Genomic DNA, 230,686 nt, shown 5'->3' on the forward strand with positions numbered 1-230,686 from the left:
AACAATTAATATTCAATTAAATAACAATAAGAAAAGTACATATGCAATAGTAATTTATTTAATGCGTCGGCCCTGTATCGAGAAAAGGAACACTCCTTTCTAAGAAAAACAAAGTACGATACCGGATAAACGTAATGATACTGTTTAGGGGGACCCTTGAAACCTCTTCATTGTAATAATATGTCAATATACCAATGTCTTGCGATAAAACAGCGCAGCCAATTGGTACATCAGCACATTGGCAACTTTTGCATCAGGCTGAGTGTTATTACTATTTCACTGTAAAGATGAGGAGCTTCTTTGAGATATGAAATACCTAATAATAGTGAAAATCCAGGCTTTTCTGCCTGTTAGTCGGTATTTGTTGACAAATCATCATTAATGGGGATTGTCTGATATAATTATTCCCCTTATCTTTGCCGAAAACAAACTTAGATGAAACGATTGTACCTATCTATCCTGAAGTGGTTCCTCCCTGTACTGTTTATTTCGTACATGGCAGGCATTACGCTGTTCACCCACTCGCACGTGGTGAACGGGGTGACAATCGTTCACTCACACCCCTTTAAGAAAGGAACAAAACATGAACATACGACTGTTGAGTTCCAGCTAATTCACTTCTTAACCCACGTTCAAACCACAGATGCGGGTATTATCCCGGTCTTTGCAGCATTTACGGCATTGTTGTTGTGTACGCTTCTATGGTGTCCTCAACGTATAGGCCGTCATGCTTCTTGTGCAGGAGTGGTGTCATTGAGGGCGCCTCCTTCGCCTTATCTATCGTAAACTCTTTCCGCCTCAACGCGAAAGAACCTCTTTTTTAATCATCTATTAATAATAAGTAACTACCGGATGGTGGTTGGGGAAAGGACTGTACAATTGTTCTGTCTCCATCCTTTGTCATTGCCAGGTGGTTACTACTGACTACAAACGAAAATGAAAAAATATATCTTTATTCTCGTTGGCCTGTGCTATGCTTTTTTCTCAGCAATGGCCACACAACCTGAACATCCTGAATTCCCTGAGTTGAAGAAATCTGACGCCAATATCATCGGGCATGTACTTGATAAGAATAGCGGCGAGCACTTACCATATATTACGATTGCCCTTAAAGGGACTACCATAGGTACGGTAACAGATGCTACGGGACACTATTTTCTGAAGAATCTTCCCGAAGGTAATTTCAGGATGGAAGTCAGTTCTGTGGGATACAAAACCCTGACCCGCGACGTAACCTTGAAAAAGGGCAAGACGCTGGAAGAGAATTTCGAATTGGAAGAAGACGCTATTGCCCTTGATGGAGTAGTTGTCTCTGCCAATCGTAACGAAACAACCCGTCGTATGGCACCTACATTGGTCAATGTGGTCGATCTGAAACTGTTTGAATCTACCAACTCCAGTACTCTCTCGCAAGGACTAAACTTTCAGCCGGGTGTGCGGGTGGAAACCAACTGCCAGAACTGTGGCTTTCAGCAGGTACGTATCAATGGGTTGGACGGACCGTATACACAGATCCTGATAGACTCTCGTCCGGTGTTCAGTGCTCTTTCGGGGGTGTATGGGTTGGAGCAGATTCCTGCCAGTATGATTGAACGGGTAGAAGTAATGCGCGGAGGTGGTTCGGCTTTGTTCGGATCGTCTGCAATAGCCGGAACAATAAACATTATTACTAAAGAACCACTGCGCAACTCCGGCCAGTTGTCTCATACCATTACCGGATTTGGAGGTGGTAACTCTTTCGATAATAACACCTCTTTAAATGTCTCTCTGGTGACGGATGACCATCGTGCAGGAGTTTATATCTTCGGGCAGAACCGTCATCGTTCGGGTTATGATTACGATGGCGACGGTTACACGGAGTTGCCCAAACTAAAGAATCAGACTGTAGGCTTCCGTTCTTATTTCAAGACGAGCACTTACTCTAAGCTGACTTTTGAGTATCATCATTTGCAGGAGTTCCGCCGGGGAGGGGATCTGCTGAATCGTCCGCCTCACGAAGCCAATATAGCCGAGCAATTGGAACATGCTATTGATGGCGGTAGCCTGAAGTTCGATTACTTCTCGCCCGATGAAAAACATCGCCTGAGCCTTTTCGCTTCGGCTTTGAATACAGATCGTGACAGTTATTATGGCGGCGGGCAAGACCTGAATGCCTATGGCAAAACCACTGATCTTACGGCTATGGGGGGTGCACAGTATATGTACAGCTTTGGGCGTTGCTTTTTTATGCCTGCCGATCTCACTGCCGGACTGGAATACAACCGTGACCGTCTGAAAGACAATATGTGGGGATACAATCGCCAGACGGAACAGACGGTGAATATTTACAGTGGCTTTCTCCAGAACGAATGGAAGAATGATAAGTGGGGTATTCTTCTCGGAGGTCGTCTGGATAAGCATAATCTGGTGAATCATGTCATTTTCAGTCCGCGTGCCAATCTGCGTTTTAATCCGACGAAGGATATTAACTTCCGTCTGAGTTATGCTTCCGGTTTTCGTGCTCCGCAGGCCTTTGATGAGGATTTGCATATTGAGAATGTGGGTGGTACGGTGTCTATGATTGAACGCGCTAAAGGATTGAAAGAAGAGAAGTCGCAGAGCCTGAGTGCCTCTGCCGATATGTATCACCGTTTTGGAGCCTGGCAAGTAAATTTTCTGGTCGAAGGGTTTTATACGAACCTGAAAGATGTTTTCGTGCTTGGACCTTATGAGGACCGTGGAGACGGAGTATTGATACGGACACGCGGTAACGGACCGGGTGCAAAAGTCATGGGACTGACTTTGGAAGGAAAGCTGGCATACCTGACACAATTCCAGTTGCAGGCTGGTATCACTTTACAACGGAGTCATTACGACGAACCGCATCAATGGGACGATGACGCTCCGGCTGAAAAGAAAATGTTTCGTACCCCAAATACTTACGGATACTTTACGGCTACCTATGCACCAATAAAGCCGTTAAGTATTGCTCTGTCGGGCATGTACACTGGCAGTATGCTTGTACAGCGTGCTGCCATCTCTGCTGAGAATGCAGCGATGGGGGAGATGCCCGAACGTCCTGCAGTAGCTCTCACTACACCCAAATTCTTTGATCTTGGTATGAAAGTGGCTTACGACTTTAAATTGTATAAAGTAGCAGTATTACAACTCAATGGTGGCGTGCAAAACATTTTCCAGGCATATCAGAAAGATTTCGACCGTGGGGCAAACCGCGACTCCAACTATATTTATGGTCCGGCAACGCCAAGAAGTTACTTTGCCGGAGTGAAAATAACCTATTAAGTAGAATTTTTCCGGCATTGCTTTCCGTGCAGAGAAGTGTACCGGATAATGGAACGCATCTTTGTGCATCTTAGATATATGTATCATATTTTCTTTATGCTTTTAGAGGCGAAATTTCTTTTGTACAGTTGATACGTTCCCTGCATGTAGTAAAGGCGCAGGCTGCATGCAGGGAACGCCTTTACTACATGCAGCCTGCGTCTTTACCGTTTACGCTGTCATAATTACCTTCAGCAAGCGATTGACCTCATTTTAGATTGTCCTCTTTTTTCTCTCCTTTTTTCCATCTCTTATTTCCTTTCTTTTGTATAGTTCGGATAAAATATATATTTTTGTATACCATTATTAAGACATATTTATAACTAAAACATCTATGAAACACACACCATTGCTTCATGCTGTGTTGCTGTTGGGCGTATTCAGTCTGGCATCCTGCATGCACGATCCTACCCATTATCATAAACAGAAAGAGTTACTTGGCAACCGGTTGTTCCATGATGCTACGCTCTCCGAACCTGCCGGACAGTCCTGTGCCACTTGCCATACATTGACTAAAGGTTTTGCAGACATTGATTCCCGTGCCGTATCCGAAGGTGCGGTGAAAGGGCTTTACTCTCAGCGCAATGCGATGACCATCTCTTATTCAAAATTCATTCCCGATCTGTATTACGATGAAAAGGAGGAAACTTATGTAGGCGGTCTGTTCTGGGACGGGCGTTCGCCTTCATTACAGGCTCAGGCAAGCGAACCTTTCCTCAATCCCGTTGAAATGGGGAATCATGACAGGCGTATGGTGGTAGACAAAGTGAAACGTACCTCTTATTATCCGCAGTTGATACGTATTTATGGTGAGACGGAAAATGTAGACTCCCTGTATGCCTATATTACCGATGCATTGGCGGCATACCAGTCCTCAAAAGAGGTAAATCCTTTCTCTTCCAGGTTTGACGCATATAAGAAAGGTAACTATACGTTTACTGCACAGGAGAAACTGGGACTTGATCTTTTTGAAAACAAAGGGCTTTGTGCCGAATGTCATATTCTGGAACGGGATGTTATTGCCCGCCGTACGCTGTTTACTGACCATACTTATGATAATCTGGGTATTCCTAAAAATCCCGAAAACCCGCATTACTGTGTTCCCCAAGAATATTTTCTGCTGACTCCGGACTCTATAGACCTTGGATTGGGAGCTATTGTCCGAAAGGCGGAGGAGAACGGAAAGTTTCGTGTACCTACGCTTCGTAATGTGGAACTGACAGCGCCATACGGACACAACGGGTATTTCAAAACACTTGAAGAGATTGTACATTTCTATAATGTACGTGACGTAAGTGATGAATTTCCGCCAGCCGAATATCCTGCTACGGTGAATAAAGATGAATTGGGTAACCTGGGATTGACTCCTGAAGAGGAAGCCGCCCTTGTTGCTTTCATGAAAACGTTGACGGACGGATATGATCATCACAAGGATAAACCTACCCACCAGCATAAAGACTGATTATTGGCATAACTGTGCATATCCCTCCTTGGAAGTAGTGTAATATCATATTGGCAGGTAAACAACAAAAGTCTCAAAGTCAACTGGACGGAAAACAAGTGCGAACAACAAATCGGATAGTTGTGAAAAAAAGCTGTTTATGACTTTTGTTCAAAGGAAAGCTGCAAAATGAGATGGATTTGTATAAATAATTTTGCCGATTTACATCTGTATCTCAGTTTTTTGTTATCTTTGTTAATGGTAAAGCGTATTCTTTAACAATTGAATGATAAGGAGTACTTTATCTTGTAATTTAAATACTGTTGCTATGGGAAAATCATTACTATTACTATTATCATTCTCTTTTTTTTCTACTTTTTCCCTTATGGTATGCCGGTAATAGATTCCAAGTGGGGAAAAAATCCGCAGGCATATCGTTTTGGAGGCAAAGAACTTGAGAGATTGATGGGATTAAACTTATATGACTTTCAGGCCCGTTGGCATGATCCGGCTTTAGGACGATTTATGTCTGTTGATCCGTTGTGTGAGAAATATTATTCAATAAGTCCGTATGCGTATTGCGCGAATAACCCAATAAATGCAATTGATTTAAGGGGAGATAGCATTACATATATTATTAATTCCACTATGACTAATCCTAATGGCACTACAAGCATTAGTAGCAGTACTTATTACTATGGACAAGATGCAAATGGAAATTATGGTTTTATAGGTAGTAATGGTCAGGTATATTCGGGTAATGATACATATTTAAATAATTTGACTACTGCAATAAATAATTTGCGTGTAGGGGGAAATGTAGGGAATACTTTAGTTAGTGATTTGATGAGTTCGACAAATAGAGTACAAATTGTGCGAGGAAATAATACAGCGGACATTAATGGAGCTTTTATCAAATGGAATCCTAACTCGACAGCAGGAGGCATAAATGCTATAGGATCTGAAAATCGACCTTCATATATTGGATTGGGGCATGAAATGGCACATATTCAAGATGTTTGGAACGGCACTATTGATAATTCTACTTGGGTTACAGCAGGAGGGGTAGCAATCCCTAATTCTGAAAAATATGCTACCCATATAGAAAATCAACTAAGAGCAGAAAATGGGATTCTATTGCGAACCCATTATGGAATAGATGCAAGTACAGGAACACGAGTCGGGTTAGAAAGTACCAGAATAGTTAGAGGTGTAACAAGTTTGTTTTATTGGAAGTCAAATGGAATAGCTCCTAACGGTATTCCATTGTTGTCAACCCCATTTATTTATAGGAGGAGATAAATTTATGAAAAATTATTTGTTTTATGTAATGCTTTTATTCATTACTTGTGGATGTAATACAAAAAAGCATGTGAGTAATTTAAAAATATATGAAGATATATACACTTGTCAAGGAAGTCAAGATATTCTTGGAAAATCACTGAATTTTTACAGGACTCAATTGGATTATTTAAATAATTTCAAGCATGTTCCTGAAAAAGATACTGTTTATATCTTAGAAATGTATGGTGTTCAAGGTAATATGCTTGTTACAATCTGGAATAAACATAATACGTTTTCTTATACCAACGAAAAAGGGGATTTTGAGAGTAAGAATCAACCTTTGTTCACAGAATATATGATGAAATTAGTGTCGGAGTGGAATATTTATGAAATAAAAAAAGAAGAAGAGATGAATTCCAATATATTACCAAGTGAATTGATTTATGCTACTAAAATAGTATTTACTAAGGGAAAATATCATATTGATTGTATTCATTTTAAAGATTTTTTCAATCTGAAAAGAGATCAGGAAAATAACTAAGTTCTTTGATGATCTTTATTGTGGATTTTAAGATCTATTGAAAGATAGAAGAAGCCGCTTTCCCTAACGAAGCGGCTTCTTTCCCAAAAAAGACATGCAAATAAGCTAACACATACAAAAAAAACGATACTAAACGGCAATCTTAATACCTCCTTTTTTACCACAATATCGCTTGCATTGCTGGCAGATATCATACCCCAACATAGCTCCTAAGATGAAATCTTCTTCAGGAGTCAGTTTATTGAGCGGACGGATGATGATATGGCGGATAGCCTCCATACACTCCGGTTTACCAAAGAACAGGTTGATTTTGTTTGGCCCTACTTTCTGAATCATATAACTGATGTTTTGATTCTCCAGTCGGCGCACTGCAAATTCTTCATATTCACGATTCATGGTATAGAGTACCATGTTGCGTACTCCTTTCTTAAATTCATAAATGTGATTCAGGAAAATTCTTACCTCTCCGGGGATTGTTCTTTCAGTGGCCATAATGCAAGTATATATAATAAAAAGTATTAGTTAATTTCTTTTTTGAGTATTTCCACCCATTGAGCAATGCGTTCGTCTGTCTGGCCGTCTTCGTTCACTTCATCAATAGGGAGCCCCATAAATTTGCCGTTCACTACTGCTACGGATGAATCGAAAGTATACCCTACAGTGTCTACTGCACCAACAAATGTACAACCACTGGCTTTCAGATCTTCATACAAGATACCGATTCCATCGCAGAAGGTGTCGGCGTATGAATCGGAATCACCACAGCCAAATAGTGCTACAAACTTATGCGTCAGGTCTGCTTTCTTCAAAATTTTAATGCCATCATACCAGTCGTCCTGCAATTCGCCTACGCCCCAGGTTGAAGTACCCAATACCAATACACCATATTCTTTTGCCAGCGCATCAGTCAATGCTGAAACATCATGAATATCTCCCTGAGGAACATTCAACTTCTCTGCAATGCGATGGGCCACGTCTTCTGTGGTTCCTGTAGTAGAACCGTAAAATACACCAATTTTATTCATTTTCAATTTCTGTTTTATTATGATGGTGCAAAGGTAAGGTAGCCGGATGATATAGAAAATCCCCATTTATAATGGAATAACACGTTGGTACTCATTATAAATGGGGATGTAGCTATTGGTTATTAATAAGTGTGTGAAGCCAGATGCTTTTACACCTTAATTATATTAATGATGAAACAGACGGATACCCGTAAATGCCATGGCAATGTTATACTTATCACAAGTTTCAATCACATGATCGTCGCGTACTGAACCTCCCGGTTGTGCAATATAACTTACACCACTTTTGTGTGCACGCTCAATATTGTCACCAAAAGGGAAGAAGGCATCTGAACCCAATGCTACTCCGGTTAGCGTATCCAGCCATTCGCGTTTTTCTTCACGGGTCAGTACTTCCGGCTTTTCGGTGAAGAATTGTTCCCAACTACCGTCTGCCAATACATCCATATAATCTTCAGAGATGTAAATGTCTATTGTATTGTCACGGTCGGCACGGCGTATTTTATCTTTCCAGGGGAGATTCATTACTTTCGGATGTTGACGCAGATACCAGATGTCAGCCTTATTTCCGGCAAGGCGGGTGCAATGGATACGTGACTGTTGTCCGGCACCAATACCGATAGCCTGTCCGTCTTTGGCATAGCATACGGAGTTGGACTGTGTATACTTTAATGTAATGAGGGCAATAAGCAGATCGCGTTTGGCATCGGTGGGAATCTCCTGATTCCGGGTCGGCATCTCTTTGAGCAGAGATTCGTCTATCTTCAATTCATTGCGTCCTTGTTCAAAAGTGATACCGAATACATCCTTATGTTCGATAGGAGCAGGGCGGTATGCCGGGTCTATTTTTATAACATTGTAAGTACCTTTGCGTTTGTTACGAAGAATTTCCAGTGCTTCGGGTGTGTAATCAGGTGCTATAACCCCATCGGATACTTCGCGATTGATAAGGCGTGCTGTCTCTTCATCACACGTGTCAGAAAGAGCAATGAAATCACCATAAGATGACATACGGTCTGCACCACGGGCACGGGCATAAGCAGTAGCCAGCGGAGAAAGTGGAAGATCGTCTGCAAAGTAAATCTTCTTTAGCGTCTCATTCATTTCTACCGCTACGGCAGCACCTGCCGGGCTGACATGCTTGAAGGAAGCGGCAGCCGGAAGTCCGGTAGCTTCTTTCAGCTCTTTTACTAATTGCCAGCTGTTGAATGCATCCAGTAAATTGATAAATCCGGGACGTCCGTTTAATACTTCGATGGGCAGTTCTCCGTCTTTCATGAAGATACGGGCAGGCTTCTGGTTAGGATTGCAGCCGTATTTCAGTTCTAATTCTTTTGCCATGATTTATAATTAAAAATTAAAGATTGAAAATTAAAAGACCGGTGTTGTAGCTTGATAAATTCTTTCTGATTATGAGCCTTATTACAGGCTTGTATGAACTTTACCGTCAAGGTTTCTTCCCGGACTAACGTCGCAAAGATAAGCATTTTAATTTTTAATTATTAATTTTTAAATCCCCAAAATACCTATAAATGGGGATTGCGTGCACGAAAAAATATCCGTTCCTTTGTACGCGTAATATAAAAATAGGTATAAATGGACAGATTACAAAAATATAAATCCTCCGATAAGATGATTGATCTTATCAGTGATAATTACTCTCTGTTACAGGTTATGAGCCGTTTTGGGTTGTCTTTGGGCTTTGGAGACAAAACGGTAAAAGAAGTTTGCGAGATGAATGGAGTCGATTGTCCGACGTTTCTTGCGGTAGTGAATTTTATGGCCGAGGGATTTTCGCGTATGGATGGTGAAACAGATGGTCTGTCTATTCCGGCATTGGTTGACTACTTGCGGCAGGCTCATATTTATTTTTTGGAGTTCTGTCTGCCTGCTATACGGCGCAAACTACTGGAAGCTATTGATTGTTCAGAGAACGATGTATCTTTTCTTATTCTTAAATTCTTCGACGAATATATGCGGGAAGTACGCAAACACATGGAGTATGAGGAGAGAACGGTGTTTAAGTATGTAGATGCGCTGCTTGAGAATAACGCACCAAAGAATTATCAAATCAGTACATTCTCCAAACACCATGATCAGGTAGGAGAGAAGTTGACTGAACTTAAAAATATTATTATTAAATACTGTCCTGCTAAGGCAAACACCAATTTGCTTAATGCTGCATTGTTTGATATATATGCTTGTGAAGAGGGGCTTGAGTCTCATTGTAAAGTAGAAGATTATATTTTTGTTCCTGCTATTCTGAAGTTGGAAAGGAGGATGAATGACAATGAAAAATAACGAAGCAATTCGCATAGCTGTTGCAGAAAATTCTGTGATTATCCGTAGTGGGTTGACACTGGCATTAAAACGTTTGCCTAATCTGAAAGTCCAGCCGGTAGAACTTCTTTCTGTTGAAGCATTACACGACTGTCTGCGTACGCAGTATCCCGATATATTGGTAGTAAACCCAACATTTGGTGACTATTTTGATGTAGTGCGATTTCGTGAAGAAACGACTGGAAAAGGAATTCGGGTGGTGGCACTGGTAAGTTCGTTTATTGATGCAAACCTGCTAAGTAAATACGACGATTCCATCTCTATTTTTGATGACCTGGAGACACTTTCCAACAAGATAACCCGTTTGGAGAATATTGAGCCTGATATAGAGGAAGACGGACAGGAGACACTAAGTCAGCGGGAGAAAGAAATTGTGGTATGTGTAGTGAAGGGGATGACAAACAAAGAGATAGCCGAAAAACTGTTTCTTTCTATCCATACTGTAATCACTCACAGAAGAAATATCAGTAAAAAGCTGCAAATACACAGTGCTGCCGGTTTGACTATCTATGCTATTGTAAATAAGCTGGTTGAACTGAGTGATGTGAAAGATTTATAGCTTTAAAAAGTGTTATAAAACGCAAAACCGTTTGCGCACACGGAAAAAAGCTGTATCTTTGCAGTGCAATTGAGAAATTGTTATTAGTTTAAAAGGTAAAAATAAGAAATTAAGGTATTAGAATTTAAGGTATAAACAAAGCTTCAATAGGTACAAATAAAAGGTAAAAGATTAATAAGGATAACAATAGAATAATAGGTAATTGAAGTTTTTTTAGGTAAGAAAGAAGATTGTAATTCAGGAAAAAAGAGGAAAACAAAAGAAAAGCCTTATGGCTTTTCTTATCAGAGGCGAGGAATTCTTTAAAAGAATTTGCTCGTTTTTTTATTTTATTATTTCGATGTAAGGTGCTGATAATCAATTAAAATAAGAATGTACACTTTGGTCATGCAAGAGTGTACATCTTTATATAACAAGAGTGTACACTCTTGCATGACAAAAATGTACACTCTTATGTTTCTTTATTAATTTTCTCGATTCCTACTTGTATATCAACTTGTTTTCTACCCCGTCGCCAAATAGATTATCACCCAATGTTGTAATTTTATCTCCTGTAGCTACCACATGCCGTAGATTATCACATCCCATAAATGCACCGAATTCAATAGCGGTTACACTGGCGGGTAACTCTACCGTACCACATAATCTGCCGCAATTGCTAAATACACGTTGGCCGATCACCTTTAGTCCGTGGGGCAATTTTATACGAAGCAAATATTTTTTTTGAGAGAATGTAAAATCCGGAATAGAAGTTGCATTTGTTTTTGCAATATCTACAGCAACGAGGTTGGGCATGTAGTCTCTGATTAGTTTGAAGTCGTTGTTGTCCAATTTACCTTCAATTGTGAGGAAGTTGATATCTTTGGGCTGTAAGCCTGCCTTTTGTATTTCACTCTCCAGACTACTCATTGCACCCACTTGCAAAGTAGCTTCCTGTGGTTCTCCTTCGATGAAGGCAAATGATTTCCAGTTATCCTTTATTTTGTATCCGTCGCTGCTACCTAATGGGACGAAAATGGCAGTAATACTGTCTGCCAACCCTTCCGGAAGGAGATTGGGCGGCGTTTTCTTTCTGATCTGGCAAATAGCAAGATTACTGCAACCCTTAAAAGCAGCATCTTCGATGTTCTTGATCTTTTCTGAAAGAACCACTTTTTTCAATGACATCTTTCCTTGAGGTTGTCCGTTTACTACCTGGCAGAATGCATATGCAGGAATAAAGTTGGGCATATATACATAGAATTTGTCGGGATGTGTTCCGGCTTTTCCTGTATACATTTTGATCTCTGCATTTGAGATATCGAGTACTTCTAAGTTTTTAAATTCATCCCGCAGGTGCCTGAAGTCTTCTGCATTGATTTTTCCTGTCAGTGTAAGATGAGTAACACTGTTTGCTTCGTCTTCGGTCATCATTGAAATCAATGTTCCTGCTTTGGATACAAAATACTGTTTTTTAATAGGTTGCGCCATAATTCCCGGTGTCGTTGCAGCCAGGAGCAGACCTATAAATAAATGTTTTATTTTCATGAGTGAGCTTTTATTTAGACAAATATACAGAAAAAAGGGAGAACACGCCTCTCTTTTTGTTTTTTATAGTTATTTTTGCTTCCGGCTTAACAATTAATAATGCGGCAGTGGGCATAGTTTTACTATAAGGCTATATGATTGTGGCATACTCTAAGTAAATTATTATATATGGAACAAGAAAATGCTATCCGCCAGGAAAATCCCAGGACAGGGGTTCATGTACTTATCAGTCTGTCTGTTTATATAGGATTATATTTCTTTCTTTCCATGGTGCTTTCTGTGGCTGCTTATCTTGGTTTGGGGCTTTCGGGGGTACATGGATCGTATACACTGTCCCAATACGCAGTTATTCAGACAGCCAGTTTGCTGGCCAGTGTCCTTCCTGCTTTGTTTGTTCTTAAGTATTGCGATTATCGTCCGTTTTCTGATTTAGGACTTAGTATCCGGGGGCGTTGGAAAGACTTCTTGTATGGATTGTTGGTGGCTGTACTCCTGTATGGTATTGGATTCGGACTTTCATTAGCATTGGGAGAGGTCAGGATTATGGGAGTTCATTTTAGCTTTACCAATCTGGCGGGGAGTTTCGGTGTCTGTATTCTTATTGCCCTTACAGAAGAAATAATGATTCGTGGCTATGTTTTGGGACGGTTGCTGCGGACGAGGCTTAACAAATTCCTTTCGTTGCTGATTTCGTCTGTGTTATTTTCTCTGATGCATCTTTTCAATCCGAATGTAGCTTTTCTTCCCATGCTGAATCTTGTGTTGGCTGGCTGTCTGCTCGGAGCTGCTTTTCTCTATACCCGTAATCTCTGGTTCCCGATTTCGTTACATCTGTTCTGGAATTGGTTGCAAGGTCCTGTGTTGGGGTATAAAGTAAGCGGGATTGAGCTTTGTCCGCCACTGTTACAGCTGCAACTGCCAGAGAATACCATTTTGAACGGCGGTACTTTTGGCTTTGAGGGATCTATCATCTGTACGATACTGATGATTGTACTGACGGGAAGTATTATCTGGTACTTTGAAAGAAGAAAATGCAGATAAATAGGTTTTCTTACTTATAAAATTACGTATTTAACGCAGTGTTAAATAGGTAATTAACGCACAGTTAAAATGCATAGTTTATATGGATAAAGTACGTACTTTAATGGTGTAGATATACAAATGTTAAATACACATTATTAGGTTGCAAATAGATATTTCTTATCAGTCTTGCTATCTTATTCTGCTATCAGTCTCATTTTTATTTTCTATCTTTGTCACCCCCTTTGCATACTGGCAGTGTGCTTAAGGATTAGATTGTAAATGAATAGAATTTAAATAGTAAATATAAAGATGGCTGAACAACCCAAAAGAATTCCACGTAATACCAAATCCAAAACTCCACAACCTATAACTGATTACGGACGTATTCAGCCTCAGGCGCCGGAACTGGAAGAGGCTGTATTGGGTGCTTTGATGATCGAGAAAGATGCTTATTCTTTGGTGAGTGAAATACTTCGTCCGGAATCATTCTATGAACATCGTCATCAGTTGATCTATGCTGCTATAACCGATCTGGCAGTCAACCAGCAGCCGGTGGATATTCTCACGGTAAAAGAACAACTTGCCAAACGGGGTGATTTGAAAGAAGTAGGTGGTCCGTTTTATATCACACAGCTGAGTAGTAAAGTAGCCTCTTCTGCGCATATTGAATATCATGCCCGTATCATTGCACAAAAGTATCTGGCACGTGAGCTTATTACTTTTACCAGTGGCATTCAAAGTAAAGCGTTTGACGAAACGCTCGATGTGGATGATTTGATGCAGGAAGCCGAAGGAAAGCTCTTTGAAATTTCGCAGCGGAATATGAAAAAGGACTATACGCAGATCAATCCGGTGATTAGCGAAGCGTATCAGTTGATTCAGAAAGCTGCTGCCCGTGCCGATGGATTAAGTGGTTTGGAAAGTGGTTTCACTAAACTGGATAAGATGACTTCCGGTTGGCAGAATTCCGACCTCATTATTATTGCTGCCCGTCCGGCTATGGGTAAAACGGCTTTTGTGCTTTCCATGGCTAAGAACATAGCTGTCAATTTCCGTAATCCAGTTGCATTGTTTTCGCTTGAAATGAGCAATGTACAGTTGGTGAACCGTCTTATCTCCAATGTGTGCGAAATACCCAGTGAAAAGATCAAGAGCGGACAGCTTGCTGCATATGAGTGGCAACAGTTGGACTATAAACTGAAAGACCTGATCGACGCACCGCTTTATGTAGATGATACGCCTTCTCTATCCGTGTTTGAGCTTCGTACAAAGGCACGCCGTCTGGTACGTGAGCATGGTGTAAGAATCATTATTATTGACTACCTTCAGCTGATGAATGCCAGTGGTATGGCTTTTGGTAGCCGTCAGGAAGAGGTTAGTACTATCTCTCGTTCGCTCAAAGGGCTTGCCAAAGAGTTGAACATTCCTATTATTGCTCTGTCACAGTTGAATCGTGGTGTAGAAAATCGTGAGGGTATTGAAGGAAAACGTCCTCAGTTGAGTGACCTTCGTGAATCCGGAGCCATTGAGCAGGATGCCGATATGGTATGTTTTATTCACCGTCCGGAGTATTACAAAATATTTCAGGACGATCATGGAAATGATCTTCGTGGTATGGCCGAAATAATTATTGCAAAGCATCGTAATGGTGCTGTGGGTGATGTTCTGTTGCGATTTAAAGGTGAATATACTCGTTTCCAGAATCCGGATGATGATATGGTAATACCTGTGCCCGATGCAGGGGCGATGCCTGTACTTGGCTCACGTATGAATAGTAGCTCCGGTAATGTTCCGCCGCCTGTACCCGATTTTGCTCCACAAAGTGCCAATCCGTTTGGTGGAGGAGATGAAGGACCTTTGCCTTTCTGATTAGTAAGTTTTTGAGAATGTAATAAACGCATTGGAATCATTGAATTTCAATGCGTTTATTACATTTTTTTATTATTTTCGGTTTCTATTGATTTGTAGGGAAACACAAAAGATTTTTTATTATTTTGTAAAATAAAGCGGTGGTTGATAAAAATAATGTATCTTTGCAACGCCTAAAACAAAAAACTGTAAAAAGAATGAAACCAAGATTTTTTCATCGATACCTTTCCTCAAAGGTGTTGCCTATTTGGACTATTCTGTTGATTGATGTCTTTATTATTGTATCTTCGTGTATGTTGTCATATGCGCTCCGTTATGATTTTCGTAGTATTTTTTTAGACTCTTCTACTATTGATAAGACTATTCTCTGGACAGTAATTGTTAATCTGGTATTTTTCCGGGTATTTCGTACGTATTCCAATGTACTGCGTTTCTCTTCATTTGTTGATATTATGCGCATTTTCGTATCCCTCACCGTATCATATGGGACGTTGATGGTTACGAGTGTTCTTCTGGATACATATTTCAATGTAAAGATAGCTCCGGTAAGTGTGTTGTTTATGGCGTATGTCATAAATTTTGCTCTGATGGCTTGTTCGCGCATTGTGGTTAAAATGTTTTTTGAAATCATTAATTTTGACCGTAGCCAGACAGTTAATGTATTTATTTATGGTGCAAAAGAAGTAGGTGTAAATATAGCCAAGTCACTTCGTGTGAATTTACGTAATCATTATCGTTTGCGTGGTTTTATTGCCGACGAACCGGAATTGATTGATAAGATTATGATGGGAGTGAAGGTGTATCCCAATGATGATACGCTGATTGAGAGGTTGGAGGATCGCGATGTGAACACCATTATCATTTCTCCGGCTAAGATGGATCAGTTGAAGAAAACGGATATAGCAGATCGTTTGTTGGCTCATAATATAAAACTACTTACTGCACCTCCTTTGAGTGAGTGGGGTGGACAGCCTTTGAATCGTACTCAGTTGAAGGAAATCCAGATTGAAGACCTTTTGCAACGCGAACCGATTGAAGTGGATATTCATAAGATTGCTTCTCATCTTGAAGGAAAAAGGGTGATGATTACCGGTGCAGCCGGTTCTATCGGTAGTGAGATAATGCGTCAGGTAGCTTCTTTTAATCCTTATAAACTTATTCTGGTAGATCAGGCAGAGACACCATTGATGATATTCGTCTTGAATTGCAGGATCGATGGAGAGATATTGATGCTGAGACAATCGTAGCAGATATTTCTAATCCGACCCGTATTGAAGCTATTTTCCGTGAATATAAGCCTCAATATATATTCCATGCAGCTGCCTACAAACATGTGCCAATGATGGAGGATAATGTGTCCGAGTCTATTCAGGTAAACGTAGCAGGTACACGTATTTTAGCTGATTTTGCTGTAAAATACGGTGCAGAGAAGTTTGTGATGATCTCTACTGATAAGGCTGTAAATCCAACGAATGTGATGGGATGTTCCAAACGTATTTGTGAGATTTATGTGCAGTCTTTAGCTAAGAAATTACAGGAAAAAGGAGAGGGAACCGTACAATTTATCACTACTCGTTTTGGAAATGTATTAGGCTCTAATGGCTCTGTTATTCCTCGTTTTCGTGATCAGATTCAGCGCGGAGGTCCTGTAACTGTGACTCACCCTGAAATTATTCGTTATTTTATGACTATTCCTGAAGCTTGTAGATTGGTACTTGAAGCCGGAAGTATGGGAAATGGCGGGGAGATTTATATCTTCGACATGGGCAAACCGGTTAAGATTGTTGATTTGGCTAAGCGTATGATTAGTCTTTCGGGGCGTACAGATGTAAAAATAGAGTTTACCGGATTACGGCATGGAGAAAAGTTATATGAGGAACTTTTGAACGTGAAGGAGTTGACAAAACCTACCTATCACGATAAGATTATGATTGCTACCGTCCGCGAGTATGATTATGATGAAGTAAAAGAGCGTATCCAGAATTTAATTGAAATGAGTTATACGTACGATCAGATGAAGATTGTAGCAGCAATGAAGGATATTGTTCCCGAATTTGTAAGTAAGAACTCTTGTTTTGAAGCGTTGGATAAGAAGGATTAATAGAGATATAAAAGATAAAAAAATGGCTGCGATGTATTTCATAACGCAGCCATTTTTTTATCTTTTATTTGTTGGAGAAGTATTTCAGGAATTGAGTACGTTCCCACATATTGATGCCTTGCACATCTTTGGCATTCAATTTTCCTTTAAACTGTGCGATACCTTTAAACCCTTTCTGTTCCATCCATGTGGCCAGGAAACGAGTCATTTCTCCAATATACATGTTGGTATTTTGGTAGACCGTGCTACATACTTCTACAGCTGATGCTCCTGCCAGGATAGCCTTTACTACAGCTGCCGGTTTGTGTACCCCTCCGGATGCTGCGTAGTCAATCTTATCAACCATTGCAGAAGCAATTCCTATCCAACGAAGTGTTTTGGATAAGTCGGAAGCACTACTGAATACATTTCCGGAGATATGCTCCATTTTTTCAATATCAATATCCGGTTGGTAGAAACGGTTGAACAATACAACTGCTGCTGCACCGTTGGCATAAAGTTGATCAATGAGTGCGACAGGATTGGTCAGATTGTCGCCCAATTTCATGATAACAGGAATCTTAACGACTTTTTTAATATGACTCAGAATATCAATATGGCGTTGTTCAAACGAACCATATTTATATTGAATATCCGATTGCACAGCGAGGATATTGATTTCCAGTGCATCAGCACCGGCTTCTTCCATCTGCTTTGCAAAATCAATCCATTCAGTATCTGTATAACAGTTGATACTTGCGATGATTGGAATATCACATACTCTCTTACTTTCTTTGATCAGTTCCAGATATTCGGCCAGTTTATGTTCTCTGATATAATCAGCCAGATAATCATTACCTTCAGAATAAGTGGGGTCTTTAAGTTGATCAGCTTCAATGAGTATCTGCTCCTCAAAAAGTGATTTCAATACGATGGCTCCGGCTCCTGCTTCGGCCAACTTTTTGTTTTTCCCGGCACTATTGGTTAGTCCCGAACTGCTAATGATAATGGGATTCTTAAGTTGAAGCCCGGCAAAAGTAGTTTTTAAATCGGTCATAGTAGATAATTTTAAATGTTATAGTCTCTTTCTCCAAAAATCTTGCTTCCTATCCGTACAAGCGTACTTCCTTCGGAAATAGCCTGAGGATAATCATGTGACATACCCATAGATAGTTCACAAAAAGTGTCTGAATGAGAGAAATAAGTAGCTTTCAATTCTTTGAAAAGGCTATTTAAAGAACAGAATTCCCGGTCTATTTGTTCAACATCATCAGTGTTGCTGGCCATACCCATAAGTCCGCATATCTGTACGTTTTTCAGTTCTTTCCATGTTCCGGCAGACAACATCTCCCTGCATTCTTCAGCGCTGAAACCAAATTTTGTTTCCTCTTGTGCTATATGCAATTGCAACAGACACTTAATAGTACGCTCAACTTTGGCAGCTTGTTTATTTACTTCTACAAGTAGTTTGTATGAATCGATTCCATGAATCATGGCTACATAAGGAGCCATATATTTAATTTTGTTCGTTTGCAAGTGTCCGATGAAATGCCATTCAATATCCTTGGGCAAACTCTCGTGTTTGGCAGTCATCTCTTGCACCTTGCTTTCTCCGAAAATACGCTGTCCCGCATTATATGCTTCTTCTATCGCTTCATTGGGATGGAATTTCGAAACAGCAACCAGCCGGACCCTTGGAGGAAGTTCGGTCAGTACTTCTCTTAGATTCTCCGCAACACTCATATTGTTGATTTATAAATTATGTTTTTTGAATCATGATTTATGAAAAATTTCATTGTAAGTATCCTAATTAAATGATCGTATCATTGAAACACAGATTATCGTAAATTCACGCAAAGAATATCGTCTCTCAAATACGGCAAGCCTTCTAAATCTGCAAAAATCTACGATCATTTGTGTTTCAATAAAACGCTGTCATAGTATGAATTAAATTTGAAGTACTATTTATGAAATTCATAAATCATAATTCAACACTCAATTAAACTTCCGGTTTGTCATTAGGTCCTGCACTGTATGGATATACGTCCATAATGGCAGTCTCGGCTACAGAACCAATTTGGTAATCAGCCATTGTACCTTTCATTCCTTCATCCAGTTTTTTCACAGCATCACGCAAATCAGATGCCTGCACTAATACCTGTGTGGATGTTTTTTTCTCAGCACCACTTTTTTCGTCCAGAGTGACAAAGATGAGTTTGCATTTGAACCAGCGGTCTGCCGATTCCTCTTCACTGGGAAATAGTTCACTGTAATTGGCGCGTTTGATATCTGAAACGGTGAATTCTCCTGTGATGAATGGAGTCATCTCCTCAATAATGCGTGCTTCTGCTTCTGTAAAGCTGAGTGCATCTACCAAATAAGGTTCGGTTACTTTTTTGTTCATTCCGTTTTCCATTAGTTTTTCGTAACGGATTTTGCACTCAAACCAGGTATGCATTGCCATATTTTTCTTCTTTTTATTTAGTTAATATATTATTTTTCTGCCATTTATCTTTTCAATAGGGCTAAATGGTCTACAAAGATAATTCAAAAAACATCTTTCTGCATCTATAAACAAAAGAATTTATCATAAATGAAACAGGTTTTAGAGTCTTTTTTCAGAATGAACTTACCTACTCAATTACACATCTCACTGAATATCCGCAATAATCTGAGTAGGCTGCTCCTTTAATTTCATGCGTGTCATACCTCAGAAGAATACCGTTTTCTGCTACTGCTTTCTGGGTGGCTCCCATATTCCAATAAGCAGTATATTTTCCGGCAAATTGATAGATACTGGAATCGTTCTCTTTTACTTTAGTAAAGATGCCGGTGGCAATAGCATTGAATCCTGTTGCATTGGAAGGTACGGACTCGGATTTTTCCCATAAATCATTTCCTTTCAGAACAGCCCCGTCTCCTTCGATGTATGTTTTTAATAGCTGCCAGGCTTCATTATCGGCTATTTTCCATCCTTTTGGAGCTAACTTTCCGGTGATAACAGCTGCTTTATTATAGAAAATAAATGTGGATTCTTTGAAATATCCGGCAGAGCTTTTAGAATAATTGGAAGCTGTTTTTAAGGTAATTTTCTTTCCGTCATTGTATAATGTTGTCCGGAGATTTTTTCTGGTCCAATATTGAGTTCCGATTTTTACAATGGGATACGTGATTATTTCACTTCCTCTGACGTCGGACAATATCTTCTTTTTAAAAGATAGTAACACTGGATTGATGGGAGGTGCAAATGCAATTGATAAATCGGAAGTGATATAGAAGGAAGAGATTGGATTCTGGTTGCCGGGAGTGTAACTTAATGTGTTTGTATCACCTTGCCACATCACTTTACCACCATGTATTGCCTTATCATCACTGATTATCTGAAGTACGGTTCCTTCTGTCCAGTCACTTTTTCCATCTTTTACAGGATAGATAACAATCGCTTGTGCATGTATTTCGGAAGCAGATAAATATTCTTTGCAAACCTCTGCTACTATTTTTCCATCAAAGGTGATGTTGTATACAGAACTCTGTTCGAAATCAAAATCGCTAATTGAGATACATGTCTTTTCTACCTTTTCAACGGGAGTGATCTCACTTTTGTTTCCTTCTTTCCAGTCATTAATATCTGGTATTATTCCACTTATTCCTTGTTGCGGATTGTAGAGTATTGTGAGCTCACAGGAAGTACTGTTTCCTAACTCATAATTCTCAGTTAGCTGACATTCATAATGCTTAGAATCTACAGATAGCGTGAGTATCTCTGTTCCTGCTGCTATTGTTTGTGGAATTAGTATACTCCTTTTCCCAATTAGCGCCTCATTGTCGATTTCCCATTCGCCGTTTGGAAGAATATTCTGAATATTGCTGAGCAATGAAAATTCTTTTGTCTCTATGTTATATTTGGCCTGTGTGAAAACGTCGTTAATGCGAACTGAGGGGTTACTTTTTTTTAGTACATTTATATCATATCCTTCTGTTGGCTTGATTCTGACAGTCAGTTGGCATAGTTGATGTATATGAGGCAATTCTACATTTTTTTTACCCGAAGCGACATTGCTAACTTGTGCGGTCATAAAATCAGAATTGTTATAGCCAACAGTTGAACTCTGATCTGTACATACAGTTAGATCTATCGTATTTTCCCCTTCTGTAATGCCAGTTTCCTGATAGGGGTAATAACTAATGAAATTGCATTTTATCTTTTCTGCCGGATAATATATTTCTTTATCAGGAACAAATCCTGAGGTTGTACAATTGAAACGTTTGTTTGATACATAACGCTCTTTACTCAAAGTCGCAGGCGATACCAGGACATATATTCCAATAGCTTCATTACACTCTTTTTGGTAAATTTGAGTATGGAGTGTTTTTGCTGATATTTTTATAGGAACATCGCCGGGAGTAATAGAAGTATTTTCTTTTTCTTCTTCTCCGATGCTGTTGACACACGAACAGGCTATCAAAGCACTTAATGCAATGATGCCTGTACGAATTATTGTCTGGATATAGATATTCATATGTGTTACTCTTTTAGGCAACGTATGGAATAGGCACAGTAATCGGAGTTTTTGAGTCCACCAATTTCATTTTGCTTATAACTGAGAGAAGTGGTTATTTCATTTAGAGTTGATTGATTTTCTTGTAGAGTCCAATAGCCTACATACTTTCCAGAATAATTATAAGCACTTTCATTCTTTAAAGTATTTTTTGAATAAATGCCAACTGGTTTTCCGTTAAACCCGGTTTTATTATTGGCCTGAGATACGTCTTCAAATGTTGTCCATACAGCCGCTTTTAATACTGCTGTTTCATTTCTAATGTAGTTTTTCAGTTTCTCCCACTCTGTATTATTGGGTAGTTTCCATCCTTGAGGAGCCATTTTATCTGTAGTAATAGCTGTTTGGTTATAGAAATAGCTAGAATGTGATAGATAATATCCTGCTGTTATCTTTGTGAGATTTGTTGTATTATTGGTAATAGCAGTCGCATCATTATACTTAGTAGTCTTCAGATTCTCCTGCATCCAGTATTGGGTACCTATTTTTACAATTGGATAAATATTTGTTTCGGCACCTCTGATATCTGTTAACATGCTTTCTTTGGCTTGAATTAGTTGTACGTCTTCACTTTTTTCAAAGATTATGTTTCCATCTTTGTCTGCATAAATTTGTTCTATTGGAGCTTTGTCTCCGGTTATGTAGGTAAATGAATTATTGGTTTTGTCCCAGTTGATATTTCCTCCATGTATACTTTGAGTTTCACCCAGTATTTGCAGTACAGTTCCTTTGTTTGAATTGTTTGTAGGATATAAAACAATAGCTTGCGCATCGATATTATCGCCTAATAGGTATTCTTTACAAATCTCTCCGATCACAATATCCGAAGAAGTTATCAGGTTGTATATACCGGTTTTCTCAAAGTTTAAATCAGAGATAGTTATCGAGCTGTTATCTACTTTTTCTTCAAGGTCTGTACTGCTACTGCTTCCTGGCTTCCAATTGCTTATGGATGTCGTGATACCTCCTATTCCTACCCTTGAATCATATCTGAGTAAGAGTTCGCAGCCAGCTTCACTTTCTAAAATAAGATCCATTGGCATAGATGCACAATAAACTTTGTTGTTAACCCGCAATGTTAATTCGCAATCGGGCGTTATAGGTTGCGGTATTAAAATGACTTTTTTTCCGGTAAGTTGGTGACTTTCTTCGTCTATTTCCCATTTTCCGTTTGGGATAATGCTTTGTGGGGTATTGAATGCGCTGAATAATTCTGTATCCATGTTATATGTAGCTTTTGTATTCAGATTACTGATACTGATAGATGCATTCTGTTGTAGTTCATTGATATTTTCTTCTTCGTAAACTTGTAGAATGATATTTAACTGGCACAACTTGTGATTATATTGTAAGTTTACTGCCTTCAGGCTTGGGGAGATCCCGGTTGCTTTAGCTACCATAAAATCAGAATTACTATATTCTGTAGTTGAACTTTGATCGGGGCTGACATTGACGTTTATGTTACTACTTCCTTGTATGATTCCTTCCTCCTGATAAGGGTAATAACTGATGAAATCGCATTTGCCTTCTCCTTTAGGGTAGTATATTTCTTCTTCAGGAGTAAATACGTCTGATGAATATACAAGGCGCATATTATCTATATGTCTTGATCCGCTTAGATTTTCCGGTTGGGCTAATACGTAAAGTCCGATGGCATTGTCGTTGTCAAATTTGTTATCGGTGATACGTGTGTGAGTCTGGACTTGTAATATTCGTCCGGAAATTGTGATGGGTATATTGCCCGAAGCAGGTAGAGGAGGAGTAGGTTCTTCTAACGGTTGAATATTGTTAACGCAGGAAAAATAGAAAAGAGAGACTACTGCTAACAGACTATGTTTAGCAGTTCTTTTAAGAGTGTTTTTCATATTATTTTATTGTTTTGTTATCCGGTAAATGTAATACAATATATCTGATAAATGAATTTTTATTTAATTGATTTTCAATATATTTTGTAATGTGTTAATGTATAGTGATTTAAAGATAATAATATTTGTATTTGTTTTGTGATTTTATTGATTGTTTGATGCGGTACTGTAGTTGAAACGTAGATTATCGCAAATTCACGTAAAGAATATCATCTCTCAAGTACAACAGGCCTTCTTATTTGCGAAAATCTGCGATCATTTGTTATTAGATCGTTGAATACTGACTCTGAAACCGTTGATTTATAACGGTATGAACGATATCTAACTTTGTGCGAACGAAAACAAAATGGAAATCTGTTTTTTTGAATAAACCCGAAACATTTGAATTCTGACCTGTGTGAACGAGTTGATACATTTGCAATATCGATAAGAAGCATACTCTGTATCCTTTCTTATCTAACTTTATGTATAATTTTATATTTAATTATTATGCAAAGAAAAACAAGATGTCTTTTCGTAGTATTTCTTCTACTTACAAACCTTGTGGTGTATGCACAGAGTATTACGGTGACAGGAAAAGTGGTGGACAGTGACGGTTTGGAAGTCATTGGAGCAAATGTTACTTTAAAAGGAGCACCCGGAGTAGGGGCGATTACCGATCTGGATGGCCATTACAAATTAAAATCCGACAATCCTTCCAAAGATGTATTGGTATTTACTTTTATAGGAATGGATACTCAGGAAGTACCGGTGAAAGGAAGAAGTAAGATTGATGTAACTTTAAGAGCAAGCTCCGTAATGCTTGATGAAGTAGTTGCAATTGGTTATGGTGGAATGGCCCGTAAGGATATTACAGGATCTGTTGTTTCTGTGGATGCGGAAGCTCTTTCTAAAGTACCTGTATCGGACATCACCCAAGCTTTGGCAGGACGCGTCTCCGGAGTAATGGTAACACAGAATGAAGGTGAACCGGGAGCTTCTATTTCTATTCGTGTGCGTGGAGGAATTTCTATTACGCAAAGTAATGAACCACTGTATATTATTGATGGTTTTCCCAGTGAAGATGGTCTTTCGTCTATAGACCCTGCCGATGTTGAATCTATTAATATTCTGAAAGATGCTTCTTCAACAGCTGTTTATGGAGCACGTGGAGCCAATGGAGTGGTAGTGATTACTACCAAAACCGGCAGTAAGAATGATAATAAATTCTCTATTTCTTATGATACTTATGTTGGGTTCTCCAAACTGGCAAGTAAGTTGGATATGCTTTCAACAAAAGAGTATGTGTTTCTGGATTATGAAAGACGAAACTTCTCGGATGAAGATATAGATGCCGGTAATATTAATGGGTTTACCAATTTATATGGTGACTTTGCCGATATTGGAAAGAACTATGCGAATCGTAAAGGAGTAGATTGGCAGGAAGAGGTTTTCGGAGGAACAAAAGTTATGCAGAACCACCGTATAAGCATTGCCGGGGGAACAAAAGAATTACGATATAACATGTCATATGCCTATTTTGATGAAGAAGGGTTGATGAAGGCCAGTGGGAGTAGCAAGCATAACGCTAAACTGAAAGTTGATCATAAACCGAATGACCGGTTGACTGCTTCGGGATCAATCTCATTTGATCATACTACGGTACATGGAATGGGGACTTCCGGTGATAATTATGGCTTTAATAAGATGGGGTCTATTTTATCTTACCGTCCTACTGCCGGTATGTTGGGAGATGATCAACAGTTAATTGATAATGACGACCCATTGTATGACGATGATCAGAATGCAATGCAGAATCCTATTATATCAGCTCTCTCGGAACATAAGAAGAGAGAACAGAGAACTATACAGATTAATGGTAGTCTGAGCTATGAACTTTTGAAGGGACTGACTTTTAAAAATACTACGGGAGCCCGTTTCTCTACCCGTCGTACAGAAACATTTTACGGGGCACTTTCTGCTACTGCCAAACGTTCGAGCATTAATGGTACTTTGCAAAATAATGAACAAGGTAGTTTCTCAACTTCAAATACTTTGACGTATGCAGGAAAGATGAAAAAACACAGTTATGACGTGATGTTGGGACAGGAATATGTGGCACGTTGGAGTCGTTGGTTCAGTGCCAGTGCTTCTAACTTTCCGAATGATGATATCGGTTTGAATGATATGTCGTTGGGAGCTACTCCGGGAACTCCGAAATCATCTTATAATGATGATGACATTCTTTTGTCATTTTTCGGACGTGTGAACTATTCGTATGCAGACAAATATTTATTCTCTGCTTCTATGCGTGCTGACGGTTCTTCAAAGTTCGGTGCCAATAATAAATGGGGTTACTTTCCGGCTGTATCTGCTGCATGGCGTGTGGGTGAGGAAGCATTTGTCAAGAATCTGAATGTGTTTTCTGATTTGAAATTACGTATAGGATATGGTTTGGCTGGTAATAATAGAATTGGTAGCTATGCTTCGTTACCGATTATGGGTAGTAACAATAATTTTTATCCGAATGGAGAAGGAATAACCAATGGGTTTGCTTCTACGCAGATTCCCAATAAGGATCTGAAGTGGGAAGCTAACAAAACATTAAATATCGGTCTTGACTTCGGATTTTTTAATCAGCGTTTAACCATTTCTCCGGAATTTTATATAAACCGTAGTTCCAATCTGCTTTTAAATACAAAGATCCCCACCTCTTCGGGATTTAACACAATGCTTCAGAATATTGGCGAGACTGAAAATAAAGGTATTGATATCAGTATTACTTCTGTTAATATACAGACTAAGGATTTTCAATGGATTACTAATCTGAACTTATCGCATAACGTAAATAAGGTGATCGCCTTAAATGATCAGGATAGTTTTCTGGAAGAAGCTAAATTCGGGTGGAATCAGAATAACTATATCGTTGAGGTAGGAAAATCATTAGGGCGGATTTATGGTTGGAAAACAGTTGGATTATATCAGGTGGACGATTTCAATTATGATCCTGCAACAAAAAAATATACTTTGAAAGAGGGGATTCCTTATAATACGAATAATACTCCACAACCGGGGTACTGGAAGTTTGAGAACGTAGATGATGAAGGGGCAAGCAAAGGGGTTATTGATGATAATGACAGGACAGTCATTGGTGATGCCAATCCTATTTTGTATGGAGGTATGAATAATACGTTCAGTTATAAAGGTTTCGATTTGAGTATTTTCCTTAACTTCAGTTTGGGAGGAGATATTCTGAATGCAACGAAATTGGCTAATACTCTTTCCGGAAGAACAGGAAACACTACAGTACTTGATATTGCCAATTCATCGAACCGTTGGGTAACGATTGGAGAAGATGGTAAAAAGATTACTGATCCCGCTGCATTGTCACGCTTAAATTCAGGCAAGACAGTGGCTTGTTACAGTGATATGCAGGATGGTGACAAGTTTATGCACTCATGGGCAATTGAAGATGGCTCGTTTTTACGAATCAATAATATTTCACTGGGATATACATTTCCGGCAAGTATGTTGAAGAAAACGAAGGTTATCAAGAAATTACGTTTATATCTGACGGCTAATAATATCCATACCTTTACTAAATACAGCGGATTTGACCCGGAGGTTTCAACAATGGGCAATGGAATTACACGTGGAGTAGACTGGGGAGGATATCCGAGAAGCCGTTCTTTTGTTTGTGGTGGAAGCATTACTTTTTAATAACTGATAATGATGAAAAATAACATGAAAAAATATATAGCAATCTTCTGTCTGATGTCCGGACTGACATCTTGTACTGATCTTTTGATGGAAACTCCTGAATCCTATTATGATTCAACCAATTATTTCGTTTCAGTTCCTAATGCAAATATGGCCGTTGCTGCTGTGTACAACACTTTAGGAGGTATGGGGCATTACGGGCAAGCAGAAATGGCCATACCTACCTCTGATGATATGTATTATGTATCAGGTACTAATACGGATAATTTGCGTCGTGATATATCACATTATATGGTTTCAACAAATAATCAGTGGATAGAATCTACATGGAATGCAAAATATCAGGGACTCGACAGAGCGAATTTTGCATTGGATGGAATTCGCTCTATGAAAGAATATGCTACAGGTAATGAAACATTGAAAAAGTATGAAGGTGAACTTTGTTTCCTCCGTGCTTTTATAGCTTTGCAGTTGGTAAGAAACTGGGGAGATGTTCCGTATAAAACAACTTATACTGCTTCAGTTAGTGATGCTTATTCTCCTCGTGTAGACCGTGAATTAATCTATGATCAGATTATGTCGGATCTGGAAATAGCCAGAACTCAACTTCCATGGGCTGATGCAAATACAAGTCCGGAACGGGCAACTCAGGGGGCTGCCAGAGCTTTAACTATGAGAGCGTTATTGCAAAGAGCCGGATATAGCCTGAAAGCAGATGCTAAGCTCTCACGTCCGTCTGAAGCTAAAAGAAAAGAGTATTTCAATGCAATCCTGACAGAATGGGAGGCTTTCAAAAAGAGTGGTTTCCATAATTTCTATTCCGGAGGATATGAACAAGCCTGGAAAAACTACTGTCAGAATGTAGATGAACCGGTAGAGACGCTTTGGGAAATAGCATTCTATACTCCTGACGGAAAAGCTCCCGGTGCAGGTATGTGGGGTACTTACATTGGTCCGTCAACAGATCAGGCCAGTATTTACGGACGTGCTAATTCCTTTTTTGTAGTCCTTCCTACCTGGGCTTCCTTCTATGACGAGAATGATATTCGTCTGGATGTAAATATATGTCAATATAAAATTGATAATAAGAGTCAGAAAGTATATAATATTAAGCCTTACGATCCGAAGAAACCAGCTACAAGTCCGGATACCCCTTCCAATAAATTCTATTATCCGGGCAAGTGGAGAAGAGAATGGATTGGGGTAGGTATGTCTAAAGATCCTAATAATACGGATGTAGATTATGCGGTTTTGCGTTATCCGGATGTAGTATTAATGGTAGCTGAAGCTATGAATGAATTGGATAGGACAGATGAGGCTGTTGAACTGTTAAATATGGTTAGAAAGCGTGCCGGTATAACGGAACTGAAAAAAGATTTCTCTAATTATGCTATGATTTATAAAGCACCGAAAGTGATTGATCTTGACTTCATTGATGATTCTACTCCTGCGGGCAAGTTCAGAACTGCCTTGTATTGGGAAAGAGGTTTTGAACTGTGTTATGAAGGTACTCGCAAATATGACCTGATTCGCTGGGGTATTTTGAAAGAATCATTGGAGAACATGTATGCGTATATGAAGTCGACCGAAAAATTTCCTGATGGTGATCCGAAGAAATATAAATATGCATTGAATGCTTTTCCGGCAGGTAAAGGAGATCGGTTTGTAACAGGTAAGCATGAGCTATTCCCGATACCATTGATGGAAATACAACGGAATAAGGCATTGGGCTCATTGAATAATCCGGGTTATTAAAGTTTGTTTTTGGGATAAATTGGATTTGGTTTTACCACCGGTATCGCAGGATTTGCAGAGATATTACATTGTCTATTGAATGTATAAAGCTGTATGAACTGTGCAACCGGTGGTGAATAATTAGTAAATTAAAAGATGAAAATAAAAAATTGGGTTTTGATTGTTTGTCTCTTATGCTTCATTACAGAGGTGATGAAAGCACAGGTCTATTCTTTTGAGAATAAAAAAGTGCCGAAAGAATGGAGTATCGATGGTGGAAAACTTGAAGTATCCCGGTTAAAGTATAAAGAAGGCAAACAATCACTTAAAGTAGTATGGGATAAAAATGCCATTGTGCGTTTTACAGGAAAGGAGTCTCTGGATGCTGCAAGCCGATCGGTTAATGGTGGGATTACAGCATGGATATATAATAAGGTACCGGTCACAGAATATATGTATTTCTCGTTTGCTGATGAATCCGGAGCAGAGGTGTGTCGGTTACCTTTTAGAATGGATTTTAAAGGATGGCGTTGTGTGTGGGCTAAGTTCAGAGAAGATATGCTGATGAAGCCGGGAACTATAATTACCTCCTGTGCTATGATAATGCCTGAAAACGTAGAAACCGGGACTATATATCTGGACTATGTAGAGTTTACTCCTACAGTTTCGTGGCAGAAGATGTCAGACGCACAATATAAGGTGAATCAAAAGGATTATAGTTTGATTCACGATTTTATAGGATATCGGAATACATTTCCCGATCTTTCGGACGTGATTGTCAGAGATGAGAATAGAAAGGGAGTTGAGACAATTAAAAACAGATTGATGAAGTGGTATTTAGGAGATCAGTCTGCTGATAATCATCCGATGGTAGAAATCAGAAAAAGAGGTGAGAGGGATTTTATAAAGAAGGGTTTGAAAGCTGCGGAAAAAGTTCAGATCAGATATGATGCTGATGGAGTGGCGATGGGAGAAGGATTATTCCCATTATACTTTTCTAAAGCAGGTGTAACAAATGTAGCTACCTTCCCGGATATCAATAAGTATATTCTATTACCTCTGGCATTAGACTATCGGAAAAACAAATCAGAAAATAGCCTGAAGAAAGCACTCTATATTTATGATTGGTTTCATGACCAGGGATGGGCTGATGGTAGCGGAATGGGAACATTATGTTTTGAGAAATTACGCAGTGCAGGATATTTTCATTCGTTGTTTCTGCTAAAAGACAATTTATCTGAAGCTCAGTTGAACCGGGAATTGAAAGCTTTGAAATGGTTCACTATGTTCGGAGCATGCTACCAGAAACCTGAACATGCGGGAGAAGTAGCAGATAATCTTCGTGCATTGGCTTTACCTAAATTGATATATGCACTTTCGTTGACTGATTTGGCAGAACAGCAAGCAGCTATGACAGCTTTTTCTTCTTATATGAATAATGCACTTGATTTTGGTCCGGGATTCTTTGGAACTATCAAGGCAGATTATTCCGGTTATCACCATCGGGGACCTTATAACAGTGCATATTACCCTCATGCACTTTATGCTGCATCTTTAGTGGCTTATCTTTTGCATGATACACCCTATGCTCTTTCAGAGTCTTCATTGACACACCTAAAACAAGCATTGCTTACTTTCAGATTTTTTTCGGCTAATCTGAGTATACCGGCAGGTACAGTAGGGCGTTTTCCTCGTGGCCAACAAGTGTTACAGGAGTTGTTACCGGCTTTTGCTTATGTTGCCCAATCATTTCCGGAAACAGATATTGAACTGACTGCTGCTTTTAGACGATTGGTTCGCAAAAATCCGGATGTAGTAAAATTGTTTATGACAGAGGTGAATTCTGACCTTACTTATACTAACAGTGTGGGCGAAGCGGAAGCTATGGCTAAGCTGTTGCAAATGGATATAGAAGAGGAACCAGCGCCGGAAGGTTCTCTGTTTATGCCTTATTCTGGTTTGCTGGTAGTCAAAAATAAAGATTATCATATTAATGTAAAAGGATTTAGCAAATATATATGGGATTATGAATCATCTGCATCCGAGAATTTGTATGGACGCTATTTGTCTTACGGGCAGATTGAGTATTTCCATTTTGGAAAACACACCCGTAGTTTCTATCCGGGTAATCCGGCTTTCGATTGGAATTATTTGTCGGGAACTACTTCTATTGTGTTACCAGTTACAGAGTTGGGGGCGAAGAAGAACAAACATCGTAACTTCTCGGATGAAATCTTTTTGTGTGGTGTCAGTGCTACTGGACAACGATCCATGTTTTCGATGAGGCTACATGATTTGAAGTATGATGATAGTTTCCATGCTAACAAATCGGTTTTTGTAATAGATGATATTATTCTATGTCTTGGAACCGATATCCGAAGCAGCGATAAGCAACATAAAACTGTAACAACTTTGTTTCAGTCTCCTGTGAAACAAAAGGTAAAGATGGAGAAACGGAAAACAGGGGTATTACTCAATGATCATTCAGGTCTGTTGTATGTTGTGAAAGATTGTGATCCGGTAGTTCAAAAGAATGATTCGTTTACCATTGCATACATTGATCATGGCGTAGCTCCCGATTGGGCAGGGTATCAATATTATGTAGTTACTAACGGAGATGAACAATTGGCTGGACACCTGCTGTCAGAAAATACGTCCATACAGATTTTACGTAAGGATGATGAAGCCCATATCGTGAAAGTAAAAGATAAGAATATTACCTATGGAGCAATTTTTAGTAAGGATCAGCCGTTTGATTCATTGTTAGTGAAGAGTGTGAATATTCCTCTTTCCTATATAGTAGAAGGCGAGGAAGAGGATACAACGAAAGTTTTCTTTTCAGAACCGGATATGCGGAGAGTTTCGAGAACCAGCATGGACGGCTTATCAGAAGAAGAAGTGATAGAGGAAGAAAAGGCTTTTGAAACAGAATTGGTCCTTAACGGTATGTATGATGTTTATAGTCCTGTTACTCCGTTGAAAGTACAATATAAAGATGGAAATACATTAGTACGTGTTTTGACGATACGTGGCAATAACTATATGTTTAATCTCCGAAAGAAAGACTTATGAAAAAGATTTGGTTAGCAGTGATCTGTTGTTTTCCGTTTTTTTGTGTAAATGCACAGAATGATCTGACGTTATGGTATACGACTCCTGCCCGTGTATGGGAAGAGGCTTTACCTCTTGGAAACGGGCGGTTAGGGGCTATGGTGTTTGGAGATACCCAAAAAGAGCGGATACAATTTAACGAAAACACATTGTATAGTGGTGAACCTGCTGCATTAAACCGCTCTACTTGTATCCTGCCTCAATATGAAAAGGTACGGGATTTACTGAAGCAGGGTAAGAATGCTGAGGCCGAAAAGATCATGCAATATGAATGGATAGGCAGGCTTAATGAAGTTTATCAGCCTTTTGGAGATGTCTGTTTTGATTTCAAAATGAAAGGCGAGGTGACGGAGTATGTTCATTCGCTGGATATGGAACAGGCAGTGGTTACTACCCGGTATAAACAGGGAGGAACAGAGATTTTACGAGAGGTCTTTGCTTCATTTCCGGGACAGGCTATCGTAATACATTTAAAAGCTGAAAAGCCGGTATTACACTTTGAAATGCAACTTGCATCATTGCATCCGGTTCATCTGTCCTGTGAAGGAGAAAGATTACAGATGGAAGGCCGGGCTCCTGCGCATGTACAACGAAGAACAATTGAGGGGATGAGGAAATATAATACGGAACGTTTGCATCCTGAATATTTTGATGAAAAGGGAAAAGTGATCCGTACGGAACAAGTGATTTATGCAGAAGATGCAGGAATGGCATTTGAAGCTTACGTTGTACCGCTGAAGAAGGATGGAGTAATCACCTTCAAAGATAATAGACTTGTCGTGAAAGATGCATCGGAAATAACATTTTTGCTTTATGCAGCAACTTCTTACAATGGTTTTGATAAGAGTCCGTCAAAGGCAGGGAAGAATATAGCAAAAGAACTGCAAGCACAACGGAAAAAGCTTGCCGGCAAAGAATATCAGCAAATCAGAAATGAGCACGTTGCTGATTATCAGTCTCTTTTCAAACGGGTAGACTTGGCATTACCATCTTCTCCGAATCAAAAAGATAAACCGACAGATATCCGGTTGAAAGAGTTTCAAACTAAGACAGATCTGTCCTTAATAGCACAATTGTTTCAATATGGCAGATATCTGATGATTTCAGGTTCCCGTCCCGGAGGGCAGCCATTGAATTTACAGGGGTTGTGGAATGATAAAATAATTCCACCCTGGAATTCGGGCTATACAACAAATATTAACTTGCAGATGAATTACTGGCAGGCTGAAGTAACTAATCTGTCCGAGTGTCATCAGCCGCTTTTTACATTTATCGAAGAAATAGCACAGTCGGGTAAGGAGGCTGCCCATAACATGTATGGGCGAAATGGCTGGATTGCCCATCATAATATGTCTATTTGGCGGGAAGCCTATCCGGCAGATGGATTTGTGCATTGGTTTTTCTGGAATATGTCTGGTCCCTGGTTGTGTAGTCACATTTGGGAGCATTATCTTTATACGAAAGATGTTGCTTTTTTAAGGGAGTATTATTCGATATTAAAGGAGTCTGCACGTTTTTGTTCCGAATGGCTGGTGCAGAATACAAAAGGAGAATGGGTGACTCCGGTCAGTACTTCTCCGGAAAATGCATTCCGTATGCCGGATGGGAGAGAAGCTGCTGTATGTGAAGGATCGACTATGGATATGGCTATTATCAGAAATCTGTTTGGAAATACGATTCATGCTGCTGAGTTACTGGGTGTTGATGTAGAGTTTCGTAAAATGCTTGAACAGAAATCAAAATATTTAGCCGGATATCGAATCGGTTCACACGGACAATTGTTGGAGTGGGATAAAGAATATAAAGAGACAGAACCTCAACATCGTCATTTGTCACACTTGTTCGGTTTATATCCGGGCTGTGATATTATTCCTGATACACCGGAGGTCTTCAAAGCTGCCCGGCAAACATTGATTGATCGGGGGAATAAAACCACAGGTTGGAGTATGGCATGGAAAACAGCTTTATGGGCACGCCAATATGAAGGTGAGCAGTCATATGCTGCATTAAAAAATCTGATGAGTTTTATTGATCCGCTTGTGGAAAGTAAAAAGGGAGGCGGACTGTATCGGAATATGCTTAATGCACTTCCATTTCAGATTGACGGAAACTTCGGGATCACTGCTGGTATTGCAGAGATGTTGCTGCAAAGCCATCTCGAAAACATTCATTTGCTTCCTGCCTTACCGATAGAGTGGAAGAAGGGAAAAGTTACCGGATTAAAAACAAGAGGTAATTTCACGGTAAATATGGAATGGGAAGATGGAAAATTACAGACTGCAACGATTCAGAGTGAATATCCGGCAGAAGCAATAGTAGTTTATAAAGATAAGAAGCAAGCATTGAGATGGGAAGCTGGCGAAAGTAAACAACTGACTTTCGATTAAGTAAATGATCGTAGATAGTAGAATTCATCTTTAAATATGGCTTGTGAATATCTTATTTCAGAGAGGTTAACTTCTTAATTATCGATACCGTAATCTTTTGTTCCGAAAAGGTTGCGGTATTTTTGGGGAATTTGATGTTTTCTTACGTTTTCTACGCTCTCTTTTTCATAAAAGAATTCCAAATCGATATATTTGCGTCACACTATTTACAGACAATAATACTATGATGAGAAAAATCAGCCTGCTATTCACTTTTTTTCTTTTTTTTTCTGCTTCTCTCTATCCGGTGGTAGATACGAATGAGGTCGTATTTATACATATCGGGACTGAAAAGGGCTTGTCGCAAAACACTATTTTTGATATAACTCAGGATGCAAAAGGGAATATGTGGTTTGCTACTTATGATGGAGTTAATAGATATAATGGATATACTTGTACCGTTTTTCAGCATGACGCAGTAGATAGTACTTCTATTGCGAATAACATAGCTCACTCTATTATGGCTGACGGTAAGGGAAGAATCTGGATCGGTACGAGAAGTGGTTTATCATATTACAATGAAGAGAAAGACCGTTTTATAAATTTCGAATATTTAAAAGACGGGCAGAGGCAGGAGTTTCTGAGAATTGTGGAAGCAGATCCGGATCATTTGCTTTTGATAACGAAAAGAGCCTTGATTTTGTTTGATATACAAGAAAACTCTTTTAAAGAGATATCACTGCCCCATATTGAGGGTTCCATGTTATTTTCGATGTTGATGAAACAAGATGGGATTATTTATGTGGGTGCCCGGGAAGGTTTGTTTACGTATTCTCTGACAGAATCTAAATTAAGTTTAATATGTGGTCCATTTAATAAAAGACTGGTTAATACTGTTTGGAAAAGTGCAGACGATTGTTTGTGGGTAGGTACTGAAGGAGAAGGATTGTATAAGATAAATCCTTTGACAGGAGAGATGAAAAATTACCGGCATATCCCCTATAATGAACGGAGTTTAGCATCGAACTATGTTCGTGCGTTGAGGCTCGACGAGCAGAATCGTTTGTGGGTAGGAACGTTTGAAGCGTTATCTATCTATGATGAAGAGAATGACTCGTTTACTTCTTATAAAAATAATCCTGTACAACCCGAAAGTATTTCTCAAAGTTCAGTTCGTTGTATTTTTAGGGATATGCAAGGAGGGATGTGGCTGGGGACTTTTTGGGGAGGGGTGAACTATTATCATCCTTTGAAAAACCGTTTTCGTAATATGAAGCATGTTCCGTTTCAGAATTCATTGAGTAGTGATGTTGTCAATTGTATCGTGGAAGATGCTGAATCGAATTTATGGATTGGTACCGACGGTGGCGGATTGAATTTTTATAATACGACAACCAAAAAGTTCACTTCTTATTCCCTGAAAGTAGAAAAAAACAATCAGAAGGTCAGTGCTAATAATATTAAGGCAATTTATATTGATGAAAAGAATGATTTGGTCTTTATTGGAACACATGCAGGCGGATTGGCGATTCTTCATCGGAGATCGGGTGAGATGGAATATCACAACAGTGGACTTTCAGACGAGAATGTGTATGCTATTATTCCTGATGGAGAAGATGCTTTATGGATCGGAACACTAAATACTTTGGCCAGATTTCGGATTAAAGAGAGAAAGTCTGTAGCTGTTTCAAGGCAGAAAGATGGTAGTCCTTTCCAGGGGAGACGGATCAGGGTTTTGTTCAGAGATTCGAAACAAAGAATATGGATGGGAGGGGAAAATGGATTGCAGGTCTATCGTCAAATAGGAGAAGAGTTGCAGTTGCAATACGTTATACCCAAAGATTCACCATTAAATGACGGTTATGTTAGTTGTGTATATGAAGCACATGATGGAATGTTCTGGATTGGAAGCAGGGAAGGGTTATATAAATATAATGATAATACTGGCCAGGTGAATTGTTATACGAAACGAAACGGACTGTTTAATGATGTGATATGTGGAATTATGGAAGATACTTTCGGTCGGTTATGGATAAGCTCTAACAGAGGATTAAGCTGTTTGGATACTGAAACTGAAATATTTAGGAACTATACGGGAGTAGACGGCCTGCAGAATAATCAATTCAATATGCTGTCTTGTTGTTATGCGTCAGACGGACAAATGTATTTTGGAGGTATTAAAGGAATAACGACATTTATTCCGGAAAAACTGATGGATAATCCTTATACACCATCGGTGATGATTACGGATTTTCAGTTATTTGGAAGTTCCATTCGTCCGGATGATGAGACGGGTATTTTACAGAAAAATATAAGTGAGACGGACAAGATAACACTTACATCCTCACAGTCTTCATTCTCTATAAATTTTGTAGTCTCCAACTATATTTCTGGAGAGCATAATACGTTTGCCTATCAGTTGAAAGGGTATGATAAGCAGTGGTACATATCTTCAGACAGAAGAACGGTGTCTTATACAAACCTTCCCGACGGGACTTATCATTTTCTTGTAAAAGCGGCCAATAATGATGGGAGATGGAATGAGCAACCCACCAGGTTGGAGATTGTAGTGCTGCCTGTGTGGTATAAAACCTGGTGGGCCATTCTGCTGTTTATTATTCTTGCTTTGGCAGTAGCAGCTTTTGTCTTTCGTTACTTTTGGCAACGTAAAATAATGCAGGCACAGATAGAACAGGAAAGAAAAGATAAGGAAAGACAAGAAGAGTTGAATCAGATGAAGATACACTTTTTTATTAATATGTCTCATGAACTACGTACGCCGCTGACTCTTATTCTTGCACCTTTGCATGAGGTGCTTGCCCGAATTGATGATCAGTGGACTCGTACACAATTGAAATATGCCCAGAAAAGTGGAAAAAAAATGTTGCGTCTGGTGAATCAGCTAATGAATTATCGTCAGGCTGAATTGGGAGTTTTCCACCTTAAAGTACAAAAAGGGAATGTCTGTCGGCTGATAAGTGATACGTTTATGTCTTTTGAACGATTGGCACGTAGTCGGAAAATAGATTATAATCTATATATTGAGATAAATGATGATGAGCGTATCTTTGATGCCAGATATCTGGAGCTGATAACAAACAACTTGCTTTCTAATGCTTTTAAATATACAGGTGATGGTGGAAGTATTACGATAAAGGTACGTGAACAGAATGATTGTTTGCTATTGCAGGTTGTTGATACTGGGATAGGGATTACTCAGGAGAATCAGAAGAAGATTTTTGAACGTTTTTATCAAGTTCACGAAGGTGGAAACGGAAGTGGAATCGGATTATCCCTGGTTAAAAAACTGATAGAACTTCATCATGGAACAATCACTTTGGAGAGTGAGGTGGGAAAAGGTTCTGAGTTCTCGGTATATATTCCGCAAAATATAGTTGTATACAGAGAAGACGAGTGGATGCAGGACGAAGCAGAACAAACAATGGCAGAAAGAGTGGATGTATTGATGGATGGGGTGCAGTATGAAGCGAAAGAGATAAATGAGAAAGAAACAGATACTGATACGGTGAATACCATTAAGCAGAAAGAGAGAATACTTATTGTTGAAGATAATGAAGATATCAGACAATATTTGACAGAAGAACTAAGAGGTTTATTTGAGGTTTGTGAAGCTGCTAACGGAGAGGAAGCATGGAAGCTCCTGAATGAACAAGAGGTAGATGTAGTCATTACAGATGTAATGATGCCTGTAATGGACGGGGTGAAGTTAACAAAACTGATAAAAAGGAATATTCGTACATGTCATATTTTTGTGTTGATGTTAACTGCAAAAACAGAAATCGAACATCAATTAGAAGGTTTACAGATAGGAGCAGACGATTATATCCCCAAACCCTTTGTAATGGGTATACTTATATTGAAAATGCAGAACTTTATACGTGCCCGTTATCGTATTCTTGATCATTATGCAAAGTCATTGGAAGTAGATCCGCATAAAATGACATTTAATGCATTGGATGAGGCTTTCCTGAAGAAGGCAGTGAATATTGTTGAAGCCAATATGAGTAATCCGGAATTCTTAACAGAAGATTTTACTTCTGAGATGGGAATGGGGCGTACTGCATTGCACTTGAAAATGAAGGCTATCACAGGAGAGTCTACCACTGATTTTGTACGCAAAATACGTTTTAACCGGGCATGTACTTTGTTGAAAGAAGGGCGTTATACTGTTGCAGAAATTAGTGTAATGGTGGGGTTCAGTAGTCCTTCTTATTTCACAACCAGTTTTAAGAAATATGTAGGTTGTTCGCCGGGAGAATATAGTAAAGGAAAGTGGTGAAAGTTAATTTTCTACATATTAATTCCCTGCCAACCAAAAAAACTTATTAACTTTGCGAATCTTTTTGGAAACAATAAAAACTTAATGATATGAATATCTCTTATAACTGGCTGAAAGAGTATGTTAACTTCGATCTTACACCTGATGAAGTAGCTGCTGCGCTTACTTCCATCGGACTGGAAACAGGAAGCGTGGAAGAAGTTCAAACCATTAAAGGAGGTTTGGAAGGACTCGTGATTGGCGAAGTGCTGACATGTGTGGAGCATCCTAATTCAGACCACTTACACATCACCACAGTAAATCTGGGAAATGGAGAACCTACTCAGATTGTGTGCGGAGCTCCTAATGTAGCTGCCGGACAGAAAGTAGTAGTTGCCACATTAGGTACGAAACTTTATGACGGTGATGAATGCTTTACTATAAAGAAATCAAAAATCCGTGGTGTGGAATCTATCGGGATGATTTGTGCAGAAGATGAAATTGGTATCGGAACTTCTCACGACGGTATCATTGTGTTGCCGGAAGATGCTGTTCCGGGTACATTGGCCAAAGATTACTATAATGTAAAGAGTGATTACGTACTTGAAGTAGATATCACTCCAAATCGTGCAGATGCTTGTTCTCATTACGGTGTGGCTCGTGATCTGTATGCTTATCTTATTCAGAACGGTAAACAGGCTACATTACAGCGCCCGTCAGTAGAGGCTTTTGCCGTAGAAAATCATGATCTTGATATTAAGGTAACAGTGGAGAATAGTGAAGCATGTCCTCGCTATGCCGGTGTTACTGTAAAGGGGGTGACAGTGAAAGAAAGCCCGGAATGGTTGCAGAATAAACTCCATCTCATTGGTGTGCGGCCTATTAATAATGTAGTAGATATCACCAATTATATTGTTCATGCTTTCGGACAACCGTTGCACTGCTTTGATGCAGATAAAATCAAGGGTGGGGAAGTAATTGTGAAAACGATGCCTGAAGGTACTCCTTTTGTGACATTGGATGGTGTGGAACGTAAGTTGAACGAACGTGACCTGATGATCTGCAATAAGGAAGAAGCTATGTGTATTGCCGGTGTATTCGGTGGATTGGATTCCGGTTCTACAGAAACTACAACAGATATATTTATCGAAAGTGCTTATTTTCATCCTACATGGGTGCGTAAGACAGCCCGTCGTCATGGTTTAAACACAGATGCTTCATTTCGTTTTGAAAGAGGTATCGATCCTAATATTACTATTTACTGTCTGAAACTGGCTGCTCTGCTGGTGAAAGAACTGGCGGGAGGTACAATCTCCAGTGAGATTAAAGATATTTGCGTTGCACCTGCACAGGATTTTGTAGTCGAGTTGGCATATGAGAAAATACATTCGTTGGTAGGTAAAGTAATTCCGGTGGAAACAATTAAAAGTATTGTATCCAGTCTGGAGATGAAGATTACAAATGAAACAGCTGAAGGTTTGACATTGGCTGTTCCTCCTTATCGTGTCGATGTGCAGCGCGATTGTGATGTGATTGAAGACATTCTTCGTATCTATGGATATAATAATGTGGAAATTCCTTCTACATTGAAGTCCAGCCTGACAACTAAAGGTGATGCGGATAAATCAAACAAATTACAAAATTTAGTCGCTGAACAATTGGTTGGTTGCGGGTTTAATGAAATATTGAATAACTCTTTGACTCGTGCTGCTTACTATGATGGATTGGAGTCTTATCCTTCTAATCATCTGGTAATGTTGATGAATCCGTTGAGTGCTGATTTGAACAGTATGCGTCAGACATTGTTATTCGGTGGTCTTGAGAGTATTGCTCATAACGCCAATCGTAAGAATGCCGATTTGAAATTCTTTGAATTTGGTAATTGTTATTATTTTGATGCCGATAAGAAGAATCCGGAAAAGACACTGGCTGCCTATTCGGAAGATTATCACCTTGGGTTATGGGTGACAGGCAAAAGAGTTTCAAACTCATGGGCGCATGCAGATGAAAACAGTTCGGTATATGAGTTAAAGGCTTATGTAGAGAATATATTGAAACGTCTGGGGCTTGATTTACGTAATCTTGTAGTAGGTAATCTGACTGATGATATATTTGCAGCTGCTCTTTCTGTTAATACAAAGGGGGGCAAACGTTTGGCTACATTTGGTGTAGTAACGAAGAAGCTACTGAAAGTATTTGATATTGATAATGAAGTGTATTATGCTGATTTTGACTGGAAAGAACTGATGAAAGCTATTCGTTCGGTGAAGATCAGTTACAAAGAAATATCCAAATTCCCGGCTGTGAAACGTGACCTTGCGTTGTTGCTTGATAAGAATGTTCAGTTTGCGGAGATTGAAAAGATAGCGTATGAAACAGAGAAGAAACTTTTGAAAGAGGTAGAACTCTTCGATGTGTACGAAGGTAAGAATCTGGAAGCCGGTAAGAAATCGTATGCAGTGAGTTTCTTGTTGCAGGATGAGTCACAGACGCTTAACGATAAGATGATTGACAAAATCATGTCTAAGTTGGTGAAGAATCTGGAAGAGAAGCTAAATGCGAAACTGAGATAGAAATCTTGTGGAAATTAATAATTTAAAAATTTATAATTAAAATACATACCAATGGGAAGAGCGTTCGAATATAGAAAAGCTACCAAGCTGAAAAGATGGGGCAATATGGCCCGTACATTTACGAGAATAGGTAAACAGATTGCTATTGCTGTAAAGGCCGGTGGACCGGATCCTGAAAACAACCCGCACTTGCGTGCTGTTGTTGCTACTGCAAAACGTGAGAATATGCCGAAGGATAACGTGGAACGCGCTATCAAAAATGCAATGGGTAAAGATCAGAAGGACTATAAAGAAATGAATTATGAAGGATATGGTCCATTTGGTATTGCTGTATTTGTAGAAACTGCAACTGATAATACTACCCGTACAGTAGCTAATGTGCGTAGTGTTTTCAATAAATTTGGCGGAACATTGGGTACTTCCGGTAGCCTTGATTTTATGTTCAGTTGGAAATCTATGTTCACTATTGCCAAGAAAGAAGGATTGGAAATGGATGAACTGATTCTTGAACTGATTGATTACGGAGTAGAGGATGAATATGATGAGGATGAGGAGGAAATCACAATTTATGGTGATCCTAAATCGTTTGCTCAGATTCAGAAATATCTCGAAGATAATGGTTTTGAGGTAAAGGGTGCCGAATTTACCCGTATTCCGAATGACGAAAAAGAACTGAATGATGAACAACGTGCTACTATTGATAAGATGGTAGAGCGCCTTGAAGATGACGAGGATGTTCAGAATGTATATACTAATATGAAACCGGCGTCTGAGGACGAAGAATAATGAAGTATGTCTATAGAACCCAGGGGACCTGTAGTACGAATATTGAACTCGATGTGGAGAATGGTATTCTGAAAGAAGTGGCCTATTGGGGTGGATGTAATGGTAACTTACAGGGAGTTTCCCGTTTAGTAAAGGGGATGAAAGTAGAAGAGGTAATTACTAAACTGGAGGGTATCCGGTGTAGTGGTCGTCCAACTTCCTGTCCCGATCAGTTATGCAAGGCATTACACGAAATGGGATATTGAAATTAATATAGCATCCAATAAAAAACGGAGACACTATCTTTAAGTGCCTCCGTTTTTATTGGATAGAAGTTCTTTTTTTATTTGTACAGATCCGGTGTTATCTTAACACGGAACAGCTCCTTTTGAGTCTTGTCTGATAGATAGACATACAACATCGTTACATCCATTTCTCTGTATATTTTAAGATCATCCGTATTTTTGATAATTTCCGGAAGACTTTCTGTTAATTGTTTTTGAGTAGCCTCTGCGATAGTTGGATCGTCAGCAGTACCCGTGAGGGTATAATAATAGGTAAATGTGTTATCACCACCTGTGTAGCTGGTACTATCCATTCTTGTCATTTCGTCTATGGTCATAGGACACTGTTTATTTACTTCCTGAGAAGCTATTTCAAATACTTTTTGCTTTGCCTGCTGGCAAGAGGTTAATGTAAGTACAGCAAGGCAAACTGCTGTGAGGATCTTTTTCATATAATGTCTTATTTTTAATTAAATAACGTTCAAAGATAACCGTTTTTAATGAACTGAACAAGTAGTCTGATTGTTTTGTTTATTATCATTAAGGTAGATCACTACCATTCAACAAAACCAGATTAAGCATTGCTTTTGATAGCATTTAATTGTAATTTTGTGCAAACATTAAAGAAAAAAGAACAGAACTTTATTATGCGGAATATATTTAAGGATTTAAAGCGTAAAGACCATAAACGCTATTTAGGGGGATTGGATGTGTTTAGATATATCGGTCCCGGATTGCTTGTCACTGTAGGATTTATCGACCCGGGTAACTGGGCTTCTAACTTTGCCGCAGGTTCTGAGTTTGGTTACTCCTTATTATGGGTAGTAACGCTGTCTACCATCATGTTAATCGTACTTCAGCATAATGTAGCGCATTTGGGTATTGTAACCGGACTTTGTTTGTCAGAGGCTGCTACTCAATATACCCCAAAATGGGTATCACGTCCTATCCTTGGGACAGCTGTATTAGCTTCTATATCTACTTCGTTGGCTGAGATTCTTGGGGGAGCCATTGCATTGGAGATGCTACTTGATATCCCTATAATTGGGGGAGCCGTATTGACCACGGCTTTCGTTTCTGTTATGTTGTTTACCAATTCCTATAAAAAGATAGAACGTTCTATTATTGCTTTTGTATCTGTTATCGGACTTTCGTTTATTTATGAGTTGTTTCTTGTGGATATAGACTGGCCGTTAGCTGCGCAAGGTTGGGTGACGCCTGCCATTCCGAAAGGGAGTATGCTTATCATTATGAGTGTGCTTGGAGCGGTAGTAATGCCTCACAATCTGTTTCTTCATTCGGAGGTGATACAAAGCCATGAATATAATAAGCAGGATGATGCTTCCATCCGGAAGGTTCTTAAATATGAATTATTCGATACACTTTTTTCAATGATCGTTGGATGGGCCATCAATAGTGCGATGATTCTGCTTGCTGCTGCTACTTTCTTTAAAAGTGGAATACAGGTAGAAGAGTTGCAACAGGCAAAATCGTTATTAGAACCTTTGTTAGGTAGTAATGCCGCTATTGTGTTTGCTTTGGCTTTGTTGATGGCGGGAGTTTCTTCTACTATAACCAGTGGAATGGCTGCCGGATCTATTTTTGCGGGGATCTTTGGTGAATCATATCATATAAAGGATAGTCATTCACAGGTAGGTGTTATTCTCTCTTTAGGTATCGCTTTGCTACTGATATTTTTCATCGGTGATCCTTTCAAAGGATTGCTTATATCACAGATGGTGCTGAGTATTCAATTGCCGTTTACTGTATTTTTGCAAGTCGGGTTGACTTCTTCGCGGAAAGTAATGGGCAATTATGTGAATAGTCGTTGGAGTACATTTGTGCTTTATGCTATTGCAATAGTAGTATCTGTATTGAATATCATGTTGCTGTTTTCATGAAAAGATAAGATAGCAAGAAACAGGTTGCCATTGCTGAATGGTAGTACTAATTTTACCCGGTAAAACTTAATAATTATGAGTAATAAACAAGACGAGATTAATTTTGCTCGCGTGGCAGATGCCATTGAGTATATTACCCGCAACTACCAGGAGCAGCCTTCGTTATTCGATATGGCGGAGGAGGCGAATGTGAGTATTTATCATTTTCAACGGCTATTTACAGAATGGGCAGGAGTAAGTCCGAAGAAATTCCTGCAATATATCAGTGTAAATCGTGCTAAGAGAATCCTGAAAGAAGGGCAGGGAAGTCTTTTTGATGCTGCTTTTGAAATCGGGCTTTCGGGTACGGGGCGTTTGCACGAACTTTTTATTCATATTGAAGGAATGACTCCCGGAGAATATAAAGTCGGTGGCAAAGGCTTAACCATAAACTATCGTTTTGCCAAAACTCTTTTTGGTGAAATATTAGTAGCATCTACTTCTAAAGGAGTATGTTATATGACTTTTTGTGACAACCGGGAGCAGGCATTGGCAGAACTGGGGCATCACTTTCCATTCGCTACGTTTGAGAAACATCCCGATGAGTTTCAAGAACGTGCCCTTGCTGTTTTTTCTATGGATTGGACGAATCTCAATGAGGTAAAGCTACATTTGCGTGGTACGGAATTCCAGCTGAAGGTTTGGGAGACATTGTTAAAGATACCAATGGGAACATTGACCACTTACGGAGACATTGCTAATTATCTGGATAGTCCCAGTTCATCCCGTGCTGTAGGAACAGCAGTAGGAGACAATCCGGTAGCATTCTTAATTCCTTGTCATCGTGTCATTCGTTCTACCGGTGCTTTAGGAGGTTACCATTGGGGATTGACCCGCAAAACTGCTATAATAGGATGGGAAGCTGCTAAGATAGAAGAACAAAGAAATCGTCTAATGACTGATAATTAATACTCGTAGAAATCTTGTGAACTCAGGATTCTCGATTGTAAATATAAACATCTTATGAAGATAATAACTTATAATGTGAATGGCCTGCGTGCCGCAGTTTCAAAAGGTTTGCCTGATTGGCTGGCACAAGAACAGCCGGATGTACTTTGTTTGCAGGAAACCAAATTGCAACCAGAACAATATCCCGGTGAAGCTTTTGAGGCAGTGGGGTATAAAGGCTATTTATATTCTGCACAAAAGAAAGGTTACAGTGGCGTAGCTATCCTTACCCGTCGTGAGCCCGATCATGTGGAATATGGAATGGGAATTGAAGAATATGATAATGAGGGGCGTTTTATTCGTGCCGATTTTGGTGATTTATCAGTTGTGAGTGTATATCATCCTTCTGGGACAAGTGGTGATGAACGACAGGCATTCAAAATGGTGTGGCTGGAAGCTTTCCAGAAGTATGTAACAGAATTGCAAAAGTCCCGTCCCAATTTGATTCTTTGCGGAGATTACAATATTTGTCATGAAGCGATAGATATCCACGATCCTGTCCGTAATGCTACGAATAGCGGTTTCTTACCGGAAGAACGGGAGTGGATGACTCGTTTTCTTTCTGCTGGTTTTGTTGATTCTTTCCGCACATTGTATCCTGAAAAACAAGAGTACACTTGGTGGAGTTATCGCTTCAATTCACGTGCAAAGAATAAAGGGTGGCGTATAGACTACTGTATGGTAAGTGAACCTGTACGCCCGATGCTGAAGAGTGCCTGTATATTGAATGAAGCGGTACACTCAGATCATTGTCCGATGGTGTTGGAAGTAAAGGACTGATTACATTAGAGTATACTAATGCTCAGTTTACGACTGTCTCCTCCGTCACGAAACTCACACAGATAAATCCCCTGCCAGGTACCCAGGTTTAACTTGTGGTTCTTGATGGGGATTGTGACTGAACTGCCAATTAATGACGCTTTGATATGTGCACTCATATCGTCTGGTCCTTCCAGAGTATGAATGAAGTAAGGTGCTCCATCCGGAACCAGTTTATTAAAGAAGGTTTGGAAGTCTTTACGGACATCCGGATCTGCATTTTCATTGATTGTAATTCCTGCCGAAGTATGTTTGATAAACACTACAAGTAACCCATTTTCGGGGAGTTCTGGTAAATGTGATACAATGTCGCGGGTTATTAGATGAAAACCACGTGGGTAGTGTGGCAATTGTATATCCAAGGTTATAGCCATTATATTACTGCATTTTTGTTATGTCTGCAAAGATACTTTTTTATATTTTTGCACAAATAAATAATAGAAATAAAAATGGAAGATAGAATACAGCGTGCCGTTGAATTTTTCAAAAGCGGTTATAATTGTTCTCAGTCTGTAGTGGCTGCTTTTGCTGATATGTATGGATTTACCGAAGAACAGGCTTTTCGTATGTCAGCCTCTTTCGGAGGAGGTATTGGGCGTATGAGAGAGACTTGTGGGGCTGCTTGCGGTATGTTTCTGTTGGCCGGACTGGAAACAGGGGCAACTGACGGAGCCGATAAAGAAGGGAAAGCCGCTAACTATGCTTTGGTACAGGAACTTGCTGCTGAGTTCAGGAAAAGGAATGGCTCACTGAACTGTGGCGAACTATTAGGTTTGAAGAAAAAAGCTCTTTTGTCATCAGTTCCTGAAGAAAGAACCAAGCAATATTATGCTAAACGTCCGTGTACCAGGATGGTAGAACAAGCTGCCCGAATTTGGGTGGAATATCTCGAAAAACACCCGAAATAGCTATAAAAAAGCCGTTTTTATTACAGATTATGCAAAAAAACGCCCAATAAAGTGTTATATAACATAAATATAACTATATTTGCAGCTGAAATAAAACCTGAAAGCTGAGAGGTTGTCAGTTTTTACATCATGTTTAACTAAAATTTCTAAAGCAAATGTTGAAAGAAAAAGCAGGTGAAATTGCAGGTAAAATCTGGAATGCACTGGACGGTACAGAAGGTCTGACCGCTAAGCAAATCAAGAAAGTAACTAAGCTGGTAGACAAAGACTTGTTCTTGGGTCTTGGTTGGTTGCTAAGAGAAGACAAAGTTTCTACTCAGGAAATTGATGGTGAACTTTTCATTAAATTGAACTAAGAGAGTAAATCACTTACCCATAAAAAAATGCGTTGATACATTTCTGAATGTTATCAGCGCATTTTTTTATGTAGATGATTTGCGCATTTTTATTGTAAATAAAGGCAAATGATATGAATCTGGTACGGATTTTCTAATTTCCAGTATGGAGTATTAAATAGAAGACTCGAATGAAAAGTTAAAAAAACTTCTGTTTCTACTTTTATAAGTTCTATGGAAAAAAATAAAGTAATATTGCAAGATAAGAATTCTGAAGATATCCAAGAAAAAACTGCATCAAAAATAATAAGTCGAAATGATTTATGTCCATGTGGAAGCGGCAAGAAATATAAGAATTGTCATGGAAGATAGCCTTGTTTTAGTTGTCTTTTTGTTTTATTACAGTAGTACACTTAGCCCTTTGGAGTTATTAAAAAAATAGCTTTTAAAACCTCATATTTTTCATTATCTTTGTGCCCAATAAAAGAGTTGTTATTTATTGTATATTGTCATTTGTTTTACGAATGTTTTACGAGAGTATCCTTCTTTTATCATAAAGTTCTTATTTATAATTAGATAGTTGTTTTAGAATGAAGAATATACGTAATTTTTGCATCATTGCTCATATTGACCACGGTAAATCAACGTTAGCAGATCGTCTGCTGGAATTCACCAACACCATACAGGTGACTGCAGGCCAGATGCTGGATGATATGGATCTGGAAAAGGAGAGAGGTATCACCATCAAGAGCCATGCCATACAGATGGAGTATACATATAAAGGCGAAAAGTATATTCTGAATTTAATTGATACTCCGGGACACGTGGATTTTTCATATGAAGTTTCCCGTTCTATTGCTGCTTGTGAAGGTGCATTACTCATTGTAGATGCTTCGCAGGGAGTACAGGCGCAGACAATTTCTAATCTTTATATGGCCATTGAACATGATCTGGAAATTATTCCTGTCATTAATAAATGCGATATGGCAAGTGCCATGCCCGAAGAAGTAGAAGACGAAATCGTTGAGTTGTTGGGTTGTAAGCGTGATGAAATCATACGTGCATCCGGAAAGACGGGGATGGGAGTAGAAGAAATACTCGCTGCTGTTATTGAGCGTATACCTCATCCGCAAGGAGATGATGAAGCGCCGTTGCAGGCATTGATTTTCGACTCTGTATTTAATTCTTTCCGCGGAATCATTGCTTATTTCAAGATAGTAAACGGAGTGATTCGTTCCGGTGATAAAGTGAAATTTTTTAATACCGGAAAGGAATATGCAGCCGACGAAATCGGAGTACTCAAGATGGATATGGTTCCGCGTAAGGAATTACGTACCGGAGATGTAGGATATATCATTTCGGGTATTAAGACTTCCAAAGAAGTAAAGGTAGGTGATACTATCACACATATTGCCCATCCTTGTGACAGAGCAATTGATGGGTTTGAAGAGGTAAAACCAATGGTATTTGCTGGTGTATATCCTATTGAGGCCGAAGAGTTTGAAGATCTGCGTGCTTCTTTGGAAAAATTGCAGTTGAATGATGCTTCGCTTACTTTCCAGCCGGAATCTTCATTAGCTTTAGGCTTTGGATTCCGTTGCGGATTCCTGGGTCTGCTTCATATGGAGATTGTGCAGGAACGTCTTGATCGTGAGTTCGACATGAATGTGATTACTACCGTGCCAAACGTTTCTTATAATATCTACGACAAGCAGGGAAACATGACTGAGGTACATAACCCCGGTGGTATGCCCGATCCTACAATGATAGACCGTATTGAAGAGCCTTATATCAAGTCCTCTATTATCACCACTACCGACTATATCGGTCCTATTATGACCCTTTGTTTAGGTAAACGAGGTGAGCTGATTAAGCAGGAATATATTTCCGGCAATCGTGTAGAAATATATTATAACATGCCTTTGGGTGAGATTGTGATCGATTTCTACGATCGACTGAAAAGTATCTCCAAAGGATATGCTTCTTTTGATTATCATCCGGATGGTTTCCGTCCGTCCAAGCTTGTAAAACTGGATATTCTGCTGAATGGCGAATCTGTTGATGCACTTTCTACATTGACTCATTTTGATAACGCTTATGATATGGGACGCCGTATGTGCGAGAAGTTGAAGGAACTGATTCCTAGACAGCAGTTTGAGATTGCTATCCAAGCGGCTATCGGTGCTAAAATTATAGCCCGTGAAACGATAAAGGCAGTTCGTAAGGATGTGACTGCAAAATGTTATGGTGGTGATATCAGCCGTAAACGTAAGTTGCTTGAAAAACAGAAAAAAGGTAAGAAGCGAATGAAGCAGATTGGTAATGTAGAAGTGCCTCAGAAAGCATTCCTTGCTGTGCTAAAGCTTGATTAAATCTTTTTTGTGATAGCTAAAAGAGGGTGTATCTTGAACAAATAGCGCTGCTAATAGTTTTAGATACACCAGGTAATCGCCATCTGTCCACAGAGCTTTCCCTGGCAATTACTTAAATACGTACAATACAAAATGAGAAAAGTTCTGTCTTTTTCGGTTTTCCTTATAATAGGTCTTTTCCTGTCTCAGTTTCTGCCTGTGCTTGCGGGAAGCGGATATGGCGCAGTGAAGACGGTTGCTAATATATTGCTTTATATTTGCCTCGGTTTTATTATGATTAATGTAGGCAGAGAGTTTGAAGTTGATAAATCCCGTTGGAAAAGTTACACTGAAGATTATTTTATAGCAATGGCTACGGCTGCTATGCCTTGGTTGCTGATTGCCCTTTATTATGTATTTGTATTGCTTCCTCCAGAGTTTTGGAATAGTTGGGAAGCGTGGAAAGAGAACTTATTACTGAGTCGTTTTGCAGCTCCTACTTCTGCCGGTATTCTTTTTACTATGTTGGCTGCCATTGGGCTCAAAGCAAGTTGGATGTACAAGAAGATTCAGGTACTTGCCATTTTCGATGATCTTGATACCATTCTTTTGATGATTCCCCTTCAGATTATGATGATTGGTTTACGCTGGCAGCTGATTATTGTCGTTCTGATCGTATTTTTGTTACTATTGTTTGGTTGGAGACAGTTGAGCAAGTATAATTGGAGGCAGGACTGGAAAGCAATTTTATTTTATTCTACCCTTGTCTTTGTTGCTACTCAATCTTTGTATCTGATCAGTAAAGGTCTGTATGGCGAAGAAGGAAGTATTCACATTGAAGTGTTGCTGCCTGCGTTTATATTAGGCATGATAATGAAGCACAAAGAGATAGATACTCCAATGGAACGCAACGTTTCTACTGGTATTTCTTTCTTGTTTATGTTTCTGGTAGGTATGAGTATGCCTCATTTTATAGGTGTCAATTTTGCAGAGACTCAAGCTGGAGAATATTCCGTTACCGGTTCACAGGAGATGATGCCGTGGGGAGTGATTGCTCTTCATGTGCTCATTGTTTCTTTATTATCGAATATCGGAAAGTTATTTCCCGTCTTTTTCTATCGGGATCGCAAATTCAGTGAGCGATTAGCTTTGTCTATTGGTATGTTTACCCGTGGTGAAGTAGGAGCAGGGGTTATTTTCATAGCTCTTGGTTACAATCTTGGTGGGCCTGCTTTGGCTATTTCGGTTCTTACAATCGTACTGAACTTAATATTAACCGGAATCTTTGTTCTTTGGGTAAAAAAACTAGCTTTGAGAAGCTATATGGAATAATAGAAATAATATTAAATCATATACTAACTAAAACACACATATTATGACTATCTTACGTTCAATGAGGAATTTCTCGGCTATGAATATTGTGGCGAGTATTTTGTTGTTTGTAACTGCCATAGCTGCTGCTATTATTGCTAATTCTCCGTTGGCTCCTGCCTACCAGGAGTTTCTTTCACATGAACTTCATTTCCGGATAGGAAGTTTCAATCTGCTTTCACATGGAGGTCAGAATCTGACTATGATTGAGTTTATTAACGATGGGTTGATGACTGTATTTTTTCTGTTAGTTGGGTTGGAGATAAAACGTGAATTATTGGTGGGAGAGTTGTCTTCTTTCCGTAAAGCAGTATTACCGTTTATTGCAGCCTGTGGTGGTATGCTGATTCCTGTTCTTATTTATTCGTTTATTTGTACCCCGTACACTCCCGAAGGACAGGGGCTTGCCATTCCGATGGCTACAGATATTGCTTTTTCATTGGGTGTGCTTAGCTTATTGGGGAAACGTGTCCCGTTAAGTCTGAAAATTTTTCTGACAGCTTTTGCTGTGGTCGATGATATTGGCGGTATTCTTGTTATTGCAGTCTTTTATAGTTCGCATGTGGCTTATGGATATTTGCTGGTAGCTGCTTTGCTTTTTGTACTACTTTATTTTATCGGTAAACATGGAGCAACCAATAAATTGTTCTTTTTGATTATTGGGGTTATTATCTGGTATCTTTTCTTGCAATCAGGTATTCATAGTACGATTGCCGGGGTACTGTTTGCCTTTATAATTCCGGCCAAACCTCAGCTACATGTTGGTAAGTATATTGAGCGTATCCGCCGTATAATCAATACATTCCCGACTATGGAAGGAAACAGCATTGTTCTTACTAATGAGCAAATTGCTAAGTTGAAACAGGTAGAGTCTGCTTCCGACCGTGTAATTAGCCCTTTACAATCTTTGGAAGATAATCTTCATGGAGCAGTCAATTACATTATTCTACCATTGTTCGCTTTTGTAAATGCAGGAGTTGTGTTTAGTGGAGGGGGAGAAGTAATGGGCAAGGTCAGTATAGCAGTAGCTTTAGGTTTACTGTGTGGTAAGTTTTTGGGGATTTATTTCTTTACCTGGCTGGCTATTAAGAGCAGACTGACACCTATGCCGGAAGGTATGAATTGGAAGAATATAGCAGGTGTTTCTTTGTTGGGTGGTATTGGTTTTACCGTGTCATTGTTCATTGCTAATCTTTCATTCGGCTCCACATATCCTATATTGTTGAATCAGGCTAAATTCGGAGTCCTTTCAGGTACGGTTCTGGCAGGTGCTTTAGGATATATTGTACTCTATCTGGTATTACCCAAGAAGAAATGACTATTTTTTGCGACTTTATTTGCTGTTGTAAATATTTGTGGATAGAAAAAGAAACAGAAATGAAAAGACTGAATATGTTAGTTGGGTAAGAAAAACATACAAACTTTTATTTTGTTAAACAGTTGATTATGAAGTGGTTATAGGATGCTGTTTTTACTCGTAGAAGATCGATCCGAAACACACCGAGAAACACTTCGTTGGTCGTAGAGAAACGAACCGTTTCTCTACGACCAATAATTTGATTTTTTATAAGAATTTACAAAAATAAGGCGGAAGAAGGGGGAATGCTTTCTTTGTTGTAAGTAAAATTTGTTTCTTTATGTTATTCGTCATCTCCTTCACTTTCATCGATAGGCAGAATTTTCTGACTTTCTTCATGTGGCAATTGTTCCACTTGCCGGAGTTTTCTTTCGATGGCACGGGTACGTTTTCCCATTACCTCTTCCAGCTGATCACCGGCATTTTGCAGATTCTTTTGTACTTTTTCAAGTAATCCGCCAAATTTACTGAATTCTGTTTTTACCGCTCCCAGCACAGTCCATACTTCTCCCGTTCTTTTTTGAATGGCAAGTGTGCGGAAGCCCATTTGCAGGCTGTTTAGAATGGCACCCAGAGTGGTTGGTCCTGTAATTACGATTTTGTATTCCTTTTGTAGCATCTCTACTAAGGCTGTACGACGTATAACCTCTGCGTAAATACTCTCGAAGGGCAGAAACAGGATAGCAAAGTCTGTTGTGTAAGGTGGGGCGACGTATTTATCATGAATGTCTTTTGCCATTTTTTTGATTGTATTCTCCAGTTGTTTCCCGGATGATTCTATCAGTACGGTATCTCCTGCTTCAAAGGCATCATAGTATTGCTCGTAGACATCTTTTGGAAATTTCGCATCAATAGGGAGATATACCGTACTGTTAGCATCATCTTTACCCGGTAGCTTGATGGCAAACTCCACGAATTCAGTTCCGCTTTTCTTCGTTTTGACATTGGCATCATATTGTTCGGGACTCATCATTTGTTCCAGTAATGCTCCCAATTGTACTTCACCGAAAGTGCCCCGCATTTTTACATTGCTCAGCACTTTTTTCAACCCTCCTACGTCTTGTGCCAGAGATTTCATTTCTCCCAATCCTTTCTGCACATTTTCAAGCTGTGACCGGACTATCTCAAAAGACTGCCCGATACGTTCGTTCAGTGTCTTTTGTAATTTTTCTTCTACCATGAGTCGCATGTCATCCAGACGCTTTTCTGTAGATTTTAGTAACATTTCCTGCTGACGTGCCATTGTATCAAACTTCTGTCTTTGCAGTTCTCCGGTGGTCATCATATTTTTGTGCAGTACATCCTGCACTTGTTGCATGCTTTGATTGAGGGCTTGCGTTATTTCCATGCGGAGTTCGCGTATGCTACGATTCAGCTCTTCACGGTTCTCCTGCATTTGCTGTCGCAAAGCAGTTTGCAGTTGCTCACTTTGCGCCTGCCCGTTATTTTTAGTCAGTATTAAAATGATGAGCCCAATCAGTAGTATGATAGTGACAATGAGTAAAATCAGTTCCATGAGTTAATACGTCAGTATTTCATTACCGGTTTCAGTTATCAGAATCATGTTTTCCCATTGTGCCGACGGCATTCCGTCGTCCGTACAGACAGTCCATCCGTCCGCATCGTCTATGAATACTTCGTATGTACCCATATTTATCATTGGTTCTATGGTAAATGTCATTCCTGGAACAATCATCATACCTGTACCCCGGCGGCCAAAGTGTTCCACATCCGGTTCCTCATGAAAATGCATGCCTACTCCATGTCCGCAAAGATCACGTACTACACTATATCCGTTTTTTTCGGCATGTTCTTGGATAGCGGCACCTACATCGCCCAGTCGTGCCCAGGGTTGTGCAGCAGCGATGCCTATTTCCATACATTCTTTGGTGACTTGTACCAGCCGTCGCATCTCCGGATTTACATCTCCAATCATAAACATACGTGAGGCATCTGAGAAATATCCTTTATAGATAGTTGAAACATCTACATTAACAATATCTCCACTACTCAGAATTTCATTTTTACTTGGTATACCGTGACATACTACTTCGTTGATGCTTGTACATACACTTTTGGGGAATCCTTCATAATTGAGTGGGGCAGGGATAGCACCGTGGCTCGTTGTGAAGTCATATACCATACGGTCGATTTCTTCTGTAGACATGCCTTCACGAATGTTCTCGGAAACATAATCCAGCAGTGCAGTATTGATTTTAGCACTTTCGCGTATACCTTCCAACTGTTCCGGTGTACGGAGTACCTTTCGTGGAGGGAGTTTTATGCCTTGTTTTCTGTATTTTTGAATTTTATCTTCTATCTCGTCCGGGTAATTAGAAGGGGTGAACCGGAAGCCCTTGATGAACTTTTTCATTGTTTCTGTATATTTTATCTTTCAGTCAATGGTACAAAGGTAGAGAATTAATATTAGTAATTAATTGCTTTCGGTTGGATAAATAACTATCTTTATTGATTGAAAGTGCTATGGGCAGGTATTGTATATTAAAAGTGGAGACTGATTTTTTGATTTTCTTTTCAGTTTAGAATAGGAGTTTGGGGGCATATGACGATTGAATTTATTAACAGGATTATATGAAAAAAATGTGATTAATCTTTTTCAATTATTTAATGATTTGTATATTGCGAGAGTTTAATATTATACAACACAAATAGTAAAGCAAGAAGAACATGAAATTACATGAATGCATTATGAGAACACGATTACTGGTTTCCTTTTGTTGTGTGCCCATTCTATCTGTTAGTGCAACTATATCGCAGTTGCCTACAAAGATGGAAGTCCTTCAGCAAATGGCTTTAGTGAACAACTATTACATGACCAACAATGCAATTTCCGCAGGAACTAACGATTGGGTAAAATCCGCTTATTTCACAGGGTGTATGGAGTTTTATAAGGTTTATCAGGATCAGAAGTTACTTGATTATATGACCTTATGGGCCGAAAAAAATAAGTGGGCGTTGGGAGTAAATGCCGACAAGCATGGTGCTGACGGGCAAGTGTGTGGACAAACTTACATTGATTTGTATCGGTTGGATAAAAATAAACAGGAGTATAAGATACAGGCTATTAAAGAGTGTGTGGATAATTTAATTACTAATCCGCAGGAATCTATTGACGATTGGTGGTGGGTAGATTCTTATTTTATGGCGATGCCTCTTTTCTCGAAACTGGGAGATTTGTATAAAGATAACGTTTATTTTGAACGGATGCATGCTATGCATACCTATTCAAAAACGCGTTGGAAACTTTATGATGAAACAGACCATATTTGGTTTCGTGATAGTACGCAGGTACCTGCCAAGAGCCTGAGTCCCAATAGGAAGAAAGTCTGTTGGTCTCGTGGAAATGGTTGGGCGGTTGCTGCTTGTGTTCGTGTCTTGAATGATCTGCCTGCCGACCATTCTTATAGAGTGGAGTATGTTCAGTTGCTGACCGAAATGGCAGCAGCTTTAAAAGCCTGTCAGCGTGAAGATGGCTTCTGGAATAGAAATCTGGCCGATCCGGAACATCTGGCAGGTCCGGAAACAAGCGGTACAGCCCTTTTTGTATATGGCTTATCTTGGGGAATAAATCACGGAGTACTCGATAGAGAGTTTTATCTGCCTGTGGTTCTCAAAGCGTGGAATGGAATGACTACGATTGCGGTTCATAAAAACGGACTTTTAGGATATGTTCAAGGACCAGGTTTCAAGCCGGAGTCAAACTATCCCTTAAATGCTGAATCGACCTGGGACTATGGAGTCGGAGCTTTCCTGTTGGCCGGAAGTGAAGTTGTAAAACTGGCCGAAGGTGAAATGCCGGAAGTAGGTGATTTACCGGAACCGCCTATCGAGGCAGTGAATATAAACGTGACGGCAAGTACTTATGAAACCGGTACGACAAATACTCCGGAAAAGACTTTGGATCGGGATTTCAATACACGTTGGTCGGCCGAAGGTGAACAATGGATTAAGTACGATTTACTATCAGAAGAAACAATAGCAACGGTTGATATTGCATTTTGGGATGGACATAAGCGTAAGTTTAACTTCTCAATAGAGCTTTCGACGGATGATGAAAACTGGACAGAAGTTTTTAATGGGCAATCCGGAGGAAATACGGATCGTTGGGAGACGTTTTACATAGGTCTTTGTAAAGCCCGCTATGTCAGAATAAGCGGAAAGGGAAATACTAAAAATAAATGGAACAGCATTTTAGAGACTCGTATTAATATCATAGACGTGCCAACGGATATCAATAGGATCGAAAATCAAACAGCTGTGACGATATACCCGAATCCGGCTTCGGATGTCTTGAATATTGAAGGTACTGATGATGGTGAGACGATTTGTATATACAATGCTTTGGGAGTCAAGGTTATAGAAACATGGAACCGGACAATTGATATATCTTCTTTTTCAACCGGGATTTATTTTGTGAAAGTTCAGAATGCGGTCTTTAAGGTTATCATACAATGATTTTGACATTTGCTATGTTGCGTATCATGTTGTGAACGCCTTAAAAACCGGTTCGATTTTCTGTATTTCCGATTCAAATCCAAACCAATAACCGGCTTGTCCTTCCTGATTTATTGGCAAGAAGCACAAACGCAGTGTTTCTTTGTATTCACCATAGAGGATTGTCCATGTTTCAGGAGGAACCTGCCGCTTGGTTTTGACTTTTTCAGCCGGAAGTTTCTTTAACGACATACCCGCCTCTATCCAGGCGATGCTTACTTGCGTCTGATAGTCAGTATAGTACTTTTTACAGAATTCATACAGAATCAATCCTCTTTTCTCCAGACTCAGTGGTTGGTCTATCAGCCCAATCTCTATCAGATGATTTAAAAGTTCGTGTAGAAATGTTTGGTTTTCCAGAATCAATTTTCGCGTGATAGACTGCCAGGCAGGAGTGTTATAGAAACCATCTAATAATCGTGAGAGGTAGCGGGCTGTTTGTAGCTCATCTACACTGATTTCCCTGGTTTGCAACACTTCGTAAGGTGGGAGTGGGGCATATTGAATCCCTAATTCTTCCGCTCTTCTCCGCATTTCTGTACCGGGAAGCAACTTTAACGATTCCAATTGTATTTCTCCTGCTCCATATTCGGCAAGGGTTCGTATGTCTTCGAATATTTCGGAGAGATGATACAGCGGTAGTCCGGCAATAAGATCGGCATGAGTCTCCATATTGGGCAGTGCACAGAGATATTTCAGTCCGTTCAGTGCATCGGATAAGCGTCCCATCCGTCGGCTTTGTTCGAGCACAGGCTCACGCAAACTCTGAATGCCGGCTTCCAGATGGAGCAAACCTTTGGGAAGCTTGGTAAGTTCTTGTTTCAGCTCTTCGGAGAGCAAGGCCGGGTGTATCTCAAGATGAAAGCAGATATCAGGAGAAAATTCGAGAAACAGATTGAGTAGTTCTTTGGCCCGTTTGTTATTGTAATTGAAGGTACGGTCAAGTACGCGAATGTTCTTGATACCATGTCGGTGGATCTCTTTTAAGCGTTCACGGATGACCTCTATAGAGAGTGTCCGTACCGGTTTTTCTCCACCGCTTACACAGAAGGCGCACGTGTTGAAGCAGCCTCGTGTTGTTTCAAGTTGTACAAATGGTTTACTCCAGTTGAAGAAGCGACTTTGTTCTGGCGAAATGAGATTGGCAAACTCCATGACGCGGGCAATTCCATTGTCGCGATAGCCTCCTTCTTTATCAAGGTAGCACAATCCGGCAATGGTATTCCAGTTTTCCGGTTGGTTCCAACACTCAAGCCACTGTGGGAATACCTCTTCACCTTCTCCACGAAACACACAACTGACAAATGGATTCTTGCGCAGAAACGCTTCGTTGTCTCCCAAAAACTCAGGTCCTCCCATAACTACACAACATTGCGGAAGCAACGCTTTAGCTCTTGAAACAATATGTAGTAACTGCTCGTGATTGAACAGCCAATTGGTGGCGGCAATGATATCCGGTTGGTGATAATAGATACTGTTTGCCACCATACCTGCATTTTCATTAATAGTAGCTGATACGATTTCCCATTCGATGGAGTTATCTGTTGCAATTTGAGCATGCAGTGCCGGTAACGCCAAAGAGGAGTGGGCATAAGAGCTATTTAAGTCGAGCCAAAGAATTTTCATGCAAGAATTTTAACGTTTATGGCCGCAAAGGTATAAAAAAGCAGGCTTTATTCACACATCGTTGATTAAAAACGCTATATTTGTCGTCATATATTAACTATAAGTCATAAGAATATGAGAAAATTAAACTATGCACGATTTATATTGTTATTAGTATTGACACTTGGTTTAAATGCTTGTGGTGGTGACGATGTTTACTACACAGATGATTATTTACGTAATAGTGATGAAAAGTTGTGTGGAAAAACATGGTCGGAAAATTATACAGAAGATAATATGAAGTGTGTCCATCAGCTGAAATTTACGAAAGATAGGAGCGGACAAGAGATATTCAACTATTATCGTGTCGGCGAATCACGTCCTGCACGTACTGAAAGTTATAATTTTGATTGGGAATGGATAGATCAGGAAATGGAAGGGTTGAAACTGGATCGTGGTGCCGGAGAGATTCACTATTTTGATAATGTCTGGGTACGTCAGAACTATCTTTCTGGTAAATTGGATGGTATAGAAGTGACATTTGTAAAAGAATAAAATAACGAATATGAAAATATTGAATCCTATAAAGTTGCTGTTGGTATTGACCATGCTGGCTGTTGGCTTTTCTTCTTGTGAAGAAGATGATGAAACCATTTATGATTATCTCATTGGGCGTACGTGGGTCGGTAGTTTAGGCTTTGCCGTAGGACCTTATGATGTAGAAAGTGGTGTCACTTTCAAAGGGAATGAATATGCCATAGATGAGCAATACTATTATGGAGATGGCGGAAGAGCTGCTACCCTGAACCTGCGTTGGTGGATAGATATGGGGACGTTATATCTGGATTATGGTCCGGATTATCCTCTGTTGGAAATCAGAGGAGTGTATATCACCGGACGTTTCCTTTATGGTGAGCTTTATGCAGATGGAAATTATGAGTTCAGCGTCACGTTGGAAGCAAACTAAAGTTATTATTTATTCTTTGGATAGCATGCTAATATCCAACTACTGATATAGTATTTTAACAGTGACTTAAAATGCATATTAACAGTGTGTTAAGTACGTACTTTTATACCCCAAAAGTACGTACTTTTTTATAGTCTGATTTTCAGTTGTTTTTAGGATGAAATTTATGGTATATGGTTATTGCTTTAGAAACAACTTTTTGAAATTAGGCGGATACGGCGTCTCAAACTCCATTAGTTCGTTTGTCACCGGATGATAGAAACAAAGTTTGAATGCATGCAGAGCCAATCGGCCAATAGGATTGGGAACACCTTCGCCACCATATCTTCCGTCACCGATAATGGGATGTCCCAAGTCTTGCATATGTACACGAATCTGATTCTTACGTCCTGTTTCCAGATCGAGTTCCATCAATGAGTATCCGTTGGCACGTTTGATGGTGTGATAATGTGTGATTGATTTGGAGCCACCATCATCGTATTGGCTGGAACTTACATACAATGTACGGTCTGTTAACCAGGAGGTTACTGTGCCGTGATCCTTCTCCATTTCGCCTTCCACAACTGCTACATAACGACGATCTGTAACAATATCATGCCAGTATTCGCGCAAAGTGTGCTGGGTCTTTTCGTCTTTAGCAAACATCATTATACCTGATGTATCGCGGTCCAGACGATGTACTACATATACGCGGTGGTGTTTGCCCGAGCGTTGTACATACTCATTCAGGATGGTATAGGCTGTACGTTCTTTCTGGCGTTCGGTGTTCACTGAAAGTAACCCTTCCTTTTTCTCTATTACAATGATAAAGGCATCTTCGTACACAATCTTCAGCAGGCGGTTATTGAATTCTTTCCGGCCTTTATCTTTGCTGATCTGTACCTTCATACCCGGCTTTAAAGCAAAGTCAAACTGAGTGGTTATTACATTGTCTACATAAACCACACGTTTGCTTAATAATGATTTCAGCTTTGTACGGCTGGCATCCGGCATTTTAGCAGCGAGGAATCCCATGAGGTCCATTGGTTCCTTCACTAAATAACCGGTATATTGTGCCCGGGCTTTCTCAGCCGGGGTTCTTTTAGGTCTTTTTTCTTTAGCCATTTTTTCTCTTTTATCTGAGTTCAAGCAATACTACATTTTCTACATGGTGCGTATGTGGGAACATATCGACCGGTTGCACGGCTGTCACCTTATATTTCACATCAAGCAGTTGTAAGTCGCGTGCCTGGGTGGCCGGATTACAACTGACATATACAATTCGTTTGGGTTCGGCAAACAAGATAACATCCACTACATCCTGATGCATTCCAGCACGGGGAGGGTCGGTTATAATTACATCCGGACGTCCGTATTCGTTGATGAAATCCTGCGTCAGCATATCTTTCATATCTCCTGCAAAGAACAGTGCATTATGGATGTCATTAATTTCTGCATTTACTTTTGCGTCTTCAATGGCTTCGGGCACATATTCGATACCGATTACTTGGCGAGCCTGACGTGATACGAAGTTAGCGATGGTTCCCGTACCCGTATAAAGGTCATAGACCAGTTCGTTTCCGGTCAATCCGGCAAAGTTACGGGCTATTTTATATAGATTGTATGCTTGCTCCGAGTTTGTCTGGTAGAATGATTTCGGTCCTACTTTGAAGCGCAGTCCTTCCATCTCTTCAAACATATGATCGTTGCCTTTGAATACGTGCACGTCCAGATCATTGATAGTATCGTTACACTTATTATTAATAATGTATAGGAGGGAAGTTATTTCGGGGAATGTATCTGCTACGTATTGCAACAGTTGCTTGAAAAGTTTCATTTCGCTCTCTTCTACAATCTTGCAGATGATAATTACCATCAATTCTCCTGTAGATGATGTGCGAACAATCATGTTGCGAAGCATACCTTCCTGAGAACGCAGGTTGATGAATGAGTAATTGTGTTCGTAGGCATAATCGCGTACTGCATTGCGGATACGATTGGATATATCATCCTGCAACCAGCATTTTTCTATTGCCAATACTTTATCAAATGCTCCGGGAATGTGGAAACCTACAGCATTCATCTGATCGTATTTCACATCCTGTTTTACTTCTTCGTTGGTGAGCCAGCGCTTGTTGGAGAAAGTGAACTCCAGTTTGTTCCGGTAGAATTCGGTTTTGGCAGAACCCAGGATAGGAGATACCTCCGGCAGTTCAATTTTACCAATACGTCTCAGATTATCTTCTACTTGTTTCTGTTTGAATTTTATTTGCTCTGCATAAGGCAACACTTGCCACTTGCAGCCACCGCATACACCATAGTGCTGGCAGAAAGGAACGGCACGTATCGGAGAGAGTTCGTGAAACTTCACTGCTTCTGCTTCGGCATATTTATTCTTTTTACGTTTGATTTGCAGGTCTACTACATCACCCGGTACTACGTAAGGAACAAAAATCACCAGGTCGTCTACTTTTGCTATGGCTTTTCCTTCGGCAGCCACATCCGTAATTGTTATCTTCTCCAGTAGGGGAAGCTCTTTTCTCTTTCTTGCCACTTTTACACCAGTCTAATAAATTATTTCGCAAAAATAGGCATTTTTTCGGGATTTATCTCTATCCTTTGAAATAATAAAGATTGCAATGTCGAAATTGCATTTTAGCAGAAACTTTTTTCGCTAAAAGTTTTTTGGTTTACGAAATATACTTAGATTTGCGAACAGAAAAACCCAATAGACAACTTTAAATACATATTATGGACAAAAAAAGAGTTTATACTTTTGGTAATGGCCAGGCAGAAGGCAAGGCCGACATGAAGAATTTATTAGGTGGCAAAGGTGCCAATCTTGCAGAAATGAACCTTATCGGGGTTCCTGTTCCTCCCGGATTTACTATCACAACAGACGTTTGTACCGAATATTATGAACTGGGACAAGATAAAGTCGTAGCTCTCCTGAAAAATGAAGTAGAAAAAGCAATTGAGAATATTGAAGTCTTGATGAAGTCGAAGTTCGGCGATATTGAGAACCCTTTGCTGGTTTCCGTTCGTTCCGGAGCACGTGCTTCTATGCCGGGTATGATGGATACGATTCTTAATCTGGGGTTGAATGACGAGGTAGTGGAAGGATTGACCCGTAAGACCGGGAATGCCCGTTTTGCATGGGATTCTTATCGCCGTTTTGTACAGATGTACGGTGATGTGGTGTTGGGTATGAAACCTGTGAACAAGGAAGACGTGGATCCGTTTGAAGCTATCATCGAAGACGTGAAACATGCAAAAGGAGTGAAGCTGGACAATGAACTTGAAGTGGCGGATCTTAAAGAACTTGTAAAACGTTTCAAAGCTGCTGTAAAAGAACAGACCGGAAAAGATTTCCCGACTTGTGCCTACGAACAACTTTGGGGTGCCGTATGTGCAGTATTTAATTCATGGATGAACGAACGTGCGATCCTTTACCGTAAGATGGAGGGAATTCCTGATGAATGGGGTACAGCTGTCAGTGTACAGGCTATGGTGTTCGGTAATATGGGTGAAACTTCTGCTACGGGTGTTTGCTTCTCACGTGATGCCGCTACCGGTGAAGATCTCTTCAATGGTGAGTATTTGATTAATGCACAGGGTGAAGACGTTGTAGCAGGTATTCGTACTCCGCAACAGATTACTAAGATTGGTTCTCAACGCTGGGCCGTACTGGCTGGTGTGACCGAAGATATTCGTGCTGCTAAATTCCCTTCAATGGAAGAGGCAATGCCCGAAATTTATAAGCAATTGGATGAATTGCAGACTAAACTGGAAAATCATTATCGCGATATGCAGGACATGGAGTTCACTGTACAGGAAGGTAAATTGTGGTTCCTGCAGACTCGTAACGGAAAACGTACCGGTGCGGCTATGGTGAAAATTGCTATGGACTTGCTCCATCAGGGAATGATTGACGAGAAAACAGCTTTGATGCGTGTTGAACCCAATAAACTGGATGAACTTCTTCACCCGGTATTCGATAAAAATGCTTTGAAACAAGCGAAAGTATTGACTCGTGGTTTGCCGGCTTCTCCGGGAGCTGCAACCGGACAGATCGTTTTCTTTGCTGATGATGCTGCCGAATGGGCTGCAGGGGGTAAGAAAGTGGTTATGGTACGTGTTGAGACTTCTCCTGAAGACCTTGCAGGTATGGCTGTGGCACAGGGTATCCTTACTGCACGTGGTGGTATGACTTCACATGCTGCTGTTGTGGCTCGTGGTATGGGTAAATGTTGCGTTTCAGGTGCAGGTGCATTAAATATTGACTATAAAGCACGCACGGTTGAAGTAGATGGTGTTTTGCTGAAAGAAGGTGATTACATTTCATTGAATGGTAGTACGGGTGAAGTTTATCAGGGTAAGGTAGAAACCAAAGCTGCTGAGCTTTCCGGTGACTTTGCCGAATTGATGGCATTGGCCGATAAATATACAAAACTTCAGGTGCGTACCAATGCCGATACTCCGCATGATGCGAGAGTAGCCCGTGATTTTGGTGCTGTTGGTATTGGGCTTTGCCGTACGGAGCATATGTTCTTTGAAGGAGAAAAGATTAAGGCAATGCGTGAAATGATTCTGGCAGAAGATGCCGAGGGACGTCGTAAGGCATTGGCTAAAATTCTTCCGTACCAGCAGGCTGACTTTAAGGGAATATTCAAGGCAATGGAAGGTTGTCCGGTGACTGTGCGTCTGCTTGATCCTCCTTTGCATGAGTTTGTACCGCATGATTTGAAAGGACAGCAGGAAATGGCAGATACAATGGGTGTAAGCCTGCAATATATTCAACAGCGTGTAGAATCACTTTGTGAGCACAATCCGATGTTGGGCCACCGTGGTTGCCGTTTGGGAAATACATATCCTGAAATTACTCAGATGCAGACACGTGCTATTCTGGGTGCTGCACTTGAATTGAAGAAAGAGGGGGTTGAGACTCATCCTGAAATCATGGTGCCTCTGACTGGTATCCTGTATGAGTTTAAGCAACAGGAAGACGTGATTCGTGCGGAAGCTGAAAAACTGTTTGCTGAAGTAGGTGATCGTATCGACTTCAAGGTAGGTACAATGATTGAAATTCCACGTGCTGCCCTGACTGCCGACCGTATCGCTTCTTCTGCCGAATTCTTCTCATTCGGTACAAATGACCTGACTCAGATGACCTTTGGTTATTCTCGTGATGATATCGCTTCCTTCCTTCCGGTCTATCTGGAAAAGAAGATTCTGAAAGTAGACCCATTCCAGGTACTCGATCAGAAGGGTGTAGGCCAATTGGTACGTATGGCAACAGAAAAAGGCCGTGCTGTTCGTCCGGACTTGAAATGTGGTATTTGCGGTGAACATGGTGGTGAACCATCTTCTGTGAAATTCTGCCATAGAGTAGGATTGAACTATGTAAGCTGTTCTCCGTTCAGAGTACCCATTGCAAGACTTGCAGCGGCTCAGGCAGCGATAGAAGATTGATAATTAGTACTGTATATTAATTTTAAGAGAGGGAAGCCATTCAAAAAGGTTTCCCTCTTTTATTTGCCTTGTTTGGGTATTTTATAAAAAACTAACTAAAAAATTGTATAATAAGAACTCTTGTTATACCTTTGCGCCCCGAAATAAATAGACACCGGATGCTTGCCTATTTTATGTTTAATTTAAAATAAAAAGAAAAATGAAAAAACTATTAGTATTTTTGTTTGTTGTGGTTGCAACTTTGTCTGTGAATGCGCAGGATATTTACATGGGTGGTACATTCAATTTATGGCGTAATACTGATGCCAATAGAACAAACTTTACAATAGCTCCGGAAGTAGGCTATAACCTCAGCGAGAAATGGGCGGTAGGTGTAACTTTTTCTTATGCTCATGACTATTTGAAGGGATTGAAGGCAAACAGTGTTGCTATTGCACCTTATGCTCGTTTTTCATATTATGAGAATAAGATTGTAAGACTATTTATTGACGGTGGTTTGGGATTTTCTACAAGCCGTGTGAAAGATGCTGATGATGCAATTAACGGTTATGAAATCGGATTACAACCGGGTATCGCTCTTAAACTGAATAAAAGTTTTAGCCTTGTTGCTAAATGTGGCTTTGTTGGTTTCAGAGATGATTATACAGTAAAAGAAGATGGCTTCGGCATCAGCTTACGTAGTGAAGATCTGAGTTTTGGTTTCCACTATGAATTTTAATAAACCGATTTTGAAAATTTAGAGCGAAGATTCTTTATTTTCTAATAAAAATAGGGAAGGGAGTTCCGGTAAATAGGGAATTCCCTTTTTTAGTATGTAATATCTATTTGTTTTGTATTTGTTGACTTAATATTTGTTTTGTGTGTAATTAGATTATACATTTGTATATTGTTGTTAGACACAGAGACTTAAATGGCTTTTTATTAATTAAAACACTAAAATCATGAAGAAAAGTATTTTGTTAGTGATGTTTGCTTTATTATCGGTAGCAGGTTTCTCACAGGTTTCATGGAATGCTAAAGTCGGTATGAATATTAGCAACTTTACAGGTGATCTGGATGTGAGTGCAAAAGTTGGTGTTAAATTAGGGGTAGGAATGGAATATGCCTTTAATGATACATGGTTATTACAACCTTCCTTATTCTTATCCCAGAAGGGGGCTAAGTTTAGTGCAACTGTTTCTGGCGATGAAGCTGATGTGAAATTCAACGCTATGTATTTTGAATTACCAATTATGATGGCAGCACGTTTTAATGTGGCTAATAATACAAATATTGTGGTAAGTGCCGGTCCGTATATGGCTTATGGAGTAGGAGGGAAAACCAGAACAAAAATGAGGATTGGAGGAGCGAAGACAGATATAAAAGAAAACACTTTTGGCAGTGATGCTTTTGATCGTTTTGATGCAGGCTTAGGAGTTGGTGTTGCGGCTGAGTTTGGTCGGATTATAGTAGGACTCGACGGGCAGTTTGGTTTGGTGAAGTTGATGGATATGAACATTGACTCCAATCCAAAAAATATAAACTGTGCTATTACTTTAGGATATAAATTTTAAGATAACCCCTGACTGTTTTTATTAATAAACAAAGCTCCCACCTTATTCATCAAGAATGAAGTGGGAGTTTTTTTATAGAATGACTATGCTCTCTTAATCAGCCAGTCTTTTCAGTTTCTTGAAATGCTCTATTACCGCCAGATAATCACGGTCACAACAGGCATCAAATTTATTCCATACATCTCCCAATACTACAGCACCACCGAAGCCGAAATCTTTTATTTCCGGTAAATTATCTTCGTTGATGCCTCCAAGGGCCATGACTTTACAGTCTATAATTTTATCTTTTTGTGCCTGGCGAAGTTCTTCGGCAGTGTATGTAGAGTAATAATTGACTTTTGAAATACTGTCGTAGATAGGGCTCATGAACACATAGTCGTAAAAATGCTTTTTATTTTTTACTTCTTCTACTGAATGACATGAACAACTTACGTGTCCGGCGTAATCATGTGGTTCTTTAGGGTTACGACTATTCAAATGAATTCCCATCAGATTGAATTCTTCTTTCAGATAGAAATGTTCATGTGTTACTATACGATTGTGATATCTTTCCGGTATGAGTGTCAAAAGACGTTCTGAATACATAGCGGGAGTTTCCGGTTTTCTAAGATGTAGAATATCCAGACCCTCTTCAAAAAGAGCAGTAATTATTTTATCCTCTTCAATGAAGAAGGTGGGGGTGGTAACTACAATAAGCTTCATTTTTTATGTTAAACAGTTTGTTTAGCAAAGTTAGTAATTAACTATTTGCGAGACCAACGTTTATAGTGAAAATATGTTAGATTGCCATGTCCGCAAGTCAATTGTCCATAGTTTACCGGCTAAAACCTCTCCAAAACCACAGATTATCTTTAAAACTTCGGTTGCCTCTACACTTCCGGTAATGGCAGGTGTGACGCCTATTACTCCTTTAGGTGGAGGAGGCATACGTAGCATCTCTTCTTCGTTGGGGTATAAATCCCGGTATGTCTTTTTGGTCTTGCCGTAGTTGAATACAGATACCTGACCTTCAAAGCCGCAGATGGCTCCGTAGACATAGGGCTTGCCTTGTTCTGCACAGACATCATTGATCAGATATCGTGTAGTAAAGTTGTCGCAACCGTCCACAACAATATCATAGGCACTGATAAGGTCTTTAGCATTTTCTTTGCTCAATCGGCCCGGGCAAGAGTTTACTATAATTTCACTATTGAGTGCTGTAAGGCGCATGGCGGCACATACTGCTTTAAAATCGCCTAATTCATCTTCTGTGTATAATACTTGCCGTTGCAGATTGCTGATACTTACTTCATCGTCATCTACGAGTCCCAGTGTACCGACTCCTGCTCCTGCTAAATAAAGGGCGATAGGAGAACCGAGTCCTCCCACACCGACTATCAGAACTTTAGCGGCTTTTAGCTTGGCTTGTCCTTCTTTTCCAATTTCCGGAAGAATTATTTGTCTGTTGTAACGCATGAATATATTTACGATTAGACAATTTACGATTTACGATTGAAATTACTTGGGTTTACATGAATATATTTACGATTGGACGATTTACAATTTACGATTGAAGTTAGTCCTCCCACTTATATATATCCAATATAGAAAATCATTTTTCAATCGTAAATCGTAAATTGTCCAATCGTAAATATATTAAATCCTCATTGTTGTTTATAATCAAAAGTCTGATCCCAGTCTTTCCATATCGGTTCGCGTCCCAGCTTTTTCAGGGCTTTTTCTACCTCTGTGGCTTTGCGCTCATCACTGACATGAAATTGCTCGAGCGTTTGTGGATAGCTGTAATATCCGCCCGGCTCTGTTTTGCTTTCGGCGCTCATAGTAGTTACACCTAATGTTGCCATATTATTACGGATTTCCGCACTCTCACGGGTGGAGTAGGAGATATCTACATCGTGATCGAAGATGCGCATGGCAAAGGTGAGTTGTGCCAATTCACGGTCGTTCATGACAACGTTTGGTTGAAAACCACCATTTTCGGAAGGGCGCATACGTGGGAAGTTTACACTATATTTGGTTTTCCAGTAATGCTTTTGCAGATAGCGCAGGTGGTATGCCATCATTGTCACGTCGGTACGCCATTCTTCCAGACCTATAAGTACACCCATGCCTATTTTGTGAACACCTGCCTGTCCCATGCGGTCGAAACCATTAACGCGCCATTCAAATTTAGACTTCATGCCACGGGGATGGTAGGTTTTATAGTTCGCTTTGTTGTAGGTTTCCTGAAAGCAAATAACGCCATTCAGACCATGATGGGTCAGTTCTTCATATTCCTCTGCCTTTAGTGGCATAACTTCTATTTGCAAATTACTGAAATAGGGTTTTGCCAGATCGAGTGCCCGTGCTATATACGGTACTCCTGCGGCAGCCGGGTTTTCTCCTGTCACTAATAGCAGGTTTTCGAAAGGAGCCAGTTTTTTGATGGCTTTGTACTCATTTACCATCTCTTCTTCTGTTAATATAGTACGCTTCATCGGGTTGCTGATGTGGAAACCACAATAGACGCATGAGTTGGTACATGAGTTGGTAAGATAGAGAGGCACGAACATGGAAATTGTCTTTCCGAAACGCTCCATTGTATATTTTTGGCTAAGCCGTGCCATGACCTCAAGATAAGGGGCTGCGGCTGGTGAGATTAATGCCATGAAGTCATTAACGTCACAATGTTCTTTTCCTAATGCCCGACGTACATCGGCATCTGTCTTGGAATAGATGGCTTTCGTCGTCTCCTCCCAGGATATTTTATCTAATTCATCTGAAAACATTTTATTTTTTTCTTTTTGTAGTCTGATTTATTTTCTTCAGTGTATTACGAATTGTTGTTGTTACTCCTTTTGAAAAGAATTCTGTTTCAACACTTTCGAGAATGATACGTAATTCACCTAACAGTTCCGGCTCTTTCTGGCAGAGCCGGTAAGCGGTCTTGATGCACAAAGCTTGTACTCCGATACTTTCAGCGGGCGAGAACATACGGTCGAAACAGAAATTCAGCAGAGGAACAGATATAGGTTCCTGTACCGGAAGATTGAAGAGAATGGAAAGAAGCAGGCGTTTTGAACCGTCGTGTGTACAACTCAACAAGCGTCCTGTCAGTTCTTCCCGTAACGGGACAAACCAACCGGGATGAACCTCACTTAGCTTTTCGCAAACCCATAATGCACGCCATGAAACGAGGAGTTTATTGTCGAAGGTGAGTTTGTACATATCCGGTAATTCCTCCGGATGAAGGCTGAGAGATTTTACCATTGATTCAATGTTCAATTCAGAAATATGCACCAACAGGGCATTACGAAACTCGTCGATTCTTTCCATATCTGTTTATTCTTCTTTCTTTGTGTTTTTGAGTTCACGACTCAGACGCATGGCACAGAAGTTAGGACCGCACATCGTACAATATTCTCCGTCTGTATGCCGTCCGGCATGGAAATAGGAGAAAGCACGTTCGGGGTCAAGTGAAAGGTCGAACTGGTCTTTCCAACGGAATTCATAACGGGCTTTACTTAGTGCATTATCACGTACTTGTGCACCGGGATGTCCTTTTGCAAGATCGGCTGCATGAGCAGCAATTTTGTAAGTGATCACTCCCACACGTACGTCTTCTTTGTCGGGCAGAGCAAGATGTTCTTTCGGAGTGACATAGCAGAGCATTGCTGTGCCCAACCAACCAATCTGTGCAGCACCAATAGCCGATGTGATATGGTCATATCCGGGAGCGATGTCTGTAACCAACGGACCGAGGGTATAGAAAGGAGCATTGTGACATTTTTCTATCTGACGTTCCATGTTTTCTTTGATTTTGTGCATAGGTACATGTCCGGGCCCTTCAATGAATGCCTGCACATTCTTTTCCCAGGCACGCACTACAAGCTCTCCCATGGTGTCGAGCTCGGCAAATTGTGCTTCATCATTAGCATCGTGGATAGAACCGGGGCGAAGGCCGTCTCCCAATGAAACGGCTACATCATATTGTGCTAAAATATCACAGATGTCATCAAAATGCTCGTAGAGGAAACTTTCACGGTCATGTACAAGGCACCATTTACTCATAATACTTCCCCCACGGCTTACAATTCCACAAAGACGTTTTTCTGCCAGATGTACATTGTGGCGGCGAATTCCTGCATGGATGGTAAAATAGTCTACACCCTGTTCGCATTGTTCGATCAAAGTATCGCGGTAAAGTTCCCAGGTAAGGTCTTCTACTTTCCCATTTACTTTCTCCAGAGCCTGATAGATGGGGACAGTACCTACCGGTACCGGGCAATTACGAATGATCCACTCGCGTGTTTCATGGATATTTTCTCCTGTTGAGAGATCCATAAGTGTGTCGCCGCCCCATTTGCAGCTCCATACGGCTTTTTCCACTTCTTCGTCAATACCGGAGGTTGTGGCAGAGTTTCCGATATTCGTATTGATTTTCACCAGGAAGTTACGTCCGATAATCATAGGTTCTGCTTCCGGGTGATTAATATTAGCAGGTAATACAGCACGTCCTTCGGCTATTTCCTGACGGACAAATTCAGGAGTGATGTATGTTTCTATACCCAATTCTTCGCAGTTCATATTTTCACGGATAGCTACGTATTCCATCTCCGGAGTGATGATACCACGTTTGGCATATGCCATTTGAGTGATGTGTTCACCTTTCTTTGCCCGGTAGGGTAGAGCGATATGTTCAAAGCGCAGATGATCTAATCCTTTGTCATCCCGGCGCATACGGCCATACTCAGAAGTAATTTCGGGTAATTGCTCTACGTCGTTCCGTTTCAGAATCCATGCTTCACGTAAGCGTGGTAAGCCTTTTTTCAGGTCGATAGATACATTGGTATCACTGAAAGGCCCACTGGTGTCGTATACATAAACTTTTGGATTGGGTGTTATAATTTTCTCGTCACCATCGAAAGTTGTGCTTGGCACTTGTTCTACTCTGCGCATAGCTACCCGTATTTCGGGGAATAATTTGCCGGGCATATACACTTTCTCAGAGCGTGGGAATTTTATTTTTTGTTCCATATGATTAGTTGTTAAATTACAGTGCGTCTATGTCGCAGCTATTTATTGTATGTTTAGAAATGCTGTAAGAGGAGAGCTTGCTTCTGCTATGAGGTTATCCGCTTGCATACCTAAACCAGCTTCATAAGCCATACGTCCGGCTTCTACTGCCATCTTGAATGCTTTGGCCATTTCTAACGGATCACTTGCTACCGCAATGGCTGTATTGACCAGACAGGCAGATGCACCTAACTCCATGGCTTCTGCCGCATGGCTTGGAGCACCGATACCGGCATCTACTACTACAGGGATATTGGCCTGTTCGATGATAATTTTCAGGAATTCTTTCGTTTGCAATCCCTTGTTTGTTCCGATAGGAGCACCCAGCGGCATTACTGTTGCAGCACCGGCTTCTTCCAGTTGTTTACAAAGCACAGGGTCGGCCTGGCAATAGGGGAGTACAACAAAGCCTAATTTCACTAATTCTTCAGTAGCCTTCAGGGTTTCTACGGAATCGGGAAGGAGATAACGTGGGTCGGGATGAATTTCGAGTTTCAGCCAGTTTGTACCGAATGCTTCACGTGCCATTTGTGCGGCAAATATAGCCTCTTCGGCATTTCTTACTCCTGACGTATTGGGCAATAACTGAATATGCGGATGGATGATATGTTTCAGCATGTCATCTTCTTTGTTATCCATATCAATACGTTTCATAGCTACTGTCACCATTTCAGTGCCCGATGCCAGAAGAGATTGTTCCATCAGTTCATTAGAGTTGAATTTGCCTGTTCCTAAGAAAAGACGGGAGTTGAACTCACGTCCCGCAATAATAAGTTTTTCCATATCTGTGATTTGTGAATTATAATTTATGAATTATCGAGAGGAATCTTTTTTAGAAGTTAATTGATAGAATACGGTTGGTTTCCTCTATCGGATTTTCTGCCCGCAAGATGGTACCGGAAAGGGCGATAGCATTTACTCCGGTTTTCATAATGTCGGGGATATCTTCGAAAGTAATTCCTCCGATGGCAACTACCGGCAGCGTGATATCTTCTTTTTCCATCTGTGAAAGAATGGATGTGTATCCTTCCAGCCCTAACACAGGACTCAGATTCTTTTTAGTTGTAGTAAAGCGGAAGGGACCTATCCCTACATAATCAACTCCTGCCTCATATAGCATTTTTACATCTTCGAAGGTATTAGCTGTTCCTCCGATGATGAATTGCTCTCCCATTCGTTGACGGGCTTCTGCTACCGGCATATCCATTTTACCCAGATGTACTCCGTCTACTTCTAACTTAATTGCCAGTTCTACATGGTCATCCAATATTAGGATGGACTCGTATTCCCGGCACATTTGTTGCAATTGCAGGGCAACGGCTTCTACCTCTTCAAGCGGGGCCTCTTTCATTCGTAGTTGTATCCATTTGCATCCGCCTTCGAGTGCCATACGTGCCGAGTCCAGATACGAATACTTTTCTGTCTGGTGGGTAATAAATTGTAGATTGATCATTTTTTATCCTCCGCAAGCTGCTTTAATAATAACCAGATTGTCACTCTCATGCAGTACAAATTTATCCCACTCTGTGCGTGGAATCATTTTATTGTTTACCGCGATGGCAATGCCTTGCGAAGGAAGTTCCAACTGTTCGGTCAGTTGGGTGATGGTAGAAGCATCGGTGATTTTTACTTCTTTGTTGTTAACTTGTACTTTCATTGCTACAGAATTAAAATTATAATGAAAGTAAATACAAAGAGAGTGCTAATGGTGGAGGCGATAAAAGTAACACAATCCCTACGTCAGTGCTAACTGCATCAGGTTCCAGGGTATAATCTCAGCCCCTTATAGGGCACCCCTTTGTTTTTACAGGGGCAAAGTAAATGAAAAAGATGCAGAAAAACGGCAAAACGGAGGATTATTTTTAATGGATGTATAAAAAAGATTCATCCGGCAAATGTGTGATTTGTTAATATTGTTAATGCTGTTTTTAACGCTTTGGATATGCCATTCTATATTGTACACTTTTATCATATAATAGTGTACAATATAGAATGGCAAAAGTGTACAATTCATATTCGGATAAGTGTACACTCTTGTCTGTCTTTATATAAGAGTATCTTATTTCTTGAAAATCAGCTGGTTATATAAGGGCGAATATTCATATTTCATCTCACATCTCTTCTTTCAGAAAACTTGTAGTTACTTTTTTGATAACTTCGCGTTTGTAGGCTGAATCTAAAAAAAAGACTGTCACTCAATATCGAGTGACAGTCTTTTTTACAATGTTGAGGGGTTTATTACATTCGTTTGTCAACTACTTCCCAATCTATAATGTCCCAAAGGGCATTTACATGATCTGCACGACGGTTCTGATAATCCAGATAGTAGGAATGTTCCCACACGTCAAAGCCTAAAATCGGTTTCAGTCCGGCACGTACCGGGTTGCTTCCGTTGACTTCTTTAGTGATGTGCAGTTTGCCATTTTTGTCTACTGACAACCAGGCCCAACCTGAACCGAACAATCCAACTGCAGCTGCATTGAATTCTTTCTTAAAGTTTTCAAAGCTACCAAAGTCACGTTTGATGGCTTCTGCCAATTTACCGGAAGGTTCTTTCTTTGAAGGCTTTCCTGCAAATTGTAAAAAGTAGAGTGTATGATTCAGTACCTGTCCGGCATTATTGAAAATGGCACCACCCGGCGCTTTTGCTACGATCTCTTCTACGGTCTTACCTTCGAACTCGGTTCCCGGAACAAGGCTATTGAGATTATTTACGTAGGTTTGCAGATGTTTACCATAATGAAAATCTATAGTTTGCTGACTGATTACAGGTTCCAGCGCATTATTAGCGTACGGAAGTTTAGGCATCTCGTAAGTCATGGTTATAAATATTAAAGACATTAATAATGTATTCATAATGTTTGGTTATTAACTATACACTATTAACATACGAAAACCCATAAATGTTTATAGAGACAATCAAAAATCTATCTGTTTGTTCTATTTAATTATTATTTGTTCCGTTATCTCCGGATTTCCCTTTGCTGTTTTTCGTATCCATCGTCCGGCCTGATCGTATTCATAATACATGTTACTATCTATCTGGTTCCCAAATTCATCATACGCGAAATACTGTGAGCAGACTCTTTTTTCGTTGCTTACCAGTATTTGTGTAGAAATGATTTTTACCAGATAACCGTATTTATCATATTCATATACATCTGTCTGTGAACTGATTTGTGCCGGTAACGGATTTTTAGGGAGTGGCAATACATATTGTGATTTTATTTCATTTCCTTTACTGTCATATTGATGCACTGTGGACGAAAGCATGACATCTTTATTATACTCCTTTTCTTCTATTAGTTTTCCCTGACGATTGTAGCTGCTCAATACCAGTCTGCCATCGGTATATTTCAGTGAATCACTCTGAATTGTTCCATCGGCATCAAATGTTCTTGTTCTCTTATATATTTCCTTTTTTGTTTTGGTATTTATCTGTATTTCCTGTGTACATCTATCCTGTGCATCGTAAAAGAAAGAGGTATGGAATTGCAGGTTACCGGTGGTAATGTCTATACCCGCCGGCTTTCCGTTTTCCAGATAAGTATATACCTCTGTGGTATTTTTTCGCTTCTCTTCTGTTTTCGTCAGTATTCCTTTTTTATAATATTTGATCGAAGCAGGAGTAATCCATATCACCGAATCTTCGAACTGCTTGCACAAGTCCTGTGCTTTGTCGCGAAACTCTCTGTATTTATGCGTAGTCAGAAAATCTCGAACTAATCCCAGTTTACTGTTGCTATTCACTTCCGGTTTCATCAGTTCATAGTCCACACTGTCTTTTATGTATTCCAGTGCAGAGATATATTTGCGCTGGCCTTCTTCCAGATAAGATGCGTTCTCATAATCACTGATGCATTGTTTCTTAGATACCGGTGCTCCCGCTTGTTGTATCATGGAAAAGAGATAATCATCATATAAATCACGTACCTCCGGAGTGTATTTACGGCCGGACATTCCGTTGAAATAACGGTTCAAAGTTATATTATCGAAAAAGTTCTTGAAATTGGCATGAGTGGTTGCCCGTTTCACATTGTCGTATAAGAGTTGGTTATATTCGTTCATGAGTTTTACCAGATATTTGCCTTCCGGAAATTCATTAAAGTAATTCTCGTATTTGCCGGCGTTATTTTTCTCTTCACAATCTTTCATTAATGCATCTTCTCTCGTTATGTAGAAGAGATCCATCTGTGCCTGTGAAATGGGGTATTTGCTGCTTTTAGCTCCTTCTATTAATTGTTTACTTAATGTGAGTTTGTCTTGTGTTGTATTCAAGACTTCGGTTATCACTTTGTTGGTACGTTCCCGCAAAGGAGCAAAATCTATTTCGTTCTCGTTGCAGATAGCGGGCAGACTCCCTTTGACGGCTTTAGCGTAGGTAGGGTAGTAGTCGGCAGCACTTTTATTGTCCGGTTGGGTCCACAGGCGGCACATGATGTCCATTAGTTCTACTTCGGCTGCAAATGCCTGGATTGTTTTCTCATCCAGCTTTTCGCGGCCTTTTTGAAATTTCTCGGTTTCATTTTCACTTAGGAGTTTTAGGAGCTTCCCCACACGGTCTTGTTTCTGTGCCATGACTTGTAAGGCCCCTGTTGTCATACTTATGAGAAGAATGGCAACTAAAGAGATACTCTTTTTTATCATACCTGTTTTATTTGATGTTAAGTCACAAAAGTATATAAAATTACATATATTGTCAAATGAATGTTATAATTTTGCCGCTATGGAAAGAAACTATATCGAAGAATTGAACGAAAGCCAGCGTGCTGCGGTACTTTATAATGACGGACCATCACTTGTTATAGCCGGTGCTGGTTCCGGAAAAACCCGTGTGCTAACTTATAAAATAGCTTATTTACTCGAAAACGATTATAATCCCTGGAATATCCTTGCACTCACTTTTACTAACAAAGCGGCCCGGGAAATGAAAGAACGCATTGCCCGTCAGGTAGGTGAACAGCGCGCCCGTTATCTTTGGATGGGTACATTTCATTCTGTCTTTTCACGTATTCTCCGTGCCGAAGCACAGTCCATAGGGTTTACTTCGCAATTTACCATTTATGACTCGGCCGATAGCAAGAGCCTTTTGCGTTCTATCATTAAAGAAATGGGATTGGATGATAAGACCTATAAGCCCGGTGTGGTACAGGGACGCATTTCCAAAGCTAAAAACCATCTCGTGTTGCCTTCCGATTATGCTGCAAACAAAGAGGCATACATTGAAGATCAGGCAGCTAAGATGCCTGCCATTCGTGATATATATCGTCGTTATTGGGAGCGTTGCCGCCAGGCGGGAGCTATGGATTTTGATGATTTACTGGTATATACTTATATTCTCTTTCGTGATTTTCCTGAGGTGCGTGCGCGTTATAGTGAGCAGTTTCGCTATGTGCTGGTAGATGAGTATCAGGATACTAACTATGCACAACACAGTATTGTACTCCAATTGACAAAAGAGAATCAGCGGGTTTGTGTGGTTGGAGACGATGCTCAAAGTATATACTCTTTCCGGGGAGCGGATATTGATAATATTCTCTATTTCACCAAGATTTATCCTAATACGAAAGTTTTTAAGCTGGAGCAAAACTATCGTTCTACGCAAACCATTGTCTGTGCGGCCAACAGTCTGATTGCAAAGAATGAGCGGCAGATACCCAAAGAGGTCTTTTCCGAAAAGGAGAAAGGAGAGGCCATTGGGGTATTTCAGGCTTATAGCGATGTAGAGGAAGGAGATATTGTAGCCAATAAAATAGCGGAACTACGGCGTGAACACGCTTATGGATATTCTGAATTTGCTATTCTGTATCGTACAAATGCACAGAGCCGTGTTTTTGAAGAAGCACTACGGAAACGCAGTATGCCTTATAAAATCTATGGCGGACTTTCATTCTATCAACGGAAAGAAATTAAGGATGTAACTGCTTACTTCCGGTTGGTGGTGAATCCGAGTGATGAAGAAGCATTCAAACGTATTATTAATTATCCTGCCCGTGGTATTGGTGATACTACGGTGGGGAAGATAATAACCGCAGCTACTGATAATGGGGTCAGCCTTTGGACAGTTCTCTGTGAACCGTTGAGTTACGGACTGACAATTAATAAAGGTACGCATACAAAACTGCAAGGTTTTCGGGAACTGATAGAGGGCTTTATAACCGATCTGCCCGAAAAGAATGCATACGAGATAGGAACGGATATCATTCGTCAGTCCGGTATCATTAATGACGTTTGCCAGGATACTTCACCGGAAAATTTGAGCCGTAAGGAAAATATAGAAGAGTTGGTAAATGGTATGAATGATTTTTGCGCTTTGCGGCAGGAAGAGGGAAACCCTAACATTTCTCTGACTGATTTTCTTTCGGAAATAGCCTTGCTTACTGATCAGGATTCAGATAAAGCCGATGACGGAGAAAAAGTAACTTTAATGACGGTTCATTCGGCAAAGGGATTGGAGTTCAAAAATGTATTTGTTGTGGGATTGGAAGAGAATCTGTTTCCAAGTGGTATGGTAGGAGATTCTCCACGGGCATTGGAAGAAGAACGCCGTTTATTCTATGTAGCTATTACCCGTGCCGAGGAACATTGTTTCATCTCTTTCGCTAAAACCCGTTTTCGTTATGGAAAGATGGAGTTTGGAAGTCCCAGTCGCTTCTTACGTGATATTGATGTTCATTATTTGCAGCTACCACATGAGGATGGAGTCGGCCGTTCGGTAGATGAAGGTGCCGGACGTTTTCGCAGGGAGATTGAAGGAGGCTTTGCCCGTTCTGCTTCTCCTTCACGCGCTCCTTTCGGTACAAATATGTCAGACCGTGAGCGGCCGAAAGCACAGGTTATAGCTCCCACTGTGCCGAGAAATCTGAAAAAGGTTAGTGCGGTAAGTGGTAATAGCACTCCGTCGTCTGCTTCTTCCGCCTCGGCTTCTATAGCAGGAATACAGGCAGGACAGATGATAGAACACGAGCGTTTCGGCTTGGGAGAGGTTGTGAAAGTAGAAGGAGCAGGAGACAATGCAAAAGCAACGATTCGCTTTAAAAATGCAGGTGAAAAGCAACTATTACTGCGCTTTGCGCGTTTTAAAATAATAGGATGATTACAATAACCGCTTGCCGTATGTTCTGTGCGGGAAGCACCACAAAAAGAGTGAGCTATGAAACGATTAATTGCTTGGATGATTTTACCCGCTTTTCTGTTAAGCGGTTGTGCTACCGGACGAATGTCCGGTAATCCTGGAGCCGTTATGGCAGGAGCCTCTATTGGCGGTTCGGTAGGTAGTGCGATAGGTGGTCTTATCGGTGAAAATAATCATGGATGGAGAGGCGGGTATCGTGGCTCTGCTATTGGTACGATTGTAGGGACGGTTGCCGGTGCGGCTATTGGAAATGCGGTATCTACGCCTCGTCAGAAGGAAGATGAGTATGTAGAGGTGATTGAAAGAAAGAAGTCTGTATCTCAACGTCCGATAGCGGTAGCTAATTTGAAGATACGGAACATACGTTTTATTGATGACAATCGTAATCATGTGATTGATGCCGGTGAAAATAGCAAGGTTATTTTTGAGATAGTCAATGAAGGGCGCACTCCTGTTTATGATGTCGTACCTGCGGTGGAAGAGGTTACCGGAATGAAGCATATATTTATTTCCCCCTCTGTTTTGGTAGAACAGATTGCTCCGGGTGAAGGCATACGTTATACTGCTACGGTATCGGCCGGAGAGAAACTGAAAGATGGAGAAGTGGTACTGCGTGTAACCGTGGCTGCCGGAGATAATGCGGAGTGTGACTGGCAAGAGTTTTCTTTGCCAACACAGAAGAGAATAAGATGATATCGGGAAGTAGATTCTTTTACTTATAAAAGTACGTATTTAAGTATGACTTAATATGCATTTTAAGTCACACTTAAAATGCATAGTTTATACTAATAAAGTACGTACTTTTAATTAATAATGTGCCAATGTGTTAATTTGCCAATATGCCAATGCCTTTCGGCAACACAGCGCAGCCAGTTGGCACATTGGCATATTAACACATTGGCACATTATTCATCACCAACTATTGCCGGCATTTCCTGTTCCTATCAGAGCTTCTACTGTTTGCCTGTATAGATTTGCTCCTTCCGCTATGTTTTTGGCAGCATCATTTGTACCCATGCCATATGCAATAATAGGGGTTTTCCATACCATTCCGGCGTGAATAGCTCCCACCTGATAAGGTCTTAATAATTCGTCTACTGTAAAACGATTTCTTCCTCCACTACGATATGCATCGAATTCTGAGCCTGTGGTAGTTACTACCACGAGTGGTTTACCCGCCACAGCCGGTGTTTTGGCCAAATAGGTGAATACTTCATCTTGCCACTTCTTTAGTAACGAGGGGGCAGACATCCAGTAGAACGGGAACTGATAGATAATAGCGGCTGCATGTGAAATAATCTTGCTCCATTCATCTACATTGAAAGTTTGTAACTCATACAGATTGTAAACTGCTACTTCTTCAATATCCTTTACGGCATCCACTAATGCCTTGTTTGCCTGTGACTCTTTCATGTTGGGGTGCGCCAGAAGAATCACTACTTTCTTTAAATCTCTGTCCATAACGTTTTCTTAATTTTTAGTGAAGAATCAAATCATTTCGTAAAGGTAGAAAATATTAGAAAACATTCCGTATTTTTGCATCATTATTCTATCTTACTATCTACTAACTACTAAATTCTATATTCTGAAATGATAGACTTTACCCAATTTCCTTCTCCTTGCTACATCATGGAAGAAGAATTGTTGAGAAAGAATCTGAGTCTGATAAAACAGGTTGCCGACAAGGCAGGGGTGGAAATTATCCTTGCTTTTAAGTCATTTGCTATGTGGCGTTCATTTCCCATATTCCGTGAGTATATCGCACACTCTACGGCAAGTTCCGTTTACGAAGCCCGTTTAGCGCTTGAAGAGTTTGGTAGCAAAGCACATACGTATTCACCTGCTTACACCGAACAGGACTTTCCGGAAATTATGCGTTGCAGCAGTCATATCACATTTAATTCACTGGCGCAGTTTCAACGATTCTATCCAATGGTTTTGGCAGAAGGGAGTGGGATCTCCTGTGGTATTCGTATTAATCCCGAATATTCCGAAGTGGAAACAGAACTTTATAACCCTTGTGCCCCCGGTACCCGTTTTGGCATTACAGCCGATTTGTTGCCCGAAGTTCTTCCACAGGGTATTGAAGGTTTTCATTGTCATTGTCATTGCGAGTCGTCGTCTTTTGAGCTGGAACATACTTTACAGCACATTGAAGAGAAATTCTCCCATTGGTTTTCACAGATAAAGTGGTTGAATTTAGGAGGCGGACATTTGATGACTCGTAAAGGGTACGATACAGAGCACCTCATTCGTTTGCTTCAGGGATTAAAATCCCGTTATCCTCATCTTCAGATTATTCTTGAACCTGGTTCGGCATTTACCTGGCAAACCGGGGTATTGACTTCTGAGATTGTTGATATAGTGGAGAGCCGTGGCATTAAAACCGCCATTCTCAATGTCAGCTTTACCTGCCATATGCCCGATTGTCTTGAAATGCCTTACCAGCCAGCTGTGCGTGGAGCCGAAATGGGAGACAATGGTACATTTGTTTATCGTCTTGGGGGGAATTCCTGTCTGAGTGGTGATTATATGGGATTTTGGAGTTTTGATCATGAACTTCGGATGGGTGAACGGATTGTGTTTGAAGACATGATACATTATACAATGGTGAAAACAAATATGTTTAATGGGATTCATCACCCTTCTATTGCTTTGTGGACTGAAGGAGGGACAGCTGAAATATATAAACAGTTCTCTTATGAAGATTATCGTGACCGAATGAGTTGATAATCAAACTAATCTTTTTGCGGGTGTAGCAAAGTGACTATTTTCTTACTAAAAAAACAAGCAGAATGTTTGCATGTTTAGAGAAAATGTCTACCTTTGCAACCGCAAACGAAAATTGCGGAAATAGCTCAGTTGGTAGAGCATAACCTTGCCAAGGTTAGGGTCGCGAGTTCGAGTCTCGTTTTCCGCTCATCTTTGAAATATTGGAAATTCATTCTTTGCCCAGGTGGCGGAATTGGTAGACGCGCACGTTTCAGGTGCGTGTGTCGAGAGGCATGCAGGTTCGAGTCCTGTTCTGGGCACAAAGAAATGGATAAGTTCAAGTACTTTAATAAATTTGGAGAGGTGGCGGAATTGGTAGACGCGCTACTTTGAGGGGGTAGTGACAATTATGTCGTGGGAGTTCGAGTCTCCTTCTCTTCACAACTATTAAAGATATGCGGAAATAGCTCAGTTGGTAGAGCATAACCTTGCCAAGGTTAGGGTCGCGAGTTCGAGTCTCGTTTTCCGCTCATTGAAAAGAAGAAAGGCCCAGGTGGCGGAATTGGTAGACGCGCACGTTTCAGGTGCGTGTGTCGAGAGGCATGCAGGTTCGAGTCCTGTTCTGGGCACAGTCTTTCTGATAAACAATTGATGAGAGACTAAATTGCGGAAATAGCTCAGTTGGTAGAGCATAACCTTGCCAAGGTTAGGGTCGCGAGTTCGAGTCTCGTTTTCCGCTCAGAGTTAAAGAGAGTATTTCGGGTAAAACCGGGATACTCTCTTTTTTTGTTTACTTTTCTTTACCCCGAATCAGCATGTACCTTCTTTGCTTATTGAGCAATTATTCTGTTTATAGAAAGCAAAACTTTAATAAAACTTAAAAATAATACTTCTGTTTTAACCTTCTCATCTTTACAAACTCTAACCTTTAAACGGCGGAACTATTCAACGATAACATCTAATACAAGTCCATTGAATATAAGTAGGTATATAGGTTGCTTTCAGGTTCTTTCAATTTTTTGTGTATTACAACTAACATGCACAACAATGAAGATTAAGGCACAGTCCGGTAAAGTGGTGTTTACCGGACGTGTTCTTGACGAAGAGACCCGCGAACCGGTACCTTATGCTGCTGTTCAGATCTATGTATTGCCCGATAGTACGTTTATTACCGGAGGAGCTACTGGAGCTGACGGTCGTTTCTCTCTTTCTGCCACAGCCCGAAAAACAGTAAAAATATCCATTCATGTATCTTATGTCGGTTATACGGCAATAGACCGTACATTGAATTATAGTGACAGGAAGATCGGTGACATATGTCTGGCTCCCGATGGGTTTATGCTCGAAGAAACTGTTATTACGGGCAAGGCTCCGATGGCAGTTACAGAGAATGATACGACAGTATATAACTCTTCAGCTTTTCGTACACCTGAAGGTTCCATGCTCGAGGAACTTGTGAAGCAGTTGCCGGGAGGAGAGATTACTGCGGATGGTAAGCTGATGATCCAGGGAAAGGAAGTGAAAAAGATACTGGTGGATGGTAAGGAATTCTTTTCGGATGATCCACAGGCAGCATTGAAGAATCTTCCGGTGGAAATGGTGGAGAAGTTGAAAGCATACGAGCGGAAGTCTGATCTGGCACGTCTTACAGGAATTGATGATGGTGAGGAAGAGATGATTCTCGATCTCTCTGTGAAAAAGGATATGAAGAAGGGCTGGATGGATAATTTTCTTGGTGGTATGGGAAGTAAAGAACGTTATGAAGTGGCGAATACGATGAACCGTATTCGTGAGAACTCCCAGCTCACAGTGATTGCTAATTGGAACAATACAAATAATCAGGGCTTTTCGGAACTTCAGCAACAGTCATCCAATGCCACAGGAAATACCCGTGGCAGGGCAGGAATGGGGACTTCCCGTTCATTGGGATTTAACTTCAGCAAAGATTGGGGGAATGTTAAATTCAGATCAAATGTACAGTATTCCGGAACGGATCGTGAGGAGGAGAGTAAGACGGTGACCGATAATTTTATGAAAGCGGAAAAGTCCATAACCAACAGTACGAGCAGTAGCCGAAACAGAAATAACGGAGTGACGGGAAATGCCTACCTGGAATGGAAGATAGATACGGTAACCAATCTTATATTCCGTCCTACGTTTCGCTATTCAACAGCCGATCGCAGAGGAGCCAGTTATCAGAAAAGCTGGTCGGGAGAGGAAGAACTGAACGAAAAAGAGTCCTCTAACTGGTCGGAGAGTTCGCAATACAGTCTGGCGTTGATGTTGCAGGTGAACCGTAAACTGAATACGAAAGGGCGTAATGTTGCTTTGAAACTGGATTATGGTACAAATGCTTCTACATCAGATCGTTTGAATTATGCCACCACCCGTTATTTTAAAACCGGTACGGAGAAAATATTGAATCAGAAGATTGATAATAAGACGGATGGGGATAATTATCGTATTCAATTGGTATATGTAGAACCGTTACCTTGGGCACACTTTCTGCAACTTCGTTATAGTTATCAGCATCGTACATCGAACTCTGATCGTAAAGCTTATAACTGGAATAAGGAATTGGAAGATTTTACAGAAGATCCGGATACGCTGAATAGTAACTGTTTTGAGAATCAATATTCCAATCATCTCGTAAATCTTTCGGTCCGCACTACACAGAAAATGTATAACTATAACGTAGGGGTTGATCTTGAACCACAAAAGTCCGTTAGTGATAGTTATGTATTGGATGTATTGAAATACAGCCTTCCCCGAAGTGTACTCAATTTCTCACCGACCGTTAGTTTCCGGTATAAGTTTTCCAAACGTACGCGTTTGCAAATAACGTATCGTGGAAAGAGCCGCCAACCCTCTGTTCGTGATTTGCAACCTATTTCTGACCAAACCAATCCGTTGAATATCCGTATGGGTAATCCTTCGCTGAAACCTTCGTATACCAATACCTTCAATCTTAATTATAATTCTTATAATGTGAAGTATCAACGCAATATGGTGTTGCAACTTACCGCTGAGAATACGCTGAACAGCGTCACTAATCAGGTTACTTATGATAGTGAAACCGGTGGACGTACTACTATACCAGTCAACATGAACGGTAATTGGGAAGCACAGGGCTCTTTTTCACTGAGTACTCCTTTCAAGAATAAGAATTGGTTGGTACGTACGTATTCCCAACTTCGGTTTAGTAATAAAAACGGATATACTACACTTAATAAGGAAGAGCCGCAAAAGAGTTCTGTCCGCCATCTGACAGCGCGAGAGAGACTCAATCTCACTTATCGTACCAAGCAGATTGAGATTGGTGCCCGGGGGTCTGTTGTCTACAATAACTCATACAATAATGTGAAAAGTATTCGTACAGAAACCTTCGACTATCAGGCGGGAATGAATGTACAATGTTATCTTCCCTGGGGTTTTGAAGTGTATAGTGATGCTGTGTGGAATCTGCGTTCGGGATACGGGCAAAACGAGGGTAATGATTATCTGATGTGGAACGCACAACTCTCCAAATCTTTTTTCAAACGGAAACAGCTGTTGTTGCGATTCAAGATTTATGATATTCTGCAACAAGAGAACGCACTGACCCGTACTATCACAGCAACTTCCATACGGGACACTGAGTCCAACGTATTGGGGAGTTATTTCATATTCCATGTTATCGTGAGGATAAATAAGATGGGCGGTAAAGTGAAGCGTAAGTAACTCAGTCCTTTATTTTTCCGTTTCAGTCTCCAATATTCCGTTTCGTTATATCTCTTCCTTTTTTTCAGAAAACTAACTCGTACGTTTGCTCCCAAAATGTGTAATCAATGAATATGAAGGAGTTAATGTATCTTTTCCTCACTGTCACCTTTCTGGCTTCGTGTAGCACAGAGCAGAAAAGTAAAAAAGAGGAAGCTATGCCAGTGAGAGTGTTTTGTGCCGAACGGGCAGTTAGTGAACCGGACAGAGAATTTACTTTCCTGTCTCAACCGTTTAAGTCTACCGAGCTTTCTTTTCGTGTAGGTGGTCCTGTATTGAATTTTGATGTCAGGTCTGGTCAGTTTTTCCGTAAAGGAGAGGTGATCGCTTCTATTGACGACCGCGATTTTAAAGTACGTAAAGAGAAAGCGGAAGCTGTATATCAACAGGCAGAAGCAGAATATAAGCGAATCGCTGCATTGTATGAGAAAGAAAATATCTCAGCCAGTACTTATGAGAAAGCAAAAGCAGATTGTGCCATAGCCCGTGCCGCATACCAAACGGCAGCCAATGAATGGGAGGACACCCGTCTATATGCCCCTTTTGACGGATATATCCAGACGGTGAATATAGAGCGATATCAGGAGGTACGTGCTTCGCAACCTGTGGTCAGTTTTATAGATCTTTCACGTCTGAAAATAGAGGCTTATATCCCTGAAAATATGGCTGTTATTCTGCAAAAACAACTTGCTTTCTCCTCGGGTAGCGGGTTAAAGTTCCGCTTTGATGCATTGAAAGATAAAGTTTATACTACTACAGATGTAGAAGTATCTAAAAGTACTACCTCCAATAATCTTTCTTTTCTGCTAACAGCTGTTCTCGATAATCGGAATAATGAATTATTGGGTGGTATGAGTGGTACACTAACAATCACACTTCCTGGCGATTCAACAGTAGAAAAGGAATCCGTTTTTATTCCTCAATTGGCAGTGTGTCATCGCCCTACGACAGGAACTTTTGTGTGGAAACTGACAGAAGATAACCGGGTAAAGACTGTTCCTGTGAATATAGGGGATTTAAAGAATGATAACAAAATAGAGGTTGTATCAGGACTTTCTGTGGGTGATATAGTAGTATTGAGCGGACATGGGTTTCTTTCGGAGGACCGAGAGGTAAGCGTTATCAAATAAACAAAGAGGTATGAAAAAAATTGTAGCATTCTTTTTAAAGAATCGTGCTTTTGCAATGCTGATTTTGTTTTTGGTATTAGCGGGAGGGCTTTATTCGTATTTTAAAATGGGTAAACTGGAAGATGCACCATTTACTATTAAACAGGCACTTGTGACTACTGCTTATCCGGGTGCATCACCTCATGAGGTACAGATACAGGTAACCGATGTACTTGAAGAGGCTATTCAGTCGTTGGGCGAATTATACTATCTGAAAACGGATAACCGTGCCGGATTATCAAAAATTACCGTATATGTCAAGAAAGAAATTCGTGCAGATGAGATGCAACAGTTGTGGGATAAGCTTCGTCGTAAAGTGAATGATGTACAATCCAAGCTTCCTGCGGGTGCCGCTACTTCGGTCGTGAACGATGACTTTGGAGATGTTCTTGGAGTATTTTATGGCTTGTATGGCGAAGAGCATTCGTATCGCGAACTGGAAAATCAGGCTAAAAACATAAAAAACGAACTGCTTAAAATTAAAAATGTAGCTAAGGTAGAAGTTTTTGGTATTCAAAATCCTGTAATCGAGGTGTTGGTACAGCCTTCATTAATGGCTCAGACGGGCATAACAACAGCGGATATAATCCGTGCGTTCGATAAACAAAACAAGGTTGTGGATGCAGGGGCTGTTGAGAATGGGAATAATCGCCTTCGTATTGAAGCACGTGGTAGTTTCACTAATTTAGCAGAGATTGAAAATATGACAATAATCTCCGGAACCGGAGAATACTTCCGGTTGAAGGAGGTGGCAAATGTCAGTGAAGAATATATGCGTCCGGCGCGTAATCTGATGAAGATTAATAATACGCCTGCCCTGGGTATTGCTATTTCTACCGTGGCGGATGGAAATGTGGTCGATATGGCTGCTCTCGTCAAGAAGACAGTGGAACGCATCAACACAGAGATGCCTGACGGATATAAACTGACACCAATCTATGATCAAGGCTATGAATCTGCCGTTGCTAATGATGGTTTCATTCTGAATCTGATTATTTCTGTTATTACGGTGGTGGCAGTGTTGCTTTTCTTTATTGGTTTCAAGAATGGGGTACTGATAGGGAGCGGACTGGTGTTTTCCATTTTTGCAACCCTCATTTATATGCATGCTAATGGTATCGCCCTGCAACGTATGTCTCTTGCAGCTATTATCATTGCAATGGGAATGCTTGTAGATAATGCCATTGTAGTATTTGATTCGGCGTTGATGAATATGGAACGGGGAATGCGGAAACGAAATGCCATTATGAAAGCGATATCCGATACGGCCATACCTTTGCTTGCTGCTACGGTGATTGCCATTCTGACATTTATGCCGGTTTATCTTTCTCCTGATATTACGGGAGAACTGCTTTCGTCTCTTTTCATTGTAATAGCAGTATCATTGTTGTTTAGTTGGGTATTTGCCATTACGCAAAACGCGCTTTTTATCGAACAGTTTGTGAGACGCCCTCGTCCCGAAGAACTGAAAAGCGAGCTTTATCAGGGTAAAGTGTACAATTGGTTCCGGAAGATGTTGGAATGTACCCTTCGGCGGAAGTATCTTCTGTTGGGAGTAATGGTCGGTTTGTTATTCCTTTCGGGGTGGGGATTTCAGTTTATTCCGAAACGATTTACGCCTCAACTTAATAAGCAATATTTTACGATTGATATGTGGATGCCCGAAGGGACGAAAATAGAGCAGATGGAAGCTGCTACTAAAGATATATCCGACTTCTTGGAAAGCTTTGAAACAACCCGGCAGGTATCTACATTTATCGGTCAAACCCCTCCGCGTTTTTATTTGGCTAATACGTCTTTTGGTCCTCAGCACAATTATGCACAGTGTATTGTTGAAGCACGTTCTCCGGAAGAGGCACGTGAGTTGCAGGCAGTACTTCGTGATACGGTAGGCAGGCAATTCCCGGAGGTCTTTATGAGAGTAAACCGTTTTGAACTGAGCACAGTGCCACAGGCATTGATAGAAGCCCGTTTCTGTGGCCCGGACGAAGCAATACTGGATTCATTGACAGAGTTGGCGCTTGGTGTGATGCGTCGTAATCCGAAAGTTGCGAATGCCCGTAATGAATGGGGAAATATGGCCATGATGGTGCAGACAGATTATGAACCGGTACAAGCGGGTCAGTTGAATATTGGTAAAGATAACATGATGGAGGCAACAAAAGCGATTGGGGATGGAGTGTCGGTTGGTATTTATCGTGACAATGAGAAAAAAGTACCGGTTTTGCTGAAGTCGGACATGTCCCGTGAAATGAACCTTGATCAATTGGGAGATCTTGCTGTATGGAACGGAATCCACTCGGCTCCATTGGCACAGGTAACCAAAGACATCCGTATCGGCTGGGAATATCCTTTGATACGTACCTACAACCGGCAACTCTCTATGGCGGCCATGTGTGACGTGCAACCGGGACATACCATGGCGGAAGTGCATGCTGAAATAAAAAACGAGATAGAGAAGATACAGCTTCCGGAAGGGTACACTTTCTTTTGGGATGCACAATACAAAACTCAGAAAGAAGGAATGGCTGCATTAACGAAGTTCTTTCCACTGGCATTATTGTTATTGATTCTTATTTTGGTAGCCCTGTTCCGCAACTATCGTCAGCCATTGATCACTTTCTTGATTTTGCCGCTTTCAGTAATAGGAGTCGTATTTGGTCAGCTGGTGACAGGGACGGAATTTGGCTTTTTCAGTATAGCAGGATGGTTGGGATTGTTGGGTATGATTATTAAAAATGTGATTGTATTGCTGGATGAGGTAAATATTCAGCTTCGTACCGGAGTAAAACCATATACAGCTATTATTGAATCTACCGTGTCACGTGTACGCCCGGTATTGATGGCAGCGGTAACGACCATACTGGGTATGGTGCCACTTCTTTTTGATGTAGTATTTGCAGGTATGGCTGCAGCTATTGTGTTCGGACTGACATTTGCTACATTACTTACTTTGTTTATTACTCCAGCGTTGTATGCTGTATTTTATAATGTAAAAAAGGAATTATGAATATAGAAAAGAAAGTGTTTCAGTTAATAATATCGGCAATGTTTTTTGTTGTTCCCGTTTATGGGCAGCATAGCGAGTTACTGAGTCAATATCGTAACCGTGCTTTGCAATATAATCAGGACATGAAAGCTGCCGAAAAGAATATTGCTTTAAGTAAAGAGTTGGAGAAATCTGCTAAAACAGAATATAAGCCAAAACTTTCTGCCGGAGCAAATTTCAATTATACAGGTAATCCGATGGAGCTTTCATTAGATTTACCTTCTCTGGATAATCCACTCCAATTTGAAGGGCGACACATGAAATATGGAGCTTCCGTTTCACTGGCTCAGCCGTTGTACACCGGAGGACGTATCCGCGAAGGAGTGAAAAAAGCAGAGGCAGAAAGTCGTCTGGCTCTTAATCAATCGGAGATGATAAAGTCTGATATTAGTTATGAAGCAGATTTGCGCTATTGGAGTACGGTGGCGCGTAATGAGATGGTAAAGGTTACCCGCCGGTTTACCGGCGCGGTAGAAGAATTAACCAAGGTGATACGTGAGCGGGTAGAAGTACAACTGGTAGATCGTAATGACTTGCTGATGGCAGAAGTTAAATTGAACGATGCCCGTTATCAGTTAATGCAGGCAGAGAATAACTACGAGGTGGCACGTATGTCGCTCAACTCTTTTATAGGAGTTGATTATGATTTAGTGATACCGATTGATACATTGGTATCTCCGATCCATGAGGTTGGTAGTTTGCCTGCCTATATGGACCAGGCAGGTAATAATCGGCCGGAATTACGTATGGCACAAGATAAGATTTCGATACAGGAATCAGCACATAAGCTCAATCAGTCGCAATTCCTGCCACAGTTCTATGTGGGGGTAGATGGTAGTTATAGTTCTCCGGGATATAATTTTAAAGCAGATCTTGATCCTAATTACGCTGTATATGCTAAAGTCAGTATTCCTTTATTTGAATGGGGAAAACGTCGTAATGAGAAACGTGCAGGAGAGTATCGGGTAGCTATTGCAAGAGAGAATTTTAGTAAGGTCAAAGATGTGGTGAGCCTTGAAGTGCAATCGGCTTATTATAATTATGTACAGGCTGTGGAGCGGGTGACACTCACAGAGAACTCTCTGACAAAAGCCCGGGAGAACGAAGCTATGGCCCTGGAACGTTATCGTGAAGGCAAGATGTCTGTTGATGGTGTATTGGATGCACAAATGTTTCATCAGACGGCACAAATGAATTTTGTACAGTCGCGCCTGACGGCTCAGATCAGTTATTCGGCATTTGTACGGGCATTGGGATTGTTATCAATATAAATGTTTATCTTTGTACTTATATAATTATTCCTGTGTTTTATGAGAACTTTTCATCCCCGATATGTCCGGTTATTGAATGTCCTGCTTTTCTCCGGGTTAGGATGTTTCTCGTATTTGCTGCTGGCACTTTATTCGGATTTACCTAAACGTGACGATCTGGATTTTACTTCATTGGGCTTTATCATTGGCGTAATGCTGGCTTTCAATGCAATGGGCTTCTGTATTATTCTGGTAGACTCATGGTTAAAGCGCGGATTTCTTTTCTTTGTTGAAAAGCGTAGAAGAGTATTACTGTATTATGTCGGATTGGGGATATTATTATTTCTTTTGAACTATCTGTTGTTCGTAGGTCTGAAGTGGATGGCGGATGTCGATCGCCTGTTTTATATTCGCTGGTCCGGTATACGGTTACTTTTACTTGTTTGGTTGGTAGAGATGGTGATTATCGGATTGACGGCAACTAATAATTTCTATCGGCATACCATTGTACTTTATAAGCGGAACAGAAGTTTGGAAGAAAGTTCTATCGAAGCACAGTATCAGGCTTTGCAAAGCCAGCTCAATCCACATTTTCTATTTAATAGCCTCAACACATTGATTTCTGAAATAGAGTATAATCCTCAAAATGCCGTACAGTTTACACAACACCTGTCCGATGTGTATCGTTATATTCTTCAATGCCAGCAGCAGCGCCTCACAACGTTGAGTGATGAGTTGGAGTTTTTTAATTCGTATATTTTTCTGCATCGTGTCCGTTTGGGCGATTGTATCTGTGTAGATTGTCGGTTGGATGAATCATTGTTGGAAAGTAAATTGCCTCCACTGACACTTCAACTACTTGCCGAGAATGTAATAAAGCATAATATGATTTCTATTCGTAATCCTATGGTTATTTCTATTACTTATTCAGAGGCAGAAGACCGGTTGGTGGTGTGCAATAGCCTTCGTCCTAAAAAGTCTGTACAGTCCTCAGGCATAGGATTGAGAAATTTATCTTCTCGTTATCGTCTTATATGTGGAAGAGAGATAACTATTGAACATACATCCGATTTATTTTTTGTTAAAATACCATTGTTGCATGAATAACCCTATTGTCCGGGCAGCTATAATTGAAGATGAAATACCTGCTGCCCGTTTACTGAACAGAATGCTGGCAGAACTTCGTCCGGAATGGGAGATACTCTTGTTGCCTGGCAATATTGAAGAGGCTGTGGAGTGGTTTGGTGAGAATCCACATCCCGATATTCTTTTTTTGGACATTCAGTTGATGGATGGTAACTCTTTTCTTTTTATAGAAAGAGCTTCTCCCCAAAGTATGATTGTGTTTACAACGGCTTTTGATACTTATGCCGTTCGTGCTTTCACTGTCAATAGCATCGATTATTTATTAAAGCCGATTCACCGGGAACGTTTAGCCGATACTTTGGATAAATTTGATACTTTACACAGTCGGTATCCTGAGAATGAATTTAGTTATCAGAATGAAATGCTGGAAGTGTTACGTACTCTTTCAAGTCCGGTGAAACGCTATCGTACCCGTTTTCTTATTTCAGTGGGCGAAAGACTGATAACACTTCCGGTGAGTGATGTGGCCTATTTCTATTCGGAGAACCGGGTGACATTTGCCGTTACCCGGCAAGGGAGGGAATATATCGTAGATTTCTCATTGGATAAATTGGGAGAACAATTGGATCCGGATAACTTTTTTCGTACTAACCGGCAGACGCTTGTAGAAATAAATGCTATCCGTAAAATAGAGCCTTATTTTCAAAACAAAGTAGTGGTAGAGGTCGTTCCCCCATTCAAAGACAAAATATTGGTAAGTAAGGAGAAGATAGCTTCATTTAAGGTTTGGCTCAATTATTGACTCTTGTTTCTACATTTATGATATAAAATTGAAAGCCTTTGCGACAACACTGCAAAGGCTTTTTTCTTTTTTCCGTTAGCTTTGCCGCTGTGATAAAGTTAATTGAGAATTAAAACTATTTTAGAGGATTGAATGATGAATTCTATTACACGAAAAACACCTGTGCTTTGGTTTGCTTTATGTTGTCTGGGAATGAGTGCACAGGCAGCTTCCGGGCTTACTCCCTGGGTCTTGAAAGCAGATTCTTTATTATTATCTTCCGGAACGACGTACCGATATACAGTAGATACTCCCGAGGGGGAGGGACTGGTTTCTACTTTACCTTCCGTTACTGAATTAGTAGAACTCTTTTCCAAGTCGGAAAAAGCTGTTTGCCGGGTGACGGATCTTCATGGTAATATCAAGGTAGATAGAACGCCCTTGGAAGGTGATCGTATGGAGTTAGTTTCTCCACAGGGAAAAGTCACCAGGCGGTGGATGATTGGAATAAGAAATGCTGCCCTTCCGGCACAATTGTTGTTACATCGCGAACAGGCTACAATAAACGCGCCGGGTAACATTGTTCTTGATTTCCGGGCCGGACAGCGAAGTCCGATGGTGAAGGTAGAAATCCGTGTCCCGGCAGGTATCGTCGTGACACTTGATAATACAACCGTGAACGTGATAGGACGTGGGGAGGTATTATTGCGTGATCTGCCTAAACAATCGATAGGGCGTACCGGCACTCACTACTCATATAATAAAGTGGGGAATGTAGCCTTGCGGGATGAAGGTGAGCGGGGAACGGTGATTGTATTTAGTGGTCTTGATTTTCGACCTTCAAATGGTCCGGATCTGCGGATCTGCTTTCGTGGAGTAGCTCCGGTGCGTAAAGGAATAAATCGCTTTGAAGCTATTTATACAACTTCAAAGCCGGAAGTATTGCAGAGTCCTGTTGCTGTGGCAGATTTGGAAGGCATTACCACTGTTGCTGATCTTGTACGTACTCCGTTGCGTGATTTTACGTATCGTCCCGGACAGGAATATACGTATGCCTCTTTTTCCTGGACTCCCCCTCACAACGCTTCTTCCGTAGAACTGCTTCAATCAGCAGACGGTGGGAATACATGGACAACAGCCCGGGCGGAAGTAACTCCTGATAGTCGTGAGACAGCTGCGAACGGATTGGAACCGAATCGCCTGTATGCTTTCAAACTTCGTGTCAAAGGAGGGCAGAATAAAGGAGAATCCAACACTGTATGGTTCTATACCGGACGAAAAGATATCAGAGATTATCGTGTAAAAGGAGATGGAGTAGCTGATGATACGGAAGCTATCAATGAGGCTATTATCAATATGAGCCGTTTGGGAGGTGGTATCCTTCGATTTACCCAAGGAACCTATAATGTACGTACTATCCATTTACAAAGTAATGTGTGGTTGCATCTGGATAGTGATGCTACGATACAGGCATTGCCCGGTGCCGATGCTCCCGAGGTAACCTGGTTTAGTGATCGTGCTTATCGTTCAGGGCTCTCGCCCACAGACCCGCGTCCTTATGCCGACCCGGAAAATTATCTTACGAAGCAAGATGTAGGACATACTTTCTTTCGCAATTGCATGTTCTTTGGAGAACGAATTGACAATGTAAAAGTTGTAGGTACGGGGCGTATTACCGGTAATGGTAATATTGTGACTTCGGATAAAGTGATGAATAATTCTCCGGAGAAACGTAGTGATAAAATGTTTTCTTTAAAACTTTGTACGAATGTAGAGATTGGCGGATGGGATGTAAAGAAAGATATGTGGTATGATCCGGAAAAGGACATACCTTATTATATAGAAGGAGATAACAGGTTATATAGTGACAGTACAATGCTGCACATTGATCAGGGAGGGCATTTTGTGTTGTTGGCTACAGGTACGGATGGTATTCATGTACATGATACTTACTTTGCAAAGCATAGTACAAAGAATGCCCGCGATATTTATGATTTTATGGCATGCAATGATGTGACGGTAACAAATATCTACTCTAAGGTAAGTTCGGATGATATTGTAAAACCCGGTTCGGATTGTTCATTGGGCTATACTCGTCCGGCACGCCATTACATGGTGAGAAATATTGTGGGAGATACTAACTGTAATCTCTTTCAGATAGGATCAGAAACAGCAGATGATATTCAGGATCTGTATGTGGATAATATCTATGTGTTGGGTGCTAATAAGGCGGGTTTTTCTATTTCTACCAATGATGGTGGTCATGTGAAGAATGTTTATCTGAATAGCGGTAAAACAGGTCCTATACATTCCCGTTCGGTAATGCGTCGTACGAGAGCCCCCTTCTTTATCTCTATTTCCAATCGTGGGCGTGTATTGGGAGCCGATGTTGCTCCGTTTACTTTCACTGAAAATGGAGTGGTACGTAAGGAACTGCTTGTAACCAATTCTAACATTGGGCAGGTAGAGAATATTGTTATCTGTGGGGTGGATATTGAAGAGGTCTATGGTGGTAGTTCATTTCGTGGCGACCGTTGGAAAGCTTATGACGGTTCACAAAGTAAAGCGACTCCTATTATTGCAGGATTTAAACTGCCTGATTCGGATGTTGTGGAAGGTGGGTTGACATTCCGTCTGCCGGATGGGAACCATACGGGGTACATCAATAATGTGCAATTCCATGATGTGAGTTTGAAAGTAAAGGGAGGATATCCGTCGGAAGATGCAAAAGCATATCCACCGGAGATAGGAGTAGGCCGCTATAATGTAGGAGACCTGAAGATACAGCCGGCGTTCGGATTTTGGGCACGCCATGTCAAGGGCTTCTTATTGAAGAATTGTCGTATTGCTGCCGAACAACCGGATGGACGCTATGCTGTAGTGATGGATGATGTGATAGGAGGTGAGGTAGAAAGTTTGCAGGTGGATAAAGGAATATCAGATAAAGAAGAAGTGAAATTGATAGACTGCGAAGATATAAGACAATGATTTTCTTCTCATCAGAGCGGACCCTTCCTAACAGTATATGTAACGGGATATAACAATATATGTAATGGAACATAATAATATATGTAACGAAGCACTAAGTATTATTACTTAAGTAATACTTCAAATTTAATTCATACTATGATAGCGTTTTATTAAAACGTAAATGATCGCAGATTATCGCAAATTAGAAGGCTTGCTGTACTACTTGAGAGACGATATTCTTTGCGTGAATTTGTGATAATCTGCTGCGTTTCAATGATACTATCATTTAATTAGGATACAGTACTTATTATAATTAATAGTCAAAGAAAATGATAAAGAAGATATATCTCTATTTCAGGCAGAAAGTTGAGAGTTGTAACAGAGCCAGGTGGTATCATATTTTCCTCTTTTGGGGGTTGGGTATCTCTTCTACAGTTTGGTTTCTGGTTCGTGTGGTTCCTAAGCCTTCGCGGGCTACTTATCCTTGTATGCAGGCAGCTGCTCCTATGATGTCTGCTTTCGTCGTCTATCTGTTGTCTTTTACAGGTGCATGGTTCAGCTACCGGAAGATGAAACAGGCATTGCGTGCACGTCATTACCTTTATACAACGTTGTTTTTCTTTTTGTTGATATTTTTCGGAGGTATGATGGCGATAGAGAACAGTGGTGAGATGCTGGCGCAAATCGTTCTTCCTGTTAGTGAACCGAAGATGGCATGGGGAAAGAATAACCCTGTGGGTACGGCAAAAGGAATTTATCCCGGTCGTGTTGTCTGGTCACATGCTCCCGGAGCTGCAACATGGGAGAAAGGTACTGGTTTCTGGTATGAAGATCATTACACCAATCAGTCGGATGCAGATTGGTTAGTGGTGCAGTCTCTTCTTTCTTTGACGGGTGAGAAAAGTGAGAAGAAAGCATGGAATGCTCTGTTTGCCTACTTTAATCGCGAACATGGCAAAGGTGGTAAGGGATATAGGAAAGGGGAAAAGATTGCAATTAAAATCAATCAGAACAATACGTTTTCACATGATGACTCCGAAGAACTGAACGCTTCTCCGCATCTTGTGCTTTCCTTGTTGCGTAGCCTGATATACGAGGGAGGGATCCCTCAACAACAGATCACGGTGTTTGATGCGAGTCGCTTTATCACTCATACTTTATTTGAAAAATGTAATACAGAGTTTCCTGATGTAACTTATCTGGATAATGAAGGGGGGGACGGACGGGTGAAATCAACCTATATCTCCGATGCCATTCCATACTCGGTTGATAACGGAAAACTGGCTCGCGGTCTGGCTTGTTGCGCTATTGAGGCTGATTATCTTATCAATATGGCTTTGTTGAAAGGCCATGGAGGTCAAGGTGTTACGCTTTGTGCAAAAAATTGGTATGGTGTCACTGATATTGATCGCAATTTTCGTAAGAATCAGCATAATAACTTTAATCAGGATCGTGGCGGACGTCCGCGATATATGACGTTTACTGATTATATTGCTCACAAAGATTTAGGGCAAAAGACCATGCTTTTTCTTATTGACGGGCTTTATGGATCAGAAAAGGTGAATGGGGCTCCTTCTGGAAAATGGAAGATGGAGCCTTTTGGAGGCAATTGGCCCTGTTCTTTATTTGCTTCGCAAGATCCTGTAGCAATTGATGCTGTAGGTATTGATTTTCTTAGTACGGAGTTTCCACGGATGGCAGATGTGAATTACTGTGATATGTATCTTGTGGAAGCAGCATTGGCAAATAATCCGCTATCCGGCACTTTCTATGATCCCGAACAGGACGGAACAGGTGTACATAGTCTTGGTGTATTAGAACATTGGAATAATCCTACAGATAAACAGTATAGTCGTAATTTAGGACAAAAGAGCGGAATTGAACTGGTATATAAGAAGAAATAAGTGTTTTTATTGATGTATGAGACGATTTCTATAGTATTTGAATGAATACTTAAAATCGTCTCTTTTTTATATAACTACTTTTGTGACGTAACAAAGTGAGAATTTAATGTATCTGATAATATGAAAAAGATAAAAAACTGGTTTTTTAAAACCTGTCCCCGAAGTGGACGAATTGTTGGTATTAATAAAAAGAATGTGGTTCTTAAAATTTGCTTCCCATTAATGGGGTTAACGGCACTAATCTGGTTTCTCATTCGAGTAGTACCTAAACCTTCACGTATTGCTTATCCTTGTCAGCAAGTGGCAGCACCACTGGCTTTTTCTTTTCTGGCTTTTTTCAGTAGTACATTAGTAGGGTGGGGAGCTTGGAAGAAATTTCTTCAACTCCGGAATTCACGACATTTCTATAAGGGGCTTGCCGTACTTTTTGCCGGTGTTTTACTTTCAGGCACATTTTATATAATGTCGGTAGATAATTCTTTGTTCGGACAGGCGGTTGGCAAGCAGATAGACAATGGTTCGGATATGGGGACTTTTACTCCGACAGATAAACCCAATGCACCAATGGGAGTGGCACGAGGCATTCACCCGGGACGTGTGGCTTGGGCGCATGATCCGCAGGCAGCGGTTTGGGATGGTAAACACGGACTATATTCGGATGCGGATAATAATAGTCAGACCCGTGTGTGTGACATGATGGAGGGAGTCATCATCTCTTTGACCCACCAAAAAACAATAGACCGTGCCTGGGATGAACTGTTCCGTACCTTTAATAAGAAAAAAGGTAAGGGAGCTACAGGATATAAAGAAGGAGAAAAAATAGCTATAAAAGTAAATCTGAATGATAATGGCGGAAGTAATATAATAGATGCTACTCCACAGTCTGTCTATGCACTTCTGCATCAGTTGGTCGATATAATGAACGTACCTCAGCACTGTATTACAGTATATGATGCACAGCGTCGTGGTATCTCTGCCATTTATACTTACCTGCAACCGGTTTATCCCGATGTAGTCTATCAGAATTGGGGAGGTTTCGTACCCGATGTAATTCGCTATTCAAGTGAAATAACCGATCCGGGTGCAATGAGTCTGGCACGTGCTGCCTATGAGGCGGATTATATGATTAATATGGCATTAATGAAGCGTCATTCCCGTCCTACCGATAATTGGAAGGACAGTGCAGGGCAGACGGGAATAACAGCTACCGGCAAAAATCATTTTGGTTCCATTGGCAATGTTTCTCCTTTGCATCTGTCTATCCGCGATTGGTCTAAGTTTCGGGGAATGGGAACATATAACAGTATTGTTGATTTGATGGCACATGAACGTTTGGGGGGAAATACACTTGTATACATTGTAGATGCTATGTACGTGAATCCTATTCATAACGGACGTGCTGTTCGTTTCAAACGTGCTCCTTTTAACGATGGATGGACATCAAGTTTTCTGGCTTCTAATGACCAGGTAGCTATAGAGTCGGTAGTACTGGACTTTATACGTTCGGAAATGCCTGTTGCAGCCAATGCGGATAACTTTATGCATGAAGCGGCCAATATAGGCAATCCTCCTTCAGGAATTAGGTATGAAGGCCGGGCACAGAAGAGTTTGGGAGTACATGAACATTGGAATAACCCGGACGATCGTATGTACTCACGTAATCTGAAAACAGGCAAGGGGATTGAGCTTTATCGTGTCCCTCTGGATGCAGAACGTCCCGCTATTGAATATTTTTATTCCGACCGTATTTCTAAAATAGAAGATCAATCTGTTACTCTGTATTGGAAAACATCAAATGGGGAAGAAGTATTGCTAAATGGAGAGGCAGTAGCTGCCAATGATTCTTGCGTGGTGAGACCGGAGACGTCATTAATGTATGAACTGGCTGTGAAGAAAGGCGGTACAGTACAGGCGGTACAGAAACTGGTTGTCAGGAGTTTTACAGATGTGCGTTGTTATGATGTGAAAGAAGCACAAACCGAGGGTTCTGCCATTGTTGAGGCCGAAGGCTTTGCTGAGTTTCGTGGTGAAAAAGGGAGTTCAAAAGGAGCGTTGACATGGCAGATTGATGTTCCTGCAACGGGAGAATATTATTTGCTGTTTTCTTATTCGGGCGGTAGTCCGGTACCTTCCTACCTGTATCTTAACAATCAGCTGGTAAGTGAGAATATCGGTTATTTAGCTACGTCGGGTAGTAAAAAAGGAGAGTTTGCTTTTCCGGTGACATTGACTGCCGGGAAGAATTCTATGAAGTTAGAACATCTGGGAAAGCGTAGCAACCGTATTTATTCGGTAACGGTAGCAAGGGAGAAGAAGCCAACAATCCCATAAACTAAAGAACTTGTAAACTAAAAACTCATAAACTAAAAATTCACAACTTATGACGACAAAAAGACTCTGTATTTTTCTATTCACGATGCTGTTCCTGATTACAGGTGCATCTGCAGAAACTTTTAATGTGAAAAAATACGGTGCCCGTGGTAACGGGAAGAAGCTGGATTCTCCTGCTATTCAAAAGGCAATCGATGCCTGCCATAAGGCTGGAGGTGGCACGGTACTTGTTCCGGCTGGTACCTATCTTTCGGCTACGATTGTATTGAAAGATAATGTAACCCTGCATTTGGAAAAGGATGCTTTGATTTTGGGTACTACGGATTATAAAGCCTATGACAATCTCGATCCTTTTACAGAAGGCTTGGGCATTGATGTCGGCTGGGCATTGTTGGTGGCTGTTGACGCAAAGAATGTCACTCTTGAAGGAGAAGGCAGTATCGACGGTCAGGGCTCTGCATTAAAAGAAAGACACATCAAAGTAGATACACGTCCCGAAGGTAAGCGTTGGGGACTTCGCCCCTTTTTGCTTCGCCTGGTACGTTGCGAAGGAGTAACTGTACGTGATGTTACTTTGAAGTATGCCGGTGCCTGGACTTCTCATTACTTTCAGTGCCGCAATGTGAAGATAGACAATGTGACGATTCGCAGTTTCGGGGTTGCACACAATGATGGAATTAATATCGACGGTTGTCAGCATGTGCGTATCAGCAATTGTGATATTATCAGTGGCGATGATGCACTTTGCTTTAAGACAACTTCCAGTAAAATGGGATGTGATGATATCGTTGTAGAGAATATGAAGCTCAAAAGTAATCAAGCTGGTATTAAGATGGGGACGGAGTCCATGGCCGGTTTCGAGAATATTCGTATCAGTAATTGTCACATTTATGATACTAAGAATGGGGGTATCAAACTTTTCTCGGTAGACGGAGCTCACCTGCGTAATGTCGAAATCTCAGACATTACTATGGAAGAAGTACGTACTCCGATGCTTTTCCGTCTCGGTGCCCGTTTGAGTGTATTTCGTAAAGGACAGGATACACAACAACCGGTGGGGGTATTTGAAAATGTCACGATCCGGAATGTAAAAGCTGTAGCTGCTGATAAAGCACAACTCACTCCTCCCTCCGGTATTCTTATTACCGGTATTCCGGGACATTACATCACTAATCTGACACTTGAAAATATACAGATTCGTCTGCTCGGTACGGGAACTTCCGAAGATGCTCTCTCTAAAGTGCCGGAGGCAATAGACCAGTATCCGGAAGTAAAAACCTTTGGCCCGAAGATTCCGGCTTATGGTGTTTGGGCACGTCACGTACGCGGATTGAAACTAAAGAACGTAACCTTTGAACTAAAGAATCCCGATGCACGTCCCGAGATCATTTGCGAGGACGGTGATATGGAAATATACAAATAAAGACAAAATACCATGAAAGCAATTTTTTATTCGCTGATTCTCTTTGGTTGTCTGGGATGCCGGGCTGAGAAAGAGTGGACGTTGACGTCACCCGATGGTGCAGTACGGTTTGTTGCAACACAGGTACCGGAAGGTGAGGAGACAACTATACTTCAATATTCCGTTTATTGTGGTGACTCATTAGTGATCAATCCGTCCCGTCTCGGACTGGTGATGGATGGGATAGAATATGGGAAAGATGCGCGCCCTGCAGGAAAAGCAGTAGTGAAAACAATGAATGAACCTTATGAGCTGAAGGCAGGCAAACAACTTAGGACTGTGAATGCTTGTCGGGAGATGACGATTCCCTTTGAGGGTTTTCAGCTGATTGTACGGGCATACGATGATGGTATCGCCTTCCGCTATGCCTTTACACAAGAGGATGACGGGAAGCAACATACCATAACAGATGAGTTAACAGAATTTTCAGTACCTGCCAACGGTAAAGCATGGATTCATCCGTATGACTGGAATGAGCGTCACAAACCAAGTTACGAGCAGTATTCAAAGAACGGAATTGCTATCAATACCGAAGCATCCCATGGTCGTGGCTGGGCTTTTCCGATGCTTTTTAATACCAATGACTGCTGGATGATGATTACTGAGGCTTATCTGGATGGTTCTTATCCGGCTACACATATTGATAACTCGGGAAAAAACAAAGCTTATAAAATACGTTTTCCTGAGATAGAAGAACCTGTTGTTCCAGATGCGGTAGAGCCTGTTTCCACCTTCCCCTGGTATACACCCTGGCGTGCTATTATCGTGGGTAAGGAACTGAATACGGTTTTCCGTACACAGATGGTTTCTCATCTGAATCCGCCGTCAGTGATAGGAGATGATTCCTGGGTATTGCCGGGACGTGCTTCCTGGAGTTGGTGGTATGCTGGTGGAACTACTCGTGATTATAAAACACAAATAAAACATGTAGACTTCAACCATGCGATGGGATGGGAGTATGTATTGATTGATGCCGGATGGCAACGAATGGACAATGGAGGTACGATGGAAGATGTGGTGAAGTATGCCGGAGAAAAAGGAGTCGGTGTCTGGTTGTGGTATCATTCCGGTGCGGGAAGAGAGATGGATAGTATTCCAACGCATCGTCTTATGTCCGATCCTGTATTGCGTCGGGCGGAAATGGAACGTATCAGCAGGCTGGGAGTAAGAGGTATCAAGGTAGACTTCTTCGATACGGATAAACAGCGTATCATACAGCTTTATCCGGCTATACTAAAAGATGCGGCTGAGTTTTATTTACTTGTTGATTTACATGGAGCAACTTTGCCTCGCGGCTTTGAACGGACCTATCCTAACCTGATGACTACCGAAGCAATACGCGGAGCAGAGACGTTAGGACGTCAGGAGCGTTGTGACCGGGCGGCAGAACATAATGCTACAGTACCTTTTACGCGGAATGTAGTGGGGTCAATGGATTATACACCTGTTACTTTTTCAAATAAGATACGGCAGGGAGTACCGGCTATTCGTCAAACAACGGTAGCACATCAGTTAGCACTCGCAGTGGTTTTTGAATCCGGTTTTCAGTGTTATGCAGATAGAATAGAGGCGTATGAAGAATTGCCACGCATGCCCAAACTTTTCTTAAAAGATGTGCCTGCTGTCTGGGACGAAAGTCAGTTGTTGGCTGGTTATCCGTCAGATTTTGCAGTGGTAGCACGTCGTAAAGGAAAAGTCTGGTATGTGGGTGGTATCAACGGGAAGAATGAAGAGCGCGAGTTGGAATTCTCTTTACCGGAGGCTTGTAAGGAGTTGTCCTCTACCTGGATTACTGATGGAAAAGATAAGGATTCTTTCGGAAACGAAGTGATCTCTGTGATAGATGGAAAAGTTAAAGTGAAGTTATTGGCAAACGGTGGGTTTGCGGGAACGATTAGATAATAGTTGACAGTGGACAATTGACAGTTGACAGTTGGCTGCGTTGTCACGCTGCATAGTAACTGTCAATTATCAATTATCAATTGTCAACTGTCCACTGTCAATTGTCCACTGTCAATTGAATTAAATAATTATAAAAATGAAAAGATACATTGTAACCCTTATTCTGTCCATATGGACAGTCGCGCAGCTTGCTGCACAAATAAGCTGGGAGCAGGTGGCGCCCGGTGTTTGGAAAGGAGTTGTAGGAACTCCCGAAAGTTATTCATTGTTGCAAGTAGCAGATGTTACTCCAAAAATGGAAGGTTTCAGCCGTTTGCCGGAGGTAATGTTACCTGCATTTGCCTCTGAAATAAAAGGCAATATTCAAGATGGGCAGACAGCTTTGCGTATTCCCTTACAGAGAAAAGAGCAACTGTATGGTTTTGGACTTAACTTCCAAACTGTACATCAACGTGGTAAAATCCTGAATCTGCATGTAGACCATTACGGTGGTAAGGACAATGGACGTACGCATGCTCCGGTTCCTTTTTATGTTTCCAGCCAGGGCTATGGTGTATTTATTAATTCGGCACGTTATATTACCGTATATGCCGGAAGTGGTGCACTGAAAGACAGTCCCAATGCTCCGGTAGCGAAAGATCGTAATACGGATAAATCCTGGTCGTCACGCCCTTATTCGGATGCGGTTTCTATTCTTGTACCTGCACCGGGGACAGAGATATATCTTTTTGCCGGTCCTACTCCAATGGATGTAGTACGTCGTTACAACCTTTTCTGTGGTGGCGGTACGTTACCTCCACGTTGGGGACTCGGTTTTACGCAACGTACACAAAAACTATACACTGCCGAGCAGGTGAAACAAGAAGCGGATGAGTTTGAACGTCAGGGGTATCCGTTAGACTTTATTGGTTTGGAGCCGGGATGGCAGAGCAAAGCATACCCTTGCACCTTTGAATGGGACGCTACACGTTATCCCGATCCTTCGGGTTTTGTAAAGGACATGCTCGACAAAGGCGTGCGTATCAATCTGTGGACAAACCCGTATGTGTCTCCTGATTCAAAGCTATATAAGGATATGTATCCTGTAAGTGGTTCACATACGGTGTGGTGCGGTATTGTTCCCGATTTGGCTGGTGAGAAAGCACGCTCTTTATGGAAAAATAAACTGAATAAAGAGCATGTAGATATAGGTGTAAGTGGTTATAAAGTAGATGAAGTAGACGGATATGATTATTATCTCTGGCCGGATGTGGCTACTTTCCCATCGGGGGTATCTGCCGAGCAGATGAGGCAAACTTATGGGCTTTGGGTACAGCGTACAACAGCTGAACTCTACAAGGCACGCAATCAACGTACATTCGGTTTGGTACGTGCATCAAATGCTGGAGCATCTTCTATGCCTTATGTTATTTATAATGATTATTATAGTCACCCGGACTTCATTACAGCATTGATCAACTCCGGATATTGTGGTGTGTTGTGGACTCCGGAAGTACGTAGCTCTAAGTCTGCGGAAGATTGGTTACGCCGTTTCCAGTCGGTTGTTTTTTCTCCGATGGCAATGATTAATGCGTGGAGTAGTGGTACGAAACCCTGGACATTTCCGGAGGTTGCCGAACAAGTGAAAGAGTATGCGTTGCTTCGTATGCAGATGATGCCTTACTGGTATACGGAATTTGCGCGTTATCATTTTGATGGTATTCCTCCTTTCCGTGGTATGAGTTTGGAAGCCGGATTCAATCCGGATGCGGCGGTAACAACAGAACTGAAAGAGAAGAGTTTGGAAGATAATCCCTATCTGGAAGCTGTGACTAAAGAAATAAAAGACCAATATATGGCAGGTGAATATTTACTGGTAGCGCCTATGTTTAAGGGGCAGACGGAGCGTAAAGTCGTACTGCCACAGGGTGATTGGTATGATTTTTATACCGGTGCATATGTTGGTAATGGAGAGACAATAACAGTAACTCCGGGACTGGATCGTATTCCTGTATATGTGAAAGACGGAGCTATCATTCCGATGATGGAGCCGATGCTTCATGCACCGAAACCGGGAGTAAAAGTGAACCTGGAAATTCGTCACTATGGGAAAGCAAATGGCTCTTATCGTCTGTATGATGATGATGGTGAAACATTTGATTATGAGAAGGGAGTATACACATGGAGAGATATTAGTGTAGTACGTCAAAAGAATGGTAAAATGAAGGGCACTATCTCGAAGGCTGAAAAGGGAAAACCTGATTCGGTAGGGGAGGTGACTTGGCGATTTATGACAATTGACAATTGATAGTTGACAATTGACAGTTGCTATGTAGATGATAGTGCAGCACATTCCCCTCTGAGAGGGGGTGCCCGAAGGGCAGGGGAGGTGTATCGGTACAATACAGCTCATTTTCAACTTTCAATTTTCAACTGAATAAACTTTTAATTTTCAACTAAAATGAAGAAATACATCTATCTCTTTTTCCTTTTGTCTTTATGCCCTCTGTTAGCCTGGGCAGCAGATGACAATCCTATAGCAAAACAATTATTTAATGTTACCTCCGGTGATCTGAAATTATCTTTTATGGTTGGTACTGACGGCCGCCTTTATCAGCTTGCTTTTGGTGATGTATCTAAAGAGGTAACAGTTCCCGTTAAAATGCCTTCGCGTGAGTGGGAGTTTCTTCCACCTTACGGTAATGGTGTACTGACTGAACCAGCTTTGCAAGCTACTCATGTAGACGGTAATACCTCTACGGAATTGCTCTATACGAATCATAAGACGGAGCAATTGGGTGACGGTATTACACAAACCGTTATTTCTCTGAAAGATCCTGCTTATCCTTTCTCTGTAGATATTTACATCAAGTGTTATGAATCTACCAGTATGATGGAGATATGGAACACAATCACACACAATGAAAAAGGCAAGGTGATACTTTATCGCTATGCTTCTGCATCTCCTGTACTGAAAGCAAAGAATTACCGGCTTACTCAATTCATAGGTAATTATAAACGTGAAGCGACTCTTGCCGAGGAAGAGCTTACTACGGGTATTAAAGTTCTTGATTCCAAGCTTGGTATACGTGCCAATCAGATGCGTATTCCTTCTTTCCTTCTTTCTCTTAATGGTGAAGCAGATGAGAATAAGGGCGAAGTGCTTGCCGGTTCTCTGAAATGGGCGGGTAGTTTTCAGCTTGCCTTTGAGGTTGACTGGAATAATAATCTTCGCGTGTTGACAGGTATCAATCCGGTCGGTTCGCAGTATCATCTGGAACGTGGTGATACTTTCATTACACCTGCTATTCTTTATGCTTACAGTAAACAGGGGAAAGGTGATATTAGTCGTAAATTTCATCGTTGGGCACGTGCTTACGGTATCCGTGATGCGGAAAAAGACCGTCCTGTATTACTCAATAACTGGGAAGCAACTCACTGTACATTTGATGAAGAACGTCTGAAAGGACTTTTTGATGGTGCACGCCAAATTGGTGCCGAACTCTTTTTATTGGATGATGGCTGGTTTGGTAACGGATCCTATTCTCGTGATGACGATAAACACGGTCTGGGTGATTGGGAAGTATCTACAAAAAAACTTCCACGCGGACTCTCTTATATAGCCAAAGAAGCTTTGAAACGTAAAGTTGGTTTTGGTATCTGGCTGGAGCCGGAGATGGTAAACCCACAGAGTGAACTCTATAATAAACATCCTGAATGGATTATTACCCAGCAGAAGCGTGAACCGATTTTGGGGCGTCATCAGGAGATACTCGACCTGACACGTCCTGAAGTGCAACAGTATGAATGGGAGGTGATAGACAAAACACTACGTCCCAATCCGGATATTTCGTATGTGAAGTGGGATTGCAACCGCTATGTGACGCAGCCGGGTTCTACCTATTTGCAGCCGGACAAACAAAGTCATCTGTTGATAGATTATAACTGGGCACTTTACCGGTTGATGGATCGCTTTGCAAAAGGTTTTCCGGATGTGATGGCAATGCTTTGTGCCGGAGGTTCGGGGCGTGTGGATTATGGTTCAATGCAGTATTTTCATAGTTTCTGGCCGAGTGATAATACTGATCCGTTGGGACGTATCAAGATTCAGTGGGGCTTTTCTCACTTCTTCCCGGCAAGTACTATCTCGGCACATGTGACGCGTATGGGTAAACGTCATCTGAAGATGGCGATTGATGTGGCATTAAGTGGCTCTTTCGGTATCGATTTAGCACTGGATAAAGCTACTCCCGAAGAGCGTGAACAACTGGCTGCTGCTGTGAAACTTTATAAAGAAAGTATCCGTCCATTGGTGATGCAGGGTGATTTGTACCGTTTGGTTTCTCCATATGAACAGCCGATAGCATCATTGAGCTATGTCTCCGAAGATAAAGAACGTGCGGTTGTTTATATTTATCAGACAGAAGATGGTAATGTTCCGGCCATTCTATTAAATGGATTGGATGCCAATAAACGTTATCGTATTACAGAAGTGAATCTTCCGAAAGGACAGGGCCTTCCCGGCCGGGGAAGTGCCCTTCGGATGGCACCTTCCCGTTTTGCCGCCCATGGTAAACTCTTCACCGGAGCAGAGTTGATGACAACCGGTATCGCAAATCCGCTCAGTAATCAGTTTGAGAGTACAGTGATTCTGTTGACAGTGGAGAATTGACAGTTGACAATTGACAATTGACAGTGGACAGTGGGGCTGCGCTGGGGGGCTATATCTTCCCTGGAAAGAGGAGGGCTCAAAAGGGAGGGGGAGGTACGTCGGCACAAAGCAGTTTGATTGTTACATTATTTATCTTCGATGGAACGCTATTCTTACAAATTTATTTGCGTAATTTGCACAATTGATGTTCCGTTTACATCTTGTAAGGCCTGTTTGTAGTTAACGCCTTGCCTGCATGGAGCCTACGCCTATACTGCATGCAGGCAAGGCGTAGACTGTAAACAGGCAAAGTGGAGACTGGCAGATTGCCTGTTGAATGATATTTATAACCCATTAAATAATAATTATGATGAACAAAAAACTAATCTCTCTATCTTTTTTCTTTGTCCTTGCCGGATTAACCCTTTCGGCACAGAATAAAGACCGTTGGGATATCACTCCCGAAGGCTCTATTCGTTGGCAAATTAAAGAAGACATTCCCCATTATGATCATCTTGAAATGAGTGGACAGCGTCTTTCCGTTGTTCTTCGTTACGGAGTAGATGCCGACCGGGCTTTTCACCTCAATCGCAGCCTTGTCTTTCCTATGCTTCGTATGCAACCCAATAAAACACAAAACAATCTCAAGCAGCGTTTTGAAGTCAATATCCCGGCTATGGTCACTATTGACGATCAGACTTTGTTAAACGAACGTGTCAGTGATATTACTTTCAACGGTATTATGACCGTTCATAGTTCTTTTGGTTATATCCGTAACCGGAAAGAAGTAGAGAATGCCATTCAACTGACCCGGACTCTGTATCCTTCACCCAATAATGACTATTATTGTGAGGAGTATTCTTTTACCAATGCCGGAGAGCACCCTGTTACAATGCGTGTTCCTGAGTGGAAAGTGACGTATAATACTCCCGAAGAGGCTGGAGTTTATGGTGCTTATACCATTGAAGCTTCTCTTTCAAAGAACGGAACTTTCACAGTAGAGCCAGGTGGAAAACTCGAGTTCTATGCCATCTTCTCCGGTCGTAAAGCAGGTGATGTAGCATTGACCCGCATTAATATTGAATCAGAACGTACCGGACGTCAGGCACTGATCAATCAATGGTGGAACAATCTTGTTCTTGATACTCCCGATCCTGTATTAAATCGTATGTTCGCTTTTGCCAAGCTGCGTGGGGCCGAAAGTATCTATCGTACAAAAGGTGGTTTGATGCATGGTCCCGGTGGTGAAGCATACTATGCAGCCATTTGGGCCAATGACCAGGCAGAATATATCAACCCTTTCTTTCCTTATCTGGGATATGAAATAGGTAATGAATCTGCTTTGAACTCTTTCCGCCATTTTGCCCGATTTATGAATGATGAATATCGTCCTATTCCCAGTTCTATTATTTCCGAAGGAGTAGGAACCTGGCATGGAGCCAAAGACCGGGGAGATGGAGCTATGATTGCTTACGGTGCCGCGCGGTATGCGCTTGCCCGTGGTGATAAAGAAGAAGCCCGGGAGTTATGGCCTCTTATCGAATGGTGTCTGGAATACTGTCATCGTAAGTTGACGCCTGCCGGTGTAGTAGCTTCTAATTCTGATGAACTTGAAAATCGCTTTCCTGCGGGAGATGCTAATCTTTGTACTTCTTCACTTTATTATGATGCATTACGTTCAGCTGCCCTTTTGGGGCGTGAATTGGGTATTTCTTCTGCACAGATCAAAACATATACCCGCCAGGCTGATGATTTGAAACAAGCTATTGAGTCGCATTTTGGTTACGAAATAGAAGGTTTCCCCAGTTATCGTTATTATGAAGGTAATGATATTCTTCGTTCCTGGATTTGCATGCCGCTTACTGTGGGCATTTATACTCGTGCTAAAGGTACTATCGATGCTCTTTTTTCGCCCCGCCTTTGGACGGACGACGGACTGTTGACTCAGGCTGGTACGGAAACTTTCTGGGATCGTTCCACTCTCTATGCACTTCGTGGTACAATTGCTGCAGGAGAAGTAGGGCGTGGTATGGCATTCCTTAAGAAATATTCTCAACGCCGTCTGTTGGGTGATCATGTTCCGTATGCTATTGAGGCTTGGCCCGAAGGTAATCAGCGTCATCTCTCTGCCGAAAGTGGGCTTTATTGCCGTATTTATACAGAAGGGCTTTTTGGTATTCGTCCCACAGGTTTACGTAGTTTTGAAATAACTCCGCGTCTTCCGCAAGAGTGGGAGTTTGCTAATCTGAATCGTGTGCGTGCGTTTGGTGCTGACTTTGATATACAGGTGAAACGTGCTGGCGGCAGTAAGTTGGCGGTTACAATTGTGAATGGAAAGAAAACTATAAAGAAAACCATTAGTGAAGGACAGACAATAACTGTGAGATTATAGAATCTCCTGTCAGGTTACTTTTCCTTTATCCCGGTAAGATACATTTTCCTATCGGGATATTTTTGTTTTTCGATGCTTACTTTGAATAGAAATTATGCAGTTTTGCCTCTTTTTTCGGAAATAGAGTTATAGTTTCTGTCTCTTTTACTATAACTATCGTCTCTTTTTATTTCTATTTTCGAATATATGGGAATGGAGATTTTCACTATTTATAGGTTTTTATTACATTTGCTATGTATTAATCTATCGAAACTGTAACTATGCTAAGAAAAACACTATTGTTGATGTGCCTGTTGTTGTCAGGTGTGTCTTATACCCTGGCACAGGATATCCGGAATTCTTTTTATTATAGTCCGCATATAAATGAGGGGCTTTCGCAACTTTCCGTCAGGGTCATTCATCAGGACTCCAGAGGTTATATCTGGTTGGGGACTAAGAATGGATTGAATCGCTATAATGGGAAAGAGTATACAGTATACCAAGAGAGCCCATCTGACTCATTGAGTCTTACTAATAGTGATATTCTCTCTTTGGCGGAAGAACCCGGTCATGCTCTTTGGATAGGAACCAGTTATGGGCTGAATCGTCTTTGCCAGCATACGAATCGTATTCGTCGCTATCTGGATGATAAGGGTATATTGAGAGATGCAATCCAATCTGTTTTTGTTGACCGCTCCGGACGTGTGTGGGTGGGGAATCGCAGAGGGATCTTTCTTTATCATCGGGAGGAAGATCGTTTTTATCCGGTTGAAATTGCTGGCGATGGTGGTTCAGTCAGTGTTTCTGTTATATTTGAAGACTCATCTGGTAAGTTTTGGATAGGTACCCACGATGATGGGGTTTACGTTTGTGACCAACAGATGCAAGTTATCAGCCATTATTCACAACGGACCAATCTGGCGTTGTCGGATAATGCTGTTTCAAGTATCTATGAAGATCATCTGAAACAGATATGGGTGGGGTGTCATCTTTATGGTTTAAATTGCGTTGACTTGCGTAATAACCGTATTACTCATTATACAAGTAAAAATAGTGGTTTGAAAAATGATTTCGTTCGCTGTCTTGTGGAGTGGGACGGACAGTTGCTTATCGGAACATATGACGGTATTTTTGCTCTTAACCTTACTACACGTGATATAGAGAAGGTGGCCGATTACAGTGGAGACAGACACTCACTGGGACATTTTTCGGTTTATGCCTTTTGTCTTTCCAGTGCTAAGATACTGTGGATTGGTACATATTCCGGTGGTATTACGATGCTTTCAAAACTGATGAACAGGTTTGTACGTCATGATCCTGGATATAGGTTGAATATACCAACCGGTATCTATAGTACGGCTTGTGCTGACAAGGATGGTAGTTTGTGGCTTGCCACAGAAGGACACGGATTGTTGAATTACAATCCGGTTACTCAGAATGCTGAGTTTTATTTGCTTGATCGTACAGGACCCTCTCTCCATAATTCAAATATAATAAAGACTGTATTGCCGGAAGATGATTGTATCTGGTGCGGGACAGCCTTTGGTGAAATTTATCGCTTTGATCTTCGTACTCGTAAGTTTTCACTATTCTATAAATATCCTGAATCGGCGGTGATTTACTCGTTACTACGTGATAGCAGAGGGAATCTTTGGGCATCGACTATTCGGCGTGAATGTGCATTAGTTTGTTTTACACCGGATGGAAAGGTATTGGACACTTTTAAAGATGAACAGGGACGAAAAATCAACATGTCCGGCATCCGTTGTCTTTTTGAGGAGCGTGAAGGAGTATTATTGATCGGCACCCGTTCTACCGGTATCTATCGTTATGATATGAATACCGGAGTATTAGATAACTACCGGAAAGATACTTTATCTTCCAGTAAAGGATTTATACCGGGTAATTATATATCCAGTATAGATCGTACCAAGTCGGGTGATATCTGGATTTCTACTTATGGTAGTGGTATTTTCCGTTTTGATCCGGAACACGGCGCTGATCTTTGTGTGACGAAACAGGAAGGCCTGCTGGATAATAATGTCTGTAAACTCATTGTCGGGAGGGATGGTAATTTATGGATGAGTACGTCATTAGGAGTAGCTGTTTATAATCCTAAAACAGATAAAGTGCACAGTTACGAGAGAGGTAATGGTGTTGATGTCCGTGAGTTTACGCTGCATGGAGGAACGTCTATGCCCGATGGTACAATCTGTTTTACGGCAAACAATGGTTTTATTACTTTCCAACCATTGAGAATGCAGGTCAACAGTTATATTCCGCCTATTGTATTAGAACAGTTGAGGGTTAATAATCAAGCTATTTCTCCGGGAGATGCTTCCGGTATACTCTCTGGTGTGTTGAATGATATGTCCGAGATACATCTTTCGTATAATGAGAATAATATATCTATTGATTATTGGGCACTGAACTTTGTATTCAATAATATGAATCGATATGCTTATCGTTTGGAAGGATATGATACAGGCTGGAATGAAGCGGGAGGACGTACTTCGGCTTATTATACCAATCTGCGTCCGGGTGAATATACGTTCCATGTGCGTGCGTCCAACAATGACGGACTGTGGAATAACGAAGGCCGTTCCTTGCATATCGTTGTTCATCCGCCTATATGGGCTACGTGGTATGCATATACGTTTTATTTATTATTACTTTCTTGCGTGATATATATTATTTTGTTTTATATGAATGCCCGCCGTCGTTTGCGTGAGAACCTTCGTGTAGAGCAACTTGAAAAACGGCAGCAAGAAGAATTGCATCAGGCCAAACTTCGTTTGTTTACTAATTTCTCACATGAACTTCGTACACCGTTGTTGCTTATCATTACTCCGTTTGAAGAGATGGTAAAACAAGTAGGATTGCCTGGTGAATTACGTGAACGTTTGGGGATTATTTATAAGAATGCCCGAAAGTTGTTATTACTTGTCAATCAGATGATGGATTTACAGAAGAATCAGACAGGTAATATGCAGTTACGTGTCAGTAAAGGAAATGTCTGTGAGTTTATAAAGGAGATCTATTATGCTTTCAGCCAGGTAGCACAAACGAATGAGATAGACTTCCGCCTTGATTGCCAACCAGAGGAGATAGATGCCTGGTATGATAAATCTTTATTGGAAAAACTTGTCTTCAACTTACTTTCCAATGCCTTTAAATATACTCCTGCCGGTAAGGACATAAAAATGCTGGTACGTAGTTACTCCTATGAAGAGTTGAACGAAAGCTACCGGAGTGAGGTTTATCATAAAGGCGATTGTAATGAAATGCGTTATTTGATGTTACGAATTGAAGACTCCGGTAAGGGGATTTCTAAAGAAGAGCGTGATAAAGTATTTATTCCTTTCTATCAGGTTCCGGAGTCTACAGTTGCCAATGTCCCCGGTACAGGTATTGGGTTGAGCCTGGTGTATTCAATCGTGAAGCTATGCCGCGGGGGGATTTTTATAGAAGATATGGATCATACGGGAGCTTGCTTTGTCGTGGTATTACCCATCAGTCCTATGGCCTTTAAAGAAGAAGAAATAGATACTTCCATTGGTGAAGAGGGTATTATGGATTCTCAAGCTGACTCTTTGGATATGGCTAATGGTGGAACGGAAATGTCAGAATCAATAACGGTGGCACCTGCTGCCCCTCTTGCGTCTGCTTCTGGAGTTTCAGCACCGGAAGATTTTGCACGTCAGAAGTATAAAATCTTGTTGGTGGAAGATGATAAAGATGTTCGTGAATATCTCCATAAATCTCTTGAGAATGATTATGATATTATAGAAGCTTACAATGGAGTGAGAGGATATGAGAAGGCGGTGAGCCACTTTCCTGATTTGGTACTGAGTGATATCATGATGCCTAAACGTAACGGGCTCGAATTGTGTTCTATGATAAAGAATGATGTGCGTATCGGTCATATTCCTGTAATTTTGATGACGGCACGTTCTATGGTGATGCATATCAAAGAAGGTTTCTCTGCCGGGGCAGATGATTATATTATCAAGCCTTTCAATATGGATGTATTACGATTGCGTATTCGTAGTTTATTGGAAAGTAGGGCGCAGCTGAAGAAGTTGTATGGTAAGCGTTTCTCTCTCGATGAAATGGGTATAGAGGTTGTTTCTGCTGATGAACGCTTTTCACAGAAACTGTTTGAGGTGATTGAAAAGAATATTTCCGATCAGAATTTGGGAGTAGAAATGCTTTGCCAGGAAATTGGTATCAGTCGGGCCAATCTGTATCGCAAATTGAAATCTATAACTGAACTTTCACCTACCGAACTGATTCGTAACAAACGTCTTGAAATAGCTGCGAAGATGTTGAAAGAATCGGATATGAGCGTGTCAGAAGTTGCAGCATTACTTGGATTCAACAGTCATTCGTATTTCTCTAACTCTTTCAAGAGCTTTTACGGATATACTCCTACGGAGTTTATTCAGAAGAAGCAAACGGGAATTTGAAGAGAGGGGAGAGCTGAAAAGAATGGAGAAGTACTATGCAGGGTGGCAGTGGAACCCATCTCCCTCTGAGAGGAGATGCTCTTCAGTGTAGGGGAGGTGTACGCGCATTCTACTGTTCGTTGTTTTACATGTACATCTAAAGCAGTACGACATGCACATCTCGTGCAGTATGACATGTGCATGTCGTACTGCTTTAGATGTACATGTAAAACAACTCTGTATACCGTCCGCGGATATCTTTCTCCCCGACTTAATCAATGAATACCGCCGTGTAATGGTAAAGAGTACTATTGATTGCTTTCTTCTCCCCTCTTCCTTCTCCCTTCTCCCTTTTTCTGTTACTATTGTCTCATTTCATTGTCACTATTGTCTCACTCTCATATATGATATGTTTCTGATAGTATCTGAAATAATAGTTATCCTGTGTTTCTGTTAGATCGGCTTTCTTTGTACACAAACCAATGTAGTCCTGTTGTATGAAAAACAAGGTAATTATTCTTATATCTTTTTTATTATTAAACTTGCCAGCTGTATTGTATGCTGGAAATATAGATGTTAAACAATCTGTATGGAATGGGCATGTCCGATATGATTTTACGTTTGATGGAAGCCATGCTACAATTGTGTGTCCCGATTCTGTAATAAGCGGTAAACCTTGGATATGGCGTCCTGCTTTTTTGGGTGCTTTCCCATCAGTAGACAAAGCATTGTTGAAGAAAGGTTTTCATGTGGTATTTTATGATATGACTCACCGTTATGGTAGTCCTCAGGCAGTGGAGCAGGGAAGAAAGTTTTATGATTATCTGCTTTCTGCCTGGCATTTTTCTCCCAAAGTAACTCTTGAAGGTTTTAGTCGTGGCGGATATTATGCCTTGAACTGGGCAATAGCCAATCCGGATAAGGTAGCTTGTCTCTATCTTGACAATCCGGTTTGTGATATGTTCAGCTGGCCGGGTGAGAAGAGTAAACTTTGGAATGATTTTCTTAAAGAATGGGGAATGACTTCTGTGGATAAAGACAATTTCAAAGGAAATCCTCTTGATAATCTGGCTCCTTTGGCTTCTCAGCAGGTCCCTGTTATTGCCGTTTGTGGTGATAGCGATCGTGTCGTGCCTTTCAGGGATAATATGAAGTTGATACGTGACCGTTATCAACAGTTGGGGGCTCCTGTAGAGTTAATTATTAAATCGGGAGCAGATCATCATCCCCATAGTTTGGAAAATCCTGAACCTGTAGTTGATTTTATCTGCCGTAATCAACCCGATTATCAAGAAAAGCAATATCTGAATGAACGGGGTACATTGAAAAATTCCTTCATCCGTTTTGAAAAAGAACGTAAAGGACGGGTCGCTTTTCTAGGTGGATCTATTACTGAGATGCGTGGTTGGCGGGAGTTGACTAAAGACTATCTCCGGCGGCGTTTCCCTTTCACTGAGTTCGAGTTTATAGATGCCGGCATATCTTCTACAGGAACGACTCCGCATTCTTATAGATTCGAGCAGGATGTACTCCGGCATGGTGATATTGATCTTTTGTTTGTAGAAGCAGCAGTGAATGACCATGTCAATTATTTTTGTGCTATTGATCAGGTACGTGGTATGGAGGGGATAGTACGACATGCTTTATTGGCAAATCCATCTACGGATATCGTTATGCTTCACTTTATTCATACTCTTTTTCTGGAAATGTACCCGAAAGGACGTGTACCGGATGTAATTCTGAACCATGAACGCGTGGCTAATTATTATTTGATTCCCTCTGTTCATCTGGCACATGAAGTGTCCGATCGTATTGCTGCCGGTGAATTCGATTGGGAACAGTTTGGTGGTATTCATCCGGCAGAACCGGGACATAAGATTTATGCAGCCTCTCTGGCACATCTGTTAGATAAAATGTGGAGTCGTGTTTCTGTCTCTGATGCAGTTGAAGCACATTCTGTACCCGAACCTCCATTGGATGTGAACAGTTATTATAATGCTTCATTTGCTGATATCAGTCAGGTTAAGCTTTCTAAAGGATGGGAGCATATTGCTTCGTGGAAACCGGATAATGGAGCCCATACCCGTAAGGGATTTGTTAATGTGCCGATGCTTTACTCAAATACCATAAATTCTACTTTTAGTTTTTCATTTAAGGGTAGGGCCGTAGGTCTGTTTTGCGTCTGCGGCCCTTTTTCAGGGACATTGGAGTACAGTGTGGACAATGCCCCATATAAAAAGCTTGACACATATACCGAGTGGAGTAAGAACCTTTATATTCCCTGGGCATATGTGTTAGAGGCGGAGTTAGATCCGGAGCGGGAACATAAACTGACGGTTCGTATCTCCAAAGAGAAGAATAAGAATAGTAAAGGACACGAATGTGTCATCCGAAATATACTAATTAATCAATAAACAATAAGAACTATGAGAACATTGAAGTTATTTGTTTGTGCTACTCTGTTATTATTATCCGCCTGTGTGGATTTTGAAGAGGAGGGCCCTGATGTATCCGGTATTGATACCGGTGCTTATCTCACTGCTGTAAAAATGACTGATGCCAAAGGAAATGATGTGGTTGTCAGTACAAATATTCCGGTACTTATAACCGATGCTAATAAACAAGAACATCTTAAAGATCCCTCGAATACAGAGATCTTGGTTACAGTAAAACCGGAAGCAGATGTGACTAATCTGAAATTGGTCGGTACGCTTTCTAACACCTCTTCCGCAGCAACTATCAGTCCGAAGATGGGAGTATTAGCGGATTTCAGTAACCCGCGTACCTATACAGTCACCTCTTATAATAAAAAGAATATAGTAGCTTATTCAGTTCGAGTTATTAAAGGACAGTAACCATGAAACGGAATCTCTTTATCCTCATCATTGTACTAACAGCAATATGCGGAGATACGGCAGCACAAGATTTGAAGGAAAAAGTAAGCAATTACTTTCAGTTACATACAGCCTATCCACAGGAGAAGTTGTACTTGCATCTTGATAAGCCATATTATGCTGCCGGTGAGAGAATTTACTGGAAAGGTTATTTGGTGGATGCAGTATCTCATATTCCGTATACAAAGAGCAATTTTGTATATGTAGAATTAATAAACCGGGATGACAAGGTTATCAGTAAACATAAGGTAAGGAGAGAACAAGGAGGCTTTCATGGCAGTATTCTGCTTCCGGCTGATATTCCGGCAGGAGAATACTACATGAGAGCATTTACACAGTGGATGTTGAATGCCGGTGAGGACTACTTTTATTACCGTCGTTTGCGTATCGGTAATGCACTTGACAGAAGTATCCAGTCGGCCGTTCGTTATGAGGACTCTTCGAGAGAGGGATATTGTACGGCAGTTATCCGTTTCACGGATGAAACGAACAAACCTTTGTCTGGCATTCAGGTACAAAGCTGGCTTACTGTGATGCGTAAAAAGGCCGAACGCTACTCGCGTCGTACCAATGCACAGGGGGAAATTAGTTTTGATATACCGCTTGCTGAAAAGCAGGACCGTGAACGGGCCATTGAGATTACGTTTAAGGATGATCTTTACAATTACGATAAGACATTTTATGTACCCTTATTGGGAGACAGGAAGAAAGAGTTTGCTTTGAGCTTCTTTCCCGAAGGGGGTGACCTGTTGGACGGAAGTCGCCAACGAGTAGCTTTTAAAGCTCAGCAAAAAGATGGTCATAGCTGTGAAATACATGGCTTCTTATTGGATGAAGCCGGAGATACGATTACCTGTATTCGGACGGAACATGACGGGATGGGTGTTTTTACCCTTCTTCCGGTTGCCGGACAGAAATATCGTGTAAAAGCTTCATTGGACAGCGTAATGTATCGTGAGTTTACGTTGCCGGAGGTGAAAACCAAAGGACGTCAGTTAAGTGTGACTCACCGGAAAGGGATTATACAGTATAATATTTTGAAGGCATCGCAGGAACAATGGAACGATACACTTTATCTGGTAGGGCACACTCGCGGACATTTAACTGTTTTTCTTCCTCTGACCTCTGATCGTGCTTCCGGTCGTTTCCGTGAAACGGAACTGTCCGAGGGGTTGACAGAGTTACTGTTGGCCAATAGTAGCGGTACTGTATTGAGTCGGCGCCTTGTCTTTGTGGTTCCCGAAGAGTTGGTGAATCTTGATATGAATCCGTTCCCTGAACTCCCGGAACGACGTAAGTTAGTAGAGATTCCGCTTCGTTTCACAGATCTGCAAGGAACGCCGGTTCAAGGTGTTTTCTCTGTTAGCCTGACAGATAAAAGTCTGGTCATTCCGGATACATTATCCGGTAATATTCGTTCCGATATTTTGTTAACTTCTGATCTGAAAGGATATATAGAAAATCCTGGTTACTATTTTCTAAAGAGAGATGCCCGTACGGAATACAATACCGACTTATTAATGCTTACCCATGGTTGGACTCGTTTCCGTCATGATAATATAGCAGAGCTGCCTACTATTCAGATTGATTACTTTATGGAGGGAGGGCAAACCGTCACCGGAAAGGCGACTACCATGTTCGGTGGAAAGGCCAAGGGATGCCCTGTTGCACTGATGGCTCCTTCGCAGGGAATTTCTGCTACTACCTATACTGACGAGGAGGGAAACTTTGTATTTGACGGAATTGAATATCGTGACACGGTTACGTTCGTAGCACAAGCACGAAGCCAGGCCGGACTTTCTACTGTGTTTCTGCGCGTAGATTCGCTTCCTTATTTCTCACCTCATAACCCATTTCCGGTAATTGCTGAGGAGGACCGTAAATTTCAGGAATACGATAATATGGTTCGTAATGCTTATCTGAGTGAAGGAGGCATGCAGGTAGTGCGCTTGAACGAGGTTACTATCACTGCTTCAAAGCGCGATGCAAATGCTTTTTCCAGCGTATATGGCGGATTGGCAGATTATCGGGCTACGGGTGAAGAACTAAGACGTTTTGGCGGTTCCACCGGATACGATATATTGATGCGTGTCCCCGGTGTAAGGGTATCAGGTGATCTTATTACGCTATCCGGACAAACCCGTGCACCCCTGTTCCTGATAGACGAAATGCGCTTTGAAGGGGAGGATGCAGTAGAATCACTTAGAGGACTGGATGCTAATGATATCAAATCTATTGAAATTGTAAAAAGTGTTTCTGCCGGTTTTTTAGGTCCTGAAGCTTCTGCCGGTGCTATTCTTATTATGTTGAACACGGGTGCTGAGGTAAAAGCAAAAGCTTCACCGGGTCTGACTGTGTTTACCACACAAGGATACAACAAAGCTGTTGAATTTTATCATCCGGTGTATGAAACCCTTGCACAGATAAGTAATCAAAAGTCGGATGTTCGAAGTACTATTTATTGGAATCCGGCACTAAATACAGATGCTGACGGGAAAGCGGTTATCCGTTTTTATACTCCTGATAATTTGGTAAAACCACACCTGATAATGGAAGGAATTACAGCCGGTGGGTATCTGATGAGATTTGAAAGATAGACTTAAAATAATATTGTTTCACTAAAAAAATAACATTATGAAAAAGATTACATTATTGGCAAGTATTTTATTTATGGGATTTGCGTCCGTTCAGGCACAAGATGAAGAACCGTTGACAAATTTGGCTTTGAATAAAACAGCTACGGCAAGTTCCCAGTACCGGGATAATTTAGGGGCAAGCTATGCTTTTGACGGAGTTGCAACCAAAGATTCGCGTTGGAGTGCAGCAAATCATACAGATGCTACTCCTACAGGTGAAAATTCCTGGTTGCAGGTTGATTTGGGAGAATCTCTTCAGTTTAATAAAATTATAATTACGGAATTTAGTAATAAAGTCACAAAATATCGTATTGAAGTTACTGATAATGCTGAAGACGAATTAAGTTGGGAACCTATTGTAGCAGATACAGAACAAACTTTTGAAGGAATTTCTAATAATGCTAGTAGATGGCCTGATATAACTTTCCCTAGTATAACAAAACGTTATGTACGTCTTTGGATAATTGAGTCTTGGGATAAAAAGAAAGAAGTGTTGGATGAACCGAGTATTTGTGAAATGGAAATTTATGATGATCCCAGCCTTGACACAGGTATTATGTCTACCGATGCCGATAAACTTCTTTCGTTGAATGTAGATGGCGAGCAACTTCAGATTAAAACTGCACAAGCTATGAATTCTGTAAAAGTAATCGATTTGAGCGGACGTACCGTTATCGAGCAACCTTTCAATTCAACAATTTCTGTTGCTAATCTCTCATCAGGAGTTTATCTGGTTCAGTTAGAAACATCAGAAGGAACTCTTATTACCCGTAAAATCGTGAAAAAGTAATTTGATGGTCAGCTTACCGTCCGTATAATCGGGCTCTTTTGTCTATCGGGAGCATTTAACAGACGGTAAGCTGGCCTTTTCTTTTTTTAATTTAATATCTACTATCATGAGAAAACCTTTACTACTATCGTTGATATTCTTTGTATTATCGGTTACAACCTATGCTCAGAGCAATGTGATCAATCTGGCGCTCAATAAACCATCCGAAGCAAGTACAATATATGACAGCCGTTTTCCGGCATCCAAAGCTTTTGACGGAGACAACACAGACAACTCCCGTTGGTCCGCAGCAAAGAATGCTGCCACCGATCAATGGTTACAGGTAGATTTACAGGAAGCTACTTTGTTTGATCGTATTCTTGTGACGGAATATAAAAATGAAAAACGTATCAGTTCTTTTAAAGTACAGGTTTCTGATGATACAGTGCTATGGACGGATGTGGCTGTGGTGAATAGTTCAATTCCCGACGGTGGAATTATTTCTTTTGAACCGGTAACCAGTCGTTATGTCCGTCTTTTTATTGTTTTGGCCACAAGAGAACCTACTATTAATGAAATGGGAGTTTATTATCAAAAGACTCCCTTGCCAGACCTGGGTGTAACTATGAAATTTGAAGATATGAGAGGACCACTTACTGATGTGGAACTAACTTATTATAAAGCTTACCTGAAAGGGCTTTCACCTGCCACTAATAATATTGGAAACACGCTGGTGTATGGTCGTATCGGACTGGCTGCTGAAGGTATGGCATTTATGTATGCTGCTACAAGAGACCGGGAAATTCTTGATATTCTGATTCGCCATTGTGATTATATGTTGTATTGCCGCAATGACCAACCTGGTGGAGATAAGCGTACTATTTGGACCGGAATCGTTGAGAAATGCTGGCCTAATAAGGCTATGGGGGAACTTGATCAACCTTATTCCGGATCGGAAAACGGAGATATTCTAGGGCATATCTACTTCTGTGCATACCTTATTTTATTAAGTCCCGAACTGCACGCTCTTGAAGCTCCGGCAAGTGATAAACTGACAGATTGGGGTACTACTTATCTGGACAGAGCAAAGAAGTTCATTGCCATGTGCGATGAAGGAATGGAGTTTGTTGAAAAACTTATTGCAAAAGATGGTAGAATGTACTATCCCAATACTCCTGCGTGGAGAGCTATGGGAACTTTCTATGCAGATCGCAATGGACGTGGTATTCCGGTGAATCAGCAGATGATGCTTTTAAATGGATTCCAGAAAGCTGTGGAATGTTATGAAGTGCTTGGCATTAATCCGGAGAAGAAGGAAGAATATATGAAAGTGATACAGAATTCTATTGATTGGCAACACGAAACACTGGAAACGCGAAGGATTACTGTGAATGGAGTTTCACAGGAATATTGCCGGTGGTATTACCATATGGCAGGCAACACTGTAGAAGATTACGGACATGCTGCATTCACAATGCAAACTTATTATAAACTATTGGATAGCGGGTTGTTTACTAACTTAGATACCGCGAAGCTTATTCGCTTTTCAAATACTTTTAAGTATGTGATGTATGATAAAGCTACGCATACGGTATCTCATAAAGTAGATGGAACTACCCCCAGTTCGGAAAAGCGTCCTTCTGCTGCAAAAGCCGGTTGGGTACTTCTTTCTATTGTAGATCCCGAATTATATGATTATCTGCTCACTATGCCGGGGAATACGGCGACCGATCCGGGACTGATGGCTCACTTCCTTTATGCTAAAAGTAAAATGTTTGGTGTAAAAGGATTTACGGCTTCTCCAATAGATTTATCCAATTATGGTAAAGGTACGGGGATAGAATCGGTTAAGACTGCTTCAGAGAGTATCTACGTATCCGGTTCGGTGAAGGACAGATTGTTCATAGAGACCGGATTGCCATTGAAATCCGTGAAGGTTATTGGTATGGATGGCCAGGTATTGATCAATCAATCTTTTGAGCTGGAAGTGTCGGTAGCTCATTTATCATCCGGTATTTATCTGGTACGGCTTGAGGCGATGGATGGTAGTGTTATTATTAAAAAGATTATCAAACAATAATTGAAGATAAAATAAACAGTATGAAACGATTTGCAATTTCATTTATTTTCCTTTTAGGATTTGCAATTTTTGTGGTACAAGGGCAGGCGGTGAATCTTGCTTTAAATAAAACATATTCAGCAAGCTCTACTTGGAGTAATCTTTATGAAGCTAAGAATGCTTTTGACGGAAATGCTGCGTCGCGTTGGTCGGCAAAGGAAAAACTCACAACAGATCAGTGGGTACAAGTAGATTTCGGTACTTCTGTAGAATTTGATCGGGTAGTAATAAAAGAGTATGGAACTCGTGTATCCAGTTACCAGATCCAGGTTTCCGATAACGGTGAAAAGTGGCTTATTGCCGCTCAGGGAACAATTATTGAGTCGGATGAAGTGTTAGAGTTATTGGCTCCTCAAAACAAACGTTATTTGCGACTTTATATTAAGTCAGCTACCTCAGAACCCAGTATTTATGAAATAGGTGTATTTAATAAGGTGGCAGAAGTATCTAAACCTATTTTAGGAGAGGGCATGTATTTTGAAGATCCCAGAGGGCCACTGACCAAATCAGAGGTGGATTATTTTAAGGCTTATGTTGCTAAAACAAACAAATTTCCATTACCGACTTCAAATATTGGAAATCAATTGGTTTATGGTAAACAAGGGATTGGTGCGGAAGGACTTGCTTGGATGTACAAGACAACAGGTGACAAAGAAATTTTGGATGTTTTCATAAGGCATTGCGATTATATGCTTAATTGTCGTAATGATCAGCAGGGAGGTGAAAAGCGTGTTCTTTGGACCGGGTGTGTAGAAAAGTGTTGGCCTAATAAAGACAAAACAGAGGGAGAGCAATTGGAGAAGTATTCTGCTTCTGAAAATGGAGATATCTTAGGACATATTTACTTCTGTGCCTATTTGATTTTACTTAGTCCGGATTTACTGGATCAGCAAGCACCGGTAAGTGATAAGAAGAATTACATTGATTTTGGTACTACCTATCGGGATCGTGCCATGAAATATATTCAAATGTGTGATGAGGTGATGGATGAGTTTTATGTACCTCGTTTTGTCACTGATACCTATACGCTCAACTGGCCCAATTGTCCGGAATGGAACTGGTTAGGACAAGCCATTGGATATAGATTTCCTGTCAACCAGCAAGCGATGGCTCTGAATGCTTTCCATAAAGCATTGGAATGTTATGCTGTGTTAGGTATCAATCCCGAGAAACAAGCTCTTTATAAGAAGGTGGTGCAGGTTTCTATAGATGGACAGGCTGAAACCTTAAAGCCTGTAAAGGTGACGGTAAACGGAGAGACCAAGAACTGTTATCTTTGGTATTATCATATGAATGGAGGAACTAAAGTAGAAGATTTCGATCATTCTTCCTATGCTATGTTGCAATATTATAAAGCTTACGAAAGTGATTTATTTGAAAATGTAACGCTTGACAAAATGCAGACATTTATTAATACGGTGAAATATATCATGTGGGATGAAACCACTCGTACGGTTTCCGATCACGTGAATGGTCAAGAGACAGCACTTAAAGATAGGAGAGACAATACTCTACCGGGATGGATACAGATGTCATACTTCGATCCGGAATTTTGGGAATATAACTTGAAAATGAGAGGAAACGTGACAGGCGAAGTAGGTCGTATGGGGCATTTTCTATATATGAAGAGCCGTCTTTTCGGCTATGCAGATGATTTGGATGCTCACCCCATCAACATTACCCGTTATGGAGGATATGACCCCACGGCCATTACACCATCAACTACTGTAGGAAAGGATAATATTCTTATTTCCGGTCCTGTTAAAGATATACTGAACATCGTAGCAGAACGGGAACTTAAAACTGTACGGATTGCTGATCTTAGTGGACGCATCATGTTAAATCAACCTTATGAGGAAAATATTTCCGTGTCTCATTTACCTGCCGGTATCTATGTTGTACTGATGGAGACGATAGATGGTCAAGGTTGTGTGGTGAAGATAGTAAAAGAATAATAACATTTTATCAATTTATATATTTCATGAAATTTGGTATTTATAGAAATTTGAAGTATTAATTGATAAAATATATGATGAGATGCAGATAAACGGAAGAATCCCTGTGATGTTATTATGCGTAATGGACAAAGAGTAATAAATGATACGATATGAATAGACATTGTTAAATGACCAATATGAAATACTTTATTTTATTACTATTGATGTGTTTTTCTCATTCAATACTGGGACAAACAAGTGAAAAAAATGACACTGCCTTACAAGGACGAACGGGAACTTTGTTGATTGTATTTCCACTTGTTACCGATATTCATTTGAAAAAGACCATATACCCTATTGTTTATCCTCTTTTAGTGATAAATAATGTGCCAATAAAAGATGAAAAAATGGTAGATTGTTTTCGTAATCATTTTGATAGAACGAAAATAAAAAGATAAAGAAAATTTCGAAAGTTGAAGCTGAGAAAAAAGGTATTCCTAATGTTCCGGAAGATGGAGCATTGTTAGTAACCACTAAGAAAGGATACTATTTTGATTTTTTTTGTGAATAAACAGGCTTTGTGCATTATTGAATTGATTTTTTAAACGCTGAAACAGTATGAAGAAATTATTTTTAATAGTATGTTTGGGAATGTTGGCATTTGCTTGTTCCTCTATTTATAAATACGCTTCTGATGGAGTGAATGAATCTGGACAAAGGTACGAATTACAAGTGCGTAGTTTTTCAGAAATACCCAAAAGTTTACTGGAAAATATGAACAAAATGGGAATGGATAGTGCTTTAGTACTCAATGAGTATGAGGGAAGATATTTAAATTTTATTTTTAAAGTAGATACGTTAGATTTTAATCTTGTTGGGAAAAAGGTTGGTTTTTCAGAAAGTAAAATAGAATATTTTAGAGACACTCGTAGGCGTTTTGACCATAACTACTCCACTTTGAGTAGTTTATATATTTTTGATGCTGCTCAAAGAGTAGAAAGTGGCGGTTATGATGCTGCTATTACTGATGGGGATATATTTGTAATACCAATAGAGAAAGTTGTTAAAAGATTAAAGAAGAAGCATTAGTGAAAAAGTATGAAATGATTGATGTTTCTTATATGATATGGAATTTTGATAATGATCTGTTGGCAACAATTGAATATTTTGAATGACTGTCAATTTTAGATGTTTTCCGAAGTATTGGTGTAATTAAACAAATAAAAATGTTCAAATGATAAGGATCTGTTTTGTTCTACTATTTTTAGTGGTTGGTGTTGCAAATAGCATATGCCAAAATAATAATAAGTTGCAAACTATTTCTCAGATTGCTTCTGATGACAGTATAGTAGTTTCAGCTATTGACGCTCTTCTTGTTTATCCATTAACAAGCGATAAAAGTATTGAAGAATATAAGAAAAGGGCAGGTGTAAATAATCATTTTATTTTCCCTTTATTGATTTTAAATGATATAATAATCAGGGAGGAGAAAAAAGTGAATTGCTTTAGAAACCGGTTTGATTTTACGAATATGAAAAATACAAAACTAATTTCAAAAGCAAAAGCAGAGAAAAAAGGGATTCCCAATGTGCCGAAAGATGGAGTATTATTTGTAACTACTAAGAAAGGGTATTATTTTGATTTTTCTTGTAAATAAATAATACTTGCATGTACTGATGTTTTTTGTGCGACTTGGAGTGATACACTTTTTCTTAAAAATAAAAATATGAAATTCATAAAGGTTACTATATTGGTGTTTATAGTTGTAGCTTTTACTTCTTGTGATTGTTTACAACATATACAAGGTGTTGTGGTTGATTCTGAAACCCGATTGCCAATAAATAAGGTAATGGTAAAAAGAGTAATGGCAAAAGAAGACAGCAGAAACAGGGCTATATATACGGATAGTCTTGGAAATTTTGAAATTACCTCAATGACAGGTGGTATATTTGGTTGTCCTAAAATCTCACTCTCTCTTGAAAAAGAGGGATATAATAAAGTGAAAAAAAAATACAAGTGTTGCACAGGTAATGTCGTTATTGCTTTAGAAAGGCAAGCGGAAGGAAAAACGGAAAAACGTTAACTAATAAAACAGTATGAAACTATTTATACTATTAAAGATGAGAAAGGCATTTATATTTATTTTGTTGAGTGTATATTTTCTCTCGTGGAGCAATGAAGTTGCTTCGCAAGAGCGTATAAACTTGAATAGAGACTGGCGATATCAGGAGAATGATCCCAGTGGAACTGATAGTACTTTGCATTATTCACGTCTGAAACCCTATTTACTGCCTTGTGCCAATGATTTTATCAAATCGGGGCAGAAACATATTCGTCCGGCAGGAAACCCGGGAGGCGAGGTGGCTTACGTGAAACCGGATTTTGACGATAGTAGCTGGAGACAATTGAACCTTCCGCATGACTGGGCTATTGAAGGGCCTTTCAATATAGATTATGTAGGAGCTACCGGAAAATTGCCTTATTGGGGAATACGCTGGTATCGTAAATCCTTTGAGTTGAGCCCCAAAGATACCGGAAAACAAATTTATCTGGATATAGATGGGGCGATGTCTTACTCGTCTGTCTGGTGTAATGGGCAATTTGTCGGCGGATGGCCGTATGGTTATGCTTCTTACCGTCTTGATCTGACTCCTTATGTGAAAGCCGGAAAGAAAAATACACTGGCTATCCGTCTGGATAATCCGGACGATGCTTCCCGGTGGTATCCGGGATCGGGAATCTACCGGAATGTATGGTTGGTGAAAACGTCTCCTGTACATGTGGCACAATGGGGAACCTTTATCCGTAACAAAGAGATCTCTACTGATAAAGCAGTGATGGATATGACCCTCCAACTGGAAAATAATACGGGGAAGAGTGTGCAGGCAAGCGTGAAGACTGATATTTATGAACAGGACGAGACAGGAAATCCTAAAGGCACTAAGGTGGCTTCCTGCCCTGCGATGAAAGTGAAGATAGAGCAACAAGCTACTACGGAGTTACAGTCTGGTTTTGTTGTGCCTAATCCTAAATTGTGGGAAATTGAATCTCCCGCCTGTTATGTGGCAGTGACCCGCATTGAAGTAGACGGTCGTGAGGTAGAACGTTATCAAACTCCTTTCGGCATACGTGAGATTGAGTTTACTCACGATCAGGGATTTATGTTGAATGGCCGCAAAGTGCCTATTAAAGGAGTTTGCATGCACCATGATCTCGGAGCATTGGGGGCAGCCTTCAATGAAGTGGCAGCCGAACGCCAGTTGCGTATAATGAAAGAGATGGGTGCCAATGCAATTCGTACTTCACATAATCCACCTGCACCTGAATTAGTAGCTCTTTGTGACCGTATGGGGCTGATGATGCAATTGGAGTTTGTGGATAGCTGGCATAAAGGGAAACGGAAAAATGATTATAATATCCTGTTTGATGATTGGAATGAAGCAGATATGCGTTCGTTGGTTCGTCATTACCGGAATCATCCGTCAGTGATCATGTGGAGTATCGGTAATGAGGTACACGATCAGGTTACAGATCTGGGTATAGAGATTGCCCGTAATCTTACTGCTTACAGTCATGATGAAGATCCTACGCGTCCTACTTCTTTGGGATGCAACAAACGGGATGCGATTTATCGTGATATTGTCAATCAGGTGGATATATTCGGGCTGAATTATTATCATAAGACATATCCTTTGTTTAAAGAGCAGAATCCTACACGCCGCTATCACGCCAGCGAGACCTCTTCGGCTACCAGTTCCCGTGGAGAATATTTCTTCCCGGTGACGAAGAATGTGAACGACAGCCGTTCCGGTTTTCAACTCTCTTCGTATGATATGACAACTATCGGATGGGGATGTATGCCGGAAGAACAGTTCAAAATGAATGAGGCATATCCGTTTATGAGTGGAGAATTTGTGTGGACGGGATTCGATTATTTAGGAGAACCTACGCCTTATAATAAAGATCTGACTAATCTATTGAATTTTTCTGATCCCGTGGAATTGGAGGCGGCAAAAAAAGAGTTGGAAGAGTTAGGCAAAATAAAAACTCCATCCCGTAGCTCTTATTTTGGAATTGTGGATTTATGCGGATTCCCTAAAGACCGTTACTATAATTATCAGAGTTATTGGCGTAAAGAACTTCCGTTGGTTCACATTCTTCCGCATTGGAACTGGCCGGAGCGGGTAGGAGAGGTTACACCGGTTCATATTTATACTTCGGGTGACGAAGTGGAACTTTTCTTGAACGGGAAGTCGCAAGGCAGACGGAAGAAAGAGCATTCTTATGATCGTCTCACCTGGGATGACGTTCGGTATGAACCGGGAGAACTGAAAGCGATAGCTTATAAAGAGGGGAAACAGTGGGCGGAACAACAGGTAAAGACAACAGGCCAGCCTGCTGCGTTATCTGTCAATCCGGAGAAGAAGACTCTTCGAAATACTGGTAAGGACCTGTTTTTTGTGCGTATTGATGTTGTAGATAAAGAAGGGTTGACCGTTCCCCGTACAAAGAACCTGTTGAAGTTCTCGGTTAGTGGTCCGGTGGAGATTGTAGCTACCGATAATGGCGATGCCACCAGTTTTGTTCCCTTCCAGTCTCACGAACGTGAGGCATACAATGGGCTTTGCCTGGTCATTCTTCGTTCTGTATCCGGTAAAACGGGTGAGGCTGTTCTGACGGTAGAATCAGAAGGCCTTCCGGTAAAGAAGATCAGTCTGCAAGTGGTGGCCGATGTTAAGTGATTTGTATATGGGAAGTACAATAAAGACAATAAGATTGCTGGCAGGTATGTGCTTGCTGGCAATCAGTGTATCAGCACAAAATATTGATGTAAAGGGTACTCCGTGGGAAGGTGATGAGATTCTGAAGACACCTGCTTATCGGGTAGTTGCCGAAGATTCCATCCGGTCCATTCAGTTTGAAGGGTTACCGTATAAGGGGCATACGAAACAGGTTTTTGCTTTTTATGCTACACCCGGTATGTTGAAAGGCGATCGTTCTATAGACAAACAGCTCCCCGGTGTTGTATTGGTGCATGGTGGGGGTGGAAGAGCCTTTCGCGAATGGGTGTTACTATGGGCACGTCGTGGATATGCTGCCATGGCTATTGATACCCGCGGTAATGGAGCGAATAAGGAACATATTGAGAACGGTTTTGAAGAAAACGGTAAAGATACCCCTTATTTTGATGTGACATTGCCATTGAAGGAACAGTGGATGTATCAGGCTGTAGGAGATGTTATACTATCTCATTCTTTGTTGCTTAGCTTTCCTGAAGTAGACAAGAAGCGTACGGCACTTACCGGTATCAGTTGGGGAGGAGTTCTGACCAGTGTTGCTACCTCATTAGATCATCGTTTTCGTGCGGCTGTTCCTGTTTACGGATGTGGCTTTCTCGCTGAAAGCGGACGGATGAAACAGCAGTTAGATAAGCTTTCTCTATTGGAACGTGAAACGTGGATAAAGCAATATGATCCTTCTGTCTATCTGTCGCGTGCCAAATGTCCGGTTCTCTTTTTGAATGGTACGAATGATGTACATTTCTATCTGCCGAGTATGACGCAGAGTGCTGCATTGGTTTCCAAGGGGCAGGTATTGATAAAGTATAAATTAAGGCATGGTCATGGTCATGGTCATGGTTGGAATAACCAGGAAATCGGTACTTTTATAGATCATTATCTGTGTAATGGCCCTGCATTACCGAAAATAAAGTCATTGCGGTTACAGGATAATATACTTTCTGTAAAGGCTGTTTCATCATCACCTGTCCAAAAAGTAGTTCTCTATTATACTACAGATACAAATGTAGAGCAGGAGAAGTGTGAGTGGCATTTTGTAGAAGCTGTTCCTTCGGGTAAAGAGTGGAAAGTTGAATTACCTCAAAAGGTTGTTCGTTGGTTTGTAAATGTTACGGATAACTCTGGTAATCAATTATCCGGAGATTTGCAGGAATAGATAATGTTGATTTTTCATTACGCAGCATAGGGCTTTTCTTTTCCGTACAGTAACTCTTTGTAATATCTTATAGTTCTTTTGTTTATTTGTCGTAGAGAATCGCTCCGTTTCTCTACGACAAACAGAGTGTTCCTCCTAGAGGAACGGGATGATTCTCTACGAGGAAAAAAATAACAGATGTAATTGGTTGATATATAATGATTTATCGTGTAATGCCATTTGTCCTCTTTTTTTGTCTGTCATTTTCTTTTTTAAGTGTATTTGTGGTTTTTAAATGATTACAAACTTCAGTCGGATATACTAAAATTGTATTACAATAGGATAAAATATATTCATAAGCGACATATAAATACTTCTTTTTGTTGCAGTGCATTTTCTTTTCGTTACTTTTGCGGTTATACTCCCGAAGTATCGCTTTTAGAGTAATCAGTTTAAGTGTTTTTCGGAAAACAGCGAAACTTTCAAAAGACACATTTAAGCTGAATGGGGAGCTGTATGTTGTAAATCAACGATATACGCACCTTTTCAGTATATAGATGTGGTCTGGGTTGTTTGTTGTACCTTCGAAAAACTTATATATTGGAATTGGGTACGTTTTTGTACCCAATTTTAGTTGTACAATAATATAAAGAGTATGAGCATATTGAGGTACAGATTTTGTTTATCTGGTAGGCAGCAAGAGTCTGATACTGATTCTCCTTGTCCTTGCCTGATGAAAACGGATATGGAAGAATCTGAAAATATATATGATTTTTTGAAGGATTACTTTTGGGAAATAGAATCTGAAAAAGACTGGAGAAAGCTTTCTCTTTCAAACCTGAAATGTAGTCGTTGTTTGCTGTGTGCAGCACTGAAACTTGTAAAAAAGGAGAAAGATAAATACGGAAAAGAAAGTGTTGCCAGATTGGCTACTGCAAAATCCATTGTGTCAAAGAGGTACTTCAAGTATAAATTGCTAAAATGGTTTGTAAAGTACGTACTTTAGGATATAAGAGTACGTATTTAACACAGACTTAAATACGTACTCTTGTAATATAAAGTATCGATGTTGATAATTGTTTGATATAGAATGATATAAATAGTGATATAATACAAAGAGGATACCCATCACGGGTATCCTCTTTTCTACATTATTCACCAAATAAATAGTGTGATTGACTTATTCTATTCTAAAACTAAATTCGGATTTGATAGAGTATACGTCTCATAACTGGTTATAAACTCATCAATACAGTTGGGTTCCGGATGATATACCGTACGAAGTTGGATTTCCATTGTATCATCTCCTCCTTCGAGCATGATCGGATAAATCATGTTGTCGTTTTCATCACATAAGTCTGCAATGTTATATCTTAAATCTGTCACCTTTGTACCATCTGTTTTAGTATAGCATACTTCATAAGCTATCGCATTTTCATACCTTGTCTTTATCTTGAAGCTATACTTATCAGGTGTTTGATGATAAGTGAAATCAGTAGGACTGGTATTAATAATTGCATTCTGATAAGAATCTCCGTAGCTAATAGCTGTTACACTGTATTTGATAGAGCGGAGATCATGTTCTGCATTATTGTTATAGAAGTTGAAACTGTAACTTCCTTCGTCCAAACCTGTGATAATGAAACTACCCGGATTGTTCGGAGTTGTTTTATGTACTTCGTATTCACCGCTTTCCCTATCCATATTCCACATAGCCGTAGTTGTTGCTACCTTTGGATCTGAAAGCCAATAGAGCACTTTTACTCTTTCTTTTCCGGGATAGATCTTCACAGAATCGAAGCGGGCCAGATAGATCGTTTCACCATCCGCCAAGTATTTATCATGCAAAGAGTTCATATCTGAGCAAGCGCATAAAGCGGATACAGCAGCGATCAGTATATAATTTATCTTTTTCATTCTTTTAATCGTTTAATAGTTACTTTTTTCTTTCCTTATTTACTCGGCAGGAGTTTCAGGTTCCGGTTCTGGTTCCGGGGTAGATTCTTTATTCGGGTCTTGTCCCCAGAATTCTAATTCGGAAATATGTATCATCTCAGTACCTCCCCAGGTTTTGTCAATCTGGAACATGAGATAACGTACTTCGTAGGCAGAACCATAAGTAAAGTCATAATCTTCACCTCCGGCACCTTTTTCGATATCTTCATCCGTACAACTCTTTTTACCTACTGGCAATCCTGATGGTTTAATTGATTCATATTCGCCCAGCAGTGTCCATGGATGTTCGCCTTCGTTGATCGGATTCACGCGTGCTTTATCATCAGGTGAACCGTATACTTTGAATATTCTCGGATTACCGTGATTGTAAACCCAGTCGGCAGTACCACGCTGATAGAGTTTGAAACGGCTCAGACGGAAAGTGCGTCCCATATCGAATGTGAAACATACCGGGAATGGGTATCCGGCAGGTGTATGGAAGAAATTACTGCTGCTGGTACCGTGCATTGTTTTACCATCCCACAATCTTTCGATAGGATAGTTGCTACTATATTGTCTGTAAGGTATATCCGGGTCATCATTCCATTTTTTGAAATACTGTTGTGTTTCATCTTTCGGTTTGATAAATTCTTCGTAAAGAGGTACCAGAGTCACCGATTTAACATCTGTTTTGTTTCCCCAACGGTCTCTAACTTGTACGTAGAAAGTATGGGACACGGCTTCATATCCGCGTATATATGCTGAACCGTCTTTGGAACTTGAGTAAAAATTACCCACACTTTGCTGCACATCCGAGCCTTCCATGATATCTTCCGATACCATTATCACGATATTTCCTCCTGTCGGGTTTTCCCAGCTAACTTGCATTCCACCGAACGTCGGTATCAACTCCATAGAATTTTCTACGTCATAAATAGCGGATTGTGCTGGATTGACGGTAAATTCTACCGGAGTAGAGAAATTATGGCTACGGTCTACAGCATACAATGTCACCTTACGTGGTTCGGCTTTGGCGAAACCGTCTATTTTGATTTGGGTTCCGTACATAGACGATTTTACTACCATTTTTTCGCCAGTATCCAGTATGTATTCGGCTTGTACATATAGTAAATCGCGATCATCCGGCAGTACATAACTCAATATGGCACCTCCCGATACTTGTTCCACCTGTTCCACATTGGTTATTGGTTTGGGTGGAATGTTATCCACCGGATATTGTCCGATGAATTCTTCCTGACAGGAAAACAGAGCTCCTGCGACGAGCAGTAATAAGAATATTTTTTTCATGATTACATTTTGTTTTAATATTGTAAAAGATATAGGTTAATTACCAACCCGGATTTTGCACCAAATTAGTGTTAATCATCATTTCACTTTCAGCAATAGGCCATAACATATCTCTCTGAGTGAACTTCGGTGAATAGTAAATTTTTATTTTATTGAAATCTTCTACAGTTTCTCCTTCTACATTCCAGCCACGAATCTTTTTATTGAATTGTTCGAAAATGTCGAATTTACTTTTCTTTGTACCGTTAGCCCAGCGACGCAGATCATAGAAGTAATGACCTTCAAATGCAAGTTCGAGGATACGTTCTTGTTGAATGATATCACGCATACCATCTTTTGTCAGGTATTTATCCGGGTTGATAGAATGATTTGCCCATGCTTCTTCAACGGGTGGAAGGAAGGCGCGTTCACGTACCAGATTGATGTATTTGTATACCTCTTCATTGGGAGCATTTAATGACTCATTCAATGCTTCAGCATAGAGCAGATAAAGGTCTGCCAGACGAATGATAGGGAAAGCATAGTTTGTCCCCTTAAACTCTGTCTTTGTATCTTCCGTAACATAGGTAGTGTAAGGCGTCAACTTACGAATGAAGTAACCGGTTGTCGAATAGTATTGGTTACCATTACGTCCGGCAGGATAGTTTGTCGGATCACCGGCAAGCACCTTGACTGTTTGGGATTTAGATTCCTCTGTTCTACCGGCTCCGAACCATACCGAACCGTCGAAAGCAACATCACCATAGAAACGTGGTTCACGGTAAGTATTCAAGCGTGCTGTCGGGTAATTCTGTTCAATGTATAGCTTTTGTACAGCGTCACCACGTGTTACTTCATAACGTGATTTGTACCATCCGTTTTCATTCCATGTCTTATCTTCTTCGATAGGTACACCGTTGGATGAATAGAAATTCTCAACAAATTCTAATGTTGGATTCCAGTGTGAATTCAAACGTGCCGTACGGCAATAAGCATTGAGTGCAGGCATCATGTTGAACTGATAATCTTTCGTACTCAGGTTGATTCTGTTTGACCAGATGTATTCTCCCTGATTGTTGGCATGATCTGTGATAAGCTGGCTGAAAGTTAAGATTTTGCGTGTATCTTCTGAAATTTTCAACGTACCCAGGTTCGTGTAATGGTAAAGTTCGTGATTTCCCTTATCACAATATTTGATTGCTTCTTTACATGCTTGGGCTGCACGAGTCCATTTTGCAGGGTCGTAAGTAGTAGGCCACAATGCTTTACCGTCTTTATCTTTGAATCCGGCATAGTTATTGTTGTTACCATTAAAGAAAGGACTGGCCATATGTACCAGGATTTTTGCTTTTAATGCGGCAGCGATAGGGCGGGTGATACGGCCATATTCAGTCATTGCCATTTCTATCTTATCCGGCAAATGAATTCCCGAGTCTTCTTCTTCGTCAAGATCGCTTCCGATACATTCGTCAAGTAGACTGATAATATATTCGATACAGTCATCCAGCGGTTCTCTCGGCAGACGTACTTCTTCCGGTTGACTGGTGATAGGAAGATTGTCACGTACTACAACGATAGGACCATACTTCTGTACCAGCATCCAGTGGTAATATGCTTTCAGGAATTTCACTTCGAGTACCCAACGAACTTTATCGTATTCTTCAAGATCGCGTACCTGATCTACATTTTCAAGGAAAATGTTACAATGGCGTATAGCCTGATAGAAATTGTTCCATGATCCCATACTGACAGAAGTGACACTATTTCCGTTTAATAATAGTTTCATACCATTAGTCTGAACATTATTATAAGCGGTTATTTCGTTACCATACATATAGACGTCATTTGTAGCAAACTGGCTTGGTATGTATGAGTAACATGTGGCCAAATATTTTTCTGCACTCACCTGATCACGGAATGCATATTCAATGGTTCCCAATTTGTCGGGCATGACATCAAGAAAATTGCAACTTGTAGTCAGCGCCATTGAGAGGGCCAATATAGATAAATATTTCTTTTTCATTTTGATCTGTTTATTGTATGATTAGAATGAGAAGTTAACACCAATATTATTTACGCGTTGGAGTGGATATTTAAATCCTTTATCCATACTTGTCATTTCAGGATCCCATGTGTCAAATTTACTGAAGCACAATAAATTAGTTCCGCTATAGTAAATACGGATGGTGTTCATATGGAGCTTCTTTAATATCTTTTTCGGGAGTGTATATCCAATTTCCACTGATTTCAAGCGAAGGAATGAACCGTCACGCATAAACCAGGTACTGGTCTGAGAGTTATTTGAAGATACAGTAGAAGACAAACGAGGCCAGAAAGCGTATACATCTTGATTACGTTCGCTCCAGTAACTGTCGGCAATAGCTTGCATTACTTGAGTTCCACTACCTGATCCGGTAAATGGATGCATTACATTATAGTCCATCCAGAATGATTCACGGGCAGAACCTTGGAAGAAACAAGAAATATCAAGACCTTTCCAACCATATGTCAAACCAAAACCATAAACAATTTCCGGGCTTTCGTCAGGATATCCCAAAGGTACTTTATCAAGAGCGGTAATTTGTCCGTCACCATTGATATCTACGTATTTGATGTCACCACCACGGCATTCTCCGAATTGAGTCGGGCTGTTGTAAACCTCATTATCATCGATGAAAAGACGTTCGGCTACATATCCCCATGTTTGTTTCAGTTTTTGATCGATACGTGATAACCACGGTGTTTTGCTGTAATCAGGTTCTTCGTATACTTTGTATTTACCTCCTGCCCAAGTCAGGTTGGCACGTGCTTGCATATAAGAACCATTTTTGAACGCATGATTATAGTCTAAAGAGATATCAATACCTTGGCTAATTGCTTCACCCAAATTGGATTTAATACTAGCCTGCAATCCCATAGAACCTGGGAGAGAAGCACGAGACATCAAGATATTATAACGGTAGTCGCGATAAACATCCACCTGCAATTCGAGGTCATTGAAAAGGCCGATTTCCACACCTAAATTGGTTTTACGTGAAGTTTCCCAGGTGATATCATCGTTGGCATAACGATTGATACTAACACCGTTTACAGAATGTAGACCGGTATAGTCATTTCCCCATGTATATCCATAGCTACCGTTGTTCAGATTAACTTCCGAGCGATAATAGAAACGGTCTTCTTTCGCACCGATCTGGTCATTTCCTACTAAACCGAAGGTTGCTTTCAGTTTCAGTTTGCTTACTACTTTCTTCAATGATTCCGGATAGAACGGCTCATTACTGATAATGTATCCTAAACCGGCTGAAGGGAAGAATCCGTAGCGTTCTTTCTCAGAAAAACGCTCAGAACCATTGTAACCGAAGTTACCTTCGAAGAAGTAACGGTCGTCAAAAGCATAAGTTACACGTCCTGAGAGACCCATATTACGGTAAGGAAGGGATAACTGTATGGTACTGGTTTTCTTAGAGTTCTTTTCATCACGCAAATAATATACCAACAAACCACTAATAGCATGCTTCTTATTGAAGGTGTGGTTATAAGTCAGTGTTCCCTGGAAATAAGTGGAGTTGATAACTTCTTTGTTTTCATTTCCAACAGACAGATAGTCTGTACCGGCAGAGGGATTAAGACAGGTCAGGAAGTAAGTATTCTGAGCCGGGTTGTAACCTCCTGCAGTGAAGTAGTAAGGCTTATATGTACGGTCAATACTGTAGTTGGTTTTTCGGTTGGTATTAAACATACCTCTCAGTTTCAGTCCTTTCAATATGAAACCTAAATCCTGCTCCAATTCCATTTGAGCAAAAATTGTAGAATTCTGTCTGTCCTGGTAACCTTTCATCAATTCAGCATAGGGATTGATAAAAGTATTTTCACTACCACCATAGAGAATGTATGGAGTTGTTTCGTTGGCTTTATCCGGTTGGTAATAAGCCGGATATTCTACCGGACTTGATTGAGAAATCATTTTGTACAGGTCACTTCCTGAATGTACCGGACCGGTATAATCGTCCATTGTAGCTTGCAAGCGTACTTTTACCAATGTTGATTTACTAACATTGATATCTACGTTACTACGAAGCAAATATTTGAATAGACTGATGTTATTGTCGAATCCGTTTGCTTTGGCATTTTTAAAGATACCGGCATCGTGTGACAGTGATCCGGCTACATAGTATCTGGCTACTTTACCACCACCGCTTAGATTCAGATTACCACGTAAGTTGGTTGTGTGGTTCTTCAGCAACATATCATACCAGTCAACCGCAGGGAACACATTGGGGTTCAAGCCGGCAATTGTATTGTCTATCTTCTGTTGGCTATAACGCGCAGGAGAAGACGGGTCACGTGTAGTGATAGCCTCGTTATACATATTCATATAAGTGATAGGATCCGTCCATTTCACCTCTTTTGTCGGAGCAGAAATAGAAGTTTCAAAACGGGCTGAAATCTTACTTGGACCTTCAGAACCTTGCTTTGTAGTTACCAGAATTACACCATTGGCACCACGTGCACCATAGAGAGCAGTGGCCGTAGCGTCTTTCATGATAGAGAAACTGGCAATGTCATCTACTTGCAGACGTGCTAAGTCTTCTGACTCCATTTCCACATCATCTACCAGGATAAGTGGAGACTTTGCATATCCGAAGGTTGTTACACCACGTACAAAGAAGTCTGCATTGTCTGCACCCGGTTCACCACTACGCTGGTAGGAGATAAGACCTGCTACACGTCCGGCAAGTGCTGTGGTAAGGTTACTTGTAGGTGCTTTCAACTCTGCTGGTTTGATAGTTGATACGGAGGCAAGCACACTTTCTTTCTTCTGCTTGGCAAAAGCAACAACTGTAACTTCATCCAGCTCGTCTACTTTCTGTTTTAGTATGATTCTAAGGTTATTCTTATCACCTACTGTGATTGTCTGAGGTTCCATACCCAAATACGTAATTTCGAGTTTGGCTCCTTTGGGTACATCAATTGAGAATGTACCATCCATATCTGTAGTTACTCCTCTTGGTGTACCTACTACCTGGATAGCAGCTCCGGGAACAGTTTCTCCGGTTTCGTCAATAATGGTACCTTTCAATGTAATGTTTCGGGATTGTGTGACGCCCGGAACGGATGGAGAGGTGGCAAAAGCGGTTACTCCATAATTTGGAAAGGAACCTAACATGCCCAACAATAGTAGCATTGCGCTACACCTTTTGGTTAGAAAAGGAAAATTGTTTTTCATCTTCTTTAATTAGATTAATTAATAAAAAGTATAATTTCACAAATGTTATCGATGTGTGCGTTAACACTTGGTTCTGCAAAGGTATGGAATTGTGAAAAGATGTTTTTATGTATTGTTTCAAATGTTGCTTGATTTGTCTCTAAATCGTTTTTGGGACGCTATTGATAGTAAAATGAGATAAAATTTCAAATGGACTGAGTTTTGGCTGGTAAATCGGAGGGTTGGATAGGTGAATATAGAAAACAGATCAAGATGAATATATTTATCCGTGTTTTATCATATTATAGTTATTGCTTTTTAAGAAATAAGTATCGCGTAGTCTTCTTTCTCATCCTGAAAATATAGTTGTTAGCCCCGTCTCATATCCTGTTATATAAATGTTTTCTATGATAGTTGATACGCTATTATAAGTCTATGAGATTATAGTGATAATGGTGATGGCTGTTAACGGCTAACTTTGTGGGTGAATAAAAAATAATCGACCATGAGAAAGCATACACATATTGGAATAAAGTCTTTTTCTGCACTATTGGCTTCTGCTGTTTTGTTGGGGTTTACTTTCCGTCAGCCGGTTCAATCAGAAGGAGATCCTTTGTTTATAACAGGGTTAACTCCGTATAAAGCAGGTGTCATTACATCGCAAAAAGGGACGAAACAATTAGTCCTTTATTCGTCTGACTGGAAGGAGAGTTTGCAAAAGTGGGATTTGGATGCCGTACCCAGTGGGGTAACTGTAGCTGGGGATAAAATCTATGCTACAGTTACTGGAGATAAGAATGGAGTGTATGTTCTTTCTGCAACGGGAGATTCAAAGGAATATATACCAACCGGTTCGGGGGCTTGTTTTCCTTTGGCAGATGAGAAAACAAATAAATTATATGTTTGTAATCAGTTCTCAACAACCGTTTCTGAAATCGATTTAGGGAGTAATAAAGTGATACGTGAAGTAAAAGTACTTCGTGAGCCTAAATCATCTATACTTGATCCGAATGGAAAGTATTTGTTCGTTACCAATTATCTTCCTCAACAACGTGCCGATATAGATACGGTGGCAGCATGTGTTTCGGTCATTGATTTGAACAGTTTTCATAAGGTACGCGATATCCAGTTGGCTAACGGGAGTAATGCTCTACGTGGTATGACGCTTTCTCCCGATAGCCGTTATTTATTGATAACGCATAATCTGGGACGCTTTCAGGTGCCTACTTCACAGTTACAACAAGGTTGGATGAATACCAGTGCTATCAGTATTGTTAATCTGGAAAGTCTGAGATTTGAGGGTGCCGTATTGCTGGATGAACCCGAACGTGGTGCAGCTGGTATATGGGATGTGAAATGTGCGGATAATAAGATCGTTATCAGCCACTCCGGTACACATGATATTAGTGTGATTGATTATCCCGGTTTTATTCAGAAGTTTAATGCTTATCCGCAAAAAGATGCATTGACGTATGATCTTCGTTTTTTGTATGGTCTTCGGGATCGGATAGCATTGGCAGGGAACGGTCCGCGCAGTTTGATACTAAGAGATGGAAAGGCGATTGTCCCTACTTATTTTTCGGATACATTGAATATTGTTGATTTGAATACGCATCAGATAGATGCTGTGCCTTTGGTACAGAATCGGGTAGAGAGTCGTATACAACGTGGTGAGAAGTACTTTAATGATGCAGAGCACTGTTTTCAGAACTGGCAGTCGTGCAACGGATGTCATCCGGGAGATGCCCGTACAGATGGCATGAATTGGGATTTGATGAATGATGGTATTGGTAATCCGAAAAACTGCAAAAGCTTACTATTCTCGCATGTCACACCTCCTAATATGATTTCGGGTATCCGTGCTTCTGCTAATGTAGCTGTGCGTGCCGGGTATAAATTGATTCAGTTTACTGATCTTCCGGAAGATTTTGCAGATTGTGTAGATGAATATTTGATGGATCTTAAACCTGTTCCCAGCCCATATCTGGTGAATGGAGAACTTTCGGAGAAAGCACAGCGTGGTCGTAAGGTATATGAAAAACTAAAGTGTGACGAATGTCATTCGGGACCCTATTATACCGATATGAAAATGCATCGTATTGGAGAAGATGTTGAATTTGAAAATGGATGGGATACACCGACTCTTCGGGAAGTATGGCGTACGGCTCCTTACTTATTTGACGGAAGGGCTGCTACGATGAAAGATGTTTTTACGGTTCATAAGCATGGTATTGATAAAAAAGTATCTGATAAGGAAATAGATGAACTCGTAGAATATGTGAATTCTCTATAAAAATGAAAAATATGATATTGGAAGCAAATATAGAAATTGTCCATAGGCTTTATCAAACGGGAAAAGGGTCTTTTAAGGAAATGCTTTTTCAGTTGATGGCTTTGTATGAGGCAGTCTATACACCGGTACGTATTGTAGTATTCGGTGCACCCCAAAATAATGAAGAATACTGCGAACGTTTCAGTCAGATTCGTAATGTTATTGCTGAACGATTTGGAAACACGGCTCCTACAGTGAGTTATGTTGCCCAACCTCCATGTCCGCAAGGCCTCGTGATGGAAGTACATGAAGTGGTGTTGACGGATGCTGACCGTATCTGTTATAAAACATTGGATGATGTGCCTTATATTACGGTTGAGCGTGAAGGATGCAAGCGTCTGTTTATGAGTGGGATTATTGGTAATGTTCTTCAAGCTACTATTCGCAGGCAGGCGGATGATGTGTTCAGAACAATTTCTCATATAATGATTGCTGAGCAGATGCCGGTCTCTTCTATTGTGCGTCAATGGAATTACATTGAGAAGATAACAGATTGTGATGTCACGGGACATCAGCATTATCAGGACTTCAATGATGCCCGTTCTTTATTTTATCAGTCTGCACAGTGGTTAGACGGTTATCCGGCAGCTACTGGTATAGGTACCCAGTGGGGAGGAGTAATGATTGATATTGATGCTTTGTTTTGCCAGGATAAAACGGTTTGTGTGAAAGCGGTGGATAATCCGTTACAGGTCTCTGCTCATGCTTATTCACAAAATGTGTTGTTAGGTGAGAAGGATGAGAAGCTCAATAAGAAAACTACGCCAAAGTTTGAACGTGCCAAGGCTATATGGAAGAAAGATCATGGGTTTGTTTATATCTCCGGTACTGCTGCCATCCGAGGTGAACAAAGTCTGGAAGGAGTGGGGATTGAAGAACAAACACTTGCAACACTGGAGAATATAAAATATCTTGTTTCTGCCGAAAATCTTGGGGAATCGGGCATTCCAGTGACGAAAGATGCATCCTATATCTGCTTTCGTGTTTACGTCAAAAGATGGGAGGATATGGCGAAGGCCCGTGAGGTTATCACCCGTCAGTATCCTGATCTTCCGGCTGTATATACTCTTACGGATGTTTGTCGCTCTGAACTTCTGATTGAGATTGAAGGAATGGGGGTTATTTGAGAATGGAGAAGGGAGAGGGGAGAAAGAGGCTGCGCTATCATGTTGCACAGTTAATTTTCAATTTTCAATTAATTAAATAATTATATTAAAACGATGAAAACAACAAAAGTACTAATTGCGGCATTTATTGCCTGCTGTGGGGTAGGGATGACCTCTTGCTCTACAGAATCTAAAAAGACAGAATCGGTTATGACACAAGAAAAAAAAACGTATCAGAAGAAGTTTACAAATGCTGACTTCTACAAGGATGGAAAGTTTGATCAGGAGGTTGCTAAGAAAGCATTCCTGGATATGTTTGAGTTTTATGATGTACCTTTCACTGCATTGATGGAAAAAGACATCTGGTTTACTGATTTCGGACTGGGTGACTTTGAAAATACAGGTATGGGAGGTATCTTCTGGATTAACGACGCCGAACATGGCTATTTTGCCCATAGTATTTATTTATTACCGGGGCAGATGATTCCGGAACATGCTCATGTAAAGACTTCATTTCCTGCTAAGCATGAATCATGGATGGTAAATCATGGATGGGTGTATAATTTCTCTGAAGTAGGAGACGAAACTCCTAACCCGCCTGCTATTCCTGCCGGTCACGGTCCGATTAAGAGTAAAAACTTTGTTGTACAGCAGGTCGGTGACGTTCTTCGTTTGAAAGAACCTGAAACTTTTCATTTTATGATGGCTGGTCCCGAAGGAGCCATTGTTGAAGAGTGGGCTTGCTACCATGATAACGATGGTTTGCGTTTCACTAATAAAAAAGCTGCTTTATAATTAACATCTAAGATACCATGAGAAAAATAAATCATATTGGAATACCAACTCAGACACCACAACCAGGTGAATTCTATGTGGAGGGTTTAAAAGTGTGGCTGACTAATTTTAATGAAAGCCCTAATAAAATAGAATTTCTTCGTTTTGAAGAAGGGAGCTGGATGCCGGAACTGATTCAGAAAACGGCTCATATAGCCTATGAAGTAGATAATCTGGAAGAAGAATTAAAAGGTGCCAAAGTACTTGTTGAACCGATGCCGGGAGGTGAAAATCTTACCATTGCTTTTATTGAGGAAGAAGGTATCGCACTTGAACTGATGTATTTTGAAAAATAACTTTTATATTAAATAATCTAAGAATAAATATGCATAAGTTTATAAATAATCCTGATAATCTCACAGAAGAGTTATTGGAAGGCTATGTGATGGCTTACAGTGATCAGGTAGCTATTGGAGGTGAGAATATTATTGTGCGTGCCAATGCTAAACCGGAAGATAAGGTTGCTATTATCACGCTTGGAGGTTCGGGGCATGAACCTGCATTGAGTGGTTTTGTAGGTGAAGGTATGCTCGACTGCTCTGTAGTTGGGGATATTTTTGCAGCTCCGGGTGCACAACGCGTTTTTCAGGCTTTGCAAATGTTCAAACGCGAAGCGGGGATCTTGTTGGTAGTACTCAATCATTCTGGTGATATTATGAGTGCAAACATGGCTTGTCAGTTAGCTGAACGGGTGGGTATCAAAGTGAAGAGTATCATTACCCATGATGATATCAGTGCCGGGCTGGATGCTCCCGATGAGGACCGCCGCGGGTTGGCAGGTTGTGTGCCTTTGATTAAAGTGGTTGGTGCTGCTGCCGAAGAGGGTAAATCTCTGGACGAGATTCTTGAAATAGGCGAACGTATGAATGCGAAAATAGCCACACTTGCCGTAGCAATGAAAACATGTACGCATCCGCAAAATGGTATGAATATTTCTGATCTTCCGGACGGTATTATGGAGATTGGCATGGGACAACATGGCGAAGGTGGTGGTGGTCGTAAACCATTGGTTTCTGCCGATGATACTGCCGAGGAAATGGTAGGTCTGTTAATGAAAAAATTACAGCCTAAATCCGGAGATAAGGCGTTGCTTATCATTAATGGTGTGGGAGCAACTACTCATATGGAGATGAGCATTGTTTACCGTAAGGCTCATTTTATATTGGAAAATAATGGTATTGAAGTGGTGTCGGGACGTATTGGTGAATTGCTGACAGTACAGGAACAAGCAGGTTTTCAAATGATTTTGGCATTGTTGGACAATGATCATGTAGATTATCTGAAAAACCATATGTCTAACGCACCTTACTGGACTACTATAGGAAAATAAGAATGGATAAATTAACAGTAAATGACTTTAAGAAAATGATTCAGAACGCTCTGAAAAATATAACAGAGCGTTCTGATGAGTTCTCTAAACTGGATGCTGTATTGGGTGACGGTGATCACGGTACAGCTATCGTACAGGCTATGTCGGCCATTGTACAATCGGCTGATAAAGGTATGGAATTCAAGAAAATGCTTGGAGACATGGGGTTTGACGTAATGTTGCAGATCAGTGGTTCTACCAGTACGTTGCTTGGAGGATTCTTCCTCGGAATGAGTGATGTGGTGGGGGATGGGGTAACCGAACTGGATGCTGAAGGCGTGAAAAATATGTTTGCCGGCGGACTTATCGGTGTGAAAAAACAGACTAAAGCCCAACGCGGAGATAAGACGATGATGGATGCTTTAGTACCTGCTGTGGAAGCTATACAGGCTACAAACTCATCTGATATAAAGGAATTGATGGCGATGGGAGCAGAAGCTGCGTTGAAAGGAGCAGCAGAAACTGTAAATATGAAAGCTAATTTTGGGCGTGCCCGTAATTATGGTGAACGTTCCATTGGATATGCCGATTCTGGAGCAAGCTCCTGGTCATGCATGTTTGATGCTTTTGCAAAAGCATTACTTTAAAGATATATAAAAACAGAATAAGAGAAAATGGCAGATTTAGATGATTTAAGAGATGGCTGCAACTTTGGGCTGGACCAAGCTGTGGCAAATCAGACTTTCCACGTAAAAGGCGCAGGAAATCTTCCTTGGGGAATGAAAGATCGGTTATCACGTATTTTTAATCCTGCGACAGGACGTACAGTGATGTTGGCTTGTGACCATGGTTTTATAATGGGGCCTACTTCCGGATTGGAACGTATCGACCTGAACATTGTACCACTTATTGAGTATGCAGATTGTCTGATGTGTACACGTGGTATTTTACAGTCTGTTATTCCACCCACCACCAACAAATCTATTTGCTTGCGTTCGGATGCAGGTACCTCTATTTTGACGGAGTTGAATGACAATGTATTGATTGATATTGAAGATGCGGTACGCATGAACGTTTCGGCTATGGCAGTGATGTTGGCTATTGGTGATAAAGCACATGAGGCTAAAACGGTGGCTAATCTTTATAAGGCAGTAGATAAAGGTATTCGCTATGGTATTCCTGTGATGGGGGTTACAGCTGTTGGTAAAGAAATGGCTCGTGATGCACGTTATTTTGGTTTAGCTTCGCGTATTGCAGCCGAAAATGGTGCTAACATTGTAAAAACTTACTATTGTGACGGTTTTGAGAAAGTGGCAGCTGCTTGTCCGGTCCCCGTAGTGATTGCCGGTGGTAAGAAACTTCCGGAAAAAGAGGCGCTTGAGCTTTGCTATATGGCTATCAATGACGGTGCTTCCGGAGTAGATATGGGACGTAACGTGTTCCAGTCAGAGGCTCCTGCTGCAATGATTCAGGCGGTTCATGCAGTAGTACATCAGAACTATAGTGTGGATCAGGCTTTTGAACTGTTTAACGAATTAAAAGCTAAATAATGATGATACGCCTGCATTTATTAGCTCTGTTATTTCTCAGCTGTTCGTTGCAATTGTCTGCACAGGAAAAACTTGTACTTGCCGGTTCGGGAAATCCTGCGGTAATGATAGTAGATAAGCAATCGGGGGCTGTAGAATGGAAACACACATTAGAAAAAGGAGAGGAGTGTAATACTGTAGCTGTTACCAAACAGGGCAATATTCTCTATTCTTACAAAAAAGGAGCGAAGCTGATCGGGACGGATCATCGTGTGATATGGGATTATAAAACCCCGGAGGGCACAGAGCTCCAATCAGCGACTCTCTTGAAGGATGGCGGATTTCTTCTTGGTATCTGTGGAAATCCGGCACGGCTCATAGAACTGGATAAGAACGGCAAAGAGCGTAATCGTGTGGAGATTGACTTGCAGATAGAAAAACCACATGGTCAGTTCCGGCAGGTTTTCCAGTTGCGTAACAAGAATTATCTGCTTCCTGTCATGGGAAAACAGAAGGTGATGGAAATAAACCGGAAAGGTGCAGTGGTGGCAGAGTTCCCGACAGGAGGCCGGGCTTTTTCTTCACTCGAATTGAAAGACGGGAATATACTGCTTCCTTGTGGCGACGGGCATTTTTTCCAGGTTATTGATCGTAAAACAGGGAAGGAACTCAGACGGGTAACGTCTGATGATGTACAAGGTGCTTCGCTACTCTTTGTTGGACAGATATTGGATGCAGGCAAAGGAAATTGGCTGATTTGTAACTGGTATGGACACACGAAAGATGCTACAGTAGACGAACCTCAACTCATTGAAGTGGATGCAAACGGCAAGGTATTATGGAGCTTGAATGATAAAGAAAATATCGGTAAAGTTTCGGCAGCTTGTCTGGTGAGTAATCCCAAATTTAAGATAAATGCAGTAGAGTAATCCTCAAACTAATACATAACTGATATGAATAAGAAAATAGTAATAATGTCCGTTTGCATGGCATTGTCTTTTTCTGTTTTTGCACAGAAAAAAAAGACAAAGGTAGCCGAACCTGCTACCTGGGCGGAAAGTATCGCCCGGGCAAAGAGCCAGGCTGATGTACAGATGCAAAAAACGCTTCGTCCGGTCGCTTCTAAAGTGATTAAGTCGAAAGCGCCAGCAGAGCCTTTCTCTGCAGACATCAGCGGATTGGACGAAATGGTGCTTTACACCTGGAGTACGGTGGACGGCACTTCTGATGACCAACCGGTATGGGCAAATGCCCGGTTGATTGCTGCCGACGGTTCTTCCGTATGGCTAAATGAACTGAAGAATACCTTTAAAAAAGGTACCAGCGGTGGTTTGCGTTACAATGTAAATGCTAAGAATGCTGCTGTTGTGATGCGGGGAAAAACTTATGACCGCACTATTATGACAGGTGGGAATGCACAGATTATTGTTCCGTTGGACAAGAAGTATGTGCGTTTTGAAGCAGAAATAGGATTGGAGAACCGTTCTTCAAATGGGTCGGTTATTTTCCGCGTACAAGGTATTACGGGTAGTGAAGCTGCCGGTAAGATTGTGAATGACTATCCTGCGGAGGTAGCTCTGTTCCTGCCTTTTGCCGGTGGAGATATGAAAGCGTTGGTGACTACGTATGATGCAAGTATTGAGAAACACATTGCAGAATCCGTTATCAGGCTTTTGGATGAACCGAAGCATTTCAATGTACTGTTGCAACAGATATCTCAGAAACCTGCATTGGATGAACAGGTTATTGGTTATCTGAATCTGGCTCAGGATGCAATGAATGTGTATCAATTGCAGGAGGCACTGGCATGGATCAATATCCGCGCTATTGAGGAAGCTGTAAATGATATGAAACAGTATAAAGGTTTTGATCAGACAACTAATCAGACCCGTTTGGCAGAGCTGAAAATGCTTATCGGAAGGGGCTTCAATGATATTTATACCAATCAGCCCGCTGCGTTGGAGACTGCCAATAAAGCATTGAAACTGAAACGGGACATCTTGCTGGCTAATCCTGAACTGGATGTTGACAAGTTGATTGTAGGCCGTTATAAAATAGGTACTACTGCCCGTCAGGCTACACCTCGCGCATTGGGTACGCAAAATAACAACTGGTCTAATCAGACTTCTGCTTCCCGTGGGGGCTTTGATGCGGAGATTACTGAGTTGTCAAACCTTCGTGGCGATATTAAGTCGAGAACGATTTTTAAACCGACTAACGGTTCGTCTCTTCCTGATCTTAAATTGCATTGGGACGCTGACCGTATTTTGTTCTCTATGGTTGATACCGACAAACGCTGGCAAGTGTTTGAGGTGGGGGTAGACGGTAAGGGACTGAAAAAGATGATTCCTGACCTGGAGCCTGATCTTGAGTTTTTTGACGCTACTTATCTGCCTTCCGGCAAGATGATTGCAGTCTCCAATATAGGTTACAATGGTGTACCTTGTGTAAATGGTAACGATGAAGTTGGCAATATGTGTCTGTACGATCCGAAAGACAACTCTTTGCGTCGTCTTACTTTTGACCAGGATGCTAACTGGGCACCGACAGTGATGAATAATGGCCGTATCATGTACACTCGTTGGGAGTATACCGATCTGACGCATTACTTTTCACGTTTTGTGATGCATATGAATCCGGATGGTACTGAACAGAAGTCACTTTATGGTAGTGGCTCTTACTTCCCTAACAGTACTTTCGATGCGAAGCCGCTTCCGGGTAATACCTCTAAGTTTGTAGGTGTCATCTCCGGTCACCATGGTGTAACCCGTTCCGGTCGTCTGATGATCTTCGATCCGGCTAAGAGCCGTAAATCGGAGAAAGGCATGTTACAGGAACTTCCTTTCAGGGATCGTAAGATTGAACCGATTGTAAAAGATCGTCTGGTAGACGGTGTATGGCCTCAGTTTATCAAGCCTTATCCGTTGAATGATAAATACTTCCTGGTAGCAGCCAAGTTGAATGAGAATGCATTATGGGGTATTTATCTGATAGACGTATTCGATAATCTGACTCTGATAGCCGAATATGAAGGTGAAGGATTGATTTGCCCGATACCTGTGAAGAAGACACCTACTCCTCCTGTTATTCCTGAGAAGATTAAACCGGGTGATAAGGAAGCTACAGTGTTTATTCAGGATATTTACGAAGGTGAAGGTTTAAAAGGGGTACCTCGTGGTACGGTAAAGGCATTCCGGGTACTTTCTTATGAGTATGCTTACAACAAAACTCCGTCTGATCATTGGGCACAGGGTGTACAGAGCGGCTGGGATATCAAACGTTTACTGGGTACGGTTCCGGTAGAAGAAGATGGTTCTGCCATGTTCAAAATACCTGCCAATACGCCTATTTCACTTCAGCCGTTGGATAGTGAAGGACGTGCTATTCAGTGGATGCGTAGCTGGTTGACCGGTATGCCGGGTGAAACGGTTTCATGTATCGGTTGCCATGAGGATCAGAATCAGATTCCTATTCCTAAACGTGTGATAGCCTCACAGATTGCTCCTCATGTCATAACGAAGCCTGAAGGTGGACAGCGTTCCTTTACTTTTGATTTGGAAGTACAACCGGTGCTTGACCGTGCCTGCGTAGCTTGCCACAATAGCGATAGTAAACTGGCCGACTTTACCGGAGGACGTATTGATAAATTTACCGGATTTGGTGAAAGTTATCTGAATCTTCATCCGTTTGTATACCGTCAGGGACCGGAAGCCGAAATAGAAGTGCTGAATCCGTATGAATATCATGCTTCTGTAAGTCCGCTTATAAAGCTACTGAAGAAAGGACATCATGGTGTGGAACTGACAGATAAAGAATGGCAGACCCTGTACAACTGGATTGACTTCAATGCACCTTATCATGGTAAGTTCAAAGCCAATGTATTTAAAGGGGTAGAGCAGATCAGTCGTCGTACGGAATTGACAGAGAAATATGCAGGTTCGGGTGTAGACTGGAAAGCCGAAATCCGTTCGTATGCCGACTATCTGAGCAAACAGGAAAAACCTGCTGCCGTGAAGCCTGAACGTAAGGAATATAAAGACAAAGAGGTGAAGCTGAAAGGCTGGCCGTTTGATGCTGCCACTGCCAAAGCAATGCTGAGTAAAGAAACAGAGACACAGAAGAGCATTGAATTGGCTCCTGGTATTCGGATGAACTTTGTACGTATTCCGGCTGGTTCTTTCGTAATGGGTAGTAACCATGGGCATTCCGACTATTCTCCTATAAGCAAACAGGTCGTAAAGAAAGCTTTCTGGATGGGTGAAATAGAGGTAAGCAATGAACAATTCCGTACCATCTTCCCTGACCACAACAGTCGTTTCATTGGTCAGCTTTGGAAAGATCACGTGCACGAAGGTTATCCGGCTAATAATCCGGAACAACCTGCTATCCGTGTAAGCTGGCAGGAAGCTATGGACTTCTGCAAGAAGCTGAGTGAGAAGACCGGATTGAATGTAACCCTGCCTACAGAAGTACAGTGGGAGTGGGCTTGCCGGGCTGGCAGTGATGATGACTTCTGGTATGGTTCCCAGAATACGGACTTTGCCAAGTTTGAAAATCTGGCCGATATGCAATTGAATAAAGCTGCCGTACGTGGTGTGAATCCACAACCGATGAATCCGAATGACAGTTGGTATAAGTATTATACATACCAGCCGAAAGAGAATGGAGTGGATGATGGTAATATGCTGATGGTAAAAGGTGGTAGTTATCAGGCCAATCCATGGGGATTGTATGATATGCAGGGTAATGTAGCCGAATGGACCCGTTCAGACTATATGCCTTATCCGTATAATGAGAAAGCACAAGACGGTACCGGTACAGAAAAGGTAGCCCGTGGCGGATCATGGACGGAACATCCCAAAACATGCACCTCTTATTACCGGAAAGCTTATCTGCCCTGGCAGAAGGTTTATAATGTTGGCTTCCGTGTGATTGTAGAAGACTAAGAGTTCACCACAGAGTAACACAGAGTTCCACAGAGTACTACTTATGATTCTTAACAATAACTCTATGGAACTCTGTGTTACTCTGTGGTGAAATAAAACCGAATATTGTATGGATAAAATAGAACTTATTGCAGGTCCCTGCAGTGCTGAGACTCGCGAACAAATGATACAGACTGCAACCCAACTACGGGCAGCAGGTATCCGGATATTACGTGCAGGACTGTGGAAACCTCGTTCGCACTACGGAACATTTGAAGGAGTAGGCGAGAAGGGACTGGCATGGATGAAAGAGATACAGCAAACTTTAGGTATGCAGGTGATGACTGAAGTAGCATTGCCTTCACATGTAGAAGCCGCCTTAAATGCCGGATTGGATATGCTATGGATCGGAGCACGAACTACGGTGAATCCGTTTATGATGCATGAACTTGCCGAGGCATTACGTGGAACAGATATTCCGATATGGGTAAAGAATCCTGTTTCTCCCGATCTGGAACTATGGATAGGAGCTATCGAACGCCTGCAACACGCGGGGGTAAAGCGCATTGGTGCCATACACAGAGGCTTTTGCCTGGTGGACAATGCTCCTTACCGCAATTCTCCGTTGTGGGATCAGATGGAAGAACTACGTAATCGTGTTCCTGGTATACCTGTTTATTGTGATCCCAGTCATATTGCGGGGAAACGTGAATTATTGCTTCAAATCTGCCGGAAAGCATTGTCCTTGAAAGTGGACGGATTGTTTATTGAATCACACTGTTGTCCGCAGGAGGCTTTGTCTGATGCTGCACAACAATTGACCCCGGCGGCCTTGTCGGAGATGTTGCGTACGCTGAATATAGGCTGAGCAGCTTGAAAAATAAGGCGTTTTTTTGTCTCAAACCCAAGATTGGGATAATAGTGCAAACCTATGGAATAAAAATATAAACCCGACTCAGGCTAATAGCCTATTTTTGCATTGGACAAAATAAATTATAAAATAACCATGAAAATCAAAACAGGACTGCTATCACTAATGATAGTATGCGGCGCATGTAGCCGAACTACCCAACCAGCGGATGTGTTAAAAGATAACTTCGATTTTGCTTCCGGGCAATTGAATTTCGCCTTTTCGGAAATAGACCAGGTGAAGTCAGCATTTACAGAAGAGCAAAAAGAGAAGATGTTAGTCAGCCCTCGTAATATTGAACCGGATGGTTCACTGCATCTCGTAGCTTCGCGAGATTGGTGCAGCGGATTTTTCCCGGGAGAATTGTGGTATATGTATGAATATACCGGCAATGAGTATTGGCGACAGAAAGCAGAAGAGTTTACCGCACCTATTGAGCGTGAAAAGACCAATGGCCGTACACATGATATGGGTTTTAAAGTGTTCTGCAGTTTTGGTAACGGATATCGTTTGACGCATAACTCTGATTACAAAGGAATACTTATCGAATCGGCAGAAACGCTGATTACCCGGTATAAGCCTAATGTGGGTTGTATCCGTTCGTGGGATCACAATAAAGATAAATGGCAGTGTCCTGTTATTATAGATAATATGATGAACCTGGAGTTGCTGTTCTGGGCTTACAAACAAACCAACCGGGAAGAGTTTTATGACATCGCTGTAAACCATGCACGTACAACGATGAAGAATCATTTCCGTGACGATTATAGTTCGTATCATGTGATTGATTATGATACAATCAGCGGAGAGGTTCTGAAGAAGAACACACATCAGGGATATGCGCATGAATCAGCATGGTCACGTGGTCAGGCGTGGGGATTATATGGTTATACGATGTGTTACCGTGAAACGAATCTTCCGGAATTTTTGGAACAGGCCAAACACATCGCCAACTATATCTTCACCAGTAAAACACTTCCTGAAGATCTGATTCCTTATTGGGATTTCAATGCTCCTAATATTCCTGACGAACCGAGAGATGTGTCGGCAGCAGCTGTTATAGCTTGTGCACTGTATGAGCTTTCTATGTACGACAAGGACAATGCTGTGCAGTATAAGGAATGGGCCGATACGATTGTTAATAATTTGAGTCAGAACTATCGTGCAACGTTGAATGGTGATCGTGGTTTCCTTTTACTCCACAGTACGGGTTCTGCTCCTCATAAGTCGGAGATAGATGTTCCTATTGTCTATGCAGACTATTATTTCCTTGAGGCCTTACTCCGAAAATCAAAACTGGAAAAAGAAGGAAACGCTGTATTGTAAAAGCGGTGTAATATGAAAAATACAATTGTAGGTTTATTAGTTAGTTTGTTGCTGCTGAGCGGGAATCTTACTGCAAAGGTTCCTGTGACGCAGTCGCAAAAACTTCGTTTAACGGATAACTGGGAGTTCCTCCGACAGGATGTTGGTAGTGTATGGGAACTTGTTCGACCCATGAAAGCCGGACAGCCGGAAGAATCACCCATTTGGACAAAAGTAACTCTTCCGCATTGCTTTAATGCAGAAGATGCAGTAGACCCGGATGTGAATTATTATCAGGGACCGGGCTGGTATAAAACACAACTCACGATAGACAATCCCTATAAAAACGGCCGTATCCTGCTCGAATTTGAAGGAGCAGGACAAAAGACAGAAGTTTATATCTATACTACCAAAGTGGGTAGCCATACAGGTGGTTATGATAGCTGGAATGTAGATATAACAGATGCCGTGAACACGTTTCTTGCCAGTAAAGAGGCAGAGCGTTTTGAAGGACGTGTCCCTTTGAGTATTCGTTGTGACAATACACGTGATGCCGAAATGATCCCTTCGGATCTCTCCGATTTTAATCTTTATGGAGGTATCTACCGCTATCTCAATCTGGTTTATCTTCCGGAGGTTTCTATAGCTTCGCTGAAGATAGAGCCGGTTTTGGATAAGAAACTGAAGCAGGCAACACTGAAAATAAATTCTTTCTTTTATAATCCTTTGGATGTAAGAAAAGCCACTGTTGAGTGGCGTGTTAAAGACTCTCAAGGAAACGTGGTACTATCCGGCAGGCAGGATGAAGTCACTCCTCTCGGCGAGTTCTGCCTTGCCGATGCCACGTTAAAAAGACCTCAGGTATGGGATGTGGATAACCCACAGCTTTATACATGTGAGGTTACTGTTCGTGCCAATGAACAGGCAGTTACTGCTTCCGAACGTTTTGGTTTCCGTACATTTGAATTTATTGAAAAAGGGCCGTTCCATTTGAATGGGCGTCGGTTGCTATTGCGTGGTACACACCGGCATGAAGATCATGCAGGAGTGGCTGCTGCCATGACCGAAGATCAGATGCGACAAGAGATGCAGATGATGAAAGAGATGGGTGTTAACTTCATCCGTCTGGGGCATTATCAGCAGTCAGAAATAATCCTTAACCTCTGTGACAGTCTGGGTATACTGGTATGGGAAGAGATTCCCTGGTGCCGTGGAGGGGTAGGTGGAGAAAAGTACCGTTCACAAGCCAAACACATGTTGACAGACATGATAGAACAACACCGCAATCATCCCGCCGTGATCATCTGGGGACTCGGAAACGAGAATGACTGGCCGAATGATTTTGAAACATTTAATCAGGGAGAGATCCGCTCGTTGATGAGTGAGCTTCACACCCTCTCGCATCAGTTGGATGATAGTCGCAAGACGGCCATTCGCCGTTGCGCTTTCTGTAGTGACATTGTTGATGTTTATTCGCCTTCTATCTGGGCGGGCTGGTATCGGGGAAATTATACCGATTATCAGGAGATGTCTCTTGTTGAGATGGAAAAGGTGAAACATTTTCTGCACGTAGAGTGGGGAGGTGACAGCCATGCCGGACGTCATGCCGAGGTGGTGGCAGCCATTCGTAAAGCAGGTGAAAGCGATGCTGATGCAGCACTGAATGGTTCGGCGCAAGTGCTTAAAAAAGGAGATTGGAGTGAAACATATATTGTAAAGCTGATTGACTGGCACCTGAAAGAACAGGAGAATATGCCTTGGCTGACAGGAGCGGCCTATTGGCCTTTCAAAGATTTCTCTACTCCGATACGTCCCGATAATCCGGTACCGTATATGAACCAGAAAGGGGTTGTGGAACGTGACTTTACGAAGAAAGAAAGCTACTACGTATTCCAGTCTTATTGGACAGAGAAACCCATGATACATATTTATGGGCACAGTTGGCCGGTGCGTTGGGGAAATGCGGGTGAGGAGAAAGAGATACTGGTTTATTCAAACTGCTCTTCAGTTGAACTTTTCGTTAATGGGGTGAGTCAGGGAATAAAAAAACGTAACAGTCAGGACTTTCCTGCTGCCGGATTACGTTGGAATGTGCCTTTGAATGTTGGGAAGAATACAGTTAAGGCAGTTTCTATCGGTAAGGGAAGTATTACAGATGAGATATCTTTTGAATATCAGACGGAGAAGTGGGGGGCGGAAGCTCGTATGCAACTTACTGCCACGCCTTGTGGAGATGATCTGTTTGAGATATCGGCACAACTATTGGATACCAATGGAGTTCGCTGTCTGGATTCTCGTATGTTCATCAATTTTGAGATAGCAGGTGATGGTGAGTTGATACAAAATCAAGGTACTGCTATGGGATCGCGCAAAGTACAGGCTTGCAACGGGCGTGCAGGTATTCGTGTTCGCCAAGTCAAAGGGAAATCGGTTGTTGCGGTGAAAGCCGAAGGTATTCCTACAGAAACGTGTTTAGTTGAAAATTGAAAGTTGAAAGTTGCTGCGCTATTACGCTGCGTAGCAACTTTCAACTTTCAATTTTCAACTCTATAAGATTTTCAATATTCAATATTCAATTCAATGAGTAAATTTCAGAACCTAATTTGTGGAGGGGCCTTTATGGTTCTCTTTGTTACAGGGGCATTGGCACAAACCAAGCTCCCGCCTGCCTGGCAATCCAGTCTGGTAAAGATAACTGATGCGGGAGAACTTACATATTATCCCGATAAAGAAGGAAATACAATTCCGGATTTTAGCCGTGTAGGTTATCATCACGGAGATAAGAGTATTCCGGCTTATCCGGCTACAATAATCGTTTCGCCGGTAGCGAACGGAGATAGCCGTAACGTTATCCAGAAGGCTATTGATAAAGTTTCGCAAATGAAACCTGATAAAGATGGACACCGAGGGACGGTTTTACTGAAACGTGGCCTTTATAAAATTTCTGAAAGTATACATATTACTACCGGTGGTGTTGTGTTACAAGGAGAGGGGGAAAATGTGAATGAAACGCGTCTTTTGGCTACAGGGAAAAAGCGATATTCGTTGATCAAAGTGTCTGGTACGGGAAGAGCAAAAGAAGTGCCGGGTACACGGGTGAAGATTACAGACACATTCGTTCCTGTCGGTACGCATTCTTTTCGGGTTTCCTCGGGTAAAGGATTCCGTCCGGGAGATCGTATTATGCTTTATCGTCCTGGTACTTCACAGTGGATACATGATCTTAAAATGGATCAGATTGTAGAACGTAAAGGTACTCGTCAATGGACTCCTGAAGAGTACAATCTTGCTTTTGAACGTGAGATAACCAAAGTAGAAGGTGACCGTATCTATATTGACAATCCTGTTGTGATGCAGATGGATGCCAAATATGGTGGCGGTGAAATTTATAAGTATACATTTGACGGACGTATCGGTGAGGTAGGAGTCAGTGATCTTTGTATTGAGTCTGAGTTTGAGAATTATGAGGATAATCAGCATGGCTGGATTGGTGTAGAGTTTGATAAAGTCGAAAATTGCTGGGCACGCAATATAACTTGCCGTTATCTGGGTTATGCAGCTGTGAGCTGTGAGTCGATGGCTAAGAATGTAACGGTTTCTAACAGCCGTTGTCTTGAAGCAAAATCACTTATTACGGGTGGTTTCCGTTATGGTTTCAATAATTGGGGGCAGCAGAATCTTTTTATGAATTGCCAGAGTTCCGAAGGACGTCATGATTATGTGACCGGAGCGCGTGTATGCGGTCCGAATGTGTTTTATAATTGTTCCGCTTCCCAGGCATTTGCAGATATAGGTCCGCATCACCGTTGGGCAGTAGGTACTCTTTATGATAATGTTATCACTGACGGAGAAATTAATGTTCAGGATCGGGGACAAATGGGGAGCGGACATGGTTGGGCCGGTGTTACACAGGTATTATGGAATTGCCGGGTGCGTCGTGCTGCTATACAAAACCCTTGGGTTTCCGGAAATAATTATAGTATCGGAACGAAGGGAGAGAAAGTACCTGGACATTTCAAAGACCGTCCCGAAGGTATTTGGGAAGGACAGAATGAGATTAATATTTTTCCTCGTTCTTTGTATGTAGCCCAACTTATGGCAAGACAAAAAGAAGCAGACTTGCGGATATTAACTAAGTAAAAACTCATCACAGAGTATACAAAGGTTTCAGAGTTTTATTACTTTTGCAATCGAATGTATGATCCTCGGTGCTTTTGTATGCTCTGTGGCGAAATTGAACGAATTGTCATGTTAACATCTTATATCGAACCTTATGACTAAACAAACTTTTCTATCTTTTATCATTCTGTGTGGGATTACTGTGGCTGTTGGTGCCCAAACTGCTGCTTATCGTTTGGAGAACTCCTTTCTGGTACGTACACTTGAAGTAAACAATGGTGTTCTGGTCACTCAATCTGTTTATAATAAGCTTTCTGGAAAAACGCTGACACCTCTTTCATGTGAAGAGTTTGCTTTGCGTATTTCAGATGGTACTGACAAAGAAGGTACCGACCGGATATTGACTGCTAAAGATTTTATTGTACTTTCTGTTTCCGATTACCACCTTACGTCAAATAAAAAAGGTCGTGGTTACAGGTTTATGCTTAATAATAAAAAAGAAAAACTTTCGGTGACGGTCAGTTATGAGTTGGCGGATGATGACTCTTTTTGTCACAAGTATCTGCAGATACGTTCCGGCAAGGAGGTTACATTGGAACGCGTTGATGTGGAGTCTATCTCTTTTGCTGATGCGTGGCAAAACTATGTTACGAAAGAAATTACAGCTCAGGGGAGTGCCCGCTGGAAACCAGGTCTTGGACAGCCTCTTTATACAACAGAAACAGCTACCTATTGGGGGATCGAATTTCCTGCGGCAACCAATTTAGTAACGGATAAGAAGATGTCTTGTGGCTATCTTCGTGGCTTCGGACTTTCTAAAGACGAAGAGTATACCACCTATAAGAGCGTGGTTGGAGTGGCAGATGATCCGGCTTACCTTGATGATGCCTTTTACGCCTATATCGATAAAATAAGGAAGCGTCCGCTTCGCTTACAGATTCAGTACAACAGTTGGTTTGATTTTGGGAAGAGTGTCTCGGGCCGGACATTTGCAACCAGTGTGCGTAAAGTGAACAATGAACTGGTGCTTGAACGGGGGTGTACACCTTTGAATGCCTATGTTATTGATGATGGGTGGCAACATGCCGACCCGGCGACTGCCGATTGGTCGGGAAAGGTTTGGACGGTGAATTCCAAGTTCTCTTCCGATTTTTCCGAAAGCCGGCAAGTAGTGAAGGAAGCTAATTCTAATCTTGGGCTTTGGCTAAGTCCGGCTTCCATTTTAGGTGGATTGAAAATGGTTCCTAAAATGCGTGAATATGGTTATGAATCTCTCTCTTATGGTATGTCCATGACGGGAGCTGTATATATGCAGAAGCTTGAAGACCGGGTTGTGGAGCTTGCTTCCGGAGGTGTTTCTTATTTTAAATTTGACGGACTGTTCGGACATCTTAATATCCGTGATTTTGAGTTACAGGGAAGAGGCACGGCAGCTATGCCACAGCTTGGGCTTGAAGGCTTTTCTTCCAATGACGAGCGCTTGAATGACTCCCGGTATGACGAACTGAAACTTTATTACCTGACTGCCGGAACAGAACGTCTGATGAAGATCTTTAATCGTTTGGGAGAAGTGAATCCGGATATTTTTATTGCTATTACAAACGGGGCTTATCTTAGTCCATGGTGGTTGCAATACGTCGATGTGGTTTGGCTGATTAATGCCGGAGATGCTGCGAAAGGAAATAATCGTAACGGGGAGTTGGTATATCGTGATAATGTTTATCATCAGATATGGAAAGAAGAGAATACGAAGTTTCCGATGAACTCAGTTTTCAATCATGAACCGAAGAAAACAGGTCCGGATGAAACACCGGAGGCTTTCCGTGATTATTTGTATATGAATCTTAGCCGGGGTACTGGTTTTATTGAGCTGTATATCAAGACAGAAAAATTGTCTTATTCTGATTGGGACATTTTGGCCGATGGCTTGAAATGGGCTCAAAAAGTATTTCCGCTTTTCCATAATGTCCGTATGCACGGTGGTTCGCCTCGTGACAATGAGGTGTACGGCTACAGTGCCTGGAATAAGACTCAGGGATATCTTTCTTTTCACAATCCTTCGGAAAAGGAGCAAACTTATAATGTGATGCTTGACCGTAGTTTAGGATTATTGCCCGAAACGGATATGGTTTATCATGTTTCATCTCCTTTAGGAAGTGTGGGCAGTAGAGTGAAAGCCTCGTATCGTTATGGTGATATGCTATCGCTGACTTTGAAACCCGGAGAGATTACAGTGCTTGATTTTACTAACCTTGCCTCCAGCTTTTCCAGTTTGGGAAATGAAGGCATATCTTCAATTTGTGACTGATGAATAAAATTAAAAGTTTTTTTGTATTGTTGTTTTGTCTATGTTCTTTATCTGTTTCGGGTAAGGACAAGCGTGTCAAAGCCGTTTATGATCTGATAGAGCGGGTAACTCCCGGTTACTCTTCGCAATACCGGTTGGAGTTGATAGCTCCCGATAATGGTTCTGATGTCTACGAGGTAGACGGCAACGGCAAACAAGTGATTCTTCGAGGTAACACGTCCGTTGCGCTGGCTACTGCCTTTAACTGGTATTTGAAGTATACTTGTCAGGCGCATGTTTCCTGGTTTGGTAATCAGCTCCAGCTTCCTAAAAAATTGCCTCAGCCTCTTGCAAAGGAGCGCCGTCTCATCAACGGCCGTTATCGTGTGTACATGAACTATTGTACTGTGAGCTATACTGCTGCCTGGTGGAATTGGGAACGTTGGCAAAGGGAACTTGACTTTATGGCGATGAACTCCATCAATATGCCTCTTTTTACTATTGGGTTGGATGCTGTGTGGTATAACACCCTGTTGCGTTTCAATTTCACTGATAAAGAAGCGCGTGCTTTCCTGGCTGGTCCCGGACATGCAGCTTGGCAATGGATGCAAAACCTTCAAAGTTATGGTGGACCCCTTCCGAAAACTGTGATTGATAAACATGCCGCATTGGGTAAAAAAATTATTTCACGGCAGCTGGAGTTGGGAATGCAACCTATTCAGCAGGGCTTCTCCGGTTACGTACCTCGTGAGTTGAAAGAGAAGTATCCCACAGCGAATATTAACCAGCAACGCTCCTGGTGTGGTTTCAAAGGAGCTGCCCAGTTGGACCCTACTGATTCGTTGTTTACCCGTATGGGACGTGCTTTCCTTGAAGAACAGGCCCGATTGTTTGGTGCACACGGAGTTTATGCTGCCGATCCGTTCCACGAAAGTGCTCCTCCGATAGATACCCCTGAATATTTGAAAGCCGTAGGAGAAAGAATTCATCATCTTTTCCGTGATTTCGATCCGCATAGTACTTGGGCTATGCAATCGTGGAGTTTGCGTGAAGATATTGTAAAAGCCGTTCCGAAAGACGCTTTGTTGATTCTTGACCTGAACGGTAAAAGTACTTCAAAAGCCCTGTTTTGGGGATATTCTACGGTAGTAGGCAATCTGCATAATTTTGGTGGACGTATCAATATGCACGGTGATTTGAAACTTTTGGCCTCCAACCAATACAGTAAGGCAAAACGGTTGAATCCTGCTGTTTGCGGATCAGGTTTATTTATGGAAGCCATTGAGCAGAATCCGGTATATTATGAACTGGCTTTTGAAATGCCCTGTCATGCTGATAGTATCAACCTGCAAGCATGGCTGAAACAGTATGCTACCCGTCGTTATGGTGCCTTTTCGCCGGCGGCACAGGAGGCGTGGTTGTTGTTGCTTAACGGTCCGTATCGTCGGGGTACGAATGGTACTGAAAAGAGTTCGATCGTAGCTGCCCGTCCTGCGTTGGACGTAAAGAAATCTGGTCCGAATGCTGCTCTTGAGATACCTTATGATCCCACATTGGTGATTCGTGCCCAAAGCCTGTTGCTCAAAGATATAGATAAGTTGTCTGTTTCCCGACCTTATCGTTTCGATATCGTGGATGTGCAACGGCAGCTGATGACTAATCTCGGTCAGCTTATACATCGTCAAGCGGCAGAAGCTTTCAGGAAGAAAGATCAGCGTGCTTTTACACTTCATTCCGGGCGATTCCTTGAAATGTTGGCTGATATGGATAAGTTGCTTCGTACCCGCAGTGAGTACAGCTTTGATCGTTGGCTGACGGAAGCCCGTAGTTGGGGAGATACTGACGAGGAGAAGAATTTGATGGAACGTGATGCCACTTCTTTGGTCACTATTTGGGGGGCTGACGGTGATCCGCGTATCTTTGATTATTCCTGGCGAGAGTGGTCGGGTTTGATCAGTGGCTATTATCTCCCGCGTTGGCAGAAATTCTATGCCATGCTGCAACAACATCTTGATGCGGGTACTTCATATGAAGAAGCCGGTTTACCATTGATTTATGGTCGGGAGGCTTTCCGGGCCAATGATTTCTATAACGGTCTGGCAGAGTGGGAGCTTGCATATGTTGATACTTATGGTAAGGCACGTACTCCGATTACTGAAGGTGATGAAATTATCATGGTAAAACAGCTTTTTGACAAGTATCTCAAACTCTCTCAGGAGTATTATGCCGGAGGAGTGAAGGTTGCGGAAAAATCTTCGGGAGAAAAGACTTACGAAAATCTGGGAGAAGATTGACATTTTGACAAACTGACAAAGTGTATTTTCTATATCCTTTTTATAACGTTGTAGCAGAGCAGAATTCTGGTTTATAGAATTGAAGGCATTGTAGGTGCGTTGTGAGAACGCATAAAGTTTGTACTTGGATTATTTCAGTGTTAGAATGAAATGCTTTCTTTTTTGTAGCTGTCTTTATGATTGTAGATAGTTAAAGCCGGGTTTGTTCTGCTACTTTCTTTTTGTTGCTTACCTGTGTTCTACTAAGAAAAAACAAACGTTTCCGGTAAGAAACATGCATTTCTTACCGGAAACGTTTGTTTAGATGAATATTTATGTGGATTTTCCTTGTAAAGTTTTCTCAGAAGAGTGTTTTTAATAGAAAGGTTCGTTAGTCAATCTTTTGTATTACTGTCTTTTTTTTTCTGAAAAGTGGTGGATTTACGATCATTCTTTTCTTCTTGTTTTTACTTTTTATGTTTCTCTTCGTGTGGTAAACGTTCGTATACCTGAAAGTCACCTAAATAGAGATGTTCGTCTTTGATACCATTTTTAGGCCGGTCATCAAGATTTTCCATTCTGCCTCCCAGGCTACGGTAGATACCAAACTTATTGCGGATATTGGTTGCTCCGCTACGCCAAAGATCTATATCGTCAAAACATTGATTCATCAGTATTTTTCCGTCACTGATACGGGTAATCCTTATACGAAAGGAACCGTGGTCTGTATAGTGCATTTCAGTTTCCACCTGTACCCATTCATCTTCAAACTCTTTAAGAGGAATATTGTCGATAAGGACTCCTTTAGTACTTGCTCTTGTATCACCTGTGTGAATGACTTGCATTCGTCGGTTAGTGCCGTCCGCATCACAACGTGGTGTGATGGTGATAAGCGGTGCACCGTTATTGCCCTCCTGAGCTTTGAGCTGGTGGATATGGCAGAATGAAGTGGAAGGACGGAATCCTTTGGGTATTTTGAATTTCCATTTTAGCTGTTGCCATTCATCCCAGTTACCGTTTAGTTTTTGCCATGCGGGCGAAGTCTGGCTTTTCATTTCATTACGCTGGCGGTCTTTCAGTGATCCGCGGTCACCGTCAAGGAACTCTCCTGCGTGGTTGGTGAATTTGAAAACATATTGTTTCAATACATCATCATATACCACTTCGGCATGTACTCCTGTGTGATGGTCTTTGAGCGATGAGTTGGGATGTTCACTATAATCCCATCCCAACCGGCGCATATATTGGTGGATGGCATTGTAATCTTTGCCAACAAGACTCTCGTCGGCCTGCATACTTCCTTGCAAAGTGTATGCGATGGAATCCTTTTCCGGAACGGAGTTTCTGAAAACCTCTCCGGCATAACAAGGCAGATTGGGAGCAAGGTACATACACATTGCTGCAAGCGGATAGATAAGTGATTGTTTCTTCATAATATTCTATTCATATAAGATAAATTAATGATGCAAATATATCTCTTAATTCTTTCCGTTATTTCGGACTGATACGCTTCGGGATAATATTGATAACGATTGATACAATAGTTCAAGCCTTTTGAAGGATTATCCCTTACATTTGTCACAATAATACAAAATACATCTATTATGAAATACAAACAAATTCTTTCTTTTTTCGCAGGCGCTTGCCTGATGTTTTCTTCTTTACAAGCACAAGAGTATAATCTCACTAAATTTCCAAAAGGTTCTACTCCTCTTGAAGTAGGTAATCGGATCGCTAATAAGTTTATTGTCACTCCGCATACCCGTTTCGGAAATCCGAGGGCGGAGAAAGCTCCTAATTATATCACGTATCCCGACGCTTGTGCGTGGTTGGGTGCTCTTTGGTTTGGTAAAGTTACCAAAAACGAACCTTTACTTGATAAACTTAAAGATCGTTTTGAACCTCTTTTCTCCACAGAGCAGAAGATGCTTCCCCGTATGAATCATGTAGATCATAATGTGGTAGGAGCAGTTCCACTTGAACTTTATATACAGAAAAAAGGTGATCAGCGCTATTATGATCTTGGTATGCGATATGCCGATACACAGTGGGAAGCTCCTGTTGATGCTACTCCCGAACAGAAGGCGTATGCCGATAAGGGTTATTCCTGGCAGACACGCATCTGGATTGATGATATGTTTATGATTACTACTATTCAGTCGCAGGCCTATCGTGCCACTGGTGACCGGAAGTATATTGACCGTGCTGCCCGTGAGATGGCGATGTACCTCAAAGAGATTCAGCGTCCCAACGGACTGTTTTATCACTCTCCCGAAGCTCCCTTTTTCTGGGCACGTGGCAATGGTTGGATGGCTGCCGGTATGGCCCAGTTACTATCTATTCTTCCGAAAGATAATTCGGACCGTACTACTATAATGGAGGCTTATAAGAAGATGATGAACACACTCAAACAAAACCAGGACCCGGATGGTATGTGGCATCAGCTTATTGACGAACCGGCTTCCTATAAAGAGACCTCCGGTACGGCAATGTTTACCTATGCCATGATTGTAGGAGTGAAACATGGTTGGCTTGATAAAAAAGAGTATGGTACTGCTGCCCGTAAAGGCTGGCTTGCATTGGTGACCTATATCAATGAAAATGACGAAATAACCAATGTTTGTGAGGGGACGAATATAAAGAATGATAAGAATCATTACATGAACCGTAAACAAATTACGGGTGATTTGCATGCACATGCTCCTTTGTTGTGGTGTGCAGTTGCTTTGCTTGGGAAATGATTTTTTAAAGATTGTACAGCCTTTCTTTTGTAAAAGAGAGAGGCTTTGCTTTTTTCTGTGTTATCTATTGCGTCATAAGCAACATATTATATCTTTGCGTAGAAAATGATATTATGAATTACACATTACTATTCTAATGAAGAAACGATTATTGTTGTTTTTAGTTTGTTTTCTCACTTTGCCGGTGCTGTTTGCCAAAGAGGCTGAGAATTTCTATTTTTCTAATTTGAATCTGAAGGATGGTCTTTCCCAAATTTCTGTTCTGAAGATCATGCAAGATTCTAAAGGGTTCATATGGTGTGCTACCCGTAATGGACTGAATCGATATGATGGTAACCGTTTTGTGGCGTACAAGCATAGTAATACCGATTCGCTTAGTTTGAGCGATAATCATATCACTACTTTGGCCGAAGATAAATTCGGTAATCTATGGATCGGAACAAGTAAAGGCCTTAACCGCCTTGACTTGAAAACCAATAAAATAAAATCTTTCAATACCAAAGCTTATCCGTTACTTTACAACAGCTCTATTCGTGCTTTGCTGGTCGACTCCCGTAATCGTTTGTGGGTAGGTACGGCCGAAGGGATGTTTCTGTATATTAATGATATGGATATGTTTCAGGTGATTGAACTGAACGGACAGCTTAAGAAAGAACTGATAGCCGATATTTATGAAACTACTAAGGGACAAATGCTGATCGGTACCAAGAACAAAGGGCTTTATGTCTGTGATATGAATATGAAACCATTAAAGCATTTTACGGCCAATAGTAAAGATAAGTTGGGTATTTTGCCCAGTAATAACGTTGCTACTATTTTTGAAGATTCTAAAGGACAGATTTGGGGCGGAGCTACTTACAACGGACTATTCAAGCTTGATATAGACCGTGAAACGATTATTACTTATACCAAAGATAACAGTGCACTTTCCAACAATAGTATCCGTTGTATTGCCGAAGTGGAGGGTACACTACTTGTAGGTACGTTCGACGGACTTTATACAATTGACCTGCACAACAATTCCAAACTGTTACACTCCAACGCCTCTTTGGAACAAGGCAATCTCAGCCATTTCTCTATTTATTCGCTTTTTGTGGACAGAAGTAATATTGTATGGGTAGGTACTTATGCCGGAGGTATCAATTATAGTAGTAAGTACAACAATCGCTTTGTTTTTCATGATCCTACAACTGTCTTTGATGCTATGTTCGGCATTTATGGTACAATGGTTTGTATGCCTACGGGCTGTCTGTATATGGCGACAGAAGGGCGGGGGATACTCGATTATAATCTGCCTACTCGCAGGTATCAGTATTATCCTATCAAAGATTCCGTTCAGTTGCAACATAGCCAGAATATTGTAAAAGGGCTGATGTTGGAAGGTGATATTCTGTGGTGCGGAACCAATCGGGGTGGTATTTATCAGTTTAATATCCGAACAAAGAAATACTCGCTTTATTATCAGTTTAAGGAAGCCATGTCTATTTATTCCATACTGAGGGCATCGAATGGTGATCTCTGGTTGGGAGCTGCCAGTCCGGATGTGGGATTGATTAAACTTGGAAAAGACAAGAGTGTACAGAATAGTTTTAAGTTGGCCAATGATACTCTTCCTCCGCAAAGAGTGAGGAGTGTGCGTTGCATGATGGAGCTGAGACCCGGAGTATTGCTTGTAGGAACTCGTAATGACGGATTGGTGAAATACGATGAGTGGAGACATGAGATGACTTATTACAGTATGGATGAGGAGCCTGAAAACCGGCGTTTGCAGAATAACTACATCACTAGTATTGTCCGTGATGCTTCCGGAAATATATGGATTGGCATGTTTGGAGGAGGGCTTGCTCTTTATGATGAAGAAAAGGGGATCATCAGTACTGTTACGCAGGAATCAGGATTGGCAGAGAATGATGTTTGTGCTATTGTTCCGGATGAAAAGCACAATCTCTGGATCAGTACCAGCAACGGTATTTCACGCTATAATATCAAGACGAAAGAGTGCGCTAACTATAATATCTTCAATGGAGTTGCCATACAGGAGTTTACCCCTCATAGTGGTGCCATGCTTCCCAACGGAGATATTTGTTTTAGCGGAAACAATGGTTTTGTAACCTTTACCCCCGATGAATTGCAGCAGAACTCTTACATTCCGCCACTTGTTCTTACCGGATTGGTGGTTAATAATGAAGAGGTGGAACCTGGAGCAAGTACTATACTTACCTCTATTCTTGATGATACCGAAGAAATCAGGTTGAAATACAATCAGAATAATATATCCATTAGTTACTGTGCACTCAATTACATTTTTCCGGAACAGAATCAATATGCTATTTTTCTTGAAGGTCATGATAAGGAATGGAATTATATCGGCAATCGTAAAGAAGCCTATTATACCAATCTGAGTCCGGGAACCTATACCTTTGAAGTGAAAGGAGCCAATAATGACGGGATATGGAATGAGCAGGTAAAGAAACTTCGTATCATCATCACTCCTCCCTTGTGGAAGACCTGGTATGCGTATCTGTTCTATGTCGTTGTCTTTTTGTCTATGCTTACAATTATCATGTATTACATCCTCAATAAGCAGAAACTGGAACGTGAATTGGTGTTCAAGCAGAAAGAGAAGTTTCAACTTGAAGAGTTTCATCAGACCAAGCTACGCCTGTTTACCAACTTCTCTCACGAGTTACGAACTCCGTTGACGCTGGTTATCGCACCTTTGCAGGAACTCATGCAGATGGCAGATTTCAGTGCAGGCGTGAAGAATAAACTCAGTCTGATATTTAGTAATGCACAACGGCTGTTACTGTTAGTCAATCAGCTTATGGATCTTCGGAAGAATCAGGATGGAAAGATGCAGCTTCGGCTCACAAAGAGCAATATCCGCTCTTTTATGCTGGAGATTTGCTGTGCTTTCAATCAGATAGCTATGAATAAGAATATCAACTTTGTGTTCGACAGGAACGAAGAGCGCCTGAGTGTATGGTTCGATAAATCTCTGTTTGAGAAGGTTGTTTTCAATCTGCTTTCCAATGCCTTTAAGTTTACGAATAGCGGAGGAGAGGTTTCACTCGATCTGAGAGCAATCTCCTATAGCGAACTGCCATCCCGGCAGCAAGAAAAGTTGGGAGAGCTTCCTGCCGATACGAACATGATACGCCTGTTGGTGACAGATACAGGTAAAGGAATTCCTACGGATGAGATAAAGAACATATTCACTCCTTTCTATCAGGTAGGGGTGAGTCAGGAAAATAATGTGGGTACAGGCATTGGGCTTAGTCTGACCCAATCTATTGTCAACCTGCATCATGGTATCATTGAAGTAGCCTCCAATGAACCCCACGGAACTATATTCGAAGTGATCATTCCGGTCAGTAAAGGGGTGTACGATGAGTCTTGCTTTGCGGCGGAGGAAGAAGAGCGTATTGTGGAAGATGTAATTCCGCCTACAGCGAAACTTCCTCTTATGAATGCCGAAAAGAAATGGACTGTTCTGCTGGCGGAAGACAACAATGAAGTACGTAATTATGTAAAGGAGTGTCTCGAACCTTATTATTATGTGCTCGAGGCAGACAATGGCGAAGATGCCTTTAATATCTGCGTAGAGAAATATCCCGATCTTATTCTCAGTGATATTATGATGCCTCGTATGGACGGTCTTGAACTTTGTACGCTGGTGAAGAAAGACCTGCGTGTAGGCCATATACCGGTTGTGCTGATGACTGCCAAATCGATGGTTGTACATATAAAAGAAGGTTTCTCCGTAGGTGCTGATGATTATATTGTCAAACCATTTAACATGGATGTTTTGCTCTGCCGCATCAATAACTTGCTTGAAGCACGTGAGAAACTAAAGAAACTCTATGGTAAAAAATTCTCTCCCGAAGCATTGGGTATCGAGATCGTTTCTACCGATGATCGTTTCACACAAAAGTTCTTTGAGATTATAGAGAAAAACATTGCCAATCCTAATCTGAATATAGACCTGCTGAGCAAAGAGATTGGGTTAAGCCGTGCCAATCTGTATAGAAAACTAAAGGCCATAACAGAGCTGTCTCCAACCGAATTGATCCGAAACAAACGGTTGGAAGTTGCCGCTAAACTATTGGTAGAGTCAGACTATACCGTGTCGGAGATTTCCGTACTTACCGGTTTTAATAGTCATGCTTATTTTTCAAACAGCTTTAAGCTTGTGTATGGGTATTCACCTTCGGAATTTGTGATGAAACATCGTGAAGGTGGTAAGATACCACTAAACGATGATCTGAGTGCAGAATAAACTTGTTATTACAGGAATGTTGATTGATTATTTTAAAAAACTGATACAATATTTATAATGCAGTTGTGTAAATTCTCATAGCTTTGTCAAAAATACACAAGCTATGAGAAACACACTTGTTTTAATTCCCTTTTGGGTCATACTATTTATTGCTTTGCTGGCCTGCCATTCTCATTTGCCACCACCTTCTTCTTTGTTAGAGCAGGCATTAGAGAAAAGTGGTGATAACCGTTCTGAATTGGAAAAGGTGTTGATGCATTATTCACAGAAAGATGCCGATAGCTTAAAATTACGGGCCGCTGTCTTCCTTATTGAAAACATGCCCGGGCATTATTCTTATTATGGTACATCGTTAGATGAATATCGGGATAGTGTAAACCGTTCGGCTGCCATGTGTAGGCTTCCCTGGCATATCCGGCAGATTTTTCATCTCTATCCTTATCAGTCCATTCATAAAGTGAGTGGTGCACGCCGTATAGAAGACGTGGAGTGTATCACCGCCTCTTATCTTATACACAACATCGATTGTGCTTTTGAAGCCTGGCAATATCCCTGGGCACATCATCTTGATTTTGATGATTTTTGTGAATATCTGCTTCCTTATCGTGTAGGCAACGAACCCATTACTAATTGGCGTGATTCTCTGAAAGGTATGTATGGCGATATGCCCGGACGTTTTGCAGGGATAGACGAGATTAATGAGTCTCCCTATCAGGCATGTCTGTATGTCAATAGTAAAATGATAGAAGAGATGGGGTTTGCCCGGAAAGATTCCGTTCGTTTTTCTCATCCATTGATCGGAGAGAAAGATATTTTCTCTTTAGGCTGTCCGGAATTTGTTCCTGTTACTGTATTAGTGATGCGTTCTTTAGGTATTCCCGTTTCAATGGAGTCTATTGAACAGTGGTCCTCCCGTGGGGGAAAGCACTGTTGGAATGCTGTGTACCATTTCACAGGTTTACATTATCCTTTCACCGGATTTGAATCACGTCCTCGTGGTCTGAATCAGGATTATAAGATGAATAAAGTGTATCGTCATACTTATCAACGTAATGCACGGGCGTTGATAGATCATACCGGTGACGAATCTATCCCCATCTTTTTTGAAAACCGCTTTTTACAGGATGTCACTTCCGAGTATATGACTTGCCATGATATAACAGTCTCTCTGGATTATGAACCGGATGATAATCAGGAATATGCCTATCTTTGTGTATTCAACAACTCACATTGGATACCGGTACATTACGGTAAGCGGGATGGACTTAAAGTAACATTTACAGATGTTGGTCCCGAAACCATGTTTATAGCAGGGTATTTTCAAGATGACGAATTACAACCTGCTTCTCTTCCTTTTCATGTTCGTTTAGATGGTACTGTTCACTTTATTTCTCCTTCCAAGATAGAACGAACATCATTAACTCTACATCGGAAATACCTTCTTTTTCACCGTTTTGCCAATTACAGCCGTCATATCATAGGGGCTACCATAGAATCATCAGATTATAAGGATTTTCGGAAAGTAGATACATTATGTACCATTACCCACGATGCCAATACACAGTATGATTCTGTATATGCTTCGGGTGTTTCCATACCTCGCCGTTATCTACGTATCAAGCACAATGGAAATGCTAAAATGGAACTGTCAGAATTAGAGGTATATGGAGCAGATACAACCACCTGTCTATATGGAAAACTCTTTTTTCCTCCTGCGGATGCTCATTTGTTGCCTCAGGCGTATGATCTTTATAATAAGTCAATTAATGACTATATCGCTATTTCAGACTGGATCGGCATTGATTTGGGGAAGAATACTCATGTGACCAAGGTAAAATATCTCCCCCGTACAGATAGTAATCACGTGATGGCAGGTGATATCTACGAGCTGTTTTATTACAATGATCATGTGTTTCAATCATTAGGCGAACAGAAAGCAATGTATCCCTTCCTGAATTTTCATAACATCCCTTCTAATGGATTATACCTTTTGATTGATAAAAGTCGTGGTAAGGAACATCGGATATTTACGATGGAGAAAGGCAAAGTGCGTTTCTGGTAAGAGTAAAATAAAAAAAAACATCTGCAGATGTATATTAATGATAGTATTAACTGAAAAAGAAAGAATTATGAAGATAAAAATCTTAATCGCATTGTCTTTGATAGCACTCATTGTGGGCTATTCTTGTCAGGAAGATTTAGGGTTGGCTCCTATAGAGCAGGATGTCGGAACAGTGGGGTTGTCTGTTGGTAAACTAAATGCCGAATCTGCCAGGTTTCTTTTTGACAAAATGAACGGTATTGTCGAACTACCTTCTTGGCAACGAGAAGAAGATTGTAATGACCCAAACTGCCAGACGAAACATACAAATGGTTTGTCTGGTAAGGATTCTGTTTTATGTGAACATGATAGTTGTACTCACCACGGACATGAATATACACATAACTACAACATAGACAAGCAAATGCTACATAAAGCTCGTTCAACTCTGCCAGAACTGAAAAAAAGTAATATTCGCATGGAGTGGGATAATGTCCGAGAGTGGTCGGATACAACGTTTAACTATGTTGAAGTCCCATTGAATACGGGCGGTAAACTGTATGCATTAAAGAAGTGGCAAAAAAAAGATGAAAAGATGCAGAACGAACGTAGTAAAGTGGAATGTATGCTGGTTTTTCAACAGAAGCGAGATTCCTCTCGTGTTGAATGTTATATGATTACTTTAATAGGTACCAAGGAATATTTGAAGAAAGGCAAGAATGAAGTAAAAGAATTGCGGCATAGGCCTTATAATAGTAAGTTTACAGGTTTTGTTTATAAGTCCACTTTCAATGGCCATATTCGTCAAGGTTGGTATTATACAGACGGAAAAATTACACATAAAGTTTTTAGCAGACAAGCTTTGAAGAATAGAGTAATACCGGAAAATGCAATTTATTATAAAATGGATATGATAGATTTGTCAGTCAATGCTTCCACTTATTCTGCAGACTGGGAATATTATCAATGTCCGTTTTGTAATGAGTGGCACAATATAGATGATTACTATGATTGTGATGTAGTGATTGAGTATTGCTCCAATTGTAATCAGCCTGTAGATGATTGTGATTGTTGTTATTATTGTGGGCAAAGCCCGTGTCAATGTTGTTATAGATGTTGGGAGTATCCGTGTATATGTTATAAGTTATGTTCAAACTGTGGATTATATCCATGCGAGTGTTGCAGTATTTGTCATAGTTATCCTTGTACTTGTGAAGATTCGGAAACAAATTGTTCGGGTCCTAAATGTCCTGTATGTGCAGGGCTTATAAATGATAATAATTCATCAACAAGAGCAGCGAGTCCTTGTCTTGTTTGTTCAAGCAAAGAATGTCCGATTTGCCAGAAAAGACATTGTAAGGAGATTCATACATTATGTGATTTAATTTCTAATGCTCAAGCATTGAAAAATACAGCTTCTGCAATTTATAATGCTATGCGATCTGTTGTGGCATATGATCCTGGATATCACTCATACTCCGAGTTTGAGAATGTTTTGAGTACGAATGGAATGTATGAAAATGCAATAAGTTTATCATATTATCCGGATGAAGACGTATATAGATTAGCTGATTTAGCCATAGGAACAAGTACCACCAGTGTAAAGGCTCTGACTGGATTCACTACTGTATCAACAATTCATAACCACCCTAATAAAACTCCACCATCGGGAACTGATCTATTGTATCTGGCTGAGTGGTATTCGGATTATTCTATATGTGAATCATCCTATATCTACACAGAAGATGAAATCTATATGCTTTATGTTGAGGATGGAGACAAGGTTAAATCTTTCTATGCCAAACATGCCGGTAGTGCATCAGAGTCAGAATCTTCTGCTATTAATATGTTTAAATCGGGAACTGAATTATCTAGAATTTGGAATAAAGCATATGCCATTGATTTTAGCGACTTTAGTAATGCCAATGAAAGGCACATGATGGCACTTGCGGAATTACTGCGTCAAACAGATGCCGGCATTCGAATACTTAAAAAAGAGAAGACATCAATAAATTTTGATGTGTATTCTACTATTGTTAGAAATGAAAAAATTGTTCCAATAAACTGTAAGTAATATTATGAAAAAAATATTTTTAATCCTGTTTTTTACTACGATAGTAGTAGAATCTTTTTCTCAATCTGGTTATGTTTCTTTGAAAGAGTGTAATAATGACACTTTGAAGTACATGGAGGTGAATTTTATCACCCATAAAGATCGGTATATCAATCAGCCTTTCTCCAAATTTACTAATGAATTTGAGCTTGACATTTATTTGCAAAGACCCTTTAATGGTCGTACTCCTGATAAATCTAAATTTTGGGGAGCAAGTATGACTTATGTTGTAGAATACTATTATTATTGGAGAGATAAGCGTCCTCTTTATTTTATTTATGTAGAATTTGAAAGACCTTATTTGAAAGGTCCGGAGGATACTCGATTTATGATAAAAAAAGGGATGCCTAATCTTTATCGTTCCCTATTTAAAGATCAAGTGATAAAAGATTTGGAAATTCGTTTGGTAGAAAACGATCCTCGTAGTTGGAAAGAAGTAGATCGTTATTAGGTCTGTTTTTTTTATCTGAAGCGCATTTAAAAGCGCTTCAGATATTCTTTCATTATCTTGTTATAAACGAAAGGTTTTGATGTATCAACCAATTATATATAAGGAGGTATTATCTTGTTTTGATGGCTAATTTAGATTTGTTAAAATGAAAAAGATATTTATATTAACTGTTGCTATTGTGTTAAGCCTATTTATGCTTATTTCCCGGAATGAGCATATAGGAATTAATCTTTCCCTGAATTCTGATGTATGTACTTTTCCTATGGAAACCAAACAAACCTGTTATTTAAACCTTGGTTTTTCTTCGGATATGAATTGTTTGAATGGATTGGCTGTCAATGTGTTGGGTAGTATGGTGTATGAGGCAAAAGGAGTAGCTGTTTCCGGGTTATACATTTTAAATCATACCGCGCATGATTATGATGGTTTGTTTCTTTCCGGAGGAATAAATTTCACGGCAGGTGTATTGCATGGGATACAGATAGCTGGGATCATGAATAGTCTTGGAGAAGTTTATGGAACACAAGTATCGGGAATGTTCAATTTGGCTGAAACATTGCGTGGAATACAGTTTTCCGGTTTGATTAATTCTGCAGGTGACGGAGCTGGTGGAATGATAGCACCGGTCAATGTTACTTCGGGAGAGTTTAAAGGAATACAGATCGGCTTATTTAACTACTCAGAAACGTATACATTTCAGATTGGTTTGATTAACATTAATCGGTTCACTTTAGATTGTTGGGAATGGTTGTCGAATTTACTCACTTCAATTACTTTTTCGTAAGTTATAAAAACTATTTCTATTACTTTATTATTAAACGATGCATATGAGAAAAGTTTTGATATTACTCTTATTATTGAGTGCTGCGGTAGGATTGTTCTCTCAGAATAGATGTTTCGGTGTTAATTTGTCTTTAGGTTCTAAGGTTTGTACGCAGCCAATGAGATCCTTGGATTTGGAGAATATACGACGCGATTCCATTAAGTCTATAAAAGGGCAAACTACTTATTTGAATATTGGCGTGAATTCTAAAGCTGATAAACTATATGGATTAGCTTTTAATTTATTAACTCTACGTGCTGATTGTATCAAAGGAATTGCTATTGCTGGTTTTGGGAACATTAACCATTATTCAGGTGAATATAATGGCATTTGTTTAGGGGGAATTATGAACATGTCTCCTGATGGTACTAAAGGGCTACAAGTGGCTGGATTAATCAATAGCTCTGATAATATATTCGGGATACAAGTTAGTGGATTAATCGGTATAACCGATGTTTTGCGAGGAGTACAGATTGCCCCACTTAATTTTTGTGGCGACTGTAAAGGTGTACAAATAGGAATTGTAAACTATTGTTTATCGGAAGAAAAGTCCAATATTTTCCAGTTGGGTCTAATTAACCTCAATCGCTCCACAAAGATACAAGCGATAATCTTTGGTGGGAATAGTTCACTAATGAATGTGGGCATTCGTTTCCGTGGGAAGTTATTTTATAATATGGTTGGCGTAGGTGCTTATTCTTTCCACTTGAATAATAAGTTCTCATGGAATTTATCCTATCGTAGCGGTCTTTGGCTACCAATTTCCAAATTCTTAGACATAAGTGGTGATATAGGGTATCAACATTTGATGACCGGGAAGAATCGTAATGAATCCCTTCCGGGAAGCTTATATGCTTTGCAGGCACGTTTAAATTTGGAGTGTAAAATTAGGAGCAAACTGTCTTTGTTCTTATCCGGTGGGTATGAGGTAATCCGTCATTATGGTAGAAACAAAACCCATTCCCATCAACCGATTATAGAAGGAGGCATTATCTTGTTTTGATGGTTAATTTAAAATTGTTTCGATGATGAATCATTATTTACGAGAAATTATCAATTGTATGAATTACAATATCGTTTTATCACAAGTGTTTTTCTTCTTGTTGTTAGGATTTCATGCTCATGTAAGAGAAGTTTCAAAAGTTTCTCACTTATATTTCTATCCTGGATTCTCTTTTATATTTATGGCAATAAACCTATCGTTTTTTGTATGCTTTAGAGACTCAACCTGGAAGCTATGGTATATTTGGCGTATTTTTTGGATTATTCTGTGGAACACATTAATGCTATGTCCTTCTGTTGAAGAATATGTAATATGCTATTTTGATAATTAATCGATTTATTTTTAACTACAGAAAATGGTTATCAAATTTGTAGATATAAAGTGGCTACTGGCAGGCATTATTTTTTTGCTTTTACCTTTTTTTACCTCTTTCAGACACCTGATAGAAGAAAATCATTATATAATGTTATTGGGAGGCTGCTTCATTCTATTGTGTGCAACTTTGAGTATAAACCGATCCGAGTGGATACCGTTGAGCATGACAGATATACTTGTTTTACTATTTGGAGGATGGATACTTATGACTACTTTTCTTTGGAATGAACGGAGAATCTCGGATGAAAATATTGTTTTGTGGATTGTTGCCGGTGTTTTTTATATCAGTGGACGTATTTACGGACCATCCTCGCAACGTATATGGATATATATAGTAATTGCTTTGGGTGGTTTTATACAATCTATATATGGTTGGTTGCAATATATAGAATGGCTGCCTTCCAATCATCTTTATTTTTCAGTAACAGGTAGTTTCTTTAATCCTGCACATTTAGGGGAATATACCGGGCTTGCAATATGGGCTTTTTTCTTTTTAATGAAGGCTGTTTATGGCCAAAAACGATGGTCATTATTTGGAGGTTTACTTTTAGCTGCATTACCTGTTACAATGTTATTTATAATTATACAATCTCGTGCATCTTGGGTGGCTTTATTTCTGTCTTTTATAGGTTTCTATTATTTCTGCAAAAGAAGGAAAATACGTTTTCAATTTTTTTTATACTCCTTGTTGGTCATTACGTTGTTAGCTGTTCCTCTTTATAATTTGAAGAAAGATTCGGCAGACGGTCGTCTTTTTATTTGGAGGGTTAGTAGTGAATTGATAAATGAAGCTCCATTAACAGGAAAAGGAGCCGATTCTTTTCCTGCCGGATATATGTTGGCGCAAGCTTCTTATTTTAAGGAAAACCCAAATTCAGAACATACGAATCGTGCTACATCCAACATTCATGCTTTTAATGAGCCTTTGCGTATCTGTTGTGAATATGGTATCATCGGACTGTTAATTTTTCTTGTACTTTTTGTTACTCTGTTTACTTCCCGGTCTGACTGTTATATTCGTGCTATGCTTTTGTATTTATGTGTTTTTTCCTGTTTTTCTTATGTAGGGGAAGTTCCTTCTTTACTGATAATGGTTGCATTTCTTTTGGGAGTTATATCCGGAAGTGGAAAGAAGAAAATAAAAGGTTGTGTATGTAGATACAGGAATTTTCTTCGAACCGGTATGATTTCCTTTGCATGTTTGATGGCTGTCTGGGCATGTTGGCGGTATCAGAGGGTTCTGTCCGGATATGTTTTTGCCAAACAATATAATAGAAGTTATATTTTAAATAATGCCCATTATTTATATAAAAATGGGCAATACACAGAGGCCTTACCTTTTTTACAACGGGGGGCTGAATTGCTACCAAGTCCCGATCTTTATATCGATTTAGGAAATTGCCTTATGTATCTGGAAAGATATACGGAAGCGGAAAAAGTGATATCAACGGCTATATACATGGTTCCGGGACATATACTTCCACATTATTATCTTTTTCGGTTTTATGTAGAAACCGGGAATGATGAAAAAGCAAAAGAGTTGGGTGAGAAGATTCTTATAGGTGAATATAAGTTGGAAGGGTCTGTTGCAATGGAAGTAAAACACTATGTGCGAAAATATCTGGGAAAGTAGAGAGTTTCAATGTGAATTTATAAATATCTAAAGAAATAATTGTATTTGTTTAAAGCTGGATTTTCTTACTTATAAAAGTACGTATTTAAATGTGTGTTAATTACCTATTTAAGACATACTTAAAATGCATAGTTTGTACTAATAAAGTACGTACTTTTATAATGTAAATATACAAAAGGTTAAAAGTGTGATTTTTATAGTCTTATCAGAGTTTGTTTTTGTAATATGTTTTTGTTGCACGGAAGTAGCAAGATACTTTCTGTACGTCTCTCCCGGAATTAATTAATTCGATATTGTTTGAGACCAGACGAGTATTGGGTTGAAGAAATAGTTGTCGATAAGTATTTGATAATCAGTGTTTATAAAAGTGTGCAATCTTATCATACAAGAATGTACATTTTGGTATAGCAAGAATGTACACTTTTGCGATACAAGAATGTACACTTTGTTTTGATAGAGAATCGATGCTGATATTTTACCTATAGTATTAAACGGATTTTTCTATTACAGAATGAATCAGAGAATTTTCTTCTGTGTATATCGTTTGTAAATTATTGTGCTTAAATATCCTGTAAATATCCAAACTTACTTCTTTTTGCTTTTTATTTTCCTTTGAGATAGAATTTATAATCATTGATACAAGTCTGAAAGTCCGATAAGGACAAAGCATCTATCTTAGCGCTAACTTTAAAAGAAACACGAATGAAAAGCTTTTTAATTACCATTTTAGTATCTCTTGCCTTTATACAGGCAACAGCACAAGTTCCCGGGAAAGTACCTTCTTCCTGGGCCAAAGAAATAGCTCATACAGTAATGACGCGTTATCCTTCGGCACTGACTATTCCTTTCAAACCGTGGTGCTACCCGCAAGGCTATTTCCTTATGGGACTGGATAAGTTGTGGCGCTCTACCGGAGACAGAAAGTATTATGATTACATGATGAACTGGGCCAATGAAGTAGTGCGTCCGGATGGAAGCCTCGTTTATTTCAAAGGACGAAGTATGGACGACATGATGGCTGGTTCTGTTATTGTCTGGGCTTATCAGCAAACAAAAGAAGAGAAGTTCAGAAAGGCTGCCGATATAATTCGGAAGAGTTATGACGACTATCCGCGAACGTCTGACGGAGTGTTTTGGCACGGACGGGGGACCGTTGGGCAGATATGGGTGGATGGTGTTTTTATGGGACAGATGTTCCTTACAAAATACGGACACTACATTGGCGATACGGATTATTGCTTCGATGAAGCTTCCCGTCAGTTAATAGGGATGTATACGCATCTGAAAAAAGGAGAGTCCGGTTTGCTTTATCATGGCTGGGATGAAGATAAAGATGCCCGGTGGGCGGATCCGGTGACGGGCATGGCACCGGAGGTATGGAGCGAAGGGCTTGGCTGGTATGCACTAATAATGGTAGAGACCTTGGAAATATTCCCAAAAACTCATTCACAATATAAGAAGTTGGTTTCTATCACACAAGAGTTAATGCAGGGGTTAAAGAACTGCCAGGATCCGGTCACCGGACTATGGTATCAGGTGGTAGATAAAGGTGATCAACCCGGTAATTGGCAGGAAACTTCCGGTAGTGGGATGTTTGTGTATGCTTTACAACGTGCTATAGAATTGGGTATTATTCCTGCCGGAGAATACAAGAATTGTGTGGGAAAAGGATATATGGGATTGCTCTCTAAAGCAAAAATAAGTTCTGTAGATGGATTGATTGATTTGCAGGATGCCAACAATGGATTGGGCATTCAAAAAGACTATCAGATTTATGTGACCCGTCCGAAGAAAATGAATGGGCAGGAAGTGATTTCCTCTTTCCTCTGGGCAACCTGGATTGTAGAGAACAGTAATCAATATCCATATCTGGAATATTGCAAAACATTCGCTTGTACGGATTATTCGCAAGGGAAGGTTTTTATCTTTGAGAATGGGAGAATTGTCTGGGAACATGATGCACCGCTTTCCAATGATTTGTGGATGCTGGAGAATGGAAATATACTTTTCACTACCGGACAGGGAGTGCTTGAAGTGAACCAAAATAAAGATACTGTCTTTCATTATACATCTAAAAGTCATATCTTTGCCTGCCAGAGATTGAAGAACGGAGATACATTTATAGGTGAATGTAATTCCGGTCGTTTGCTGGAGGTGAATCCGAAAGGAGAAGTTGTAAAGGAAGTATGTATTCTACCTCCGGGTGTAACGGATGGTAAGAAGTCGTTTATCCGTAATGCCCGCAGGTTGGACAACGGACATTACCTGGTGGCACATTATGGTGGTAAACGGGTAGTGGAGTATGATGAGAATGGCAAATCGTGCTGGGAAGTAGAAGTTTCCGGTGGAGCGCATTCTGTTATCCGGTTGGACAATGGCAATACACTTGTTGCGGTGGCAGATGCGGACAAGAATCCCCGCATTATGGAGTTTGATAAAGCAGGGATAGTGGTCTGGGAATTGTCGAACAGAGATCTGAAAGGAAGCCCGTTGAAATTTCTCAGTGGTATGCAATACTTGCCGGGGGTAGGGTTGCTGTTTACTAACTGGCAGGGACATGGAGTGAAGGATAAAGCCCCTCATATGTTTCTTGTGGATAGACAGAAAAATATTCTTTGTACATTTGGACTGCACGATTCTATACAAACGCTTTCTTCGGTGTATATTCCAGGTAAAGGGTGTTTTCATTGACAAATGGAATAATAGTTTAAGCTTATGGGATAATTCTAAAAGCTGAAGAGAAACTAAACTTTTATTTTTGCGCACTGCTAAGAGATCCTTTATTATACACCTTATAACAAATTGAGTAGTTTATGAAATGCTTTTATTATTTGCTTTTAACTTGTTTTCTGTTTTCATGTGCGGCGTCGGGACCCGATCCGGTAGTGAAAACATTAAGACAGGAGATATTGAAACGTGCAGAACAGAATCTGGCAGAGAAACCAGTAACAGTGACTTCCTTTATCGCTGAGCGTAGTATGGGTGGATCGCATGATTTCTTTTCAGAGGGAGATTATTGGTGGCCTGATTCATTGAATCCCGACGGACCGTATATTCGACGTGACGGAGAAACCAATCCGGACAACTTCGTAGCCCATCGGCATGCAATGGTTCGTTTTAGTGTGATTACCGGCAATTTAACTTCTGCCTATCTTATTACACAAGATAAGAAGTATGCCGATGCAGTCCTTCAGCATATACGTGCCTGGTTTGTGAACAAAGAGACGCGAATGAATCCGAATCTGTTGTATGCACAGGCTATTAAGGGGATTGCTACCGGACGTGGAATTGGGATTATTGATACGGTTCATCTGATCGAAGTGGCTCAATCACTTTTACGCCTTCAACAGGCTGGAGTACTTCCTGCTGAAGATGCAAAGGCTACTAAAGAATGGTTTGTATCTTATCTGAACTGGATGGTAACACATCCGTATGGCATGGATGAGATGAAGGCGAAGAACAATCATGGCACTTGCTGGGTAATGCAGGCAGCAATGTTTGCCAAATATACCGAAGATGAGAAGATGATGAAATTTTGTTCGGACCGATACAAGGAAGTATTGCTTCCCGGACAAATGGCGGAGGACGGTAGTTTCCCGTTAGAACAGGAGCGTACCAAGCCGTATGCCTATTCGCTTTTCAATCTTGATGCAATGACCATGATATGTCAGATCTTATCGACGAATGACGATAATCTTTGGCAATATACAACTGCGGACGGACGAAATATTATGTTAGGTATTTCTTATCTTTACCCTTTTGTAGCGGATAAGAGTAAATGGACATTGGCACCGGATGTGATGTGTTGGGAAGAGTGGCCTGTTGCACATCCGTTTCTGCTTTTTGGTTCTGCGCAGTTGAAAGATGAGGCAATGTTTGATACCTGGCTCAAACTGGAACACTTTCCGACAAATAATGAGGTGGTACGCAATTTACCTATACGTAATCCTATTATCTGGTTATAAAAATGTTATATATGAAAACACAAACTATTTTCGTTCTGCTATTTTTAGGAAATATATTGTTGCAGCCGATTATGGCGCAAACCAATCGCGTGACTACTACACGTACTACTGGTACGACTGTAGAGAATGGAGTAACAATGATGGTCACTCAGGAAACCACTACCCGTTACCGGCGAACAACTTCGCAAGGGGTACCTGATGCAAAGTTGGGCTATACTCCCGGTCAAACACCCATGGATCTGGCATTACCACTTGCCGAAACGGTGATGGCACGTTACCCTGACTATCGGTTGGCGTATTGGAAAGACTATACGTATGTACAGGGATATATGTTTGAGGCAATGGATCGGTTAGGACAATTAACCGGTAATCCGGATTATCTTGAATATATCCGGAAATATATAGATTATTTTGTAGATGATGATGGAAACTATAAGGGTGGGGGACTGACCAATCTTGATAACTTCATGACAGGCTCTGCTTTTTGTACACTATATGCCCGCACAGGTAATGAAAAATATAAGAAAGCTGCTTTACAGATATTAAAAGCTGTGGATGACTATCCCAGTTCTGACGGACAATTCTGGCATGGAAACCGGAGCCCGAATATGTGGATTGATGGTGTTTTTATGATGCAGATGTTCCTCATCCGTTGCGGACAATATGTGGGAGAGACTGATTATTGCTATAATACGGCTTGCCGTAATGTTATTACTGCTGCACGTCATCTTCAACGTCCGGACGGACTGGTGCTACATGCATGGACCACAGAACCGGAAAAAGCTACCTGGGCTGATAAACAGACAGGCTTGTCGCCTGAAGTTTGGAGCGAAGGTATGGGGTGGTACACATTGGTGGTTCCCGAATTACTTGCCGTGTTACCGGAAACTCATCCGGATTATAATAAAATACTCGATATATATATAAAGATGTGTCGAGGATTGAAGTCTGTACAGGATAAGTCTACCGGTGGTTGGTTTATGGTTGTAGATAAGGGTGACAATCCATTGAATTTTATTGATCCTTCGGGTACTGCAATGTTTGTTTACTCTCTTCGAAAGGGGATCAATCTGGGTTTACTGAAGCAAAAGGAATATATGCCTGTTGTCACTAAGGGATATGAGAGTCTGCGTCCTTTTATACAGGTTAACGAACAGGGATTGCTCGATGTGATAGGAGCCTGTGATGGAGTGGTTATCAAGAAGAATTTCATAGAATATGTAACTGTGCCCAAGATACTCAATGCAAAGGAAGCCGTAGCAGGAGTGCTATGGGCGGCTGTAATAATGGAATCGGAGAAATTAATGATAAATAATGATTAAAAAACAGATATTGACAATTTCTTTTCTGGCTACTACCTTTGTGGGAGTTGCCGGTGAAGTAGACCAAGTGGTAAATGATACCGTTCGTTTGAATGAAGTAGTAGTGACCGGGACCATGACAGAGGTGAATCGGAAGTTTTTGCCGATGACTGTTACTTCGCTGGATAAACAGGAGTTACAAGGACGCTATACCAACTCTGTTTTGACTGTGCTCTCAGAACAGGTTCCCGGAATGTTTGTTACCGGACGTGGTGTGATAGGGTATGGGGTTGCTAACGGTGCAGCTGGTGGAATGAGTATTCGTGGTATAGGTGGTAGCCCTAATACGCAGGTACTGGTTTTGATTGACGGACATCCCCAGTATATGGGTATGATGGGGCATCCGTTACCCGATGTCTATGAATCGGCTATGGCTGAAAAAATAGAGGTGGTACGCGGACCGGCTTCTGTACTTTATGGTTCCAATGCGATGGCAGGTGTTGTCAATATCGTTACCAAAAAACAGCAACAAGATGGGGTGCATACCTATGGTCGTGCAATGTATGGTTCATACAATACTTTTAGTGCTGAAGCTCACAACGCCTTTCGGCGAAAGGGTTTCAGTTCTTTTGTTTCATTGAATTATAATCGTACAGACGGACATCGTGAGAATTCTGAATTTGACCAGTATTGGGGATATGCGAAGTTGGGGTATGAATTTTCTTCTCATTGGAATGTGTTTGCAGACGTGAATGTCACTCACTATAATGCGGCCAATCCCGGGTTAGTATCGGCTCCTATGATTGATAATGATGCAGAAATCACCCGAGGCATGACTTCTTTTGCACTATCCAATTCGTATGCCCGTACATCCGGTGCTTTGAAGTTTTTCTATAACTGGGGAAATCATCAGATTAATGACGGATATACTGCAGGCAGTAATCCCCAGAAAGAACTGTATCATTCTACCGATAATATGTTGGGGCTTTCTCTTTATCAGTCCTATTCTTTCTTCACCGGCAATGATATAGCAGTAGGGATTGACTATGCCCGTTACGGTGGTCATGCCTGGAATACTCCTTTGGCAGAAGGTGGTAAAAACAGTGATATATTATCTTCTACTTATATAAATGATGTAGCCGGATATATTAATTTTCGTCAGATATTGGCAGAGAGATTGACACTGAACGCTGGTCTTCGGCTGGATTACAATGATAAGTCGGGAAAGGAATTGATTCCTCAAGTGGGTATAAGCTATATTGTTACTCCTGTCACAGTACTAAAGGCCATTGTAAGTAAAGGTTTCCGTAATCCTACGATTAGAGAAATGTATATGTTCAAACCTCAAAATCCAAATCTGAAACCGGAGAGTTTAATGAATTACGAAGTTTCTGTTGGTCAGAATTTTTGGGATAATGCTTTGCATTTTGACCTCAATCTATTTTATATAAATGGAAAAGATATTATCTTTACGGACACAAGCACCGGTTCACCTGTGAACCGTAATATAAATAAGGTGGAAAATTATGGTATCGAACTGGCTACAGCCTGTCAATTGAACAGTCATCTGGGGTTGAATATGAACTATAGTTATTTGCATATGAAGTATCCGGTTCCGGCTGCTCCGGAACATCAGTTATACTTGGGTGGACGCTATGCCCGGAGTAATTGGAGTGTAGCTACAGGATTACAATATATCAATGGTCTGTATACTGCTATGGGTAGTACAACCACTGAAAACTACTTGTTGTGGAACGTTCGTGTCGCCTATTCCCCCATTAAAATAGTGGAGATTTTTGTGAGAGGAGAAAATCTCCTGGGACAGAATTATGAGATTAATTCCGGCTTTCCTATGCCGGGAGCTACCGTATTCGGAGGAATCAGTATAAACATTTGAAATAAAACACCATGAAGAAAATTGTATTTTGTTTAAGCCTGCTTATGTTTGTCATATCGGTTGTTCGTGCAGCTGAGACGGATGAACTTGTGCGTATCCGGCAAAATTATGTTCGCTCTTTACTTCCTTCAGGAGGCGAACAGGAAGACTTAGTCCGTTATTTACAGCAAATCACTCCTGAAAGTGAGATGTCTGATCAGGTAGTAATGGAACTACATCAGCTTTATCCCTTTGATTTAAAAAAAATACAGAGATATCTCTCTTCTCTGAAAGCGGATGGAACCTGGCCTGATATTAATTATGATGATAAGAAACGTTCGGGATGGGAACCCAAGATGCATGCCGAGCGCATATTGGAACTTGCCAAACTTTACCGTTCGGACAAGACGGAATATAAAGGTTCGTCAGAAGTATCAAAAGTAATCCATACCGCATTGAATTATTGGTTTACCGCAAAGCCTGTTTGCCTGAATTGGTGGTATAATCAGATAGGTATACCCAAAACAATGGGGGCCGCTTTTATCCTTTTGGAAGATGAACTTTCTCCGGCAGAAAAACAATCGGCTATTGAGGTATTAGAACATGCCAAGTTTGGTATGACCGGACAGAATAAAGTGTGGTTGGCAGGTAATGTACTGATGCGTGCTTTGTTGCAGAATGACTATCCTTTGGTGAAAGAAGCCCGGGATATTATTGCTTCCGAAATAATGACCGGCGGGAAAGAAGGAATTAAAGAAGATTGGAGCTTTCATCAACATGGTGCTCAACAGCAATTTGGTAATTATGGATTATCGTTTTTATCAGGCATGAGCTTCTTTGCTGGGTTATTTTCCGGTACTTCATTTGCATTTGATGATAAACAAATGGAGATATTGAATACGCTGCTCACTGACGGTTATCGTTGGGTTATCTGGCGCGGAGAGATGGATATAAATTCTTTAGATCGGCAATTATTCCACAATGCACCTATTCACAAAGCACTGAGTGTGGGATTTGTGGCTTTAACATTGGGAAACAAAGAGTTTGTTGCTGATAATTTTCCCCCTCGTAAATCGGGAAGTACATTTACCGGACATAAACATTTCTGGCAATCGGATTACACGATTCACCGTCGCCCGTCATGGATGGCTTCAGTGAAAATGTCTTCTGAGCGGGTGATTGGTTCCGAACAAGTGAATGAAGATAATTTATTGGGATATTACATGGGTGACGGGGCCACTTATATCTATGAAGATACAAATGATTATCTGAATGTATTTCCTTTCTGGGATTGGAGAAAGATTCCAGGTATAACATCCTACGAGAGTAACGAACCTGTACGGTGGAAAAGGGGAAAACAAGCTGTTAATGATGCTTCTTTTGTAGGAGGTGTATCTGACGGTAGACAGGGAATGACGGTTATGGATTTCAATAAGGATGGTATACAGGCTCGTAAGGCATGGGTAATGACAGATAATTTTGTACTTTGTCTGGGAGCAGGTATACAGTCTGATTCGGCACTTACCGTTACTACTTCTATTGACCAGCGTCTAAAACGGGATAATTTACTCGTATTACAAAAAAATAAATGGGAGATAATAGAAGGTACTCAACAGTTTGATGGAAAAGAACAGCGTTTCTTTCATGGACGTACCGGATATATTCTTTTGGGGAATTCTTCTGTCAATAGTGTAGCCCATTCTGAAAAACGTACAGGACAGTGGCGTGACTTTATGCAGATGTATCGTCCGCAACCGGTAGAAGGAGAAGTTGTATCTTTGCATATTGATCACGGAGTACATCCGCAAAAGGCTACTTATCAATATCTTCTTCTTCCTTCAGTTAGTTGTGAACAGACGGCAGCGTTTGATCTTTCTTCTGTTAAGATACTACGTAATGATGAAAATGCTCAGATTGTTTTTGCTGCAGATAATTATTATATAGCTGCCTATCAACCTCTAAAAATAAAATTAGCATCCGGGCTTTCTTTTGAAGCCGTTACCCCGGGTGTTTACATGATTATGCCTTCCGACAAAAACTATAAGGTTGCTTATGCCGATCCGACACAGCAACAATCAGAAGCAAAGGCTATAATTGATAAAAAAGAGATTCACTTCTCTGTTGCATCCGGCAAAATGGATGGAACAACTATTATACATTAAGAAACACAATTTACCGCTTAGGTTACAATTCTTTTATTAATCTTTTTTCTCCACTCAGAAGTACATAACTTGTTCTTTCTGAGTGGAGTTTTATTTTATGAGCGGATATTATAGTTAAGGTAATATATAAATAGGATGCTTTTATTCAGAATTTTAAGGTGGCTGATTCATTTTTACAAACCATTGATACAAATTAGAAAGCCTTTTTAGCATACATCGCCTATTTTTGTATTTGTAAAATACAATTTATTAATATATGTGTGTTCGCACACAAATATTAACATTTTGTTTAAGTTATTGATAATCAGTGGTATTTTAAAATATTGATAGTGCTGATACAAATTCTAAAGCAATTGAGATGTTTCTTAAAATTCGTTACTTGGAATGTGCTTATGTTTGTGCTATCAAAAAACTTAAAAGGGACAAAAACACCTGCTGTTAATTTAAGTCTAACTTAAAATTTATACTATTAATGAAAACAAGAAGAACACAATTTTATCCACCATAATGGTGGAAAGTCGTTATTTCTATTCTAAATTATTAATGTTTAATCTAATATTATTCTACAAATGAATGAAAAAGTGAGAAAAGAATCTCCGTTAGCCAGTATGCTATGGAAATTTATGTTATTTGTTGGCCTATTGTTGGGAGGTACATCTCAATTATATGCACAACAAAGCCAGGTGACTGGTTCTATTGTTGATGCCGAAGGAGAAGCTATGATTGGAGTCTCTGTAAAAGTGAAAGGTGCATCACATGGTACTATCTCTGATATGGATGGACACTTTAAACTAAGTGTACAGCAAGGGCAGACTCTTGTGTTTTCTTACATGGGGTATATCACACAAGATATCAAATGGAAAGGACAATCTACTTTAAAAATTGTGATGCACGAAGACGCCAAAGCATTGGATGAAGTAGTAGTAGTAGGTTATGGTACGGCAAAGAAAGCAAATCTGTCGGGAGCTGCAGTTAATGTAGATGCTGCCAAGATTGAGCAAAAACAACCGGTAAATGTAATGGATGCATTACAGGGAGAGGTTCCTGGTGTACAGATTACTGCTGTTTCCGGTGCTCCGGGTGCCGGATCAAGCATTCGTATTCGTGGTGTTTCGACGTTTGAAGCAGGAGGTACTGAACCCCTATATGTAGTAGATGGAGTAATTGTTGAAAGTATTGATCATATCAATGCCAACGATATTAAATCTTTGGATATTTTGAAAGATGCTTCTTCAACATCTATCTATGGTGCCCGTGCTGCCAATGGTGTGATTATTATCACAACTAAATCCGGTGAAAGCGGTAAACCTCGTATAGATGTTCGTTATCTTAATTCTTATGGTGTTCTTTCTAATACACTTCCACAGTTGAATCGTGCAGAGCGTGAAATATTTGCAAATACAATTCAGTCTGTAGCTGGTAAGAATCCATTTGCTATGTTCAAATCTAATAATGACTCGGTGAATATTCAGGGGACTACCAGTAACAACTATCAGGATGTGATTTCACAAACAGCTGTTCGCCATGATGTGAATGTGAGTATCAGTGGAGGTAGTGATAAAGTACGTACTATGACCAGTATTGGATATCTTGATGATAAAGGTATTATCCTGACCAGTTATGCAAAACGTTTTACAGGTCGTACTAAAGTGGATTATGAACCTTATAAATTTTTGAAATTCACTACTAATATTAATGTAACCTATCGTAAACAGAATAATATTAGTGAGGGTAGTGTATTTTATAACGCGATCAGGCGACCGACCGAATCGATTCTTTATTATCCGGATGGTACTTTGGTACCTGCTTATGGATCAAGTCCGTCTGGTAAACGAAATCCGATTCAGGAACTGTTGGAGCGTACGGACGAGACTACTACATATGAAGGACAGTTATCGGAGATTATGGAGCTTTCATTCCTTAAACATTTCAAGTTCGTAGGAAAAGCAACAGTTTCGTTGAGTCATGCTGACCGTAAGCAATATGCAAGTCCAAATGTGAACAAAACGAAGAGGGAAGAAGTGGAAGCCGGATGGGATAAAGGTTCTGACCGTACTATTTGGAAAAAGAATTATTTGATAGATGGATATCTTGATTATGCCCAAACCTTTAAACAGGCACATAATGTACATGTGATGATTGGTGGTAGTATCGAAGATAAGATGTCTCGTACGACTCTCATGGAAAGTGAGAAATATTTGAATAAGAACATGCTTGTACCACAAGCCAGTACATTGACCGGATATTCTATAAAAGGAGACGGAAACAGTATGGTGTCTATGTTTGGTCGTGTAAATTATGACTATTATGGTAGATATATTGTAGAGGGGTCTATTCGTCGGGATGGTTCGTCGAGATTCGGTTCTGAAAATCGTTATGGTGTATTTCCGGCCGGATCTGCAGCTTGGCGATTCTCTGATGAGTTTTTCATGGATTGGTCGAGATCGGTTCTTACTGATGGTAAAATACGTGCCAGCTGGGGTATTAATGGTAACGACCGTGTAAGTGATTATGATACCTATACGTTGTATGCTGTAGATCCGGACTATAGTTATAACGGGGTAATTGGTGTTATTCCTAAGTCATCAGTAGGTAATGCTTATTTGAAATGGGAGGAAACCAAACAGACGAATATCGGTCTTGACCTGACTTTCTTTGACGGGAGACTTTCATTTACAGGTGACTATTATGTGAAAAAAACAACCGGCTTGTTTAATAATGATGCTATTCCTACTGAAATCGGGTTTAATAGTATGCGTGTGAATGCAGGTTCAGTGAAGAATGAAGGTTTTGAGTTTAATATTTCGGCAACTCCCGTTCGTATACGTAACTTCTCATGGTATACTTCTTTTAACTGGTCTAAAAACAAAAATACAATTTTAAGTATTGTAGGTGAACCACGTGATTTTGAAACTAACTGGTGGATTGAGCCGGGAATGGCTGCAGGTAATTTTTATGGTTACAGACATTTGGGAGTATATGCTTATGATGCAGACAATGCTTACGACGAAGGCTATAAGAATCGATTGATTCCGGTATTTAAGCGTGACCAATACAATAACGTAGTAATAAATAAAGTTGGAGGTCCTGAAGTGCTTGGCTATACTTATGCTGATGGTACTAAATATGAAGGAGAAATTTATCAGATGAAGGCCTCAGGAGTAGTATGTAAAGGTGGTGATGTAATCTGGGAGGATAAAGACCACAGTGGTAATATTGATGCCGGTGACAAACAAATATTAGGGAATGCACAGGCTAAATGGTATGCAGGATGGAATAATACATTGAAATATAAAGATTTTACTTTGAACTTCTCATTCTATATGAGTCATGGTGGTCTGATTTACAATTCACTTTTACGTGATTTGACAAGTTATGGCGATAACACTTCCAATCCAGCTCCTTGTGGAGTTCTTCAGGGCTGGAGATATCAGGGACATATCACAAATTGGTATACTCCGGGACAGAATGCACGTACAACAGAAAACAATCGTACTTTGAGTAGTAACTATCTTGAGGATGCTTCATTTATTCGTCTGCAGAATGTACGTTTGAGTTATCAATTGCCTTCGGTATATGCAAAGAAAGCATATCTGCAGTCTGCACAAATTTATATCTATGGTTCTAACTTGTTGACTTGGACTAACTATAGTGGTTACGATCCTGAAATTACTACCGGAGGCGTATTGAACCCTGGTAATGATTCACAGAAGTATCCGAAAAAACGTGAATTTGGTTTTGGTGTAAATGTAAGTTTCTAAATGATTAAAACTATAATGAAAATGAAAAACTTTAAAATATTATCATGTTCAGTTTTATTGGCGGGGATGTCTCTCTTCTCTTCTTGTGAGGACTTCCTGACTAAAACTCCGATAGCTGATTTGAGCAATAAAGCTTACTGGACCAGTGAGTCGGATCTGAAAGCATGGAGAGCTGGTACATATAATGGAGTACAGAAAATTGTATCAAGTACTTTGTTGGCCTGGGGTGAATTACGTTCAGATGATTATTACATAACTCTGTATGCCAATGCTGCTTTACAACTTAACTCTTTGGATTCGAACGGAAGTTATTGCGACTGGGAAAAATTATATCAGGTCATAAACCGGTGTAATCTGGCTATCGAGAATATCCCTGAAATGGGACTTTCTGAAGATGTGGCCGGATCATATTTGGGGCAATTTCATGGCTTAAGAGCTTTGATGTATTTCTATGCAGTACGTGTTTGGGGTGAAGTGCCATTGATTACTAAGTCATGGGATGGCGATTTGAATACTAAATATAATTCACGTGCTTCTTTGGAATCTATCTATGAAGTGATAGAGGATGATTTAACAATTGCCATTTCGTCATTGGGTAATGAAGGAGTTTACTATTTTAATCAGGGAGCTGCTTATGCATTACAAACAGATTATTTGATGTGGCGAAAGGATTATGCCGGAGCATTGAAAGCATCGGATAACTTATTGGCTTTGAAAAGGTATGAAATGGTAAGTAATACTACCGAATGGAAGAAAATATTTACAGATCCTACCAATAGTAAAGAGGCTATTTTTACTATAGAATGGGATTTTGAGAAAAATAACAATAACAGTTATGGTGGCCCGATTGGCGTTGGTGGTGGTAATGCTCATTATCAGTTGTCTAATTCGCTGTTTCAAAGAATGCTCCAGGATAAAAAGGATGTTCGATTCTGGGGAGTTGTAGATACGTTGAGTATATATAACGGACTGGATAAACAAACTTTGACTCCAGGGAATTCTCAGATTATCTATGGAAGTACCGGTGCATTGGCTAATAAATTGTGTAAGTTCTTCCCGGTGAAGTCTACAGATCCTGCTGTTGAATTTGATATTCCTGCTACTTCCGGTTGTGTTTTTGAAATACCTATTTATCGTTTTGCGGATGTTATGTTATTGCGTGCGGAAGCAATGATTCATGAAAATAAGCCGGCTCAGGATATTATTGATATAGTTAATCAGATACGTAGTCGCTGTGGTAATACGATTGTTGCGAAAGCAGAAGATTATCCGACAAGAATCGGTATGACACAGTCTTCATTGGAAAAACTGGTGTTGGATGAACGTCAGATGGAGTTTTATGGTGAACCTAAGCGTTGGTTTGACATTATACGTACCGGATATGTGAATGAAATACTGGATCCGCATCTATCTTATATTCAAGCAATGCGTGGTGAGGAACCTGTAGGTTTTGGCACTGATTTAAGACGGGTTCGTTTCCCGATAGCTAAGTCTGTCTTTACGTCCAATCCAACTCTGGTAGGACATCAGAATCCTCCTTATTCAGAATAATGATAATAAATAGTGTATATAATGAAAAAGATAATATTAAATATAGCCTTATTGGTAATTCCAATATTCACATTTACAAGTTGTGAACTATTTGGTCTGGATGTGCAAACTCCTTATGATTATGATTCAGAGAAAGGAACCTATGATAATCAAATTACTATGAATGCATGGGATTTCATGAATTCGCGTACCGATTTGTTTTCGTCTCTGATAGAAGCTATTAAATATTCGGGAGTTGATCCGGAATTATTCAAACAGCCTGATAGAACCTATCTGTTGTTGACAAATACAGCTTTGACTTCATCCAATAGTAGTGACCGGAGTTTCTGGAATGAGAACGCTTATCCGGATGAATTTAATCCGGAACAGTTAATTATTCCTACCAGTTGGGAGGAATTGGATAAAACCGTAGTGAAAAATATGATTATGTATCATATTATAAAGAAAGCTCTTTCGTATTATGAACTGACTGATTTGACAAAAGGAGTTATAACATTCTTTCCTACAGAATATGATTCTCCTTATGGATATATGGCTGTTGAAATGTTGAAAGAAGGTGCTCTTAGTATTTATTTCAATAACTACGAAGATCATTTTCAGCTGAAAACAAAACCTCGTACCAGTAATCTGCAAAGTCCTAACGGATCATATATTCACGTGATGGATAAGTATATGCAGTATCCTACAGATAAAGAATTAGTATCTATTCCTATTTATGGAGCAAAATGATTATGAAAAGAATAAAATATTTATTGATGGTAGCCTTTGTGGCTTTGATGGCATCTTGCGATGATGATTATGTTGAAATAGACTCTTTGCAGGTGTTTGGTGAAGAATTTTTTGCCGGAGAAACTGTTAATGTTGGTATGTCAGTGAGAATGAGTGATCCGGATAAAGCCGATTATTATTGGGAATGTAACGGGGGAACTTTGTTACAGCGTCAGGGATATACAATGAATCAGTGGAAAGCACCGAAAGAGTCGGGTAGATATACGATTAAATGTACTGTAACCTGTGGTGGAGCAAAAGAGACCCGGCAAGCTGAGATTTGGGTGAATGGTTTGTTCTTTGATCGTTTTGGAGGAACAACGGCAACAGGATGGGCTAATTCAAATTCTGCTACTCAGATTCGTGACGGCCGTTATCAGATGAATGTCACAACACCTAATGCTACTACCCGGAATTATGGTGAAGTACGTTATAATCTGAATCAGAAGGATTTTTACCCACCGATGTCCACTCGATTTGATTGTGGTATTGTAGGAGGAGCGACCAACACAAATAATCCTAAATATCCGGTAGATCCTGTTAAGTTTGTATATGGTGAGAATGCATGTGCAGTTGCTGTTTCTGGAAATACACCTTCTGTTGATATAACGACTACTTATTTTATTAGTGAAGTTCGTTTTGAATGGTGGCCTAAGAACCATATTCTGGCAGCAGTACCATGGGGAACTAACATTTATACAGATGTAAATGGTAATCCGGTAAGTTTCAATGCCGATGAGTTTGATGCCATTATACGTTTCCAGTGGACCTTGAAAGCTGACAGAGAAAATGGACGTCCAACTGTTCAAACCGGTTGGGTGGCAGTACCGGTGAAAATACAGAATAATCTGTTGAAATATGATGTGGAAGAAAGTAAAACTGTTGGTTTGGCGATCAGTGAGGATTATACAATAAAAGCAATGGTAGGAGCAACAACTCTTGCTACAAGTGATGTGATGAAGCAGTGGAGAGCGGCACATGACAATGCTGTTCTTCAGGTGAAGGAGTTTAAATATATATATCCTCCATTGACACAAGTTTATCTGGATAATGTATTCTTCTATAGTGATGATATATTTGGAGGTAATTGATTGTTAGAAGGGTTATGAAACCGGAGGAGGGAGTTTTTTTGCCTCCTCCGGTAAGTATAAATCATAAATCAATATGCTAATGAAGAATTTGTTACTTTTCATTTTTATTCTGGCTTTTTCTTGGCCTGTTGTTGCTCAGAATTCTAATGATACTATTGTAGGACGTTTGGTTGATGCTAAAGGGAAGGCAATTCGTAAAGCTTTGGTATCTGTAAAAGACGTAAAGGCCGAGACTGATCGTTATGGTATTTTTCAGCTGAATAATGTGAGTCTGCGAGATATACTGACAGTTATTTTGCCCAAAACAGAAAAAGAAGTGCAAGTTTCGGTAAATGGTATAGCCTATCCGAATATTGCATTGGGGCCAGAAATTTCAGTGACAGAAGATAAAGGTGAAATTATGAAACTAATGTTACGTAGTCTGCGGCGTTCCCGTTCGGTATCAAGTACGATTGTGGTGACAGGTGAAGAACTGGCTGCAACAGGAGAAAGTAATCTTTTTAATGCTTTGGCAGGTAAGGTTCCCGGGTTTACGGTGGTAATGAAGGATAACGGAGATATCTCTGCACAATTACGTGGGTCTACTTCTATTAGTTTGGATACTTCTCCGCTTTATCTGTTGGATGGGACACAAGTTGAAAGATTGGATAATGTGAATATCAATGATATTAAGAAGGTAGAGATAAGTAAGGATAGTAATATGTATGGTGCCAAAGGTGCCAATGGAGTGATTGCTGTCACTCTGAAATAGTAATATGTAACCTTTTTGTTTTTTATAATTATTAATTTAAAACCAAGTATCATGAAAAAAAGTACTTTAATTTTATTGGCAGCTTTATTTACTGCTAATTTATCTGCAGAAGAAAGAGTGGTAACCTCTCTTGCAGGGGATGCGGAAACAGAAGGAGGATTCCGCTTTGAAATGAAGGCATTGCAGAGTGGAGATGTGTTGACTTTTAATATTCCTGATGGAGATGAAATTGTACTTGAAGGGAGTTCCGGATTAAGTGATGGAGAAGGAAAGGTTTTTGTAATAGATGGTATCAACAAAGCAACCGGTAACAGAATAACTTTTACCAGTAATGGTGATAATTTTCCTTTTTTTAGTGGAATAGGCTCTAATGCTCATCTTATGGACGTTACTTTCCGGAATATAATTGTAACTAATTTTAATTATGCAGGAAATGGGGCCGGCTTTAAATTGGGGAACTCAAAATTAGATGGTGACCCATCTGATCCGAGTCGGTTTGCTACTTTGAGACTGGAAAATGTAGAAATCAGTAATTGTGTTGTGACAGGAGCCGCTAATGGTGGTGGTGCACTCTTCAATGGAAGAGGTGTGAATGTGATAGCCGATAAATGCTTATTTGCAAACAACAGTTCAGATGAATCGGCCAGTGGCAGTTCTAAAGGAGGAGGAGCTATTGGTACAACAGGTAGCGGAGGTTCATTTTTGTTCACAAATTGTACATTCTATGGTAATAGTGCGGCATTAGGTCGTGGTGGTGCAATCTATACAGGTATGGACTGTAAAGTTATTAACTGTACATTTACTGGAAATCGTGCTTTTAACGGAGGAGGATTTTATGGTCATAATGCTGGAAAGATGTATACATTGATTAACACTATTTGCTATAATAATATAGATGAAAATGAGACGGGTGATATTAGAAGAAACAATGGTGATTTTACCATATATAATTGTTTGGCCACTGTAGTAAGTCCTGCTTTGGCAGAAAACTTTGACAGCAATGGTAATATTTTGACTACCCCTGCGATGAAAGTGTTCGAAAATGATGCAGCTCCTGAATTGAAAGATAATGGTGGTAATACACTTACAGTTGCTTTACATGCTACGCAAAGTATGGCTGCTAAAGCAGGAATTGCCACTGCACCTGCCGGTATAGACGTAACTATTCCTACAGTAGACCAACGTGGTTATACTCGTGCTGCTAAACCTTGTATGGGTGCCTTCGAATTAGGTGGAATTGAGCCTGTAGGTATTCAGATTGCAACAGCCGACGCGAAATTTAACTATAGTGTGGAAAAGGGACGTTTGGTTATTGCAGAATCCGGTGAGTGCCGTATATTCAATATGCTTGGTGCTAAGATAACAGAGCTTACTATCAATGGTAGTGCTCCTATTAATCTTGAATCGGGTATTTACATTGTTCGTTTTATGAATGAAGCTGGTACTTCTGTTGCTAAAGTACTAATACCATAAGTTTAATAATTATCAGGGTTCTTTGGTGAATATGATTTGTCAAAGAACCCTGCTTCTTTAAAAAAATAGAGAAAGATGAGATTAAAAAAGTATTTCTTATATGTTATCCTGGCTTTTGTGTCTGTGTCGATGTTTACTTCGTGTTCTTCGGATGACAAGGAGGAAGAAGCAATTACTCCAAGTCTGACTACTACCCCCACAGATGTAAATGTTAAGGCAAGTGGTGAAGAAGTAAATATTACAGTGAAAGCAACTTCTACCTGGACTACAGTAATTGATGACAGGGTAGATTGGGTTAAAGTTAAGTCATCGGATATACAAGCCGGCAAATTAGTGCTTACTATAGTTGCAAACACTACTCTTGAATCGCGTTCGACAAATGTTATTGTAAAATTGGATAACACTGATTTGACAAAGCCGATAAAGATTTCCCAAGCTGCGGCTACTGCTTCTTTGGTGGTATCTCCAATGGAGGTGGTTGATATACCGGCTGAAGGTAAAGAGTATACTTTTACTGTCGAGAGTTCTGCTGGAGTAGATTGGGAGTATGAAATACCTGGAGAACAACAGAGCTGGATAAAAGAAAAATCGAAAACTGATAAATCACTCACACTGGCTTTTGAGGCTAATACAGGATCCCAACGCGGCTGTTATATTGTCTTTAAAGACAAAAACAAAAAGGCATCCAATTTTAACGTTAAAGTTATTCAGTTGAAATCTGAAAATTTTGATCCTAATGATCCGATTCAGATGGGATACACTTTACAAGGAAGCATGAAGGGAAGTGCGGATTTGGTTGGTAAGGGGTATGCGGATGTACATACCTATATGAGAAAGTTTGGTTGGGACTATTCAGAACATCCAAATTCATCTACTAAGGACCATAATGAAGTAGACCATATTGAAACAGTGTTTGATGCTACTATCAATCAGTATATATTTAGATTTAGTAGTCACGCAAGTAGTGCTCTTGATGGCGATCGTGGTTCAATGAATGACCGTATGCGTAATGAGATGAAAACGCAAACAAGTGCAGCTTGGTATAAATTGAACGGTAACTGGGGAGAGTCTCAAATATTACAATGGAAATTTAAGATACCTAAAGGGTATCGACCCAGTACAAGTTTTTGCCATATTCATCAGTTAAAGGCTCAAGAGGGTGACAATGGAGCTCCTGTTATTACTATTTCTCTTCGTGGAAACAATGATGGAACCAATCGCAGAGTACAAGTCATTCATTCTTTGGGGTCTGACCATAGTGCAGGAACCAAAAGTCTGGGAACGTTTGTAGACAATGTGAAAATAGAAGAGTTTGAAGATGAATGGGTACAGGTAAGTGAAGAAGTGAAATACGATCATCATGGCAAGTATCGCTTGGTGATAACTCGTATCAGAGATGGCAAAGTTTTGATAGACAATACACAGAATGATATTGATACATGGCGGAAAGGGGCAATTAATATTCGTAATAAATTTGGTATCTACCGTAGCTACGGAGGCAGTGGAGGACAGATAACCAATAATATCAAAGATGAAACAATTGATTTAGCTGACTTTGTAATTTATGAAAAAGATACAAATCCGAGCCCTGCTGCCCACGATTAGAAAGATATAAGTTGGTTTGAGATGGGAGCTATATTTAAAGATAGTTCCCATTTTTTTTATTCGATAACTTTTCATATATAATGTCAGATACATGAAAAAGATTTTATGTTATAGTTTTTGTTTACTGTTTAGTGTACAACAGGTTGCAGCTCAAATAGTTTCCATTAAAAGTCCCGATAATAAGATTGTTTTGAATATAAAATCTGATAACGGGCAACTTCTTTTTAACGTGAAAAAGGGAGAGACTACTGTATTGGAAGATTCGCCTATGGCCTTTTCTTCTGATGAAAAGAAATTTATAATAGCGCATTTACACTCTCCTGAATATTATAAAGTAGATGAAACGTATCCTATCCGGGGCATTCATTCGCTTGCGATAAATAAGGCAAATGGAATGAAAGTGAAAATCGCGGATAAAAAAAATAATACTTTATTTGCGATTGATGCTCGTGCTTATAATGATGGCATCGCTTTTCGCTTTCTGGTAAAGGGTACTCCGACGGATAAGTATATTCCGAAAGAGAGTACTGTTTTCAAGTTGCCTTTGGGAAGCCACATCTATTATCATGATATGTATGCACATTATGAGGGTATTCATAAAAAACAGGTAATAGATTGTGTTAGTAAAGGAGAATGGGCAGCACCTCCTGTAACTATTGAGTTACCGCAAAAACAGGGATATGCGTGTATCACAGAATCTGCTCTCAGAAATTATCCGGGTATGTCTTTACAGGCTGACGGGGAATGTGGGCTTGTTGTCAGATTGGGCCATGAACAACCGGCAGGATATCCGTTTGCTCATGATTATAGTTTGGAAGAGGCTAAACGTTTGTCTGAACCGGCTGTCATTACAGGCGATATTATAACTCCCTGGCGAACCGTGATTATTACTTCAGATTTGAATGAATTGGTAAATACAGACTTAATTACTAATCTGTCACCAGCTCCGGATAAGAAATTGTTTCCTGAAGGTGTGAATACGGAATGGATCAAATCGGGACGTTCTGTCTGGTGTTGGTTGGATGGTGGCCAACGTACTTTGGAGGGAATGAAAGAATTTTCAAAACTTGCCGGAGAGTTAGGATTTGAGTACAATACGGTTGATGCATTCTGGTATCGGTGGACGGATATGCAGATTAAGGAATTGGTTGATTACTCCGCTCAGTTTGGAGTTAAGATATGGCTATGGAGGCATGGGCGTGATCTGCGCGATCCTCAAAAGCGGAAAGAATTCTTTGATCGTTGTCAGCGGTTAGGAATTGTTGGGGTTAAGTTGGATGCTTTTTCTCACGAATCCAAAGAGTTTATTGATCTTTACCAGGCATGTTTGAAAGAAGCAGCAGAGCATAAACTGATGTTGAATATTCATGGCAGTGATAAACCGACAGGAGAGGTACGTTCGTGGCCGAATGAAATGTCACGTGAAGGAATTCGTGGTTTGGAGTATGGTAAGAATCAATATGAATGGGCTACACATAATACTACGTTACCCTTTACCCGATTAGTTGCCGGAGCGGGTGATTATACTCCAATGGTATTTGGTGACAGGAAATTAGATACATCCTGGGTACATCAGATAGCGACAGCATTGATATTCAATTCTTCTGTTATCTTTTTCGGTGCACATCCTCAGACTATACTTGATAATCCGGCAGTGGATATAATAAAAGACATACCGGCCGTTTGGGATGAGACAATTGTACTACCTTGTAGCGAGATTGGGAAAATTGCTGCCTTCGTCCGGCGTAGTGGTGATACTTGGTTTCTTGCCGTGGTAAATGGAAAAGAAGCGCAGACAATTCAATTCCCTCTCTCGTTCCTTGGTGAGGGATGGTATGAGGCTACAGTTTTGAATGACAGGACCACTGATGCAGGAGCAATAAAAATAGAACGTGCTTTTTGTAGAAATAGCGATTCCCTTACAGGATATATGCGTAATGGAGGAGGATATATAGTTCGATTTAAATCTAAATAATGAATTGATATGATAAAGAAAATAATTGGAATAATGGTTGCTACCTCATTTTGTTTTATAATGCAGGCACAACAGGTTTTTACTGATGTAAGAGTTATAGCCGAACGTTCAAATATGCGTTCTGATCGTCGTCCTATCCCAGTGGGATATTATGATGAACAAGCTGATCAAACGTTTGTGTGTTGGATGTCCACGGATAGTCATCCGGTTGTCAAGGCTTATAATCATGCTACCGATAAGTGGAGTGAAACAAAAATTGTGGCGCATTCTCCGTTTGTTGATAAACATAATTATCCGGGAATGTTACGTGGAACTGACGGACGAATTTTTTTGTTCTATGGTTGTCATAATTCTACATTAAAGATGGCTGTTTCTCCTAAACCTGGAAGTATTGAAGGAGAATGGAAAGATTGTTTTATTAATGAAGCAGAGCGTGCATCTTATCCCGCTCCGATACTAACAAAAGGTGGAACATTTTATGTGTTTTATCGGGATACACGTCAAACAAATAAATATTCGGATGACAGACCTTATCAGTTTGTGAAATCTACAGATGGTGGGAATACCTGGACACGTCAAATGGTTATTGATCCTTTTCCCCGTGTAACAGATAATATGATGGAGGTCTATAATGGTCAGGTTACTTATCAACCTGCCGGAAATGGACAAAAGGAGCGCATTCATATCGCTTGGACAATTTGTGGCGAGAAACTGGGTAAACATGCTCATGCTACTTATGGGAGAAATGTATACTATGCTTATCTTGATCCTTCTAATGACCATATGTATAATGTAGAAGGGATAGATCTGGGGACTACTATTGATAATGAAGAATCGGATAAATATTGTCAGGTATTAGAAACTCCTATTCCGGAACGAGGACATTCTGCCGGATTACAGGTGTCTGTTCACTATCGCGATAACTCATATCCTGTTGTACATTATCAATATCCGGAAGAAAACGCGGCCCGATTATCTACTTGGGATGCCGGAGAATGGAAACATCTGACTTTTGAAGCTAAAGGTGAACCTAGAGGCATTGAGAAATTAGGTCCCGAGTCATTTCGTATTTATGCTACTATGGGCAGGGGAGCAGTTACTTTTGTTACCAATGACGGAGGACGTAGTGTGAAGAAAGAAGCAGAGATTGTTACCCCTTTTTCGCTTTCCCGTTGTTATTGGATAGAAAATGCCCGTCCGAAACTGAAATTATTAATGTTTTCTAATCCACTTCCGGATGCTCCCAAAACGTTGGCTACTGCTAATAGAGACGTATATGTGGCCAGTATAAATGAATAATTTATCTCTTTTAGCATTGTTTTCGAAGTGTATTCCCTTATCTCAATTTAGAGATAAGGGATTTTTTTTGATATTCTGTCTTTGAATACGTATTTTTATTATGCAAAAGTATATACTTTCTTTTTCCTTTTTTTTATGACACTTTTTGACTACTTTTGCGTGTCTTGATTAAACATTGTAACATTTTAAACTATTATTTGGATAAACTATGAAAAAGAAGCTACGTTTTTCCTTATTTTTCTTACTACTTTTATTAATGGAAGGAAGTATGCAGGCACAAAATGCACAGAAACCTTTTGATATCGATTTGTGGCAACAAGGCATGCCTAATACAAACGGTATGGATAGTGCTCCTTTTGATGAATCGAAAGGTAATTTCAAATCTTCAATTCGTGTTTTTCTTCCCGCACCCGAATTGGCCACCGGTCGGGTAATTATTGCTTGTCCGGGAGGTAGTTACTCACATCTTGCTTATAATCATGAAGGTTATGATTGGGCACCATTTTTTAATAAACAAGGAATTGCTTTGGTTGTATTGAAGTATCGCATGCCGAAAGGAGGACACAAGGAAGTTCCTTTTGCAGATGCGGAAGAGGCTCTGAGGATGGTGAGAGATAGTGCAGATGTATGGAATATAAATCCGAATGATGTTGGTATAATGGGATCCTCTGCCGGTGGACATTTGGCTTCTACTATGGCTACACATACTTCACCTGAACTACGTCCGAATTTCCAGATATTGTTTTATCCGGTTATAACGATGGATAAGAGTTATACTCATATGGGATCACATAACAACCTTTTGGGAAAAGATGCTTCGGCTGAGTTGGAAGAACAATACTCCAATGAAAAACAAGTGACCAAAGATACTCCCCGTGCTTTCATTGTATATAGTGATGACGATAAGACGGTGCCTCCTGCAAATGGGGTGAACTATTATCTGGCTTTAAATAAGAAAGGTGTTCCGGCTACCCTCCATGTATATCCTTCCGGTGGTCATGGATGGGGGATTCGTGAAGATTTTATATATAAAAATCTGATGTTGGATGAACTTTCTGCCTGGCTACGATCATTTAAAGCACCTCGTAAAGATGTTATTCGTGTGGCATGTATCGGTAACAGTATTACCTATGGGTCGCGTTTGAAAAATCGGGAAAGAGATGCATATCCGGCTGTTTTGGGACGTATGCTGGGTGACGGATATTGGGTGAAAAACTTTGGAATAGGATCACGTACGATGCTGAATAAAGGTGATCATCCGTATATGAAGGAGCAAAAATATAAAGATGCATTGGCATTTAATCCGAATATTGTGGTTATTAAATTAGGAACTAATGATAGTAAACCACATAATTGGGTTCACAAAAATGAGTTCACAAAAGATATGCAGGCTATGATTGATGCATTTAGAGGGCTTGCTGTTCATCCGAAGATATATTTGTGCTGTCCGTCTAAATCATATGATAATTATGGAATCAGCGATAAGACAATTGTGAATGAAGTTATTCCGATGATAAAGAAGGTGGCTAAAAAGAATAAGTTATCGGTAATAGATTTACATACTGCAATGGATGGAATGCCCGAACTTTTTCCTGATAAAGTTCATCCAAATGAAAAAGGTGCAGAGATAATGGCGAAAGTTGTGTATGAAATAGTAAAAGAATAAAAACGTTATTATGATACAGACGATACAACTGCACGGAACAGACAAACAACTTTATAAAATTGTGGCTCCATTGGTTATGGATCCTGAAGTGCTGAAGATGAACAACAATTACCCTTTTAAGACTACTGATAAGTTTATCTGGTTTATTGCCACAAATGGGAAACATGTGGTTGGATTTCTTCCGGTAGAACGAAGAGGAAAAGAAGCTATTATTAATAATTATTATATAGGGAAAGACCAGGAAGAGGCGTTTGCTCTTTTATTGGTGGATGCTATTGCAGCTTTTGATGCAGACAAAACGTTGGTTGCTGTAGTTCAAGTAGAACATCAGGCTATTTTTGAAAAACATGGATTCACTGTAGAGAAAGCCTGGAAACTATATGTAAAAATGCGGAGGGATGAATGAAGAAAAAAGAAGTAGAGGTAAAGAAGAATGTATATGAATTGGCGCAGGAACGTTTGCGCATGATTTTTAAAGAGTTTGATAACGTGTATATCTCCTTTTCGGGAGGAAAAGACAGTGGTGTACTTTTGAGTTTATGTATTGATTACATACGTCGTAACAATTTGAATGTGCGTATCGGAGTATTTCATATGGATTATGAAATACAGTATAAAATGACAATTGACTATGTGGACCGTATGATCGAGGCTAATAAAGATATTATTGATGTGTATCGCGTTTGTGTTCCTTTCCGTGTGGCAACCTGTACGTCGATGTATCAGTCTTTCTGGCGTCCGTGGGAAAAAGGGAAAAAGAAACTGTGGGTACGTCCTATGCCGAAAGATGCAATGACGGAGAAGGACTTTCCTTTTTATAATACTCAGATGTGGGACTATGAATTTCAGATGCGTTTTGCTAAATGGATACATGATAAAAAAGATGCAGTACGTACCTGTTGCCTTATTGGTATACGTACGCAGGAGAGCTTCAATCGGTGGAGGTGTATTTATCTGAATCGTAAATATCAGATGTACCATACGTATCGTTGGACTTCTAAAGTGGCAAACGATGTATATAATGCATATCCTATTTTCGACTGGAAAACAACAGACGTATGGACCGCCAATGGAAAATTTCATTGGGATTACAACATCTTGTACGATTTGTATTATCGTGCCGGAGTGAATATAGAACGTCAGCGGGTGGCCAGCCCATTTATTGGCGAAGCTATAGAAAGTCTGTCTCTTTATCGGGTTATTGATCCTAATACCTGGGGAAAAATGGTAGGGCGTGTGAATGGAGTCAACTTCACCGGAATGTATGGAGGTACTCATGCTATGGGATGGCAATCTATAAAACTTCCGGAGGGTTATACGTGGAGAGAATTTATGTATTTTCTTTTGTCTACATTACCAGAACGTGCGCGTAAGGGATACCTGAGGAAACTGTCGGTTAGCGTTAATTTCTGGCGTACCAAAGGAGGATGTTTAAATGATGAAACCATACAAAAGCTGATTGCTGCCAAAATCCCTATTATCGTGATGGATAATAGTAATTATAAGACAGTGAAGAAGCCTGTTCGGATGGAGTATCAGGATGATATTAATATCGCGGAGTTCAGAGAAATTCCTACTTATAAGCGTATGTGTATCTGTATTCTGAAAAATGACCATGCTTGTAAGTATATGGGATTTTCACCAACAAAAGAAGAGATTAGTAAGAGAAGTCAAATAATGGAACAATATAAAAATATTCTGCAATGAGTTGTAAAAAAAGTCCTGTGTATGATGTGAGAGCTGTACCAGTAGATAAAGTGGTTGCTAATGATTATAATCCCAATATAGTTGCCCCGCCAGAAATGAAGCTATTAGAATTATCTATTTGGGAAGATGGATTCACTATGCCCTGTGTATGCTATTACGATAAAGAAAAAGACATGTATATTCTGGTAGATGGCTTTCATAGATATTCTGTTCTGAAAACATCCAAACGTATTTTTCAACGCGAAAACGGCTTATTGCCGATTGTAGTTATTGACAAAGATTTATCTAATCGAATGAGTTCTACGATTCGGCATAACCGTGCCCGTGGTGCTCATAATATTGAGTTGATGTGCCATATTGTTGCTGAATTGGATAAAGCAGGTATGTCTGATCAATGGATTATGAAGAATATTGGAATGGACAGGGATGAATTACTGCGTTTGAAACAGATTTCCGGATTGGCCGATTTGTTTGCTAATAACGAATTTAGTATTCCGGAAAGAGAGTCTCCTATAAATTCAAAAGAAAGTACTGTGGTTTAGAATACAGCTTTTGATACTTATAAACAGGTCCTTGTATTTTCAGAATACAAGGACCTGTTTTGTTTTTGTGAAAAGGAATATTTGCTTTGTATGTAAATTTTTGATGTCTGAATTTGCTTAAAATGAAACTTTGAATATTCTGTTTTCTTGTTTTTTTATTTCGGACAAAGAGTCTCTTTGGTGTGCTCATAATTAGTGGATAGATACTCTTCTTTGTATCGGTGAAAGAGGATAAAAGGTTTATTTAAATCAATGGGATGTTCGATATTTGTAATGTAATAATTGCTCGGAGACAACCAGTTAATAATTATATATAAGTTGGTGGGTCTGATAAAATTGTTCTGTAAATCTGTTTAGTTAAATTGTAGACTCGCCCCAAAAAAGATGCAGGCGCATCTAATGTTTTTTGTAGATGTAAAGTCCACAGGTGATATAGATTTTGATAGAAAAATTTATATAACCTGTGGTTTGAAGTTTTTGTTGGTTTGTTTTTTATTATCTCAGGATGAAATAAAAAAAAGAAAGGAAGTTGCAATCACTGCACCTCCCTTTCTACATCACTGAATAGAGAATTACGGAGAATTATAGTTGTTCTATTATCTCTTTTTGTCGTTCCATAAAATTAATACGTTGCACTTCTCCACTTTCGGAAATTAGAGTTGAATGTCTTCTGAGGGATTGTATCCAATTCTTTTGTAAAGTACATATTTGTTGATTTTGTGAATCCATTGAGTTTATAGAGTATACTCTGAACAGGCTGATCTGAAAATCACTTTTCTCAATGTAAGTATATGTCGCTTCAAAGTTGATATTTGATAGATAGATGGCTACCTTGTTTCCATTATTAAATTCTCCTTTTATAGATAACTGTTCCAATTCATGTAATAATAGGAGAAGTTCATTCTTTAACTGTTTTACATCTTCTTCTGAAATCAGATTTAATCCTGCAAAATACTTAATTTCTTTTATGAATGAGTAGAAGATATTACTATCCCATATAAAACAGGTTTTCTTACAATGTTTTACTGTTTCACTTAATTTTTTGTGTGCAGAGATGACTTTCTCAGGAACTTGCATCTCGGCTAATGAGTGAGGAGTTTTTATTTTCCCGTTTTGATATACCCAGCGACACAAGCGAAATTTAGACAGACTCTCATAAGCTGAATAGAGTGTGAAAGGAATTATATTGGCTGCGGTATATATGGTTGTACTATCATCATTTCTGATATAATTAAAGATTCTCAGATAACGTTCCAGTATTTCATAATAACTTTCTATCGGATCGGGTGAATGTTGCAGATTCAGATCGAATGTAGCCCGGTTTGACAGGTGATTGCCAATTATCTGATCGATGGATATTCCGAGTTTGTGAGATATAACAGCGACTTCATCAAAAGTGAAAGCTACCTCTCCGCGTAGTCTGCGATAAACGGCCTCTTTTCCCATACATAGTGTATTAGTTAGAAAATTGGCAAGTGTTTCTTTTGGAGCGATACGCTCTTTCATTTCATTGATGAGTTCGTTTACTATACTATTCTTCATACTTGCTTATATTGCTTTTAGTGATTTTCTTGTCGAAAAATGATTTTATGCAAATATAAAGCTTCCTGTCTGATAATTAGTATGGAATAAAACGTAATAGTGAGTTGCGTTATTTCTTATTTTATTGTTTTGTGTAATGTAGATTATGAAAAATGAAATTATACAAAAATAAAGCAAACGTATTTTCGTTATGAGAAAATGTATTTGCTTTTGATTCTGAATATCATTGATATATCTTTTTATAATGTATCAATTATCTCTCTTTGCTTTTGGAAGAATTGTATACGTTGCATTTCTCCACTAACGGAGATTAGTGTAGAAAACTTTTTTAATGACTGAATCCATTCTTTTAAACTCTTACACATTTCAATATCTTGTGTCGTGATGGAGTTTATAGCATAAACACGTATCATACTCAGATGTACATTGCTACTTTCTACGTAACTATAGGTTGCTTCAAAGTTAATATTAGAAATATATATATTAACCTCATTGTCGGATTCGAATTTTCCTTTTCTTGCCAAGTTCTCTAATTCGTCCAATAAAAGTAACAACTCTTCCTTGATCTCTTGTCTGGCCTTGTCGGAGATGAGCTGAATGCTCGAAAAATATTCCAGATCATTCACTATGTGGGAAAAAATATTGCTATCCCATATAAAACTTGTACTATGAATCTGTTCTGCAGCATTTACAAAGTCTTTTTGAATATCTTGTAGTTTGGCTGGTATCTCCAAATCGTCAAAATGCTTGCAACCGATATTTTCATTCTGATACATCCATTTAAACAGTCTGAACTTAGACAATATATCGTGTTTAAGATATAATGTCTGTGGGATAGTGTTGGAAGATGTAGCCAATTCAGAAATGGGATCATCTTCTATACTTTTTAATAGCTCGGTATACTTATTTATAATATCGTAATATGTTTCAAAGGGATTACTGTGGTGAACCACATTCATGTCAAAAACGGCGTTTTCCTTAAAACTTACTCCTATCATCTTGTCGAGTGATACTCCCAGTTTTCTGGAAATAATAGCAGCTTCTGTCAGAGTGAAAGGAACTTCTCCACGTAGTCGTCTGTATACGGCTTCTCTACCGATAAACAAATTGTCCATTAATACGTTTGCTATATTACTGTTTGCCGGTATTTTTTCTTTTATGGCTTCAATGAGCCCTTCATTTAATTTATTTGTTATCATAATCATTGTCCTTTTCTTGTTTTCTTGATTTAGAACAAATAAGAGTAGAGAGATGTTTCGCATATCGCAACTATTTTCATTTTGTGGTTCATTTTTTGGCTTGTGTGGGGGTGAATGAAATTTTATATGAAATAAAAAAGTTCATAATATTTGCATAATTAGGGTGAATCGTCTACATTTGTCCGTGCATAAATGGAACTTATAATACATGAAAAGAATATTAGTTAGCGGTGGGGCCGGATTTATAGGTTCACATCTCTGTACCAGATTGGTGAATGAAGGTAATGATGTTATTTGTTTAGATAACTTGTTTACAGGTTCAAAGAGTAATATCGTGCATTTGATGGACAATTATCATTTTGAGTTTGTACGTCATGATGTGGCATTTCCATATAGTGCAGAGGTTGATGAAATTTATAATTTAGCTTGCCCTGCTTCCCCTATACATTATCAACATGATGCCATTCAGACGATAAAGACGTCTGTAATGGGGGCTATTAATATGCTGGGATTGGCTATGCGTGTAAATGCTAAGATATTGCAGGCTTCTACCAGTGAGGTGTATGGTGACCCGATGGTACATCCACAACCTGAAAGCTATTGGGGGAATGTAAACCCTATTGGCTATCGTTCATGTTATGACGAGAGTAAAAGATGTGCCGAAACTCTTTTTATGGATTATTATCGTCAAAATGATGTTCGCGTAAAGATTATCCGCATTTTCAATACATACGGTCCTCGTATGCTTCCCAACGACGGACGAGTTGTTTCTAATTTTATAGTTCAGGCATTGCAAAATCAGGATATTACTATTTATGGTTCGGGAGAACAAACACGCAGTTTTCAGTATGTAGATGATTTGATCGAAGGAATGATCCGGATGATGAATACTCCTGATGATTTTACAGGACCTGTGAATATTGGTAACCCTAATGAGTTTTCTATCCTTGAATTGGCAAAAAAAGTAATTGAACTGACTGGTTCGAAATCAAAGATTATATTTAAGCCTTTGCCGCATGATGACCCTAAACAACGTCAGCCGGATATTACATTGGCAAAGGAGAAATTGAATTGGAAACCAACGGTAGAACTGGAGGAAGGTCTTGGACGTATGATTAATTATTTTAAAGATTATAAAGTATAAAACAACCAGATAAAGCTATATAAAAGATGAACATGGAAATAAATCCTTCAGAATACAAAATACTAATTGTAGATGACGTAATGTCGAATGTATTGTTGCTGAAGGTGCTTCTTACTAATGAGAAGTTTCAGATTGCGACAGCCAGTAACGGTCGTCAAGCGTTGGATCAGGTGATAAAAGAGAAACCTGATCTTGTTCTGTTGGATGTGATGATGCCTGATATGAGTGGCTTTGAAGTTTCTCAGCAACTGAAAGCTAATCCGGAAACGGCAGAAATTCCGATCATCTTTTTGACAGCTTTGAATAGTACGGCAGATATCGTGAAAGGTTTTCAAGTAGGAGGCAATGACTTTATTTCAAAACCTTTTAATAAAGAAGAGTTGATCATTCGTGTCACTCACCAAATCTCGCTGATTGCTGCTAAGCGTATAATTGTGGCACAGACAGAAGAATTGAGAAAGACGATTATCGGACGTGATAAACTTTATTCTGTGATAGCTCATGATCTTCGTTCGCCGATGGGGTCTATTAAAATGGTATTGAATATGCTTATATTGAATCTGCCAAGTGATACTATAGGACCGGAGATGTATGAGTTGCTGACGATGGCTAATCAGACGACGGAAGACGTGTTTTCTTTGCTTGATAATTTATTGAAATGGACTAAGAGCCAGATTGGTAAGTTGAAGGTAGTATATCAGGATATTGATATGGTAGAAGTCACCGAAGGAGTGATAGAGATCTTCTCGATGGTAGCTGAACTGAAAAAAATCAGTATTCGTTTGGAAACACCAAGCAAGCTGGAAGTATATGCTGACATTGATATGATAAAAACAGTTATCCGTAATTTGCTTAGTAATGCTATCAAGTTTAGTAATGAAGAAACTGAGATATTAGTAACAGTACAAGAACAGGAGGGTATGGCTGTGGTGAGTGTAAAGGACAGTGGTTGTGGTATCGACGAAGAGAACCAGAAAAAATTGTTGCATACAGATACTCATTTCAGTACTTTCGGAACAAATAATGAAGAGGGTTCCGGGCTTGGTTTGCTTCTCTGTCAGGACTTTGTTATTAAGAATGGCGGTAGGTTGTGGTTCACATCTGCTAAGGGAGAAGGATCTACATTCAGTTTCTCTATCCCATTGAAGAAATAAACAAGAGAAATTTATATTATAAGTATTATAAATGAAATGATACCCGAAGCCTGCTTTTAGAGAAAGAGGGTTTCGGGATTCTTTTTTACAAGATATATCTATTATGAAATTACGTTTTTACTATCTCGCTTTATGGATACTTATAGTTGTTCTTGGACTCGGCTCACGGACTTACAGTGATTATTTGCCTTTATGGGTTGCTACTTATGCCGGGGATACACTGTGGGCTGCCATGGTATATTGGGGAATAAGTTTTCTTTTTCCTTTTACCCATTTATTGCGAAGAGCAACGATTGCTCTACTGTTTTCTTATTGTATTGAAGTGAGCCAGCTTTATCAGGCCGATTGGATAAATGTAATTCGGGGTACAACTTTGGGGGCTTTGGTTTTGGGACACGGATTTTTATGGTCTGATATGTTGTGCTATACAATTGGGGTTGGACTGGCAGTATTGATAGACTTCTTTTTTACTGCTCATAAGAGGTAACATGTAGGCATGAGCAAAACAGAATACTCTTTATTAGACAGAAGAACATAAGAACAAATAAGAAAACATGAGTTACATCATACTGTGAATATGTTCTTTTGTTCTTCTGTCTAAAAATAATTCTTTGGTCGTTTAGTTCCATTATATAGCGTTAGGAATTATTGCCGCGATATAACAATTATCATCCGGATATTCGGATTTAAAGATATTATAGGCTATACCTATTGCCTCTTCTGGCGAATCAGCTTCAATATTCTCCTTAATATTAAGAGATTCAATCTCTTTGCCTTCTTTTACGAGTACATAATAAATGATCACAACATACTTCATACCTTATGATATTTAAGTGCCGGAAATAGTGCCGGAAATACAAACATACGCCTTTTTATTCATAAAATCAAAATAAGTAATAGAAGTATTCTATGCAGAAATAAGCCTGTATGGATAAAAAAATAGATTTGAGGAGAGAAATAGGAAGCATTTTTATACTTTTGCGACCGATTTGGGATAAGATACAATCGCGCGAAGAAAATAAACGTTATGGATATATTTTGGAACACTATTGCGGGGTACAACTCGGCTACCTGGCTTTTTCAGTTGATAATTGTTATCATTGGTATCATTCTCACAGGGTTATTGTTGAGAAGGCCAGAGTCGTGGGTAAAGTTGTCGATGAAGTTTTATCTTATATTCCTTTACATATGGATTGCGGTGGTGTATTACTATATTTATTGTGCCGAACGTAGTTACAATGTTGTGATGGCTTTGTTTTGGGGAGTGATGGCCGTAATATGGATATGGGATACTTTGACCGGATATACTACATTGGAGCGTAGCCGTAAATATGATGGTCTGGCATATATCCTGCTGGCTATGCCTTTTATTTATCCTTTACTTTCTTTGGCACGCGGACTAACATTTCCGGGTATTACCTCTCCGGTGATGCCTTGTTCGGTAGTGGTATTTACTATCGGGTTGCTATTGTTGTTTGCTCGTAAAGTGAATATGTTTCTTGTACTTTTCCTTTGCCATTGGTCGCTCATCGGACTATCCAAGACCTATTTCTTTCATATTCCTGAGGATTTTTTGCTTGCCAGTGCTTCTGTGCCGGCACTTTATCTTTTCTTCAGAGAATATTTTCTGAACAGGTTGCATACCGATACACAACCCAGAGCTAAACTTATTAATTTATTACTTGTCTCTGTTTGTATTGCTTTGGGGGTTATTCTTACAGTTACCATGTTTCTACAACTGACTCCGGCCTAATCGTGTGGTCATTCTTGTCAAGAGCAGATTTATTGATTATTAACCTAAAAACAGTTTTTGGAGGAGAGAATATCTGTTTCATTGCAACACAGTAACATTTGCATCGCAACATATAAGGAAATGTGTCGTAACATACCAGCAAACGAATCGTAACATACCATGTAATTTTAAATAAGTACCGAAGAAATCTCGTTGAATACCCCGTTTATATGCCTTCAGGAGCCGGTGCAAAAAAATAAAGGAGAAAGTTGTGACTTCCTCCTTTACAAATGTTCTAACCGAATCTATTTTATGATTACGTTTACAAAGATAACCTGTTTCTTTATGAAAGTCAAGTAAATAAGGATTTATTTTACAGGAAACAGATACTTTTCTTTACTATTTCTTTATTTTATAAAATGTGCGCAGTGCATACCGGATGACCTTTCCCGGAAGCCAGCCCTTAACTTTGGCAAACATCACTTGCGACAACGGTCCGGTAAGTGTACGGAAAGGAGGGTTCTCTTTTTCTACTAATTTCAATACGGCGGTTGCAAACTTTGAAGGCGCGCAACCGTTTGTTTCAGCTTCTTCTATAATCTTTAGTGTATCTGTAAAGTATTGCCCGTAGTCGGAACTGTTCAGGGTGGCGGCAGAGATATTCCGGTTGGCTGTAAATCCTGTATTAAAATCTCCCGGTTCCACCACGCATACTTTGATACCAAATGGATGTACTTCCAGCGAAAGAGCTTCACTGTATCCTTCTATTGCGAACTTTGAAGCAGAATAAAAGCCCTGGTAGGGTACTGCTATTAGTCCTGCGATAGAACTGATATTGATTATCTTTCCTTTACGTTGCCTGCGCATGATGGGTAGTACGGAACGACATACACGAACCATACCCAGAAAATTCGTATCCATTTGCAGGGCAATTTCTTTATCAGTTGCCAGTTCCAGTGCACCGCCGATGCCCATGCCGGCATTGTTTATCAGTACATCAATGCGTCCCCGCTCTTTCATTATATGTTCCACTACGCAATGTATAGAACTGTTATCAGTAACGTCTGCAACAAGCATCGTCACATTTCCTTTGTTCTCGGTTTGCTTTCGGCTTGTGCCATATACGATATGTCCTTGTGCAGCGAGAGTTTGTGCCGTTATCTTTCCGAACCCCGAAGAGGCGCCGGTGATGAGTATAACTTGTGATTGTTTCATGAATTGTTTTTGATTTTGGGACAACAAAGATAGATATATTCTCTCATGGAGATGTATTCATGGAGATTAATTTACTTACTTTTCTGTTTGGATAATGATAGAAGGGAATGTGTATGGAAGTTCTTTTTTTACGTAATGCTATCATCATCAGGTGTTTCCTTTATCATCTGTTCGGTTAATTGTTACCTACTAATAGCTACTTTTGCTATAATACCCTTTTTAATATACCAATTAGTGACGATTGTGTACCCCGGTGCTTCTCTCTACCTTTACAACCCGTAATGTTCCGCTTTTTTCTGTATTTCTATCTGATAATAAATTACAGATATCCGCTCCGGAACTATTGACTATTTTAATTACACCTTTATTATTATGAATGAGAAAACAACTACTATTACTTTTATTTTTTGTCTGCTAACAGCAGGACTTACTGCCCAGAATCCCACTTTACAATGGGTTACTGCACAAGACGGTATGGGACTTGAAATTCCCCATGATATCAAACCTTCTTCGGATGGTAACGTGTTTCTTTTCAATGACTTTGCATCCAGCGCCCAGGAGAGTAGTTATGATCCTGACGGAGAGATTAACAAAGGGTACTCCAAAACTACAGATTATTATTATTACAATATTGCGGACGGTTCCGGAACCTCAGAGAAAACCTCTACCGGTGCACTTGATATGACAACTAAAGACGGGAACAAGAATATGACCCTCTATAAAGTTGATACCGACGGGCACCTTATCTGGGGAGTCTGCACCAATGCCGGATACTTTGATAGCGGTGGAGCCATAGCGCCTACGAATGATGGTGGTGCAGTGTTAGCTCTTAAAATGCGCCATTCTGAGAAAGGAGCCTATCGGAGTGATGTCATTTGTAGTTTCGTAGACAGTGAAGGTGTCGAAACTGTTGTGAACTGGGATGCTCCCGATTATGAAACATACGGTGGTGTTTACCAGCCCGTTATTGCTAAAATCAGTAAAGATGGCAAGATAGAATGGGCAAAACGTATTCCGGTGGATTATAAGGTAGTGACAATAGACGGAAGTAAAAAGAAACTTAGTGATAACTTTGAGATTAATGATATGGTGGCTGACGGAGATAATAATCTCTATCTGACAGGTGTTTACCGTACTTCTATAAACTTTGGACGCAGTGCCAATCTCAGTTCTCCCCACAATGTAGAAGGATGGAATGGAGATGTGCAAGGTACAGTGCCCGGTGATCTTTTTGTTGTGAAACTCAACGCTGCCGGAGAGGCTCAATGGGGGATAACCACCAAAGGGCAGATTACCAGTGAAACACCTAAAAGTATTTGCTTGTCCGGAGAAAATCTATATGTGAGCGGTTATCTACATGGTGATGGAGAAAAAGCGATCAGTCTGGGCAGCAGTCGTCTGGTTCCTACTGATAAGGATTGTCTTTTCTACAGTTGTATTTCTACAGCCGGTGATGTGAAATGGGCGCGTGTATTGCGATCGGTACAGCATCCTGTCACACAAGCCAGTGCTCGTGTGAAACCTACCTGTATCTCTGTTTCAGGGAATGATTTATATCTCGGAGGTTCTTTTTATGGCAATATGATGGAAGGCGATAAGGTATGGCTCGAAAATGATCTTCCAATGACGAACGGACTGCGTGCATATATACTAAAATGTAGTGCAGAAGACGGAACAGTGAAGAATGCGGTGAAAATAGAGGGAGGGCTGACGGAAGTAGAAGATATCCTGCCCAAGGATGGTAAACTACTGGCTCCGGGATATGATTTGTATGGTACTTCTAATCTTTATGTACTTGATGAAGTATTGGGAAACCTACAGACATATCCACTTAAGAACTCTTTAATGACAGCTACCCAGGGAGGTGTTCTTATAGGAAACCGTCTGATCTCGGCAATGAATGCTAATAAATCGGCAACCTTTCCGGGAAGTGACATGACATTGGAGGTGATTAATAATGGTGATGCCAACTACCGGGCCTGTGTCTTTACAGGGCATGATATCTCATCAATTGTAACGGGTATAGGGGATATACCTGCTGGTATTTCGGATGATACATTCCGTATATATTCCGGTCGGGGAGAAATAACCGTAGAGACTGCTACTGCCTGTCAAGTACGTATATATGGTATTGACGGCAGGCTTGTTGATAGTTTTTATGTTTCAGCGGGACGTACAGTTCATTCGTTGGCGGCAGGACTTTATATCGTAAACGGGTGTAAAACGGTAGTTCTTTAACGATAGGGGGATTCTCTGTTAATGATATGGAGTTAGAGAGACTATTATGCTTATGGGCTAAATCAAAACAGTTTCTTAATTTAAAACCCCAATAAACTTCGTCTATTAATATGATAAGTATTGATTCAAAATTAGTATACTCTATAATATGAATTTATTGAAACGTAAATGATCGCAGATTTTCGCAAATTAGATAGCTGCGTTCTGCTTGAAAACAATATTCCTTATAGGAAATCTGCGTTCATACGCGTTTATTTGCGTTTCAATAATAATCCGCTAAATAATCATTTAATGGTGATGTATTACTTATCTAAACTACTTTAAGATTTTATGAATCGCGAAACGATAATTTATAGTATTCTTTTGTGTATCACTTTTCTACTTCCCATACAGACCCTTGTAGCCGAAGATAAGATAATCTTTAGTGGTATAGTTCGGGATGCCATCACCCGGGAATCACTTCCTTATGCTACTATTCAGCTGGAAGGCAAACAACGGTATTCGGTCGTGGCGGGTGATAACGGAGACTTTCATCTGCCTGCAGTTATTCCGGGTTCTTATACACTTAAAGTTTCTTTTATCGGCTATGGACGTTACCAGAAAACACTTGATTTACAACGTAGCACTCATCTTACCATTTCTCTCCGGTCGGACAATCAACTGAACGAAGTAATCATTACCGCCACAGAATCCAAAGGCATCGTTACTACCTCCCGGATAGACCGTCCTGCTATGGCGCATCTTCAGCCCACCAGCTTCACCGATTTGCTTGAACTTCTTCCCGGTGGGATGTCACGTGACCCGGATATGGGAGCTGCCAATACAATGACTCTTCGTGAAACAGGAGGAATAGATTCTAATGGTAACAAGACTGCCGTGGGGAAGGATTATTCTATTACTTCACTGGGCACACTTTTCGTTGTCGATGGCATTCCTATTAATACGGATGCCAACCTGCAGGCAATACCCGGATCTGATGATACGGTGGAAAGTGGTCGCAATATAGTAAACCGGGGTGTGGATATGCGTTCTATCTCTACAGACGACATAGAAAGTGTAGAGGTAGTACGTGGTATTCCCTCTGCCGAATATGGCAATCTCACCAGTGGAATGATCAATATAAAGAAGATACGTAAAGTAACTCCTCTCAATGCACGTTTCAAAGCCGATGGGTACAGTAAGTTACTGGCTGTTGGAAAAGGTTTTGCACTACCTTGGAGCGAAGATCTTGTGATGAATGCCGATATCGGTTATCTTGATGCCAAACCCGATCCGCGCAATAATCTGGAGAACTATAAACGTATCAATGCTTCCCTGCGTTTCACATGGAACTGGAAACATGATACATGGACCATGCGTTATGAACCTGCCATCGACTATACCGGTTCCTTTGATAATGATAAGTTAGACCCTGAGCTGAATTATGGTAACACCGATACTTACAAGACCATTTATAATCGTGCTTCACTAACCAATAATTTCTTCTGGACATTCCCCCGGATAAAGGCCATTAAGGGAATAGGGTTAAACTCTTCTGTAAGTGCTCAGTTTGACCGTCTCGAACGCCGTAAGCTTGTTGCTCCGCAACGTTATGCTATTGTACCTTCTACGGTAGAAGGGGGAGAACATGATGCAACCTTACTTTTTAAAGAATATATTGCCGACTATCTGAGTGATGGTAAGCCTTTTGATATTTTCGTCAAATTGAAAGGAGATTTTACTTTTGGTCCCAGCTGGTTAACGAACAATGCCCGTACAGGTACGGAATGGGGTTATACCAAGAACTTTGGACGGGGAGAAGTGTATGATCTTAGCCGTCCGCTTTCTACCGGAGGATGGAGTAGTCGTCCGCGTGCTTACAAAGATATTCCGGCTTTACAGAACCTTGCTTTCTTTGCCGAGGATATAGCCACTGTACGTATGGGGACCCACAAGCTGGAAATAATGGGAGGATTGCGTGCCCTGTCGCTTATCGGTCTTGACAAACGATATACGCTGAATGGCAAGTTCTACCTCGACCCGCGTCTCAATGTCCAATGGGTCTTTCCTGCGATCCGTGTGGGAGGTCATGATCTCAACATCTCTTTGGGAGGTGGGGTAGGCTGGACCACCAGAATGCCTACATTGGACTATCTTTTCCCCAATAAGTATTATAACGACATCATTCAGTTGGGGTATTATGATGCTCTTCATCCGGAACAAAACAGCCGTTTCAACATACGTACGTATGTAGAAGATCGTACTAACTATGATCTTCGGGCCGCCCGTAATAAGAAGTGGGAGATTCGCACCGATTTTGCTTACAATGGAAACCGCCTCTCGGTGACTTATTTCCGGGAGACGATGAATTCCGGATTCCGTTATATGGCTTCTTATGCTTCTTATTTTTACAAGAAGTATGATGATGGTAACATAGTAAGTTCCGAACTTCAGGGACCACCCGATCTGGCAGACCTGCCATATACCGAAACAAAAAAACTGGATGGGTATTCAAAGGCAGCCAATGGCAGTTATTTACTTAAAGAAGGAGTAGAGTTCTTGTTTAACTCTAAACGTATAAAGCCCTTACGTACAGCTATAAACGTAAGTGGCGCTTGGTTTCGTTCCACGTATACTAATAGCCTGCCTACGTTTCGTACGGTTAGTGAAGTAGTAAATGACGTATCTATTTCCGACCGTTATGTGGGACTCTATGATTGGAACGATGGCAATACTTACCAACAGTTCAACACCAATCTGATGCTGGATACACAAATACCGGAATGGGGATTGATTTTCTCTACCTCTGTGCAGTGTATGTGGTTCACCAGCAAACAAACCAAATACAAAGAAGGCGTCCCTATGGCTTATCTCTCTGCCGAAGATGGTCAGTTACATCCATATACCGATGTTTCCCGGGAAGATCTTTATTTGCAGCACCTCATCATCCCGTTTAGTTCGGGGATGTTTGATAAGTACACTGTGCCTATGGCTTTTTACGTCAACCTTAAAGCAACCAAGAAGATAGGCAAATATATGAGTCTCTCATTCTTTGCCAATAGGTTGCTGGATTATACTCCCGACTTTACGAGCAATGGGCAGACGATTCGTCGGAATGTAAATCCGTATTTCGGTATGGAATTGAATTTTACTTTATAAGTGTTTATTTGAAAGATTATGAAATATAGAAAAGTTATCAACCTCCTGGCTTTAGCAATGGTATTGACCGTTACTGCCTGTAATGATTCAGAGGATGTTTCCCGCACTACCGCTGGGATTACGATTAATTTTCCCGAAGGTATATCAGCCGGAGCTGTATCACATGATACGTTGACCTTTGTCAATGTTGCTACCGGTGAATCGGTTAAAATACCCGCATCCCAAACTCCTGTATTACCTCAAGGGCTTTACAACTGCTTCTATAAAGCGGATGTTACTTACCAGGAAAACGGAGATCAGATAGAAGGACGTTTACGCGGAGCCAGTGAGTCTGTAAAACTGATTGGCAGTGAGACTTCTTTTACGATGAACACTCATTTACTTATTGATGAGAATGATTTTATCATTGAAGAGATCTTTTTTACCGGAACACTACGTGCGAGTAATAAGCAGTATTATGGCGACGATTATGTGAAGATATATAACAATACAGACCGTATACTCTATGCCGATGGGCTGGCATTGGTGGAGTCTAAGTTTATTTCTACAGAAAAGTATGACTATACTCCGGATATCCGTGAGGATACAATGACGGTACATGCCATCTATGTAGTGCCGGGAAGCGGTAAAGAACATCCGGTTCTTCCCGGGCAGAGTATGATTTTGTGTGATACCGGGATCGATCATCGCGTAGCCAATCCGAACTCCTTTGATCTGAGCGCCGCCGATTTTGAATGGTATGATGTTTCTACGGAACCCAATAATATGGATATTGACAGTAAAACCGTACCTAATCTGGATAAGTGGTATTGTTATACGTTATCTTTTTGGGTACTTCATAATCGTGGTTTCCGTTCGTATGCACTGGCGCGGATCAATACCTCTAAAGAAGACTATCTGAAGAAATATTTCTATCGCTATAACTACATCATGCAACTGCCGCAAGGCAACTACCCGATGACACAAAAGGCATATAAACTTCCCAACGACTGGATTGTGGACGGAGTGAATTGCAGCGTCGGGACAGAGCGGGTATGGAATGTTCTTCCGCCTACGGTGGATGCCGGGTGGACTCATTGTGGTAAGATGGATAAAGATCCTACACGATACTTTAAGAGTGTACGGCGCAAGATGCTTTATCTTGACGATAAGGGAAACCGTGTACTTCAGGATACCAATAATTCTACGGATGACTTTAACACAGAGTGTGTACCTTCCATCATCGAGCAGCAACATACGGCTATGAATGCCGATGGTACAATTGCAGAGATAGTGACGTATGACGGAGTACAACCGGTAAGGAACTGAGATGTATCTATATAGAACAAAATACATAATGGGCAGAATCGTTATCATTATTATATTATTTTCTGCAGGCTGCCGAGGCGTGTATGCTGCTGATAGTTTATCGGTGCAGCGTCGTATAAATGCCAATCAGTCATCGGCAGAAAAGGATTTCTTTTCATTAGTTTATACCAATCCTGCAATGAAATTCAGGCAGTATACTTATACGTTGAACGAACTCCGTGCAGGAGGGGAGTATCGGCACGAACAGCAGCCTTTTGTTATTCAGGAAGGCAATGGCAGACGAATGGGACTGGTTGATGTCAATTCTTTCATCCGTAAGGGGCAGAGTAGTCTTTGGGGAGAGGCCCGTTACGTGAATGGAAAGAAGTTGGGACGCAACTGGAATGAAACATCCGACTACACGTTGCTCTATCCCTATGTTATGGGCGATACGGTAGGAGGAAATCTAAAGTCCGAACAATACTACTTTGCCGGAGGATATGCCCGGCAGACCGGACGTTTCACCTTTGGAGTTGATGCTTCTTATTGTGCTAATATTGAATACCGTAATGCCGATCCCCGTCCCAAAAACTTAACGGGTGATTTGAATGTAGCTGTTGGCGTAGTAACGAAATTAGGGGCTTCGTACGTTGCGGGTGTTTCGCTTCGTGCACGTAAGTATAAGCAGACCAATGAGCTGGTTTTCTATAACGAATTGGGTGTTCCCAATATCTATCACCTCACAGGGATGGGTACTGATTATTATCGTTTTCGTGGTAACAGGGGAAAAACGTTTTATAAAGGAAGGGCCTTTGGCGGAAGTATTAATCTGTTACCTTATGAGGCCGGTACAACAGGATTCACGGCTTCGGTGGCTTATGACTACTTCACTTTTGATAAAATAATTTCTTCACTCAATGAACTGCCTATGGCAGAGGTGGGCGAACATACAGTGAAAGCCGAGGCAGCTTGGCGCAATCTTTCTACAGTATATCAATGGGGAGTAAAAGGAGAAGCTTCTTTCGTCAAACGTACAGGTACGGAAAATCTGTTTGGTGATGCGGCTAATAATACTTATCCTCTGATTGCTTCGGAGAAGATGTATTATAATGATGTGGCTCAAGTGGGGCTTTCGGGCTTTTATGAACATATTAGTGCGGGAGATGTGCGGTACTCCATACTACCCGCTGTGAAGTACAGAAGTATACGTACGCGTTATGTATATCCGAAACGGCAGATGGATATTAATCATCTGACTGGTGAGATCTTATTGCGTGCTTCTCGCCCTTACGGGCGTTACCTGTTGCAGGGTGAGGTAGGTGCTCTTTATACAGCTTCTGTTTCTCCGTCTTTACTTTTATCCGGTACTTCCCACACAGGGGAGTCTCAGCAGGCGATGGATGAAGGGCTTAATGCACCTGTGTATAGTAACTATCGCTATCTTTCAGAAGATAACGCTTTGATCTGTGTGGCTGTTCGTTGTGATTATTCTCCGCGAACCAGTTACAGTCTTTTCCTTGCCGTTCGCTATGAGCATGGATGGCAACAGGCCGGGAAAATGGCTTCTGATTATGTTACGGCTTCTGTTGGGGTAGCCTTTTAGAGTTGACAATTTGACAGTTGACAATTGACAGTTACTATGCAGTGTGACCATACAATCTGATTTTTTTTCAGAGAGGAAGGAGGAGAAAGATTTCGATCCGGTTGGTTTGTTCTACGCAGCTCAATTGGCATATTGGCACATTATTTAATAGGCATATTATTCAATTATTTATAATTAAAAACAAGAATTAAATGAAAAAACAATTACTTCTCATCTCCGGGACACTGATGCTGACGGCAGCATTGCTCCCGGCATCTGTCTCTGCTGCAAACTGGACGGATGACAGTCAAAAACCAGATACCCTTTGGTATACGGAACATAAATCTGCGACAGAATATACATTAACGAAGCCTGAAGAGCTTGCCGGACTTTCTATTCTGGTGAATACATATAAGTATACCTTCGATGGAAAAACGGTGAAGTTGGGTAATGATATCGATCTTACTGCAACAGTGGATGACGCACCGGTATTATGGACACCGATTGGTAACTATATCCGCAATAGAACAGAAATCTATTTCCAGGGTACTTTTGACGGACAAGGACACACCATTGACGGTGTAAATGTGAGTGGGGATGTGGATTGTTCCGGTTTCTTCGGTGCTCTCAACAAAGCTATTATACGCAATGTGACAATCGGTGAAAAGTCAAAGTTTACAACTACCAAAACGGTTGCCGTTGCCGGTGCTTTGGCAGCTTCCGTAATCGAAAGCCGCATCATCGGATGTACCAACCGGGGCGAAGTTTCTGTCATTAAAAACCAGAATATACATATTGGTGGACTGGTAGGAGCGGCACGTGCCAAATGCTACGTTGCTAATAGCCGGAACTATGGAAACATTGATAATGGCGGATATGTAGGAGGAATTTGCGGATATATTCAGGCGGACACTCTGGTGAACTGTGTGAACTACGGAGAGATTAAGGAAGCTTCCAACAAAGCAGGCGGACTTACCGGGTATGGCTATGGTGATTATCAGGTACTCAATTGCATCAATGCCGGAAAGGTAATCAATGGTGGCGGTATTATCGGACAGGCTGCCGGAGGAATGTCTGCCGCTGCATTGAAAGGACGAATGGCAAACTGTGTAAATCTGGGTGAAGTAAGCGGTACAGGACATAGTATCGTTATGACAACTACACATACTACCCTTATTCGTAATTATTCGATAGATAACGGGTTGTCTGCCGGAACCATTCCTTTTACCGTACTTACAGATGAGCAATTGAAAAGTGAGAAACTGGCAAAAGAACTGACTCTTGGTGCCGGTTACGAGAACCAACGTACCGGAGGAACACTGGGTGCTGTTACATGGACATCTGTTGCAGGTGAATATGTGGCATTAGGTAATGATGCTGCTACTCAAACCTACCGGGTCAGTATAGTGCCTACTCTGTTGGGTGAACTATCTGCATCTCCTTTGGCTTCGGATGACGCAATGTCTCTTTACAGTGAAGCCGGTGCTCAGGTTGTTCTTGCCGTAACTGCTTATCAGGGATACAATTTCTCCGGATTTAAATTGGGTGAAGAAGCCAAAACCGGTAATACATTTGCAATGCCTGCAGAAGATGTAAAGATAGAACTGCTCTTTAATGCAGGTACAGCCACCACATGGGCGGATATGGCACAACATGCTGTTGCTTCTACCGACTATAAACTGGATGGCACGGCCTATGAGGTATATACAGCTAAAGGGCTTGCTTATGTTGCATCTAAAGTGAATGCCGGAGAAACGAATATTGAAACGACTGTTAAGCTGATGTCTGATATTGATCTTGGTGTGAACAATGCGGCAGGTGAAACCTTATTATGGGTACCTATAGGAACTGAGACGAATAAGTTTGGTGGAATCTTTGATGGTAATGACTTTTCGATACAGAATATGTATATCAATGCCACTATAAAATATGCCGGATTATTTGGATCTGCCAGTGGTGCTGAGATTAAGAATGTGAGTATTGCTGCCAATTGTAAGCTTTCTTCTACACAACAATATTTCGGTGCTGTGGCAGGAGGTATAAGCAATACTGTTATCACAAACTGTCACAATGCTGCTGCAATTGAAGCATCGGGAATGTACGTAGGTGGTATCGTTGGAGACGCTATTGGTGCACAAACAGTTATTTCTCTCTGTTCTAATACAGGTACTATTACTTCAACCAATATGATGGTAGGCGGTATTGCCGCACGCCTTGGTGATAATAATGCCGTTTGTACAATATACAACTGTTTTAATACCGGTGCTCTTTCCGGTAAAGGAACAGTTGGAGGATTGGTTGCTATGTTGCAGTCACCTACTGCAGGACCGGCGCGTAGTCTTATCGCTAATAGCTATAATACAGGTGTGATTACTTCTGCTGCAAATGCGGCCGGAGGTATTGTAGCCATGATCAATGCTTATTCTGAAGTAAAAAATTGTATTAACTCAGCTACAGTAACAACCGCTGTTAAGTATGCAGGTGGAATTGTAGGACAGAATACCAGTAAAGATAAGCCGGGTATTATTACACGCAGCTATTATCTGGAAAACACTGTTACTGCCGCTACAGATCTCAACTCAGAAGGAAATGCTCTTACTGAAACTGAAATGTATGGAAGTGCTATTGCTACCGAAATGTCTGGTTTTGCCGGATATCTGAATAATATTGAATTGACTACCTATCTGCAATGGACTTCTTCTAAAACATCCTGTCCTACTTTCGGTACAAAGAATACAGTATCGACTCCTGCCTATATATTTACAGTAGAAGAACCGGAGCATGGAACTTATACACTGACCAAGCCCGTTGCCGTACTTGCCAAAGATTCTGCTACTTTCTTCCTGAAGCGAAACATAGCAGTAGAATTAGCCGTTACACCGGACAACGGTTATGAGTTTGAAGCTTTACGTGTTAATGGCGTATTGCTGGCTGAAGGAGTGAAAACATTCCGTACTGCTGCCGAAAATACAACAGTTGAGATTGTTTTCCGTTCCACAGGAGGAACAGGCATTACGGATACGGATCTGTCAAAAGAAGTACAGGTTTGGGCAACCGATGCAACACTGCATATGATACTTGCCCAATCAGCTTCTGTTCTTGTCTCAACTATGGATGGACGCATTGTCATGCGTGAGCAGATGCAGGAGGGTACTTATGAGTATGCTCTACCTCGTGGATTCTATATTGTGAAAGTAGAAAATACTTCTTATAAAGTTTATGTGAGATAAATAGTTTTGTGTTTTTTATAGCATACGGATAAGACCGGATCAGATAAGGCGGATGACGACGGAGCAGATTTTTTCTTTGATTATCAATAAACAAGATAAAAGATCCGTTGTCATTCGTTTTATTTTATCCGTCTTATCCGTGTGTTATGAGAACATAACGCAGCATTGATTCAATACCGCTTTCGTTGTTTTACCTAATTATGGGTACATCTATTGTCTTGTCTAAGTGGAGAATACCTATTTCGGGGTATTTATATCCATAGCAGGATGTGTAACTTTGCAGAGTTTATAACATTCATTTACATATACTAAAACAAAAATAATGAAAACCAGAAGAATTACTATTATTGCTGCTATTGCAGCCCTCGTTTTTGTAGGTACTTCCTGTGGAAACAAAACACAGAAAACTTCTCAGGAAGAAGTGACTACAGTAGAACAATCCGCCAACAGCGGTGCTCTCGAAATAGATAATCTGCTTGCCGATGCAGAATCACTTGCCGGACAGGAGGTGACCGTGGAAGGAGTTTGTACACATATATGCAAGCATGGCGGTCGTAAAATCTTTCTGATGGGGAGTGATGATACACAAACGATTCGTGTTGAAGGCGGTAGTGTCGGTAAGTTTGACCAGAAATGCGTTAATTCGATTGTTCGTGTCACCGGAACATTGAAAGAACAGCGTGTGGATGAAGCATATTTGCAAAATTGGGAGTCGCAACTTAAAGCTAAGGCTGCCGAGAAACATGGTGAAGGTGAAGCTGCTTGTAGTACAGAGAAGAAAGCCCGCGGTGAGACAGCCAATACCCCTGAAGCACGTATTGCTGATTTTCGTGCAAAGATAGCGGATCGTAAGGCTAAAACGGGAAAAGATTATTTGTCGTTCTATTTCCTTGAAGCATCCTCTTATGACATTCAAGGGTAATAATATCCGGAAGTGGAGTCGCGTTATACATCGCGACTTTTCTTTCTTTTTTTCAGGAATGTTATTGATATATGCTATATCCGGTATCGTGATGAATCACCGGGATACGATAAATCCCAATTATTCGGTAGAACGACGCGAATATACTGTTACTACCCCTCTGCCTCAAAAAGCAACCATGGATAAAACAGCGGTGCTTACTCTTCTGCAACCATTGGGCGAAGAAAAAAACTATACCAAGCATTACTTTCCCCAGCCGGAGATAATGAAGGTGTTCCTCAAAGGTGGATCTAACCTGCAGGTAAATGTACAGACAGGAACTGCCGTCTACGAATCTGTGACCCGTCGCCCCTTCTTGAGTGCTGTGGTCCGTCTTCACTATAACCCCGGACAGTGGTGGACTGTCTTTGCCGATATCTTTGCTGTTGGCCTTATCCTGATTACTGTTTCCGGTATCATCATGCTCAAAGGTAAAAAAGGAATTGCCGGGCGGGGAGGGATAGAGTTGGTAGCAGGAATACTTATTCCACTGGCATTTCTCTTCTTTTTCTAATCAGAATTTTATAGTAATAATTACAAATAAATGGAACCAATCATAGAATGTAACAACCTGACCCATTACTACGGCAAACGGTTAATATATGAAAATCTAACTTTTAGTGTACCTAAAGGGCGTATTCTCGGTCTGTTGGGGAAGAATGGTACAGGCAAAACCACTACTATTAATATTTTGAGTGGCTATCTGAAACCCCGTTCGGGAGAGTGCCGTATTTTTGGACAGGATATTCAGACAATGGAACCTTCATTACGTCGCAATATCGGACTGCTGATTGAAGGTCATGTGCAATACCAGTTCATGACCATTACCCAAATAGAAAAATTTTATGCCGCCTTTTATCAGGGACAATGGAAAAAGGAAGCCTATTATGAGCTGATGAATAAGCTGCAAGTTGCTCCCGGACAACGTATCTCACGTATGTCCTGCGGACAGCGTTCGCAGGTTGCTTTAGGGCTTATACTTGCTCAAAATCCAGAGTTGTTAGTACTCGATGATTTCTCTTTGGGACTCGATCCCGGTTATCGTCGTCTGTTTGTGGATTACCTGCGTGACTATGCCCGTGCCGAAAATAAAACCGTTTTTCTCACCTCCCATATTATACAAGATATGGAGCGGCTTATAGATGACTGCATTATGATGGACTATGGTAAGATTCTGATTCAGAAACCGGTTGGAGAATTACTTGATAAGGTACGCCGTTTTACATGGACGGTACCGGAGGGATATACTTGCCCTTCTATAGAAAGGCTTTATCACCCTTCCGTGATACGTAATACGCTTGAAACATACTCGTTTCTTTCACCGGTTGAAGTAGAAAGTTTACTGAATGTAAAGGGAATACCTTTCACTGATGTTCATAGTGAACGTGTCAATTTGGAAGATGCTTTTATTGGACTGACTGGTAAATATTAAATGAAGAACATTATGAACGCTATATTTTATAAAGAATGGATCAAGACCCGCTGGTATCTGTTGCTGGCCGGAGTCGTTACACTGGGTTTTGCCGGATACAGCATGTTGCGTATAAATCGGGTTGTAGAACTAAAAGGAGTAGAACATGTATGGGAAGTAATGTTGCAACGTGACGCGGTATTTGTAGATTTACTGCAATATATACCATTGCTTGTCGGGTTACTACTGGCCGTGGTACAGTTTGTGCCCGAAATGCATCGTAAATGTCTCAAATTGACACTTCATTTACCCTATTCACAACTGCGTATGGTAGCTTCTATGTTGTTTTATGGGTTATTATCACTGATCGTGTGTTTTGCACTCAATTTTCTGTTGATGGCTGTCTATCTGGAAAGTATTCTTGCTTCCGAACTTGTGCGCCATATCTTACTTACAGCTGTTCCGTGGTATCTGGCAGGTGTTTCCGCCTATCTGCTTGTTTCCTGGGTCTGCCTTGAACCGGCTTGGAAGCGTCGCATTCTGAATCTGATTATTACCGTATTGGTTTTGCGTGTGTTCTTTTTGTCTGCTACCCCCGAAGCGTATAACAGCTTCTTGCCCTGGCTTACCCTCTATACATTGTTAATAGCAGGTTTTTCATGGCTCTCTGTCATTCGCTTTAAGGAAGGGAAGCAAGACTAATACTATCCGTACAGGAAGATTCAGCTTCTCAAGATTAAAATCATATTTACTTTCATAAACTAATTGATAATGAAACGTTTCAGCCAAATATTACTTTATGTGACCATTGTTTTGCTACTGGTGTGGCAATTGCCCTGGTGCTATAACTTCTTTACTTCCAAACCGGAGAAGACTCCTTTTACCCTGTATAGCTTTGTCATCGACGATTTTGCCATGATGGGACAGGAAGGCGACAAGGGCATGGTTCGGCGTGATCTTTCGGGTAATACCTATACGCAGGCACAGTTTGACAGTATTTTGCCCATGTTTTATGTTCGTCAGCTAATGGCGGATGAACGATTTCCGGATACTATAAATGGAGTACCTGTAACTCCGCGGTTGGTACAAATGGAGAACTTTAATTTCCGTACTGTTCCTTCGGATATCAATGCTCCTCGTATCGGATTATACCCGTTACTGGAATCTATGTCCGGTCGTGTGGATCTGAAAATGCCCGGTGATGTATTTCGTATTACTGATACCGGAATTGAGTTCGTCACTATTGCCTCCAATACTATTGACCATGAAAAGAGTAGTCGTTTCACGGAGGCGATGAAGAAGAAAGGCTTTGTTTTTCCGGCTCTTGAAATTTCGGGTAATCCCACTACACGTAAAGACTATGACGAAGGATACATGCTACTGGATGCCAACCGGCATTTATTTCACTTGAAACAAGTGAAAGACCGTCCTTATGTTCGGGCTGTGGATTTACCTGCCGGATTAGAGTTGAAGCATCTTTTTATCACTGAGTTTAAAAACCGTAAGACACTGGCTTTTATGACGGATGTAAACAATACTCTTTATGTACTTAATAACAAGACATATGATGTAGTGAAAGTCGGCATTCCTGCTTTTAATCCTGAAGCAGATGCAATGACTGTTATGGGTAATATGTTTGACTGGACCATACGAATAACGAGACCTCATACAGAACTTTATTATGCGGTTGACGCCAATGATTACTCATTGATAAAAGTAATGGAGTTACCAGCTTCCGAACTGTCAGTGGCAGAGAAGGTAGGAAAATATATCTTTCCGCTTCGTTTATCCTTTACTTCCGGTACTGATAAATACGTGCGTGCCCGTTTTTAATTTCTCTTTATATACCCATACAGCCAGCCCGAAGTATACCACAGTCTGTACCCACAGCGTGATATATTCCGGGCGTATATCTGCCATGTTTCCTCCCATAGAGTTTAGTTTTACAAAAGCAAGTGTGCCCGGTGCTGCCGGTATAATATAATGTGCCATTTTCCAATACCACGGCATTAATTCCATGGGATAGGATACTCCGGAGAGGAAAATCAATCCCACGGAGAAGAAAGCAATCATCAGCAGAGGAGCTTCTGAGTCGGTAAACCAGCGTGAAGCTGCCAGCCCGAAGAAACTGGTTGCCAGCAGGTAGGGGATGAGCATGATTATAATATCCTTGCCACTGCCTATATTGGGAATACTAAAGAAGTGGGGTAACAATCCCAGTAGAAAGAAAGCGAACAGAGCATACAGCATGCAATAAACAAATGTTTTTCCTGTAACGATACGTGCTGCAGTTTTCCATCCCGTTCCAAATGGGAGGTAGGCACGTATGCCGCCTGTTTGATATTCATCTCCCGTCACCATACCAATAACCATTAGTAATGTCTGAAAGATAATGACCATCATTACCGCCGGAATAAGATAAGAACCGTATCCTTCGGTATAGTTGTACAATGCTGTACCTGAGATATTGACAGGCTTTGCCATAGCTACAGCTATCAGGCCTTGCGGAGGTAGAAATACGGTACCATCCGGGCGATAGGCATCATTAATGGCAAGCATCACCCGTGATGATGCTTCCTGTAGAGCTTCGTAATAAAGAAAGGCATCTGTAGTGGCATAGAGTGAGAATATGGCTTCTTCTCCTCGAAATACCCGATCTTCGAAGTTGTGTGGCAAATACAGAATACCTTGTATTTTTCCTTCCTTCATCCATTCCTGTGCCTCATGATAATCCATTGCCTGTGCATAGATTTCTATTTGTGGTGTGGCATTCAGCCAGCGTATGTATTGCCGGCTCAAACTACTGTGTGAATTATCTACCACAGCAATAGGAGCTTTGGTAACAATGTTCGGGGCATACATATAGTTGTAGAGTAATCCGTATACAAAGATACCTCCCATCAGCACTAATAGCACGGCATAACTGGTGCTAATAGCACGAAATTCGCGTGTGATAATAAATGACAGTTGTGAGAGTTTATTGGATGTTTTCATACTTATGACTGATTATAGCCCGTTTCAGGTGGGGGAGCATCATTAACGCTAATAACGGGAAGATGCAAAGAAAAACGGCCGAAGGCCATAGATGGACGAATCCACCACCGGAATAGAGCATAGTTTGTACAATTTCTGTAAAATGACGTATTGGAAAGAGGTATGAAGCATCTCTTACCAAAGGATACATATTGGCCACCGGGAAAGTAACCCCGGACAATGTTGCTCCCAGTGAACCTACCATAGATACAATGCTGATGATGAGTGCCACTGCCGGAAACAGGGAGAAGATGAACAGTGCCAGTGCTTGAGTTGCTATCACAAAAAGTACGGTCATTGTATTCATCAGCAGCCAACTACCATGAAAGGGAATATGCAGTATACCAAACATAACATAATTGCCGAGTATACCAATAAGACTGAAAATGATGGTGTAGGGCAAGAGTTTACCCATGATGGCGCTCACCATGTTTCCTTTTGCTACGGCAAGCCAGTTGTCTCCGGTGCGGAACTTGATTTCACTACCTACACTGTACACTGTGACGAGCAATATGAGTACCTGAAACAATACAAAAAAGAAGGGTTGGCTCAGGTAAACCGAGTAGTCCAGAGACGGATTGTATATAGGATGATCATTTGCCTGCACAGGCAGGAGGAATGTTTCTATTTGTTGTTCGTTTACTCCTAATACTACGGCCTGCATTGCTATAGGAGATAATGCTACCGGTGCAAGCGATGTTTCGAATGCAGCCATTAGCTCGCCACCTACTGAGAGCAATGCATAATGATAATAATAGGAGAGAGTGGCCTCATTACCTGTTGTAGCATCCTGCTCAAAATTGTGAGGGATGGAGAGATAACCATATATCTCTTTACGCT

General features: G+C 40.6%; 156 protein-coding genes, 6 tRNA genes, 2 pseudogenes and 1 riboswitch (1 of these 165 cut by a window edge). Of the genes and pseudogenes, 126 read left to right on the top strand and 38 right to left on the bottom strand.

What is annotated here, in order from left to right; all coding sequences use genetic code 11:
* The first annotated feature begins 416 nt into the window (after positions 1 to 416).
* The 6 genes from ACESQI_RS02870 to ACESQI_RS02895 all read left to right on the top strand — a co-directional run bounded on the left by ACESQI_RS02870 (position 417) and on the right by ACESQI_RS02895 (position 6,587).
* Positions 417 to 569, top strand: coding sequence for a hypothetical protein (locus ACESQI_RS02870; protein ID WP_373125489.1), 153 nt, complete (start codon positions 417 to 419; stop codon positions 567 to 569).
* A complete protein-coding gene (locus tag ACESQI_RS02875; RefSeq protein WP_373125482.1) occupies positions 496 to 786 on the top strand; it encodes a hypothetical protein in 291 nt (96 codons plus the stop codon). Before ACESQI_RS02870 ends, ACESQI_RS02875 begins: the two co-directional genes overlap by 74 nt.
* 150 nt (positions 787 to 936) lie before the next feature.
* Complete coding sequence (locus ACESQI_RS02880) at positions 937 to 3,282, top strand: TonB-dependent receptor domain-containing protein (protein WP_373125409.1); 2,346 nt, start codon at positions 937 to 939, stop codon at positions 3,280 to 3,282.
* A 373-nt stretch (positions 3,283 to 3,655) separates the two neighbouring features.
* The gene (locus tag ACESQI_RS02885; protein ID WP_373125410.1) at positions 3,656 to 4,783 is read left to right on the top strand and encodes a cytochrome-c peroxidase; all 1,128 of its coding nucleotides are present in this window, start codon (positions 3,656 to 3,658) and stop codon (positions 4,781 to 4,783) included.
* A gap of 369 nt (positions 4,784 to 5,152) precedes the next feature.
* The gene (locus ACESQI_RS02890) at positions 5,153 to 6,064 is read left to right on the top strand and encodes a M91 family zinc metallopeptidase (protein WP_373125411.1); all 912 of its coding nucleotides are present in this window, start codon (positions 5,153 to 5,155) and stop codon (positions 6,062 to 6,064) included.
* 4 nt (positions 6,065 to 6,068) lie between these two features.
* Positions 6,069 to 6,587, top strand: a complete 519-nt coding sequence (locus ACESQI_RS02895; protein ID WP_147351266.1) for a hypothetical protein — start codon at positions 6,069 to 6,071, stop codon at positions 6,585 to 6,587.
* A 129-nt stretch (positions 6,588 to 6,716) separates the two neighbouring features.
* Here ACESQI_RS02895 and ACESQI_RS02900 read toward each other — a convergent pair whose 3' ends face one another.
* From ACESQI_RS02900 to ACESQI_RS02910, 3 genes are all read right to left on the bottom strand, one after another.
* Complete coding sequence (locus ACESQI_RS02900) at positions 6,717 to 7,079, bottom strand: DUF2023 family protein (protein WP_025867146.1); 363 nt, start codon at positions 7,077 to 7,079, stop codon at positions 6,717 to 6,719.
* A gap of 26 nt (positions 7,080 to 7,105) precedes the next feature.
* Positions 7,106 to 7,612 carry a flavodoxin FldA gene (gene fldA, locus ACESQI_RS02905; RefSeq protein WP_122201563.1) on the bottom strand — a complete coding sequence of 169 codons (507 nt, stop codon included), beginning with the start codon at positions 7,610 to 7,612 and terminating at the stop codon, positions 7,106 to 7,108.
* 165 nt (positions 7,613 to 7,777) lie between these two features.
* Entirely contained in the window at positions 7,778 to 8,953 is a 1,176-nt protein-coding gene (locus ACESQI_RS02910) for a phosphoribosylaminoimidazolecarboxamide formyltransferase (RefSeq protein ID WP_122201564.1), read from the bottom strand.
* A gap of 255 nt (positions 8,954 to 9,208) precedes the next feature.
* Between ACESQI_RS02910 and ACESQI_RS02915 the strand changes: the two genes are divergently transcribed.
* Positions 9,209 to 9,913 carry a hemerythrin domain-containing protein gene (locus ACESQI_RS02915; protein WP_044095111.1) on the top strand — a complete coding sequence of 235 codons (705 nt, stop codon included), beginning with the start codon at positions 9,209 to 9,211 and terminating at the stop codon, positions 9,911 to 9,913.
* A complete protein-coding gene (locus ACESQI_RS02920) occupies positions 9,903 to 10,511 on the top strand; it encodes a response regulator transcription factor (RefSeq protein ID WP_025867149.1) in 609 nt (202 codons plus the stop codon). Before ACESQI_RS02915 ends, ACESQI_RS02920 begins: the two co-directional genes overlap by 11 nt.
* A 480-nt stretch (positions 10,512 to 10,991) precedes the next feature.
* On the opposite strand, the gene ACESQI_RS02925 is transcribed toward ACESQI_RS02920, so the two are convergent.
* Positions 10,992 to 12,038 (bottom strand): leucine-rich repeat protein, encoded by a 1,047-nt coding sequence (locus tag ACESQI_RS02925; protein ID WP_122201565.1) that lies wholly within the window; start codon positions 12,036 to 12,038, stop codon positions 10,992 to 10,994.
* Between the two features lie 168 nt (positions 12,039 to 12,206).
* Between ACESQI_RS02925 and ACESQI_RS02930 the strand changes: the two genes are divergently transcribed.
* The 3 genes and pseudogenes from ACESQI_RS02930 to ACESQI_RS02940 all read left to right on the top strand — a co-directional run bounded on the left by ACESQI_RS02930 (position 12,207) and on the right by ACESQI_RS02940 (position 17,031).
* The gene (locus ACESQI_RS02930; RefSeq protein WP_007485910.1) at positions 12,207 to 13,079 is read left to right on the top strand and encodes a CPBP family intramembrane glutamic endopeptidase; all 873 of its coding nucleotides are present in this window, start codon (positions 12,207 to 12,209) and stop codon (positions 13,077 to 13,079) included.
* A gap of 291 nt (positions 13,080 to 13,370) precedes the next feature.
* Complete coding sequence (gene dnaB / locus ACESQI_RS02935; protein WP_007485909.1) at positions 13,371 to 14,930, top strand: replicative DNA helicase; 1,560 nt, start codon at positions 13,371 to 13,373, stop codon at positions 14,928 to 14,930.
* A 197-nt stretch (positions 14,931 to 15,127) separates the two neighbouring features.
* A pseudogene (locus ACESQI_RS02940) lies at positions 15,128 to 17,031 on the top strand (polysaccharide biosynthesis protein).
* A gap of 64 nt (positions 17,032 to 17,095) precedes the next feature.
* Here ACESQI_RS02940 and ACESQI_RS02945 read toward each other — a convergent pair.
* From ACESQI_RS02945 to ACESQI_RS02965, 5 genes are all read right to left on the bottom strand, one after another.
* On the bottom strand, positions 17,096 to 18,067 hold the full coding sequence (locus ACESQI_RS02945; RefSeq protein ID WP_002559824.1) for a dihydroorotate dehydrogenase-like protein: 972 nt from the start codon (positions 18,065 to 18,067) through the stop codon (positions 17,096 to 17,098).
* A gap of 11 nt (positions 18,068 to 18,078) precedes the next feature.
* Complete coding sequence (locus ACESQI_RS02950) at positions 18,079 to 18,753, bottom strand: YggS family pyridoxal phosphate-dependent enzyme (protein WP_320934846.1); 675 nt, start codon at positions 18,751 to 18,753, stop codon at positions 18,079 to 18,081.
* 256 nt (positions 18,754 to 19,009) lie between these two features.
* Entirely contained in the window at positions 19,010 to 19,474 is a 465-nt protein-coding gene (locus tag ACESQI_RS02955) for a DUF4494 domain-containing protein (RefSeq protein WP_002559826.1), read from the bottom strand.
* Between the two features lie 169 nt (positions 19,475 to 19,643).
* Complete coding sequence (locus ACESQI_RS02960; RefSeq protein ID WP_373125412.1) at positions 19,644 to 21,530, bottom strand: fimbrillin family protein; 1,887 nt, start codon at positions 21,528 to 21,530, stop codon at positions 19,644 to 19,646.
* 5 nt (positions 21,531 to 21,535) lie between these two features.
* Positions 21,536 to 23,434, bottom strand: coding sequence for a fimbrillin family protein (locus ACESQI_RS02965; RefSeq protein ID WP_373125413.1), 1,899 nt, complete (start codon positions 23,432 to 23,434; stop codon positions 21,536 to 21,538).
* A gap of 489 nt (positions 23,435 to 23,923) precedes the next feature.
* Here ACESQI_RS02965 and ACESQI_RS02970 point away from each other — a divergent pair, with 489 nt between their 5' ends.
* From ACESQI_RS02970 to ACESQI_RS03005, 8 genes are all read left to right on the top strand, one after another.
* Positions 23,924 to 27,133 (top strand): TonB-dependent receptor, encoded by a 3,210-nt coding sequence (locus ACESQI_RS02970; RefSeq protein ID WP_007485903.1) that lies wholly within the window; start codon positions 23,924 to 23,926, stop codon positions 27,131 to 27,133.
* Positions 27,134 to 27,157: 24 nt separating this feature from the next.
* The gene (locus ACESQI_RS02975) at positions 27,158 to 28,888 is read left to right on the top strand and encodes a RagB/SusD family nutrient uptake outer membrane protein (protein WP_373125414.1); all 1,731 of its coding nucleotides are present in this window, start codon (positions 27,158 to 27,160) and stop codon (positions 28,886 to 28,888) included.
* 135 nt (positions 28,889 to 29,023) lie between these two features.
* Complete coding sequence (locus ACESQI_RS02980) at positions 29,024 to 31,939, top strand: chondroitinase family polysaccharide lyase (protein ID WP_373125415.1); 2,916 nt, start codon at positions 29,024 to 29,026, stop codon at positions 31,937 to 31,939.
* The gene (locus tag ACESQI_RS02985) at positions 31,936 to 34,365 is read left to right on the top strand and encodes a glycoside hydrolase N-terminal domain-containing protein (protein WP_373125416.1); all 2,430 of its coding nucleotides are present in this window, start codon (positions 31,936 to 31,938) and stop codon (positions 34,363 to 34,365) included. The genes ACESQI_RS02980 and ACESQI_RS02985 overlap by 4 nt, the downstream gene beginning before the upstream one ends.
* 226 nt (positions 34,366 to 34,591) lie before the next feature.
* Entirely contained in the window at positions 34,592 to 38,644 is a 4,053-nt protein-coding gene (locus tag ACESQI_RS02990; protein ID WP_373125483.1) for a two-component regulator propeller domain-containing protein, read from the top strand.
* A gap of 89 nt (positions 38,645 to 38,733) precedes the next feature.
* The gene (gene pheT / locus ACESQI_RS02995; protein WP_373125417.1) at positions 38,734 to 41,196 is read left to right on the top strand and encodes a phenylalanine--tRNA ligase subunit beta; all 2,463 of its coding nucleotides are present in this window, start codon (positions 38,734 to 38,736) and stop codon (positions 41,194 to 41,196) included.
* Between the two features lie 51 nt (positions 41,197 to 41,247).
* Positions 41,248 to 41,982: a YebC/PmpR family DNA-binding transcriptional regulator gene (locus tag ACESQI_RS03000; protein ID WP_002559830.1), complete on the top strand. Its 735-nt coding sequence runs from the start codon at positions 41,248 to 41,250 to the stop codon at positions 41,980 to 41,982.
* On the top strand, positions 41,982 to 42,227 hold the full coding sequence (locus ACESQI_RS03005) for a TIGR03905 family TSCPD domain-containing protein (RefSeq protein ID WP_007485893.1): 246 nt from the start codon (positions 41,982 to 41,984) through the stop codon (positions 42,225 to 42,227). Before ACESQI_RS03000 ends, ACESQI_RS03005 begins: the two co-directional genes overlap by 1 nt.
* 77 nt (positions 42,228 to 42,304) lie before the next feature.
* On the opposite strand, the gene ACESQI_RS03010 is transcribed toward ACESQI_RS03005, so the two are convergent.
* Positions 42,305 to 42,697, bottom strand: coding sequence for a hypothetical protein (locus tag ACESQI_RS03010; protein WP_002559832.1), 393 nt, complete (start codon positions 42,695 to 42,697; stop codon positions 42,305 to 42,307).
* Between the two features lie 195 nt (positions 42,698 to 42,892).
* Here ACESQI_RS03010 and ACESQI_RS03015 point away from each other — a divergent pair, with 195 nt between their 5' ends.
* The 3 genes from ACESQI_RS03015 (at position 42,893) to ACESQI_RS03025 (ending at position 45,913) form a co-directional block, all read left to right on the top strand.
* A complete protein-coding gene (locus ACESQI_RS03015; protein ID WP_373125418.1) occupies positions 42,893 to 44,146 on the top strand; it encodes an Nramp family divalent metal transporter in 1,254 nt (417 codons plus the stop codon).
* 75 nt (positions 44,147 to 44,221) lie between these two features.
* A complete protein-coding gene (locus tag ACESQI_RS03020; protein WP_002559834.1) occupies positions 44,222 to 45,094 on the top strand; it encodes a methylated-DNA--[protein]-cysteine S-methyltransferase in 873 nt (290 codons plus the stop codon).
* A 54-nt stretch (positions 45,095 to 45,148) separates the two neighbouring features.
* Positions 45,149 to 45,913, top strand: coding sequence for an exodeoxyribonuclease III (locus ACESQI_RS03025; protein WP_007485888.1), 765 nt, complete (start codon positions 45,149 to 45,151; stop codon positions 45,911 to 45,913).
* A 5-nt stretch (positions 45,914 to 45,918) separates the two neighbouring features.
* Here ACESQI_RS03025 and ACESQI_RS03030 read toward each other — a convergent pair whose 3' ends face one another.
* A complete protein-coding gene (locus ACESQI_RS03030; RefSeq protein ID WP_002559836.1) occupies positions 45,919 to 46,326 on the bottom strand; it encodes a secondary thiamine-phosphate synthase enzyme YjbQ in 408 nt (135 codons plus the stop codon).
* Positions 46,327 to 46,401: 75 nt separating this feature from the next.
* Between ACESQI_RS03030 and ACESQI_RS03035 the strand changes: the two genes are divergently transcribed.
* The 6 genes and pseudogenes from ACESQI_RS03035 (at position 46,402) to nhaA (ending at position 52,235) form a co-directional block, all read left to right on the top strand.
* A complete protein-coding gene (locus ACESQI_RS03035) occupies positions 46,402 to 46,860 on the top strand; it encodes a C-GCAxxG-C-C family protein (protein ID WP_002559837.1) in 459 nt (152 codons plus the stop codon).
* A 155-nt stretch (positions 46,861 to 47,015) separates the two neighbouring features.
* On the top strand, positions 47,016 to 47,216 hold the full coding sequence (locus tag ACESQI_RS03040; protein WP_002559838.1) for a winged helix-turn-helix domain-containing protein: 201 nt from the start codon (positions 47,016 to 47,018) through the stop codon (positions 47,214 to 47,216).
* A 273-nt stretch (positions 47,217 to 47,489) separates the two neighbouring features.
* Positions 47,490 to 47,567: pseudogene (locus ACESQI_RS03045) on the top strand (SEC-C metal-binding domain-containing protein); the annotation flags it as partial.
* A 218-nt stretch (positions 47,568 to 47,785) separates the two neighbouring features.
* Positions 47,786 to 49,567: a translation elongation factor 4 gene (lepA, locus tag ACESQI_RS03050; RefSeq protein ID WP_234130526.1), complete on the top strand. Its 1,782-nt coding sequence runs from the start codon at positions 47,786 to 47,788 to the stop codon at positions 49,565 to 49,567.
* A gap of 132 nt (positions 49,568 to 49,699) precedes the next feature.
* The gene (locus tag ACESQI_RS03055; RefSeq protein ID WP_007485880.1) at positions 49,700 to 50,878 is read left to right on the top strand and encodes a hypothetical protein; all 1,179 of its coding nucleotides are present in this window, start codon (positions 49,700 to 49,702) and stop codon (positions 50,876 to 50,878) included.
* A 43-nt stretch (positions 50,879 to 50,921) separates the two neighbouring features.
* On the top strand, positions 50,922 to 52,235 hold the full coding sequence (gene nhaA, locus ACESQI_RS03060) for a Na+/H+ antiporter NhaA (protein ID WP_002559842.1): 1,314 nt from the start codon (positions 50,922 to 50,924) through the stop codon (positions 52,233 to 52,235).
* A gap of 322 nt (positions 52,236 to 52,557) precedes the next feature.
* On the opposite strand, the gene rmuC is transcribed toward nhaA, so the two are convergent.
* Together rmuC and map are read right to left on the bottom strand one after the other, a co-directional pair.
* Positions 52,558 to 53,790 carry a DNA recombination protein RmuC gene (gene rmuC, locus ACESQI_RS03065; RefSeq protein ID WP_195660724.1) on the bottom strand — a complete coding sequence of 411 codons (1,233 nt, stop codon included), beginning with the start codon at positions 53,788 to 53,790 and terminating at the stop codon, positions 52,558 to 52,560.
* 3 nt (positions 53,791 to 53,793) lie between these two features.
* Positions 53,794 to 54,648, bottom strand: coding sequence for a type I methionyl aminopeptidase (gene map, locus ACESQI_RS03070; protein ID WP_025867171.1), 855 nt, complete (start codon positions 54,646 to 54,648; stop codon positions 53,794 to 53,796).
* Between the two features lie 335 nt (positions 54,649 to 54,983).
* Here map and ACESQI_RS03075 point away from each other — a divergent pair, with 335 nt between their 5' ends.
* Positions 54,984 to 56,750, top strand: coding sequence for a glycoside hydrolase family 88 protein (locus tag ACESQI_RS03075; protein WP_373125419.1), 1,767 nt, complete (start codon positions 54,984 to 54,986; stop codon positions 56,748 to 56,750).
* A 24-nt stretch (positions 56,751 to 56,774) separates the two neighbouring features.
* Here the strand turns inward: ACESQI_RS03075 and ACESQI_RS03080 are convergent, their stop codons facing one another.
* Entirely contained in the window at positions 56,775 to 58,415 is a 1,641-nt protein-coding gene (locus ACESQI_RS03080; RefSeq protein ID WP_373125420.1) for a DUF4080 domain-containing protein, read from the bottom strand.
* A gap of 114 nt (positions 58,416 to 58,529) precedes the next feature.
* Here ACESQI_RS03080 and ACESQI_RS03085 point away from each other — a divergent pair, with 114 nt between their 5' ends.
* Both ACESQI_RS03085 and ACESQI_RS03090 read left to right on the top strand, forming a co-directional pair.
* Entirely contained in the window at positions 58,530 to 58,949 is a 420-nt protein-coding gene (locus ACESQI_RS03085) for a hypothetical protein (RefSeq protein ID WP_002559847.1), read from the top strand.
* A 10-nt stretch (positions 58,950 to 58,959) separates the two neighbouring features.
* The gene (locus ACESQI_RS03090) at positions 58,960 to 59,361 is read left to right on the top strand and encodes a hypothetical protein (RefSeq protein WP_002559848.1); all 402 of its coding nucleotides are present in this window, start codon (positions 58,960 to 58,962) and stop codon (positions 59,359 to 59,361) included.
* Between the two features lie 177 nt (positions 59,362 to 59,538).
* Here ACESQI_RS03090 and ACESQI_RS03095 read toward each other — a convergent pair whose 3' ends face one another.
* Positions 59,539 to 60,465 (bottom strand): RluA family pseudouridine synthase, encoded by a 927-nt coding sequence (locus tag ACESQI_RS03095; RefSeq protein ID WP_002559850.1) that lies wholly within the window; start codon positions 60,463 to 60,465, stop codon positions 59,539 to 59,541.
* A 10-nt stretch (positions 60,466 to 60,475) separates the two neighbouring features.
* The gene (gene rlmD / locus ACESQI_RS03100) at positions 60,476 to 61,894 is read right to left on the bottom strand and encodes a 23S rRNA (uracil(1939)-C(5))-methyltransferase RlmD (protein WP_044095114.1); all 1,419 of its coding nucleotides are present in this window, start codon (positions 61,892 to 61,894) and stop codon (positions 60,476 to 60,478) included.
* Between the two features lie 197 nt (positions 61,895 to 62,091).
* Between rlmD and ppdK the strand changes: the two genes are divergently transcribed.
* The 3 genes from ppdK (at position 62,092) to ACESQI_RS03115 (ending at position 66,365) form a co-directional block, all read left to right on the top strand.
* Positions 62,092 to 64,812, top strand: a complete 2,721-nt coding sequence (ppdK, locus tag ACESQI_RS03105; protein ID WP_373125421.1) for a pyruvate, phosphate dikinase — start codon at positions 62,092 to 62,094, stop codon at positions 64,810 to 64,812.
* Positions 64,813 to 65,011: 199 nt separating this feature from the next.
* The gene (locus ACESQI_RS03110) at positions 65,012 to 65,530 is read left to right on the top strand and encodes an outer membrane beta-barrel protein (protein WP_289293848.1); all 519 of its coding nucleotides are present in this window, start codon (positions 65,012 to 65,014) and stop codon (positions 65,528 to 65,530) included.
* A 223-nt stretch (positions 65,531 to 65,753) separates the two neighbouring features.
* On the top strand, positions 65,754 to 66,365 hold the full coding sequence (locus ACESQI_RS03115) for a porin family protein (RefSeq protein WP_002559928.1): 612 nt from the start codon (positions 65,754 to 65,756) through the stop codon (positions 66,363 to 66,365).
* A 93-nt stretch (positions 66,366 to 66,458) separates the two neighbouring features.
* On the opposite strand, the gene ACESQI_RS03120 is transcribed toward ACESQI_RS03115, so the two are convergent.
* From ACESQI_RS03120 to ACESQI_RS03165, 10 genes are all read right to left on the bottom strand, one after another.
* On the bottom strand, positions 66,459 to 67,067 hold the full coding sequence (locus ACESQI_RS03120) for a thiamine phosphate synthase (protein ID WP_002559929.1): 609 nt from the start codon (positions 67,065 to 67,067) through the stop codon (positions 66,459 to 66,461).
* A 60-nt stretch (positions 67,068 to 67,127) separates the two neighbouring features.
* A complete protein-coding gene (locus tag ACESQI_RS03125) occupies positions 67,128 to 67,820 on the bottom strand; it encodes a ThiF family adenylyltransferase (RefSeq protein ID WP_368107403.1) in 693 nt (230 codons plus the stop codon).
* 188 nt (positions 67,821 to 68,008) lie between these two features.
* Positions 68,009 to 69,133 (bottom strand): 2-iminoacetate synthase ThiH, encoded by a 1,125-nt coding sequence (thiH, locus tag ACESQI_RS03130; RefSeq protein ID WP_002559931.1) that lies wholly within the window; start codon positions 69,131 to 69,133, stop codon positions 68,009 to 68,011.
* A 1-nt stretch (position 69,134) separates the two neighbouring features.
* Positions 69,135 to 69,680, bottom strand: a complete 546-nt coding sequence (locus tag ACESQI_RS03135) for a hypothetical protein (protein WP_373125422.1) — start codon at positions 69,678 to 69,680, stop codon at positions 69,135 to 69,137.
* A gap of 6 nt (positions 69,681 to 69,686) precedes the next feature.
* A complete protein-coding gene (gene thiC, locus ACESQI_RS03140) occupies positions 69,687 to 71,381 on the bottom strand; it encodes a phosphomethylpyrimidine synthase ThiC (RefSeq protein ID WP_195350317.1) in 1,695 nt (564 codons plus the stop codon).
* A gap of 42 nt (positions 71,382 to 71,423) precedes the next feature.
* Positions 71,424 to 72,203 (bottom strand): thiazole synthase, encoded by a 780-nt coding sequence (locus ACESQI_RS03145; protein ID WP_122201576.1) that lies wholly within the window; start codon positions 72,201 to 72,203, stop codon positions 71,424 to 71,426.
* Positions 72,204 to 72,252: 49 nt separating this feature from the next.
* A complete protein-coding gene (locus ACESQI_RS03150; RefSeq protein WP_007485849.1) occupies positions 72,253 to 72,873 on the bottom strand; it encodes a thiamine phosphate synthase in 621 nt (206 codons plus the stop codon).
* A 3-nt stretch (positions 72,874 to 72,876) separates the two neighbouring features.
* On the bottom strand, positions 72,877 to 73,077 hold the full coding sequence (thiS, locus tag ACESQI_RS03155; protein WP_025867280.1) for a sulfur carrier protein ThiS: 201 nt from the start codon (positions 73,075 to 73,077) through the stop codon (positions 72,877 to 72,879).
* A gap of 58 nt (positions 73,078 to 73,135) precedes the next feature.
* Positions 73,136 to 73,228, bottom strand: a riboswitch (TPP riboswitch).
* Positions 73,229 to 73,658: 430 nt separating this feature from the next.
* On the bottom strand, positions 73,659 to 74,276 hold the full coding sequence (locus ACESQI_RS03160) for a superoxide dismutase (RefSeq protein WP_373125423.1): 618 nt from the start codon (positions 74,274 to 74,276) through the stop codon (positions 73,659 to 73,661).
* Between the two features lie 84 nt (positions 74,277 to 74,360).
* Positions 74,361 to 76,067, bottom strand: coding sequence for an RHS repeat domain-containing protein (locus ACESQI_RS03165; RefSeq protein WP_373125424.1), 1,707 nt, complete (start codon positions 76,065 to 76,067; stop codon positions 74,361 to 74,363).
* A 79-nt stretch (positions 76,068 to 76,146) separates the two neighbouring features.
* Between ACESQI_RS03165 and ACESQI_RS03170 the strand changes: the two genes are divergently transcribed.
* Both ACESQI_RS03170 and ACESQI_RS03175 read left to right on the top strand, forming a co-directional pair.
* Positions 76,147 to 78,516: an ATP-dependent helicase gene (locus ACESQI_RS03170; RefSeq protein ID WP_373125425.1), complete on the top strand. Its 2,370-nt coding sequence runs from the start codon at positions 76,147 to 76,149 to the stop codon at positions 78,514 to 78,516.
* A gap of 57 nt (positions 78,517 to 78,573) precedes the next feature.
* Complete coding sequence (locus ACESQI_RS03175) at positions 78,574 to 79,248, top strand: glycine zipper family protein (protein ID WP_373125426.1); 675 nt, start codon at positions 78,574 to 78,576, stop codon at positions 79,246 to 79,248.
* A gap of 219 nt (positions 79,249 to 79,467) precedes the next feature.
* On the opposite strand, the gene ACESQI_RS03180 is transcribed toward ACESQI_RS03175, so the two are convergent.
* Positions 79,468 to 80,016 (bottom strand): NAD(P)H-dependent oxidoreductase, encoded by a 549-nt coding sequence (locus ACESQI_RS03180; protein WP_373125427.1) that lies wholly within the window; start codon positions 80,014 to 80,016, stop codon positions 79,468 to 79,470.
* 129 nt (positions 80,017 to 80,145) lie between these two features.
* Between ACESQI_RS03180 and nspC the strand changes: the two genes are divergently transcribed.
* The 35 genes from nspC (at position 80,146) to ACESQI_RS03355 (ending at position 131,674) form a co-directional block, all read left to right on the top strand.
* On the top strand, positions 80,146 to 81,285 hold the full coding sequence (gene nspC, locus ACESQI_RS03185; RefSeq protein ID WP_002559944.1) for a carboxynorspermidine decarboxylase: 1,140 nt from the start codon (positions 80,146 to 80,148) through the stop codon (positions 81,283 to 81,285).
* Between the two features lie 117 nt (positions 81,286 to 81,402).
* Positions 81,403 to 81,475: transfer RNA gene (locus tag ACESQI_RS03190), tRNA-Gly, on the top strand.
* Positions 81,476 to 81,505: 30 nt separating this feature from the next.
* Positions 81,506 to 81,587 (top strand) — tRNA-Leu (locus ACESQI_RS03195).
* A 37-nt stretch (positions 81,588 to 81,624) separates the two neighbouring features.
* Positions 81,625 to 81,708, top strand: a tRNA-Leu gene (locus tag ACESQI_RS03200).
* Between the two features lie 16 nt (positions 81,709 to 81,724).
* A tRNA-Gly gene (locus ACESQI_RS03205) sits at positions 81,725 to 81,797 on the top strand.
* 17 nt (positions 81,798 to 81,814) lie between these two features.
* Positions 81,815 to 81,896, top strand: a tRNA-Leu gene (locus ACESQI_RS03210).
* A gap of 37 nt (positions 81,897 to 81,933) precedes the next feature.
* A tRNA-Gly gene (locus ACESQI_RS03215) sits at positions 81,934 to 82,006 on the top strand.
* A 308-nt stretch (positions 82,007 to 82,314) separates the two neighbouring features.
* Positions 82,315 to 84,987, top strand: a complete 2,673-nt coding sequence (locus tag ACESQI_RS03220; RefSeq protein ID WP_373125428.1) for an outer membrane beta-barrel protein — start codon at positions 82,315 to 82,317, stop codon at positions 84,985 to 84,987.
* A 107-nt stretch (positions 84,988 to 85,094) separates the two neighbouring features.
* Positions 85,095 to 86,156 (top strand): efflux RND transporter periplasmic adaptor subunit, encoded by a 1,062-nt coding sequence (locus tag ACESQI_RS03225; RefSeq protein WP_373125429.1) that lies wholly within the window; start codon positions 85,095 to 85,097, stop codon positions 86,154 to 86,156.
* 10 nt (positions 86,157 to 86,166) lie between these two features.
* Positions 86,167 to 89,205: an efflux RND transporter permease subunit gene (locus ACESQI_RS03230; protein WP_373125430.1), complete on the top strand. Its 3,039-nt coding sequence runs from the start codon at positions 86,167 to 86,169 to the stop codon at positions 89,203 to 89,205.
* Positions 89,202 to 90,515, top strand: coding sequence for a TolC family protein (locus ACESQI_RS03235; protein ID WP_368107000.1), 1,314 nt, complete (start codon positions 89,202 to 89,204; stop codon positions 90,513 to 90,515). The genes ACESQI_RS03230 and ACESQI_RS03235 overlap by 4 nt, the downstream gene beginning before the upstream one ends.
* A gap of 39 nt (positions 90,516 to 90,554) precedes the next feature.
* Positions 90,555 to 91,601: a sensor histidine kinase gene (locus tag ACESQI_RS03240; protein ID WP_368107001.1), complete on the top strand. Its 1,047-nt coding sequence runs from the start codon at positions 90,555 to 90,557 to the stop codon at positions 91,599 to 91,601.
* Complete coding sequence (locus ACESQI_RS03245; RefSeq protein WP_373125431.1) at positions 91,594 to 92,382, top strand: LytR/AlgR family response regulator transcription factor; 789 nt, start codon at positions 91,594 to 91,596, stop codon at positions 92,380 to 92,382. Before ACESQI_RS03240 ends, ACESQI_RS03245 begins: the two co-directional genes overlap by 8 nt.
* Before the next feature lie 132 nt (positions 92,383 to 92,514).
* Positions 92,515 to 95,349, top strand: a complete 2,835-nt coding sequence (locus ACESQI_RS03250) for a glycosyl hydrolase family 28-related protein (protein ID WP_373125432.1) — start codon at positions 92,515 to 92,517, stop codon at positions 95,347 to 95,349.
* Positions 95,350 to 95,660: 311 nt separating this feature from the next.
* The gene (locus tag ACESQI_RS03255) at positions 95,661 to 97,235 is read left to right on the top strand and encodes a DUF362 domain-containing protein (RefSeq protein ID WP_320935032.1); all 1,575 of its coding nucleotides are present in this window, start codon (positions 95,661 to 95,663) and stop codon (positions 97,233 to 97,235) included.
* A gap of 120 nt (positions 97,236 to 97,355) precedes the next feature.
* On the top strand, positions 97,356 to 99,566 hold the full coding sequence (locus ACESQI_RS03260) for a DUF362 domain-containing protein (RefSeq protein WP_195660332.1): 2,211 nt from the start codon (positions 97,356 to 97,358) through the stop codon (positions 99,564 to 99,566).
* 49 nt (positions 99,567 to 99,615) lie between these two features.
* Positions 99,616 to 100,989 carry a glycoside hydrolase family 28 protein gene (locus ACESQI_RS03265; protein ID WP_195449987.1) on the top strand — a complete coding sequence of 458 codons (1,374 nt, stop codon included), beginning with the start codon at positions 99,616 to 99,618 and terminating at the stop codon, positions 100,987 to 100,989.
* Positions 100,990 to 101,001: 12 nt separating this feature from the next.
* Positions 101,002 to 102,930 (top strand): glycoside hydrolase family 97 protein, encoded by a 1,929-nt coding sequence (locus tag ACESQI_RS03270; RefSeq protein ID WP_195660333.1) that lies wholly within the window; start codon positions 101,002 to 101,004, stop codon positions 102,928 to 102,930.
* A gap of 136 nt (positions 102,931 to 103,066) precedes the next feature.
* Positions 103,067 to 105,217 (top strand): TIM-barrel domain-containing protein, encoded by a 2,151-nt coding sequence (locus ACESQI_RS03275; RefSeq protein WP_007485823.1) that lies wholly within the window; start codon positions 103,067 to 103,069, stop codon positions 105,215 to 105,217.
* Positions 105,218 to 105,370: 153 nt separating this feature from the next.
* Positions 105,371 to 107,581 (top strand): alpha-galactosidase, encoded by a 2,211-nt coding sequence (locus tag ACESQI_RS03280; protein WP_373125433.1) that lies wholly within the window; start codon positions 105,371 to 105,373, stop codon positions 107,579 to 107,581.
* A 349-nt stretch (positions 107,582 to 107,930) separates the two neighbouring features.
* On the top strand, positions 107,931 to 109,952 hold the full coding sequence (locus ACESQI_RS03285; protein ID WP_373125484.1) for a hypothetical protein: 2,022 nt from the start codon (positions 107,931 to 107,933) through the stop codon (positions 109,950 to 109,952).
* 260 nt (positions 109,953 to 110,212) lie between these two features.
* Positions 110,213 to 114,400, top strand: a complete 4,188-nt coding sequence (locus tag ACESQI_RS03290; RefSeq protein ID WP_373125434.1) for a two-component regulator propeller domain-containing protein — start codon at positions 110,213 to 110,215, stop codon at positions 114,398 to 114,400.
* Between the two features lie 476 nt (positions 114,401 to 114,876).
* Complete coding sequence (locus ACESQI_RS03295; RefSeq protein ID WP_373125435.1) at positions 114,877 to 116,793, top strand: prolyl oligopeptidase family serine peptidase; 1,917 nt, start codon at positions 114,877 to 114,879, stop codon at positions 116,791 to 116,793.
* 12 nt (positions 116,794 to 116,805) lie between these two features.
* Complete coding sequence (locus ACESQI_RS03300) at positions 116,806 to 117,234, top strand: hypothetical protein (protein ID WP_373125436.1); 429 nt, start codon at positions 116,806 to 116,808, stop codon at positions 117,232 to 117,234.
* A 2-nt stretch (positions 117,235 to 117,236) separates the two neighbouring features.
* On the top strand, positions 117,237 to 119,870 hold the full coding sequence (locus ACESQI_RS03305) for a TonB-dependent receptor plug domain-containing protein (RefSeq protein ID WP_373125437.1): 2,634 nt from the start codon (positions 117,237 to 117,239) through the stop codon (positions 119,868 to 119,870).
* Between the two features lie 37 nt (positions 119,871 to 119,907).
* Positions 119,908 to 120,699, top strand: coding sequence for a discoidin domain-containing protein (locus tag ACESQI_RS03310; RefSeq protein WP_007485815.1), 792 nt, complete (start codon positions 119,908 to 119,910; stop codon positions 120,697 to 120,699).
* A 106-nt stretch (positions 120,700 to 120,805) separates the two neighbouring features.
* Complete coding sequence (locus tag ACESQI_RS03315; protein WP_373125438.1) at positions 120,806 to 122,758, top strand: discoidin domain-containing protein; 1,953 nt, start codon at positions 120,806 to 120,808, stop codon at positions 122,756 to 122,758.
* A gap of 20 nt (positions 122,759 to 122,778) precedes the next feature.
* A complete protein-coding gene (locus tag ACESQI_RS03320; protein ID WP_373125439.1) occupies positions 122,779 to 124,752 on the top strand; it encodes a discoidin domain-containing protein in 1,974 nt (657 codons plus the stop codon).
* 179 nt (positions 124,753 to 124,931) lie between these two features.
* Complete coding sequence (locus ACESQI_RS03325; protein WP_195660340.1) at positions 124,932 to 125,192, top strand: hypothetical protein; 261 nt, start codon at positions 124,932 to 124,934, stop codon at positions 125,190 to 125,192.
* A 160-nt stretch (positions 125,193 to 125,352) separates the two neighbouring features.
* A complete protein-coding gene (locus tag ACESQI_RS03330; protein ID WP_007485807.1) occupies positions 125,353 to 125,823 on the top strand; it encodes a hypothetical protein in 471 nt (156 codons plus the stop codon).
* Positions 125,824 to 125,968: 145 nt separating this feature from the next.
* Complete coding sequence (locus tag ACESQI_RS03335) at positions 125,969 to 126,391, top strand: hypothetical protein (RefSeq protein WP_195449994.1); 423 nt, start codon at positions 125,969 to 125,971, stop codon at positions 126,389 to 126,391.
* Between the two features lie 69 nt (positions 126,392 to 126,460).
* A complete protein-coding gene (locus tag ACESQI_RS03340) occupies positions 126,461 to 126,817 on the top strand; it encodes a hypothetical protein (protein WP_195449995.1) in 357 nt (118 codons plus the stop codon).
* A gap of 13 nt (positions 126,818 to 126,830) precedes the next feature.
* Positions 126,831 to 129,476, top strand: a complete 2,646-nt coding sequence (gene galB / locus ACESQI_RS03345) for a beta-galactosidase GalB (protein WP_278598925.1) — start codon at positions 126,831 to 126,833, stop codon at positions 129,474 to 129,476.
* Between the two features lie 7 nt (positions 129,477 to 129,483).
* Entirely contained in the window at positions 129,484 to 130,689 is a 1,206-nt protein-coding gene (locus tag ACESQI_RS03350; RefSeq protein WP_373125440.1) for an alpha/beta hydrolase family protein, read from the top strand.
* Between the two features lie 724 nt (positions 130,690 to 131,413).
* On the top strand, positions 131,414 to 131,674 hold the full coding sequence (locus ACESQI_RS03355; RefSeq protein WP_373125441.1) for a hypothetical protein: 261 nt from the start codon (positions 131,414 to 131,416) through the stop codon (positions 131,672 to 131,674).
* A gap of 179 nt (positions 131,675 to 131,853) precedes the next feature.
* Here ACESQI_RS03355 and ACESQI_RS03360 read toward each other — a convergent pair whose 3' ends face one another.
* The 4 genes from ACESQI_RS03360 to ACESQI_RS03375 are packed head-to-tail and all read right to left on the bottom strand — an operon-like array spanning position 131,854 to position 139,120.
* Positions 131,854 to 132,585: a DUF4998 domain-containing protein gene (locus ACESQI_RS03360; protein ID WP_320934861.1), complete on the bottom strand. Its 732-nt coding sequence runs from the start codon at positions 132,583 to 132,585 to the stop codon at positions 131,854 to 131,856.
* 39 nt (positions 132,586 to 132,624) lie between these two features.
* Positions 132,625 to 133,911, bottom strand: coding sequence for a DUF5000 domain-containing lipoprotein (locus tag ACESQI_RS03365; protein ID WP_373125442.1), 1,287 nt, complete (start codon positions 133,909 to 133,911; stop codon positions 132,625 to 132,627).
* A 40-nt stretch (positions 133,912 to 133,951) separates the two neighbouring features.
* On the bottom strand, positions 133,952 to 135,913 hold the full coding sequence (locus tag ACESQI_RS03370) for a RagB/SusD family nutrient uptake outer membrane protein (protein WP_373125443.1): 1,962 nt from the start codon (positions 135,911 to 135,913) through the stop codon (positions 133,952 to 133,954).
* Positions 135,914 to 135,934: 21 nt separating this feature from the next.
* Positions 135,935 to 139,120: a TonB-dependent receptor gene (locus tag ACESQI_RS03375; RefSeq protein ID WP_025867297.1), complete on the bottom strand. Its 3,186-nt coding sequence runs from the start codon at positions 139,118 to 139,120 to the stop codon at positions 135,935 to 135,937.
* Between the two features lie 484 nt (positions 139,121 to 139,604).
* Here ACESQI_RS03375 and ACESQI_RS03380 point away from each other — a divergent pair, with 484 nt between their 5' ends.
* The 15 genes from ACESQI_RS03380 (at position 139,605) to ACESQI_RS03450 (ending at position 162,049) form a co-directional block, all read left to right on the top strand.
* Positions 139,605 to 141,392: a YVTN family beta-propeller repeat-containing protein gene (locus tag ACESQI_RS03380; protein ID WP_278511049.1), complete on the top strand. Its 1,788-nt coding sequence runs from the start codon at positions 139,605 to 139,607 to the stop codon at positions 141,390 to 141,392.
* An 11-nt stretch (positions 141,393 to 141,403) separates the two neighbouring features.
* Entirely contained in the window at positions 141,404 to 142,558 is a 1,155-nt protein-coding gene (locus ACESQI_RS03385; RefSeq protein WP_195349933.1) for a hypothetical protein, read from the top strand.
* Positions 142,559 to 142,705: 147 nt separating this feature from the next.
* A complete protein-coding gene (locus ACESQI_RS03390) occupies positions 142,706 to 143,332 on the top strand; it encodes a hypothetical protein (RefSeq protein WP_229127615.1) in 627 nt (208 codons plus the stop codon).
* Between the two features lie 17 nt (positions 143,333 to 143,349).
* Positions 143,350 to 143,667, top strand: a complete 318-nt coding sequence (locus ACESQI_RS03395) for a VOC family protein (protein ID WP_002560084.1) — start codon at positions 143,350 to 143,352, stop codon at positions 143,665 to 143,667.
* A 29-nt stretch (positions 143,668 to 143,696) separates the two neighbouring features.
* Positions 143,697 to 144,701 carry a dihydroxyacetone kinase subunit DhaK gene (locus ACESQI_RS03400; protein WP_007485790.1) on the top strand — a complete coding sequence of 335 codons (1,005 nt, stop codon included), beginning with the start codon at positions 143,697 to 143,699 and terminating at the stop codon, positions 144,699 to 144,701.
* A gap of 2 nt (positions 144,702 to 144,703) precedes the next feature.
* Positions 144,704 to 145,327: a DAK2 domain-containing protein gene (locus ACESQI_RS03405; protein ID WP_195660346.1), complete on the top strand. Its 624-nt coding sequence runs from the start codon at positions 144,704 to 144,706 to the stop codon at positions 145,325 to 145,327.
* Between the two features lie 27 nt (positions 145,328 to 145,354).
* Complete coding sequence (lsrF, locus tag ACESQI_RS03410; protein WP_373125444.1) at positions 145,355 to 146,230, top strand: 3-hydroxy-5-phosphonooxypentane-2,4-dione thiolase; 876 nt, start codon at positions 145,355 to 145,357, stop codon at positions 146,228 to 146,230.
* Positions 146,231 to 146,232: 2 nt separating this feature from the next.
* Complete coding sequence (locus tag ACESQI_RS03415; protein ID WP_373125485.1) at positions 146,233 to 147,138, top strand: hypothetical protein; 906 nt, start codon at positions 146,233 to 146,235, stop codon at positions 147,136 to 147,138.
* A 24-nt stretch (positions 147,139 to 147,162) separates the two neighbouring features.
* Positions 147,163 to 151,155 (top strand): SUMF1/EgtB/PvdO family nonheme iron enzyme, encoded by a 3,993-nt coding sequence (locus ACESQI_RS03420; RefSeq protein WP_373125445.1) that lies wholly within the window; start codon positions 147,163 to 147,165, stop codon positions 151,153 to 151,155.
* 109 nt (positions 151,156 to 151,264) lie between these two features.
* The gene (locus ACESQI_RS03425) at positions 151,265 to 152,002 is read left to right on the top strand and encodes a phospho-2-dehydro-3-deoxyheptonate aldolase (RefSeq protein WP_320908505.1); all 738 of its coding nucleotides are present in this window, start codon (positions 151,265 to 151,267) and stop codon (positions 152,000 to 152,002) included.
* A 138-nt stretch (positions 152,003 to 152,140) separates the two neighbouring features.
* Positions 152,141 to 153,370: a glycoside hydrolase family 88 protein gene (locus tag ACESQI_RS03430; RefSeq protein WP_373125446.1), complete on the top strand. Its 1,230-nt coding sequence runs from the start codon at positions 152,141 to 152,143 to the stop codon at positions 153,368 to 153,370.
* A gap of 12 nt (positions 153,371 to 153,382) precedes the next feature.
* Complete coding sequence (locus tag ACESQI_RS03435) at positions 153,383 to 155,836, top strand: glycoside hydrolase family 2 TIM barrel-domain containing protein (RefSeq protein ID WP_373125447.1); 2,454 nt, start codon at positions 153,383 to 153,385, stop codon at positions 155,834 to 155,836.
* A 93-nt stretch (positions 155,837 to 155,929) separates the two neighbouring features.
* Complete coding sequence (locus tag ACESQI_RS03440; RefSeq protein ID WP_373125448.1) at positions 155,930 to 157,489, top strand: hypothetical protein; 1,560 nt, start codon at positions 155,930 to 155,932, stop codon at positions 157,487 to 157,489.
* Positions 157,490 to 157,622: 133 nt separating this feature from the next.
* Entirely contained in the window at positions 157,623 to 159,776 is a 2,154-nt protein-coding gene (locus ACESQI_RS03445) for a hypothetical protein (RefSeq protein WP_373125449.1), read from the top strand.
* Positions 159,776 to 162,049 carry an alpha-N-acetylglucosaminidase gene (locus ACESQI_RS03450; protein ID WP_373125450.1) on the top strand — a complete coding sequence of 758 codons (2,274 nt, stop codon included), beginning with the start codon at positions 159,776 to 159,778 and terminating at the stop codon, positions 162,047 to 162,049. The genes ACESQI_RS03445 and ACESQI_RS03450 overlap by 1 nt, the downstream gene beginning before the upstream one ends.
* Positions 162,050 to 162,495: 446 nt before the next feature.
* Here the strand turns inward: ACESQI_RS03450 and ACESQI_RS03455 are convergent, their stop codons facing one another.
* A complete protein-coding gene (locus tag ACESQI_RS03455; RefSeq protein WP_320908500.1) occupies positions 162,496 to 163,461 on the bottom strand; it encodes a hypothetical protein in 966 nt (321 codons plus the stop codon).
* A 171-nt stretch (positions 163,462 to 163,632) separates the two neighbouring features.
* Here ACESQI_RS03455 and ACESQI_RS03460 point away from each other — a divergent pair, with 171 nt between their 5' ends.
* The 26 genes from ACESQI_RS03460 to ACESQI_RS03585 all read left to right on the top strand — a co-directional run bounded on the left by ACESQI_RS03460 (position 163,633) and on the right by ACESQI_RS03585 (position 204,980).
* Positions 163,633 to 164,769, top strand: coding sequence for a glycoside hydrolase family 105 protein (locus ACESQI_RS03460; protein ID WP_195660355.1), 1,137 nt, complete (start codon positions 163,633 to 163,635; stop codon positions 164,767 to 164,769).
* A gap of 136 nt (positions 164,770 to 164,905) precedes the next feature.
* A complete protein-coding gene (locus ACESQI_RS03465) occupies positions 164,906 to 169,048 on the top strand; it encodes a two-component regulator propeller domain-containing protein (RefSeq protein ID WP_373125451.1) in 4,143 nt (1,380 codons plus the stop codon).
* Between the two features lie 103 nt (positions 169,049 to 169,151).
* The gene (locus ACESQI_RS03470; RefSeq protein ID WP_373125452.1) at positions 169,152 to 171,110 is read left to right on the top strand and encodes a hypothetical protein; all 1,959 of its coding nucleotides are present in this window, start codon (positions 169,152 to 169,154) and stop codon (positions 171,108 to 171,110) included.
* Positions 171,111 to 171,177: 67 nt separating this feature from the next.
* Positions 171,178 to 173,163, top strand: coding sequence for a hypothetical protein (locus ACESQI_RS03475; protein ID WP_373125453.1), 1,986 nt, complete (start codon positions 171,178 to 171,180; stop codon positions 173,161 to 173,163).
* Positions 173,164 to 173,167: 4 nt separating this feature from the next.
* The gene (locus tag ACESQI_RS03480; protein ID WP_263667022.1) at positions 173,168 to 173,653 is read left to right on the top strand and encodes a hypothetical protein; all 486 of its coding nucleotides are present in this window, start codon (positions 173,168 to 173,170) and stop codon (positions 173,651 to 173,653) included.
* A 145-nt stretch (positions 173,654 to 173,798) separates the two neighbouring features.
* Positions 173,799 to 174,437, top strand: coding sequence for an LA_2272 family surface repeat-containing protein (locus ACESQI_RS03485; protein WP_195660359.1), 639 nt, complete (start codon positions 173,799 to 173,801; stop codon positions 174,435 to 174,437).
* 43 nt (positions 174,438 to 174,480) lie between these two features.
* Entirely contained in the window at positions 174,481 to 175,479 is a 999-nt protein-coding gene (locus ACESQI_RS03490; RefSeq protein WP_229127613.1) for an LA_2272 family surface repeat-containing protein, read from the top strand.
* 538 nt (positions 175,480 to 176,017) lie between these two features.
* Positions 176,018 to 177,487: an O-antigen ligase family protein gene (locus tag ACESQI_RS03495; RefSeq protein ID WP_229127614.1), complete on the top strand. Its 1,470-nt coding sequence runs from the start codon at positions 176,018 to 176,020 to the stop codon at positions 177,485 to 177,487.
* A 702-nt stretch (positions 177,488 to 178,189) separates the two neighbouring features.
* Entirely contained in the window at positions 178,190 to 180,178 is a 1,989-nt protein-coding gene (locus ACESQI_RS03500) for a glycoside hydrolase family 88 protein (protein ID WP_373125454.1), read from the top strand.
* A gap of 122 nt (positions 180,179 to 180,300) precedes the next feature.
* Entirely contained in the window at positions 180,301 to 181,452 is a 1,152-nt protein-coding gene (locus ACESQI_RS03505) for an alginate lyase family protein (RefSeq protein WP_373125455.1), read from the top strand.
* Positions 181,453 to 181,463: 11 nt separating this feature from the next.
* A complete protein-coding gene (locus tag ACESQI_RS03510) occupies positions 181,464 to 182,774 on the top strand; it encodes a glycoside hydrolase family 105 protein (RefSeq protein ID WP_002560108.1) in 1,311 nt (436 codons plus the stop codon).
* Positions 182,767 to 184,650 (top strand): TonB-dependent receptor, encoded by a 1,884-nt coding sequence (locus tag ACESQI_RS03515; RefSeq protein WP_373125456.1) that lies wholly within the window; start codon positions 182,767 to 182,769, stop codon positions 184,648 to 184,650. Before ACESQI_RS03510 ends, ACESQI_RS03515 begins: the two co-directional genes overlap by 8 nt.
* A gap of 11 nt (positions 184,651 to 184,661) precedes the next feature.
* Positions 184,662 to 186,791: a polysaccharide lyase 8 family protein gene (locus tag ACESQI_RS03520; RefSeq protein WP_278509635.1), complete on the top strand. Its 2,130-nt coding sequence runs from the start codon at positions 184,662 to 184,664 to the stop codon at positions 186,789 to 186,791.
* A gap of 581 nt (positions 186,792 to 187,372) precedes the next feature.
* Positions 187,373 to 190,552: a SusC/RagA family TonB-linked outer membrane protein gene (locus ACESQI_RS03525; protein WP_373125457.1), complete on the top strand. Its 3,180-nt coding sequence runs from the start codon at positions 187,373 to 187,375 to the stop codon at positions 190,550 to 190,552.
* Between the two features lie 21 nt (positions 190,553 to 190,573).
* Positions 190,574 to 192,103: a RagB/SusD family nutrient uptake outer membrane protein gene (locus ACESQI_RS03530; RefSeq protein ID WP_195660367.1), complete on the top strand. Its 1,530-nt coding sequence runs from the start codon at positions 190,574 to 190,576 to the stop codon at positions 192,101 to 192,103.
* 21 nt (positions 192,104 to 192,124) lie between these two features.
* On the top strand, positions 192,125 to 192,832 hold the full coding sequence (locus ACESQI_RS03535; RefSeq protein WP_002560113.1) for a hypothetical protein: 708 nt from the start codon (positions 192,125 to 192,127) through the stop codon (positions 192,830 to 192,832).
* Positions 192,833 to 192,834: 2 nt separating this feature from the next.
* Positions 192,835 to 193,962, top strand: a complete 1,128-nt coding sequence (locus ACESQI_RS03540) for a hypothetical protein (RefSeq protein ID WP_223382180.1) — start codon at positions 192,835 to 192,837, stop codon at positions 193,960 to 193,962.
* 79 nt (positions 193,963 to 194,041) lie between these two features.
* Complete coding sequence (locus tag ACESQI_RS03545) at positions 194,042 to 194,713, top strand: TonB-dependent receptor plug domain-containing protein (protein WP_007485750.1); 672 nt, start codon at positions 194,042 to 194,044, stop codon at positions 194,711 to 194,713.
* A 51-nt stretch (positions 194,714 to 194,764) separates the two neighbouring features.
* On the top strand, positions 194,765 to 196,186 hold the full coding sequence (locus ACESQI_RS03550) for a T9SS type A sorting domain-containing protein (protein WP_234130543.1): 1,422 nt from the start codon (positions 194,765 to 194,767) through the stop codon (positions 196,184 to 196,186).
* A 75-nt stretch (positions 196,187 to 196,261) separates the two neighbouring features.
* The gene (locus ACESQI_RS03555; RefSeq protein WP_195660369.1) at positions 196,262 to 197,791 is read left to right on the top strand and encodes a BACON domain-containing protein; all 1,530 of its coding nucleotides are present in this window, start codon (positions 196,262 to 196,264) and stop codon (positions 197,789 to 197,791) included.
* A 91-nt stretch (positions 197,792 to 197,882) separates the two neighbouring features.
* Positions 197,883 to 199,766, top strand: a complete 1,884-nt coding sequence (locus tag ACESQI_RS03560) for a glycoside hydrolase family 97 protein (RefSeq protein ID WP_195660370.1) — start codon at positions 197,883 to 197,885, stop codon at positions 199,764 to 199,766.
* A gap of 9 nt (positions 199,767 to 199,775) precedes the next feature.
* Positions 199,776 to 201,065 (top strand): BNR-4 repeat-containing protein, encoded by a 1,290-nt coding sequence (locus tag ACESQI_RS03565; RefSeq protein ID WP_195660371.1) that lies wholly within the window; start codon positions 199,776 to 199,778, stop codon positions 201,063 to 201,065.
* 340 nt (positions 201,066 to 201,405) lie between these two features.
* The gene (locus ACESQI_RS03570) at positions 201,406 to 202,731 is read left to right on the top strand and encodes a GDSL-type esterase/lipase family protein (RefSeq protein ID WP_373125486.1); all 1,326 of its coding nucleotides are present in this window, start codon (positions 201,406 to 201,408) and stop codon (positions 202,729 to 202,731) included.
* A gap of 10 nt (positions 202,732 to 202,741) precedes the next feature.
* Positions 202,742 to 203,137 (top strand): hypothetical protein, encoded by a 396-nt coding sequence (locus tag ACESQI_RS03575; RefSeq protein ID WP_007485742.1) that lies wholly within the window; start codon positions 202,742 to 202,744, stop codon positions 203,135 to 203,137.
* Positions 203,134 to 204,438: a DUF3440 domain-containing protein gene (locus ACESQI_RS03580; protein ID WP_007485740.1), complete on the top strand. Its 1,305-nt coding sequence runs from the start codon at positions 203,134 to 203,136 to the stop codon at positions 204,436 to 204,438. Before ACESQI_RS03575 ends, ACESQI_RS03580 begins: the two co-directional genes overlap by 4 nt.
* Complete coding sequence (locus tag ACESQI_RS03585; protein ID WP_007485737.1) at positions 204,435 to 204,980, top strand: ParB/RepB/Spo0J family partition protein; 546 nt, start codon at positions 204,435 to 204,437, stop codon at positions 204,978 to 204,980. The genes ACESQI_RS03580 and ACESQI_RS03585 overlap by 4 nt, the downstream gene beginning before the upstream one ends.
* Before the next feature lie 582 nt (positions 204,981 to 205,562).
* Here ACESQI_RS03585 and ACESQI_RS03590 read toward each other — a convergent pair.
* Both ACESQI_RS03590 and ACESQI_RS03595 read right to left on the bottom strand, forming a co-directional pair.
* Positions 205,563 to 206,522 (bottom strand): hypothetical protein, encoded by a 960-nt coding sequence (locus ACESQI_RS03590; protein WP_007485734.1) that lies wholly within the window; start codon positions 206,520 to 206,522, stop codon positions 205,563 to 205,565.
* Between the two features lie 239 nt (positions 206,523 to 206,761).
* The gene (locus ACESQI_RS03595) at positions 206,762 to 207,721 is read right to left on the bottom strand and encodes a hypothetical protein (RefSeq protein WP_007485732.1); all 960 of its coding nucleotides are present in this window, start codon (positions 207,719 to 207,721) and stop codon (positions 206,762 to 206,764) included.
* A gap of 208 nt (positions 207,722 to 207,929) precedes the next feature.
* On the opposite strand from ACESQI_RS03595, the gene ACESQI_RS03600 reads away from it, so the two are divergent.
* The 3 genes from ACESQI_RS03600 (at position 207,930) to ACESQI_RS03610 (ending at position 210,506) form a co-directional block, all read left to right on the top strand.
* Positions 207,930 to 208,865, top strand: a complete 936-nt coding sequence (locus ACESQI_RS03600) for a UDP-glucuronic acid decarboxylase family protein (RefSeq protein WP_002560127.1) — start codon at positions 207,930 to 207,932, stop codon at positions 208,863 to 208,865.
* A gap of 26 nt (positions 208,866 to 208,891) precedes the next feature.
* Entirely contained in the window at positions 208,892 to 210,019 is a 1,128-nt protein-coding gene (locus ACESQI_RS03605) for a response regulator (protein ID WP_195660374.1), read from the top strand.
* 103 nt (positions 210,020 to 210,122) lie between these two features.
* Complete coding sequence (locus tag ACESQI_RS03610) at positions 210,123 to 210,506, top strand: DUF2809 domain-containing protein (RefSeq protein ID WP_122202023.1); 384 nt, start codon at positions 210,123 to 210,125, stop codon at positions 210,504 to 210,506.
* Between the two features lie 141 nt (positions 210,507 to 210,647).
* Here ACESQI_RS03610 and ACESQI_RS03615 read toward each other — a convergent pair whose 3' ends face one another.
* Positions 210,648 to 210,836, bottom strand: a complete 189-nt coding sequence (locus ACESQI_RS03615; protein WP_007485725.1) for a hypothetical protein — start codon at positions 210,834 to 210,836, stop codon at positions 210,648 to 210,650.
* Between the two features lie 210 nt (positions 210,837 to 211,046).
* On the opposite strand from ACESQI_RS03615, the gene ACESQI_RS03620 reads away from it, so the two are divergent.
* Positions 211,047 to 211,772, top strand: a complete 726-nt coding sequence (locus ACESQI_RS03620) for a DUF6064 family protein (protein WP_007485723.1) — start codon at positions 211,047 to 211,049, stop codon at positions 211,770 to 211,772.
* Between the two features lie 378 nt (positions 211,773 to 212,150).
* Here ACESQI_RS03620 and ACESQI_RS03625 read toward each other — a convergent pair whose 3' ends face one another.
* On the bottom strand, positions 212,151 to 212,966 hold the full coding sequence (locus tag ACESQI_RS03625) for an SDR family oxidoreductase (RefSeq protein WP_007485721.1): 816 nt from the start codon (positions 212,964 to 212,966) through the stop codon (positions 212,151 to 212,153).
* 372 nt (positions 212,967 to 213,338) lie between these two features.
* Between ACESQI_RS03625 and ACESQI_RS03630 the strand changes: the two genes are divergently transcribed.
* The 10 genes from ACESQI_RS03630 to ACESQI_RS03675 all read left to right on the top strand — a co-directional run bounded on the left by ACESQI_RS03630 (position 213,339) and on the right by ACESQI_RS03675 (position 228,646).
* Complete coding sequence (locus tag ACESQI_RS03630) at positions 213,339 to 215,204, top strand: hypothetical protein (protein WP_007485720.1); 1,866 nt, start codon at positions 213,339 to 213,341, stop codon at positions 215,202 to 215,204.
* A 330-nt stretch (positions 215,205 to 215,534) separates the two neighbouring features.
* Complete coding sequence (locus tag ACESQI_RS03635; protein WP_373125458.1) at positions 215,535 to 218,342, top strand: carboxypeptidase-like regulatory domain-containing protein; 2,808 nt, start codon at positions 215,535 to 215,537, stop codon at positions 218,340 to 218,342.
* Between the two features lie 18 nt (positions 218,343 to 218,360).
* Positions 218,361 to 219,650, top strand: coding sequence for a DUF4876 domain-containing protein (locus ACESQI_RS03640; RefSeq protein ID WP_007485716.1), 1,290 nt, complete (start codon positions 218,361 to 218,363; stop codon positions 219,648 to 219,650).
* A gap of 28 nt (positions 219,651 to 219,678) precedes the next feature.
* On the top strand, positions 219,679 to 221,232 hold the full coding sequence (locus ACESQI_RS03645) for a DUF6850 family outer membrane beta-barrel protein (RefSeq protein WP_122202026.1): 1,554 nt from the start codon (positions 219,679 to 219,681) through the stop codon (positions 221,230 to 221,232).
* A gap of 191 nt (positions 221,233 to 221,423) precedes the next feature.
* The gene (locus ACESQI_RS03650) at positions 221,424 to 224,441 is read left to right on the top strand and encodes a hypothetical protein (protein WP_007485712.1); all 3,018 of its coding nucleotides are present in this window, start codon (positions 221,424 to 221,426) and stop codon (positions 224,439 to 224,441) included.
* A 322-nt stretch (positions 224,442 to 224,763) separates the two neighbouring features.
* The gene (locus ACESQI_RS03655) at positions 224,764 to 225,363 is read left to right on the top strand and encodes an OB-fold nucleic acid binding domain-containing protein (protein WP_007485710.1); all 600 of its coding nucleotides are present in this window, start codon (positions 224,764 to 224,766) and stop codon (positions 225,361 to 225,363) included.
* Positions 225,347 to 225,916: a PepSY-associated TM helix domain-containing protein gene (locus ACESQI_RS03660; protein ID WP_007485708.1), complete on the top strand. Its 570-nt coding sequence runs from the start codon at positions 225,347 to 225,349 to the stop codon at positions 225,914 to 225,916. The genes ACESQI_RS03655 and ACESQI_RS03660 overlap by 17 nt, the downstream gene beginning before the upstream one ends.
* Positions 225,917 to 225,946: 30 nt before the next feature.
* Positions 225,947 to 226,834, top strand: a complete 888-nt coding sequence (locus tag ACESQI_RS03665; RefSeq protein ID WP_007485706.1) for an ABC transporter ATP-binding protein — start codon at positions 225,947 to 225,949, stop codon at positions 226,832 to 226,834.
* 12 nt (positions 226,835 to 226,846) lie between these two features.
* Positions 226,847 to 227,515, top strand: a complete 669-nt coding sequence (locus ACESQI_RS03670) for a hypothetical protein (protein ID WP_007485705.1) — start codon at positions 226,847 to 226,849, stop codon at positions 227,513 to 227,515.
* Between the two features lie 69 nt (positions 227,516 to 227,584).
* Complete coding sequence (locus tag ACESQI_RS03675; protein ID WP_007485704.1) at positions 227,585 to 228,646, top strand: DUF4857 domain-containing protein; 1,062 nt, start codon at positions 227,585 to 227,587, stop codon at positions 228,644 to 228,646.
* On the opposite strand, the gene ACESQI_RS03680 is transcribed toward ACESQI_RS03675, so the two are convergent.
* Positions 228,599 to 229,807: an ABC transporter permease gene (locus ACESQI_RS03680; RefSeq protein WP_007485703.1), complete on the bottom strand. Its 1,209-nt coding sequence runs from the start codon at positions 229,805 to 229,807 to the stop codon at positions 228,599 to 228,601. The genes ACESQI_RS03675 and ACESQI_RS03680 overlap by 48 nt on opposite strands.
* On the bottom strand, positions 229,791 to 230,686 hold the 3' portion of the coding sequence (locus ACESQI_RS03685; RefSeq protein ID WP_195660377.1) for an ABC transporter permease. The gene runs 301 nt beyond the window's last position; the window shows 896 of its 1,197 coding nt (coding positions 302–1,197); its start codon lies beyond the right edge, outside the window; its stop codon occupies positions 229,791 to 229,793. Before ACESQI_RS03685 ends, ACESQI_RS03680 begins: the two co-directional genes overlap by 17 nt.

The organism is Bacteroides sp. HPS0048 (assembly GCF_964240755.1).
GTDB classification, from domain to species: domain Bacteria; phylum Bacteroidota; class Bacteroidia; order Bacteroidales; family Bacteroidaceae; genus Bacteroides; species Bacteroides nordii.

Excerpts from the sequence above, each read along its gene's own strand:
- ACESQI_RS03510 (WP_002560108.1), top strand. The coding sequence starts at position 181,464 with ATGAAAACACAAACTATTTTCGTTCTGCTATTTTTAGGAAATATATTG.
- ACESQI_RS03465 (WP_373125451.1), top strand. The coding sequence starts at position 164,906 with ATGAAGAAACGATTATTGTTGTTTTTAGTTTGTTTTCTCACTTTGCCG.
- ACESQI_RS03290 (WP_373125434.1), top strand. The coding sequence starts at position 110,213 with ATGCTAAGAAAAACACTATTGTTGATGTGCCTGTTGTTGTCAGGTGTG.
- ACESQI_RS03220 (WP_373125428.1), top strand. The coding sequence starts at position 82,315 with ATGAAGATTAAGGCACAGTCCGGTAAAGTGGTGTTTACCGGACGTGTT.
- ACESQI_RS03350 (WP_373125440.1), top strand. The coding sequence starts at position 129,484 with ATGGGAAGTACAATAAAGACAATAAGATTGCTGGCAGGTATGTGCTTG.
- ACESQI_RS03500 (WP_373125454.1), top strand. The coding sequence starts at position 178,190 with ATGAAAAGCTTTTTAATTACCATTTTAGTATCTCTTGCCTTTATACAG.
- ACESQI_RS03165 (WP_373125424.1), bottom strand. The coding sequence starts at position 76,067 with ATGATAAAAAAGAGTATCTCTTTAGTTGCCATTCTTCTCATAAGTATG.
- ACESQI_RS03670 (WP_007485705.1), top strand. The coding sequence starts at position 226,847 with ATGAACGCTATATTTTATAAAGAATGGATCAAGACCCGCTGGTATCTG.
- ACESQI_RS03395 (WP_002560084.1), top strand. The coding sequence starts at position 143,350 with ATGAGAAAAATAAATCATATTGGAATACCAACTCAGACACCACAACCA.
- ACESQI_RS03085 (WP_002559847.1), top strand. The coding sequence starts at position 58,530 with ATGAGAAAATTAAACTATGCACGATTTATATTGTTATTAGTATTGACA.
- ACESQI_RS03280 (WP_373125433.1), top strand. The coding sequence starts at position 105,371 with ATGAAGAAATACATCTATCTCTTTTTCCTTTTGTCTTTATGCCCTCTG.
- ACESQI_RS03545 (WP_007485750.1), top strand. The coding sequence starts at position 194,042 with ATGAAGAATTTGTTACTTTTCATTTTTATTCTGGCTTTTTCTTGGCCT.
- ACESQI_RS03090 (WP_002559848.1), top strand. The coding sequence starts at position 58,960 with ATGAAAATATTGAATCCTATAAAGTTGCTGTTGGTATTGACCATGCTG.
- rmuC (WP_195660724.1), bottom strand. The coding sequence starts at position 53,790 with ATGGAACTGATTTTACTCATTGTCACTATCATACTACTGATTGGGCTC.
- fldA (WP_122201563.1), bottom strand. The coding sequence starts at position 7,612 with ATGAATAAAATTGGTGTATTTTACGGTTCTACTACAGGAACCACAGAA.
- ACESQI_RS03225 (WP_373125429.1), top strand. The coding sequence starts at position 85,095 with ATGAATATGAAGGAGTTAATGTATCTTTTCCTCACTGTCACCTTTCTG.
- ACESQI_RS02950 (WP_320934846.1), bottom strand. The coding sequence starts at position 18,753 with ATGAGTGTTGCGGAGAATCTAAGAGAAGTACTGACCGAACTTCCTCCA.
- ACESQI_RS02965 (WP_373125413.1), bottom strand. The coding sequence starts at position 23,434 with ATGAAAAACACTCTTAAAAGAACTGCTAAACATAGTCTGTTAGCAGTA.
- ACESQI_RS03245 (WP_373125431.1), top strand. The coding sequence starts at position 91,594 with ATGAATAACCCTATTGTCCGGGCAGCTATAATTGAAGATGAAATACCT.
- thiC (WP_195350317.1), bottom strand. The coding sequence starts at position 71,381 with ATGGAACAAAAAATAAAATTCCCACGCTCTGAGAAAGTGTATATGCCC.
- ACESQI_RS03425 (WP_320908505.1), top strand. The coding sequence starts at position 151,265 with ATGGATAAAATAGAACTTATTGCAGGTCCCTGCAGTGCTGAGACTCGC.
- ACESQI_RS03285 (WP_373125484.1), top strand. The coding sequence starts at position 107,931 with ATGAACAAAAAACTAATCTCTCTATCTTTTTTCTTTGTCCTTGCCGGA.
- ACESQI_RS03455 (WP_320908500.1), bottom strand. The coding sequence starts at position 163,461 with ATGAAGAAACAATCACTTATCTATCCGCTTGCAGCAATGTGTATGTAC.
- ACESQI_RS03375 (WP_025867297.1), bottom strand. The coding sequence starts at position 139,120 with ATGAAAAACAATTTTCCTTTTCTAACCAAAAGGTGTAGCGCAATGCTA.
- ACESQI_RS03405 (WP_195660346.1), top strand. The coding sequence starts at position 144,704 with ATGGATAAATTAACAGTAAATGACTTTAAGAAAATGATTCAGAACGCT.
- thiS (WP_025867280.1), bottom strand. The coding sequence starts at position 73,077 with ATGAAAGTACAAGTTAACAACAAAGAAGTAAAAATCACCGATGCTTCT.
- ACESQI_RS03550 (WP_234130543.1), top strand. The coding sequence starts at position 194,765 with ATGAAAAAAAGTACTTTAATTTTATTGGCAGCTTTATTTACTGCTAAT.
- ACESQI_RS03135 (WP_373125422.1), bottom strand. The coding sequence starts at position 69,680 with ATGGAAAGAATCGACGAGTTTCGTAATGCCCTGTTGGTGCATATTTCT.
- ACESQI_RS03495 (WP_229127614.1), top strand. The coding sequence starts at position 176,018 with ATGACAGATATACTTGTTTTACTATTTGGAGGATGGATACTTATGACT.
- ACESQI_RS03365 (WP_373125442.1), bottom strand. The coding sequence starts at position 133,911 with ATGAAAAAAATATTCTTATTACTGCTCGTCGCAGGAGCTCTGTTTTCC.
- thiH (WP_002559931.1), bottom strand. The coding sequence starts at position 69,133 with ATGTTTTCAGATGAATTAGATAAAATATCCTGGGAGGAGACGACGAAA.
- nspC (WP_002559944.1), top strand. The coding sequence starts at position 80,146 with ATGATAGACTTTACCCAATTTCCTTCTCCTTGCTACATCATGGAAGAA.
- ppdK (WP_373125421.1), top strand. The coding sequence starts at position 62,092 with ATGGACAAAAAAAGAGTTTATACTTTTGGTAATGGCCAGGCAGAAGGC.
- ACESQI_RS02910 (WP_122201564.1), bottom strand. The coding sequence starts at position 8,953 with ATGGCAAAAGAATTAGAACTGAAATACGGCTGCAATCCTAACCAGAAG.
- ACESQI_RS03230 (WP_373125430.1), top strand. The coding sequence starts at position 86,167 with ATGAAAAAAATTGTAGCATTCTTTTTAAAGAATCGTGCTTTTGCAATG.
- ACESQI_RS03160 (WP_373125423.1), bottom strand. The coding sequence starts at position 74,276 with ATGAATACATTATTAATGTCTTTAATATTTATAACCATGACTTACGAG.
- ACESQI_RS03120 (WP_002559929.1), bottom strand. The coding sequence starts at position 67,067 with ATGAAGCTTATTGTAGTTACCACCCCCACCTTCTTCATTGAAGAGGAT.
- ACESQI_RS03080 (WP_373125420.1), bottom strand. The coding sequence starts at position 58,415 with ATGAAAATTCTTTGGCTCGACTTAAATAGCTCTTATGCCCACTCCTCT.
- ACESQI_RS02915 (WP_044095111.1), top strand. The coding sequence starts at position 9,209 with ATGGACAGATTACAAAAATATAAATCCTCCGATAAGATGATTGATCTT.
- ACESQI_RS03370 (WP_373125443.1), bottom strand. The coding sequence starts at position 135,913 with ATGAAAAAGAAATATTTATCTATATTGGCCCTCTCAATGGCGCTGACT.
- ACESQI_RS02930 (WP_007485910.1), top strand. The coding sequence starts at position 12,207 with ATGGAACAAGAAAATGCTATCCGCCAGGAAAATCCCAGGACAGGGGTT.
- ACESQI_RS03030 (WP_002559836.1), bottom strand. The coding sequence starts at position 46,326 with ATGGCTATAACCTTGGATATACAATTGCCACACTACCCACGTGGTTTT.
- ACESQI_RS03595 (WP_007485732.1), bottom strand. The coding sequence starts at position 207,721 with ATGATAACAAATAAATTAAATGAAGGGCTCATTGAAGCCATAAAAGAA.
- ACESQI_RS03585 (WP_007485737.1), top strand. The coding sequence starts at position 204,435 with ATGAGTTGTAAAAAAAGTCCTGTGTATGATGTGAGAGCTGTACCAGTA.
- ACESQI_RS03630 (WP_007485720.1), top strand. The coding sequence starts at position 213,339 with ATGAATGAGAAAACAACTACTATTACTTTTATTTTTTGTCTGCTAACA.
- ACESQI_RS03605 (WP_195660374.1), top strand. The coding sequence starts at position 208,892 with ATGAACATGGAAATAAATCCTTCAGAATACAAAATACTAATTGTAGAT.
- ACESQI_RS02990 (WP_373125483.1), top strand. The coding sequence starts at position 34,592 with ATGAGAAAAATCAGCCTGCTATTCACTTTTTTTCTTTTTTTTTCTGCT.
- ACESQI_RS03680 (WP_007485703.1), bottom strand. The coding sequence starts at position 229,807 with ATGAAAACATCCAATAAACTCTCACAACTGTCATTTATTATCACACGC.
- ACESQI_RS02925 (WP_122201565.1), bottom strand. The coding sequence starts at position 12,038 with ATGAAAATAAAACATTTATTTATAGGTCTGCTCCTGGCTGCAACGACA.
- ACESQI_RS02955 (WP_002559826.1), bottom strand. The coding sequence starts at position 19,474 with ATGGCAATGCATACCTGGTTTGAGTGCAAAATCCGTTACGAAAAACTA.
- pheT (WP_373125417.1), top strand. The coding sequence starts at position 38,734 with ATGAATATCTCTTATAACTGGCTGAAAGAGTATGTTAACTTCGATCTT.
- ACESQI_RS03610 (WP_122202023.1), top strand. The coding sequence starts at position 210,123 with ATGAAATTACGTTTTTACTATCTCGCTTTATGGATACTTATAGTTGTT.
- ACESQI_RS03145 (WP_122201576.1), bottom strand. The coding sequence starts at position 72,203 with ATGGAAAAACTTATTATTGCGGGACGTGAGTTCAACTCCCGTCTTTTC.
- ACESQI_RS03440 (WP_373125448.1), top strand. The coding sequence starts at position 155,930 with ATGAGTAAATTTCAGAACCTAATTTGTGGAGGGGCCTTTATGGTTCTC.
- ACESQI_RS03520 (WP_278509635.1), top strand. The coding sequence starts at position 184,662 with ATGAAGAAAATTGTATTTTGTTTAAGCCTGCTTATGTTTGTCATATCG.
- ACESQI_RS03560 (WP_195660370.1), top strand. The coding sequence starts at position 197,883 with ATGAAAAAGATTTTATGTTATAGTTTTTGTTTACTGTTTAGTGTACAA.
- ACESQI_RS03015 (WP_373125418.1), top strand. The coding sequence starts at position 42,893 with ATGCGGAATATATTTAAGGATTTAAAGCGTAAAGACCATAAACGCTAT.
- ACESQI_RS03620 (WP_007485723.1), top strand. The coding sequence starts at position 211,047 with ATGGATATATTTTGGAACACTATTGCGGGGTACAACTCGGCTACCTGG.
- ACESQI_RS03025 (WP_007485888.1), top strand. The coding sequence starts at position 45,149 with ATGAAGATAATAACTTATAATGTGAATGGCCTGCGTGCCGCAGTTTCA.
- ACESQI_RS03645 (WP_122202026.1), top strand. The coding sequence starts at position 219,679 with ATGGGCAGAATCGTTATCATTATTATATTATTTTCTGCAGGCTGCCGA.
- ACESQI_RS03010 (WP_002559832.1), bottom strand. The coding sequence starts at position 42,697 with ATGAAAAAGATCCTCACAGCAGTTTGCCTTGCTGTACTTACATTAACC.
- ACESQI_RS03170 (WP_373125425.1), top strand. The coding sequence starts at position 76,147 with ATGGAAAGAAACTATATCGAAGAATTGAACGAAAGCCAGCGTGCTGCG.
- ACESQI_RS03430 (WP_373125446.1), top strand. The coding sequence starts at position 152,141 with ATGAAAATCAAAACAGGACTGCTATCACTAATGATAGTATGCGGCGCA.
- ACESQI_RS03625 (WP_007485721.1), bottom strand. The coding sequence starts at position 212,966 with ATGAAACAATCACAAGTTATACTCATCACCGGCGCCTCTTCGGGGTTC.
- nhaA (WP_002559842.1), top strand. The coding sequence starts at position 50,922 with ATGACTATCTTACGTTCAATGAGGAATTTCTCGGCTATGAATATTGTG.
- ACESQI_RS03580 (WP_007485740.1), top strand. The coding sequence starts at position 203,134 with ATGAAGAAAAAAGAAGTAGAGGTAAAGAAGAATGTATATGAATTGGCG.
- ACESQI_RS03300 (WP_373125436.1), top strand. The coding sequence starts at position 116,806 with ATGAGAACATTGAAGTTATTTGTTTGTGCTACTCTGTTATTATTATCC.
- ACESQI_RS03575 (WP_007485742.1), top strand. The coding sequence starts at position 202,742 with ATGATACAGACGATACAACTGCACGGAACAGACAAACAACTTTATAAA.
- ACESQI_RS03305 (WP_373125437.1), top strand. The coding sequence starts at position 117,237 with ATGAAACGGAATCTCTTTATCCTCATCATTGTACTAACAGCAATATGC.
- ACESQI_RS03675 (WP_007485704.1), top strand. The coding sequence starts at position 227,585 with ATGAAACGTTTCAGCCAAATATTACTTTATGTGACCATTGTTTTGCTA.
- ACESQI_RS03180 (WP_373125427.1), bottom strand. The coding sequence starts at position 80,016 with ATGGACAGAGATTTAAAGAAAGTAGTGATTCTTCTGGCGCACCCCAAC.
- ACESQI_RS03295 (WP_373125435.1), top strand. The coding sequence starts at position 114,877 with ATGAAAAACAAGGTAATTATTCTTATATCTTTTTTATTATTAAACTTG.
- ACESQI_RS02890 (WP_373125411.1), top strand. The coding sequence starts at position 5,153 with ATGCCGGTAATAGATTCCAAGTGGGGAAAAAATCCGCAGGCATATCGT.
- ACESQI_RS03435 (WP_373125447.1), top strand. The coding sequence starts at position 153,383 with ATGAAAAATACAATTGTAGGTTTATTAGTTAGTTTGTTGCTGCTGAGC.
- ACESQI_RS03000 (WP_002559830.1), top strand. The coding sequence starts at position 41,248 with ATGGGAAGAGCGTTCGAATATAGAAAAGCTACCAAGCTGAAAAGATGG.
- lsrF (WP_373125444.1), top strand. The coding sequence starts at position 145,355 with ATGGCAGATTTAGATGATTTAAGAGATGGCTGCAACTTTGGGCTGGAC.
- ACESQI_RS03635 (WP_373125458.1), top strand. The coding sequence starts at position 215,535 with ATGAATCGCGAAACGATAATTTATAGTATTCTTTTGTGTATCACTTTT.
- ACESQI_RS03260 (WP_195660332.1), top strand. The coding sequence starts at position 97,356 with ATGAAAAAGATAAAAAACTGGTTTTTTAAAACCTGTCCCCGAAGTGGA.
- ACESQI_RS02900 (WP_025867146.1), bottom strand. The coding sequence starts at position 7,079 with ATGGCCACTGAAAGAACAATCCCCGGAGAGGTAAGAATTTTCCTGAAT.
- ACESQI_RS03340 (WP_195449995.1), top strand. The coding sequence starts at position 126,461 with ATGAAATTCATAAAGGTTACTATATTGGTGTTTATAGTTGTAGCTTTT.
- ACESQI_RS03555 (WP_195660369.1), top strand. The coding sequence starts at position 196,262 with ATGAGATTAAAAAAGTATTTCTTATATGTTATCCTGGCTTTTGTGTCT.
- ACESQI_RS02985 (WP_373125416.1), top strand. The coding sequence starts at position 31,936 with ATGAAAAAGATTTGGTTAGCAGTGATCTGTTGTTTTCCGTTTTTTTGT.
- ACESQI_RS03240 (WP_368107001.1), top strand. The coding sequence starts at position 90,555 with ATGAGAACTTTTCATCCCCGATATGTCCGGTTATTGAATGTCCTGCTT.
- ACESQI_RS03055 (WP_007485880.1), top strand. The coding sequence starts at position 49,700 with ATGAGAAAAGTTCTGTCTTTTTCGGTTTTCCTTATAATAGGTCTTTTC.
- ACESQI_RS03075 (WP_373125419.1), top strand. The coding sequence starts at position 54,984 with ATGAGAACACGATTACTGGTTTCCTTTTGTTGTGTGCCCATTCTATCT.
- ACESQI_RS02880 (WP_373125409.1), top strand. The coding sequence starts at position 937 with ATGAAAAAATATATCTTTATTCTCGTTGGCCTGTGCTATGCTTTTTTC.
- dnaB (WP_007485909.1), top strand. The coding sequence starts at position 13,371 with ATGGCTGAACAACCCAAAAGAATTCCACGTAATACCAAATCCAAAACT.
- ACESQI_RS03175 (WP_373125426.1), top strand. The coding sequence starts at position 78,574 with ATGAAACGATTAATTGCTTGGATGATTTTACCCGCTTTTCTGTTAAGC.
- map (WP_025867171.1), bottom strand. The coding sequence starts at position 54,648 with ATGAAAAAGTTCATCAAGGGCTTCCGGTTCACCCCTTCTAATTACCCG.
- ACESQI_RS03490 (WP_229127613.1), top strand. The coding sequence starts at position 174,481 with ATGAGAAAAGTTTTGATATTACTCTTATTATTGAGTGCTGCGGTAGGA.
- ACESQI_RS03565 (WP_195660371.1), top strand. The coding sequence starts at position 199,776 with ATGATAAAGAAAATAATTGGAATAATGGTTGCTACCTCATTTTGTTTT.
- ACESQI_RS03275 (WP_007485823.1), top strand. The coding sequence starts at position 103,067 with ATGAAAAGATACATTGTAACCCTTATTCTGTCCATATGGACAGTCGCG.
- ACESQI_RS03445 (WP_373125449.1), top strand. The coding sequence starts at position 157,623 with ATGACTAAACAAACTTTTCTATCTTTTATCATTCTGTGTGGGATTACT.
- ACESQI_RS03150 (WP_007485849.1), bottom strand. The coding sequence starts at position 72,873 with ATGATCAATCTACAATTTATTACCCACCAGACAGAAAAGTATTCGTAT.
- ACESQI_RS03460 (WP_195660355.1), top strand. The coding sequence starts at position 163,633 with ATGAAATACAAACAAATTCTTTCTTTTTTCGCAGGCGCTTGCCTGATG.
- galB (WP_278598925.1), top strand. The coding sequence starts at position 126,831 with ATGAAACTATTTATACTATTAAAGATGAGAAAGGCATTTATATTTATT.
- ACESQI_RS03655 (WP_007485710.1), top strand. The coding sequence starts at position 224,764 with ATGAAAACCAGAAGAATTACTATTATTGCTGCTATTGCAGCCCTCGTT.
- ACESQI_RS03600 (WP_002560127.1), top strand. The coding sequence starts at position 207,930 with ATGAAAAGAATATTAGTTAGCGGTGGGGCCGGATTTATAGGTTCACAT.
- ACESQI_RS03420 (WP_373125445.1), top strand. The coding sequence starts at position 147,163 with ATGAATAAGAAAATAGTAATAATGTCCGTTTGCATGGCATTGTCTTTT.
- ACESQI_RS03005 (WP_007485893.1), top strand. The coding sequence starts at position 41,982 with ATGAAGTATGTCTATAGAACCCAGGGGACCTGTAGTACGAATATTGAA.
- ACESQI_RS02980 (WP_373125415.1), top strand. The coding sequence starts at position 29,024 with ATGAAAATAAAAAATTGGGTTTTGATTGTTTGTCTCTTATGCTTCATT.
- ACESQI_RS03255 (WP_320935032.1), top strand. The coding sequence starts at position 95,661 with ATGATAAAGAAGATATATCTCTATTTCAGGCAGAAAGTTGAGAGTTGT.
- ACESQI_RS02895 (WP_147351266.1), top strand. The coding sequence starts at position 6,069 with ATGAAAAATTATTTGTTTTATGTAATGCTTTTATTCATTACTTGTGGA.
- ACESQI_RS03320 (WP_373125439.1), top strand. The coding sequence starts at position 122,779 with ATGAAACGATTTGCAATTTCATTTATTTTCCTTTTAGGATTTGCAATT.
- ACESQI_RS03665 (WP_007485706.1), top strand. The coding sequence starts at position 225,947 with ATGGAACCAATCATAGAATGTAACAACCTGACCCATTACTACGGCAAA.
- ACESQI_RS03270 (WP_195660333.1), top strand. The coding sequence starts at position 101,002 with ATGAAAGCAATTTTTTATTCGCTGATTCTCTTTGGTTGTCTGGGATGC.
- ACESQI_RS03530 (WP_195660367.1), top strand. The coding sequence starts at position 190,574 with ATGAAAAACTTTAAAATATTATCATGTTCAGTTTTATTGGCGGGGATG.
- ACESQI_RS03315 (WP_373125438.1), top strand. The coding sequence starts at position 120,806 with ATGAGAAAACCTTTACTACTATCGTTGATATTCTTTGTATTATCGGTT.
- ACESQI_RS03475 (WP_373125453.1), top strand. The coding sequence starts at position 171,178 with ATGAAGATAAAAATCTTAATCGCATTGTCTTTGATAGCACTCATTGTG.
- ACESQI_RS03335 (WP_195449994.1), top strand. The coding sequence starts at position 125,969 with ATGATAAGGATCTGTTTTGTTCTACTATTTTTAGTGGTTGGTGTTGCA.
- ACESQI_RS03355 (WP_373125441.1), top strand. The coding sequence starts at position 131,414 with ATGGAAGAATCTGAAAATATATATGATTTTTTGAAGGATTACTTTTGG.
- ACESQI_RS03470 (WP_373125452.1), top strand. The coding sequence starts at position 169,152 with ATGAGAAACACACTTGTTTTAATTCCCTTTTGGGTCATACTATTTATT.
- ACESQI_RS02885 (WP_373125410.1), top strand. The coding sequence starts at position 3,656 with ATGAAACACACACCATTGCTTCATGCTGTGTTGCTGTTGGGCGTATTC.
- ACESQI_RS03400 (WP_007485790.1), top strand. The coding sequence starts at position 143,697 with ATGCATAAGTTTATAAATAATCCTGATAATCTCACAGAAGAGTTATTG.
- ACESQI_RS03235 (WP_368107000.1), top strand. The coding sequence starts at position 89,202 with ATGAATATAGAAAAGAAAGTGTTTCAGTTAATAATATCGGCAATGTTT.
- ACESQI_RS03330 (WP_007485807.1), top strand. The coding sequence starts at position 125,353 with ATGAAGAAATTATTTTTAATAGTATGTTTGGGAATGTTGGCATTTGCT.
- ACESQI_RS02945 (WP_002559824.1), bottom strand. The coding sequence starts at position 18,067 with ATGACCGATTTAAAAACTACTTTTGCCGGGCTTCAACTTAAGAATCCC.
- ACESQI_RS03615 (WP_007485725.1), bottom strand. The coding sequence starts at position 210,836 with ATGAAGTATGTTGTGATCATTTATTATGTACTCGTAAAAGAAGGCAAA.
- ACESQI_RS03480 (WP_263667022.1), top strand. The coding sequence starts at position 173,168 with ATGAAAAAAATATTTTTAATCCTGTTTTTTACTACGATAGTAGTAGAA.
- ACESQI_RS03540 (WP_223382180.1), top strand. The coding sequence starts at position 192,835 with ATGAAAAGAATAAAATATTTATTGATGGTAGCCTTTGTGGCTTTGATG.
- ACESQI_RS03505 (WP_373125455.1), top strand. The coding sequence starts at position 180,301 with ATGAAATGCTTTTATTATTTGCTTTTAACTTGTTTTCTGTTTTCATGT.
- ACESQI_RS03660 (WP_007485708.1), top strand. The coding sequence starts at position 225,347 with ATGACATTCAAGGGTAATAATATCCGGAAGTGGAGTCGCGTTATACAT.
- ACESQI_RS03115 (WP_002559928.1), top strand. The coding sequence starts at position 65,754 with ATGAAGAAAAGTATTTTGTTAGTGATGTTTGCTTTATTATCGGTAGCA.
- ACESQI_RS03360 (WP_320934861.1), bottom strand. The coding sequence starts at position 132,585 with ATGAAAAAGATAAATTATATACTGATCGCTGCTGTATCCGCTTTATGC.
- ACESQI_RS02970 (WP_007485903.1), top strand. The coding sequence starts at position 23,924 with ATGCAAAGAAAAACAAGATGTCTTTTCGTAGTATTTCTTCTACTTACA.
- ACESQI_RS03385 (WP_195349933.1), top strand. The coding sequence starts at position 141,404 with ATGATATTGGAAGCAAATATAGAAATTGTCCATAGGCTTTATCAAACG.
- ACESQI_RS03415 (WP_373125485.1), top strand. The coding sequence starts at position 146,233 with ATGATACGCCTGCATTTATTAGCTCTGTTATTTCTCAGCTGTTCGTTG.
- ACESQI_RS03535 (WP_002560113.1), top strand. The coding sequence starts at position 192,125 with ATGAAAAAGATAATATTAAATATAGCCTTATTGGTAATTCCAATATTC.
- ACESQI_RS03040 (WP_002559838.1), top strand. The coding sequence starts at position 47,016 with ATGTTGAAAGAAAAAGCAGGTGAAATTGCAGGTAAAATCTGGAATGCA.
- ACESQI_RS03640 (WP_007485716.1), top strand. The coding sequence starts at position 218,361 with ATGAAATATAGAAAAGTTATCAACCTCCTGGCTTTAGCAATGGTATTG.
- ACESQI_RS03020 (WP_002559834.1), top strand. The coding sequence starts at position 44,222 with ATGAGTAATAAACAAGACGAGATTAATTTTGCTCGCGTGGCAGATGCC.
- ACESQI_RS02960 (WP_373125412.1), bottom strand. The coding sequence starts at position 21,530 with ATGAATATCTATATCCAGACAATAATTCGTACAGGCATCATTGCATTA.
- ACESQI_RS02920 (WP_025867149.1), top strand. The coding sequence starts at position 9,903 with ATGAAAAATAACGAAGCAATTCGCATAGCTGTTGCAGAAAATTCTGTG.
- ACESQI_RS03380 (WP_278511049.1), top strand. The coding sequence starts at position 139,605 with ATGAGAAAGCATACACATATTGGAATAAAGTCTTTTTCTGCACTATTG.
- ACESQI_RS03325 (WP_195660340.1), top strand. The coding sequence starts at position 124,932 with ATGAAATACTTTATTTTATTACTATTGATGTGTTTTTCTCATTCAATA.
- ACESQI_RS03390 (WP_229127615.1), top strand. The coding sequence starts at position 142,706 with ATGACCTCTTGCTCTACAGAATCTAAAAAGACAGAATCGGTTATGACA.
- ACESQI_RS03125 (WP_368107403.1), bottom strand. The coding sequence starts at position 67,820 with ATGCGTTACAACAGACAAATAATTCTTCCGGAAATTGGAAAAGAAGGA.
- lepA (WP_234130526.1), top strand. The coding sequence starts at position 47,786 with ATGAAGAATATACGTAATTTTTGCATCATTGCTCATATTGACCACGGT.
- ACESQI_RS03590 (WP_007485734.1), bottom strand. The coding sequence starts at position 206,522 with ATGAAGAATAGTATAGTAAACGAACTCATCAATGAAATGAAAGAGCGT.
- ACESQI_RS03450 (WP_373125450.1), top strand. The coding sequence starts at position 159,776 with ATGAATAAAATTAAAAGTTTTTTTGTATTGTTGTTTTGTCTATGTTCT.
- ACESQI_RS03035 (WP_002559837.1), top strand. The coding sequence starts at position 46,402 with ATGGAAGATAGAATACAGCGTGCCGTTGAATTTTTCAAAAGCGGTTAT.
- ACESQI_RS03515 (WP_373125456.1), top strand. The coding sequence starts at position 182,767 with ATGATTAAAAAACAGATATTGACAATTTCTTTTCTGGCTACTACCTTT.
- ACESQI_RS03650 (WP_007485712.1), top strand. The coding sequence starts at position 221,424 with ATGAAAAAACAATTACTTCTCATCTCCGGGACACTGATGCTGACGGCA.
- ACESQI_RS03310 (WP_007485815.1), top strand. The coding sequence starts at position 119,908 with ATGAAAAAGATTACATTATTGGCAAGTATTTTATTTATGGGATTTGCG.
- ACESQI_RS03485 (WP_195660359.1), top strand. The coding sequence starts at position 173,799 with ATGAAAAAGATATTTATATTAACTGTTGCTATTGTGTTAAGCCTATTT.
- ACESQI_RS02875 (WP_373125482.1), top strand. The coding sequence starts at position 496 with ATGGCAGGCATTACGCTGTTCACCCACTCGCACGTGGTGAACGGGGTG.
- ACESQI_RS03110 (WP_289293848.1), top strand. The coding sequence starts at position 65,012 with ATGAAAAAACTATTAGTATTTTTGTTTGTTGTGGTTGCAACTTTGTCT.
- ACESQI_RS03265 (WP_195449987.1), top strand. The coding sequence starts at position 99,616 with ATGACGACAAAAAGACTCTGTATTTTTCTATTCACGATGCTGTTCCTG.
- ACESQI_RS03570 (WP_373125486.1), top strand. The coding sequence starts at position 201,406 with ATGGATAGTGCTCCTTTTGATGAATCGAAAGGTAATTTCAAATCTTCA.
- ACESQI_RS02975 (WP_373125414.1), top strand. The coding sequence starts at position 27,158 with ATGAAAAAATATATAGCAATCTTCTGTCTGATGTCCGGACTGACATCT.
- ACESQI_RS03250 (WP_373125432.1), top strand. The coding sequence starts at position 92,515 with ATGATGAATTCTATTACACGAAAAACACCTGTGCTTTGGTTTGCTTTA.
- ACESQI_RS03095 (WP_002559850.1), bottom strand. The coding sequence starts at position 60,465 with ATGGCTAAAGAAAAAAGACCTAAAAGAACCCCGGCTGAGAAAGCCCGG.